163 protein-coding genes, 1 tRNA gene, 1 other RNA gene and 3 pseudogenes (1 of these 168 only partly in view) are annotated in these 230,686 nt (G+C 61.3%); 86 read left to right on the top strand and 82 right to left on the bottom strand.

Annotated features, from left to right (window positions below):
* The first annotated feature begins 229 nt into the window (after positions 1-229).
* The gene (locus tag CRO59_RS12895) at positions 230-1,189 is read left to right on the top strand and encodes a nucleoside-specific channel-forming protein Tsx (protein ID WP_027613853.1); all 960 of its coding nucleotides are present in this window, start codon (positions 230-232) and stop codon (positions 1,187-1,189) included.
* A 15-nt stretch (positions 1,190-1,204) separates the two neighbouring features.
* Positions 1,205-2,227: a purine nucleoside permease gene (locus CRO59_RS12890; protein WP_097087741.1), complete on the top strand. Its 1,023-nt coding sequence runs from the start codon at positions 1,205-1,207 to the stop codon at positions 2,225-2,227.
* A gap of 120 nt (positions 2,228-2,347) precedes the next feature.
* On the opposite strand, the gene CRO59_RS12885 is transcribed toward CRO59_RS12890, so the two are convergent.
* The 3 genes from CRO59_RS12885 to CRO59_RS12875 form a co-directional block, all read right to left on the bottom strand.
* On the bottom strand, positions 2,348-3,304 hold the full coding sequence (locus CRO59_RS12885; protein ID WP_097087739.1) for a zinc-binding alcohol dehydrogenase family protein: 957 nt from the start codon (positions 3,302-3,304) through the stop codon (positions 2,348-2,350).
* A 28-nt stretch (positions 3,305-3,332) separates the two neighbouring features.
* Positions 3,333-3,506: a DUF1427 family protein gene (locus CRO59_RS12880; protein WP_007969534.1), complete on the bottom strand. Its 174-nt coding sequence runs from the start codon at positions 3,504-3,506 to the stop codon at positions 3,333-3,335.
* 211 nt (positions 3,507-3,717) lie between these two features.
* Positions 3,718-4,485 carry a helix-turn-helix domain-containing protein gene (locus CRO59_RS12875; protein ID WP_027613850.1) on the bottom strand — a complete coding sequence of 256 codons (768 nt, stop codon included), beginning with the start codon at positions 4,483-4,485 and terminating at the stop codon, positions 3,718-3,720.
* Positions 4,486-4,630: 145 nt separating this feature from the next.
* On the opposite strand from CRO59_RS12875, the gene CRO59_RS12870 reads away from it, so the two are divergent.
* Positions 4,631-4,858 carry a DUF6555 family protein gene (locus tag CRO59_RS12870; protein WP_027613849.1) on the top strand — a complete coding sequence of 76 codons (228 nt, stop codon included), beginning with the start codon at positions 4,631-4,633 and terminating at the stop codon, positions 4,856-4,858.
* A 40-nt stretch (positions 4,859-4,898) separates the two neighbouring features.
* Complete coding sequence (locus tag CRO59_RS12865; RefSeq protein WP_097087736.1) at positions 4,899-5,171, top strand: hypothetical protein; 273 nt, start codon at positions 4,899-4,901, stop codon at positions 5,169-5,171.
* A 22-nt stretch (positions 5,172-5,193) separates the two neighbouring features.
* Here the strand turns inward: CRO59_RS12865 and CRO59_RS12860 are convergent, their stop codons facing one another.
* The 3 genes from CRO59_RS12860 to CRO59_RS12850 all read right to left on the bottom strand — a co-directional run bounded on the left by CRO59_RS12860 (position 5,194) and on the right by CRO59_RS12850 (position 7,324).
* A complete protein-coding gene (locus CRO59_RS12860) occupies positions 5,194-5,361 on the bottom strand; it encodes a metallothionein (protein WP_081730276.1) in 168 nt (55 codons plus the stop codon).
* Positions 5,362-6,378: 1,017 nt separating this feature from the next.
* Positions 6,379-6,834 (bottom strand): DMT family transporter, encoded by a 456-nt coding sequence (locus tag CRO59_RS12855; protein ID WP_027614318.1) that lies wholly within the window; start codon positions 6,832-6,834, stop codon positions 6,379-6,381.
* 4 nt (positions 6,835-6,838) lie between these two features.
* Positions 6,839-7,324, bottom strand: a complete 486-nt coding sequence (locus CRO59_RS12850; RefSeq protein WP_097087815.1) for a DMT family transporter — start codon at positions 7,322-7,324, stop codon at positions 6,839-6,841.
* A gap of 113 nt (positions 7,325-7,437) precedes the next feature.
* Between CRO59_RS12850 and CRO59_RS12845 the strand changes: the two genes are divergently transcribed.
* Positions 7,438-8,373, top strand: coding sequence for a LysR family transcriptional regulator (locus CRO59_RS12845; protein WP_097087734.1), 936 nt, complete (start codon positions 7,438-7,440; stop codon positions 8,371-8,373).
* Positions 8,374-8,499: 126 nt separating this feature from the next.
* Here CRO59_RS12845 and CRO59_RS29285 read toward each other — a convergent pair whose 3' ends face one another.
* The 3 genes and pseudogenes from CRO59_RS29285 to CRO59_RS12835 form a co-directional block, all read right to left on the bottom strand.
* Complete coding sequence (locus CRO59_RS29285) at positions 8,500-9,255, bottom strand: methyl-accepting chemotaxis protein (protein WP_371917818.1); 756 nt, start codon at positions 9,253-9,255, stop codon at positions 8,500-8,502.
* A gap of 102 nt (positions 9,256-9,357) precedes the next feature.
* Positions 9,358-10,182 (bottom strand): annotated as a pseudogene (locus tag CRO59_RS29280) (cache domain-containing protein); the annotation flags it as partial.
* Positions 10,183-10,379: 197 nt separating this feature from the next.
* Positions 10,380-11,699 carry a Na+/H+ antiporter family protein gene (locus tag CRO59_RS12835; protein WP_097087731.1) on the bottom strand — a complete coding sequence of 440 codons (1,320 nt, stop codon included), beginning with the start codon at positions 11,697-11,699 and terminating at the stop codon, positions 10,380-10,382.
* 355 nt (positions 11,700-12,054) lie between these two features.
* On the opposite strand from CRO59_RS12835, the pseudogene CRO59_RS29275 reads away from it, so the two are divergent.
* Positions 12,055-13,443 (top strand): annotated as a pseudogene (locus CRO59_RS29275) (HAMP domain-containing protein); the annotation flags it as partial.
* Positions 13,444-13,545: 102 nt separating this feature from the next.
* The gene (locus CRO59_RS29270) at positions 13,546-14,301 is read left to right on the top strand and encodes a methyl-accepting chemotaxis protein (RefSeq protein WP_371262551.1); all 756 of its coding nucleotides are present in this window, start codon (positions 13,546-13,548) and stop codon (positions 14,299-14,301) included.
* Positions 14,302-14,433: 132 nt separating this feature from the next.
* Here CRO59_RS29270 and CRO59_RS12825 read toward each other — a convergent pair whose 3' ends face one another.
* Genes CRO59_RS12825 through CRO59_RS12810 form a run of 4 tightly spaced genes read right to left on the bottom strand, consistent with a single transcriptional unit; the run spans position 14,434 to position 17,035 of the window.
* Positions 14,434-15,747, bottom strand: a complete 1,314-nt coding sequence (locus tag CRO59_RS12825) for a sensor histidine kinase (protein ID WP_097087730.1) — start codon at positions 15,745-15,747, stop codon at positions 14,434-14,436.
* Positions 15,744-16,412, bottom strand: a complete 669-nt coding sequence (locus CRO59_RS12820) for a response regulator transcription factor (RefSeq protein ID WP_003223514.1) — start codon at positions 16,410-16,412, stop codon at positions 15,744-15,746. The genes CRO59_RS12825 and CRO59_RS12820 overlap by 4 nt, the downstream gene beginning before the upstream one ends.
* A gap of 3 nt (positions 16,413-16,415) precedes the next feature.
* Positions 16,416-16,727: a PepSY domain-containing protein gene (locus tag CRO59_RS12815; RefSeq protein ID WP_007915591.1), complete on the bottom strand. Its 312-nt coding sequence runs from the start codon at positions 16,725-16,727 to the stop codon at positions 16,416-16,418.
* On the bottom strand, positions 16,727-17,035 hold the full coding sequence (locus CRO59_RS12810; protein WP_097087729.1) for a PepSY domain-containing protein: 309 nt from the start codon (positions 17,033-17,035) through the stop codon (positions 16,727-16,729). Before CRO59_RS12810 ends, CRO59_RS12815 begins: the two co-directional genes overlap by 1 nt.
* Positions 17,036-17,296: 261 nt before the next feature.
* Here CRO59_RS12810 and CRO59_RS12805 point away from each other — a divergent pair, with 261 nt between their 5' ends.
* The 5 genes from CRO59_RS12805 to codA all read left to right on the top strand — a co-directional run bounded on the left by CRO59_RS12805 (position 17,297) and on the right by codA (position 22,620).
* Positions 17,297-18,376, top strand: a complete 1,080-nt coding sequence (locus CRO59_RS12805) for a patatin-like phospholipase family protein (protein ID WP_097087727.1) — start codon at positions 17,297-17,299, stop codon at positions 18,374-18,376.
* A gap of 95 nt (positions 18,377-18,471) precedes the next feature.
* Positions 18,472-18,828, top strand: coding sequence for a 6-carboxytetrahydropterin synthase QueD (gene queD, locus CRO59_RS12800; RefSeq protein WP_003223505.1), 357 nt, complete (start codon positions 18,472-18,474; stop codon positions 18,826-18,828).
* Positions 18,829-19,030: 202 nt separating this feature from the next.
* Complete coding sequence (locus CRO59_RS12795) at positions 19,031-19,843, top strand: alpha/beta fold hydrolase (protein ID WP_097087725.1); 813 nt, start codon at positions 19,031-19,033, stop codon at positions 19,841-19,843.
* A gap of 243 nt (positions 19,844-20,086) precedes the next feature.
* A complete protein-coding gene (gene codB, locus CRO59_RS12790; protein ID WP_097087724.1) occupies positions 20,087-21,358 on the top strand; it encodes a cytosine permease in 1,272 nt (423 codons plus the stop codon).
* Between the two features lie 14 nt (positions 21,359-21,372).
* Complete coding sequence (gene codA / locus CRO59_RS12785) at positions 21,373-22,620, top strand: cytosine deaminase (RefSeq protein WP_097087722.1); 1,248 nt, start codon at positions 21,373-21,375, stop codon at positions 22,618-22,620.
* 128 nt (positions 22,621-22,748) lie between these two features.
* Here codA and CRO59_RS12780 read toward each other — a convergent pair whose 3' ends face one another.
* Entirely contained in the window at positions 22,749-23,729 is a 981-nt protein-coding gene (locus CRO59_RS12780; protein WP_027614005.1) for a DeoR family transcriptional regulator, read from the bottom strand.
* A 371-nt stretch (positions 23,730-24,100) separates the two neighbouring features.
* Here CRO59_RS12780 and CRO59_RS12775 point away from each other — a divergent pair, with 371 nt between their 5' ends.
* Complete coding sequence (locus tag CRO59_RS12775) at positions 24,101-25,252, top strand: MFS transporter (protein WP_097087721.1); 1,152 nt, start codon at positions 24,101-24,103, stop codon at positions 25,250-25,252.
* 93 nt (positions 25,253-25,345) lie between these two features.
* Positions 25,346-26,854: a serine protease gene (locus CRO59_RS12770; RefSeq protein WP_097087719.1), complete on the top strand. Its 1,509-nt coding sequence runs from the start codon at positions 25,346-25,348 to the stop codon at positions 26,852-26,854.
* Between the two features lie 54 nt (positions 26,855-26,908).
* Here CRO59_RS12770 and CRO59_RS12765 read toward each other — a convergent pair whose 3' ends face one another.
* The 3 genes from CRO59_RS12765 to CRO59_RS12755 all read right to left on the bottom strand — a co-directional run bounded on the left by CRO59_RS12765 (position 26,909) and on the right by CRO59_RS12755 (position 30,955).
* Positions 26,909-29,332 (bottom strand): TonB-dependent receptor, encoded by a 2,424-nt coding sequence (locus CRO59_RS12765; protein WP_097087717.1) that lies wholly within the window; start codon positions 29,330-29,332, stop codon positions 26,909-26,911.
* A 98-nt stretch (positions 29,333-29,430) separates the two neighbouring features.
* Entirely contained in the window at positions 29,431-30,414 is a 984-nt protein-coding gene (locus CRO59_RS12760) for a FecR family protein (protein ID WP_097087716.1), read from the bottom strand.
* Between the two features lie 40 nt (positions 30,415-30,454).
* Positions 30,455-30,955, bottom strand: coding sequence for a sigma-70 family RNA polymerase sigma factor (locus CRO59_RS12755; RefSeq protein WP_003223490.1), 501 nt, complete (start codon positions 30,953-30,955; stop codon positions 30,455-30,457).
* A gap of 214 nt (positions 30,956-31,169) precedes the next feature.
* On the opposite strand from CRO59_RS12755, the gene nhaA reads away from it, so the two are divergent.
* The gene (gene nhaA, locus CRO59_RS12750) at positions 31,170-32,378 is read left to right on the top strand and encodes a Na+/H+ antiporter NhaA (protein WP_097087714.1); all 1,209 of its coding nucleotides are present in this window, start codon (positions 31,170-31,172) and stop codon (positions 32,376-32,378) included.
* 174 nt (positions 32,379-32,552) lie between these two features.
* On the opposite strand, the gene CRO59_RS12745 is transcribed toward nhaA, so the two are convergent.
* The 3 genes from CRO59_RS12745 to CRO59_RS12735 form a co-directional block, all read right to left on the bottom strand.
* A complete protein-coding gene (locus tag CRO59_RS12745; protein ID WP_097087713.1) occupies positions 32,553-32,933 on the bottom strand; it encodes a hypothetical protein in 381 nt (126 codons plus the stop codon).
* Positions 32,934-33,270: 337 nt separating this feature from the next.
* Positions 33,271-37,740, bottom strand: a complete 4,470-nt coding sequence (locus CRO59_RS12740) for a hemagglutinin repeat-containing protein (RefSeq protein WP_097087711.1) — start codon at positions 37,738-37,740, stop codon at positions 33,271-33,273.
* 113 nt (positions 37,741-37,853) lie between these two features.
* A complete protein-coding gene (locus CRO59_RS12735; RefSeq protein WP_097087710.1) occupies positions 37,854-39,581 on the bottom strand; it encodes a ShlB/FhaC/HecB family hemolysin secretion/activation protein in 1,728 nt (575 codons plus the stop codon).
* A gap of 343 nt (positions 39,582-39,924) precedes the next feature.
* Between CRO59_RS12735 and CRO59_RS12730 the strand changes: the two genes are divergently transcribed.
* Positions 39,925-41,046 carry an HlyD family secretion protein gene (locus tag CRO59_RS12730; protein WP_097087708.1) on the top strand — a complete coding sequence of 374 codons (1,122 nt, stop codon included), beginning with the start codon at positions 39,925-39,927 and terminating at the stop codon, positions 41,044-41,046.
* Positions 41,043-42,635 (top strand): DHA2 family efflux MFS transporter permease subunit, encoded by a 1,593-nt coding sequence (locus CRO59_RS12725; protein ID WP_097087707.1) that lies wholly within the window; start codon positions 41,043-41,045, stop codon positions 42,633-42,635. The genes CRO59_RS12730 and CRO59_RS12725 overlap by 4 nt, the downstream gene beginning before the upstream one ends.
* Before the next feature lie 151 nt (positions 42,636-42,786).
* Here the strand turns inward: CRO59_RS12725 and CRO59_RS12720 are convergent, their stop codons facing one another.
* From CRO59_RS12720 to CRO59_RS12710, 3 genes are all read right to left on the bottom strand, one after another.
* Positions 42,787-43,227 (bottom strand): carboxymuconolactone decarboxylase family protein, encoded by a 441-nt coding sequence (locus tag CRO59_RS12720; RefSeq protein WP_007968280.1) that lies wholly within the window; start codon positions 43,225-43,227, stop codon positions 42,787-42,789.
* A 97-nt stretch (positions 43,228-43,324) separates the two neighbouring features.
* Positions 43,325-44,767 (bottom strand): mechanosensitive ion channel domain-containing protein, encoded by a 1,443-nt coding sequence (locus CRO59_RS12715; protein WP_097087705.1) that lies wholly within the window; start codon positions 44,765-44,767, stop codon positions 43,325-43,327.
* Between the two features lie 208 nt (positions 44,768-44,975).
* On the bottom strand, positions 44,976-45,842 hold the full coding sequence (locus CRO59_RS12710) for a pirin family protein (RefSeq protein WP_027614019.1): 867 nt from the start codon (positions 45,840-45,842) through the stop codon (positions 44,976-44,978).
* Positions 45,843-46,134: 292 nt separating this feature from the next.
* Here CRO59_RS12710 and dkgB point away from each other — a divergent pair, with 292 nt between their 5' ends.
* A complete protein-coding gene (gene dkgB, locus CRO59_RS12705) occupies positions 46,135-46,938 on the top strand; it encodes a 2,5-didehydrogluconate reductase DkgB (protein WP_097087703.1) in 804 nt (267 codons plus the stop codon).
* Positions 46,939-46,942: 4 nt separating this feature from the next.
* On the opposite strand, the gene CRO59_RS12700 is transcribed toward dkgB, so the two are convergent.
* From CRO59_RS12700 to CRO59_RS12670, 7 genes are all read right to left on the bottom strand, one after another.
* Complete coding sequence (locus tag CRO59_RS12700) at positions 46,943-50,161, bottom strand: transporter substrate-binding domain-containing protein (RefSeq protein ID WP_177408992.1); 3,219 nt, start codon at positions 50,159-50,161, stop codon at positions 46,943-46,945.
* Between the two features lie 8 nt (positions 50,162-50,169).
* Complete coding sequence (locus tag CRO59_RS12695; protein ID WP_097087701.1) at positions 50,170-50,802, bottom strand: response regulator transcription factor; 633 nt, start codon at positions 50,800-50,802, stop codon at positions 50,170-50,172.
* Between the two features lie 143 nt (positions 50,803-50,945).
* On the bottom strand, positions 50,946-51,380 hold the full coding sequence (locus CRO59_RS12690; protein WP_097087700.1) for a chemotaxis protein CheY: 435 nt from the start codon (positions 51,378-51,380) through the stop codon (positions 50,946-50,948).
* A gap of 136 nt (positions 51,381-51,516) precedes the next feature.
* Positions 51,517-52,233: an MgtC/SapB family protein gene (locus tag CRO59_RS12685; protein WP_007968289.1), complete on the bottom strand. Its 717-nt coding sequence runs from the start codon at positions 52,231-52,233 to the stop codon at positions 51,517-51,519.
* Positions 52,234-52,375: 142 nt separating this feature from the next.
* Positions 52,376-55,075, bottom strand: a complete 2,700-nt coding sequence (mgtA, locus tag CRO59_RS12680) for a magnesium-translocating P-type ATPase (RefSeq protein ID WP_097087698.1) — start codon at positions 55,073-55,075, stop codon at positions 52,376-52,378.
* Between the two features lie 581 nt (positions 55,076-55,656).
* Positions 55,657-56,991, bottom strand: a complete 1,335-nt coding sequence (locus CRO59_RS12675; RefSeq protein ID WP_097087697.1) for a lysine N(6)-hydroxylase/L-ornithine N(5)-oxygenase family protein — start codon at positions 56,989-56,991, stop codon at positions 55,657-55,659.
* A 134-nt stretch (positions 56,992-57,125) separates the two neighbouring features.
* Complete coding sequence (locus CRO59_RS12670; protein ID WP_027614027.1) at positions 57,126-57,608, bottom strand: sigma-70 family RNA polymerase sigma factor; 483 nt, start codon at positions 57,606-57,608, stop codon at positions 57,126-57,128.
* Between the two features lie 320 nt (positions 57,609-57,928).
* On the opposite strand from CRO59_RS12670, the gene CRO59_RS12665 reads away from it, so the two are divergent.
* From CRO59_RS12665 to CRO59_RS12655, 3 genes are read left to right on the top strand one after another with little or no spacing between them, the layout of a single operon-like run.
* Positions 57,929-59,101 carry an efflux RND transporter periplasmic adaptor subunit gene (locus CRO59_RS12665; RefSeq protein ID WP_097087695.1) on the top strand — a complete coding sequence of 391 codons (1,173 nt, stop codon included), beginning with the start codon at positions 57,929-57,931 and terminating at the stop codon, positions 59,099-59,101.
* Positions 59,102-61,075 (top strand): MacB family efflux pump subunit, encoded by a 1,974-nt coding sequence (locus CRO59_RS12660; protein ID WP_097087693.1) that lies wholly within the window; start codon positions 59,102-59,104, stop codon positions 61,073-61,075.
* A gap of 7 nt (positions 61,076-61,082) precedes the next feature.
* Positions 61,083-62,474: an efflux transporter outer membrane subunit gene (locus CRO59_RS12655; protein ID WP_097087691.1), complete on the top strand. Its 1,392-nt coding sequence runs from the start codon at positions 61,083-61,085 to the stop codon at positions 62,472-62,474.
* Between the two features lie 164 nt (positions 62,475-62,638).
* On the opposite strand, the gene CRO59_RS12650 is transcribed toward CRO59_RS12655, so the two are convergent.
* The gene (locus CRO59_RS12650; RefSeq protein WP_097087688.1) at positions 62,639-64,258 is read right to left on the bottom strand and encodes a PvdJ/PvdD/PvdP-like protein; all 1,620 of its coding nucleotides are present in this window, start codon (positions 64,256-64,258) and stop codon (positions 62,639-62,641) included.
* Between the two features lie 216 nt (positions 64,259-64,474).
* Between CRO59_RS12650 and pvdM the strand changes: the two genes are divergently transcribed.
* From pvdM to CRO59_RS12625, 5 genes are all read left to right on the top strand, one after another.
* Positions 64,475-65,845: a pyoverdine-tailoring dipeptidase-like protein PvdM gene (gene pvdM, locus CRO59_RS12645; protein ID WP_027614032.1), complete on the top strand. Its 1,371-nt coding sequence runs from the start codon at positions 64,475-64,477 to the stop codon at positions 65,843-65,845.
* Positions 65,842-67,122 (top strand): aminotransferase class V-fold PLP-dependent enzyme, encoded by a 1,281-nt coding sequence (locus CRO59_RS12640; RefSeq protein WP_097087686.1) that lies wholly within the window; start codon positions 65,842-65,844, stop codon positions 67,120-67,122. The genes pvdM and CRO59_RS12640 overlap by 4 nt, the downstream gene beginning before the upstream one ends.
* A 38-nt stretch (positions 67,123-67,160) precedes the next feature.
* On the top strand, positions 67,161-68,069 hold the full coding sequence (locus CRO59_RS12635) for a formylglycine-generating enzyme family protein (RefSeq protein WP_097087684.1): 909 nt from the start codon (positions 67,161-67,163) through the stop codon (positions 68,067-68,069).
* 146 nt (positions 68,070-68,215) lie between these two features.
* On the top strand, positions 68,216-69,865 hold the full coding sequence (locus CRO59_RS12630; RefSeq protein ID WP_007968743.1) for a cyclic peptide export ABC transporter: 1,650 nt from the start codon (positions 68,216-68,218) through the stop codon (positions 69,863-69,865).
* Positions 69,866-69,981: 116 nt separating this feature from the next.
* Complete coding sequence (locus CRO59_RS12625) at positions 69,982-72,444, top strand: TonB-dependent siderophore receptor (protein WP_097087682.1); 2,463 nt, start codon at positions 69,982-69,984, stop codon at positions 72,442-72,444.
* A gap of 941 nt (positions 72,445-73,385) precedes the next feature.
* Here CRO59_RS12625 and CRO59_RS12620 read toward each other — a convergent pair.
* The 4 genes from CRO59_RS12620 to CRO59_RS12605 all read right to left on the bottom strand — a co-directional run bounded on the left by CRO59_RS12620 (position 73,386) and on the right by CRO59_RS12605 (position 102,690).
* On the bottom strand, positions 73,386-74,345 hold the full coding sequence (locus CRO59_RS12620; protein ID WP_097087680.1) for an alpha/beta hydrolase: 960 nt from the start codon (positions 74,343-74,345) through the stop codon (positions 73,386-73,388).
* Between the two features lie 67 nt (positions 74,346-74,412).
* Complete coding sequence (locus CRO59_RS12615) at positions 74,413-89,406, bottom strand: non-ribosomal peptide synthetase (protein ID WP_097087679.1); 14,994 nt, start codon at positions 89,404-89,406, stop codon at positions 74,413-74,415.
* Positions 89,406-101,726 (bottom strand): non-ribosomal peptide synthetase, encoded by a 12,321-nt coding sequence (locus CRO59_RS12610; RefSeq protein WP_097087677.1) that lies wholly within the window; start codon positions 101,724-101,726, stop codon positions 89,406-89,408. The genes CRO59_RS12615 and CRO59_RS12610 overlap by 1 nt, the downstream gene beginning before the upstream one ends.
* Positions 101,727-101,955: 229 nt before the next feature.
* Positions 101,956-102,690 carry a thioesterase II family protein gene (locus tag CRO59_RS12605; protein ID WP_097087675.1) on the bottom strand — a complete coding sequence of 245 codons (735 nt, stop codon included), beginning with the start codon at positions 102,688-102,690 and terminating at the stop codon, positions 101,956-101,958.
* A 132-nt stretch (positions 102,691-102,822) separates the two neighbouring features.
* Here CRO59_RS12605 and CRO59_RS12600 point away from each other — a divergent pair, with 132 nt between their 5' ends.
* A complete protein-coding gene (locus CRO59_RS12600; protein WP_097087673.1) occupies positions 102,823-103,956 on the top strand; it encodes a cupin-like domain-containing protein in 1,134 nt (377 codons plus the stop codon).
* A gap of 179 nt (positions 103,957-104,135) precedes the next feature.
* On the opposite strand, the gene CRO59_RS12595 is transcribed toward CRO59_RS12600, so the two are convergent.
* Positions 104,136-105,308, bottom strand: a complete 1,173-nt coding sequence (locus tag CRO59_RS12595) for an MFS transporter (RefSeq protein WP_097087672.1) — start codon at positions 105,306-105,308, stop codon at positions 104,136-104,138.
* Positions 105,309-105,559: 251 nt separating this feature from the next.
* Here CRO59_RS12595 and CRO59_RS12590 point away from each other — a divergent pair, with 251 nt between their 5' ends.
* The 4 genes from CRO59_RS12590 to CRO59_RS12575 all read left to right on the top strand — a co-directional run bounded on the left by CRO59_RS12590 (position 105,560) and on the right by CRO59_RS12575 (position 109,610).
* Complete coding sequence (locus tag CRO59_RS12590; RefSeq protein WP_097087670.1) at positions 105,560-106,360, top strand: glucose 1-dehydrogenase; 801 nt, start codon at positions 105,560-105,562, stop codon at positions 106,358-106,360.
* Positions 106,353-108,179: a glycoside hydrolase family 15 protein gene (locus CRO59_RS12585; RefSeq protein WP_097087668.1), complete on the top strand. Its 1,827-nt coding sequence runs from the start codon at positions 106,353-106,355 to the stop codon at positions 108,177-108,179. The genes CRO59_RS12590 and CRO59_RS12585 overlap by 8 nt, the downstream gene beginning before the upstream one ends.
* 390 nt (positions 108,180-108,569) lie before the next feature.
* Positions 108,570-108,959 carry a hypothetical protein gene (locus CRO59_RS12580; protein ID WP_097087666.1) on the top strand — a complete coding sequence of 130 codons (390 nt, stop codon included), beginning with the start codon at positions 108,570-108,572 and terminating at the stop codon, positions 108,957-108,959.
* A gap of 12 nt (positions 108,960-108,971) precedes the next feature.
* Positions 108,972-109,610 (top strand): BRCT domain-containing protein, encoded by a 639-nt coding sequence (locus tag CRO59_RS12575; RefSeq protein WP_097087664.1) that lies wholly within the window; start codon positions 108,972-108,974, stop codon positions 109,608-109,610.
* On the opposite strand, the gene CRO59_RS12570 is transcribed toward CRO59_RS12575, so the two are convergent.
* On the bottom strand, positions 109,573-110,604 hold the full coding sequence (locus CRO59_RS12570) for a GlxA family transcriptional regulator (protein ID WP_097087662.1): 1,032 nt from the start codon (positions 110,602-110,604) through the stop codon (positions 109,573-109,575). The genes CRO59_RS12575 and CRO59_RS12570 overlap by 38 nt on opposite strands.
* Positions 110,605-110,693: 89 nt before the next feature.
* On the opposite strand from CRO59_RS12570, the gene inhA reads away from it, so the two are divergent.
* The 4 genes from inhA (at position 110,694) to CRO59_RS12550 (ending at position 114,725) form a co-directional block, all read left to right on the top strand.
* A complete protein-coding gene (gene inhA / locus CRO59_RS12565; RefSeq protein WP_027614210.1) occupies positions 110,694-111,380 on the top strand; it encodes an isonitrile hydratase in 687 nt (228 codons plus the stop codon).
* A gap of 236 nt (positions 111,381-111,616) precedes the next feature.
* The gene (locus CRO59_RS12560; RefSeq protein ID WP_097087660.1) at positions 111,617-112,408 is read left to right on the top strand and encodes a CPBP family intramembrane glutamic endopeptidase; all 792 of its coding nucleotides are present in this window, start codon (positions 111,617-111,619) and stop codon (positions 112,406-112,408) included.
* A gap of 102 nt (positions 112,409-112,510) precedes the next feature.
* Positions 112,511-114,076: a PAS domain-containing methyl-accepting chemotaxis protein gene (locus tag CRO59_RS12555; RefSeq protein WP_097087658.1), complete on the top strand. Its 1,566-nt coding sequence runs from the start codon at positions 112,511-112,513 to the stop codon at positions 114,074-114,076.
* Between the two features lie 181 nt (positions 114,077-114,257).
* Positions 114,258-114,725 carry a hypothetical protein gene (locus tag CRO59_RS12550; RefSeq protein ID WP_097087656.1) on the top strand — a complete coding sequence of 156 codons (468 nt, stop codon included), beginning with the start codon at positions 114,258-114,260 and terminating at the stop codon, positions 114,723-114,725.
* Between the two features lie 647 nt (positions 114,726-115,372).
* Here the strand turns inward: CRO59_RS12550 and CRO59_RS12545 are convergent.
* On the bottom strand, positions 115,373-116,050 hold the full coding sequence (locus tag CRO59_RS12545) for an alpha/beta family hydrolase (RefSeq protein WP_027613247.1): 678 nt from the start codon (positions 116,048-116,050) through the stop codon (positions 115,373-115,375).
* Between the two features lie 95 nt (positions 116,051-116,145).
* Between CRO59_RS12545 and ccoN (CRO59_RS12540) the strand changes: the two genes are divergently transcribed.
* From ccoN (CRO59_RS12540) to ccoP (CRO59_RS12505), 8 genes are all read left to right on the top strand, one after another.
* Complete coding sequence (gene ccoN / locus CRO59_RS12540) at positions 116,146-117,570, top strand: cytochrome-c oxidase, cbb3-type subunit I (RefSeq protein ID WP_047293096.1); 1,425 nt, start codon at positions 116,146-116,148, stop codon at positions 117,568-117,570.
* A 10-nt stretch (positions 117,571-117,580) separates the two neighbouring features.
* A complete protein-coding gene (gene ccoO, locus CRO59_RS12535; RefSeq protein ID WP_003223389.1) occupies positions 117,581-118,189 on the top strand; it encodes a cytochrome-c oxidase, cbb3-type subunit II in 609 nt (202 codons plus the stop codon).
* A gap of 3 nt (positions 118,190-118,192) precedes the next feature.
* Positions 118,193-118,390 carry a cbb3-type cytochrome c oxidase subunit 3 gene (locus tag CRO59_RS12530; protein WP_097087655.1) on the top strand — a complete coding sequence of 66 codons (198 nt, stop codon included), beginning with the start codon at positions 118,193-118,195 and terminating at the stop codon, positions 118,388-118,390.
* Complete coding sequence (gene ccoP / locus CRO59_RS12525; RefSeq protein ID WP_097087653.1) at positions 118,387-119,337, top strand: cytochrome-c oxidase, cbb3-type subunit III; 951 nt, start codon at positions 118,387-118,389, stop codon at positions 119,335-119,337. Before CRO59_RS12530 ends, ccoP (CRO59_RS12525) begins: the two co-directional genes overlap by 4 nt.
* 485 nt (positions 119,338-119,822) lie before the next feature.
* Entirely contained in the window at positions 119,823-121,265 is a 1,443-nt protein-coding gene (gene ccoN, locus CRO59_RS12520) for a cytochrome-c oxidase, cbb3-type subunit I (protein WP_007969186.1), read from the top strand.
* Entirely contained in the window at positions 121,265-121,873 is a 609-nt protein-coding gene (gene ccoO / locus CRO59_RS12515; protein WP_024164411.1) for a cytochrome-c oxidase, cbb3-type subunit II, read from the top strand. Before ccoN (CRO59_RS12520) ends, ccoO (CRO59_RS12515) begins: the two co-directional genes overlap by 1 nt.
* 6 nt (positions 121,874-121,879) lie before the next feature.
* Positions 121,880-122,065, top strand: a complete 186-nt coding sequence (locus tag CRO59_RS12510; protein WP_003175465.1) for a CcoQ/FixQ family Cbb3-type cytochrome c oxidase assembly chaperone — start codon at positions 121,880-121,882, stop codon at positions 122,063-122,065.
* On the top strand, positions 122,062-123,045 hold the full coding sequence (gene ccoP, locus CRO59_RS12505) for a cytochrome-c oxidase, cbb3-type subunit III (protein WP_096797659.1): 984 nt from the start codon (positions 122,062-122,064) through the stop codon (positions 123,043-123,045). Before CRO59_RS12510 ends, ccoP (CRO59_RS12505) begins: the two co-directional genes overlap by 4 nt.
* Positions 123,046-123,101: 56 nt before the next feature.
* Here the strand turns inward: ccoP (CRO59_RS12505) and CRO59_RS12500 are convergent, their stop codons facing one another.
* Positions 123,102-124,106, bottom strand: a complete 1,005-nt coding sequence (locus CRO59_RS12500; RefSeq protein ID WP_097087651.1) for a metallophosphoesterase — start codon at positions 124,104-124,106, stop codon at positions 123,102-123,104.
* A 626-nt stretch (positions 124,107-124,732) separates the two neighbouring features.
* Between CRO59_RS12500 and CRO59_RS12490 the strand changes: the two genes are divergently transcribed.
* The 8 genes from CRO59_RS12490 to hemN all read left to right on the top strand — a co-directional run bounded on the left by CRO59_RS12490 (position 124,733) and on the right by hemN (position 132,738).
* Positions 124,733-124,987, top strand: coding sequence for a type II toxin-antitoxin system Phd/YefM family antitoxin (locus CRO59_RS12490; protein WP_047599120.1), 255 nt, complete (start codon positions 124,733-124,735; stop codon positions 124,985-124,987).
* Positions 124,987-125,397, top strand: a complete 411-nt coding sequence (locus CRO59_RS12485; RefSeq protein ID WP_097087649.1) for a type II toxin-antitoxin system VapC family toxin — start codon at positions 124,987-124,989, stop codon at positions 125,395-125,397. Before CRO59_RS12490 ends, CRO59_RS12485 begins: the two co-directional genes overlap by 1 nt.
* Positions 125,398-125,619: 222 nt before the next feature.
* Positions 125,620-127,035, top strand: a complete 1,416-nt coding sequence (gene ccoG, locus CRO59_RS12480) for a cytochrome c oxidase accessory protein CcoG (RefSeq protein ID WP_027613255.1) — start codon at positions 125,620-125,622, stop codon at positions 127,033-127,035.
* An 11-nt stretch (positions 127,036-127,046) separates the two neighbouring features.
* Positions 127,047-127,586, top strand: a complete 540-nt coding sequence (locus CRO59_RS12475) for a FixH family protein (RefSeq protein WP_097087648.1) — start codon at positions 127,047-127,049, stop codon at positions 127,584-127,586.
* Between the two features lie 212 nt (positions 127,587-127,798).
* Positions 127,799-130,249, top strand: a complete 2,451-nt coding sequence (locus CRO59_RS12470; protein WP_097087646.1) for a heavy metal translocating P-type ATPase — start codon at positions 127,799-127,801, stop codon at positions 130,247-130,249.
* Between the two features lie 22 nt (positions 130,250-130,271).
* Positions 130,272-130,484: a cbb3-type cytochrome oxidase assembly protein CcoS gene (gene ccoS, locus CRO59_RS12465; RefSeq protein ID WP_025110359.1), complete on the top strand. Its 213-nt coding sequence runs from the start codon at positions 130,272-130,274 to the stop codon at positions 130,482-130,484.
* On the top strand, positions 130,477-131,160 hold the full coding sequence (locus CRO59_RS12460; protein WP_097087645.1) for a sulfite exporter TauE/SafE family protein: 684 nt from the start codon (positions 130,477-130,479) through the stop codon (positions 131,158-131,160). The genes ccoS and CRO59_RS12460 overlap by 8 nt, the downstream gene beginning before the upstream one ends.
* A gap of 195 nt (positions 131,161-131,355) precedes the next feature.
* Positions 131,356-132,738: an oxygen-independent coproporphyrinogen III oxidase gene (gene hemN / locus CRO59_RS12455; RefSeq protein ID WP_097087643.1), complete on the top strand. Its 1,383-nt coding sequence runs from the start codon at positions 131,356-131,358 to the stop codon at positions 132,736-132,738.
* On the opposite strand, the gene CRO59_RS12450 is transcribed toward hemN, so the two are convergent.
* On the bottom strand, positions 132,735-133,214 hold the full coding sequence (locus CRO59_RS12450; protein WP_097087641.1) for a hypothetical protein: 480 nt from the start codon (positions 133,212-133,214) through the stop codon (positions 132,735-132,737). The two genes, hemN and CRO59_RS12450, sit on opposite strands and share 4 nt — an antisense overlap.
* A 155-nt stretch (positions 133,215-133,369) precedes the next feature.
* On the opposite strand from CRO59_RS12450, the gene fnr reads away from it, so the two are divergent.
* Entirely contained in the window at positions 133,370-134,104 is a 735-nt protein-coding gene (gene fnr / locus CRO59_RS12445; RefSeq protein WP_003223347.1) for a fumarate/nitrate reduction transcriptional regulator Fnr, read from the top strand.
* A 78-nt stretch (positions 134,105-134,182) separates the two neighbouring features.
* Positions 134,183-134,731, top strand: a complete 549-nt coding sequence (locus CRO59_RS12440) for an adenine phosphoribosyltransferase (RefSeq protein ID WP_003223345.1) — start codon at positions 134,183-134,185, stop codon at positions 134,729-134,731.
* A gap of 135 nt (positions 134,732-134,866) precedes the next feature.
* Here the strand turns inward: CRO59_RS12440 and CRO59_RS12435 are convergent, their stop codons facing one another.
* The 5 genes from CRO59_RS12435 to dnaX all read right to left on the bottom strand — a co-directional run bounded on the left by CRO59_RS12435 (position 134,867) and on the right by dnaX (position 140,663).
* Positions 134,867-136,015 carry an acyl-CoA dehydrogenase family protein gene (locus tag CRO59_RS12435; protein WP_097087640.1) on the bottom strand — a complete coding sequence of 383 codons (1,149 nt, stop codon included), beginning with the start codon at positions 136,013-136,015 and terminating at the stop codon, positions 134,867-134,869.
* A 193-nt stretch (positions 136,016-136,208) separates the two neighbouring features.
* Positions 136,209-136,811 carry a recombination mediator RecR gene (gene recR, locus CRO59_RS12430; RefSeq protein WP_007965550.1) on the bottom strand — a complete coding sequence of 201 codons (603 nt, stop codon included), beginning with the start codon at positions 136,809-136,811 and terminating at the stop codon, positions 136,209-136,211.
* Between the two features lie 66 nt (positions 136,812-136,877).
* Positions 136,878-137,912: an NADP-dependent oxidoreductase gene (locus CRO59_RS12425; RefSeq protein WP_097087638.1), complete on the bottom strand. Its 1,035-nt coding sequence runs from the start codon at positions 137,910-137,912 to the stop codon at positions 136,878-136,880.
* Between the two features lie 263 nt (positions 137,913-138,175).
* The gene (locus CRO59_RS12420) at positions 138,176-138,514 is read right to left on the bottom strand and encodes a YbaB/EbfC family nucleoid-associated protein (RefSeq protein WP_003223337.1); all 339 of its coding nucleotides are present in this window, start codon (positions 138,512-138,514) and stop codon (positions 138,176-138,178) included.
* 67 nt (positions 138,515-138,581) lie between these two features.
* The gene (gene dnaX / locus CRO59_RS12415) at positions 138,582-140,663 is read right to left on the bottom strand and encodes a DNA polymerase III subunit gamma/tau (RefSeq protein WP_097087636.1); all 2,082 of its coding nucleotides are present in this window, start codon (positions 140,661-140,663) and stop codon (positions 138,582-138,584) included.
* 143 nt (positions 140,664-140,806) lie between these two features.
* Here dnaX and CRO59_RS12410 point away from each other — a divergent pair, with 143 nt between their 5' ends.
* Positions 140,807-141,556: an ABC transporter substrate-binding protein gene (locus tag CRO59_RS12410; protein ID WP_097087634.1), complete on the top strand. Its 750-nt coding sequence runs from the start codon at positions 140,807-140,809 to the stop codon at positions 141,554-141,556.
* Between the two features lie 121 nt (positions 141,557-141,677).
* On the opposite strand, the gene CRO59_RS12405 is transcribed toward CRO59_RS12410, so the two are convergent.
* The 7 genes from CRO59_RS12405 to CRO59_RS12375 all read right to left on the bottom strand — a co-directional run bounded on the left by CRO59_RS12405 (position 141,678) and on the right by CRO59_RS12375 (position 153,260).
* Entirely contained in the window at positions 141,678-143,627 is a 1,950-nt protein-coding gene (locus CRO59_RS12405; protein WP_097087632.1) for a hypothetical protein, read from the bottom strand.
* Between the two features lie 227 nt (positions 143,628-143,854).
* Positions 143,855-143,951: signal recognition particle sRNA small type (gene ffs, locus CRO59_RS12400), an RNA gene on the bottom strand.
* Between the two features lie 111 nt (positions 143,952-144,062).
* On the bottom strand, positions 144,063-145,229 hold the full coding sequence (locus CRO59_RS12395) for a putative zinc-binding metallopeptidase (RefSeq protein WP_027613268.1): 1,167 nt from the start codon (positions 145,227-145,229) through the stop codon (positions 144,063-144,065).
* A 252-nt stretch (positions 145,230-145,481) separates the two neighbouring features.
* The gene (ligA, locus tag CRO59_RS12390; RefSeq protein ID WP_097087630.1) at positions 145,482-147,839 is read right to left on the bottom strand and encodes an NAD-dependent DNA ligase LigA; all 2,358 of its coding nucleotides are present in this window, start codon (positions 147,837-147,839) and stop codon (positions 145,482-145,484) included.
* Positions 147,840-147,986: 147 nt separating this feature from the next.
* Positions 147,987-148,850 carry a cell division protein ZipA gene (gene zipA / locus CRO59_RS12385; RefSeq protein ID WP_096797077.1) on the bottom strand — a complete coding sequence of 288 codons (864 nt, stop codon included), beginning with the start codon at positions 148,848-148,850 and terminating at the stop codon, positions 147,987-147,989.
* A 259-nt stretch (positions 148,851-149,109) separates the two neighbouring features.
* Positions 149,110-152,598, bottom strand: a complete 3,489-nt coding sequence (gene smc / locus CRO59_RS12380; RefSeq protein WP_097087629.1) for a chromosome segregation protein SMC — start codon at positions 152,596-152,598, stop codon at positions 149,110-149,112.
* A 2-nt stretch (positions 152,599-152,600) separates the two neighbouring features.
* A complete protein-coding gene (locus CRO59_RS12375; RefSeq protein WP_007961062.1) occupies positions 152,601-153,260 on the bottom strand; it encodes a GntR family transcriptional regulator in 660 nt (219 codons plus the stop codon).
* Positions 153,261-153,527: 267 nt separating this feature from the next.
* Between CRO59_RS12375 and xdhA the strand changes: the two genes are divergently transcribed.
* From xdhA to guaD, 4 genes are all read left to right on the top strand, one after another.
* A complete protein-coding gene (xdhA, locus tag CRO59_RS12370; protein WP_097087627.1) occupies positions 153,528-154,982 on the top strand; it encodes a xanthine dehydrogenase small subunit in 1,455 nt (484 codons plus the stop codon).
* On the top strand, positions 154,975-157,374 hold the full coding sequence (xdhB, locus tag CRO59_RS12365) for a xanthine dehydrogenase molybdopterin binding subunit (RefSeq protein WP_097087625.1): 2,400 nt from the start codon (positions 154,975-154,977) through the stop codon (positions 157,372-157,374). Before xdhA ends, xdhB begins: the two co-directional genes overlap by 8 nt.
* Before the next feature lie 119 nt (positions 157,375-157,493).
* Positions 157,494-158,351, top strand: coding sequence for a xanthine dehydrogenase accessory protein XdhC (xdhC, locus tag CRO59_RS12360; protein WP_097087624.1), 858 nt, complete (start codon positions 157,494-157,496; stop codon positions 158,349-158,351).
* Between the two features lie 13 nt (positions 158,352-158,364).
* Positions 158,365-159,669: a guanine deaminase gene (gene guaD / locus CRO59_RS12355; protein WP_097087622.1), complete on the top strand. Its 1,305-nt coding sequence runs from the start codon at positions 158,365-158,367 to the stop codon at positions 159,667-159,669.
* A 182-nt stretch (positions 159,670-159,851) separates the two neighbouring features.
* On the opposite strand, the gene CRO59_RS12350 is transcribed toward guaD, so the two are convergent.
* Positions 159,852-160,616: a GntR family transcriptional regulator gene (locus CRO59_RS12350; RefSeq protein ID WP_027613276.1), complete on the bottom strand. Its 765-nt coding sequence runs from the start codon at positions 160,614-160,616 to the stop codon at positions 159,852-159,854.
* A gap of 359 nt (positions 160,617-160,975) precedes the next feature.
* On the opposite strand from CRO59_RS12350, the gene CRO59_RS12345 reads away from it, so the two are divergent.
* Positions 160,976-162,172: a benzoate/H(+) symporter BenE family transporter gene (locus CRO59_RS12345; RefSeq protein WP_097087620.1), complete on the top strand. Its 1,197-nt coding sequence runs from the start codon at positions 160,976-160,978 to the stop codon at positions 162,170-162,172.
* A gap of 37 nt (positions 162,173-162,209) precedes the next feature.
* Here CRO59_RS12345 and CRO59_RS12340 read toward each other — a convergent pair whose 3' ends face one another.
* Positions 162,210-162,554 carry a YggL family protein gene (locus CRO59_RS12340; protein ID WP_003223308.1) on the bottom strand — a complete coding sequence of 115 codons (345 nt, stop codon included), beginning with the start codon at positions 162,552-162,554 and terminating at the stop codon, positions 162,210-162,212.
* Positions 162,555-162,789: 235 nt separating this feature from the next.
* Between CRO59_RS12340 and dacB the strand changes: the two genes are divergently transcribed.
* A complete protein-coding gene (gene dacB / locus CRO59_RS12335; RefSeq protein ID WP_097087619.1) occupies positions 162,790-164,250 on the top strand; it encodes a D-alanyl-D-alanine carboxypeptidase/D-alanyl-D-alanine-endopeptidase in 1,461 nt (486 codons plus the stop codon).
* 125 nt (positions 164,251-164,375) lie between these two features.
* Here dacB and CRO59_RS12330 read toward each other — a convergent pair whose 3' ends face one another.
* Positions 164,376-166,763, bottom strand: a complete 2,388-nt coding sequence (locus tag CRO59_RS12330) for a diguanylate cyclase (RefSeq protein WP_097087617.1) — start codon at positions 166,761-166,763, stop codon at positions 164,376-164,378.
* A gap of 148 nt (positions 166,764-166,911) precedes the next feature.
* The gene (gene rlmKL, locus CRO59_RS12325) at positions 166,912-169,182 is read right to left on the bottom strand and encodes a bifunctional 23S rRNA (guanine(2069)-N(7))-methyltransferase RlmK/23S rRNA (guanine(2445)-N(2))-methyltransferase RlmL (RefSeq protein WP_097087615.1); all 2,271 of its coding nucleotides are present in this window, start codon (positions 169,180-169,182) and stop codon (positions 166,912-166,914) included.
* Between the two features lie 532 nt (positions 169,183-169,714).
* Between rlmKL and rmf the strand changes: the two genes are divergently transcribed.
* Complete coding sequence (rmf, locus tag CRO59_RS12320) at positions 169,715-169,930, top strand: ribosome modulation factor (protein ID WP_003223300.1); 216 nt, start codon at positions 169,715-169,717, stop codon at positions 169,928-169,930.
* Positions 169,931-170,170: 240 nt separating this feature from the next.
* Here the strand turns inward: rmf and CRO59_RS12315 are convergent, their stop codons facing one another.
* Positions 170,171-171,190 carry a quinone-dependent dihydroorotate dehydrogenase gene (locus tag CRO59_RS12315; RefSeq protein WP_097087613.1) on the bottom strand — a complete coding sequence of 340 codons (1,020 nt, stop codon included), beginning with the start codon at positions 171,188-171,190 and terminating at the stop codon, positions 170,171-170,173.
* A gap of 223 nt (positions 171,191-171,413) precedes the next feature.
* Here CRO59_RS12315 and CRO59_RS12310 point away from each other — a divergent pair, with 223 nt between their 5' ends.
* The 8 genes from CRO59_RS12310 (at position 171,414) to cobA (ending at position 183,086) form a co-directional block, all read left to right on the top strand.
* Positions 171,414-172,625, top strand: coding sequence for a CmpA/NrtA family ABC transporter substrate-binding protein (locus tag CRO59_RS12310; RefSeq protein WP_097087611.1), 1,212 nt, complete (start codon positions 171,414-171,416; stop codon positions 172,623-172,625).
* A gap of 15 nt (positions 172,626-172,640) precedes the next feature.
* Positions 172,641-173,216, top strand: coding sequence for an ANTAR domain-containing response regulator (locus CRO59_RS12305; protein WP_027613283.1), 576 nt, complete (start codon positions 172,641-172,643; stop codon positions 173,214-173,216).
* A gap of 303 nt (positions 173,217-173,519) precedes the next feature.
* Entirely contained in the window at positions 173,520-174,731 is a 1,212-nt protein-coding gene (locus CRO59_RS12300; RefSeq protein WP_097087609.1) for a NarK/NasA family nitrate transporter, read from the top strand.
* A 7-nt stretch (positions 174,732-174,738) separates the two neighbouring features.
* Positions 174,739-176,409: a bifunctional protein-serine/threonine kinase/phosphatase gene (locus tag CRO59_RS12295; RefSeq protein ID WP_097087608.1), complete on the top strand. Its 1,671-nt coding sequence runs from the start codon at positions 174,739-174,741 to the stop codon at positions 176,407-176,409.
* Positions 176,410-176,829: 420 nt separating this feature from the next.
* A complete protein-coding gene (gene nirB, locus CRO59_RS12290; RefSeq protein ID WP_097087606.1) occupies positions 176,830-179,283 on the top strand; it encodes a nitrite reductase large subunit NirB in 2,454 nt (817 codons plus the stop codon).
* Positions 179,280-179,597: a nitrite reductase small subunit NirD gene (gene nirD, locus CRO59_RS12285; protein ID WP_027613287.1), complete on the top strand. Its 318-nt coding sequence runs from the start codon at positions 179,280-179,282 to the stop codon at positions 179,595-179,597. The genes nirB and nirD overlap by 4 nt, the downstream gene beginning before the upstream one ends.
* On the top strand, positions 179,597-182,308 hold the full coding sequence (locus CRO59_RS12280; RefSeq protein WP_097087605.1) for a nitrate reductase: 2,712 nt from the start codon (positions 179,597-179,599) through the stop codon (positions 182,306-182,308). Before nirD ends, CRO59_RS12280 begins: the two co-directional genes overlap by 1 nt.
* A 13-nt stretch (positions 182,309-182,321) precedes the next feature.
* Positions 182,322-183,086, top strand: a complete 765-nt coding sequence (cobA, locus tag CRO59_RS12275) for a uroporphyrinogen-III C-methyltransferase (protein WP_097087603.1) — start codon at positions 182,322-182,324, stop codon at positions 183,084-183,086.
* A gap of 62 nt (positions 183,087-183,148) precedes the next feature.
* On the opposite strand, the gene CRO59_RS12270 is transcribed toward cobA, so the two are convergent.
* The 8 genes from CRO59_RS12270 to ppsA form a co-directional block, all read right to left on the bottom strand.
* Entirely contained in the window at positions 183,149-184,198 is a 1,050-nt protein-coding gene (locus tag CRO59_RS12270) for an OmpA family protein (protein ID WP_027613290.1), read from the bottom strand.
* A gap of 107 nt (positions 184,199-184,305) precedes the next feature.
* Entirely contained in the window at positions 184,306-184,896 is a 591-nt protein-coding gene (gene sigX / locus CRO59_RS12265; RefSeq protein ID WP_011333251.1) for an RNA polymerase sigma factor SigX, read from the bottom strand.
* An 87-nt stretch (positions 184,897-184,983) separates the two neighbouring features.
* Positions 184,984-185,808, bottom strand: a complete 825-nt coding sequence (locus CRO59_RS12260; protein WP_007916401.1) for a mechanosensitive ion channel domain-containing protein — start codon at positions 185,806-185,808, stop codon at positions 184,984-184,986.
* Between the two features lie 2 nt (positions 185,809-185,810).
* On the bottom strand, positions 185,811-186,059 hold the full coding sequence (locus tag CRO59_RS12255) for a hypothetical protein (RefSeq protein ID WP_003223293.1): 249 nt from the start codon (positions 186,057-186,059) through the stop codon (positions 185,811-185,813).
* 63 nt (positions 186,060-186,122) lie between these two features.
* Complete coding sequence (locus CRO59_RS12250) at positions 186,123-187,118, bottom strand: zinc transporter ZntB (RefSeq protein WP_027613291.1); 996 nt, start codon at positions 187,116-187,118, stop codon at positions 186,123-186,125.
* A gap of 22 nt (positions 187,119-187,140) precedes the next feature.
* On the bottom strand, positions 187,141-187,632 hold the full coding sequence (rraA, locus tag CRO59_RS12245; RefSeq protein ID WP_096797093.1) for a ribonuclease E activity regulator RraA: 492 nt from the start codon (positions 187,630-187,632) through the stop codon (positions 187,141-187,143).
* Positions 187,633-187,858: 226 nt separating this feature from the next.
* Complete coding sequence (locus CRO59_RS12240) at positions 187,859-188,848, bottom strand: alpha/beta fold hydrolase (RefSeq protein ID WP_027613293.1); 990 nt, start codon at positions 188,846-188,848, stop codon at positions 187,859-187,861.
* 187 nt (positions 188,849-189,035) lie between these two features.
* A complete protein-coding gene (gene ppsA, locus CRO59_RS12235) occupies positions 189,036-191,411 on the bottom strand; it encodes a phosphoenolpyruvate synthase (RefSeq protein ID WP_096797095.1) in 2,376 nt (791 codons plus the stop codon).
* A gap of 174 nt (positions 191,412-191,585) precedes the next feature.
* On the opposite strand from ppsA, the gene CRO59_RS12230 reads away from it, so the two are divergent.
* Entirely contained in the window at positions 191,586-192,404 is an 819-nt protein-coding gene (locus tag CRO59_RS12230) for a pyruvate, water dikinase regulatory protein (RefSeq protein WP_007960912.1), read from the top strand.
* A 204-nt stretch (positions 192,405-192,608) separates the two neighbouring features.
* On the opposite strand, the gene prpD is transcribed toward CRO59_RS12230, so the two are convergent.
* The 6 genes from prpD to CRO59_RS12200 all read right to left on the bottom strand — a co-directional run bounded on the left by prpD (position 192,609) and on the right by CRO59_RS12200 (position 201,208).
* A complete protein-coding gene (gene prpD / locus CRO59_RS12225) occupies positions 192,609-194,093 on the bottom strand; it encodes a 2-methylcitrate dehydratase (RefSeq protein ID WP_097087601.1) in 1,485 nt (494 codons plus the stop codon).
* A 185-nt stretch (positions 194,094-194,278) separates the two neighbouring features.
* On the bottom strand, positions 194,279-195,481 hold the full coding sequence (gene prpF / locus CRO59_RS12220) for a 2-methylaconitate cis-trans isomerase PrpF (protein ID WP_097087599.1): 1,203 nt from the start codon (positions 195,479-195,481) through the stop codon (positions 194,279-194,281).
* A 54-nt stretch (positions 195,482-195,535) separates the two neighbouring features.
* Positions 195,536-198,130, bottom strand: coding sequence for a Fe/S-dependent 2-methylisocitrate dehydratase AcnD (gene acnD / locus CRO59_RS12215; RefSeq protein WP_097087598.1), 2,595 nt, complete (start codon positions 198,128-198,130; stop codon positions 195,536-195,538).
* A gap of 201 nt (positions 198,131-198,331) precedes the next feature.
* Positions 198,332-199,459: a 2-methylcitrate synthase gene (gene prpC, locus CRO59_RS12210; RefSeq protein WP_097087596.1), complete on the bottom strand. Its 1,128-nt coding sequence runs from the start codon at positions 199,457-199,459 to the stop codon at positions 198,332-198,334.
* A gap of 136 nt (positions 199,460-199,595) precedes the next feature.
* The gene (prpB, locus tag CRO59_RS12205; protein ID WP_007960897.1) at positions 199,596-200,489 is read right to left on the bottom strand and encodes a methylisocitrate lyase; all 894 of its coding nucleotides are present in this window, start codon (positions 200,487-200,489) and stop codon (positions 199,596-199,598) included.
* Entirely contained in the window at positions 200,486-201,208 is a 723-nt protein-coding gene (locus CRO59_RS12200; RefSeq protein WP_169432611.1) for a GntR family transcriptional regulator, read from the bottom strand. Before CRO59_RS12200 ends, prpB begins: the two co-directional genes overlap by 4 nt.
* Before the next feature lie 301 nt (positions 201,209-201,509).
* On the opposite strand from CRO59_RS12200, the gene CRO59_RS12195 reads away from it, so the two are divergent.
* The 4 genes from CRO59_RS12195 to pabB all read left to right on the top strand — a co-directional run bounded on the left by CRO59_RS12195 (position 201,510) and on the right by pabB (position 206,132).
* Entirely contained in the window at positions 201,510-202,046 is a 537-nt protein-coding gene (locus CRO59_RS12195) for an ATP-dependent zinc protease (protein WP_025110318.1), read from the top strand.
* A gap of 5 nt (positions 202,047-202,051) precedes the next feature.
* Entirely contained in the window at positions 202,052-203,587 is a 1,536-nt protein-coding gene (locus tag CRO59_RS12190) for an inactive transglutaminase family protein (protein WP_007960894.1), read from the top strand.
* Entirely contained in the window at positions 203,587-204,573 is a 987-nt protein-coding gene (locus CRO59_RS12185) for an alpha-L-glutamate ligase-like protein (protein ID WP_097087594.1), read from the top strand. Before CRO59_RS12190 ends, CRO59_RS12185 begins: the two co-directional genes overlap by 1 nt.
* Before the next feature lie 215 nt (positions 204,574-204,788).
* Positions 204,789-206,132 (top strand): aminodeoxychorismate synthase component I, encoded by a 1,344-nt coding sequence (gene pabB, locus CRO59_RS12180; protein WP_097087593.1) that lies wholly within the window; start codon positions 204,789-204,791, stop codon positions 206,130-206,132.
* Positions 206,133-206,226: 94 nt separating this feature from the next.
* Here pabB and thrH read toward each other — a convergent pair whose 3' ends face one another.
* Positions 206,227-206,844: a bifunctional phosphoserine phosphatase/homoserine phosphotransferase ThrH gene (gene thrH / locus CRO59_RS12175; RefSeq protein ID WP_096797103.1), complete on the bottom strand. Its 618-nt coding sequence runs from the start codon at positions 206,842-206,844 to the stop codon at positions 206,227-206,229.
* Positions 206,845-207,007: 163 nt separating this feature from the next.
* On the opposite strand from thrH, the gene CRO59_RS12170 reads away from it, so the two are divergent.
* From CRO59_RS12170 to CRO59_RS12160, 3 genes are all read left to right on the top strand, one after another.
* Positions 207,008-207,742, top strand: coding sequence for a phosphoadenylyl-sulfate reductase (locus tag CRO59_RS12170; protein ID WP_003223260.1), 735 nt, complete (start codon positions 207,008-207,010; stop codon positions 207,740-207,742).
* A gap of 579 nt (positions 207,743-208,321) precedes the next feature.
* A complete protein-coding gene (locus tag CRO59_RS12165) occupies positions 208,322-209,860 on the top strand; it encodes an NCS1 family nucleobase:cation symporter-1 (protein WP_097087591.1) in 1,539 nt (512 codons plus the stop codon).
* Between the two features lie 53 nt (positions 209,861-209,913).
* On the top strand, positions 209,914-210,642 hold the full coding sequence (locus CRO59_RS12160) for an aspartate/glutamate racemase family protein (RefSeq protein WP_027613303.1): 729 nt from the start codon (positions 209,914-209,916) through the stop codon (positions 210,640-210,642).
* Between the two features lie 116 nt (positions 210,643-210,758).
* Here the strand turns inward: CRO59_RS12160 and CRO59_RS12155 are convergent, their stop codons facing one another.
* Positions 210,759-211,685 carry a LysR family transcriptional regulator gene (locus tag CRO59_RS12155; RefSeq protein WP_097087811.1) on the bottom strand — a complete coding sequence of 309 codons (927 nt, stop codon included), beginning with the start codon at positions 211,683-211,685 and terminating at the stop codon, positions 210,759-210,761.
* A 126-nt stretch (positions 211,686-211,811) separates the two neighbouring features.
* Here CRO59_RS12155 and CRO59_RS12150 point away from each other — a divergent pair, with 126 nt between their 5' ends.
* Positions 211,812-212,558 (top strand): 3-oxoacyl-ACP reductase family protein, encoded by a 747-nt coding sequence (locus CRO59_RS12150; RefSeq protein ID WP_096797790.1) that lies wholly within the window; start codon positions 211,812-211,814, stop codon positions 212,556-212,558.
* Positions 212,559-212,636: 78 nt separating this feature from the next.
* Here the strand turns inward: CRO59_RS12150 and CRO59_RS12145 are convergent, their stop codons facing one another.
* Complete coding sequence (locus tag CRO59_RS12145) at positions 212,637-213,332, bottom strand: HAD-IA family hydrolase (RefSeq protein ID WP_027613306.1); 696 nt, start codon at positions 213,330-213,332, stop codon at positions 212,637-212,639.
* A gap of 246 nt (positions 213,333-213,578) precedes the next feature.
* On the opposite strand from CRO59_RS12145, the gene CRO59_RS29265 reads away from it, so the two are divergent.
* Together CRO59_RS29265 and CRO59_RS12135 are read left to right on the top strand one after the other, a co-directional pair.
* Positions 213,579-218,357, top strand: a complete 4,779-nt coding sequence (locus CRO59_RS29265; RefSeq protein WP_097093088.1) for an RHS repeat-associated core domain-containing protein — start codon at positions 213,579-213,581, stop codon at positions 218,355-218,357.
* A complete protein-coding gene (locus CRO59_RS12135) occupies positions 218,354-218,785 on the top strand; it encodes a hypothetical protein (RefSeq protein WP_097087588.1) in 432 nt (143 codons plus the stop codon). The genes CRO59_RS29265 and CRO59_RS12135 overlap by 4 nt, the downstream gene beginning before the upstream one ends.
* Before the next feature lie 150 nt (positions 218,786-218,935).
* Here CRO59_RS12135 and CRO59_RS28760 read toward each other — a convergent pair whose 3' ends face one another.
* From CRO59_RS28760 to CRO59_RS12120, 4 genes are all read right to left on the bottom strand, one after another.
* Entirely contained in the window at positions 218,936-219,106 is a 171-nt protein-coding gene (locus CRO59_RS28760; RefSeq protein WP_177325646.1) for a hypothetical protein, read from the bottom strand.
* 123 nt (positions 219,107-219,229) lie between these two features.
* Positions 219,230-219,655, bottom strand: a complete 426-nt coding sequence (locus tag CRO59_RS12130) for a YMGG-like glycine zipper-containing protein (RefSeq protein ID WP_027613308.1) — start codon at positions 219,653-219,655, stop codon at positions 219,230-219,232.
* 134 nt (positions 219,656-219,789) lie between these two features.
* Positions 219,790-220,158, bottom strand: a complete 369-nt coding sequence (locus CRO59_RS12125; RefSeq protein ID WP_097087586.1) for a glycine zipper domain-containing protein — start codon at positions 220,156-220,158, stop codon at positions 219,790-219,792.
* Positions 220,159-220,483: 325 nt separating this feature from the next.
* Positions 220,484-220,672, bottom strand: coding sequence for a hypothetical protein (locus tag CRO59_RS12120; protein ID WP_007960727.1), 189 nt, complete (start codon positions 220,670-220,672; stop codon positions 220,484-220,486).
* A 239-nt stretch (positions 220,673-220,911) separates the two neighbouring features.
* Between CRO59_RS12120 and CRO59_RS12115 the strand changes: the two genes are divergently transcribed.
* Positions 220,912-221,190, top strand: coding sequence for a hypothetical protein (locus tag CRO59_RS12115; protein ID WP_097087585.1), 279 nt, complete (start codon positions 220,912-220,914; stop codon positions 221,188-221,190).
* A 66-nt stretch (positions 221,191-221,256) separates the two neighbouring features.
* Here the strand turns inward: CRO59_RS12115 and CRO59_RS12110 are convergent, their stop codons facing one another.
* Complete coding sequence (locus CRO59_RS12110; protein ID WP_027613311.1) at positions 221,257-221,577, bottom strand: YbjQ family protein; 321 nt, start codon at positions 221,575-221,577, stop codon at positions 221,257-221,259.
* A 1,126-nt stretch (positions 221,578-222,703) separates the two neighbouring features.
* Here CRO59_RS12110 and CRO59_RS12105 point away from each other — a divergent pair.
* Together CRO59_RS12105 and CRO59_RS12100 are read left to right on the top strand one after the other, a co-directional pair.
* Positions 222,704-223,725, top strand: a pseudogene (locus tag CRO59_RS12105) (tyrosine-type recombinase/integrase); the annotation flags it as partial.
* Between the two features lie 231 nt (positions 223,726-223,956).
* Positions 223,957-224,895, top strand: coding sequence for a hypothetical protein (locus CRO59_RS12100; RefSeq protein ID WP_097087583.1), 939 nt, complete (start codon positions 223,957-223,959; stop codon positions 224,893-224,895).
* A 518-nt stretch (positions 224,896-225,413) separates the two neighbouring features.
* On the opposite strand, the gene CRO59_RS12095 is transcribed toward CRO59_RS12100, so the two are convergent.
* A tRNA-Ser gene (locus CRO59_RS12095) sits at positions 225,414-225,503 on the bottom strand.
* 295 nt (positions 225,504-225,798) lie between these two features.
* Between CRO59_RS12095 and CRO59_RS12090 the strand changes: the two genes are divergently transcribed.
* From CRO59_RS12090 to CRO59_RS12080, 3 genes are all read left to right on the top strand, one after another.
* Positions 225,799-226,488 (top strand): crotonase/enoyl-CoA hydratase family protein, encoded by a 690-nt coding sequence (locus CRO59_RS12090; RefSeq protein WP_064586733.1) that lies wholly within the window; start codon positions 225,799-225,801, stop codon positions 226,486-226,488.
* Positions 226,489-226,705: 217 nt separating this feature from the next.
* Positions 226,706-227,428, top strand: coding sequence for a 1-acylglycerol-3-phosphate O-acyltransferase (locus CRO59_RS12085; protein ID WP_097087581.1), 723 nt, complete (start codon positions 226,706-226,708; stop codon positions 227,426-227,428).
* 131 nt (positions 227,429-227,559) lie between these two features.
* The gene (locus tag CRO59_RS12080) at positions 227,560-228,531 is read left to right on the top strand and encodes a magnesium and cobalt transport protein CorA (RefSeq protein WP_027613314.1); all 972 of its coding nucleotides are present in this window, start codon (positions 227,560-227,562) and stop codon (positions 228,529-228,531) included.
* A 99-nt stretch (positions 228,532-228,630) separates the two neighbouring features.
* On the opposite strand, the gene CRO59_RS12075 is transcribed toward CRO59_RS12080, so the two are convergent.
* The gene (locus CRO59_RS12075; RefSeq protein WP_095139972.1) at positions 228,631-229,353 is read right to left on the bottom strand and encodes an amidotransferase; all 723 of its coding nucleotides are present in this window, start codon (positions 229,351-229,353) and stop codon (positions 228,631-228,633) included.
* A 91-nt stretch (positions 229,354-229,444) separates the two neighbouring features.
* Positions 229,445-230,686, bottom strand: partial view of a 3-hydroxyacyl-CoA dehydrogenase NAD-binding domain-containing protein gene (locus CRO59_RS12070; RefSeq protein WP_097087579.1) — the 3' portion only. Its footprint extends 906 nt past the window's final position; the window shows 1,242 of its 2,148 coding nt (coding positions 907-2,148); its start codon lies off the right edge, out of view; it ends in the stop codon at positions 229,445-229,447.

Below are 230,686 nucleotides of genomic sequence, written 5' to 3'. Positions count from 1 at the left end.
CTAAACCTGTGGGAGTGGGCTTGCTCGCGAAAGTGGTGTATCTGTGAAGGATGTGTCAGCTGACCCGACGCCTTCGCGAGCAAGCCCGCTCCCACAAGGGGAAATGGGTGTATCTGGAAAACTGGTACGCCTTGTGCAAACGTTTGCGACCTGCCTATAACGGCTTTTTCGTAACAAAACCGTACAGACCCGCAGAACCCGGGCCTCGATCCGCAAAAAAGGACTTTGAATGCACGCTGCTTCCCTTCTTCGCGCCCCGTTTGCGCGCACGTTTGCTGTTTCCCTGCTACTGACCGGCGTTACCGGAGTTCTCAGCCACAGCGCGTTGGCGCAACCGGCCCTGCCCGACGAATCCGCTCAGGGCGAAGCCCTCAGCCCGGAAGCTGCCCCGCCGAAAAAAGGCGCGTATCTGTCGGACTGGTATAATCAGGACCTGACGCTGATCGGCAGCAAGGACATCAGCTTCGGGCCGCAACCGGCCGACGATATCTACCTGGAATACGAGTACTTCGGGCGCAAGGGTCCGTTCGAGCTGTACGGCTACGTCGACATTCCGAAGATCTTCAACATCGGCAACAGCCACGACAAAGGCGTGTGGGATCACGGCTCACCGGTGTTCATGGAACACGAGCCGCGCATCTCCATCGACTACCTCGCCGGCCGCAGCCTGGCCATCGGCCCGTTCAAGGAATGGTACGTGGCGTTCGACTGGATCTACGATCACGGCAGCCGTAAAGAGAACCGCGCCAACACCCTGTACAGCGGCTTCGGCACCGACATCGACACCCATTCGCGGGTCAACCTGTCGGCCAACCTGTACGGGCGCTACCAGTGGGAAAACTACGGCGCGAGCAATGAGTATTCATGGGACGGCTACCGCGCGCAGCTCAAGTACATCGTGCCCATCGACAAATTCAGCAACGGCGCGTCGCTGACCTACATCGGTTTCACCAACTTCGACTTCGGCTCGGACATTCACAAGGACAACCCGGCACGCACCGCCAATGCCACGGTGGCGACCAACGTGCTGTTGTACTCGTTCACCCACCTGCGCTTCACCTTGGTCGGCCGTTACTTCCATAACGGCGGCAACTGGGAGGACGGCAGTGAGTTGAACTTCGGCGACGGCAATTTCCGCGCGCGCTCCAACGGTTGGGGTTACTACGCCGGCATCGGCTACCAGTTCTGAAATCAGGAGATTCTCATGCAAGCAATGACGCGTCTGACCCTGGCCGCTGCGGCCCTGCTCTCTTCCACGGCGTGGGCGGCTGAAGCGCCGATCCAGCCGAAAGTGGTGCTGATCACCATGTTCGCCCCCGAGGCGCAGAACTGGATCGAGCGCCTCGATCTCAAGCAGGAAATCCGCGTACCGGGGCTGTCCGCCGAGTACCCGACCATCCGCTGCAACGCGCAACAGGTGTGCCTGCTGACCACCGGCATGGGCCAGACCAATGCCGCCGCCTCGACCCTGGCACTGGCCCTGTCGCCAAAATTCGACCTGCGCAAAAGCTGGTTTCTGATCGCCGGGATCGCCGGCATCAGCCCGAAACACGGGACCATCGGCACCGCCGCTTGGGCGCATTACCTGGTGGAGTTCGGCACGCAATGGGAGCTGGATTCGCGCGATGCGCCGTCGAGCTGGCCGACCGGTTACCTCGGTATCAACACCAAGGGTCCGAACGAAAAGCCGCCTCTGGACTACAAGACCGAAGTCTTCGAACTCAACCCGACACTGCAGGCCAAAGCCTTCGCCCTGAGCCACAAGGTCGAACTGAGCGAGAGCAAGGAATCGGCGGCGTGGCGCCGGAAATACCCGTCGGCCCCGGCCAATCAGCCGCCCGTGGTCACGCGCTGCGACACGCTGGCGGGCAACACCTGGTTCTCCGGTACACGCCTGAGCGAACGCGCCGAGGTCTGGACCAAACTGCTGACCGATAACAAGGGTGAATACTGCACCACACAACAGGAAGACAACTCCACCTATGAAGCGCTGCTGCGTGCCAGTCGCGAAGGTCTGGTGGATGTGCAGCGTCTGGCCGTGGTGCGTGCCGGCTCTGACTTTGATCGGCCGGCACCGGGCGGCAGTGAAGTGGATAATCTGCTGAAATACGCCGATCAGGGCGGGTTCGTGCCGGCGCTGGAGAATCTCTATCGCGCGGGTAATCCGCTGGTGCAGGACATACTGAAAAACTGGTCGGCGTGGGAAAACGGCGTCCCGCAATCCTGAGTACAACACGGTAAAAATGTGGGAGCGGGCTTGCTCGCGAATGCGGTGTATCAGCCAATACTTGCTTCGCTGACACACCGCTTTCGCGAGCAAGCCCGCTCCCACAGTTGTTTTGCGGTGTCAGGGAATAAGGATAATCTTGTCGCCACTGCCCTGATTCACCTGCGCGTAGCTGTCCAACCCCTCCGCCAATGGCACCTGCACCAACCCCTGCGGCAACGGCAACAGATCCTCATCAAAGAACCGCCCAAACTGCTCGAGCATCGCCGCACAGGCTTGCACGCCGTACAGCAGCGAGTTGATCCCGACCACCGAACCGCCCTTGCGGTACAACGCCAGCGCCGGCAACTGTACATGGCCGTCGACCGGTGCGGCGATGATCGCGATCCGCCCGAACGCTGCCAATGCCGCGACCGAGGCCGGCAGCCAGAAGCCGGTGGTGTCGAAGATCACGTCGGCGCCGCCGCTGTACACCGCGTTGACCTGCGCGCCGAGGTCTTCGGGTTTATCCAGCTGAATCGTCTGGAAGCCCTGCGCCTGCAACTCCTTGACCTGCTCCGGCCGCCGCGCCGCTGCCAGTATCTGCGCGCCGCGCACCTTGGCCAGAGCCAACGCCGCCGTGGCCACCGCGCCGCCGCCGATCACCAGCAAACGGGTCTCAGCCGTCACCAAGCTACGCTCCAGCGCATCCCACGCCGTGGTGTACGGCACACCGAGGCTGGCCGCCTGGGCGAAACTCAAGTGCGACGGTTTGTGCGCCACGCCATTGGCTGGCAGTTTGACGAACTGCGCGTGCGAGCCATCGGCGAAAAAGCCCAGCTCACGCCCGGTGCCCCAGACTTCCTGACCGAGCAACGCCTGCGGGCCTTCGACCACGACACCGGCAAAATCACGCCCGGGAATCCGTGGCAACGTGGTGTACGGAAATCGTCCGAGCACGTTCTTCACATCGCTGGGGTTCAGACCGGCCGCCTTGATCTCCACCAGCACTTCATCAGCGCCGGGCAGCGGGGTCGGTACGTCGACGAAATGCAGGGAAGACAGATCGCCGGTTTTATCGAATTGCAGTGCTTTCATGAGGACATCCATCAAAGGGAAAAGGAATTCAGGACAGCCAACCGGCGACCAGTTGCCGGCCCATCGGCCACAGCTGCTCACCCGCGAGCATGCCCAGCAGCCCCACCAGCGCGATGGCCGGAGGTGCCGGGGAACGGAAGTCCAGTGCGCCATAGAGCAGGCCGACACCCAGACCGATGGCCAGCGAAATCAGGTAGTTCATGGAGGAAACTCCGCCGCGTGAAAGGAATGGGCAAAGTCTAGGGAAGGATCGGCAGAGGTGTCGGCCAAGGACTTCTGAATTTCGGCCAATTCCCGCGTTCTCTGCCATCCCCTGTGGAAGCAGGCTTGCTCGCGAAGGCGGCGGGTCAGTCACTTTATGCTTCACAGACAAACCGCTTTCGCGAGCAAGCCCGCTCCCACAGGGATTGCGTTCAGGTGATCGTAAATTGCGAAGGCGCCACGCCCAGTTCGCGCCGGAACATGTCACTGAAACTGCTCGGCGAATACCCCAGCTCGCGAGCGATCGCGCTCACCGGCACGCCCTGAATCAACTCGGCCACCGCCGTCGCCAGTTGCACCTGCCGCCGCCATTCGGCGAAGCCCATGCCGAGGCTGTCCTTGAACAGCCGCGCCAGCGTGCGCACGCTGGCCCCGGCGTTTTCCGCGTGCTGTTCGAACGGAATGTCCAGCGACGGTGACGCCATCACCGCCTGGCACAGATTCATCAGGCGCCGGTCGGAATCGTCCGGCAGCGGGATCTTCAATTGCGAGCGCCGGGCACGCTTGAGCTCCAGCAACGCCAGCCCGACCAACGCGTCGTAATAGGCCGGCTCACCGCTATAGCCCTGCTCCACCAGCCCGACGATCAACTCGCGCAACAGCCCTCCGACTTCAATCACCTGCACTGTCGGATCCAGCGTTGCCGCCAGTACCGGGCGCAGGTAGATATTACGCATCTGCAAGTCCGACACCACGCGAATTCCATGCGGCACCCCGGGTGGCAACCACACCGCGCGCTGCGGCGGCACCACCAGTGCCTCATGCGGGGTCTCGACCCACATCACCCCGCTCATCGCATACAGCAACTGCCCCCAGACATGCTCGTGCGGCTCGATGAACAAACCACGCGGATAGGTACGCGCCAGCGGTTGCACCGGCACATCGGTATCCGTGAGATCGGGGGGTGCGGCGAGGGCCATGGCGAGCATTCATTGGGGTTGGCGGAAGGCGCATGGTAACCAGTCGGTCACAGCGTCGACAACGATAGATACCGTCGGACAATCCGAGTGAATTTTCCCGACGCGCCGCGATCCTTCTAATACCACAGGGAGGATTACGGGCTTTATGAACAACGCAAAACTGTTTGTCATCGATTACACCCTTCACGGCACGCCTAAGTCGTTCATTATCCGCTCGGACAGAATGGACAACGCCGAGGCGTGGCACTGGGCAAGCTGCGATGCCGGTGTGGGTCGCATCCCGCGTTTCGGCCGGGAAAAAGTGCAAAAGACCAGCAAACCGATGGCGGAGAAATTCGGCGTGGAAAATGTCACATGGCGACCGGCGAGCTAGACTCTCGTCAGGCGATGGGGACTCTTTGGGGGCGTAAACAATGACCAGCATCTTCAGCCCGGCGCATCTGGATTACGGACTGGACACCCTGTTCGGACGTATCACCAAAAGCGTGGACTGTCGGGTGGGTCTTGAGGCTGTCGAAGACGACCCGTATAGCTTCGCCCTGCGTGTGCCGGCGCCGTTACCGGAAGACCTCGACCAGGCGAAAACCGTGGTGGTCATGGTTGACGGGCGACGGCTGCAAGGCACGGTGCGCCATACCGAACGGCTGGATGATGAAAGCCTGAAACTGCAAGTGGAGCCTGATTAGGCTCCACTTTTTTTGCGCGCGGTTATTTGGGGTGGGCGCAATGGCAGCCTTTGCTTGAACACTCTTCACCACCCTTGTGGTGGTGAGCGCAGGCTTCACAGCAATAGTGTTTACCGTGCACGGCGTAGGCGTGGTCGCCTTCCTTGATCGTGCATTTGCAGTTGGGGCAGTCGCATTTTCTATCGGGCATGGGGGCAGACTCCTTTTTTTGGTGGTTGTCTGGGGCTTGCGAGGGCAAGCCGTAGAGAACAGTGTAGGAGCTGCCGAAGGCTGCGATCTTTTGATCTGGTTTTTTTCGGGAATTGGGTGAATATCCGTTTCTTCGGGTACTGGCGATATCGGGTGAATATCCGTTTCTTCGGGTGCTGCCGCTGGCGGTTTCGCTCTTACAGCGAGTCACCTTTTCCAAACGCCGAAAAGGTAACCCAAAAGGCTTTGCCCCGGCGTACGGCACTTCGCTTAGGCTCAGTGTTCCCTCGCTACGGTGTCCATCCGGGGGCATCGCCTCCGGTTTGCTTCGCTGCACCTCCTCTCGATGGATGCGGCTTCGCCGCATGGCGCTGCGCGCCTACCCCCCGGATGAACACCTCCGCTCGGCCTGCCGAAGGGGCTGAAGATCAAAAGCCAAATCAAGAGCCAGAGCCAAGACAAAGCCAAAGCCAAAGCCAAAGCAGATCAAAAGATCACAGCCTTCGGCAGTTCCTACAGGGGATTGGGTGTATTCAGTTGGAGATTGGTCGGCTGACAGGCCGCCTTCGCGAGCAAGCCCGCTCCCACAGTTGGGCCGGGTGCATCCGCAAGAGATTGGTCGGCTGGCAGGCCGCCATCGCCAGCAGGCTGGCTCCTACAATTTAGAGAGCGTGCACTCCTTGCGGCGAAGCCGCCCCACTCAACACAATGAGCGTTAGCTCGAGTACCGCTTTTGATCTGAGGGCCCGTCGGCAGGCTGAGTGGAGGGATTTATCCGGGGGTGGGAGCGCAGCGACCGTTTGGCGCAGCCAAACACAGCGAGAGGAGGTGCAGCGAAGCAAACCGTAGGCGCTGCCCCCCGGATGAATCCCGCAGCGAAGGAACCCGAGCCTAGGCGAGGGCCGAACGTCAGGGTAAAGCCTTTTTGGTTACTTTTTCGGCGTCTGGAAAAAGTGACCCGCCGTAAGGGCGGAACCCTAAGCCGCCGTTACCGCAGCAACGGATATACACCCAAAACTCAATCAGAACCGCGAACACTACTCCGATACATAAAGACCAAAGCCAACCCCAGACAAACCATCGCCAACACCCGCGAAGACGAAAGCTCGATCGCCGGATTCCCCAGCCAGCCAAAATTGTCGATCAACATCCCCATCCCAAGTTGGCCAACAATCACCGCAACAGTCGCCACCGCAGTCCCCACAACAGGCACCGCGCCAACCATGACCATCATGTAAACCACGCCAAACAGCGCCCCGCAGACCTGCCACTTCGGCACATCGAGCAAACTCACCGCATGCGCCGGCTCAAAAAACACAATCAACAATCCGGTGACCACAGCCCCGACGAAAAACGTCAGCAAACTGCTGCGCAACACCCCGACGCTTTCACCGAGGCGTCCATTGATCGCCGCCTGCACACTCAACACCGCGCCAGCCAACACCACCACTGCCAACAAAATAACCAGACTCATATTCTCAACCCCGCGCAATCAGAACCAGTGCCACCACTATCAACCCCAACGCCAGCCACCGCTCGGCATTGACCTTCTTGCGCGTCGCGCCGAACCAGCCGAAATGGTCGATCAGCACACTCTTGCCGACCTGCCCGGACAGGATCGCGATCATCGTCATCGCGATCCCGATATGCGGCGTTGCCAGGGTCAGCACCACCACGTACATCGGCCCGAGAAAGCCGCCGATCAATTGCCAGCGCGGCAGATCGGTCAGCGCCGGGCCTTTCTGCGGGCCGGCGAACAACAGCAGCAAAAACAGAATCGCCGAACCCACGCCGAAGATGCTCAAGGTCGCCCACAGATGCCCGACCTGCTCCCCCAGCGGCCCCAGTAACCCGGCCTCCACCGACAGGCCCATGCCGGCCAGAATCACCAGCGGCAGCAACAACAGGCGCAACCACGACCGGGTCGCCGGCGCCGGCACACTCACTTCATCCAATGTCTGCATCATCCAAAACCCACGCAAGTAAACGATGGCGCGGATTATCGGCTGGCGTAGCTGTGCGATAAATGGGAGCATCCGGACAACACTTTTGCGCAACTCGCACAGCAGGAAGATCCATGCACGGGCTGAATGAACTGGGATTCAAGGCACTCAGGCTGTTTGTGGCGGTGCTCGACCACGGCAGTTTTTCCGAAGTCGCCCGGCGCGAGGGCGTGGCGCCCTCTTCGATTTCACGGTACATCCAGTTGATGGAGCAGGCGCTGAACCAGCAATTGCTCTACCGCCACACCCGCGCCGTGATGCCGACCGAGGCCGGGCGCATGCTCGGCCACCATGCGCGGCTGGTGCTGGTGCAACTGGAAGAGGCCGAGCAGGCGTTGCAGGAACAGCAAAGCGAACCCACCGGGCTGGTGCGGATCAACGCGCCGGTGGTGTTCGGCCAACGGCATCTGACGCCGTGGCTCGGTCAGTTGTGCGCGCGCTATCCGAAGCTGCAACTGGACATCCAGCAGACCGACCATTACGTCGACCCGTTGCAGGAAGGCGCCGACCTGCTGTTTCGCATCGGCCCGATGCACGACTCAAGCATGCAGGCGCGGATTCTGGCGCCGCACCGTTTCCAGGTCGCGGCCAGCCCGACTTATCTGAAGCGCCACGGCACGCCGCAGCATCCCGACGAACTCGCGCAACACCAGTGCCTGGCCTACAAAGGTGCGACCGGTCAGCAACGCTGGTTTTTCCGTAAGGATCAGGGCGACTGGACGCCTTACTCGGTCAAAGGCCCGATCACTGGCAACCACGCCGACACCCTCACCCAGGCCGCCGAGCAAGGCCTGGGGCTGGTGATGTTTCCGTCCTGGCTGATTGGTGAGGCGGTGCGCGAAGGCACGCTGGTGCCAGTGCTGGGCGAATATCAGGTGTCGAACAGCCTGGAGCCGCAGCAGATCGCAGTGCTGTGGCCGGGGAGCCGGCGGCTGTCGGTGAAGGTGCGTACGGTGATCGATTTCTTTGTCGAGTGCTTTGGCGAAGTGCCGTACTGGGACAGACCCTAAGTCCTACACAAAACCCAATGTGGGAGCGGGCTTGCTCGCGAAGGCGGTGTGTCAGATACAAGAATACTGACTGACATGACGCCTTCGCGAGCAAGCCCGCTCCCACAATGAGGTTTTACAGACTTTTTAAATGCGGAACTGGCCCACCAGTTTGCCCAATCGCTGGCCAAGTTCCGCCAGACTGCGCGAAGTCTGCGCGCCCAACTGGGTCTCATCCGCCACGCTGTCCACCGCCACCGCGATCTGATGCACGCTGCGGTTGATCTCTTCGGCCACCGCCGTTTGTTCCTCGGCCGCGCTGGCGATCTGCGCGTTCATCGAGTTGATGGTCGCGATCAGGTCAGCCATCGCGTCCAGCGACGCCCCGGCCTGATTGGCCTGCGCCGAAGTGCCATCGCCCGCTTCACTGGAACGGCGCATCGCCTCGACCGCCGACTGGGTACCCGCTTGCAGGCGATCGATCATGCCCTGAATTTCCTGGGTGCTGATCTGCGTGCGGCTGGCCAGTGCCCGCACTTCGTCCGCCACCACCGCAAAACCGCGCCCGGCCTCCCCGGCACGCGCCGCTTCAATCGCCGCGTTGAGCGCCAGCAGGTTGGTCTGCTCGGCAATCGAACGGATCACCCCGAGCACGCCGACAATCGACGACACGTCCTGCTGCAGGCTGTCGAGCGACACGCCGCTGCTGCGAATGTCATCCACCAGCGCATGAATCTGCTTGATGCTGCCGGCCACCACGCGTTTGGCGCTCTGGCCTTCTTCGTCGGTCTGCTGCGCAGCGACCGCGGCGTTCTGCGCGCTCTTGGCGACTTCCTGGGCGGCGGCGGACATCTCGTTGATCGCCGTGGCGACCTGATCGGTCTCGTGGCGCTGACGCTCCATGGCCTGATCGGAACGCTGAGCCTGATCCGAGACCTGATTCACCAGGCCAGTCAGTTGCGTGGTCATCTCGGTGATCTGCCGCACCAGACCGTGGATCTTGTCGACGAAGCGATTGAACGAGCCGGCCAGTTCGCCGAGTTCGTCCTGGCTGGTGATATTCAACCGGCGCGTAAGATCGCCCTCGCCCGCCGCGATGTCGTCGAGGTTGGCTTTCATCAGGTTCAACGGCCGCAGAATGGTGTTGGCCAACAGCATCCCCGCGATGGCAATCACCAACAGCACCAGCACCGCCACGCCGACGATACTGAGGATCACGCCTTGCATGCGCTCCTGCACTTGCGCCTCGACCATTGCCACTTGCGCTTCAATGCCGTCGAGGTTGACCGAGGTACCGACCGCCATGTCCCACTTCGCCAGGTACTCGGTGTAGCCGAGTTTCGGCACCAGCACGTTGGCATTGCCCGGCAGCGGCGAGCTGTATTGCAGATAGTGGGTGCCGTCCTTCGCCACTTTCACCAGGCCGAGGTTGACGTAGACGCCGTTCGGGTCGCGGTTGTCCTTGAAGCTTTTGCCCACGCCTTCGGGGTCGTTGGCCTTGAACAGGCGCACGGTCTCGGAGTCGTAGCCGAAGAAGTAGCCGTCCTTGCCGTAGCGGATGCCCGACAGCAGCTTGATCGCCTGCGCCCGCGCCGCGTTGTCACCGGGGGCGGCAGCGTCGTACAGCGGTTTGATCGTGGTCATGGCCACGGCGACGTAACTTTGCAGCGTGGCCTTGGCGTCGGCGAGCAGGCGCTCGCGGGTCTGCTCGACCTCGGTGTGCGCCTGTTGCTGGAGGATAAACAGCGTGGTCAGGCTGATGACCAGCGCAAAGAGCAGCACCGGCAGGACGGCAAGGGACAGGACTTTGGCCTTGAGACTCAAGCGCATTGGGGGGCTCACTCTTTTGGTTTTATTGGCGTGGTTAAAGGCGTTAACGGCACGCAATAGCAAAAGTTGAGTCTGGAGAAAAACCTGTTATTCCTGTGGGAGCGAGCCTGCTCGCGAAGGCGTCGTGTCAGCCAGCCTGTTTTTAGCTGACACACCGCTTTCGCGAGCAGGCTCGCTCCCACAGGTGATTGGCGGGTTTAGAGGACCATCGCCGCCACCCAACCGAACGCCAGCAGCGGCAGGTTGTAGTGCAGAAAGGTCGGAACCACGGTGTCCCAGATGTGGTGATGCTGGCCATCGACGTTCAGACCCGAGGTCGGGCCCAGCGTCGAGTCCGAGGCTGGCGAGCCGGTGTCGCCCAGCGCCCCGGCGGTGCCGACGATGCACACGATGGCCATCGGGCTGAAGCCCAGCTGCACGCACAGCGGCACGAAAATCGCTGCCAGAATCGGCACCGTGGAGAACGACGAGCCGATACCGATGGTCACCATCAGGCCCACCAGCAGCATCAACAGCGCGCCGATCGCCTGACTGTGATCGATCCACGCCGCCGCGCTTTCGACCAGCGAGCGCACTTCGCCGGTAGCCTTGAGCACTTCGGCGAAACCCGAGGCGGAGATCATGATGAAGCCGATCATCGCCATCATCTTCATGCCTTCGGTGAACAGGTCGTCAGTCTCACGCCATTTGACGATGCCCGACGCCGAGAAGATCAGGAACCCGGCCAGTGCGCCGATAATCATCGAATCCAGCAGCAACTGAATGATGAACGCGGCGGCAATCGCCAGACCGGCAATGGCGATGGTCTTCGGGTTGTACGCCACGCTGACTTGCTCGACCTGTTCGATCTTCTGCAGATCGTAAACGCGCTTCTTGCGATAGCTGAAAAACACCGCCAGCAACAGGCCGAAGACCATGCCCAGCGCCGGAATCGCCATGGCGTGCATGACGTTGATCTGGCTGATATCGACCCCGGCCTTGCTGACGTTGGCCAGCAGGATCTGGTTGAGGAAGATGTTGCCGAAACCCACCGGGAACACCATGTACGGGGTGATCAGGCCGAAGGTCATGACGCAGGCGATCAACCGGCGATCCAACTGCAACTTGGTCAGTACATAGAGCAGCGGCGGCACCAGCAGCGGAATGAACGCAATGTGGATCGGCAGGATGTTCTGCGAGGCAATCGCCACCACCCACAGCAGGCCGATCAGCAGCCACTTGACGCTGCCGCCGCCGGTCGAATGCTGACGATCGACCATCGCCAGGGCCTTGTCGGCCAGCGCATGGGCCAGACCGGACTTGGCAATCGCCACGGCGAAAGCGCCGAGCAATGCGTAGGACAACGCCACCGTCGCCCCGCCACCCAGGCCGCTGTTGAACGCCTTGAGCGTGGCGTCGATGCCCAGACCACCGGTCAGGCCACCGACCAGCGCACCGACGATCAGGGCAATCACCACGTGCACGCGGGACAGGCTGAGGATCAGCATGACGCCGACCGCAGCAATCACTGCATTCATTTCACTACCTCAAAAACACTGCGATGAAATCATCACCGCCAGACAGGATGAGTCCGCCAACGGTTAACCGGCGGATTTGCAAAGAGGGTCTTATTAGAAGGGCGCGCACTGTGCCGCAGAGTGGCGGCGGTGTCAAAGCGAGCGGCTGAACTGAAATGTAACTGGCAATGCAGAACCCTGCGGTAAGGAGATCAATGTAACGGGCAATGGAGAACCGTGTGGCGAGGGGATTTATCCCCGATCGGCTGCGCAGCAGTCGCCAAACCTGACTATGCAATTTCTCTGAACGATTGTGAGGGCGGCTTCGCCCCCCATCGGGGATAAATCCCCTCACCACAGGTATCTGATCGCCAGCATGCGGCAATTGGTCATATTGCGCTTGAATAATAAAGAAAGCCGAAACGCGGCCGTTACAGTGCAAAGTCTCAGATATTTATCGAATAAGGACGTCTCCATGTCGCTCAGACAACTTTCCATTCAATGGAAAATCACCCTGCTCGCCGGCCTGTGCCTGGCGGGCATCGTGACCCTGCTGGTGGGTCTTTCACTGTATCGCATGGAGCACAGCTCCGAGCTGGTGAAGGCTTCGAGCATGGAGATGCTGACCGAGTCGGCCCAGGCGCGCATTGAGTCGCAGGGTGAGGTGCAGGCTGCCGGGATTCGCCAGCAGTTCATGGACGCCTATCAATATGGCCACGGCTTCTCGCGGCAGGTGCTGTTCCTGCGCGAACAGGCCGAGAAGCGCTTCCTCGATGCCTTCGACCTGCGCGAAGACATGACCCGTCAGGTCAAGTCCGCGCTGCAAGCCAACCCGGATCTGCTCGGTCTGTCGCTGGTGTTCGAAGCCAACGCCTTGGATGGCAAGGATGAACTGTTCGCCGGTCAGGCTGAACTCGGCAGCAACGACAAGGGCCGCTTCGCCCTGTACTGGTCGCAGCCGACTCCCGGCAAAGTCACCTCGATGGCCCTGCCGGAAAGCGACATGGCCGACACCAGCACCGGCCCCAGCGGTCAGGCGGCCAACGCCTGGTTCACCTGTCCGCGCACCACGCTCAAGCCGTGCGTAATCGAACCGTACTTCTATGTGATCGACGGCCAGAACGTGCTGATGACCAGCATCGTCTTCCCGCTGATGGTCAACGGTAAAGTCATCGCCTCGCTGTCGGTGGACATCAACCTCAACAGCCTGCAGGCGATCAGCCAGGGCGCGAGCAAAAAACTCTACGACGGCCAGACCGCCGTGAGCATCATCAGCCCCACCGGCCTGCTCGCCGGCTACAGCCCGGACGCCAGCAAACTGAGCAAGCGCCTGGATGCCGTGGACACCGTCAGCGGCGCCGAACTGCTGCGTCAACTCGCCGCCAGCAGCAGCGTCAGCAGCCTGCACAGCAACGGCCAGTTGAAAGTGCTGTCGCCGTTCCAGCCGATCCCCGGCGGCCCGTCGTGGGGCGTGTTGCTCGACGTGCCGGAAAAGGTGCTGGTCAGCCGCGCCGAAGCGCTCAAGCAGCAACTGGATGCGAGCAACAACTCCGGCACCCTGATCGAGCTGAGCCTCGGCGTGCTGGCGGCATTGGTCGGCCTGCTGCTGGTGTGGCTGATGGCGCGCAGCGTGACCAAACCGATCCTCGGCGTGGCGCATATGCTGGAAGACATTGCCAGCGGCGAAGGTGATCTGACCCGGCGTCTGGCGTATGACAAGAAAGATGAACTCGGTCAACTGGCCGGCTGGTTCAACAAGTTCCTCGACAAGTTGCAGCCGATCATCGCCGAGGTGAAACGCTCGGTGCAGGATGCGCGCAACACCGCCGACCAGTCCTCGGCCATCGCCACCCAGACCAGCGCCGGCATGGAGCAGCAATACCGTCAGGTCGATCAGGTCGCCACTGCCTCCCACGAAATGAGCGCCACCGCGCAGGACGTTGCACGCAGCGCCGCGCAAGCCGCCGAAGCGGCCAAGGACGCCGACCGCGCCACCCGTCAGGGCCTGACCGTGATCGACCGCACCACCGCGAGCATCGACACGCTCGCCGCCGACATGAGCGCGGCGATGGTTCAGGTCGAAGGGTTGGCTGCCAACAGCGAGAAGATCGGCACCGTGCTGGAAACCATCCGCGCCATCGCCGAACAGACCAACCTGTTGGCGCTCAACGCGGCGATCGAAGCAGCGCGTGCCGGTGAAGCCGGGCGTGGTTTTGCCGTGGTCGCCGACGAAGTGCGCAACCTTGCCCGCCGCACGCAGGAGTCGGTGGAAGAAACCCGTCAGGTCATCGAGCAACTGCAGACCGGTACCCAGGATGTGGTCGGCTCGATGGGCAACAGTCATCGTCAGGCTCAGGGCAGTGTCGAACAGGTCGGGCAAGCGGTTACCGCATTGCGCCAGATCGGCGATGCGGTGACGGTGATCAGCGACATGAACCTGCAGATCGCCAGCGCGGCGGAAGAACAGAGCGCGGTGGCCGAGGAGATCAACAACAACGTCGCGACCATTCGCGACGTAACCGAATCGCTGTCCGGACAGGCCAATGAGTCGGCGCGGGTGAGCCAGTCGCTGAACAGCCTGGCGAATCAACAGCAGAGTCTGATGGATCAGTTCCGGGTCTGACAGCCCATTGCCAAACCCAATGTGGGAGCGAGCCTGCTCGCGAAAGCGGTATGTCAGTCAGCGATGATGTGTCTGATCCAGCGCATTCGCGAGCAGGCTCGCTCCCACAGGGGATTGGTGGTGTTGGGGAGATCAGCGTTTAGGCAGCTCGATCACCACCTTCAGCCCGCCCCACTCACTCTCGCCCAACACCAGCAACCCGCCCCACGTCTCGACGATATCACGCACAATTCCCAGCCCCAGGCCATGCCCGTCAGTCTGCTCATCGAGCCGCGTGCCACGACTGAACACCTGAGTGCGTTGCTCTTCAGGAATTCCCGGCCCGTCATCTTCAACGCTCAGGGCGTAGCCGTCAGTCCGTTCGATCACGGTCAGACGCACCTCGGCGTCCGCCCATTTGCAGGCGTTGTCCAGCAAGTTGCCGAGCAGCTCCAGCAAGTCCTCGCGATCCCACGGTAATTGCAGCCCCGGCGGCGCGACGTAACTCAACGCCAGATGCTCGCCGTGGATCATGTTCAGCGTTGCCAGCAATCCCGGCAGTTCCGCGTCACAATCAAACAGCGCGCCGGGCAGCGCATCACCTGACAACCGCGCGCGATTAAGCTCGCGATTGAGCCGCTGTTGCACCTGCTCCAGTTGTTCCTTGAGGATTCGGCGCAGCTCCGGGTGGGCATCGAGTTTTTCGCTCGACGCCAGACTCAAAAGCACCGCCAACGGCGTTTTCAGCGCATGTCCCAGGTTGCCCAGCGCATTGCGCGAGCGCTTGAGGCTGTCCTCGGTGTGCGCCAGCAAATGGTTGATCTGCGCCACCAGCGGCTCCAATTCCACCGGCACCTGATCGTCCAGTTGCGAGCGCTGGCCCTGTTGCAACTGGGCGATCTGCTCGCGCGCCCGTTCCAGCGGCTTCAACGCGCGGCGCACCGTCAGCCGTTGCAGCAGCAGAATCAGCAGCAAACCGGCCAGGCCCAGCCCGAGACCGATCTGGCGCATGCGCTGGAAACTCTCGCGCACCGGGGTGTAATCCTGCGCAACGCTGATCGAGATCGACTGCCCCAGCCGGCGATAGTCCGAACGCAAGACCAGCAACTGCTGACCGTCCGGGCCCAGTTGCAGGTTGCTGTGCAAACCGGGATGTTCCAGCAGCGGCAGATCCTGATCCCACAGCGAACGCGAGCGCCAGTGGCTGTCGGCAAAATCGATGCGGAAGTAATGCCCGGAAAACGGTCGCTGATAGGCCGGCGACAGATGCCGCTCATCCAGTTGCAAACCTTGCGGGCCACGCACCAGCGCGACCAGCAGGCTTTCGCTGTCGTTGCGCAGACCGGCCTCGAGATAACGCTGCAACCCGACTTCGAACAACCACAGACTGGTTTGCGCCAGCACCAGACCGACGATCACCATCACACTGATCAAGCCCAGGCTCAAACGGCGCTGGATCGACCTCACGAAGCTTGCCCGCCGAACAGGTAACCCTGGCCGCGACGGGTTTCGATCACCGCTTTACCCAGCTTGCGCCGCAGGTGGTTGACGTGAACTTCGAGGACGTTGGAATCACGCTCGGTCTCGCCGTCATAGAGGTGCTCGGCGAGGTGGGTTTTCGACAGGATCTGTTCCGGGTGCAGCATGAAATAACGCAGCAGACGGAATTCGGCGGCGGTCAGCTGAATCTCGCTGCCGTCGCGAATCACGCACTGGCGACCTTCGTCCAGATGCAGGCCGGCCGCCTTGAGCGTCGGCTGATTGGCCTGGCCCTTGGAGCGACGCAGCAACGACTGCACCCGCAAATGCAGCTCTTCGGGATGAAACGGTTTGGTCAGGTAATCGTCGGCGCCGGCCTTCAGGCCTTCGATGCGCTCGGCCCAGGAATCGCGGGCGGTGAGGATCAGCACCGGGGTCGACAGGCCACCGGCACGCCATTGCGCCAGCACCTCCAGCCCGGGAACGCCGGGCAGACCGAGGTCGAGAATGATCAGGTCATAGGGCTCGCTGCTGCCCTGATAGACCGCATCGCGTCCGTCCGCCAGCCAGTCCACCGCGTAGCCTTGGCGCTGCAGGCCGGCGATCAGTTCGTCGGCCAGCGGCACGTGGTCTTCCACCAGTAGCAAACGCATCGGTCAATCTTCCTTGTCTTTCACGAGTTCGCCGGTATCGGCCTTCAGGTGCAACTCACGCGCAACACCTTCGACGGTCAGCAACTCGACTTCATAAATGTAGACGTCGTGTTTTTCTTCCAGCTCGACTTCCAGCAGTTTTGCGCCGGGGTAACGGTCCATTGCCTGCTGCAGCACTTGCTCAAGCGGCAGAATCACGCCCTGCTTGCGCAGATCCAGCGCTTCATCCGGACCGAGATCGCGGGCCATGGCCGTCGAACAACACATCACCAGCGCCAGCGCCGTGCGGCGGGTGGCGCGAACATTAACCTTCATTACGTATCCTGATGATCCTTGAGAACCTGCCCAGTCACAGCGTCCAATTCCAGGTCCCACTCCAGCCCTTGCGGATCACGCATTTCGATCTGATAGATGTACTTGCCGTACTGCTCTTCCAGCTCGGTATCGGTGATGGTCGACCCCGGATGTTTGGTCAGCGCCGTGGCGTTGAGCTTCTCGAAGGAGACGATAGTACCAGCGTCGCGCAAACGCAGGGCTTCATCGGGGCCAAGATCGCGGGCATGGGCGAGGCTGGCGGTCAGGCCGATGATCGAGGCAATGGACAGGGCAGTCAGGGTTTTCATGGGTGTCTCCGTGTTTTTATGTGCAGCTACGGTCGGCACCATAGCGGTGCGAACTTAACTGAAACTGAATTGCCATCATTGCCCCTGACACCAACCACATTTGCAGATTCATGCAAAACCCTGTGGGAGCGGGCTTGCTCGCGAAGGCGGTGGGTCAGCAATAATGACGGCGACTGACACAACGCCTTCGCGAGCAAGCCCGCTCCCACTGGGTCAAGTAGTGCGCCTATAATCCAAAGCTTGCTAACGATCGAGACCGGTATGACTGCCATCCACATCAAGTTCCCCGCCCTCACCCTCAAGGCCGGCCCACGGGCCATGGCGCGCATTCGTGCCCAGGGCCTGAACGCCGCTGACGTCGGCACCCTGCCCGGTGCGGCCGGTGGGCCGAAGGCATTGGGGATTCAAGGGCTGGACCTGGCGTTGTTCGGTGAGTGGCTGCCGAGCGCGCCGCGTGAGCGCTCGCTTATCGGTGCTTCAGTCGGCTCCTGGCGCTTCGCCAGCGCCTGCCTGCCGGACGCCGCTGAAGGCATCCGCCGCCTCGGTCAGTTGTACGCCGAGCAGAATTTCAACAAAGGCGTGACCATGGCCGAGATCAGCCAGAGCTCGCAGCGCATGCTCAATGACCTGCTCGACGGCCGCGACGCCAGCATCCTCAACAACGCCGACTACCGCCTGAACATCATGGTGGTGAAAAGCCACGGACGCCTGGCCGACGATCATCGTGGCCGCCTCGGTCTGGCGCTGGGTTCGGTGATCGCCGATAACCTGCGCGGTCGCGCGCGGCTGTCGCGGCACTTCGAACGCCTGATCATTCACGACCCGCGCCTCGCCCCGCCGTTGAATGCGCTGAATGACTTTCCGTCGCGCTTCGTCGCCCTCGACGCCGGCAATCTGCGCCAGGCGCTGCTGGCCTCGGGATCGATCCCGATGGTCATGGAAGGCGTGCGCGACCTGCCGGGCGCCGGTGCCGGCACGTTCCGCGACGGCGGCCTGCTCGACTATCACCTCGACCTGCCCTACAGCGGCGACGGCATCGTGCTCTATCCGCACTTCACCGACCGGGTGATTCCGGGCTGGTTCGACAAGACCCTGCCGTGGCGCCGCGCCTCGGTGGAGCGCTTGCAGGACGTGTTGTTGCTGGCACCGTCGAAGGAATATCTGGCGCGCCTGCCCTACGGCAAACTGCCGGACCGTAACGACTTCAAGCGCTTCATGGGCGATGCGCCGAGTCGGCAGAAATACTGGCACGCGGCGATGGACGAAAGCCGCCGTCTCGGTGACGAGTTTCTTGAACTGGCTGCCAATGGTCGCCTCGCCGAGCGCTTGCTGACCCTTTAGTCAGTGTTTTCCCGCATCGCCAAACACAAGCTGGTAAACTCGCCGCCTGCCCGAATCGCTGCGGCGAACGCCACCTGAACAGAGCCGAAAATACTGTGGAAATCTTCAAGGAATTTACTTTCGAATCCGCCCACCGCCTGCCGCACGTACCGGACGGCCACAAGTGCGGACGCCTGCACGGTCACTCGTTCAAGGTGGCGATTCACCTGAGCGGCGACCTCGATCCGCACACCGGCTGGATCCGCGACTTCTCCGAGATCAAGGCTATTTTCAAGCCGCTGTACGAGCGTCTGGATCACAACTACCTGAACGACATTCCCGGCCTGGAAAACCCGACCAGCGAAGTCCTGGCCAAATTCATCTGGAATGAAATGAAGCCGCTGCTGCCGGAACTCAGCGCGATCCGCATTCACGAGACCTGCACCAGCGGTTGCATCTATCGCGGTGAGTGATCCAACACAAATCCCCCTGTAGGAGTGAGCCTGCTCGCGATAGCGGTTTGTCAGACACATTGATTTCGGATGTGCCGACGCTATCGCGAGCAGGCTCACTCCTACAAAGGATCGGTGTTTGTCAGGAAAATAGAGAACAGCCTTCACGGCTGTTTTTTTATGCCTATGCTTTTTGGCTCAACCCCGCCAAGAGGACAGGTCGATGACGGACTGGTTGCTGGATCAGGTCTTCGATTTCAACGGGCATCCGGTGCGCCACGCCGTGCGCGGTGATGGCCCGCCACTGGTGTTCGTGCATGGCACGCCGTTTTCATCGTATGTGTGGCACCGCATCGCGCCGCATTTCTTTGCCAGTCACCGGGTGCATTATTTCGACCTGCTGGGTTACGGGCGCTCCGCACAACCGGATGCCGATGTTTCCCTCGGCGTACAGAATCAACTGCTCGCGCAGTTGCTCGATCACTGGAACATCCAGCGCCCGGACGTGGTCGCCCATGACTTCGGCGGCGCCACCGCGTTGCGCACGCATTTGCTCAATGGCAAGGACTACCGCAGCCTGACGCTGATCGATCCGGTGGCGCTGACGCCATGGGGATCGCCGTTCGTGCAGCATGTGCGCCAGCATGAAACGGCGTTCAGCGGCCTGCCCGATTACATCCAGCGCGCGATCGTCCCGACTTACATTCGCGGGGCGATTCACCGCGACATCCCCGACGCTGAACTGGCGCCCTACGTGCAACCGTGGCTCGGCGATTCGGGGCAAGCGGCGTTCTATCGGCAGATCGCGCAGATGGACGAGCGCTACACCCGCGAGGCCGAACCGCTGTACCCGAGCATCCGCTGCCCGGTACAGATTCTCTGGGGTGAAGCCGATCAGTGGATTCCGATCGAGCGGGGTCGGGCGTTGCACCAGATGATTCCTGGCGCGCTATTTCACCCCATCACCAACGCCGGCCACCTGGTCCAGGAGGACGCCCCGGAAGCGATCGTCGCCGCCCTGCTCAGATTCCTCTGACCCAACACCCATCCCTTGTGGGAGCGAGCCTGCTCGCGAAAGCGGAATATCAGCCATTGCAAATGTCGCCTGACACGCCGCCTTCGCGAGCAGGCTCGCTCCCACATTGGGCTCGGGTGCATTCAGTTGCACCGCTTTCGCGCCAATCCATGCGCCTCGTCTATACATAACCCGCGCCAATCAGCATTTGGCACGACCACTGCAACCCAACCCGCGTCCCCCCTCTTCAGCAAGGAACGCCCCATGACGCAGAACGACCCTGGCAACGACTACCCGCTCAGCGAAGTGCCGATGCATGCCCGCAAAGGTCTGGCCTCAACCGCCATGGTGTTGCTCGGTTTCACGTTTTTCACCGCAACCATGTTCGCCGGCGGCAAGCTCGGCGTGGCGTTCAGTTTTGGCGAGATGCTGGCGGTGATCGTCGTCGGTAACCTGCTGCTCGGTCTGTATGCGGCAGGCCTCGGTTATATCGCCTTCAAGAGCGGACTTAACTCCGTGCTGATGGGGCGTTTCTGTTTTGGTGAAGTCGGCAGCAAGCTCAGTGACCTGATCCTCGGTTTCACCCAGATCGGCTGGTACGCCTGGGGCACTGCGACCGCCGCCGTGGTGCTCGGCAAATACTTCGATCTGGGGCAAGGCACAGTGCTCGGCTTGATGGTGCTGTTCGGCCTGGTGTTCTGCGCCACGGCGTATATCGGTTATCGCGGCCTGGAGATCCTGTCGTACATCGCGGTGCCGGCGATGATGTTGCTGCTGATGCTGTCGATGTGGGTCGCGACGGTAAAAGTCGGTGGCCTCGAAGGTTTGCTCAGCGTGGTGCCGACGGGTTCGCTGGACTGGTCGACCGCGATCACGCTGGTGTTCGGCACCTTCGTCAGCGGCGCGACCCAGGCGACCAACTGGACACGCTTCTCGCGCTCGGCACGGGTTGCCGTGCTGGCGAGCCTGATCGGATTTTTCATCGGCAATGGCTTGATGGTGCTGATCGGTGCCTACGGCGCGATCGTCTATCAGCAGCCCGACGTGGTTGAAGTGTTGCTGCTGCAAGGTTTCGCCATGGCCGCAATGGCCATGCTGCTACTGAATATCTGGAGCACCCAGGACAACACCATCTACAACTTCGCCGTCGCCGGCTGCAACCTGCTGCGCACCGGCCGACGCAAAACCGTGACCCTGTCCGGCGCGGTAATCGGCACCCTGCTCGCCCTGCTGGGCATGTACGACATGCTGGTGCCGTACCTGATTCTGCTGGGCACGGTGATTCCGCCGATTGGCGGAGTGATCATGGCCGACTTTTTCTTCCGCTGGCGCGGGCGCTATCCGCGGCTGGCCGACGCACGGCTGCCGGCGTTCAACTGGCCGGGGCTGGGGGCTTACGCGGTCGGCACGCTCGCCGCGTTCCATTCGCCCTGGGTCGCACCGCTGGTAGGGATTGCCGCCGCCGCGCTAACGTATGTCATCGTCACCGGCCTGCTCGGCGCCCGTCGCGCCAGTGCGCCACTACCAGACCTATAAGAAGGATTCGCCTGATGCACATCATCAACGCCCGACTGCGCAACCAGGACGGTTTGCACGAATTGCACCTGGAAGACGGCCTGATCCGCAGCATCGGCCGCCAGACCGAAGCCCCGACCCTCACCCCCGGCGACCTCGACGCCGGCGGCAATCTGGTGGTGCCGCCCTTCGTCGAGCCGCACATCCACCTCGACGCCACGCTGACTGCTGGCGAGCCGCGCTGGAACATGAGCGGCACGCTGTTCGAGGGCATCGAGTGCTGGGGTGAGCGCAAAGTCACCATCACCGAAGAAGACACCAAGACCCGCGCGAAAAAGACCATCCAGGCCCTGGCCGCACACGGCATCCAGCACGTGCGCACCCACGTCGACGTCACCGATCCGCAGCTCACCGCGCTGAAGGCGATGCTTGAAGTCCGCGAAGAAACCCGGCACCTGATCGACCTGCAAATCGTCGCGTTCCCGCAGGAAGGCATCGAGTCGTTTCGCAACGGTCGCGAGCTGATGGAAGAAGCGATTCGCATGGGCGCCGACGTGGTTGGCGGCATCCCGCATTTCGAGTACACCCGTGATCAGGGTGTCAGTTCGGTGAAGTTTCTGATGGACCTGGCCGAGCGCACCGGGTGCCTGGTCGATGTGCATTGCGACGAGACTGACGACCCGCACTCGCGCTTTCTTGAGGTGCTCGCCGAAGAGGCGCGCAGCCGCGACATGGGCGCGCGGGTCACCGCCAGCCACACCACGGCGATGGGTTCTTACGACAACGCTTACTGCGCCAAACTGTTCCGCCTGCTCGGGCATTCCGGGATCAGTTTCGTCTCGTGCCCGACCGAAAGCATTCACCTGCAGGGGCGCTTCGACAACTTCCCGAAACGCCGTGGCGTGACCCGCGTGAATGAATTGCTTGAAGCCGGGATGAACGTGTGTTTTGGCCAGGATTCGATCGTCGATCCTTGGTATCCGCTAGGCAACGGCAACATCCTGCGGGTGCTGGAAGCCGGGTTGCACATCTGCCACATGCTCGGTTACCGCAACCTGCAGAACGCGCTGGATCTGGTCACCGACAACAGTGCCAAGGCCATGCACCTGGGCGAGCGTTATGGCCTGGTAGAGGGGCGCCCGGCGAATCTGCTGATTCTGTCGGCGGACAGCGACTACGAAGTGATCCGCAGCCAGGGCCTGCCGCTGTATTCGATTCGTGGCGGCAAGGTGCTGATGCAGCGGCAGATGCCGGTGGTGGCGTTCAGCAGCGGACAAATCTGAAACTTTTGTCAGGCTGATGGCCTCATCGCTGGCAAGCCAGCTCCCACAGTATCCAGCAGTGAACGCGTGATTTGTGTTCACCACATAACTCTGTGGGAGCTGGCTTGCCAGCGAAGGCGATTGCCGCTTCAGTCGATCAATCGAGCCGTACCAAACAGCCTGACCCGCACCAATTCGCCCTGCTCTTCTTCGAGCAACACCGGCGCCGTCCCGCCCGGCATGACGACGTGCACTTCGCCGCTCGCCACCCAACCCACCGCCCATGCTGCGCAGGCCACCGCACTGGCACTGGTGCCGGAAGACGCCGTCGGCCCTTCGCCACGCTCGAATACTCGGGCGACGATGCGCTGCGCGGACTCAAGCGCGGCCCATTGCAGATTGATGCCCGCCGGGCATGGCTGGCCGGCGCCGGTCGGCATCGCGTAGGCGATTCGGGTCAGGCCTTCAGCCCAGGGCGATTCGCGCATTTGTGAGTTGCTCGGCAACACGGCAACGTCGGTGAGCAAGGTCACGCAATGCGGATTGCCGATGCGCACGAACTGGCTGTGCTGCCACGCGGGATCGAGCTGCGCCAATGGTTTTACATGGCTCACTTCATGACCATTGAATTCGCGGTTTTCAACATTCCGGGCGGTCACCGCTGAAGGCCCGAAGCCCGGTTGACCGAGATCCAGCCAGAAGCCGTGAACGCCTTCGACTGCAGCTGGTTTCACCGAAGTTTCCACGGCGTCGCCCTTGTCGTGATGCACCTTCAGCAACGCGCCTTCTTCCCGCATCAGCCCCTGCTCAAGCAACGCTTGGGAAAAGATCGTCAGACCGTTGCCACTGCGCTCGGCCAAGGTGCCGTCGGTGTTGACGATCAGCACGTCGAACGGCGCTGCCGACTGAAACGGGCCGATCAGCAGGCCATCGCTGCGATGGGATTTGCTCCCCGCCGGACGCTGCCCCTCAGGCCAGTCGCAGCACAGCGCAATGGCTGCCTGACTCCATGCCTGTCTCGACAAGGCACACTGCGCGGCACCGACAGGCAAATCGATCCCCGCCTCACGAAGTGCCTGAGGCGAAACCACCCCGTAGATATTGCCCCGTGCATCGTAAAACTGCGTCATCACTAGCCTCACTCACCTTGTCGAGCCATCACTGTAAACCGCGATCCCTTGTAGGAGTGAGCCTGCTCGCGATAGCAGTGCATCAGCCGCCATATTGATTAGCTGATACACAGTATTCGCGAGCAGGCTCGCTCCCACATTGGATGACTGGCGCTCACAAATGTCCGTTCTGTGCAAAACCCTGTGGGAGCGAGCCTGCTCGCGAAAGCGGCGTATCAGCCACCAATCTCATCGCCTGAACCACCGCATTCGCGAGCAAGCTCGCTCCCACAGGTTAGGATGTCGGCTGCACCGCCCCCGAGACTTGCGATCGAACCTCGACGCGCTATCACTGTCATTCGGGGACGCGACGTTTTTTGCCAAGGATCGATATGACCAGCCTCAACCCCCAAGACACCTTCGTCCCCGGACGCCTGCAACAGATGTCGACGCGCATCGCTTTTTTCATCGCCGGCCTGGGCATTGCCGCGTGGGCGCCATTGGTGCCGTACGCCAAGGCCCGCGCCGGACTCGATGAGGGTACGTTGGGCCTTCTGCTGCTGTGCCTGGGGGTCGGCTCGATTCTGGCGATGCCCTTGGCGGGGATTCTCGCCACGCGCTTTGGCTGCCGCAAAGTCGCCACCGGCGGCACCCTGCTGATTTGCGCGGCGCTGCCGTTGCTGGCGACGGTGTCGTCGATACCGGCGCTGATCGCCACGCTGTTCATGTTCGGTGCCGGGTTGGGCACAGTGGATTCGACCGTCAACCTGCAAGCGGTGATCGTCGAGCGGGCCAGTGGCAAGAATATGATGTCGGGGTTTCATGGCCTGTTCAGCCTCGGCGGGATTGTCGGCGCGGCCGGTGTCAGCGCCCTCCTCGGCCTCGGCCTGACGCCACTGGCGGCGATGCTGGTGGTGGTGGCGGTGTTGATCGGCGCGCTGTTCAAAGCGGTGCCGCACATGCTGCCGTACGGCAGTGAAAGCTCGGGCCCGGCATTCGCCATTCCCCACGGCATCGTGCTGTTCATCGGCGGGATGTGCTTCATCGTGTTCCTCACCGAAGGCGCAGCGCTGGACTGGAGCGCGGTGTTCCTCGCCCAGGAACGCGGGATCGACACGGCGTATGCGGGCTTGGGTTACGCCGCATTTGCCCTGACCATGACGGTGGGACGCCTGCTGGGTGACCGGATCGTGCGCAGTGTCGGGGCTACGCGGATCATTCTGTTTGGCGGGCTGCTGGCAGCGGCAGGCCTGTTTCTGGCGACCTTCGCCCCGAGCTGGGAAGCCGCGCTGCTGGGGTATGCGCTGGTCGGCGCCGGCTGTTCGAACATCGTGCCGGTGCTGTATACGGCGGTGGGCAAGCAGACGGTGATGCCGGAAAGCATTGCGGTGCCGGCAATCACCACGCTGGGTTACGCAGGGATTCTGGCGGGGCCGGCGGTGATCGGTTTTGTCGCGCATGCCAGCAGTTTGAGTTTTGCGTTTGGCTTGATGGCGGTGTTGTTGGTGGCGGTGGCCATCGGCGGCAAGACCTTGAAAGTCTGAACATTGGCGCGGTACCTGTCAGGTTTGACAGTAGACAAGCCCTGCCCCCAATCATAGGGTTGATTTCCAGCTCAGGAGAAAAGGAAATCCGGCATGAACATTGGAACAGGATCAGTTATTGCGCTAATCACTATTCTCCAGGGATGTGCCTCCGTCAATCGATACGACTGGGGTGAAGGCACTGCCAATTTTGCGCCCGCTGAGCGCCTGGCCAATGCCGGCGGGAACTATGCGCATTGGCAAGCCATTGGCCGTGTTGAAGTTGAAGACGGCATGACCTGCTCCGGCACGCTGATTGACACTCGAGAACCCGGAGCAGTATCGCAACCCGCCTACGTGCTGACCTCCGGACACTGCACACATCCGGAGATAGGCAATAACGAGATCATCGTCAATCAACCTGCAAAGGGTCGGGTGACGTTCAATTATTTTTTCGACACGCAACCGCAAAGCCGTTCCTACACGGTCAGTCGCGTCGGCTGGAGCACGCTACGCGGTCAAGACCTCTCTATCATTGAGCTTGAACAGCCTCTGGAACAGTTGATCAGAGACGGTATCCAGCCGTTGAAACTGGCGCGGGCCCCGTTGGACAGCGAAGACGACATTCTGATCACCGGCGCGCCCATGAACGGTTTCATTCAGCGCATGGCCTGCAAACAAGAACACTCGGCGGCGATTATTGAAGGCCCATGGCGTTGGGTCGGACAACTGAGCAACCGTTGTCTCGATGTTGTCAGCGGGCTGTCAGGCTCGCCACTGCTTGCGCGTTACACCAATGAAATTGTGGGTGTGCTCGGCACCACCACTCGCGGGAGTGACCGCAATCGCTGCGACAAGGGCGCGCCCTGCGAAGTCGTGGCGGGACAGGTCAACAAACGCAGCAATACCAATTACGCCTCCACAACCGATGGGCTGGACGCCTGTTTCGCCAAGGGACATTTCAATCCACGTCTGGACGGTTGTTCGCTGGGCGAGAACTGGTCGTTTCCTGGTTCGTCGCAAAACAGCGATTACACCAAGCTCGAGCGCGACGAACATGGACAAGTCGTGCCTTGGCGATGGCTGCAAACGTTCACCACAACCGCGCCTTACTACCGCTATCGCTTTACGCGCACTCTGGACGAATGTCAGAACCTTGATGGCTATAGCCAAGTGCGAACGGCTGCACCGGACGCCGATAATCAATTGAGTCATGAACTTAAAGACGGCTCAGGCTTGTACTTTCTCTGCCTGATTGGCCAACAGCGGCCTACGGACGTACCCAAGCAATGGGCCGGAAGAACACCCAGCGTCTACTGGCGCTGGATGATGGACGCGCCCGCACCGCTGAAGCCTGCCTATAAGGTCGAAGCGGTAGGTGGCGACGAATACGACATCAGGGTATTTCCGGTTTCACCGGATCTGGATCCCGCCCGATTTCAATACAAGTACGGCCAGCCCGGAAGCATCAATTGCAATGACGGGCAGGGATTTCAACGCGTATCACCCTCCACAGGCGTGTTCCATGTTTCCATTGCCAATGGCCGAAAGAACGTCTGCCTCAAAGGCGCAGACCTGGCCGGGAATCCCGGGCCGACCATCGAGTTTCTGATCCCTCAATAGCTTCAGGCTTTTTGTGGCTGAACCGTGTGAAACCGATTCAGCCACAACAGCGCCTTAGAAACCTACACTGGCCTGCACGAAGAACGTACGCGGCGCACCGACATACATCCCCGAATTGTTGTCGCTGGAGCGGGTGAAGTACTGCTTGTCGAAGACGTTTTTCACCCCGGCACCCAGTTTCAGATTCGACACTTGCGGCCCGAAGTCATACCCGCCGCGCACGTTCCAGGTCACGTAACCCGGGATGTCGCCGTACTGCCCGTCGGCCGTGCCTTCGGTGATGTAGTTGCCGTTGAAGCTGCCATCGGCGTTGACCCCGGTGCCCGGCGAGCGCTGTTTTGATTGGGCGAAACCGTCGATGTTGTAGGTCCAGCGATTGACGTCGTAACGCAAGCCCACGGTCGCCACCTGCCGCGAATAGAACGGCAGATCACGGCCCTTGAAGCCCGGAATCTCACCTTCGTAAGTCGCACGGGTGTAGGTGAAACCGGCGTTGGCGGTCAGACCGTCGAGACGCGGATCGAGCGCTGCCATGTCGTAGTGCACCGACGCTTCGATGCCCTGGTGCTTGGTCGCGCCGAGGTTGGTCCAGCCGACATCGTTGCTGATGTATTGCAGTTCGTCATCGAAGTCGATGTAGAACAGCGTCACTTCCCCGCCCCACACGTCATCGTTGTAGCGCGTACCGATCTCGTAGGTCTTGGCTTTTTCCGGTTCCAGGCCGTTGGCGGTCTGGTCACCCGAACCGCCCTGGCCAAGCTGGAAATACTGCAGGCTGCCGAACGAGGTTTCGTAGTTGGCGAACAGTTTCCACGCGTCCGACAGGTGATACATCACGCTCAGCGCCGGCAGCGGTTCGTTGCTTTCGATGCTGCGGTTTTTCTCCGGCACGCGTTTGCCTGCAGTGTCGAGCACGGCGCGGTCATGCCAGTCGGTGCTGATGTGTTCGAAGCGAATGCCCGGAGTGATTGTCCAGTTGCCGACGTCGATCTTGTTGTCGACGTACACCGAGTTAGCCTCGGTGCCGCCGGTGCGGTCCTGGAACACATGGCCGTCGGACGTCGGCGTGACCACCGGCTGATTATTGACCAGCGCCAGACGGCTCGACTGTTCGTGCATCGCCTCTTTCAGGTAGCGATAACCGACGCTGACTTCCTGCGTGGTCGGGCCGACGTCAAACACCCGCGACACACGCGGTTCGACACCGAGGGTGTAGTAGGAACGCGGGTATGAGCTGAGGGTTTTCTGGTCGCGGGCGGCGATGGTGCTGCCGCGAAAGCTGTCGGTGTAGTAGGTGAGGATTTCTGCCTGGGTGCGCTCGTCGATCTGCCGGATCCACTTGAACGACACGTCTTTGCGCCGACCGCTGAAGTTGTCGTAATCGCGCACCGAATCATACGGTTTGTCGTCGTACTGCTTCTGCGTCAGGCCGCCGGGCATGTCGGCGCTGGCGTCGTAGTAATGAAAGTTGAGGCTGAAATCGTCCTGATCGGTCGGCGCCCAATGGGTCTTGAGCAGCACGTCGTCGATGTCGTTGTCGTTGTTGCGCTCGCGGTAACCGTTGCCGTTGACCCCGGAATACAACAGCGCCACGCCCATGCCGTTGTCGGCAGTGCCGCCGAGGAACGCCGTGTCGATGTGCTTCCAGCCGCCGTAACGGGTGGTCTCCAGGGTGGTGCCGATTTCCCCGGTGGCTTTTTCCGGAATGGCGCGGGTGACGAAGTTGATCACCCCGCCGACGTTTTGCGGGCCGTAACGCACGGAACCGGCACCGCGTACCACGTCGATACTGTCGAGGTTGCCCGAGGAGATCGGCGCCATCGACAGCTGCGGCTGGCCGTACGGCGCGAACGCGGCCGGCACGCCGTCGATCAGCACCGTGGAGCGTGGCGAGAGGCGCGAAGTCAGGCCACGCACGCCGACGTTCAGCGCGATGTCGCTGCCGCCGGTGCCGTTGGAGTCCTGCACCTGCACACCGGGCACGCGCTTGAGCACGTCACTGACGTTCATCGCGCCTTGCTCGACCATGGCTTCGCGGCGGATCACCGTGCGTGCGCCCGGGTGGTTCTGCACCACGGCGGCGTCGGCGTCACCGAGCCAGTCGCCGACCACTTTGATGTCGGTCACGCCCAGTTCCAGCGGGCCGTTGCTGGCGGCGGTCGCGACAGGCGCCAGAGTCACCGAGCCTTCGTTGATCTGGTAGTCGAGGCCGCTGCCCTGAAGCAATTGGCGCAACGCCTGCTCGGGGGAAAGATTGCCGTCAACCGCCGGCGCCTGTTTGCCGGCGACCAGATCCGGGCTGAAAAACACCTGCAACGACGTTTGCTGGCCCAGTTCGCTCAGGGCCTGACCCAGCGGCTGGGCGCGGATGTGAATGGCCTCGGCGGCATACGCCAGTGGCATCGCAGCGTTGACTGCCAGCGCGAGGGCCAGCGGTAACCAGGGGGATTTTTTGTTGTTGGCTGAGGTGTTTTTCACGTCGAACGTAGTCCTGTGGAGCGCAAGAGTGTGCGTCTGTTAATGCAAACCAGTTGCAGTTGAACAGGAAGACGATGAACTCGAAAAAAACCTGAATGTTATTTTGAAATTATTTCCTGACTGCCATCGGCCAGGGTGCGAACGGCCACCGGCAGGATGTTTGGCAGGGCCTTGAGCAAGGCGTCGGTATTGTCGGATTTGAACACGCTGGTCAGGCGCAGACTGGCCACGGAGGGGTTGCTGACCGTCAGTGGCTTGTCGCGATAACGCGAAACTTCCGCCGCCACTTCGCCGAGGCTGGCGTTGTTGAACACCAGTTTGCCGCTGCGCCACGCCGTCAGTTCGGCGGGGTTGACCGCATATGCGGCGGCGACGCGACCCTCAGCATCGACGTGGGTACCGAGACCTGCCGTCAAGTTGATGAACTCGTTGTCCGGCGCATTGCGCCCCTGCACCTTGACCGTGCCCTGCTCCACCGCGACCCGGGTTTGCGTGACATCGCGGCGCACATCGAAACGCGTGCCGGTGACCGTGACCTTGCCGCTGCCGGCCTCGACCACGAACGGCCGCGCCGTGTCGTGCTGAACGCTGAACAGCGCCTCGCCTTCACTCAATTCGATGAGCCGCCGATCCTTCTCAAAACGCACCTGCAGACGGCTGCGGCTGTTCAGGTCGATCACCGATCCGTCCGGCAGCGCCACGTGCTTGCGCTCACCCAGCGCCGTCGCGAACTCGGCGCTGTAGCCGTCGGGGAGATTCAGACCGCTGAACAGACCGAGGCCGAGCGCCACCGCCAGCACACTGGCGGCCACGGCATAGCGCAGCAGCGGGCGACGTTCGCGACGGGCCGGCGGGGTTTCGACGAGGGACTTGAGACGTGGCGCCGGCAGCAGATCGGCCGCCGTCCACAGGCCTTGCAGCAACTGGAATTCGTCACGGTGTTGCGGATGCTGGTTCAGCCAGGCATCGAAGCGCTGCTGTTCGTCGGCGCTGATCAGCGGTTCCTGCAAACGCACAAACCAGCGTGCCGCTTCATCGCGCACCGTTGTTTGCCCGCACGCGCAATCACGGGTATCCATCATGGAATGTCCTGTCGGGCTGGGGATGAAAAGCGGCGGCCGCTCATGACTGCATGCCGTCGAGACGATCGCGCAAGTGGCGCAGGGTGCGGATCATATACTTTTCGACCATGTTCCTCGACAGCCCCAGGCGCTCAGCGATTTCCGCCTGGGTCAGCCCTTCGATCTTCTGCCAGACGAAAATCTTCCGGCAGTTGAGCGGCAGTTCCTGCAGCGCCCGTTCGATGGAGTCGGCCAGCTGGATCGCCTGCATGTAATGCTCCGGGTCGCCGGTGGACGACACACTGTGATCGATCGCCTGCGACTCCATGGCTTCCCGCCGATCCTCACGCCGATAACCGTCGACCGCGATGTTGCGTGCGGTCTGGTGCAAATACGCCCGTGGCTGCTGCACCGCTGCCGAATCGGATTCGAGCACCCGCACAAAGGTGTCGTGCGCCAGATCCTCGGCCTGCGCGCGGTTGCGCAGACGCCGGGTCCAGGTGCCGATCAACTCTTCGTAATGCTCGAAAAAGCCGGGTCTGCGGGGCAGCATGGGGTTCATGACAGCGTGCTGGGGAAAGAGGCGTGAATAGTAATGCTTCCTATTAAGGCCGGCAATTTATTCCTTGGAAACGCTCGATTCAAGGGTAATCGTCAGTAAAACCGCGCCTTCCCCCACCTATTGTGTAAAATGCCGCCCGGGTGCCACCGCAACAACGCGGCAGGGCAGGTTTAATTCAGCGCAGGTCGGGCCGCCGCGCGGAGTTGCTGTGCCTATGAGCCACGATCCGTCACGCCTGCAGACTGCCCCTGCCCGCCAGGAGTCGCCTTCTGCCCTGGCCTTTCTCTCGCGTTTTTTCGCTGCCGAATCCGCCGGTGGCCTGATTCTGATGGCCGCTGCCCTGGCCGCGCTGCTGGTCGCCAACTCGCCTTGGGCGGCCACGTATTTCTCGACCTTGCACATCAAGATCGCCGGTCTGTCGATCGAGCATTGGGTGAATGATGGCCTGATGGCGATCTTCTTCATGCTGGTGGGCCTGGAGATCAAGCGCGAATTGCTCGCCGGTCAGTTGTCGACCTGGGGTCAGCGCGCGCTGCCGGGCTTCGCCGCGCTGGGCGGGATGCTGGTCCCGGCCCTGATCTACGTCGCGATCAACTGGGGCAATCCGCAGACCCTGAGCGGTTGGGCGATCCCCGCCGCCACCGACATTGCTTTCGCCCTGGGCGTGCTGTCGCTGCTGGGCAAACGGGTGCCCGTGTCGCTGAAAATCTTCCTCTCGGCGCTGGCCATCCTCGATGACCTGGGCGCAGTGGTGATCATCGCGATTTTCTACACCAGCGGCCTGTCGGTGAGCATGCTGCTGGCCTCGTTGGCGGTGATCGCATTGCTGGTGATCCTCAACCGCTGCGGCGTCAGAAAGCTTTGGCCGTACCTGATCGCCGGCGCCTTCCTGTGGTTCTTCATGCTGCAATCGGGGATCCACGCGACCCTCGCCGGGGTGATTCTGGCCCTGTGCATTCCGCTGGGAAATCCCGAAGACGAGCACAACTCGCCGCTGCTGTACCTCGAAGAAAAAATGCATCCGTGGGTGGCGTTCGCCGTGGTGCCGATTTTCGGCTTCGCCAACGCGGGTGTGTCGCTGACCGGCATTTCTCCGAGCAACCTGCTTGAGCCGGTACCACTGGGCGTGGCGCTGGGGCTGTTGTTCGGCAAGCAGATCGGTATCCTCGGCCTCGGCGCCCTGGCGATTCGCAGTGGTCTGGCACAACTGCCGCAAGGCGCGAGCTGGCTGCAGCTGTACGGCGTCGCCCTGCTCTGCGGGATCGGCTTCACCATGAGCCTGTTCATCGGCGCGCTGGCGTTCCCGGGCGCGCCGCATCTGGTCGACTCGGTGAAAGTTGGGGTGTTGCTGGGTTCGATCCTGTCCGCGCTGCTGGCGGTGGTCGTGCTGATGAGTGCGGGTAAGGCGAAGGCTTCGAGCTGACCCTCTGCGGCAAGCAGTCCCGGTCAACTCGCGTTGACTGGGACTGAGGCGATTGCAACCGAGCTACGCGATCCGGAACTGTTGCGCCCCGACGGTTCTGGATCCTTCAGTCACCTCAAGACGTTGCGCCCGCAACAGATCCCGCTTCACTGTGCAAATCAGCCTTTTTGCACCTCAAACTTCGTCGCATGACTGCCCTGCAGCATTTAACAATCTTACCTGGACCAGTGCATCCCCCACCTCGCCACCATTGATTGCATAGCTAGCACGGGCCGATCCATCTTTAATAGGCTTGATATGCTTTGACCAATCACCGACTGTTATTACAACACCCTCGGAGATGTCCTCCGAAGTGATAGCGTGCTTGAACGAAGTCTCGGTATCGAAAATGGGTTGCTCGCCCGCCTGATCGGTATATCCCTGCCAGTTCAGTTTCAATACGGCCCCGATCTGCGTGTCTGGCAACAGCCTCACTTTAACCCTTACACCGCCCATTGGATTCGAACGGCAATTGATGACGCCGTCTTTTGCATCCGGAAATGTGATATCGCTCATTTTTGCAGCTCCTTGAAATGACTTGACGAAGGCCGGGATAAAACCAATGTGGTTTGAAGTACCGGAACCTGATCTTCAGTTTTCAAGGAAACTCTCACAACTGTTATAAATGACAGTTTTTTAAAACTCTTCGCTATGCCGAATATTCATTTTTGATATATATATTCGACTTGCGTATTTGCATGCGATGGTTACGCAGCGACTATCTTCGCGGTAATGCGACAGATCAAAACGAGCGAGCTTGCTCGCGAAGGCGCTGGTTCAGTCAACAGCCTCGCTGACTGAACTGACGCCTTCGCGAGCAAGCCCGCTCCCACAGTTTTTACAGCGGTGCTGCTCAGCCTTTTTCGTTGATCCCCGCTTGCAGGGTCTGGCTGTCCAGATTACCGCTCAGGGTCACCGGACCGACTTTCAGATTGCCGTTATCGAACGACACCTTCGGTGCGTTCTCCTCGGTTTTCTGCGGCAGGTCCAGCCCGGCTTTCACCCCGTAGTCACGGTTGACCAGATCGCTGCCAACGACCTTCGAAGCGCCCAGATCGACCTTGCCGTCAGTCGATGAAATCCGCGCGCCGGTCAGCTGCGTACCACCACCAACGTTCAACTTCACACCCTGATTGCCACTGATGGCGGACGCCTGCGCGACGCTGTCCTTCTGCGCGTATTCGCCCTGCGCTTTCAACGTTGGTTTGTAGTCAGTGCCGGCGAGTTTTTCCTTGTCGCTCGGTGGATTCTTCTTCGCGGTCAGGCCCAGATCGACATCGACCTTGGCTTGGGTCGTCGAGTCCTGGCGGCTTTCGACGGTCAGATCACCGGCAACCTTGCCGCCGACAGTGTTCGCGTCGATCCGCGCGCCAGACAGTTGTGCATCGCCTGCGCTATTGAGTACCACGCTGTCAGCCTTGATATGGCTGTACTGCTGGGTGGTGCCTTGCAGGTAATCGACGCCGACCTTGGCCCCGGCGTTGAAGCCGTGGTCACTGCTGGCCTTTTCATCGGCTGCGGTCGGGGTCTTGCTGCTCAGGTTGCCGCCGGCATTCAGCGCAACGTTCCAGTTGTTGCGGCTCTCGGTGGACTGCGCCGACTCTTGAACGTAACCGCCCTTCTGCGCATCGATGCTGACGTTCGGCGCGCTGACTTGCGTGCCTTGCAGGTGCACCGCGTCACCGCTCAAGGCGATTTGGCTCTGGCTGTTGAGCTGGCCACCGGTCAGGGTTTGCGAGTTTTCGTTGATGCGGCCGATGTTGAAATTGCCGCTCAGATTACCGCCCTGATCGCGACTTTTCTCGCTGCTGGATTTGCTGCCGCCGCCCTTCAGACCACCACCGAGATTGCTGCCAGTCGCGGTGTGGGTATCAACGGCCGCTTGCAGATCGAGTTTGCCGTCAGCGTGCAGCTCAATGCCGCCGACGCTGTCGATCTGCGTGCCTTGCTGAACCTGATTGCCACCGCTGCTCAGTTGCACCGGGCCGTTGCCGCTGATGCTCGCCACGTGAGCCTGGGTGTCATTGGTCTGCTTGCCGGTGTGATCAAGCTGGAAGCCAGCGCCGAGGTCGACGTTGGTGCCGTCGGTGCCCGGCAAGGTGCCGACCGTCAGCGAGCCGTTGCCGCGCAGGCTGGAGTCGCTGCTGCTCTGGCGGTCGGTAGCCTGATTCAGCGCCAGATCGCCGCCGGTCTTGATGTTCACACCGCCCTGCCCGCCGTCGAAACGGCTGCCAGCGAACTGCGCATCACCGCCCACCTTGATGTTCACGCCTTGGCTGCCGGCAAAACCGCCGACCACTGCGGTGCTGCTGTCCTTGCTGCTGTAGCTGTTGCCACCCGCGCCGCTGCCGGCGACGTTCACGTCCTCGCCGGTCTTGGTGTAGACGCGCACGTCGACCTTGGCGTCCACCGAGTTATCGGTGCTGCTGTGAGTGTTGCTCGCGGCATCGGTAACCAGTTTGTCAGCGCTGATGTTGACCATGCCGTTGCTCGCACTGTACTGGGTGCCCTGGTCGTGCAGGTTGCCGGCGGTTTTCACGTCGACACTGCCGCCGTCGAAACGGCTGACCACAGCGTTGCTGCTCTGCTCGGTCTTGTCGGCGCTGCCGTGACCGATCGCCACGTCGATACCGACGTTCGGCTGGCCAAGATTGCTCAGGGCTTCCTTGTCCGGCACCTTGCCGTTGAGCACATCCTTGACTGCACCGGCAATCGGGCGGGCGATGTCCTTGTACTCGACGTTGGCGCCGATGTCCGCCGACCAGTTGCTCTGATTATGGCTGCTGCTTTCGGTGTTGCTGGCGGCGCGGTTGTCGATCTGGTTGGCCGCGACGTTCACGCCGTTGCCAGCCTTGATCTGCGCGCCTTCGGTCAGCAGTTTGTCGGCATTGATGTTCAGGCTGCCGCTGCTTTGCACGTGGGTGGTTTGCGCGGTAGTTTTGCTGCTGCTGTCTTGCGTGGTGCTGTGGGCAAAGTCGACGCCACTGCCAGTGCGGTCGAGGCCGCCGGTGTAGTAGAAACCGCCGCCAGTACTGGAGGTGTCGGATGAGGTTTTGTGGCTGTCCTGTTCGGCCAGCAACGACACATTCTTGCCACTCAGCGTGGTATCGCCAGCAGTGGATTTGACTTCACCGCCCTTGATCGTCAGATCGCCGCCGGCCTTCACCTGCACGCTACCGCCGCTGAGGCTCGAACCTTGCTGATTGACGTCGTTACGGGTGACGGTCTGCTGCTTGTCTTCGTAGTGCACCCCGGCGCGGTATTGCTCCGGCGTTTGCTCTTTGGCGTAGGCATCGAAGCCACGGGTCTCGGTGGTCGAGCTGCTGTCGTGGCTGTTCTGTGTGGAATGCACGTTCACATCACCCGCTGCGTCCGCCGTCAGCACGCCACCAGCCTTGACCGTAGAGCCGGCCACTTCGATGTCCTTGGCGCTCTTGAGTTTGAGGTTGCTGTCGGAAACCAGCTCGCTGCGCACCGTGGTGCTGTCCCTGGAATTCTGCCGCGACTCGTCCTTGGTGATGCCGAAGAATTTGCTGTCCTTGTCGTGGTTGTTGCTGTGCGAAGTGTCCTGCACACCGTCGATCACCAGCGAACCCTGATCGCTGATCACGCTGGCCTCGGTGCCGCCACGGACCTGGCTGCCGCTGATGCGCACGTCGTCAGCCTTGACGATCAGTTTGCCGGCCGCATTGATTTTGCTGCCCTGATGCCGGGTCTGGCCCTTGTCGGCATCACCGGTCTTGCCGAAGAATCCGCCGCCAACCAGGTCGCCGGAGTAACTGTTGTTATTGCTGCGACTGGTGCGCGTGGCCGTGGTGACGTCCACTTGCTTGCCCGCCAGTTTCACATCGCCGGCGCTGTTCAGTTCGGCACCTTCGGCGCGCAACAACGCGGCGGTTTGCAGCGCGATATTGCCGCCCTTCAACTGGCTGCCGATGCTGCGCTGCTCTTCGCTGCTGTTGTTCCAGTCGGCCTTCCACAGATGCTTGCGATGGTTGCCCTGATCGGTCTGGGTGTGGCTTTCGGTGGCAGCTGTCAGGCGCAGATCACCGCCACTCTGCACATCGAGGTTTTTTGCCGCTTCAACTTTGGCCGCTTTGAGTTCGGTGTCTTTGCCGGAGGTCAGCCTGGCGTCGCGGCTGGCGACGATCTGGCTGCCGTGCTGGCGAGTTTCACTGTCGGTCTGGGTGCGATCGTAGGTTTCCCAGGTGATGCCGATGGTGCTGTTGCTCCAGTTTTCGCGCTGCTGCTGGAGCTTGCGGCTTTCGACGCTGCTCAGGGTCAGGTTGCGCTTGGCATTGACGCTGACGTCGCGACCACTGACGTCGGTGGCGGCCAGCGTCAGGTCGTTGCCGCTGTGCAGGCCGACATCACCCTGACTGCTGCGAATGCTGGCACGCGTCACTTCGAGGCTGTTGGGGATGGCTTCACCGCTGACGCTGAGATCGCCAGCGGAACGGATCTGCACGCCGTCACGCCCGGCCACTTGCACCGCACCCACACGCACGCCCGCGCCTTCGGCGGTGCTGACGATATTGATGCGCCCGGCCTGCATCGCGCCGAACAGGCTGGCGTCGATGCGTTGATCTTTGGTGTTGCCTGCCGGGTCCACGGCTTTGACCTGACCGCTGGCGTAATCGATCTGATTGCGTCCGACCGTGAGGTTCAGTTGATCGCGGGCATCGATGCGGCCCTGGCTGTCGATACGCGGGGCGATCAGGTTGACCGAACCCTCGGCGTTACGCAGGCCGCCACTCTGAATCTGCAACTGACCGCTGGCGTCGCGGGTGTTCAAGGCTTGCAGTTTGCCGTCGTTCAACTCCGGACGACCGACCAGCAGACTGGCGTTCGGCGTGTTGATGAAGCTGCCGCCGTTCACCGAGATGCCGTTGGGGTTGGCCAGCACATAATCGGCCGCGCGGCCGAAGATTTCCTGGGCGCCGTTGATCGCCGAAGGGTTGCGGCTGATCACCTCGTTGAGGATCACGCTCGCCGCTTGGCCCTGCAGTTGCGGGTTGGCTGCCAGTTGCCCGGCGAGCTGCGATTGCCCGGCCTGCAAGGCGTTGTTCAGCACCAGACCCTGACGGTCGACGTTGTAGTCGAGGAACTGGTTGTGCGACAGGCCCGAGCCGTTGGGCGCGACGATATTGACGATGGGCACGCCGCCCTGCGTCTGCAATTGCGCGGTGCCGCCGGGGCCGGGAGCGACCACCACACCGCCGGCGATGGCGCTGGGCAGGTGCACGGCGAAGAACAGGCTGGCGATCGCCCAGCGCAGTTTGCCCCGAGGAGAAAGATGGAATGCAAAGGTGTGTGCTGGCATAAAAACGTCTCCATGTAAGTACGGCATCACGGCGCGCGATTTAGTCTTGGCCGTGGCTGTCGCGCTCAGATCCGACGGCTGTTTGTTCACTGCTTGATGAGTCTCGCTGGTGCTCATATCTGCAACCCCACGCGCATCAGCCAGGTCTCCGGCTCGTGCTGCAAACCGCTGGGGGTATTGAGGGCCCGTTGGTAATCGACGTCCACTTGCAGATTCTTCCAGCCCAGATTCAGCCCGACGCTGGCGCCGCTCAGGCGTTGGCCCTGAGCACCGTGATCGGCCTTGAGCCAGCCGTTGTCCAGGCCCACGCGCGGGGTGATCTGCACCGGCCAATCGCTACGCAGCGGCAGACGCAGGGTGTTGCGCCAGATCGCGCCGCTGGCACCGGATGCGCTGCTGACCCGATAGCCGCGCACCGCCGAATCATCGGTGCCGAGCAACTGTTCGATGGCCGGCAACGGGTCGGGGCTGTATTGCAGATTGAGCTGGCTCTGCCACTGCCACGCTTGCGCGCCGAACTGGCCATTGCGCCATTGGCTGAGGCCTGCGCGGTACTTGCGAAACTGCGCTTTGGGCAAATTGTTGACCGCATGATTGGCGTCGTCATCGGCGCCCAGCCAGCGCAGGCCTTGCGAATAGGTGAAGTCGAGGTTCCACACCGCACGGTCGAGCCAGAACAGATTGAGTCCGGCTTCGGCCACGGTCAGGGTCGGGCTTTGAATGCCCAGGCGAACGTTCTCCAGATAGCTGTCGACGTCCTTGTGTGCCAGTTGCAGGTTGGCGCTGAGCTGGCGGCTCTGGTCGCGCCACAACACGCGGTCGGCGCGCAGGCTCAGTTGATCGGTGATGCCGGTGCTGTACAAGGTCGCGCTGGGCAGTTTGAACGGCGCGCGATATTCCGCATGGCTGGCGAACGCGCTGTAGGTCCAGTAGCCGTAGGGAATCGCGTAATACAGACTGGCGTTGCGACTGTAGCGGTCGCCCTGATTCAACGTATCGCTGGCACTGAGGCTCAACAGATCGTTGAGTTGCAGCGGGCTGTCGAAGCTCAGGCTGACGGTATTGCGATCCCGCCCGGTGCTGGCGCTGCCGAGGTTGTCCATGCCCAGGCCCAATGCCCAGCGCGACTGTCCGGAGGTACGCGAGCGCAGGATGATGCGCGAGGCACCGGGCTGGCTACCGGGGGCGATGTCAGCGGTCAGGTCGATCGAGCGCAAGCGGTTCAATTGATCCAGGCCCTGCTCCAGATCGCGCAGGTTCAGCGGCTGGCCGAGCATGTGCGGGAACGCGCCGCCCAGCGAAACGGGCAGGCTCTGATCGGCCAGTTCGATGGACTCGATGTAGCCCTCGTCGATCATGATGTCCAGCGACTGCCCCGCCGCCGGCGCGCTCAACAGGTACGGGCGGCTGGCGATGTAACCCTGCTCGACATAGGCGGCGGTAATGGTCGCCAGCAGATGGTTGATCTGGCCGACGCCCATACACGGTGCCAGCAGCGGCTTGATCCGCGCGTTGAGTTTGTCGCTGTCGATCAGCGTAACGCCGCCAATGCGCGTACCGCTCAGCGGCCAGCAGCGTTCATCGGGGGTGACGGTTTGCGGGATGGCCGGCGTGGCCGGTGCCGGACCGAACGCACCGCGCTCCAGTTGGCGCTTGCGTTGTTCCATTTGCAGTTGTTGCAGATCGCGTTGTTGCTGTTGCTGCTGGCGCAGCACTTCCTGGCCCGGCGCAACAGGGTCAGCCGCTTGAATCGAGAGGGCACACACACTCAACACAAAGGCCGACAACAGCGGGCAAAGCGTGGAACGACGACGAAAAACAGCGCGAAGCGAATACGGCACGCAACATCCTTGCAATCATAAAGTAGCGTAATGCCACCTCATCAATGCGAGTGATAGTCAGAGCCTTCCTACACAAATGCAAGACGCTTCCTACAACGCTTACATTTCTTAAACATTTGATTTTGCTGTGTTCAACGCTACGCCATCAGGGGTTCCCCGAGGGCTTTCATTGAGTTCTTGAAGATTTGGCCCGTATTACTGGCGCTGTCATTTAATCGAAACCGCTCCAAACCCCGAGGCCGGGTAAGCAACTGACGATTGGCACAAAAACATAATTGCCACAAAATATTACTTGCGTCATATTACAGCCGTAATAACAGCCCGTTTCCGCAGGTATTACGCCATGACCAGCATGCCCATCCTTGAGCCAGACCTGTCTGCCCCGGTCACCCCCGCCAAACCGCCACTGCGCAAACGCCTGCTGCTGACCGGCGCCGGCCTGATCGCGCTGGTGGTGGTCGGCATGTATGCCGCGCACTGGTGGGGCACCGGGCGATTTCTTGAAGAGACCGACGATGCCTACATCGGTGGCGACGTCACGGTGATCGGGCCGAAGGTCGCCGGTTACATCGAAGAAGTGCTGGTCAGCGACAACCAATCGGTGAAGGCCGGTGACGTGCTGATCCGCCTCGATGCGCGCGACTATCGTGCCAATCTCGCCAAAGCCGAAGGCGCGGTTGCCGCCGAAGAGGCGCTGCTGGCCAACCTCGACGCCACCGAGCAACTGCAGCAAGCGGTGATCGGCCAGGCCCGGGCCGGCATCGATGCTGCCGGTGCTGAAACCGCCCGCTCGCGGGATGACAACACCCGCTACAAACGTCTGGTGAGCACCAATGCTGTCTCGGTGGAAAGCGCCCAACGCGCCGACGCGACGTTCAAGACCGCGCAAGCCCTGAGCGCTCGCGCCCAGGCTGAATTGCTCGCCGCCCAGCGCCAACTGGCGGTGATCGACACCCAGAAACAACAGGCCCGCGCCGCCCTGCAACAAGCCCGCGCCGAGCGTGATCTGGCGCAATTGAATCTCGGCTACACCGAACTGCGCGCGCCGGTCGATGGCGTGATCGGCAACCGTCGCGCACGGGTCGGCGCCTATGCCCAGGCGGGTTCGCAACAGTTGTCGGTGGTGCCGGCCAGCGGTCTGTGGGTCGATGCCAATTTCAAGGAGGATCAACTGGCGCGGATGCAACCCGGGCAACGGGTGAGCATCCGTGCCGACGTGCTCTCCGGCCAGGAATTCCACGGCCGCCTCGACAGCCTCGCCCCGGCCACCGGCTCGCAATTCAGCGTGCTACCGCCGGAGAACGCCACCGGCAACTTCACCAAAATCGTCCAGCGGGTACCGGTGCGAATCCTCCTCGATCCGGCTGATGGCGTGCTCGGCCATCTGCGGCCGGGGCTATCGGTGACCGCTGAAGTCGACACCCGCGCGCAAGCCGAAACCAGCGCCGTGGCCGTCGCGCCATGAGCACCGCCCTCACTGCCCCGGCGCAACCGTTCAACGCCGCCGACATGGCCACCGCGACCAAAGTGTTCGCCTTCGCCACCATGTGCATCGGCATGTTCATCGCGTTGCTGGACATCCAGATTGTCTCGGCCTCGCTGCGCGACATCGGCGGCGGACTCTCGGCCGGCACCGACGAAACCGCCTGGGTGCAGACCAGTTACCTGATCGCCGAAATCATCGTGATCCCGCTGTCGGGCTGGCTGTCGCGGGTGTTCTCCACGCGCTGGCTGTTCTGCGCCTCGGCGGTCGGCTTTACTCTGGCCAGCCTGCTCTGCGGCGTGGCCTGGAACATCCAGAGCATGATCGCCTTTCGCGCGCTGCAAGGCTTTCTTGGCGGCTCGATGATTCCGTTGGTGTTCACCACCGCGTTCTTTTTCTTCAGTGGCAAACAACGGGTGATCGCCGCCGCGACCATCGGTGCGGTGGCGTCGCTGGCGCCGACCCTGGGTCCGGTGATCGGCGGCTGGATCACCGACATTTCATCGTGGCACTGGCTGTTCTACATCAACCTGGTGCCGGGGATTTTCGTCGCGGTGGCCGTGCCGATGCTGGTGAAAATCGACCAGCCGGAGCTGGCGCTGCTCAAGGGCGCGGACTACCTGAGCATGGTGTTTCTCGCGCTGTTTCTCGGCTGCCTGGAATACACCCTCGAAGAAGGCCCGCGCTGGAACTGGTTCAGCGATCAAACGATTCTGACCACGGCATGGATCAGCGGTCTGGCGGGTCTGGCCTTCATCGGACGCACCTTGCACGTGGCCAATCCGATCGTCGATCTGCGCGCGCTCAAGGATCGCAATTTTGCCCTGGGCTGTTTCTTTTCCTTTGTCACCGGGATCGGTCTGTTCGCGACGATTTACCTGACCCCGCTGTTTCTCGGCCGGGTGCGAGGCTACAGCGCACTGGACATTGGTCTGGCGGTTTTTTCCACCGGGGTGTTCCAGATCATGGCGATTCCGCTGTACGCCTTTCTCGCCAATCGCATGGATCTGCGCTGGATCATGATGATCGGCCTGGGCTTGTTTGCCGTGTCGATGTGGGAGTTCAGTCCGATCACCCACGACTGGGGTTCCGCTGAGTTGATGCTGCCGCAAGCGCTACGCGGAATTGCCCAGCAACTGGCAGTGCCGCCGGCGGTGACGCTGACCTTGGGGGGCTTGGCACCGGCGCGCTTGAAGCACGCTTCGGGGCTGTTCAACCTGATGCGCAATCTGGGCGGAGCGATCGGCATTGCTGCGTGCGCGACCATTCTCAATGACCGCACCAACCTGCACTTCACCCGTCTGGCCGAGCATTTGAACAGCAGTAACGAGGCGATGAATCAGTGGCTGGCGCAGGTCGGTGGCAATCTGGCGACACTGGGTCAGAGTGGTGACGTCGGCGTCACCGCCGGTCTGCGTCAACTGTGGCTGCTGACCTACCGCGAGGCGCAGACCCAGACCTACGGCGATACTTTTTTGATGATCATGCTGTGCTTCATCATTGCCACGGCGATGGTGCCCTTGATGCGCAAGGTACAACCACCGGCCGCACCGAGTGCGGATGGGCATTGATCACCCTTCTGAAGTTTTGCACTTTTCACTGTGGGAGCGGGCTTGCTCCGGGCGGCGATCCGACGAAGGCGGTGTGTCAGATAACCACTAAGGTGACTGAGACGACGCCTTCGCGAGCAAGCCCGCTCCCACAGTTTTCGACCGTGAACTGTCAGAGCTGCGGGGTTTTGCGGAAGCCCACGGCCAGACGGTTCCAGCTGTTGATGGTGCTGATCGCCACGCTCAGGTCGACCATTTCCTTGGGCGTGAATTGCGCCGCGACGATGTCGTAGTCTTCGTCCGGGGCGTGGGTCAGGCTCAGCTGGGTCAGCGATTCGGTCCACAGCAGCGCAGCGCGCTCACGCTCGGTGAAGAATGGCGCTTCACGCCACGCGGTGACGGCGAACAGTCGACGCGGGGTTTCGCCGCCCTTGATCGCGTCAGCGGTGTGCATGTCGATGCAGAATGCGCAGCCGTTGATCTGCGAGGCGCGCAGCTTGACCAGTTCGACCAGGGTCTTTTCCAGCGGCAGTTTCGAGACCGCGGTTTCCAGGGCGATCATCGCTTTCAGGGCGTCTGGGGAGGCGGTGTAGAAATCGGTACGAGCTTTCATGATTGAGTTTCCGGGGCCGGTGAATGTGTGACTAAGGTAGTCCCGCACTTGCCCCGGACAAATAGCCAATCTCCCGGAAGACGAGTAGACCACCCTGTCACACGCGATTGCGCAACCAGTGCAGGAACCCGGTTTTTGCCACCACGGTCGGCACGTCCTGAGTCAGGGTCTGGGCCTTGTGCAGGCGATAATCGAGCAAGGCTTTCATCGCCTCGTTGATGTCGTGGCGGGCATCCAGGCACGGCTTCAGATAGGTCTTCTCGATGCGATACAGCGCACAGAAGGTTTTCGCCGCGAAGGTCGCCGGCACCGACGAATCGGAGAGGATGCCGGCCTCGCCGATCACCTCCCCCGGCCCCATGCGCCCGGATTCGAACGGGCTGCCATGGCGAGTCAAGGTCACGCTGACCACGCCCGATTCGATGATGAACAAATGATCGCTGACCTCCCCGGCCTCGAGGATCGTCTCGCCAGCACGGAAGGTTTGCAGGGTCATGTTTTGGCTGAAGGTGTCTTTCTCTTCCTGGCGCAGCGTGGAGAAAATCGGCGAACTGTCGAGCAGCGCCCGCGGCCGCGAGAGGTTGCCGGCGACGATCGGTTCGACACTCGACAACAGATTGATCCCGGACGCCTGCAGATGCCGGTAAGCCAGATCGAACAGCTGATTGCGCACCGAGCGCTTCTGATCCATCGAGGAGACAAAACCGCTGATTTCATATTCCGCACCGGCGCTGCTGGAGCTTTTCAGCGCGACGCTTGGCGAGGGATTGTCCAGCAGCGGACGGCAGCCCTGCATCGCCCGCTCCAGCGCATCGATCACCGTATTGGGCCGGGCATGCGGGCTGACCTGGACACTGACGGCCACCCCGAACATGTTGCTCGGACGGCTGAAGTTGATGATCTTGGCCTTGGCCGCCAGCGAGTTGGGAATCACCGCCATGCTGCCCTGACTGGTCTGCAGACGCGTGGCGCGCCAGTCGATGTCGATGACCCGGCCTTCGGTGCCATCGATCGAGATCCAGTCATCGATCTGATAGGGCTTGGTGGTGTTGAGCACGATCCCGGAAAACACATCGCTGAGGGTGCTCTGCAACGCCAGACCGACGATGATCGCCAAAGCCCCGGACGTCGCCAGCACACCTTTGACCGGCAGATCCAGCACGTAGGCCAGGGCCGCGATAATCGCGATCAGGAAAATCACCGCACCGAGCAGATCCTGCAACAGCCGCCCGGTGTGTCCGACCCGCTGCATCATCACCGCGCCAATCAGCACGGTCAGGGTGCGCGCGCCGAACAGCCACCAGCCGATCTGCAACCCGGTCGCCGCCAGATGCAGCGGCACGTTGTCGGCCCATGGCGCCGGCTCCATCGGATTCAGGCCTTCGTTGAACAACAGCACGCTGAACAGGCTGAAAATCAGCACCCGCACCAGCAGCTTCCACTCGCTGCCACGGGAGCTGATCAGACGCCACAGCCCCAAATCGAGGAGGATCAGGATCAACGCGCAAAACAACGGATGTTCGGTCAAAAAAGACAACATCAAAGCACTCCGACAGGGGCCAATCGCGAGAAGATCGCACAGATTGGGCAAGTGTAGGAGTAATTGATTTCAGAGGCAGAACACCAGCGCAAAAACACCGGAAAACGCCTGTGGGAGCGAGCCAGCTCGCGAAGGCGGTGGATCAGTCAGACATGCATTGACTGGCACTGCGCTTTCGCGAGCAAGCCCGCTCCCACAGGGGTGAAACTTACCCGTGCATTTGGCCAAAACGCCCGGACTGGAAGTCGGCGAATGCCTGATGAATTTCCTGCTCGGTGTTCATCACGAACGGGCCATGTCCGACAATCGGTTCGTCGATCGGCTCGCCGCTGAGCAGCAGCACCACTGCGTCTTCACTGGCCTCAAGGGTCAACTGACGACCGTCGCGCTCGAACAGCACCAACTGCCCGACACCCGCGGTTTCCACGCCGTTGATCTGCACCGAACCTTTCAACAGCACCAGCGCGGTGTTGCGTCCCTCGTGCAGATCGAGCGTCAGCAACTTGCCGGCATTGAGCCGCAGGTCCCAGACGTCGATCGGCGTGAAAGTGTGCGACGGGCCTTTATGCCCATCGAACTCACCAGCGATCAGCCGCAGCCGGCCGGCATCGTCTTTCAGCGCGATATTCGGAATATCGCCGTCGAGAATGGTCTGGTAGCCGGGCGCAGCCATTTTGTCCTTGGCCGGCAGGTTAACCCACAGCTGCACCATTTCCAGCTTGCCGCCGGTTCTGGCGAAATCATCCGAGTGGAACTCCTCGTGGAGGATCCCGGACGCGGCGGTCATCCACTGCACATCGCCGGGGCCGATGGTGCCGCCGCTGCCGGTGGAGTCGCGGTGCTGCACTTCGCCGTCGTAGACGATGGTCACCGTTTCAAAACCACGGTGCGGGTGCTGGCCGACGCCACGGCGCTCGGTGGTCGGGGTGAATTCGGCCGGGCCTGCGTGATCGAGCAGCAGGAACGGGCTGATGTGTTTGCCCAGGTTGTCATAGGAAAACAGGGTGCGCACCGGGAAACCATCGCCGACCCAATGGCCGCGAGGGCTGGTGTAGATACCGATGATGTTTTTCATGGTTGCCTCCAGAAAAGGTGGGTGACGCAATGGATTAAGCTTAAATCCATAGCGTTTTTAGGACTAGACGGCAAAAACCGGCTTTAGTGTTCCATTTATAGAACAGTCCCACCGTTGAATCTCGATCCCTTGTGGGAGTGGGCTTGCTCGCGAAGAGGCCAGTCCAGACAACACCACTATCGGGAAAGATTCATGACTTCTGCTCAACAGTGCTTTGCCCCAGCAGCGGTTTTTCCCAAGCACGCAGACGCGGATACTCCTGCCCATTCCCACTGCAACCCTGGAGTCATCAATGTCTGTTCCCGCTTTTGGTCTGGGTACGTTTCGCCTGCAAGGTCAGGTGGTCATCGATTCGGTGCGCACCGGCCTTGAACTCGGTTACCGCGCCATCGACACCGCGCAGATCTACGAGAACGAAGCCGAGGTCGGCCAGGCCATCGCCGCCAGCGGCATTGCTCGCGAAGAGCTGTTCATCACCAGCAAGATCTGGATCGCCAACTTCGCCAAGGATCGTCTCATCGACAGCCTCAAGGAAAGCCTGCAGAAATTGCAGACCGACTACCTCGACCTGACGCTGATCCACTGGCCGTCGCCGGAAGATCAGGTGCCGGTCGGCGAATTCATGGGCGCGCTGCTCGAAGCCAAGCGTCTGGGCCTGACCCAGCAGATCGGGGTGTCCAACTTCACCATCGACTTGATGCAACAGGCCATCGCAGCGGTCGGCGCGGAAAACATCGCCACCAACCAGATCGAGCTGCACCCGTACCTGCAAAATCGCAAAGTGGTCGAGTTCGCCCGCAGCCAGGGCATCCAGATCACCTCCTACATGACCCTTGCCTATGGCGAAGTGCTGAAGGATCCGGTGATTCAGCAGATCGCTGAACGCCTGCAAGCGACACCGGCGCAAGTCACTCTGGCCTGGGCGATGCAGTCGGGTTACGCGGTGATTCCATCGTCGACCAAACGCGCCAACCTGCAAAGCAACCTCGGCGCCACCACGCTGACCCTGAGCGAATCCGACATGGCGCTGATCGCCGGTCTGGAGCGCGGCCATCGTCTGACCAGCCCGAAAGGCATTGCCCCGCAGTGGGATTGATCGCTCAGTCCTGAAGCCGCTGCGCGAGGCCGAGCATGGCCCTGCGCAGCGCATCCGCCGAGCGGTGGACCGCCAGGGTTTCGGCGTCGCGGCACGCCTCTTCGAGATCGGTGCACGCCGCCGCCACCCGCGCGGCACCGACCATTTGCGCACCGCCCTTGATGTGGTGCGCCAGGGTAGTTAATTCGCTCAGGTCCTGTGGCTGGCGCGCAGCGTCCAGTTTTTGCAGGTCCTCGTGCAGACTGCGCAGCACTTGTTCGCGCAGACGTTGCATCACTGCCGGATTGTCCCCGGCCATTTGCTCAAGCGCGCTCAGGTCGATCTCGGGCAGCGGCGGTGTCGGGTTCGACGGCTGATCACTGTCGCCGCGGCTGGCCGCCTTCAATGCCTGTTGCAGATCGTGCAAGCGAATCGGCTTGAACAGACAATCGTCCATGCCGGCCTCAAGACAACGGACTTTCTCCTCGACCTGCGCGTTGGCGGTAAAGCCGAGGATCACGCAGCGTGCACGACCGTTCGCCGCCTCTTCTTCACGAAGTGTCCGAGCGAGTTCGTAACCGTTGCGCCGGGGCATGTTGCAATCGGTGATCAGCACATCGAAAGCCTGTGTTCGCCAGCGCTGCAAGCCCAGCTCACCATCCTCGACATCGACCGTAGCGTGGCCCAGTTCACTCAGTTGCCGGCACAGGAGCAAGCGGTTGACCGGATGATCGTCCACCACCAGCACGCTCAGCGAACGCGCTGGCGTGTCCGCCACTTGCGGGCCTGCCGTCTCGGGTTCGAGCGCGGTCAACAGCGGCAGCTGCAGGTTTACCTCAACCCGCGTTCCATGCCCCGGCTCGCTGTCCAGGCGCAGTGTGCCGCCCATCATTTCGCAGAGGTTACGGCTGATCACCAGGCCCAGTCCCGAGCCGCTACGCGCTGACTGGCCCTGGTTAGCGGCCTGGACGAACGGACTGAACAGGCGTTTGCGGTCATCGGCACTGATGCCGATTCCGCTGTCTGCAATCACCACCGCGACCGCCAGGATCCCGGACGGCATCGCAGAGCATGACAAACGCAGGCTCACCTGACCCTGCTCGGTGAACTTGATCGCGTTGCTCAACAGGTTTGACAGCACTTGCTTGAAGCGTGTCGGGTCGAGCATGACGTCGACGTCACTGTGCGCATCCAGTTCGACCTGCCACAGCAGGCGTTTCTCCCGCGCCAGCCCTTCGAATACGCGGCACACCGCGATCACTTGTTCGCGCAGATTGGCCCGCTGCGGCGCGAGGGACAAATGCCCGGACTCGATACGTGCGATATCGAGAATGTCGCCGATCAACCCCAGTAATTGCTGGCCGGCAGCGGACGCGAGCTCGATTGCCAGCTTGTCGGTGACGCCCTCCTCGGCACGCTTGAGGGCCATTTCGAGCATGCCAATCAGGGCATTCATGGGGGTGCGGATTTCATGGCTCATGGTCGCCAGAAACGTAGTCTTGGCCCGATTGGCGTCGTCGGCGGCATCCTTGGCCTGCTGCAACTGTTGCAGCCACTGCTGACGCTGACGCAGCTGCGAGCGCTGAAAACCGATCCAGGCCAAGGCCAGCAACAGCAGCCCTGCCGCACCGGCAAACGCCAGCAGGATTTCGCGGCGATGACGCTGCCAGTAGCTCTCTTCCACGACCACGTCATGGCTCCAGCGCTCGACCAGTCCGTCCATCTGCTGCGGCGCGATGCTCAGCAACGCCTTGTTCAGAATCGTGTGCAGCGCCGTATCCTGCGCTGCGGTCGCCAGGGCAATGCGTGCCGGCTGATCGCCGATCGTGTTGGTGATGCGCAGGCGCTCGCGGTAATGGCGGGCGATCAGAAAACGCGCCACCAGCAGTGAGCTGACGGTCACGTCGGCCTGGCCTTTGGCGATCTGCTCCATGCCCTCGGCCGGGCTGCGCACCTCCACCAGGCGAATCCCGGGCACCTGCTGCAGAATAAAGTCGTGCAATGGATGACCGCGATAAATCGCCAGCCGCTTGCCCGGCAGATCGGCGAGGCTGCGCGGGCTGCCGGCCGTCGTCGCGCTGACCAGCACAAACGGATTATTCAGGTAGGCACGGGTGAATTGCAGCTCGGTTTCCCGTTCGCTGCTCGGGGTCACCACCGGCAACACGTCGAGTTCACCGGCCTTGAGCTGCTCAATCTGACGATCCAGCGAACGCCCCCGAACCAACTCGAATTGCAGCCCGGTACGCTGACTGATCAGGTTGAGCAACTGCGCCGACAGCCCGTTGAATCGTCCGTCGGCATCAAAAAACGTCAGCGGTGCGAAGTCTTCGATCACGCCGACCCGCACCCGCGGATGTTGCTCCAGCCACTGCAGCTCGCTGGCACTGAGGCGCACCTGCGACTGCGCGGCCATTTGCGCGCGCCCTGCGCTCCAGCGCTGCTCGATCAGTTGACGACGCTCCATGGGAATCGCCGCCAGCGCCTTGTCGATAATGCGTTTGAGGCGCACCTCACTGCGCAGCAGGGCGAAACCGAAGGGATTGGCATCCAGGCCCGAGGGCCCGGCCAGTTGCAGGTCATTGCGGTAATTGGTGTTGATCAGGTAATTGGCACTGATCAGATCGCCGAGATAGCCGTCATCGACACCAAACGCTACCGCACCCAGCGCATCCATTGCCGAGGAGTAACGCTGCACCTTCGCGTCGGGGTAGAACGCCTGCACGCTGGTCAGCGGCAGATAGTCCTCGACCATGGCGATGCGTTTGCCTGTCAGGTCGGCCGGTAACGTTTCGTCGAGCCGGGTCACCAGCATCGGTTGGTCTTCGGCATAGGGGCGCGACAAGATGAAATCTGGATCGGCCAGCTCGAAATTGTTCGAGGTGCCCAGCAGATCGAGTTCGCCGCGCTTGAGTGCGCTCATCACCGCGTCGCGGTTGGCGTAGCGTTGCACCTCGATCCGCACCCCGAGCAGTTGCGCCAGCAGCTCGGCATAGTCGGCGGTGAGACCTTCCAGCTCCTGCCGATTCCGCGTGATCTCGAACGGTGGATAATCGGGCCCGGAAATCCCCATGTGCAACGTCGAATGGCTGCGTAGCCACTGTTGATCCTGGGGGTCGAGCGGGACTTGAATGTTCTCCAGTGCTGCCTGGCTCAACAACTCCAGAGGCTGCGGCGACTCACTGGCCCAGCAGGTGGCCGTGATGCTCAACAAGAGCACGCACCACCAGCGTCGCAGATTCACTGCGCTACTCAGATCAAATCGTTGCGCTTGGCGAATTCGCGCAAGTACACCGCTGACTTTGAGTGCAGACCCAGCTTTTTTATCAAGCGGGTTTTGTAGGTGCTGACGGTCTTGTGGCTGAGGAACATTTCAGCGGCGATTTTCTTGTTGGGCTTGCCCAGAGCCAACTGCACGAGAATGTTCAGTTCTCGGTTGGAGAGCTCGTCGATCAGCTGTTTTTCGCTGCGGTGCGACGGGGTCGACACAAGGCCGTCACCCGTCAGCGCAGCAAAATAGGAGTAGCCCGACATCAGGGCCTGGACAGCCTTGTGCAATTGCAGCAACTGGTTGGTTTTAGCCACGTAACCCATGGCGCCGCTACGCAGACAGCGATCCTGATAGTGCAACGGATCCTGAGAAGTAAAGATCAGCACCCTGCAGTCAGGGTCGGTGGCCTTGAGCCGCTCCAGCACCTCCAGCCCGCCGACTCCCGGCAACTTGAGATCAAGTACCACCAGTTTCGGCTTGTGCTCACGGCTCAGCGCCATGGCTTCGCTGGCGCTGGATGCTTCGTGAATCACCTTGAACCTTTCGGCTTCGAGTACGAGTTTCACGGCAGCCCTTACCACCGGATGATCGTCGACGATCAGCGCTGACTTCATGACCGCTCCCAGGGCAAAAATAAGACGATGGCGCCACCGGTATCGGCTGTTCCGGCCGGGGTGGCTGCGCAAGAACTGTTACACGGGAAGCCAGTCGTATCTACCTGTCAGATCTGACAGTTGCGCAAAAACGTAATTCGTGCTCAAGCCCGGCGTTGCAAGGCTGGCGCCGGGTTCCAGGCATTAGCTGCACACACCGGGGCAACGTCGACCCGCGCCATCAGGTGCTTGATCGCGGCCGCATTGGGCAAGGCGACGGGGCTGATCTGCAGGTTTTCCTGAGCGAAGCCTGCGGGCGTCAGCGCAGGTGCCGAGGGCTCGTTATAGATCAGGGCGTGGCGCACCTGCGGGTTGTTGAGGAAAAACCCCGGCAGGTCCAGCGATCCGGCCGCCAGCTCGGCGTTGATGACCACGACGTCGAACGGTTCACAGCCGTAGTCCACCAGGGTCAGCAGCTCAAGCAGACTCTGTACCGGAGCAACCCGGAAGTATTCGAGACCATTGAACAGGCGCTCGATTTTCATCCGGTGAAAATGCTGCGAATCGGCAATCAGGATACGCAGGGCTTTATTGATCATGCTCGATCTCGTGGAGGTGGACGGGTGCGCCAAGACTACGCAAGCCTCAGGAGCAGTTCTGTAGGACTTTTCCTAAAAAACCGGTCATTCATCCGCACTCATGAGCCATGCCGAATGGCTGCCCGACGTTGTGGCCTTATTCGGTGGTACTCGGACTCCAGAACGCCTGCACCACCAGCGCTGAAGTCGAGATCCGCGCCACCAGCGCATCGAGTTCATCGCCGTCGACCGAAGTCGTCGCCAGCGTCGCTTCGATCTCGATTTCGTCGGCACCGAAGGCGTGTACATCGACGTCGCTGGCCGGGTAATTGCTGCGCTCCAGCTCGGCTTCGAGCAGGGCGAACACGGCTTTCTGCTGTGAGCGCCGGGCGATGACATAGACAATGTTGGTGACTTCGGCCGAGACCACGTCCAGTGGCTGGCGGTTGATGTTGTTGACGATCGGCCGCAGCAAGGTGTTGGCGGCCAGAATGAACAGCGTGCCGAGCACCGCTTCGGCCAGCAGGTCGGCACCGGCGCAGGCACCGACAGCGGCTGACGTCCACAAGGTCGCGGCGGTGTTGAGGCCGCGCACGTTGCCTTCTTCGCGCATGATCACCCCGGCACCGAGAAAGCCGATGCCGGAGACCACGTAGGCGACCACCCGCACCGCGCCTTCAGCACCGCCGAGACGGTTGGCCATGTCGACGAAAATCGCCGCACCGACCGCCACCAGCACGTTGGTACGCAGGCCGGCGGTGCGTTGCCGGTACTGGCGCTCGAAACCGATCAGGCCACCGAGGATGAACGCTGCGCTGAGGCTGACCAGCGTGTCGAGCAAAGAAGTCAGGTTGAGGTTGTTGATGGCTTGCATAGTCTTGTCCTTGAAAACATCCGAATCCCCTGTAGGAGTGAGCCTGCTCGCGATAGCGGTGTGTCAGTCGTTGAAATTTTGACTGACGGATTGCCATCGCGAGCAGGCTCACTCCTACAGAGGGAACAGCGTTGTCCTGTTGTTATTGCCAGCCGAACCGGCGGATGTAGAAGCCTTTCACCGCCTGGGTCAGCGCCATGTACGCCAGCAGGATCATCGGCAGGAACACGAAGTACATCGACGGCAGCGCCTGCAGTTTGAAGTAGTTGGCCAGCGGCCCCATCGGCAGGAAGATCCCGACCGCCATGATGATCCCGGTCATCACCAGCAACGGCATCGCTGCACGGCTTTGCAGGAACGGAATCTTCGGCGTGCGGATCATGTGCACGATCAGCGTCTGGGTCAGCAGCCCCACCACAAACCAGCCGGACTGGAACAGCGTCTGGTGATCCGGGGTGTTGGCATCGAACACATACCACATCAAGGCGAACGTCAGGATGTCAAAGATCGAACTGATCGGGCCGAAGAACAGCATGAAGCGCCCGACATCCGCCGGCTGCCAGCGCTGCGGCTTCTTCAGCATCTCCTTGTCGACGTTGTCGAACGGAATCGCGATCTGTGAAATGTCGTAGAGCAGGTTCTGTACCAGCAGGTGCATCGGCAGCATCGGCAGGAACGGAATGAACGCACTGGCGACCAGCACCGAGAACACGTTGCCGAAGTTGGAGCTGGCGGTCATCTTGATGTACTTGAGCATGTTGGCGAAGGTGCGGCGCCCTTCGAGCACGCCCTCCTCCAGCACCATCAGGCTCTTCTCCAAAAGGATGATGTCGGCGGCTTCCTTGGCGATATCCACCGCACTGTCTACCGAGATCCCGATGTCGGCGGTGCGCAGCGCCGGGGCGTCGTTGATGCCGTCACCCATGAAGCCGACCACATGCCCGTTGCCCTTGAGGATGCGCACGATGCGCTCCTTGTGCGACGGCGTCAGCTTGGCGAACACGTTGGTTTTCTCCACCGCCACCGCCAGCTCGGCGTCGCTCATGCGCTCGACATCGTTGCCCAGCAGCAAGCCCTGTTGTGCCAGACCGACTTCGCGGCAAATCTTCGCGGTCACCAGTTCGTTGTCACCGGTCAGCACTTTGACCGCGACGCCGTGCTCGGCCAGCGCCTTGAGCGCCGGTGCGGTGCTTTCCTTCGGTGGATCGAGGAAGGCCACATAACCGATCAGCGTCAGTTCCTGCTCATCGGCCAGGCTGTAAGTGTCGCGACCTTCCGGCATCGAGCGGGCAGCCACTGCCACCACGCGCAAGCCTTCAGCGTTGAATGCTGCGGTGACCTGACGAATCCGGGTCAGCAATTCATCGCTCAAGGCTTCCTCGACGTCACCGTGCTGCACACGGGTGCACACCGCCAGCACTTCTTCCACCGCACCTTTGCAGATCAGCAAATGCGGCTCGCCACGCCCCTCGACCACCACCGACATGCGCCGGCGATTGAAGTCGAACGGGATCTCATCGACCTTGCGAAACGCCGTGCCGACCTTCAGTTCACGATGGATTTCCACGTGTTCCAGCACCGCCACATCGAGCAGGTTTTTCAGCCCGGTCTGGTAGTAGCTGTTGAGGTAGGCCTTTTCCAGCACGTCATCGGAGTCTTCACCCCAGACGTCGACATTGCGCGCGAGGAAGATCTTGTCCTGGGTCAGGGTGCCGGTCTTGTCGGTGCACAGCACGTCCATGGCGCCGAAGTTCTGGATCGCGTCCAGACGCTTGACGATGACCTTTTTGCGCGACAGGAACACCGCACCTTTGGCCAGGGTCGAGGTGACGATCATCGGCAGCATTTCCGGGGTCAGGCCCACGGCAATCGACAGCGCGAACAGCAGCGCTTCGGTCCAGTCGCCCTTGGTGAAACCGTTGATGAACAGCACCAGCGGCGCCATGACGAACATGAAGCGGATCAGCAGCCAGCTGACTTTGTTCACGCCCAGCTGGAACGAGGTTACCGCGCGGTCAGTCGCGCCGACCCGCTGCGCCAGCGCGCCGAAATAGGTGCTGTTGCCGGTGGTGAGAATCACCGCCACCGCCGTACCGGACACCACGTTGGTGCCCATGAACAGAATGTTCTCCAGCTCCAGCGGATTGCGCGTGTCGCGGTCGGCCTGACGGGCGAATTTTTCCACCGGCATCGATTCACCGGTCATCGCCGCCTGGCTGACGAACAGGTCCTTGGCGCTGAGCACCCGGCAGTCGGCAGGAATCATGTCGCCGGCGGACAGCACGATCAGGTCGCCCGGCACCAGTTGCTTGATTGGCAGTTCGACGCGCGGCTCGTCGCGGCGCATCACCGTGGCGGTGTTGCTGACCATCGCCTTGAGCGCGTCGGCGGCCTGGTTGGATTTGCTTTCCTGCCAGAAGCGCAGCAGCGTCGACAGCACCACCATGGAGAAAATCACCGTGGCGGCTTTCAGGTCTTCGGTCAGCCACGAAATCACCGCTAACAGGGTCAGCAGCAGGTTGAACGGGTTTTTGTAGCAGTGCCACAGGTGGGTCCACCATGGCAGCGGCTGCTCGTGCTCGACTTCGTTGAGGCCGTACTGCGCACGCAGGGCGTCGACTTCAAAGTCAGTCAAACCGTCGGTGTGAGTACCCAGTGACGACAGCAGTTCACCGCTGTCGCGATGGGCCGCATCGACCAGGGTGTTGGCCAGGGTGGGCGGCACTTCACGGCTGGCCGTGGTGTCGGTGATCGATTCCAGCAGTGCCAGACGGCGGAAGTGCCGGGCGATGTGGCGTGTACGCAGGAAGCCTGCGAAAAATTCCTTGAGCGTAAGTTTCATGGCTGTTGCCCCTATGGTCAGCCGGGAAACCGTCGAGCAGGTACGACCGCGCCTCGTACGCCGGAAAATCCGGCACGGCAAGGCTTGGCGCGCCGATCACAAAGGACAGGCGTGTCGATAGGTTTGCGATCGCGACCACACGGTCGAAACCACACACTTTCAGTGTCGATGAGAAGGACGTCGGGACATGGTCTCAACTGACCATGATCGGGATGCCGCTGCTCGCTTTACGGCGAGACAACGGCAGAGAAAGGCTGCGCGTTATCTTGCCGAGAATCTGCCGGTTACCGAGACCGGCCGACAACTGTCACTCGAACAAGTACCCACTGTGGGTCTCCGCTATTGATGAAAACGCGCGAAGCTTACGCCTCGATGATTCGAGAGTAAACCCGTGAAAGAAGGTGTGTCGGGGATGTTCAGGAAGGGTTCAGGAATGAGTTTTGCGGTATTGCTGAAGGGCCCCTTCGCGAGCAGGCTCGCTCCCACAGGGGGATCTTCATTGAACACAGATTTTGTGGTCAACAGAGAGCCAATGTGGGAGCGAGCCTGCTCGCGAAGGCGGTGTATCAGGCAAAGCAGATTCAGCTGGCGGTCGCCAACAACAGATCCGCCACCGAACGATGCCCACGGTTCTTGCCATGCTCATACAGCGAGCCGGCAATCTCGTCAGCACGCACCGGCAACACCGACAGCAACGTATCACTCAGGCCATGGCTGGCCTGGCAGAAGCCCTGCATGTACAGACCGGCCTTGCAGCGTTCGTCGGTGATCAGTTTGTAGTTGCGATCGACCTCGAAATCACCGAGGTATTCTTCCAGCGGTGCCAACAGTTTGCGGTGCATCTGCCGCTCGTAACCGGTGGCCAGGACCACGGCGTCATAGATACGCACGGTGACTTCGCCGGTGGCGTTGTTGCGCACCGCCAGTTCGATGCCGCGTTCGGTGGCGGTGGCGCTCTCGACGGTGGTCAGGGTACGGAACGCATGACGGGCAATGCCCGAGACTTTCTGCCGATAGAAGATGCCGTAGATGCGCTCGATCAGGTCGATGTCGACCACCGAGTAGTTGGTGTTGTGGTACTCGTTGACCAGCCGCTCACGCTCGGCGCTGTTTTGCTGGAACACCAGATCGGTGAACTCCGGCGAGAACACTTCGTTGACGAACGGGCTGTCGTCCGCAGGCTTGAGCGCCGAGCCGCGCAGGATCATGTCGACCTGCACCGACGGGAACGAATCGTTCAGATCGATGAAGGCTTCCGCCGCGCTCTGCCCGCCGCCGATGATCGCGATGCTCATCGGTTGGTTGTTCACACACGGCTGTTTGGCCATCTGCGACAGATACTGCGAGTGGTGGAACACGCGGCTGTCGCCCTTCAGCGCCTTGAACGCCTCCGGAATACGCGGTGTGCCGCCGGCGCTGACCACCACCGAACGCGCAGTGCGCACCAACTGCTGGCCTTCGCTGTCGCGAGAGATCACGCGCAGCGCCTCAACCTGATGGTTGTGCAGCACCGGTTCGATGGTCAGCACTTCTTCGCCATAGCGGCTCTGCTCGGTGAACTGCCCGGCAACCCAGCGCAGGTAGTCGTTGTACTCCATGCGGCACGGGTAGAAGGTGCCGAGGTTGATGAAGTCGACCAGACGGCCGTGGGCCTTCAGGTAATTGACGAACGAGTACGGGCTGGTCGGGTTGCGCAGGGTCACCAGATCCTTGAGGAAGGAAATCTGCAATTCGCTTTGGGTCGACAGGGTGTTGCCGTGCCAGCTGTAGTTGGCCTGCTTGTCGAGGAACAGCACATCCAGCTCGCCGTGGGTCGGGCCGCGCTCTTGCAGAGCGATGGCCAGCGCCAGGTTCGAAGGGCCGAAACCGACGCCGATCAGGTCGTGAACGATGGGCGATGCAATTGCCTGAGTCATTTCCAGTGTCCTCTGGATGAACCCCTCAACAAGGGGAAAGGAGAGCCTAAGTGACCCGACTGGCCTTGAGCAGGACAGCAGGTCGTCTGTTGAGTAGGAACGAGGACAGTGAAATAAAATTTAGCGATGGCGGCTCAATGGGCATCCCATTGCTTGATGCGCAGACGGCAATGCTTCATCGCATTGACGATGTGTTTTTCCACCAGTGCCTTGGAAATTCCCAGCTGTTCGGCAATCTGCGGGTGCGACAGGCCTTCGATCTTGCGCAGCAGAAAACTGTCGCGGCACAGCGGCGACAATTCCGCCAGTGCGCGCTGGAGCATCTCCAGACGCTGGCCGTGATCGAGAGTGCCATGGGGCGACGGGGTGAAATAGCGCTCTTCGCTGTCGAGCACTTCCAGTGGCTCGACCTGGCGCAAGGCGTTGCGCCGATGATCGTCGATCACCAGATTCAACGCCGTGCGATAAAGAAAGGCCCGGGGCTGCTCGATGGGCGTGTCGCTGGAGCGTTCCAGAACCCGCACATAAGCGTCATGCACCACATCTTCGGCGACCTGACGGTTGCCGAGCTTGGCGTTCAGGAAACACACCAGCTCGCGATAGTAGTTTTCCAACATGACTCCCGGCCGCATCGATGCGGATTCGATCCTTGAGCACACTGATCGACGGCCCGCGAACACGGGTAGCAAGATAGTGGCAACTGAGGTGCGTAATTTATAGTAATTCTCATATAGATTTAAAGTGGCGTTTGTCGTTGCCCGCTAAATAGTGCCGTTCCATACCTGTAACATCCTGTGTCTTCGCTTAAATTCCCCCGCGCATTCATCGTTTACAGGACAGCTCCCCGTGTCTGTCGCGCCCTGCGACAGCGTTCTGCGGCTGCGCGCTGTGGCGTGCAGCCGGACGACGGGCCGAATTCCACTGGCCGGAACCCTGCATGAAACGTCCCCGCCCCGCTCGACGCGCCCTGCTCGCAGTCCTTTGTCTGATTCCTGTTGTTGCCTACGCCGCATGGCAAATCATGCCTCCGGGACGCGAGCGCTTCGCCACCGTGCAAGTCAGCCGCGGCGACATTGAAAGCAGCGTCACTGCGCTGGGCACCCTGCAACCGCGCCGATATGTCGATGTCGGTGCGCAGGCCTCCGGGCAGATCCAGAAAATCCACGTCGAAGTCGGTGACGTGGTCAAGGAAGGTCAACTGCTGGTGGAAATCGATCCGTCCACGCAGAAGGCCAAACTCGACGCCGGACGCTTCTCCATCGAAAACCTCAAGGCGCAATTGCAGGAGCAGCGCGCCCAGCATGAACTGGCGCGGCAGAAGTATCAGCGTCAGCAGAATCTCGCCGCCGGCGGCGCCACCCGTGAAGAAGACGTGCAAACCGCCCGTGCAGAACTGAAAGCCACTCAGGCCCGCGTCGACATGTTCCAGGCACAGATCCGCCAGGCCGAAGCGAGCCTGCGCAGCGATCAGGCCGAACTCGGCTACACGCGGATCTACGCGCCGATGGCCGGCACCGTGGTTGCCCTCGACGCCCGCGAAGGCCAGACCCTCAACGCGCAACAGCAGACGCCGCTGATCCTGCGCATCGCCAAGCTGTCACCGATGACCGTGTGGGCCGAGGTTTCCGAGGCTGACATCGGTCACGTCAAACCGGGCATGACCGCCTACTTCACCACCCTCAGCGGCGGCCAGCGGCGCTGGAGCAGCACCGTGCGGCAGATTCTGCCGGTGCCGCCCAAGCCGCTGGACCAGACCAGCCAGGGCGGCGGCAGCCCAGCCAGCAGCAGTAAAAGCGGCAGCGCCCGCGTTGTGCTGTACACGGTTTTGCTCGACGTCGATAACGCCGACAACGCCTTGATGGCCGAGATGACCACTCAGGTGTTTTTCGTCGCCAATCAGGCCAAAGGCGTGCTCACCGCGCCGGTCGCCGCGTTGCAGGGCAGCACCACGGCCAACCTGCAAACCGCGCAGGTGGTGGCGGCCAACGGCGAGATTCAGCAACGCGAGGTACGCACCGGCATCAGCGACCGGCTCAAGGTGCAGATTGTCGACGGCCTCAACGAAGGCGATCACCTGTTGATCGGCCCGGTCGACGGCAGCGGAGGCTGAATGCAAACGCCTCTGATCGATCTGCAGGACATTCGCAAATCCTACGGCGGCGGTGACGCGCCTGAAGTTCACGTGTTGCGCGGCATCGACCTGTCGATTCACGCTGGTGAATTCGTGGCGATTGTCGGCGCTTCCGGCTCCGGCAAATCGACCCTGATGAACATCCTCGGCTGCCTCGACCGGCCGACCTCCGGCGAGTATCGCTTTGCCGGGGAAAACGTCGCCAGCCTCGACAGCGACGAGCTGGCCTGGCTGCGTCGCGAAGCCTTTGGATTTGTGTTCCAGGGCTATCACCTGATTCCGTCCGGCTCGGCCCAGGAAAACGTCGAGATGCCGGCGATCTATGCCGGCACCCCGGCCGCCGAACGTCACGCCCGCGCCGCTGCCCTGCTCGACCGCCTCGGTCTGGCCTCGCGCACCGGCAACCGCCCGCATCAGTTGTCCGGTGGCCAGCAGCAACGGGTGTCGATTGCCCGGGCGTTGATGAACGGCGGCCACATCATCCTCGCCGACGAACCCACCGGCGCCCTCGACAGCCACAGCGGCAAAGAGGTGATGGCGCTGCTCGACGAACTGGCGAGTCAGGGCCACGTGGTGATCCTCATCACCCACGATCGCGAAGTCGCAGCCCGAGCCAAACGCATCATCGAAATCCGCGACGGCCTGATCATCAGCGACAGCGCCCGCGACAATCCCCACGCCCAGACCAGCGCCAACCCCGGCGCGCTGCAAGCGGTGGATCTGCGCCAGCGTCTGGCCGACGGCGCCGAAGCCACTGGCGCGTGGAAAGGTGAACTGGTCGATGCCCTGCACGCGGCGTGGCGGGTGATGTGGATCAACCGCTTTCGCACAGCGCTGACCCTGCTCGGGATCATCATCGGCGTGGCGTCGGTGGTGGTGATGCTGGCGGTCGGTGAAGGCAGCAAACGCCAAGTGATGGCGCAGATGGGCGCGTTCGGTTCGAACATCATTTATCTGAGCGGCTCGGCGCCCAACCCGCGCACGCCGCCGGGGATCATCACCCTCGACGATGTGCACGCGCTGGCCAGCCTGCCGCAAGTGCAGCGGATCATGCCGGTCAACGGCGCCGAGGCCGGCGTACGTTACGGTAATGCCGACCACCTGAGTTACGTCGGTGGCAACGACACCAACTTCCCGGTGATCTTCAACTGGCCGGTGGTGCAAGGCAGTTACTTCACCGAGGCCGATGAGCAGAATGCTGCAGCCGTCGCGGTGATCGGCCACAAAGTCCGCAGCAAACTGCTCAAGGATGTGCCGAACCCGATCGGCCAATTCATCCTGATCGAGAATGTGCCGTTCCAGGTGGTCGGCGTGCTTGCGGAAAAAGGCGCCAGCTCCGGCGACTCCGACAGTGATAACCGCATCGCCATCCCTTATTCGGCGGCCAGCGTTCGGCTGTTCGGCACGCGCAATCCGGAATACGTGGCCATCGCCGCCGCCGACGCGCGCAAGGTCAAAGACACCGAGCAGGCCATCGAGCAACTGATGCTGCGCCTGCACAACGGCAAGAAGGATTTCGAACTGACCAACAACGCCGCGATGATCCAGGCCGAGGCGCGCACCCAGAACACCCTGTCGCTGATGCTCGGTTCGATTGCGGCGATTTCGCTGCTGGTCGGCGGCATCGGCGTGATGAACATCATGCTCATGACCGTGCGCGAGCGGACTCGCGAGATCGGCATTCGCATGGCCACCGGCGCACGTCAGCGCGACATCCTCCGGCAGTTCCTCACCGAAGCGGTGATGCTCTCGGTGGTCGGCGGCATTGCCGGCATCGCCCTGGCGCTGATCGTAGGCGGCGTGCTGATCCTCAGCGAAGTGGCCGTGGCTTTTTCCTTGATGGCGGTACTCGGCGCGTTCGGCTGCGCCCTGGTCACCGGTGTTGTCTTCGGCTTCATGCCTGCCCGCAAAGCTGCCCGGCTCGACCCGGTCACGGCCCTTACCAGTGAATGATCGATCTATGAAACCGCGCCTCAGCCTGTTGACCGTGTGCCTGATCCTCAGTGCCTGCGGCAGTCCCGTTCAGCGCCCGGACAGTGGCGTGCAAACGCCAACTGCCTGGCAGTCGCCCCATGGCGCCAGCGTTGCCCGCAACAACCCGCAGTGGTGGACGCAATTTGGCAGCCCGGAACTGGATCGTCTGATCGAACAGGCTCGCGTCGGCAGTTTCGACCTCGCGGCCGCCGCTGCTCGAGTGCATCAGGCGCAGGCGGCCACCGTCATCGCTGGCGGCTCACAGTTGCCGGAGGTCAAGGCCGGTCTGAATGCCAATCGGCAGAAACTGCTGCGCGGCAATGGCTACAGCCAACTCGATGCCAACAGCAGCAACAAGGCGGTGGACTATTTCGATACCAACCTGAGCGCCACCTACGAAATCGATTTCTGGGGCGGCAAACGCGCGTCTCGCGACAGTGCGCAGTTCGCTCTGCAGGCCAGCGAATTCGACCGGGCGACGGTAGAACTGACATTGCTCAGCGGCGTTGCCAGCACGTATGCGCAAACCTTGTCGCTACGCGAGCAGAGCCGCATCGCCGAACTCAATCTGGCCAACGCGCAAAGCGTGCTGAAACTGGTGCAGACGCGGTTTGATTCAGGCTCAGCCACCGCGCTGGAACTGGCGCAACAGAAGAGCCTGGTCGCCGCCCAGCAATGGCAATTGCCGCGCTTGCAACAGCAAGCCCAGGACGCGCTGATCAGCCTCGCCGCCCTCCTCGGCCGACCGGTGCAGCAACTGTCGGCGACAGAGTCCTTCGAGCACCTGCAATGGCCAGACATCGCCGCTGGCGTGCCCAGCGAGTTGCTCACGCATCGTCCGGACATCGCACGCGCCGAAGCCCAACTGGCCGCCGCCGAAGCTGACGTCAAAGTCGCTCGCGCGGCCATGTTGCCGGCACTGACCCTGACCGCCCAACTCGGCTCGGGCGCCAATCAGTTCGACGATTTGATCCGCAGCCCTTTCTACAACCTGACCGCCGGACTGGTCGCACCGATTTTCAATAACGGTCGCCTCGGCGCTGAACGCGACAAGGCCTCTGCGCGCCAGCAAGAGCTGCTGGAAACTTACCGTGGGGCGATCATCAACGGTTTCGCCGATGTGGAAAAAGCGCTCAATAGCATTCGCCGCCTGGATGAGCAGCGGTTGTGGCAGAACGAAGAACTGAATCAGGCGCAGACCGCATTCGACATCGCGCAGAGCCGCTACCAGGCCGGCGCTGAAGACTTGCTGACTGTCCTCGAAACCCAGCGCACCTTGTACGCAGCGCAGGACCAGAGCGTGCAACTGCGCCTGGCGCGGATGCAGGCGAGCATTGCGCTGTACAAGGCGCTTGGTGGCGGGTGGCAGACCTTGTAATTGCGGCGACTGACAGATCGCCTTCGCGAGCAGGCTCGCTCCCACATTTGAACGCGTTCCATCAGTAAGAATGCGTTCTCATGTAGAAGTCAGCCCGGACATTGTGGGCTGACACCTGAACCCGTGGGAGCGAGCCTGCTCGCGAATGATCGATGACGCAGCCCTCAAGTCGGGCTGGTTTTAGGCTTCAGATTGCGCGCATACCATGGCCGTTGCGGCACGCGGCGGAACAGGCCGGCGAGTTTTTCCTCGTCGGTGATGAAGGTGATGCGCAGCGCCAGCTTCATGGTTTCCGGATCCATCTCCACCGACTTGCCCATCTGCAAACCCGGCGTGGTGCTGCAGCCATGGGTGATCGGCCCGAGCCATGGGTCGTCGACTTCCACCCAACGCCCCGGGGCAAACCATGGCACGCCATTGACCTGCAGCCGCGTGACTTCGCCCGGATGGAACCGCTCGTGGGCGCGGAACCAGTCCTCGATGCGATCGTCGATCCAGCCATGGAAATGCCAGAACGTCGGGTTGACGTGGGAAGAAAACGGATCGCCGAGGAAATCGTTTTCGGCGTTGTACCAACGCGCCGCGAAGTCCGCCGGATCGCGGGCAAACGGCACCGGCTGACCGTTGGACGGATCGCGCGGCACAGAGGCCCAGCGCATATGCAGCCAGTCATGCAGACCCAACTCGACTTCGGAGCCGAACTGGCCGAGGGTGAGCCGGGCGAGGTACGCCGGATCGCGGTACTGCGATTCCCAGACCTGGAAGTTGCTTTCGTAGGTCTCGGCAGTCTTGATGTCGCTGACCCACTGACTGAATTCGTCATCACCCGCCGCCGTCCAGGTCGGTGGCAAGGCCGTGCCGTCGTGGTTGTCGAAATAGCGGGCGAAGCCAACGCGGTCGCGGATCAGCTCCGGCTGCGGCAGCGGGAAGAACGCCCAGGATGGCAGATCCTGCATCGAACGCGCCGTCCCGAGCATGTGCCGGTGCATGAAGAAAAAGTCCACGCCCGAGCCATTGCGATCCTTGCGCGGGCCACGGGCATCGCGCTCCTTGTCGCGCGGGCCGGGCTGCCAGCCGATGCCGCGCAAGGCCTCGCGTTTGTCCTCGGGCAGTTTGTGCCACTTGTCCCGGGTCGCATGCCACAACTGGTGAAACAGGCGATGCTCGGGAGAGATCAACCACGCCAGCAACGTCGGGTTGAGCGGCGTGCGCTCGCGCGCTTCGGGAAACAGCCGCTTGACGGCGACGAAGCGATTGTCCTGCGCCGGCAAGGCCAGCGACCGATCCAGGCGCAAGGCCTTGCCGCTGAGCGTGCCACTGCCGGCATTGCCGAAGTCGGCCCAGACCTCATCGAGGATCATCTCCAGCTCATAGCTGATCTGACCGTCAGCGCCGATCAGGCGCCAGCTCAGTTTCGCCGCATCGGCTTTCGCGAGGTCGCCCAGAATTCGATAACGCGGTATTTCAGCGGAACGCAGGCGCTCGGGCGTGTCGAGAAAACCGCACACGCCGCGCCCCTTCTGGCCGATGTCGAGAAACACTTGCAGACCCTTGAGCGGCAAGCCTTCGAGGCCGGCATCGGCACCTTCGAAACGGATATCCCACACCCCGCGCAACGCATTCGCCAGGCGCTGCCCGGCCATATCGGCGACGTCGAAAGACGCTTCACCCGGGGTGATCGTCGGGTCCGGCTTCGTCCATTCACGATGCCCGAAATACGCCGCAGGCACGGCAGCGCCGGTCAGCGCCAGGCCCGCCATGAACCATCGTCGAGAAATCTTCATTGCCCTACCTGTGTCAGCCATGAAGCAGGCTTTATCCAAGCTAGAACGTTTGTTGCCGCGGCAAATTTAACGCGCCAGGCGCTGATGACCCGTGGCGAGGGGATAAATCCCCTCGCCACAGCACCAGGCTTAAATTTTGCCGCCAACCACTCGTTCTTCCCAGATAGCGAAGGCCCCCGCGCCTGCACCTCGATGGCGAACCTGACTGAGATGGCAATGACAAAACCACGTTCGAAAAAGGCTCTATTCATCGGCCTGCCGTTGGCCCTGGCGATCAGCGCCGGCGCAGGCTTTGCCGTGTGGCATCACTGGTTCAAGGACGACCTCGGCTACCCGGCCAAAGTCATGAAGCAGGCCGATGAGCTGCACGAACGCATGCTCTCTTTCGACAGCCATGTCAGCCTGACGCAAAATTTCGGCACTGACGGCCACGAAGCCGACAAGGACGGCGACGGCCAGTTCGACCTCGCCAAGGCCAACCGCGGGCGCCTGTCCGGCGCCGCGCTGACCATCTTCGGCTGGCCGGAAATGTGGAACGGCCCGAACGCTCCGCACAAGCCGACACCCGGCTTCGTCGACGAGGCGCGCAATCAGCAGGAAATCCGCTTCAAGATCATCTCCGGGATGGTTCGCGACTACCCCAATCAGGTGGCCATCGCCTACACACCCGATGACTTCCGGCGCTTGCACGGCGAAGGCAAATTCGCGATTTTCATCAGCATGCTCAACGCCTATCCGCTGGGCCACGACCTCAACCTGCTGGACCTGTGGACCGCGCGCGGCATGCGCATGTTCGGTTTCAGCTACATCGGCAACAACGACTGGGCGGATTCGTCGCGGCCGCTGCCATTCCTCAATGATTCGCCGGACGCCCTCGACGGTCTCTCGGATCTGGGCAAGCAGGCGGTCAAGCGCCTCAACGATCTGGGCGTGATCATCGACGTCTCGCAAATGTCGACCAAAGCCCTCGAACAAGTTGCGCAGCTGAGCCGCACGCCGCTGGTGGCCTCGCATTCGGCGCCCCGTGCGATGGTCGACATCCCGCGCAACCTCAGCGACAAGGAAATGCAGCTGATCAAAAACAGCGGCGGCGTGGTGCAGATCGTCGCGTTCTCGCAGTACCTGCGTCCGCTCACCCAGCAAACCCAGGACAAGCTCAACGAGATGCGCAAGGACTTCGACCTGCCGCCGCTGCCGAACCTGGCGATGGCGCTGATGCCGGGCGACCCGATCATTGCGGCGTGGTCCGAGCAGAAGTTTGGTCAGTACGCCAGCCGCCTGTACGGCATCCTTGAAGAAGAGCCGAAAGCCAGCCTCAAGGATCTGGGCGATGCCATCGATTACGCCGTGCGCAAGATCGGCATCGACCATGTCGGCATCAGCTCCGACTTCAACGAAGGTGGCGGCGTCAAAGGTTTCGAGAACGTCGGCGAAATCCGTAACGTCACCGCCGAACTGATCTCACGCGGTTACTCCGAAGCGGACATCGCCAAGCTCTGGGGCGGCAACTTCCTGCGGGTCTGGGATCAGGTCGAGAAAGCCGCGAAACCGGCACTGGCCGCTGCGCCGGGAACTGCCCAGCCATGAGCAATCGTCGTGAGTTCTTGAAGCAGGCGGGGATTCTCGCGGCGGCGCTGCCACTGGGCGCGAGCCTGCCGAATGTCGCCTGTGCCGCGAACGCCGCGCCCGCGACCGGCAACAAGTGGACGCGGTTGCAGCAGCTGTTCGATCAGGATCCAGCGTATCTGCACTTCTCCAACTTTCTGATCACCTCGCACCCGAAACCGGTGCGCGAGGCGATTGAACGACACCGCGCCGCCCTCGACAAAAATCCCGGCCTGGCCATGGATTGGGACCTCGGCGTGATCGAACAGCGCGAGGAGAACGTGCGGGTCTGGGCCGGACGCTACCTGCAAGCCGACGCCAAACAGATCGCCCTGACCGGCAGCACCACCGAAGGTCTGGCGACGATCTACGGCGGCGTGCACGTGCGCCCCGATCAGGAAATCCTCACCACCGAGCACGAGCACTACGCGACCCACACCATCCTCGCCCTGCGTAGCGAACGCGACAGCACCCGGGTGCGCAAAATTCGCCTGTTCAAGGATTCGTACAGCGCCAGCAAGGCAGAAATCCTTGCTGCCATCGACGGCGCCATCCGCCCCGAAACCCGGGTGCTGGGCATGTGCTGGGTGCATTCGGGCAGCGGCATGAAACTGCCCATCGGTGAAATCGGCGCCATCGTCGACCAGCACAACCGCGGTCGCAGCGACGCTGACCGCATCGTTTACGTGGTCGACGGGGTGCATGGCTTCGGCGTGGACAACCTGAACTTCGCGCAGATGAACTGCGACTTCTTCATCGCCGGCACCCACAAGTGGATGTTCGGCCCACGTGGCACCGGCATCGTCTGCAGCCGCTTCGCCGAGGTCAGATACGTCACCCCGATCATTCCGACGTTCTCCGAAGCCACGGCGTTTTCCACCACCATGACGCCCGGCGGCTACCACTCGTTCGAGCACCGCTGGGCGCTGGACGAAGCGTTCAAATTGCATCTTGAGCTGGGCAAGGCCGAGGTCGAGGCGCGCATTCACGCGCTCAACAGCTACCTGAAACAACGCCTGCAGCAGCGTCCGCAGATCGAACTGGTGACGCCACTGAGCCCCGAACTGTCCGCCGGTTTCACCTTCTTCCGGGTCAAGGGCAAGGACAGCGACAAGATTGCCGCGCACCTGATGGCCAACCGCGTGGTGGCCGATGCCGTGCACCGCGACGTCGGCCCGGTGATTCGCACCGCGCCGGGGCTGCTCAACGACGAAGAGCAAATCGACCGCTTGCTGGCCGTGCTCGACCAGGCCCTTTGAATCCGGGCGATCCCCTTTTCCTTTTAGCGAGACTCGCAATGAACAGTGAACTGCGTCGATTTTCCTTGAAGGCGCTGCCGGCGCTGATGCTCACCGCCCTCGCCGCCGGCCTGCTGCCGGGTGCCGCGCAGGCCGCCACCCTGCCTGCGCCGGGCAAGGTGTTCAAGGACTGCAAGGACTGCCCGGAAATGGTCGTGCTGCCCACCGGCACGTTCACCATGGGCACCCCGGAGGATGAGGTCGGCCGCGAGCCGGATGAAGGGCCGCTGCACCCGGTGACGTTTGCCAAACCGCTGGCGATCAGCCGTTTCCAGATTCTGCGCGGCGAGTGGGACGCCTACCTCAAGGACAGCGGCTACAAGATGCCCGACGGCGACACGCGCCCCGGTCGCGCGTGCAAGGCCGGGATCCCGGATTATCAGGGCAGCGACCCGCGCAAGCAGTACACCGACAAGCACCCGGCGGTGTGCATGGATTTCCCGGAAGTCGAGGCTTACGTGGCCTGGCTGTCGAAGAAGACCGGCCAGCCCTATCGACTGGTCAGCGAGTCGCTGCGTGAATACGCCGCCCGCGCCGGCAGCACAGGGCCCTTCCCCTTCCCGTTCGACGAGGGCAAGGAATACAGCATCGCCAAACACGCCAATACTTACGGCGCCGCCGATGGCTACAACTTCACCGCGCCGGCCGGCAGCTTTCCGGCCAACGCCTTCGGCGTCTACGACATGCACGGCAATATTTATGAGTGGACCGCCGATTGCTACAACGAGAACTACGTTGGCGCGCCAAGCGATGGCAGTGCCTGGCTGAGCGGCAAGTGCGAAGTGCGGCGCATCCGTGGCAACGACTGGGGCGAGGCCCCGGTGTTCTCGCGTTCGGGCAACCGCAACGCCACCTACACCGACACCCGTGGCGACTGGATCGGCTTCCGGGTCGCCCGCGATCTGTAACGCCATCGCCCGGCTAAATTAGCCGTCCTGCCAGTCGTTCTACAGGTGGGCGCGATCCTCCATGGCGCGCCCACCGCCCTCTACGTCATCCAGGCGAACCCACGCGCAGTGCCGGTGTTCGCCGCTCCTTCAAGCAGGGAACCTCCATGAGCAAACCAACACGCGGGGTGATCAATGAATTGTTCGCCCTGCTCAAACCCTTTCGACTGATCGTCAGCGTGTCGATCCTGCTCGGCATGGTCGGTGGCCTGAGCGTCACCGCGCTGCTGGCGACCATCAACAACGTGCTGCACGCCGAGGGCGCACTGACCAGCACGATGGTCGCGGTGTTCGCCGGCCTGTGCCTGCTGGCGCTGACCAGCTCGATCTTTTCCGACATCGGCACCAATTTCGTCGGCCAGCACATCATCGCCAAATTGCGCAAAGAGCTGGGCGAGAAAGTCCTTTCGGCGCCGATCGAGCAGATCGAGCGCTATCGCAGCCATCGGCTGATTCCGGTGCTGACCCACGACGTCGACACCATCAGCGACTTCGCTTTCGCCTTTGCGCCGCTGGCGATTTCCCTGACTGTTACCCTCGGTTGCATGGGCTACCTGGCGATGTTGTCGTGGCCGATGTTCCTGATGATGGCGGTGGCGATCCTGATCGGCACGGTCATTCAATACATCGCACGCGGGCGCGGCATGCAGGGTTTCCTCAAGGCCCGTGACTACGAAGACGAGTTGCAAAAGCACTATCACGCAGTCGCCGAGGGCGCCAAGGAGCTGCGCATCCACCGCCCGCGCCGGCATCGCATGTTCGTCTCGGGCATCGAAGGCACGGCCGACAAGATCTGCGACACGCAGGTGCGTTCGGTGAACATTTTTGTGGTCGCCAAGACCTTGGGTTCGATGCTGTTCTTCGTGGTGATCGGCCTGGCGCTGGGCCTGCAATCGCTGTGGCCGAGCGCCGACAAAGCGGTGATGAGCGGCTTCGTGCTGGTGCTGCTGTACATGAAAGGGCCGCTGGAACACATCATCGGCACCCTGCCGATCGTCAGTCGCGCGCAAATCGCGTTCCGCCGGATCGCCGATCTGTCCGAACAGTTTTCCTCCCCAGAGCCGCACCTGCTGCTCAGCGATCAGGGCCACCAAAAGACCCCAGTGCACAGCCTGGAACTGACCGATGTCTCGTACAGCTTCCCGACGGTAGAAGGCGCCAAGCCGTTCCGGCTGGGGCCGGTGAACCTGAAAATCGAACAGGGCGACATCATTTTCATCGTCGGCGAAAATGGCTGCGGCAAGACCACGCTGATCAAGTTGCTGCTGGGCCTGTACGCGCCACAGCAAGGCGAAATCCGCCTCAACCAGCAGCTCGTCGATGCCGCCAACCGCGACGATTACCGTCAGTTGTTCACCACGATCTTCGCCGACTATTACCTGTTCGACGACGTGGTTCAGGGCGATACGCATATCCCGGAAGACGCCAACCAATACCTGGAGCGCCTGGAAATTGCGCACAAGGTCAGTGTGCGTGACGGCTCGTTCACCACCACCGACCTGTCCACCGGCCAGCGCAAGCGTCTGGCCCTGATCAACGCCTGGCTGGAAGAGCGTCCGGTGCTGGTGTTCGACGAGTGGGCCGCCGATCAAGACCCGACCTTCCGGCGGATTTTCTATACCGAGCTGCTGCCGGACCTGAAGCGTCTGGGCAAGACCATCATCGTCATTTCCCACGACGATCGTTACTTCGATGTCGCCGACCAACTGGTGCGCATGAGCGCCGGCAAAGTGGTCACTGAGCTGCAACCCGCCTGACTGTGAAAATTTTGTAAAAAATTTGCGTTGAGCTTTCCGGTTTTCGGAAGGCTCAACGTCTTACTAACAGTTAATAGAAATAGTTCTCAGTCAACACTTTGAAGAGTAGAAGAACAATGCCCGCACCGCACGGACTCCACCCGCTCGCCAAGGCCCTGCTGATCCGCCGCTCCTTCCGTTGCACCTTGCCCGCGTTCTGCGCCATGGCCCTGACTGTGCCGATGATCGGCCAGGCCCAGGCCGCCGCCGTGGCGATCAATATTCCTGCACAGTCGCTGGGGAGCGCGTTGCAGGAATTTGGTCGCCAGACCAACCTCCAAGTGCTTTACAGCCCGGATGAAGTCAGCGGCCTGCGCAGCAGCGCCGTCAGTGGCAACCTGGAACCGACCGCCGCCATCGCGCAACTGCTGCAAGGCACCAACATCGCCTACAGCGTCGAGGGCAACAACGTCGCCTTGCGTTCGCGCAGCAGCGGCGGTGCCAGCCTCGATCTGGCCCCGACCAGCATTTCCGCCACCGCCGAATCGGCCTGGGGCCCGGTCGACGGGATCGTCGCCAAGCGCAGCGCCACCGGTTCGAAGACCGATTCGTCGCTCAAGGAAATCCCGCAGACCATCAACGTCGTCACTCAAGACGAAATCAAGATGCGCGGCTCGAAGACCGTCACCGAGGCCCTGCAATACACGCCGGGCATGACCGGCGGCGGTTTCTCGGACCGGGTGAAGATCTTCGACGAACCGACGTCCCGTGGCTTCTCCCCTACTCCGCTGTACCTCGACGGCCTGCACATGCCTTACGGCGGCGGCAGCACCGGTGGTTCGCTGCAGATCGACCCGTACACCCTGGAGCGCGTTGAAGTGCTCAAGGGTCCGGCCTCGGTGCTGTACGGCCAGAACCAGCCGGGCGGTATCGTCAACATGGTCAGCAAGCGTCCGACCGCGACCCCGCTGCACGAAGTGAAGCTCGGTGGCGGCAGCTATGACCGCAAGTACGGTGCCTTCGACCTCGGCGGTCCGATCGACGATCAAGGCGAATTTCTCTATCGCCTGACCGGTGTGGTCAACGACAGCGGCTCGGCCATCGACTACGCCAGCCAGAACCGCATGCTGCTGGCGCCAAGCCTGACCTGGCTGCCCAACGACCAGACCACCATCACCGTGTTCGGTCAGTACCAGAAAGACCACGATGTACCGGAAGCCCAAGGCCTGCCGGCCAACGGCACCGTGCATCGCAGCCAGGCCGGGCGCATCAGCCGCAGCCTGTTCCTCGGCGAGCCGGACGTGAACAAGTACCACCGCGAGCAGTTCGTCGTCGGTTACGAGATCGCTCACGAACTCAACGATGTCTGGACTCTGAAGCAAAACGCGCGTTACGCCGACATCAACGACCAGTACGTGGCGCCGCTGCACGGTTATGCGTTCCCGACCAACCCGGTTACCGGCCTCAACGACGGCAGCTACCAGAGCCGTTATGCGGTGGACTGGTCGCAGCACAACAAGGTCTACGGCATCGATAACATCGCCCAGGCCAAGTTCCACACCGCCGACGTCGAGCACACTGTGCTGCTGGGTGTGGACTACTACCACTACAATTCGAAATTCCTCGGCCTGTACGACCGCACCGCTCCAGGTCTGGACCTGTACAACCCGGTGTATGGCAGCCAGATCAATTTCCGTCAGCCGTACAAATGGGACAACACCATCACCCAGACCGGCCTGTACGCTCAGGATCAACTGCGCTGGAACCAGTGGTTCCTGACCCTCGGCGGTCGGTATGACTTCGCCGAAACCGACAACAAGCAACCGCTGAGCGGCGGCCACAGCAACCAGAAAGACGAGAAGTTCACCGGGCGTGCCGGCCTGGGCTACGAGTTCGACAACGGCATCACGCCGTACATCAGCTACGCCGAATCGTTCCTGCCGCAAACCGGTACCGACATGAGCGGCGGCGCCTTCGAACCGACCACCGGCAAGCAGTACGAAGTCGGCGTCAAGTACGAGCCGAAGTCGATCGACGGCTTCATCCAGCTGTCGGCGTACCAGATCGACCAAGACAATATGCTGACCACCGACCTCAACAACCCGGGCTTCAGCACCCAGAGCGGCTCCGTGCGTTCGCGCGGTATCGAGCTGGAAGGCAAGGTCAACGTCACCCGCAACCTGCGCGTGCTGGCGGCGGTGTCGCGTAACCAGACCAAGTGGGAGAAAGACAACGACGGTCGCGAAGGTCGCACTCTGGCCATGCGTCCACCGCTGACCGCCTCCGCGTGGGTCAACTACGACTTCGACATCTCCACCGCCCTCGCCGGTTTCGGCATGGGCCTGGGCGCCCGTTACGTGCGCAGCAGCTACGGTTCGGATTACGAGTCGGACTCGTTCCAGATTCCGTCCTACACCGTGTATGACGCCATGGTCTCTTACGACCTGGAGAAATCACCGCTGCATGTCAAAGGCGTGAAACTGCAAGCCAATCTGCAAAACCTCACCGACGAGAAATACGTGGCCGCGTGCAACGGTACCCTCGATTGCTACTACGGCGAAGGTCGGACCATGACTGCTGACGTGACCTATAACTGGTAATACGTTTAGCGCTCACTGAAACGCCGGCATTTTGCTGGCGTTTTTTTTGGGGACTTGGCGGCCTTTGGGCCGACCAGGCTCTTGGGGTTTTGGGTGTATATCCGTTTCTGCGGGTGCTGCCGCTGGCGGTTTCGCTCTTACAGCGAGTCACCTTTTCCAGACGCCGAAAAGGTAACCCAAAAGGCTTTGCCCCGGCGTACGGCACTTCGCTTAGGCTCAGTGTTCCCTCGCTACGGCGTCCATCCGGGGGCATCGCCTCCGGTTTGCTTCGCTGCACCTCCTCTCGATGTATGCGGCTTCGCCGCATGGCGCTGCGCGCCTAACCCCCGGATGAACACCTACGCTCGGCCTGCCGAAGGGGCAAAAGATCAAAAGCTAAAGCCACATCAAAAGCCAGATCAAGAGCCCCTCACCCCAGCCCTCTCCCGGAGGGAGAGGGAACTGATCGCGGTGTTTGGGAGAGGTGCGCCGACGTGAAATACCGAGTCGAACACCAATTTTGAAAAGCCCAAAAATTGGCCCCCTCTCCCTCCGGGAGAGGGCTGGGGTGAGGGGCAAGAGCACCACAAAACCAAAGCCGAATCCCGTGCTCTGCACCACTCAATAGGCCGAGTGTCAGCTCGCCTGCTTTTGATGTTGATCTGTAAGGCGACGTCGGAAGGCTGAGTGGAGGGATTCATCCGGGGTGGGAGCGCAGCGACCGTTTGGCGCAGCCAAACACAGCGAGAGGAGGTGCAGCGAAGCAAACCGGAGGCGCTGCGCCCGGATGGAGCCCGGAGCGAAGGGACCCCGAGCCCCAGCGAGCGGGCCGAACGTAGGAGCAAGCGTTTTTTTGCTTACTTTTTTTAGGCGTTTGTAAAAAAAGTGAGTCGCCGTAAGGGCGGAACCTTAGGCGGCCGTTACCGCAGCAACGGATATTCACCCACTCACCCCCCACCCCGTCAAGCCAAAGCAAACACCTCTACCAAACGCCCAGCAATCAACCCCAGCGCCTCTTCAGCCTCATCAACAATCGCCCCCATCCGCATGAAGTCATGGGTCATGCCAGCGTAAACCTGCAAGTCAACCGCAACCCCCGCCGCCTGCAAATGCCGGGCATAAGCCACCCCCTCATCGTGCAACGGATCACACTCGGCCAACACCATCAACACCGGCGCGACATTGGCCGGGACTTCGCCGAGCAACGGCGAGAAACGCGGATCAAGACGATCGCTGGCATCACGCTGATAGTGCTCGTAAAACCACTGCAGCGAAGCCTTTTCCAGCAGATAACCTTCGGCAAAACGCTCGATCGAAGGCGTAGTGCGACTGGCATCGGTAACCGGATAAATCAGCACCTGCAAACGCGGCTGCACAGCAGCATCCGTCAGTTGCGCAGCCAGCACCGTGGCCAGGCTGCCACCGACGCTGTCGCCGGCAATCGCCAGCCGCGCCGCATCGATGCCCAGATCAGCAGCACTCGCCACCAGCCAGTCCCAGGCATCGCGGACGTCGTCGGCCGCTGTCGGGAAACGATGTTCCGGCGCCAGTCGATACGCCACCGACAGCACCACACAATCGGCTAGCGCGGCCAACGCACGGCACAACGAATCATGCGAGTCGAGGCTGCCGACCACATAGCCGCCGCCATGGAAATACAACAGTGCCGGACGACCGGCACCCGCCTGCAACGGATGATTGCTGTAGATCCGTGCGTTCAACAGTGCACCGTCACGCACCGGCAATTGCAGCTCATCCACCACGGCCAGTTCTTCACCGCCGGCGTCCATCAGCAACGATGACTGATCGAACTGTTCACGGGCCTCGCTCGGGCTCAACTCGTGCATGCCGACGCGTTTGCCACTGGCCCGGCCGTTGCCGACCAATTGCAGAAATGCGGCGATATCAGGATTCAATGACATTCAAATCTCCAAAGCGATCGGGCGCCAGCAGCGCCCGATCGGTTTTGCTTGGGTTTCACAGCAGGTTTCAGGACATGACTACTGATTCAACGATCTGGCCGAGCATTTCTTCAGCCTCGGACAGGAAAGTTTCATCGCGCGGGATCTGGAAGTGCCCGCAATCCAGCCATTCACCGCCCATGCCCGGCTGGTCGAGTTGCGCCGCCAGCTCCAGTGCCTCGGCTTCGCGACCCAAGGTCCACCAGCACGTCGGGTTGACGGTCAGCGGCGCACAGCGCTCAAGCTTGAGCGACAACTGCTTGAGCCGGCGCGCCACGCTGAACACCTGCGCCAGTTCTTCGGCACCCAGCGCCACATAAGTCGACGCCCCGCGCTCGGCGCTCATGGCACGCTGGAACAGCGCACGCAGGTTGTGCGGCGTTTCTTCACCATCGATGGGCAGGCCCGGTGCGGCGTCCGGCAGCGTCACCTGCAGGAAGTCGCGCAGGTCGGCTTGCCAGTCATCGACAGCCCCGGCGTCGACCGCCGCCGACGGCACGAAGCTGTCGACCAGCCCGACAAACTTGACCTGTTGCCCGGCCTGCTCTAGTTGCGCGGCGATCAACATCGCCAGCGTTCCGCCCAGCGACCAGCCCAGCAGGTGATACGGCCCCTGCGGCTGTTTCTGGCGAATCTGCGCCAGGTAATCACTGGCCATTTCCTGCAGCGAGGTGTCGTTGAACGCCGGATCCAGCAGCATCCGCGACTGAATCGCCAACACCTGGCGTTGACCGCTCAGGCGCCGCGCCAGCGGCTCGTAGTCGAACACCGTGCCGAAACCGGCGTGCAGGCAGAACAGCGGCGCCACGCCCTTGACCTCGGCGTTCATCGCCAGCAACCCGGAGGCTTTTTCCGCCGTGCCCTGAACACTGGCTACCAGTTCGCCGATGCTCGGTTTCTGCATCAGATCGCGCAGTTTCAGGCTCAGGCCCTGAGCCTTGAGCACACGGCTGCGGGCAACCACTTGCAGGCTGAGGATCGAGTCGCCACCCAGTTCGAAGAAGTTGTCGGTGAGGCCAACGCGTTCGATTTTCAGCACGTCCTGCCAGATCTTCGCCAGGGCCTTTTCCAGCTCGGTGCGCGGTTCGACGTAGGCCAGGCGCTGTTCAGCGTCCGGATTCGGCAGGGCCTTGCGGTCAAGTTTGCCGTTCGGTGTCAGCGGCATGCGCTCAAGCACCATCAGGTGTGCCGGCACCATGTAATCCGGCAGGCTGGCCTTGAGTTGCTCGCGCAGACGTTCGCCCAAACCGTCGGCCGGCGTCTCGGCAGCGACCAGTACGTAGCCGAGCAGTTGCTTGCCGCTGACACCCTCGCGGGCCACCACGGCGGCGTCACGCACGCCCGGCTGCTGCTTGAGGCGCGCTTCGATTTCACCCAGCTCGATGCGGAAACCACGGATTTTCACCTGATGGTCGATCCGCCCGAGGTAATCGACGGTGCCGTCGGCACGCTGGCGCACCAGGTCGCCAGTGCGGTAGAGGCGACTGCCATCGGCACTGAACGGGTTGGCAACGAAACGTTCGGCGGTGCCACCGGCACGCCCCAGATAACCGCGCGCCAACGCACCACCCAGGTACAACTCACCGGCAATGCCGGCCGGCAGCGGGTTGAGATCGCTGTCGAGCACATAACCGCTGCGCTCGCCGACCACGCTGCCGATCGGCGCATAGGCCGCACCGCATTGATCGTCGACCGCGGCCTTCCAGATCAGCGGCGTGACCACCGTTTCGGTCGGGCCATAGCCGTTGATGATGTACTGCGGTTGCAGTGCGCGTTTGGCCAGTTCGAAACTCGCCACCGGCACCGCGTCCCCGCCGAAGCAGTAGATCCGTACCGGCGGCGGATTGCCGTGCTGCTCAGCGTGTTCGGCCAGTTGCTGCAGGTACACCGGCGGGAACGCGGCCACGGTCACGCCGTGCTGATGCAGGGCGTCGTAGGTCTGTTCCGCAGTCCACAGGCTGTCGTCACGAATCAGCAAACGCGCGCCGTGCGTCAGGGTGGTCAGCCAGCGTTCATGCGCGCCGTCGAAGGCGAATGACATGAAGTGCAACTCGCAATCGGCCGCGCTCATTTCGTAACGCTGACCGATCGCCTGGCAGTGCATCGCCAGCGGCCCGTGCGCCACGCCGACACCTTTCGGCTGACCGGTGGAGCCGGAGGTGTAGATCACGTAGGCCAGGTTGCCCGGCTGCACCGCGACCTGCGGCGCCGAATCCGGCTGAGTGCGCAGGTCCAGTTGATCGAGTTCCAGCACATGCAGGTTGGCCTGGGTCGGCAGCACCTGACGCAGACTCGAATCGCTGAGCAGCAAGGCGATGCCCGAATCGTGCATCAGATAACTCAAGCGCTCGCGCGGATAAGTCGCGTCCAGCGGCACGTAGGCCCCCCCGGCCTTGAGCACCGCCAACAGCGCGACGATCATGTTTTCGCTGCGTGGCAGGGCCACACCGACCCGCACTTCCGGACCGACACCTTCGGCGATCAGCGCATGCGCCAGACGATTGGCCCGCGCTTCGATCTGGCCATAACTGAAGGCCTGCTCATTGAAGATCACTGCGGTTTGTTCGGCACGCTGCGCGGCCCACCCGGCAATGCGCTGGTGTACCAGCGTGGTCTGCGCTTGCGCGACAACGTCCGGCGCGGGCGAGACTTGACCGGTCGGCAGACCGATGCGTCCCAGCGCCTGCCCGGCGTCCTGAACCAGGGCCGTGAGCAGGCCTTCCATGTTGCTGCGGATGCCTTCCACAGTCGCCAGATCAAAATGTTCGCGCAGGAACATGTACTCGATCACCAGCCCGTCTTCGAGGGTGACCATCAGGTCCATCGGGAAGTTGGTCAGGCCCGAGTTATTGATTTCGCCAAACTTCAGCGAATCATCGCGCCACTCGCGCAGCGCCTGATCGATCGGGTGGTTTTCGAACACGATGATGCTGTCGAACAGCGACTGCCCGGCACGCCCGCCCCAACGCTGGACGTCGGTCAGCGGGGTGTATTCGCGCTCGCGCATCTCCAGGTTGAAATCCTGCAACTCGCGCAACCAGGCGCCCACGGCTTGCTCGGCCGGCACGTCCTTGATCACCGGCAAGGTGTTGATGAACAGGCCGAGGATCGATTCCGACGCCGGCAGACTCGCCGGACGCCCCGCCACCGTGGCGCCGAACGCCACGCAACGCTGCCCACTGTACCGGCTCAGCAGCACCAGCCACGCGCCCTGCACCAAGGTGTTGAGGGTGACCTGCTGCGACTGGGCAAAGGCTTTCAACTGCTCGGTGCGGGTTGCGCCCAAACGGCTGTACAGCGCCTGGTGACCGCGACCACTGCCGGTGCGCGTCACCGCGTCCGCCAGATAGGTCGGCTCGTCGAGCAGGCTCAGGTGCTGACGCCAGAAACCTTCGCTGGCATTCGCGTCCTGCTGCTGCAGCCAGTTGATGTAACCGCGGTACGGCACCGCGTCGGCCAGTGGTCGTCCGGAATACTGGCTCAGCACTTCACCGATCAACTGCGAACTGCTCCAGCCGTCGATCAGGATGTGATGGTAAGTCCAGATCAGCTGATAGCTGTGCTCGCCGACTTGCACCAGCGTCAGCCGTTGCAGCGGTGGCTGGTCAAGATCGAAGCCCTTGGCCCGCTCGGCATCCGCCAGGCCTTGCAAGGCTTCGGCCGAATGATCCTGCTCACGCCAGTCGAGCAGACTGAACGGCAACTGCGGATCGGCGAGCACGAATTGCAGCGGCTCGGCCATGTCCTGCCAGAGGAAACCGGTGCGCAGAATGTCGTGGCGACGGCTGACGGTTTCCCACGCGGCTTGCAGACGCAGCGGCTCAAGACCCTGCACCGGAACGCTCAACTGATTGACGTACAGGTCCGATTCCGGCGAATTCAGGCCGAGGAACAGCATGCCCTGCTGCATCGGCGACAAGCGATAGAGCCCGTCCAGTTGCCCGGCCGGCAGTGGCAGTTGCGCCAATTGCGCCTCGCTCAAGCCGTGCAGCGGCAGGTCGATCAGCGCCGGGGCCGGCGCCACACGCCCTTCAGCCTGCACGCACAGGGCCAGTTGCTGAATGGTCGGTTGCTGGAACAGGTCTTTCGGGCTCAGCTCCAGCCCTTGCTGACGGGCGCGACTGACCACCTGAATCGAGATGATCGAATCGCCGCCCAAGGCAAAGAAACTGTCGTGGGTGCTGACCTGTTCAAGGCCGAGCACTTCTTTCCAGATCTCCACCAGCACCTGCTCGGTAGCATTCGCCGGTTCGACATGCAGCTGCGCGGCGCTGAGCTCCAGTGCTGGCAGGCGCTTGCGGTCGATCTTGCCGTTGGGGGTCAGCGGCAGTTGCGCCAGCCACAGGCGGTGGCTCGGCACCATGTAGTCCGGCAGGGTTGCGCTCAGCCAGTTGCCGAGGGCTTGCTGGAGTTCGGCCTGTTGCTCGGCGTTGGCGTCGATGATCGCCGGATCGCTCGGCACCAGATAGGCAATCAGTTGCTGACTGCCCGACACTTCGCTGGCCACGACCACCGCTTCACGCACGGCGGCATGCGCCAGCAGACGCGCTTCGATTTCGCCCAGCTCGATACGCAAACCGCGAATCTTCACCTGATGGTCGATCCGGCCCATGTACTCCAGCTCGCCCTCTTCGCGCTCTCGAATCAGGTCGCCGGTGCGGTACATGCGCTGGCCGCTGCCGACGAAAGGATTCGGCACGAAGCGCTCGGCGGTCATCGCCGCACGCCCCAGATAACCGCGCGTGATGCCGGCGCCGGACAGGTACAGCTCGGCCGAAACACCCTGCGGAACCGCGTGCAAATCGGCATCCAACAGATGGCTGGCGCTGTGCTCGAGCGCGCGCCCGATCCGTGCCTGACCACCGGCACTGCGGCGGGTCCAGGTCGAGTAAGTGGTGTCTTCCGACGGGCCGTACAGGTCGTAGACGTGCTCGACCGTCGACTGCTGATACAGCGCCTCCACCAGCGCTTGTTTCAGCGGCTCACCCGCCAGGTTGATGATGCGCACGCTCGGCGGAATCTGCCCGGCACGCTGCAGCGCGGCAATTGCCGACGGCACGGTGTTGATCAGGCGCACCTGATCGCGGGCCGACAGTTGCGGCAGCTCCAAGGCATTACGGGCGATGATCAGCGAGCCGCCGTTGGCCAACGTGACGAACAGCTCCCACACCGACAGGTCGAAGCACACCGAAGTCGAGGCCAGCACGCCTTGAATGTCCTCGCGGCTGTAGACCTTGGCCGACCAGTCGATCAGCGCCATGACGTTGCGATGGGCAATCGCCACGCCTTTCGGTTTGCCGGTGGAGCCGGAGGTGTAGATCACGTAGGCGAGGTTGTCCGGTTGCACCGCAGTCTGTGGCCCAACAGTCGAATAACCGCTCAACGAAACCTGATCCATCAGCAGCACTTGCGTATCGCCCGGCACGCTCAGGGTCGCGGCAACGGCCTGTTCGGTCAGCAACACCCGCGCGCGGCTGTCTTCGAGCATGTAGGCAACGCGATCCGCCGGGTAATCCGGGTCCAGCGGCACGTACGCACCGCCAGCCTTGAGCACCGCAAGCAAGGCAATCAGCAATTGCTCGGAACGCGGCATCGCCACGCCCACCCGCACTTCCGGACCAACACCCAACTCAAGCAGTTTGTGCGCCAGACGATTGGCCTGCGCGTCCAGCTCGGCGTAGGTCAGTTGCGTATGGGCGAAGGTCACCGCCAAGGCATCCGGGGTCGCCGCCACTTGACGGGCGATGGCTTGATGGATGCACAGATCGGTGGAGAAGTCGGTACTCACCTGCGGGCTGTGCTCGATCAGGTTCAGCTCACTGAGCGAACGCTCCCCCGACTCGCTCATTTGCCCGAGCAAGCGCTGCAGATACCCGGCCAGTTGCACCACGCTGTGCGCGGCAAAGCTTTCGCACTGGTAGCTGAAGTGCATCGACAATTCGTCGCTCAAGTGCACCAGCAGCGTCAGCGGGTAGTTGGTCTGCTCATGATTGTGGATTTCACCGAAGCGCAGTTCTTGCGGTGCGCCCTGCGCCAGGGCCTCGGACACCGGGTAGTTCTCGAACACCAGAATGTTGTCGAACAGCGCCTCACCGTTGCGCTCGGCCCAACGCTGAATGTCGAACAGCGGCGTGTGCTCATGCTCACGCAAGGCCAGGTTCTGCGCCTGCACGCTCTGCAACCATTCGCCAACGCTCGATGGCGACTGCGGGCTGGCGATGACCGGCAAGGTGTTGATGAACAGGCCGATCTGCTGCTCGACCCCTTTGAGCTCGGCCGGGCGCCCCGCCACCGTCGCGCCGAACGCCACACACGGCTGGCCGGTCAGGCGCTGCAACAGCAGCAGCCATGCCGCCTGAATCAGCGTGTTGAGGGTGACTTTCTGCTGGCGCGCAAACTCGCCCAGACGCCGCGTCTGCTCAGCATCGAGTACGCAGAAATGTTCACCGTGGCCGTCGCGCGGTGCATCGCCGCGCTGCGCCTGCAACGCTTGCGCGAGCAAGGTCGGCGCTTGCAGGTCAGCCAGTTGCCCGGTCCAGAAACGCTCGCTGGCCTGCGCGTCCTGGCGCTGCAGCCATTCGATGTAATCGCGATAACGCCCGGCCAGTGGCGGCTGGGCAACCCCGCTGTAGCGCTGCAGGACTTCGCCGAGCAACTGCGAGTTGCTCCAGCCGTCCATCAGGATGTGGTGGTTGGTGTAGACCAAGTGGCAACGCTGCTCGTCCAGACGCACCACGACCATGCGCAACAGCGGCCCCTGGCTCAGGTCGAAACCCTGCGCCTGTTCGGCTGTGGCCAGCGCATGCAGATCGCTCTGACAATCGTCACGATCACGCCAGTCGAGCACGCGGAACGGCATGTCCAGTTGCTTGTGCACCACTTGCACTGGACGCGCCAGTTCACCCTGCCAGACAAAGCTGCTGCGCAGGATGTCGTGGTTGTCCACCGCCGCTTGCCAGGCCTGCTGAAAGCGTTGCGGATCGAGGCCTTCGACATCGAGCCGAACCTGGTTGATGTAATCGCCGGTGGCCTGCTCGTAAAGGCTGTGAAACAACATGCCCTGCTGCATCGCCGACAGCGGATACACATCGGCGACCTGGCGTGGCGCCAGCGGGAACTGATCGAGCTGCGCCTGCGTCAGGCCAGCCAACGGGAAGTCCGACGGGGTCAGACCTTCGACGCCCGGGGTCAGGCAATGGCCGATCAACGCTGCGAGTTCTGCGGCGTAATCTTCCGCCAGGGCTTCGATCACCGCGCCGTCGAAACGCTCGCTGCTGAACGTCCAGCCCACCCGCAGCTCGCCGCCATACACTTGACCGTTGAGGGTCAACCAGTTGCCCAGCGGCGCCTCCGGGCTCTGATCGAGGCCGGCGTTGTCCGGCGACGGCACGAACAGCGCAGCGTCATCGCCGGCGAAACTGCCGTCGAACTGCCCGAGGTAGTTGAAGGTGATGCGCGGGCTCGGCAAGGCCTGCAGGCTCTGTTGCGCGCGGGCATCACCGAGGTAACGCAAGGCGCCGAAACCGATGCCCTTGTTGGGGATCGAGCGCAGTTGTTCCTTGATCTGCTTGATCGACTCGCCAAGCGTCTCTGCCGGCGTCAGGCGCACCGGGAACAGGCTGGTGAACCAGCCCACCGTGCGGGTCAGATCGACACCGTCGAACAGTTCTTCGCGGCCATGGCCTTCGAGCTGGATCAGCGTCGACGCCTGCCCGCTCCAACGGCCGATGACCCGCGCCAGCGCAGTCAGCAACAGATCGTTGACCTGAGTACGGTACGCCGCCGGGGCCTCTTGCAGCAGTTGGCGGGTCAGCTCGGCGCCGAGCCGGGTTTGTACGGTCTGGGCCAGACGATTGTCCTGACTGGCGTCAACGCGTTTGCACGGCAGATCGGTACTTACATCGCTCAGGCAGGCCTGCCAATAATCCAGTTCGGCCTGCAACGCCGGGCTGTTGGCGTAACGCTGCAAATGCTCGCCCCAGTCCTTGAAGGCGCTGGTCCGGGACGGCAGGCTCAACGGCTGATCATTCAGCAATTGCTGATAAGCGTTTTGCAGGTCTTCCAGCAGAATCCGCCACGACACGCCGTCCACCGCCAGGTGATGAATCACCAACTGCAAACGCTGCGTGCCATCGGCCAGATTCGCCAGTACCGCACGCAGCAACGGCCCTTGTTGCAGATCGAGACTGCGCTGGGCGCGGTTACCCAAGGCTTCAAGGGCGGCGGCATCGGCCACGTCCTCCTGCCAGAGCAGGTTCTGCGGCAGCGCTTCGACCGCGCGGTGCTCGGCCTGCCACACGCCATCGTGCTGAGTGAAGCTCAGGCGCAAGGCATCGTGATGAGCGACCAGTGCGCGCAACACTTGCTCGAGTTTTTCAGCGTCCAGCGCCTGCCGCGGTTGCAGCAGCACCGACTGGTTCCAGTGGTGACGCTGCGGAATTTGGTCGGCGAAGAACTGCTGCTGGATCGGCAGCAGCAACGCCGCACCACTCGCGGCTTGCTGATCAATCGTCGATTCGTCGCCGCCCCACTGCGCGACCAGCGCCAGACGCTGCACGGTCTGGTGCTGGAACAAGTCTTTGGGATTGAGGCGAATGCCGGCCTGACGGGCACGGCTGACCACCTGAATCGAGATGATCGAGTCACCGCCCAATTCGAAGAAGTTGTCGTGGATGCCGACTTGCGGCAGCTTCAGTACGTCTTGCCAGATCGCGGCCAGCCCCTGCTCCATCGCGCTTTGCGGCGCCTGATAGGTCTGCTGCGCCTGGCTGGCGTCCGGTGACGGCAAGGCATTGCGGTTGAGTTTGCCGTTGGCGGTCAACGGCAATTGCGCCAGCAGCAACAGGTGCGCCGGGACCATGTGATCCGGCAGATTGGCCTTGAGTTCGGCGCGCACGCTGTCGCGCCACAGCGCCTGTTCGGCCGGGCTTGCGTCGAGCAGCGCGGCATCGCCTGGCACCAGATACGCGACCAGTTGCTGACCGCTAAGGCCCGGCTGCGCCAGCACCACGGCCTGGCGCACCGCAGCCTGTTCCAGCAGCTGCGCTTCGATCTCGCCGAGTTCGATACGGAACCCGCGAATCTTCACCTGATGGTCGATCCGCCCGATGTATTCGATCACGCCGTCGGCGCGGTAGCGCGCCAGGTCACCGGTACGGTACAGACGCCCGCCATCGGCGGCGAACGGGTCGGGAATAAAGCGCAGGCTGGTCAGATCCGCACGGTTCAGGTAACCGCGAGCCAGGCCGGCACGACCGACGTACAGCTCACCGATGCAACCTTTGGCGACCGGATTCAGATCTCCGTCGAGCAAGTACCAGGACAGGTCGGGAATCGGTTCGCCGATCGGGCTGCTGGCATCACGCTGCAAGTCGGCCAGCGAAATCGGCCGGTAGGTCACGTGCACGGTGGTTTCGGTGATGCCGTACATGTTGATCAGTTGCGGTGCCTGATCGCCGAAGCGCTCGAACCACGGACGCAGGCTCTTGACCTCCAGCGCCTCGCCGCCGAACACCACGTAACGCAGCGCCAGTGCTTGCGTCGCGTGTTCGGGGGCACAGGCCACTTGCATCAATTGCTTGAACGCCGACGGCGTCTGGTTCAGAACGGTGACGCCTTCGCGGCAAAGCAAGGCGAAGAAATCTTCCGGCGAGCGGCTGACCTCGTAAGGCACCACCAGCAGTTTGCCGCCGTACAGCAGCGCCCCGAAAATCTCCCACACCGAGAAATCGAACGCGTAGGAATGGAACAGGCTCCAGACATCCGCGGCGCCGAAATCGAACCACGCATCGGTGGCCTCAAACAGGCGCAGCACGTTGCGATGGGCCAGCAACGTGCCCTTCGGCTGCCCGGTAGAACCGGAGGTGTAGATCACGTAAGCCAGGTTGTCCGGGCTCATGCGCACCTGCGGATTACTGTCGCTGTAGCCTTCCAGACCGTCACGTTCCTGATCAAGCATCAGGCTGCGCAACGAATCCGGCACCGGCAAACGCCCAATCAGATGACTCTGGGTCAGCAGCAAGGCGATGCCGCTGTCGCCGATCATGTAGCTCAGGCGTTCTTCCGGGTACGTCGGGTCCAGCGGCACATAGGCGCCGCCGGCCTTGAGAATCGCCAGTAGGCCGACCAGCATGTCGAGGCTGCGCTCCACCGCCAGACCGACGCGCACGTCCGGGCCGACACCGCTGGCAATCAGCTTGTGGGCCAACTGGTTGGCGCGGCTGTTGAGTTCGCCGTAGCTCAGGGACTGCCCGGCACAGCTCACGGCAATCGCTTGCGGGGCGCGGGCGGCTTGTTGTTCGATCAATTGATGCAAGCACTGCTTGCTCGGGAAATCGCGGATGGCCGGGTTCCACTGCTGCAAGGTCGCCGCGCGTTCGGCGGCGTCATGCAGCGGCAGTTCGGCGATGCGTTGAGCGCTGTCGGCAACGATGCCTTGCAGCAGATGGGTCCAGTGTTGCGCCAGGCGTTCGATGGTCTCGAGGTCGAACAGGTCGGTGGCATAGGTCAGCTCGGCCCAGACGTTGTCGCTCGATTCAAAGGTGTTCAGGGTCAGGTCGAACTGCGCGGTACTGGACGCCCAAGGCAAGCCTTCAATCGCCAGTTTTGGCAGACGCGTGGCACCCTGCGCCTGACGCACCTGGCTCTGGTGGTTGTGCATCACTTGGAACAATGGGCTGTGGCTGAGGCTGCGCTCCGGTTGCAGCGCGTCGACCAGTTGCTCGAACGGCAGATCCTGATGCGCCTGCGCACCCAGCACCGTATTTTTCACTTGCTGCAGCAGGCTGCGGAACGTCTGCTGACTGTCGAACTCGGCCTTGAGTACCTGGGTGTTAACGAAGAAACCGATCAGGCCTTCGGTCTCGACCCGGTTGCGGTTGGCCACCGGCACCCCGACGCGGATATCGGCCTGACCGCTGTAGCGATGCAGCAGGGTCTGGAACGACGCCAGCAACAGCGCAAACAGCGTGACGTTTTCGCGTTGCGCCAGGTGCTTGAGCGCGGTGGCCAGTTCGAGGCTCAGCGGGATATCACGACGGGCGCCACGATAGCTCTGCTCGGCTGGACGCGGCCGGTCGGTCGGCAACTCCAGCAGCGGTTGATCACCATCGCCGAGTTGTGCGGTCCAATAGCTCAATTGCCGCTCGCGTTCACCGGCGTCCATCCACTGTTTCTGCCACACGGCGTAGTCGGCGTATTGCACCGGCAGCGCCGGCAATTGCACGCTCTGGCCCTGGCTGTAGGCGGCATACAACGCCACCAGCTCATCGACCATGACATTCATCGACCAGCCATCGGAGACGATGTGATGCAAGGTGATGACCAGCGCGTGGTCATCGGCGGCCAGACGCAGCAGTTTGACCCGCAGCAACGGGCCTTGCTGCAGATTGAACAGGTGCAGGGTTTCGGCGGCGACCAGCGCTTGCAGCGCCGCCTCGTCGAGATCCGCTGCCACGTCCTGCACCTGCAGATCAAGCGTGCCATGAGCCTGGATCACTTGCAGGGTCTGCCCCTGTTGTTCGACGAAGCAGGTGCGCAGCGATTCGTGGCGTTCGATCAGCGCGTCGAAGCTGCGCTGCAACGCTGGCAAATCCAGCTCACCGCTCAGACGCAATGCCGCCGGCACGTGATAAGCGGTGCTGGTCGGTTCCAGTTGCCAGAGGAACCACTGACGCTCCTGGGCATAGGACAGCGCCAGCGGTTGCTGGCGTGGCAAGGCAACAATCGGCGGCTCCCGATGCGCCTGATCGACACCCAGCGCGGCGACGAAGTCTTCCAGCGTGCTGTGTTCGAACAACGTGCGCAGCGGCACTTGAACGTTCAGCGCCTGACGTACGCGCGAGACCACTTGCGTGACCAGCAACGAGTGGCCGCCCAGTTCAAAGAAATTGTCACTCAGGCCTACGCGATCGAGCTTGAGCACCGCCTGCCAGATCTCGGCGACGCTGTGCTGAGTGGCGGTCTGCGGGGCGATGTAAGTCGATTGCAGCTGGCTGGCGTCAGGTGCCGGCAAGGCTTTGCGGTCGACTTTGCCGTTCGGCGTCAGCGGCAGCTGCGCGAGGAACAACAGGTGCGCCGGCACCATGTATTCCGGCAGCTCGGCCTTGAGGCTGGCTTTCAATGCGGCGCGCAGTTCGCCTTCATCAAAAGCGTCAGCGGTCGGCACCACATAGCCGACCAGTTGCGGGCCGGTCGGACCGTCCTGCGCAACCACCACTGTTTCGCGCACGCTGTCGAGGGCGAGCAAACGCGCTTCGATCTCGCCGAGTTCAATCCGGAAACCACGGATTTTCACCTGATGGTCGATCCGCCCGATGTACTCGATCACGCCTTCGGCGCGGTAACGGGTCAGGTCGCCGGTGCGGTACAGACGCGCGCCGGTTTTCGAAAAGGGATCAGGGACAAAGCGTTCGGCAGTCAGGCTCGGGCGCTGGAAGTAACCACGAGCGAGGCCGTCGCCGCCGATCAGCAGTTCCCCCGGGGCGCCGAGCGGATTGAGCTCCAGGTCGCTGCCGAGGATATACAACGCGGTGTTGTCGATCGGCGTGCCGAGGAATGGACGGCTGCTATCCGCACTCAAGGCGTGCTGCGCCGACCAGATAGTGGTTTCGGTCGGGCCGTAGAGGTTCCACACGCTCGGCGTCAGTGCGAGCATGCGTTGCGCCAGTTCCTGCGACAGCGCTTCACCACCACAGAGGAACGTGCGGCCCGCCAGGATTGGCGCCTGTTCATTGTCCAGCAGCAGGCGCCAGGTCGAGGGCGTGGCTTGCAGCGCCGTCACGGCGTGACGCGCGATCAGTTCGAGCACCGCTTGCGGGTCTTGATGCACGTCCTTGCCAGTCAGCACCACACAGGCACCGGCCAGCAATGGGCCGTAGATTTCCAGGCCGAAAATATCGAACGAAAAGGTGGTCAGCGACAGCATGCGATCGGCGGCACAAATGCCCGGCTGTTCGATCATGCTCGCGACAAAATTACTCAGCGCCGCGTGGCGCACCATCACGCCTTTCGGTTTGCCGGTGGAACCGGAGGTGTAGATCGTGTAGGCCAGATGCTCGCCATTGACTGCCACGTCCGGCGCGGTCTGTGGATAAGCCGCCAGCCACTCGTGTGGTTGATCCAGCAACAGCGTTTGCACGCCCTGCGGGATCGGCAGCTGCGCCTGCAAATGGCTTTGGGTCAGCAGCAATGGCAGGCCGCTGTCCTCGATCATGTAGGCCAGGCGATCCTGTGGATACGCCGGGTCCAGCGGCACATAAGCACCGCCGGCCTTGAGGATCGCCAGCAGGCCGACGATCATTTCCACACTGCGTTCGACGGCGATGCCGACCAATTGATCCGGGCCGACACCGGCCTCGATCAGCTTGTGCGCCAGTTGACTGGAGCGGGCATCCAGCTCGCCGTAGCTCAGCACGTCTTCGCCGATGATCAGTGCAGTGGCCTGCGGCGTTTGCTGCGCACGCCGGGAGAAATCCTGCTGCACACATTCGGCTTGCGCAGTGCGGTCGGCGCTGCGCAACCAGTCCTGCAACAGCACGCCGTGTTCGGCGCTTTCCAGCAACGGCAATTCGCCGACGCGCTGGCTCGGTGCGGCGACGATACCGCGCAGCAGGTTCTGCCAGTGACGTGCCAGACGCTCGACGGTTTCAGCTTTGAACAGATCGGTGGCGTAGGTCAGCTCGGCGGCAAAGCCGTCGCTGGACTCGTAAGTATTCAGCGTCAGGTCGAACTGCGCGGTGCGCCCTTCCCACTGCACATCCTCGACACTCAACTGCGGCAACTGCGCCGCGTTGCGGCCCTGGTCACGGCTGGTCTGGTGGTTGAACATCACCTGGAACACCGGACTGTGGCTCAGGCTGCGCTCCGGTTGCAAAGCTTCGATCAGTTGCTCGAACGGCAGATCCTGATGCGCCTGCGCGTCCATCGCCGCCTGCTTGACCTGAGCCAGCAACTGGTTGAACGGCAGTTGCCCGCTGACCTCGGCACTCAGCACCTGCGTGTTGACGAAGAAGCCGATCAGGCCTTCGGTCTCGACCCGGTTACGGTTGGCGGTCGGCACCCCGACGCGAATCTGCGCCTGTCCGCTATAGCGATGCAGCAACGCCTGGAACGACGCCAGCAGCAGCATGAACAGGCTCGCACCTTCGCGCTGCGCCAGCTGTTTGAGGGCGTCACCGAGGTCAGCCGGCAGGTTCAGTTCCAGCCGCGCACCGCGCAGGCTTTGCACGGCCGGACGCGGGAAATCGATCGGCAGCTCCAGCACCGGCTGCTCGCCGCCCAGGGTCTTGACCCAGTAGGCCAACTGGCGCTCACGCTCGCCCGCTTCCAGCCAGTGCCGCTGCCAGATCGCGTAGTCGGCGTACTGTATTTCCAGTTCCGGCAGGCTCAGCGGCTGCCCGGCGGTGTCGGCGCCGTAATGCTGAATCAGCTCGTTGACCAGGACTTTGATCGACCAGCCATCGGAGATGATGTGGTGCTGGATCAGCACCAGTACATGATCGTCCGGTGCCACTTCGAGCAGCGCCACCCGCAGCAGCGGGCCCTGCTGCAAATTGAACGGGCGTGCGGTTTCGCTCTCGACAAAGGCCTTGATCGCGGCGTCTTCCCCGGCGGCATCGAGGCCCTCCGGCAATGGCGTCAGGCTGATGCTCAGCGGCAGCTGCGGGTGAATTACCTGGCAAAAGCTTTCGCCTTGCTCGGCGAAGGTGGTGCGCAAACTTTCGTGACGCGCCGCCACGGCGTTGAAGCTGCGCTCCAGCGCCGCCACATCCAGCCGCCCCTTGAGGCGCAGGGCACTGGGGATGTGATACGCGGTGCTGTGCGGGTCCATTTGCCAGAGGAACAGTTGACGTTCCTGAGCGTACGACAGAGGAATCGCCGCAAACCCGGAACGTGTTTCCGGGATCGGCAGGTTGGCCGGAGAGACGCCCTCTTCGAGCATCTTTTCCAGGTACAGCTTACGTTTGTCCAGCGGCAGAGTGATAAAGCGCTTGGCTACCCTCAAAGCAACACTCTTGTCCATCAGACTTCCTCCATATCGTCAAGCAGGGCTTCCAGCTTGCTCAGTTTCTGTTCGTTGATTGCCCCGCCTCCTGTATCGAGTCGAGCGACAAAATCGCTCAGGACGGGGTGCTGGAATAACAGTTGCGGGGTCAGCGTCAGGCCCAGTTCAAGGGCCATGCGCGACACCACGTTGACCGCCAGCAGCGAGTGCCCGCCGAGTTCGAAGAAGTGATCGTTCAGACCGATGCGTTGCACTTCGAGCACTTGCTGCCAGATCGCCGCGACCTGCTGCTCAAGCTCACTGTGCGGCGCGACATACGCGGCCTGCATCTGGCTGGCATCGACCGCCGGCAGGGCCTTGCGGTCGAGTTTGCCGTTGGGGGTCAGTGGCAACTGCTCAAGGAACAGCAGGTGCGCGGGAATCATGTAGTCAGGTAACGAAGACTTGAGGCCAGTCTTTAGTCCCTCGCGCAGTTGGCGCTGCGCGTCCCCGTCGTGCATCTCCAGTTGCGGGGCGACCACATACGCCACCAGTTGCGCGCCGGTATCGCTCTCGACGGCCAGCACCGCCGCCTCGGTGACTGCCGGTTGCGCGAGCAATCGCGCCTCGATCTCCCCCAGTTCGATGCGGAATCCACGAATTTTCACCTGATGGTCAATCCGGCCCATGTACTCCAGCTCGCCCTCCTCGCGCTCTCGAATCAGGTCGCCGGTGCGGTACATGCGCTCGCCGCTGCCGACGAAAGGATTCGGTACGAAGCGCTCGGCGGTCATCGCCGCACGCCCCAGATAACCGCGCGTGATACCGGCGCCGGACAGGTACAGCTCGGCCGAAACGCCTTGCGGCACCGCGTGCAGATCGGCATCCAGCAGATGACTGGCGCTGTAATCGAGCGCACGACCAATCCGCGCCTGGCCACCAGCACTGCGGCGGGTCCAGGTCGAGTAAGTGGTGTCTTCCGACGGGCCGTACAGGTCGTAAACGTGCTCGACCGTCGACTGCTGATACAGCGCCTCCACCAGCGCTTGTTTCAGCGGTTCACCCGCCAGATTGATGATGCGCACGCTCGGTGAAATCTGCCCGGCACGCTGTAGCGCAGCAATCGCCGACGGCACAGTGTTGATCAGGCGCACCTGATCGCGGGCCGGCAGTTGCGCCAGCTCCAGCGCATTTCGCGCAATGATCAGCGAGCCGCCGTTGGCGAGAGTGACAAACAGCTCCCAGACCGACAGGTCGAAGCACACCGACGTCGAGGCCAGCACGCCTTGTATGTCATCACGGCTGTAGACCTTGGCCGACCAGTCGATCAGCGCCATGACGTTGCGATGGGCAATGGCTACGCCTTTCGGTTTGCCGGTGGAGCCGGAGGTGTAGATCACGTAGGCGAGGTTGCCCGGTTGCACTTTGGTGTGTGGTGCAACAGCCGAATAGCCGCTTAGCGAAACCTGATCCATCAGCAGCACTTGCGTATCGCCCGGCACGCTCAGGGTCGCTGCAACCGCCTGCTCGGTGAGCAACACCCGCGCCCGGCTGTCTTCAAGCATGTAAGCCACGCGATCCGCCGGGTAGTCCGGGTCGAGCGGCACGTAAGCGCCACCAGCCTTGAGCACCGCAAGCAAGGCAATCAGCAACTGCTCGGAACGCGGCATCGCCACGCCCACGCGCACTTCCGGGCCGACGCCCAACTCAAGCAGTTTGTGCGCCAGACGGTTGGCCTGCGCGTCCAATTCTCCGTAGCTCAGTTGCATATGGGCGAAGGTCACCGCCAGGGCATCCGGGGTCACCGCCACTTGATGGGCGATGGCTTGATGGATGCACTGCTCGGTAACGAAATCGCTGTTCACTTGCGGGCCGTGTTCAATCAGGTTCAGTTCACTGAGCGAACGTTCCCCGCCATCCGCCATCTGGCTGAGCAGACGCTGCAGATGCGCGCCCAACTGCGCCACGCTGGCCGCAGCGAAGCTGTCGCGCTGATAACTGAAATGCACCGACAGTTGCGCGCCCATGTTCACCAGCAGGGTCAGCGGATAGTTGGTCTGCTCCTGATTGGCCACCGCGCCGAAGCGCAGACCTTGCGGCGCACCGCGTTCCAGTGCTTCGCCGATCGGGTAGTTCTCGAACACCATCAGGCTGTCGAACAGCGCGTCACCGCCCTGCCCGGCCCAGCGCTGAATATCCGCCAGCGGCGTGTGTTCGAACTCGCGCGAGGCGAGGTTCTGCGCCTGCACCGCTTGCAGCCAGGCGATCACGCTCTGCTGCGCGGGCGGCGCGGCGATCACCGGCAGCGTGTTGATGAAAAGACCGATCTGCGCTTCGGCGCCCGGCAGATCCGCCGGGCGCCCGGCGACGGTGGCACCAAACGCCACGCAATCCTTGCCGGTGTAGCGCTGCAACAGCAGCAGCCACGCCGCTTGCACCACGGTGTTGACGGTGACTTTCGCGGCCCGGGCAAACTCGCCCAGGCGCTGGCTCAGCTCAGCGTCCAGCACCTGGTAATGATCGCCATAACCCACGCTCGGCAAACCGGCGTGCGGCCGCGCGATGGCATTGGCCAGGCGCGTCGGTTCCTGCAGATTGCCCAGCGTCGCCAGCCAGTAGGCTTGCGCCGCCGCGCCATCCTGACGTTGCAGCCAGGCGATGTAATCACGGTAGCGACCCGCGCCACGGGCGACCGCTTCGCCGCTGTAATGCTGCAACACTTCACCGAGCAACTGCGCGCTGCTCCAGCCGTCCATCAGGATGTGATGGTTGGTGTAGATCAGGTGATAACGCTCGGCTGCAGTGCGCACCAGCACCAGGCGCATCAGCGGCGCACAACTCAGGTCCAGACCCAGTGCGCGCTCCTCATCGGCGAGGGTTTGCAGCGCTGCCTCCAGATCAGTCCTGCCGTGCCAGTCGAGCACGCTGAACGGCACCTCGACCTGACGTTGCACCACTTGCACCGGTTGCGGCAGATCGCCTTGCCAGAAGAAGCCGCTGCGCAGGATGTCGTGGGCATCTACCGCCGCCTGCCACGCCGCGCGGAAGCGTTGCGGATCGACGCCGTCGACGTCCAGGCGCATCTGGTTGATGTAGTCGCCATTGCCGTGTTCGAGCAAGGTGTGGAACAGCATGCCCTGCTGCATCGGCGACAGCGGATAAATGTCGTCGATGCCTTGCGGCTCCAGCACCAGCGCATCCAGTTGCGCTTGCGACAGTTGCGCCAGCGGGAAGTCCGACGGCGTCACGCCACGGTTGGCACTGTCGCAGCAGTGGCCGATCAGCGTGGTCAGTTCCTGCACATAGTCGTCGGCCAGACGCTGGATGGTGGCGGTGTCGAACATCGCGCCGCTGTAGGTCCAGCTCAGGTCCAGCTCACCGCCGAATACCTTGCTGTTGAGCGCCAGCGGATTGCCCAGCGGCCCTTGCAGATTGACCTCTGCGCCGCCGGACTCGCTGGTCGGCACGAACAGGGCATCGCTGGCAGCGTCGAAGCTGCCATCGAACTGGCCGAGGTAGTTGAAGGTCAGGCGCGGCGCCGGCAAGGCTTGCAGGGTGGCACGCGCCGATTCATCACCGAGGTACGCGAGTGCGCCGAAGCCGATGCCCTTGTGGGGAATCGCCCGCAGCTGTTCCTTGATCTGCTTGAGCGACGCGCCGAGTTCGGCGGCCGGTGCCAGGCGTGCCGGGAATACGCTGGTGAACCAGCCCACGGTGCGGGTCAGATCGATGTGTTCGAACAGGTCTTCGCGACCATGGCCCTCAAGCAATACCAGCGCATTGTCGTCACCGGTCCAGCGCACCAGCACCCGCGCCAGCGCGGTCAGCAACAGATCGTTGACCTGGGTGCGATAGGCCTGTGGCGCATCCTGCAGGAGTTGACGGGTCAGGGCCTTGTCCAGTTTGCTACGGATCGTCAGCGCCTGATCGTGTTGCTGCCCACCGTTCGGATGATCGTAAGGCAAAGCCGCCGAAGCGCCCTGCAACTGCTGCTGCCAGAAGCCCAGCTCGGCCTGCAACGCAGGCGTTGTGGCGTAGTCCTGCAACGCTGCCGCCCAGGCTTTGACCGCACTGGTCTTGGCCGGCAACTGCACGGCGTTACCGGCGAGAATCTGCCGGTAAGCACGTTGCAAATCTTCAAACAGAATCCGCCACGACACGCCATCGACCACCAGGTGATGGACGATCAGCAGCAGGCGCTGACTGCCATCAGCCAGGTTCGCCAGCACCGCGCGGATCAGCGAACCGCCGCTCAGTTGCAGGCTGCGCTGGGCCTTGTTGCCCAGTGCCTCAAGGGCGGCGAGATCAGCGACCTCGACTTGCCAGAGAATGGTTTCCCCCGCTTGCGTGGCGACGTCGCGGTAGTGCGCCGACCAACCCGTGGCCTGCTCGACAAAGTCCAGACGCAAGCTGTCGTGCTGAACCACCAACGCATCCAGCGCTTGCTCCAGTACCTGAGCGTCCAGTGCCTGAGTCGGCTTGAGCATCACCGACTGGTTCCAGTGGTGACGGTCGGGAATCGCCTCGGCAAAAAATGCCTGATGAATCGGCAGCAGCGCGGTTTTGCCGGTTTGCGCATGCTGATCGATGGGCTGCACGGCTTCGCCGGTCTGCGCCACCGTGGCCAGGGCCTGAATGGTCTGGTGCTGGAACAGGTCTTTGGGGCTGAAGCGAATCCCGGCCTGCCGCGCCCGGCTGACCACTTGAATCGAGATGATCGAGTCGCCACCCAGTTCGAAGAAGTTGTCGCTGACGCCGACCTGCTCAAGCTTGAGCACGTCTTGCCAGATCGCCGCCAGTTGCTGCTCCAGCGCCGTCTGTGGCGCGAGGTAGGTCTGTTGCAGTTGGCTGACGTCCGGTTTTGGCAGGTTCTTGCGATCGAGCTTGCCGTTCGGCGTCAGCGGCATGCGCTCAAGACGCAGGACATACGCCGGCACCATGTGCGCCGGCAGGCTGGCCTTGAGCTGCGCGCGCAGGTCTTCGGTGAAGCCGTCACGGGCCGAATCGCCGACCACGTAGGCCACCAGACGCTTGCCACTGCCGGCACTGCCTTCCTGCGCCACGACCACCGCTTCACGCACGCCGTCGAGGGCTTGCAGCGCCGCTTCGACTTCGCCCAGTTCGATACGGAACCCACGAATCTTCACCTGATTGTCGATGCGATCCAGATAGTCGAACGTGCCGTCGACGCGCTGGCGCACCAGGTCACCGGTGCGATAAAGCAAGCCGCCATTTGCGCTGAACGGGTCGGCGACAAAACGCTCAGCAGTCAGCCCCGGACGGTTCAGATAACCCCGCGCCAACCCGGTACCACCGAGGTACAGCTCACCGGCCATGCCTTGTGGCAGCAGGTTCAGATCGGCGTCGAGCACGTAGGCGCTGCGGTCGCCGATCCGGCTGCCGATCGGCGCGTAAGCGGCACCGCATGGCTCTTCACGGCCAGCCTTCCAGATCAATGGCGTGACCACGGTTTCCGTCGGGCCGTAGCCGTTGATGATGTAGTCCGGATCGAGCGCGCGTTTGACCCGTTCGAAACTGGCGCTCGGCACCGCATCGCCGCCGAAGCAATAGATCCGCACCTTCGGCGGGCTGCCGACACGCTCGGCGTGTTCGGCCAGTTGTTGCAGGTACACCGGCGGGAACGCAACCACGCTCACGCGGTGTTCGATCATCGCGTTATAGGTCTGCTCCGGCGTCCACAGCGTGTCGTCGCGAATCAGCAGCGAAGCCCCGTGGGTCAGGCTGGTCAGCCAGCGTTCGTGGGCGCCGTCGAAGGCGAACGACATGAAGTGGAATTCGCAGTCGCTGTCGCGCATTTCGTAGCGCTGACCGATGGCTTGGCAATGCATCGCCAGTGGGCCGTGGGCAACGCTGACGCCTTTCGGATTGCCGGTAGAACCGGAGGTGTAGATCACGTACGCGAGGTTATGCGGATCGACTGGCACCTGTGGCGCCGTGATCGGCAATTCGCGCAGGTCGAGACGATCCAGCTCCAGCAACGGCACCGATTCGGCCACCGGCAATTGCGCCGATACCGACGAATCGCTGATCAGCAGCGCCAGCCCTGAATCCTCGATCAGATAGGCCAGGCGTTCACGCGGGTAACTGGTGTCCAGCGGCACATACGCACCGCCGGCCTTGAGCACCGCCAGCAGCGCGACGATCACCGCCTCGCTGCGCGGCAGGGCCACGCCGACCCGAGTCTCGGCGCCGACACCACGGGCGATCAGCGCGTGAGCCAGTTGATTGGCACGCTGCTCGATCTCGCCATAGCTGAAGTGCTGACCGTTGAAGATCACCGCGGTGCGCTGCGGACGCTCGGCCGCCAGCGCAGCAATGCGCTGATGCACAGCGATGTCCACCGGGTATGGCTGCGGCTGGTTTTCGGCTTGCTGGCGGGCATGCTCTTGCGCGCTGGCCAGAGCGATCTCACCGAGGTTGCGTTCGGCCGACAGCGCAAACTGCTCAAGCAATTGCAGCAGATGGGCACTGATGCCTTCGATCACCTCACCGGCAAACTGGCTGCGGTCAAAGCTGTAGTGCAACGCCAGTTGCTGACCGAGGGTGACCGCCACGCTCAGGGCGTAGTGGGTCTGCTCCAGGTTGCCGACATCACCGAATGTCAGGCCTTGCCCGGCCTGGCTCAGCGCCTGGGCGACCGGGTAGTTTTCGAACACCAGAATGTTGTCGAACAGCGCTTCCCCGCCCTGCCCGGCCCAGCGCTGGATATCCGCCAGCGGCGTGTGTTCGAAGTCGCGCAGGCTGAGGTTTTGTGCCTGCACCGCTTGCAGCCATTGGCCAACGCTTTGATCCGGACGCGGCGCGCCAATCACCGGCAAGGTGTTGATGAACAGGCCGACCTGTTGCTCGATGCCCGGCAAATCCGCCGGACGCCCGGCAACGGTCGCACCGAACGCCACCGCTTCGTGACCGGTGTAGCGTTGCAGCAACAGCAGCCACGCAGCTTGCACCAGGGTGTTGACGGTGACTTTCTGCTGGCGGGCAAACGCTTCCAGCGCCTGGGTGCGCGGCACGTCCAGGGTCAGGTAATGGTCGCCGTGACCACTGTCGCGCTCGCCGCCGGTAGCGGCGCGGGCCAGTCGGGTCGGCTCTTGCAGCGCGGCCAACTGAGCGTTCCAGAAGTCCTGACTGAGTTGCGCGTCCTGACGCTGCAGCCAGGCGATGTAGTCGCGATAACGTCCGCCACCATGGGCCGGGGTGCGACCGCTGTAGCGCTGCAAGACTTCGCCGAGCAACTGCGAGTTGCTCCAGCCGTCCATCAGGATGTGGTGATGGGTGTAGATCAGGTGCCATTGCTCGGCAGCGGTCTGCACCAGCACCAGACGCAGCAACGGTGCATGGCTCAGATCGAACCCTTGCTGACGCTCGGCATCGGCCAGCGCTGCGAGGGCTGCCGGCTGATCGTCGCGCTGACGCCAGTCGAGAACGCTGAACGGTAACTGCACCTGTTTGTGGACGATCTGCAGCGGTTGCGCCAGTTCGCCCTGCCAGACGAAACCGCTGCGCAGAATGTCCTGCGCAGCGACGGTGGCCTGCCACGCGGCGCGGAAACGCTCAGGGTCAAGACCTTGCACATCCACGCGCAACTGGTTGATGTATTCCCCCGCCGCTTGCTCGTAGAGGGTGTGGAACAGCAAACCCTGCTGCATCGGCGACAGTGGGTAGACATCATCGAGCTGACCGGCCGGCACCGGCAGCGCATCCAGTTGCGCCTGAGTCACCCGAGCCAGCGGGAAGTCCGAAGGCGTCGCTTGCGCAATGGGTAGCGTGCAGCAGTGTTCGATCAGCGCCTGCAATTCAATGGCGTATTGATCGACCAGGTGCTGCACCGTGGCGCTGTCGAACATCTCGCGGCTGAAGCCCCAGCTCATCGACAGTTCGCCGCCATACACCTGACCTTCCACGGTCAGCCAGTTGCCCAGAGGCGCCGACGGATCCTGCGCCACGCCGCTGGTTTCAACGGCCGGCACGAACAACGCCGCCTCGTCGAACTGGCGGTCGAACTGGCCGAGGTAGTTGAAGGTGATGCGCGGTTGCGGCAGCGCGGCCAGTTCGGCGCGCACCGACGGTGCGGCCAGATGCCGTAGAACGCCGTAACCCAGACCTTTGTCCGGCACCGCGCGCAGTTGCTCCTTGATCGCCTTGATCGAACCGTCGAGATCAGCGCTGGCGGTCAGGTTGACCGCGAACAGACTGGTGAACCAGCCCACGGTGCGGGTCAGGTCAATGTCATCGAACAGATCTTCGCGGCCATGCCCTTCCAGTTCGATCAACGTGCCCGGCTGCTGGCTCCAGCGGCTGATGGTGCGCGCCAGTGCGGTGAGCAACAGATCGTTGACCTGGGTGCGATAGGCGGCGGGCGCCTGTTGCAGCAACTGGCGGGTGCGCTCGGCGTCGAGGCGCCATTCGATTTTCTCGCCATGCAGGTTGTGCAGGCTGCCATCCGGGCGGTCGCACGGCAGATCCTTGGCACCCTGATGCTGGGCTTTCCAATAACCCAATTGCTCATCGAAACGCGACGCATCCTGCGCCAGACGCGCCGTCCAGCTCTGGAACGCGCTGGTCTTCGCCGGCAACTGAATGCCGCCACCCGCCGCCAGTTGCTCGTAAGCCTGCTGCAAATCTTCCAGCAGCACCCGCCAGGAAACGCCATCGACTGCGAGGTGATGAATGATCAGTGCCAGTCGTTGCGAGCCGTCGGCCACCGTCACCAGCAACGCGCGCAGCAGCGGGCCGTTTTGCAGGTCGAGGCTGCGCTGCGCTTCGTTGCATAGCGCCTGCAACTGTTCGGCAGATTCGGCATCGCGTTGCCACAGTTCAGCGCCTGTCAACAGCGGGCCGTGGCTTTGCTGCCAGCCTTCGCTGCCTTCCACAAAACGCAGGCGCAAGGCGTCGTGGTGATTGATCAGGTACGTCAGCGCCGCATCAAGCCATTGTGCGTTCAATGCCTCACGCGGGGTCAGCAGCAACGACTGGTTCCAGTGCTCGCGCACCGGCATCGCGCGGCTGAAGAAATCCTGCTGGATCGGCCCGAGCACGGCGTCGTCGGTCACCGGGCCCTGATCCACAGTGGACAGATGATCGTGGCTCGCGACCAGCGCCAGACTGCGCACCGTCTGGTACTGGAACAGGTCACGCGGGCTGATACGGATCCCGGCCTGTCGCGCACGGCTGACCACTTGAATCGAGATGATCGAATCGCCGCCCAGTTCGAAGAAGTTGTCTTCGAGGCCGACGCGTTCGAGGCCGAGCACAGCTTCCCAGATCGCCGCGAGGGCTTTTTGCATGGCGTCCTGTGGCGCCACGAATGCCTGTTGCGGCGCGGCATCCGGTTGTGGCAAGGCCTTGCGGTCGAGCTTGCCGTTGGCGGTGACCGGCAATTTGTCGAGGGTGATCAGGTAGGTCGGCACCATGAACTCCGGCAAACTGCCGAGCAGCCACGCCTTGACCTCTTGCTGCCACTGCTCGTCTGCCTGCGGGTTTTCCAGCACCAGATAAGCCACCAGATGCTTGCCGCCCTGCACCAGCACCACCGCCTCACGCACCAGCGAGTGCTGCATCAGGCGGGTCTCGATTTCGCCCAACTCAATGCGCAAACCGCGCAACTTAACCTGATGGTCGAGACGCCCGAGGTATTCGATCACGCCGTCGGCACGCTGCCGCACACGGTCGCCGGTGCGGTACAGGCGCGCGCCGTCATGGAACAGGCACGGCACAAAACGTTCGGCCGTCAGCGCCGGGCGCTGGTGATAACTGCGCGCCAGCCCGGCGCCGCCCAGATACAGCTCACCGGCGACACCGCTCGGCACCGGCAACAATTCGGCATCGAGGACATGGGTGCGCAGGTTGGCGATCGGCCGGCCGATCGGCACGCTGTCCGCGCCTTCATCGACACAGGTCCAGTGAGTGACGTCGATGGCCGCTTCGGTCGGGCCATACAAGTTGTAGAGGCTCGCGTTCGGCAGTTTGGCGAAGACTTGCAGCTGCGCATCCAGCGGCAACGCTTCACCGCTGCAGACAATCCGCTTGAGTCCGCTGCAGCTTTCCACGCCCGGTTCGTGGATGAACGCCTGCAACATCGACGGCACAAAGTGCAGCGTGCTGATGCTGTGACGGTTGATGCTATCGATCAGTTGCAGCGGATCACGGTGCGCACCCGGCGCGGCCACCACCAGCCGCGCGCCGGTCAGCAGCGGCCAGAAGAACTCCCACACCGACACGTCGAAACTGAACGGGGTTTTCTGCAGCACCGAATCACTGGCGTCCAGCGCATAGGCTTCCTGCATCCAGCACAAACGGTTGACCAGCGCCGCGTGGCTGTTGCCAGCGCCCTTCGGTTTGCCGGTGGAACCCGAGGTGTAAATCACGTAAGCCAGGTTCAGCGGATCAACGCTGACCTCCGGACGGCTATCGCTGTAACGGTCGAGCAGCCCCGGCTGATCCAGGGTGATGAGTTTCACGCCGTCAGTCGGCAGCGCTGCCAGCAGCGCCTGTTGCGTCAGCAGCAAGGTGATGCCGCTGTCCTCGATCATGTAGGCCAGACGCTCCTGCGGGTACTCCGGATCCAGCGGCACGTAGGCGCCGCCGGCCTTGAGAATCGCCAGCAGCGCGACGACCATTTCCACCGAACGCAGAGCGCAAACGCCGACCAGACTGTCCGCCTGCACACCTTGTTCGCGCAGCAGATGCGCCAGGCGATTGGCCCGGGCATCCAGTTCGGCGTAACTCAGGGTCTGCTCGCCGAACACCAGTGCCGATGCCTGCGGCGTACGCGCGACCTGCGCTTCGATCAGATGATGAATCGGCGTGTCGCTCGGGTACTGCGCATGGACGTTGTTCCAGTCGTGCACCAGCATGCGCTGCTCGTCTGCCTCCAGCAGCGGCAACTCACCAATGCGCTGCGACGGATCAGCGACCATCGCCGTCAGCAAGCGCAGCCAGTGCCGCGCCATGCGTTCGATGGTCGGTGCATCGAACAGGTCGCTGGCGTAGGTCAGGGCGGCGTGCAGCTTGCCGCCCTTCTCCCAGGTGTCCAGCGTCAGGTCGAACTGGGTGGTGCGGCTCTGCCAGTCGAGGCTGTCGAGTTGCAGGCCGGATGCGGTGCTGATGGTGGCGATATCGGCGACGTGCGGCTGATGGTTGTACATCACCTGGAACAGCGGTGTGTGGCTGAGGCTGCGTTCCAGCTTCAGCGCTTCGACCAGTTGCTCGAACGGCAGATCCTGATGCGCCTGGGCACCGAGCGCGGTTTCCTTGACCGCCCGCAGCAGTTCATCGACCCGGGTCTGGCCGTGCAGCTGCGTGCGCAGCACTTGGGTGTTGACGAAGAAGCCGATCAGGCCCTCAATCTCGCCGCGATTGCGGTTGGCGATCGGCACGCCGACACGCAGATCGGTCTGCCCGGTGTAACGGTGCAGCAGCGCATTGAAAGCGCCGAGCAGGAACATGAACACGGTGACCTGATGTTGTTGCGCGGTGCTACGCAGTTGCTCGGCGAGTTGCCCGTCGACCGCAAACTCGTAACGAGTGCCGCGATAGCTCGGCATCGCCGGGCGCGAATGATCCAGTGGCAGCTCCAGCACCGGGTGTTCGTCGCCCAGTTGCGCTTGCCAATAGTCGAGCTGGCGCGCCTGCTCACCGGCCTCCAGCCAGCGGCGTTGCCACAGCGCATAGTCGCTGTACTGGATCGGCAGTGGCGGCAATTGCGGCGCCTGCCCGGCGTCGAACGCGTCGTAGCAACGGATGAATTCGTCGATCAACACGTTCATCGACCAGCCATCGGAGACGATGTGGTGCAGGGTCAGCAGCAGCACGTGTTCCTGCTCGGCGAGCTTGAGCAAGGTCACTCGCAGCAACGGGCCGACCGCCAGATCAAATGGCAGCACCGACTGCTGTTCGGCGGCGCGGATCACCGCCTGCTCGCGCTCGCTGGCCGGCAATGCGCTGAAGTCTTCCCGGTTAATCAGCAGCGGCGCGGTGGCTGGCACTTGCAGCAGGCTGTCATCGGCCTGGCGCTGGAACACCGTACGCAGGGTTTCGTGACGCTCCACGAGGCTGGTGAAGGCTTGCTCCAGCGCCGCCAGGTTCAGCCGCCCGTTGAGCCGCACCGCACCGGGCAGGTTGTAGGCGCCGCTCTGCGGGTCGAGTTGCCACAGGAACCACATGCGGCGCTGCGCGTAAGACAGCGCCTGACGATCCTCGGCTGCGATGCCGGCCGGTATCGGGAACCGCGCGAAATCCACGCCCTCCTTGTGCAGGGCCGCGAGGAACATCTGGCGCTTTTCCAGGGGCAACCCGATAAACCGGCGAGCAAGTTTCAAGGAGTCTTCAGCATTCATTTCTCAGCATCCGGATCAGTAGGCAGGAAGCACAAAGGCACGTCGTCCCTATAAAACGAATGCAGACCGGAAAAATTAGCGAATGAGAACAACTGTCAGACAGACAAAACCCTGTGGGAGCGAGCCTGCTCGCGATAGCGACCTGTCAGTCAATGTTGCAGTGACTGATCTATCGCTATCGCGAGCAGGCTCGCTCCCACAGGGTCTCGGATGAATCCGCAGAATCGGTTTACACGACGGCCATCAGGCTGTGCCGGCGATGATGCCCTTCCAACTGATCCTTGATCACCTTGAGCACTTTGGCTTCATGCTCATGAATGAAAAAGTGCCCGCCGGCGAGCATGTCCACTGAAAAGCTGCCACGGGTTTCCTTGCTCCAGCCGATCAGTTGTTCGGTGGTCGCGCGATCCGCCTTGCCGCCCAGCACGTGCACCGGGCAGTTGAGCAACGGCCGCGACAACGGCTCGAATTTGCCGCAGAGCAGAAAGTCGGCGCGCAGGATCGGCAGGGTCAGGCTCATCAGCTCGGCATTGGCCAGCACTTCTTCGCTGGTGCCGTTGAGCGTGCGCAATTGATCGATCAGCTCGGCGTCGGTTTTCGGCTCGGCAAAACCGCGATCGTAATCGGCGCGCATCGTCGGCGCCGCCGTGCCCGAGGCAAACAGCGCCACCGGTTCCGGACAGCCCAATGCGCGCAGCGCGTGAGCGATTTCGCAGGCCAGCAGCGCGCCCAGGCTATGGCCGAACAACGCATACGGCGCTTTGAGATTCGGCCGCAATTCCTTGGCCAGTTGCATCGCCAGCGCCCGCATGTCCGTGTGCAGCGGCTCGTCGAAACGTGCACCGCGCCCCGGCAGTTCCACCGGTTGCAGTTGCAGCCATTGCGGCAGTTTTGGCCGCCAGCGGCTATAGACCATGGCGCTGGCGCCAGAGTACGGCAGGCACAGCAGGGTCAGTTTGTTCACCCGGCTTTCCTCGAAAAATTTGTCTGTAGAGATAAACGGATTACGCCCCCGGCAAATTAGTCGCGCGACGGTAAATTGCGCCAACAGGCGCTCGTTAACTGTTCAGGCCAAAACCAATAACGAGGATTCACCGTGGACCTGCAGAGCATCCTGGGCAAGTTGTTCGCCAACGCCGGTGCCGTCGGCATCGAAGGCGTTTTCCAATTCGTGTTTGGCCCGCAGCAGGCCTACTGGTCCGAGGTCAAGGCCAGCAGTCGCACCGCGCCCGGACGCCATCCCAGCCCCGACGTGACCATTGAAGTCGCCGAGAGCGATTTTCTCGGGATCATGGGCGGCCGAGTCAATGTCGAAGAACTGTTCGCCAGCGGACGCCTGAAAATCGGCGGCAACATGGGCCTGGCGACGCTGCTGCCGCAGATTATCGAGCATGCGATGCACGGTGGCGCAGTGGCGCAAAAGGTCGACATGAACAAGCGCTACCCGACCCCGCCACGCTTCAGCGAACAACTCACCGCCGGGCTGCCGGTGCAGACCCGCATCGAGCGCCATGCGCGCGATGATTTGTCGGTCAGCGAATTCAAAAGCAAGTATTTGCCCAACGGCATCCCGGTGGTGATCAGCAATGCACTGCAGGACTGGCCGCTGTTCAAGCTCAGTCGCGAAGAATCGCTGGTGCATTTCGCCGAACTGCAGGGCATCACCCGCCACGGCGATTACGTGAAGAAGACCTTTTCCACCGAACGTGATTTCCGCTCGACGTCGATGGCCGAGTTCATTGCCTCGCTGGATGAACCGGCAGTCAAACGGGCTGACGGCGAACCACCGGCCTACATGGGCAACAACATCCTGCCGGCGCAATTGCTGCAGCAGATCAAGTACCCGCCCTACTTCGATGCTTCGCTGTTCATCCCGCCACGCATCTGGATCGGACCCAAAGGCACACTGACGCCGCTGCACCGCGACGACACCGACAACCTCTTCGCGCAGGTCTGGGGCCAGAAGCAGTTCACCCTCGCCGCCCCGCATCACCGCGAAGCGCTGGGCACCTGGTCGACAGCGCCAAAGGGTGGCCTGGATGGCTGCGACTTCAACCCCGACGCACCGGACTATGAGCGCTTTCCTGCAGCACGCGATGTGACATTCCTGCGCGTGACGCTGGAGGCCGGGGATCTGCTGTTTCTGCCGGAGGGCTGGTTCCATCAGGTGGAATCGGTGTCGACGTCACTGTCGGTGAATTTCTGGGTGAATTCGGGACGGGGTTGGTAACCCATCCGCTGTCTGTGTGGATAACTCTGTGGCGAGGGGATTTATCCCCGATCGACTGCGCAGCAGTCGCAAACTCACCCGGCACGCTTCTTCTGAAGGAAAGAGCTGGCTGGATTTGGGGCTGCTTCGCGGCCCATCGGGGATAAATCCCCTCACCACAACAGCTCATCAATGCCGGGTTATTTCAGGTGCCGATAACTCTGAAACGCCGACGCCAACACCACCGCCCCCGCCATAATCGCCAGCCAGAATCCGCTGCGTGCACCGAAAGCATCCACCAGAGCGCCCGAGCCGGCGGCGCCAATCGCCACGCCGATGCTCAAGCCCGTCACCAGCCAGGTCAGGCCTTCAGTCAGTTTGGCCGGCGGCACGATGCGCTCGATCAGCGCCATCGCCACGATCAGTGTCGGCGAGAAGAACAATCCCGCGACAAACACCGCCAGCGACAAACCGAAAATATTGCTCGCCAGCAACAGCGGCAGCGTGGTCACCGCCGTCGCCACCCCACCGTAGAGAAACAGCCGCGGCAACGGAAGTTTCGAGCGCATCGCGCCAAACGCGATACCGGCCAGACACGAACCGATGGCGTACACCGACAACACGATGCTCGCCGCCGCCGGTTGACCCTGCTGCTGGGCGAAGGCGACGCTGACCACATCGACCACACCGACGATGACGCCCATGGCAAGCATCAATGCCAGCAGCCATTGCACGTCGGTCGAGCGAATGATCGAACCCTGATGCTGTGATTCCTGCGGGTGTACCGCCGGCTCGGTGCTGCGCTGGGCGACAAACGCCGTCACCCCGATCGCCAACGCCAACAGCGCGGCCAACGGCCCGGCCTCGGGAAACGCCACTACGCACAAACCCACCGACAGCGGCGGGCCGACGATGAAACAGACTTCATCGAGCACCGATTCCAGCGCATAGGCAGTCTGCAATTGCGGCTGGCCGCGATAGATCTCGGTCCAGCGTGCGCGCACCATCGCCGACATGCTCGGCATGCAACCGGCCAGCGCGGCGAAGATGAACAGCGTCCAGGTCGGCGCCTGCAGACGCGTGCACAGCAGCAACATCAACAGCGCCCCGCCACCGATCAATGCCGACAGCGGCAGCACTTTGCCCTGGCCGAAACGATCCACCAGCCGCGAGACCTGCGGCGCACAAAACGCCGTGGCCAGGGCAAACGTCGCCGCCACCGCACCGGCCAGCGCGTAACCGCCCTTGAGTTGCGAGAGCATGGTGATCACGCCAATGCCGGTCATGGAAATCGGCATGCGCGCGATCATCCCGGCCAGAACAAAAGCACGGGCGCCGGGGGCGGTGAATAATTCGCGGTAGGGGTTTGCCATGGGTACAGCCTCATCAGGGGCCGCCAAGTTGCCATAAAGGTTGATAAGCGTGGAAGCGCACAATTGTTGGTGGAATGTGAAGGCCCCTTCGCGAGCAAGCCCACTCCCACGGGGCCAGCGCATTCTAACCGTGGGAGCGAGCCTGCTCGCGAAGAGGCCGGCATATTCACCACAACACCGCACCGTCGAATGAACTCTCATGGCTTGCGACCAGTCAGCTAAATAGGCCCTCACTCAAGGCGCGACCCTGCATGCAAATATCCCTCGCCCGCCAAGTAGCGCTGGTCACCGGCGCCAGCTCCGGCATCGGCCACGCTGCCGCCAAAGCGCTGGCTGCTGCCGGCGCAGCCGTCGTGATCAATTACAACCGTCAGGCCGAACCCGCCGAAGCGCTGGCCCGGCAGATCATCGCCGATGGCGGTCAGGCACTGGCCATCGGCGCCGATGTGTCGAAGGAAGACGAGGTTGAACGGCTGTTCGCCGAGACCCTCGAGGCCTTTGGTGCGCTGGACATTCTGGTGGCCAATTCCGGCCTGCAAAAGGATGCCGCTGCGGTCGACATGACCCTCGAAGACTGGAACACGGTGATCGGCGTCAACCTCACCGGCCAGTTCCTCTGCGCCCGCGCCGCGCTACGGATTTTCAATCGCCAGGGTGTGCGTGAAGGCGTGTCCCGCGCCGCCGGCAAGATCATTCACATGAGCTCCGTACACCAGCGCATTCCGTGGGCCGGGCATGTCAACTATGCGGCGTCCAAGGGCGGCGTCGATCAGTTGATGCAGACCCTCGCCCAGGAAGTCAGCCAGCAGCGCATCCGTATCAACGGCATCGCGCCGGGGGCGATTCGCACGGCGATCAATCAGGACGCCACCGAAGGCGCCACCGGCGAAAAGCTGCTGGAGCTGATCCCTTACGGTCGCATCGGCGATGTCGAGGACATCGCCAACGCGGTGGTGTTTCTCGCTTCCGACGCCGCCGACTACATCGTCGGCACCACCCTGTTCATCGACGGCGGCATGAGTCTTTATCCGGAGTTTCGTGGCAATGGCTGAGCATCATCCTGAACGACAAAGCCCGATCGACGCCCACGGCATCATCGGCGACCTGCGCAGTGCCGCACTGGTCAACGACAAGGGCAGCGTGGATTTTTTCTGCTGGCCGGAATTCGACAGCCCGTCGATCTTCTGTTCGCTGCTCGACACGCCCGAGGCAGGGATTTTCCAGCTCGCCCCGGACTTGCCCGATGCGCGACGCGAACAGATCTACCTGCCCGACACCAACGTTTTGCAGACGCGCTGGCTCAGCGAACAGGCCGTAGTGGAAATCACCGATCTGCTGCCGATCGGCGACAGTGTCGATGACCTGCCGCTGCTGATGCGCCGGGTGCGGGTGGTCAGCGGGGAAGCGACGTTTCACATGCGTTGCGCGGTGCGCCATGACTACGCGCGTGCCGACACCCGGGCGCAGATGGATCAACAATCGGTGATTTTCAGCGTCGAGGGTCAGCCCTCATTGCGGCTGGTGGCGGATCAGGCGTTGCACATCGATGGCGAAGCGGCCGTTGCTTCCTTCAGCTTGAAACAGGATCAGCACGCCGAATTCGTCCTCGGTGGCGCCGACGATCCGCGCTTCAAGGATGACGGCGCAAAAATGTGCCTGGAGCGCACGCTGAAGTTCTGGCGCGACTGGATCGGCCAGTCCAACTACCGCGGGCGCTGGCGGGAGATGGTCAATCGTTCGGCCCTCACGTTGAAGCTGCTGACCTCGCGCAAGCACGGCGCGATCCTCGCCGCCGCCACCTTCGGCCTGCCGGAAACCCCCGGCGGCGAGCGCAACTGGGACTATCGCTACACCTGGATCCGCGACGCTTCGTTCACGGTCTACGCGTTCATGCGCCTGGGTTTTGTCGACGAGGCCAACGCCTATATGGGCTGGCTGCGCGGGCGGGTCAGCGATTGCTGCGGCCAGCCAACGAAACTGAACATTCTGTATGCCATCGACGGTCGTCAGGAACTGCCGGAAACCGAACTCTCTCACCTCTGCGGTCATGGCGGCGCGCAACCAGTGCGCATCGGCAATGGCGCGTACGACCAGATTCAGCTCGACATCTTTGGCGAACTGATGGACGCGGTGTATCTGGTCAACAAGTACGGCGACGCGATTTCCCACCAGGGCTGGAAACACGTGCGCGAAGTGGTCGATCAGGTGTGTGAGACCTGGCAGACAACCGACGTGGGCATTTGGGAAATGCGCGGTGAGCAGCATCACTTCCTGCACTCGCGACTGATGTGTTGGGTGGCGCTTGACCGGGCCATCCGCCTGGCCTCGAAACGCTCGCTGCCGGCGCCGTTCGTCCAGTGGGATCAGACCCGGCAGGCGATCTACGCCGACATCTGGGACAACTTCTGGGATGAGGAGCGCGGGCATTTCGTCCAGTACAAGGGCGGCACCGCGCTCGACGGTTCGATGCTGTTGATGCCGCTGGTGCGCTTCGTCAGTGCCAAGGATCCGCGCTGGCTGTCGACCCTTGAAGCGATCGAAAAACACTTGGTACGCGACGGCATGGTCTACCGCTACCGCAACAATGACGCCAACATCGACGGTTTGGCCGGCACCGAAGGCGCCTTCGCCGCCTGCTCGTTCTGGTACGTCGAATGCCTGGCCCGGGCCGGTCAGGTGGAAAAGGCCCATCTGGAGTTCGAGCAATTGCTGCGTTATGCGAACCCGCTGGGCCTGTACGCCGAAGAGTTCGACAGCAAAGGCCGCCATCTGGGCAACACCCCGCAAGCGCTGACGCATCTGGCGCTGATCAGTGCGGCGAGTTTTCTGGATCGGCGTTTGAGTGGGGAGAAGAGTGTTTGGCAGCCGTAATTTCGTCAGTGTCTGTAGGAAATATGCCGCATCAGCGCGCTTCGCCGGGCTAACCCCTACACAGAAATAAACAGAATCAGATCTCCTGTGGTGAGGGGATTTATCCCCGACGGGCTGCGCAGCAGTCCTGATTTTTCCGGTGCATTTCGTCAACAGCACCGCGTTGCTTGGCTTTGCGCCTGCTGCGCAGCCGATCGGGGATGAGTCCCCTCGCCACAGTTTGTGCGGTTTGTTCCTACTTCTTCTAAACAACTCCCAGGCAAATCCCTCCCCCGCAACCTGCACTTACACCCTGAAATACCCTGTTGCCAGCTGTTACATCCCCCCCTACCATCCACCGCAACGGGCACAGCGGAGCTGTCCAATAAAACCCGAATTCAAGGAACCAGAATGACCCAGCACGTCCACCGCCCCATCGCCACGCCCCTGCGCAGCGGCCTGACCCGCACCCAACTCTGGGAAGCCGCCGACAAAGGCCTGATCAAGTGCTGGGAAATCGGCCGCCAGCGCGCCACCCGCTTCCCCGACCTTGCGCAACAATGCCTCGCCGGCGAACTGCCGGTGCTCGGCTGGAAAGGTGGCGTGAGCCGCAGCCTGAAGAAAAACGAGAAATACGGCTCGCTGAAATACCTCGCCCAATGGCAGGGCTTGCGGGGCGAGGATCTGGATATTGATCTGGCTGAAGAGCGTTCGCTGACCTGCTCGCGGACGAAGATGCGGGTGACGTTTACGCCGGATCGGACGAAGTATTTCAATCAGGTGGCGGAAGCCGAGGCTTAAGGAGAAGCACCGATGGTCGATTTGCATCAGGAATTTCAGAGCAGCACTTTCTTTCATCAGGCAAGAATCGAGCGGCGCTCGGTCGATGCTCTCATCGGCATCGCAGCCGGGCTTGCCGCAGACGGCACGATCAACCAGCAAGAAGCCGAGTTTCTCAGAAACTGGATTGAAACCCATTTGGTGCACCTGGATGATCCGGTTGTGAACATCCTTTACAGGCGTCTTGCCGACATGCTCAGCGACGGAGTTCTGGACGCCGACGAGTCTGCGGAGCTGCTGGAAATGCTGCATCAGTTCACCGGCCTGCCAACCGCACCAACACAAACACCAACGTTTGCCGCGCCGGCCAGTCTTCCTCTCGACCACCCTGCCCCACAGTTATGCCTGGTTGATCGGGTCTTCCTGTTTACAGGCGTCATGGCCTATGGGCCACGTAAAGAATGTGAGTCACAGATCCTCGAACGCGGCGGCCTTATTGGTGGTTCCGTCAGCAAAAAGATTCACTATTTGGTAGTGGGCAGCATTGGCAATGATCAGTGGCTTCACAGCTCTTACGGCACCAAGATCAAGAAAGCCGTTGAGCTGAGAGACAGCGGCGTGCCGATTGCGATCATCAGCGAAGATCATTGGCAGAAGGTTCTGTTCGGGTAATAGCCCCTAAGGGCATCGCTGAATCTGCTTCGCCAGCACTGACCGAAAACCGCTCCCGATACGCCTGCGGCGTCACGCCAATCGCGCGCAGAAAACTGCGGCGCAAGGTTTCTTCACTGCCAAACCCGCAATTGGCGGCGATGCGTTTCACCGGCTGCCCGGTGTCACTCAGCAAGCGGCGGGCGGTTTCGACGCGGATCAGTTCGATGGCGCGGGCCGGGGTCTGGCCGGTGTCGGCGCGGTAATGGCGGACGAAGCTGCGTTCGCTCATGCCGGCCTGTTCGGCCAGGGTCGGGACGCCGAGGTCGCAGGTGAGGTTTTCGGCGATCCAGGCGTGCAGTTCATCAAAGCGATTTCCCTGATTCTGCAGGGCCAGGGTCACGCTGAATTGCGATTGCCCGCCGGGCCGTTTGAGGAACACCACCAGATGCCGGGCGACGTCGAGGGCGATGTCGCGGCCCAGATCTTCCTCGACCATCGCCAACGCCAGATCGATGCCGGCGGTAACGCCGGCCGAGGTCCAGACCGGGCCGTCGTTGATGAAGATCGGATTGGCTTCGACCTGCAGCTTCGGATGCTGCTGCGCCAGTTGTTCGCAGCGGGTCCAGTGGGTGACCACGCGACGTCCGTCGAGCCAGCCGCTCGCCGCCAACAGGAAAGCGCCGGTGCAGACCGAGGCCACCCGTCGACATTTCGCCGCATGTTCGCGCACCCAGTCCACCAGTGCCAAATCCTCCGCCGCCGGGTAAATGCCCCAGCCACCGGCGATAATCAAGGTATCGCTGGCCTGCTGCGGCAACGGTTCGGCCAGCACCGCCAGCCCTGCCGACGACATCACCGCCCCGCCCTCACTGGCGATCACCGACGGCGCATACGGCACCGGCAAGCCGCGCTGGCGGGCGATGTCGTTGGCCGAGGCGAACACTTGCAGCGGGCCGGTGACGTCGAGGATCTGCATGTTGGCGAACGCGAGTACGTGAATGGCTTTGGGCATTTGGCGTAATTCGTGGGGTTAATGGCGTATACGCCAGAACCTACGCGCCTACAGTGAAGCCGTCCACCCCTCAACTGGAGAAAAACCCCATGACGTTGCAGATCGGTTTTCTGTTGTTTCCGCAGGTGCAGCAACTCGACCTGACCGGGCCCTATGACGTGCTGGCCTCGCTGCCGGACGTGCAGGTGCATCTGATCTGGAAGGATCTGGTGCCGGTCACCGCCAGCACCGGCCTGCTGTTGAAACCGACCACCACCTTCGAGGATTGCCCGAATCTGGATGTGATCTGCGTTCCCGGCGGCGCCGGGGTCGGGCCGCTGATGGAAGATGAGCAGACGCTGGGGTTCATCAAACGCCAGGCGGCGCAGGCCAAATATGTGACATCGGTGTGCACCGGTTCGCTGGTGCTGGGCGCGGCAGGTCTGCTTAAAGGCAAACGCGCGACCACCCACTGGGCCTATCACGAACTGCTGCCGAAACTCGGCGCGATTGCGGTGCAGGACCGAGTGGTGCGCGACGGCAATCTGTTTACCGGTGGCGGGATTACCGCAGGCATCGACTTTGCCCTGGTGCTGGCCGCCGAACTGGTGGGAGCCGAGGCGGCGCAGTTGATTCAGTTGCAACTGGAATATGCGCCGGCGCCGCCGTTCAATTCGGGCAGCCCTGATACGGCACCGAGCGCGATCGTCGATGAGGCTCGCCTGCGTGCAGCACCGTCGCTGAAACTGCGCAAGGAAATCACCGAGCGCGCGGCGGCGAAGCTCGATCTGCGCTGATTCCTCAGCCACACACAGATCTACTGTGGGAGCGGGCTTGCTCGCGAATGCGGTGTATCCGTCGAGATTTTTATCGCCTGACACACCGCATTCGCGAGCAAGCCCGCTCCCACAATGGGTTTTGTGGATAGCCTCAGGTTGGGAGCCTGTCCCCGCATCCCGCCACAGCTTTACTTGTCCCGACGCCCTCACCCGTGTAGAAAGCCCTTCCACAAAATTCTGCACAAGGACTTTCGATGAAGGCGTTGCCATGGCTCTATCTGGCACTTCTCAGCCTCGGTTATGGATTGGCGTTAAGCTTTGGCCAACTCGGCTGGCTCGCGCTGATCTCCGTGGGACTATTGCTGTTGACCTGTTTCGCCGTGCGCCAACAGCAGGTGCCGGTGGCGCGCCTGTTGGGGCATGCCGTGTTCATCTTCCTCGCCCTGTCGCTGGCGCTGCACTGGTTGCCGGGATTCGCCAACGGCCGGGCCATTGCCCCACTGCGTTTCACCGACGACGCCGTGCCGTTTGCGATGTACCTGAATCTGGACAAACCCTTGATCGGCTTCTGGCTGTTGCTCGCCTGCCCGTGGATTGTCGCGGCACGCTCGCTGCGTCCGACGGTGTACGCCAGCGTCCTCGCCCTGACCTTGAGCGCCGTCCTGGCGCTGGGCGGCGCACTGTTGTTCGGCATGATTGCCTGGGCGCCGAAGTGGCCCGATCAGGCGTGGCTGTGGCTGCTGAACAATCTGCTGTTGGTGACGCTGGTCGAGGAAGCGCTGTTCCGCGGCTATATACAGGGCGGCTTGAGTCGCCTGTTCAAGCACCTGCCCCACGGCGACAACCTCGCTCTGCTGCTGGCATCGCTGATCTTTGCCCTGGCGCATCTGGGCGCGGGATGGCACTGGGTGTTGCTGGCGGGTCTGGCAGGTGTCGGCTATGGTCTGGCCTACCGTTTTGGTGGCCTTGCTGCGGCGATCGCCACACATTTCGGGCTGAACCTGCTGCATTTTGCGCTGTTCACCTATCCGATGCTGGCCGGTTGAAGCAAGAGCGGTTTTGCGACGCCGTACTTATATCTGAAAAAAAACTTCAATAATTTCCTGACAGCGCCGACAACCTTTCAAAGCCTTGCGGATTGAAAAACCATGCGTAATAACCAGCCCATTACACAACGCGAACGGACTTTCCCGGCTCAGCAGCGGTTGATTTCCACAACCGACGCTAAAGGCGTGATCACTTACTGCAACGACGCTTTCGTCGAAATCAGCGGGTTTTCGCGTGAAGAGCTGATCCGTGCGCCGCACAACCTGGTTCGTCACCCTGACGTGCCGGCGGCGGTGTTTTCGCACATGTGGGGCACACTGAAACAAGGCTTGCCATGGATGGGCATTGTCAAGAACCGCTGCAAATCCGGTGACCACTACTGGGTGAACGCCTACGTGACACCGGTGTTCGACGGCAATCAGGTGGTCGGTTACGAGTCGGTGCGGATCAAACCCACCGCCGAACAGATCCGCCGTGCCGAAGCGCTCTACCAACGCATCAACCAAGGCAAGTCGGCGATCCCTTCCAGCGACAAATGGCTGCCGGTGCTGCAGGACTGGCTGCCATTCATTCTGGTCAGCCAGTTGAGCTTCGTGATCGGCGCGACCCTGAACTCGCAATGGGGCTTCGCCCTCGCTGCCGGTCTGTCGGTACCGTTGGGCCTGATGGGCCTGCAATGGCAGCAACGCGGGCTCAAACGCCTGCTGCGCCTGGCCGAGCAGACCACCTCCGACCCGCTGATTGCGCAGATGTACACCGACAGCCGTGGCGCGCAGGCGCGTCTGGAAATGTCGATCCTCAGCCAGGAAGCGCGCCTGAAAACCTGCCTGACCCGTCTGCAGGACACTGCCGAGCACCTGACCGATCAGGCCAAACAGTCCGACGCCCTGGCGCACAACAGCTCCAGCGGTCTGGAGCGCCAGCGCGTGGAAACCGAACAGGTCGCCACCGCCGTCAACCAGATGGCCGCCACCACGCAGGAAGTGGCGAGCCACGTACAGCGCACAGCCGACGCCACCCAGGAAGCCAATCGCCTGACCGGTCGCGGCCGCGACATCGCCGGGGAAACCCGCGAAGCCATCCAGCGCCTGTCGGTGGTGGTCGGCGAAACCGGCCTGACCGTCACCCAACTGGCCAAGGACAGCGACGAAATCGGCGGCGTGGTCGACGTGATCAAAGGCATCGCCGACCAGACCAACCTGCTCGCGCTCAACGCCGCCATCGAAGCAGCACGTGCCGGCGAGATGGGCCGTGGCTTCGCCGTGGTAGCTGACGAAGTGCGCCAACTGGCGCAACGTACCAGCGAATCCACCGGCCAGATCCACGCCCTGATCGCCAAGCTGCAACAGACCGCGTCCAGCGCCGTGCAAACCATGGAAGCCGGCCATCGCCAGGCGGAAGAAGGTGTGGCGCGGGTACTGGAAGCGGATCAGGCACTGGTCGGCATCAGCGAAGCAGTGGCCAACATCACCGACATGACCACCCAGATCGCCGCGGCGACCGAAGAGCAAAGTGCGGTGGCTGAAGAGATCAGCCGCAACATCAGCAACATTTCGGAACTGGCGGATCAGACCTCGGAACAGGCGCATAACTCGGCGTTGCTGAGTGAAGAGCTGACCAAGACGGCGAATACTCAGTATTCGTTGGTGGAGCGGTTTAACCGCTAAAAGCAAAACTCTTGCTGGTCTCCCCGCAAAAAACCCGGACAGCGAAAGCTTCCGGGTTTTTTTTGCTTGTGCACCTGTCAGATCTGACAGTAGACGCACCGTTATCCGAGCGGGTATCAAGAGAAACCGTAATTGCAGTCGGTTGTAACACCTCCTCTTACTCGAAAAGGCAGGTTTAACAATGACCACTCACGTTATGTTTCTCCCGAAAAAACCACTCGTCAGTGATGACAGGTTTCAATGGAGATTGGGCGGTAAACGGAACACAGCGAAATTCAGATCTTTCTATCAGGACGAGTTCTTGGGTCAGCGGTATTGGTCCATCAGTGGTGGAACAGGAAATTTCGACGATGAAAGCTATTTTTCGTTCTCCATGACGCTGCCCTACCAATCCGATGAGGCACTCACGGGCGTCTATAACCTCGACGACGGGCTGACATTTGTCCACAGCCATTGGATCCCTGCGCCGCCGGGATTTATCGGAATGGCTTCGGTGGACGCCGACTCGGCGATCCTCAGCGTTAAATATGATGCTGAAACGGATATCGCTACGGGATCATTCGAGGCCGTGTTCAAAAGTCATCGCTATCGCCTGAATCCCAAGGGGACTTTCACCATGACGAGACTGAGACCGTCGGATGCTGGCTAGATCTGGCAGGGGTGCTCGCAGCAACTCCAGAAGAGTACCCCTTCAATGTAATTTGCAAGAATGACTCCTTGAAGCTGCCGCAGGCTGCGATCTTTTGATCGTGAAAAACCGGTTAGCGAAAGCCTCCGGGGTTTATTGCTTGTTTGAAATGGATGGCGCTTGGAAGACAGCTTTCGCGAGCAGGCTCGCTCCCACAGTAGGGCCGGGTACTTCAGTAAGGAATTGGTCGGCTGTCAGGCCGCCATCGCCAGCAGGCGGGTTCCCACACAAAAGCAAGAGCAGAACGCGCACCGCTCTTGCTCCTCACCACTCAACACGATGAGCGTTAGCTCGAGTACCGCTTTTGATCTTGATCCACAGGCGACATCGGAAGGCTGAGCGGAGGGATTCATCCGGGGGTGGGAGCGCAGCGACCGTTTGGCGAAGCCAAACACAGCGAGAGGAGGTGCAGCGAAGCAAACCGTAGGCGCTGCGCCCGGATGGATCCCGGAGCGAAGGAACCCCGAGCCCCAGCGAGCGGGCCGAACGTAGGAGCAAGCGTTTTTTTGCTTACTTTTTTTAGGCGCTTGTAAAAAAAGTGAGTCGCCGTAAGGGCGAAACCCTAAGTCGCCGTTACCGCAGCAACGGATATACCCCCCAACCAAACCTCAACGAAGAAACCCGGCAACCTTCTCCACCGCCGAAGCCAAATGGTCCGAATGCGTAAACCCGGAAACCTTGAGCGGCTTCAAATCATGATCCCCAGAGGCTAACCAAAACACCTCAATACTCGGCGATAGATCGTAAGCCTCGACAGCGTCCCGATTTCCGAGAGCATCCCGCTCGCCCTGAACAATCAACGTCCGAGTCCGCAAAGAAGCCAAATGCTCAACCCGCGGTTTCTCAGGTTTCCCAACCGCATAAAACGGATATCCAAGACAGACAAGCGCATCGGCGCCCAACTCGTCAGCTAAAAGACTGGCCATCCGCCCGCCCATGGACTTACCACCGATGGCCAAAGTCCCAGCGACATGACGTCGCACTTCAGCGAACACTTCGCGCCAGCACTCAAGCAGTTTCGGCGCCGGATTAGGCGGCCGTTTACTGCCATCCACCCGCCGCTGCGCCATATACGGAAACTCAAACCGCAACACATTCACCCCAAGTGCAGCAAGGCGCCCAGCCATATCCGTCATCCACTCACTGTCCATCGGCGCCCCTGCCCCATGCGCCAGGATCAAAGTCGCCGAAGCCTCGCCCGACGCGGCATCCCACAACCACCCATGATCCCGCACGCACTGCGCCCATTGATCCCCGTCAATACTGGCCTTGTGCTGTTTGTCCATGCTTGCCTCGCTTTTAGTCTGCCTATAACTCCAGGCGAAGGATTCGCGGCGTTTTCTGCGCGCGCTCACTTCGGCTGAACCGTGGATGGGGAACCATGAACACTTCTATCAGTACCGCCTACAACTACAAGGTGGTCCGCCAATTCGCCATTATGACGGTGGTGTGGGGCATCGTCGGCATGGGGCTCGGGGTTTTTCTCGCGGCCCAATTGGTCTGGCCTGAACTCAACTTCAATTTGCCCTGGACCAGTTTCGGCCGTCTGCGCCCGCTGCACACCAACGCGGTGATCTTCGCCTTCGGTGGCTGCGCGCTGTTCGCCAGTTCGTTCTACTCGGTGCAGCGCACCTGCCAGACGCAATTGTTCGCGCCGAAAATCGCCGCGTTCTGCTTCTGGGGCTGGCAGCTTGTGATTCTATTGGCGGCGATCAGCCTGCCGCTGGGTTACACCAGTTCCAAGGAATACGCCGAGCTGGAATGGCCGATCGACATCCTGATCACCATCGTCTGGGTCGCCTACGCCATCGTGTTCTTCGGCACGATCATGCAGCGCAAGACCAAGCACATCTACGTCGGCAACTGGTTCTTCGGCGCGTTCATCATCACCGTGGCGATCCTGCACATCGTCAACAACCTTGAGTTGCCGGTGAGCCTGACCAAGTCCTACTCGGTGTACGCCGGTGCGACCGACGCAATGGTGCAATGGTGGTACGGCCACAACGCCGTGGGCTTTTTCCTCACCGCCGGGTTCCTCGGGATGATGTACTACTTCGTGCCGAAACAGGCGGAACGTCCGGTGTATTCGTATCGTCTGTCGATCGTGCACTTCTGGGCGCTGATCACCCTGTACATCTGGGCCGGCCCCCACCACCTGCACTACACCGCGCTGCCGGACTGGGCACAGTCGCTGGGCATGGTGATGTCGCTGATTCTGCTGGCACCGAGCTGGGGCGGCATGATCAACGGCATGATGACCCTCTCGGGCGCCTGGCATAAGTTGCGCAGCGACCCGATCCTGCGCTTCCTCGTGGTGTCGCTGGCGTTCTACGGCATGTCGACCTTCGAAGGTCCGATGATGGCGATCAAGACTGTAAACGCCCTCTCCCACTACACCGACTGGACCATCGGCCACGTTCACGCCGGCGCACTCGGCTGGGTGGCGATGATCTCGATCGGCGCGCTTTACCACATGATCCCGAAAGTCTTCGGCAAAGAGCAGATGCACAGCATCGGCCTGATCAACGCGCACTTCTGGCTCGCGACCATCGGCACCGTGCTCTACATCGCCTCGATGTGGGTCAACGGCATCGCCCAGGGCCTGATGTGGCGCGCAGTCAACGAGGACGGCACGCTGACTTACTCCTTCGTCGAAACCCTGGTGGCCAGCCACCCTGGCTTCATCGTGCGTCTGGTGGGTGGGGCGATCTTCCTCAGCGGCATGTTCCTGATGGCTTACAACACCTGGCGCACCGTGCGGGCCTCGCAGCCTGCTGACGTCGTTGCTGCCGCGCAGATGGCCTGAGGAGTCCGCCATGAAACACGAAACGATTGAAAAGAACGTCGGCCTGCTGATGCTGCTGATGGTGTTCGCCGTGAGCATCGGCGGCCTGACCCAGATCGTCCCGCTGTTCTTCCAGGACGTCACCAACAAACCGGTGGAAGGCATGAAGCCCTACACCGCGCTGCAACTGGAAGGCCGCGATATCTACATCCGCGAAGGCTGCGTCGGCTGCCACTCGCAGATGATCCGCCCGTTCCGCGCCGAAACCGAACGCTACGGGCACTACTCGGTGGCCGGTGAGAGCGTATGGGATCACCCATTCCTCTGGGGTTCCAAGCGTACCGGGCCAGACCTGGCCCGGGTCGGCGCGCGTTACTCGGACGACTGGCACCGCGCGCACCTGTACAACCCGCGCAACGTGGTACCGGAGTCGAAAATGCCGGCCTACCCGTGGCTGGTGACGCAAGCGGTCGACAGCAGCCACACCGAAACCAAGCTCAAGACCATGCGCACCCTCGGCGTGCCGTACACCGACGACGACATCAGCGGCGCGGTCGCCAGCCTCAAGGGCAAGACCGAAATGGACGCCCTCGTCTCCTACCTGCAAGTGCTCGGCACTGCGATCAAGAGCAAGAGGTGAGCCATGGTCATTGAAATGAGCACAGGCCTCATACGTGGCCTCGGCACGGTCGTGGTGTTCGTCGCCTTCGTCGGTCTGACCTTGTGGGTGTTCAACCGCAAGCGCACCCCGGAATTCGCCGAAGCGCGCCTGCTGCCGTTCGCCGACGAGCCGCAACCCGACATTACCCAAGCACCTGAAACAAGGAGTACCCGGCCATGACCACCTTCTGGAGTACGTGGATCTGCGTACTGACCATCGGCAGCCTGATCGGCCTGACCTGGCTGCTGATCGGCACCCGCCGGGGCGAGACCAAGGGCAGCGTCGACCAGACCATGGGCCACAGCTTCGACGGCATCGAGGAGTACGACAACCCGCTGCCGCAGTGGTGGTTCATGCTGTTCGCCGGCACGCTGGTGTTTTCCGTGGGCTATCTGATCCTGTATCCGGGCCTCGGCAACTGGAAAGGTATTCTGCCCGGCTACGAGGACGGCTGGACCGGCGTGCACGAGTGGGAAAAGGAAATGAACAAGGCCGACGCCAAATTCGGGCCGATCTTCGCCAAATTCGCCGCCATGCCGGTGGAGGAAGTAGCGAAGGATCCGCAGGCGCTGAAAATGGGTGGCCGGTTGTTCGCCTCCAACTGCTCGGTGTGCCACGGCTCCGACGCCAAAGGCGCTTTCGGCTTCCCTAACCTAGCCGACAAGGACTGGCGCTGGGGCGGTGACGCCGAGACCATCAAGACCACCATCATGGGTGGGCGGATGGCGGCGATGCCGGCCTGGGGCGAAGTGCTCGGCGAAGCCGGGGTGAAGAACGTCGCGGCGTATGTGCGTCACGAACTCGCGGGCCTGCCGCTGCCTGCCGACAGCAAGGCTGACCTGCAAGCCGGACAGCAAGCGTTCAGCACCACCTGCGTAGCCTGTCATGGGGCAACCGGCCACGGCACTGAAGCCATGGGTGCGCCGAATCTGACGCACCCGGCCGGATTTATCTACGGCACCAGCCTGACACAGCTTGAGCAGACCATACGCCACGGTCGCCAGGGCCACATGCCAGCGCAGAACGAACTGCTGGGCAACGATAAAGTGCAATTGCTAGCTGCCTATGTGTACAGCCTGAGCCATGGATTGAATACAGATAAGCTGATTACTGAAGACAACAAATAGTAATCATTGCACACACCTCTGCCGCACCATTCTCGGTGCGGCAGCATCCCGCCCCTTTGCGACGCATTGTCGCACCCCGTCACACCCTCTCCTTTCGGTTCCCCGGATTCGGGTCTACGCTTGCTCGATGCGGACTGGCTTGTGCTGGTTCCAGGTCAACGCTGACTGCTGTGTTCTGCGAACCGGCTGACTGATGTGGCCGCAAACGCCGGTAGATACCGGCTGTCGTGCCATTTACCGTCCGTCACCCGAACTGAGCGTTTGAACACACCCCGTTACAAGCGACCTGATCCCCTCGCTTTTTTCGTCCGCTGCGACATTTTGTCCGAGGCCAATTTTGACCTTACGCGGCGTATGGAAAGGCCGCAGAATCAGCGTTGGAAAGCATTGACCCAGGTCATGGCGCGTTGCAATGACCCCCTGCTCTCTGCATACTTGCGGCCGATTTTAATCCTAATAAAACACCCAAACCGTGGAACCTTAGAATGAGCACAGCAATCAGTCCGACTGCTTATAACTATAAGGTAGTCCGCCAGTTCGCCATCATGACGGTGGTCTGGGGGATCCTTGGCATGGGGCTCGGTGTCTTCATCGCCTCGCAACTGGTCTGGCCGGAGTTGAACTTCGGTCTGCCGTGGACGAGCTTTGGACGCCTGCGCCCGTTGCACACAAACCTGGTGATTTTCGCCTTCGGTGGTTGTGCACTGTTTGCCACTTCCTACTATGTCGTGCAGCGAACCTGCCAGACGCGACTGATCTCCGACAGCCTTGCCGCCTTCACCTTCTGGGGCTGGCAGGCGGTCATCGTCGGCGCCATCATTACCTTGCCGCTGGGTTACACCACCACCAAGGAATACGCCGAACTGGAATGGCCGCTCGCCATTCTGCTGGCCATTGTCTGGGTCTCCTACGGGCTGGTGTTCTTCGGCACCATCACCAAGCGCAAGACCAAACACATCTATGTCGGTAACTGGTTCTACGGCGCGTTCATCGTCGTGACCGCAATGCTGCACATCGTCAACCACGCCTCCCTGCCGGTGAGTTTCTTCAAGTCCTACTCCGCCTATTCGGGCGCGACCGACGCGATGATCCAGTGGTGGTACGGCCACAACGCCGTGGGCTTCTTCCTGACCACCGGCTTCCTCGGGATGATGTACTACTTCGTGCCGAAGCAGGCCGAGCGTCCGATCTACTCGTATCGCCTGTCGATCGTGCACTTCTGGGCGCTGATCACCCTGTACATCTGGGCCGGTCCGCACCACCTGCACTACACCGCACTGCCGGACTGGGCACAGTCGCTGGGCATGGCGATGTCGATCATCCTGCTGGCGCCAAGCTGGGGCGGCATGATCAACGGCATGATGACCCTCTCGGGCGCCTGGCATAAGCTGCGCACCGACCCGATCCTGCGCTTCCTCGTGGTGTCGCTGGCGTTCTACGGCATGTCGACCTTCGAAGGTCCGATGATGGCGATCAAGACCGTCAACTCGCTCTCGCACTACACCGACTGGACCATCGGCCACGTCCACGCCGGCGCTTTGGGTTGGGTGGCAATGATTTCGATCGGCGCGATCTACCACATGATCCCGAAACTGTTCGGTCGTGCGCAGATGCACAGCGTCGGCCTGATCAACGCGCACTTCTGGCTCGCAACCATCGGTACCGTGCTGTACATCGCCTCGATGTGGGTCAACGGCATCACTCAGGGTCTGATGTGGCGTGCAATCAACGATGACGGCACCCTCACCTACTCGTTCGTCGAAGCGCTGCAGGCCAGCCACCCGGGCTACATCGTCCGTGCCCTGGGCGGTGCTTTCTTCGCCAGCGGCATGTTCCTGATGGCTTACAACGTCTGGCGCACCGTGCGCGCCTCGAACGCGGCTGAAGCCGAAGCCGCCGCCCAGATCGCTGTTGTTGGAGCTCACTGATGAAGCATGAAGCTGTCGAGAAGAACATTGGCCTGCTGGCCTTCTTCATGGTCATCGCCGTCAGCATTGGCGGCCTGACCCAGATCGTTCCGCTGTTCTTCCAGGACGTCACCAACAAGCCGGTCGAAGGCATGAAGCCGCGTTCGGCACTGGAACTGGAAGGCCGCGACGTCTATATCGCCAACGGTTGTGTCGGCTGCCACTCGCAGATGATCCGTCCGTTCCGCGCTGAAACCGAACGCTACGGCCACTACTCGGTCGCCGGTGAAAGCGTCTGGGACCACCCGTTCCTGTGGGGTTCCAAACGGACCGGCCCGGATCTGGCTCGCGTGGGCGGTCGTTACTCCGATGACTGGCAGCGTGCGCACCTGTACAACCCGCGCAACGTGGTACCTGAGTCGAAAATGCCGGCTTACCCGTTCCTCGTGGAAAACAAGCTCGACGGCAAAGACACGGCCAAGAAAATGGAAGTGTTGCGCACGCTCGGCGTCCCTTACACCGACGAAGACATCGCCGGTGCAAAAGATGCCGTGAAGGGCAAAACCGAAATGGACGCGCTGGTGGCCTACCTTCAGGGCCTGGGCACCATCATCAAAAGCAAACGGTGATTCTTCATGGATATCGGGATGATTCGCGGCCTGGGCACCGTCGTCGTGATGGTGGCCTTCATCGGTTTGGCGTTGTGGGTATTCAGCCCCAAGCGCAAGTCGGAGTTTGAAGACGCAACCTTGCTGCCTTTTGCGGATGATCCCGAAGCCATCAAGCACGTCGAGCAAGCTTCTAGGAGTAACAAAGAATGACTACATTCTGGAGTCTGTACGTCACAGTCCTCAGTCTCGGTACGATCTTCGCCCTGACCTGGCTGCTGCTGTCGACCCGCAAGGGCCAGCGCAGCGAACAGACGGACGAAACGGTCGGCCACTCCTTCGACGGGATCGAGGAGTACGACAACCCACTGCCGAAATGGTGGTTCATGCTGTTCGTGGGCACCATCGTGTTCGCCCTGGGTTATCTGGTGCTGTACCCGGGCCTGGGCAACTGGAAAGGCCTGCTGCCGGGCTACAACTACCTCGATAACGACAAGCAGACCGCGTTCGCCAACGGCCAGACCGGCTGGACCGGCGTGCATGAGTGGGAAAAGGAAATGGCCCGCTCGGACGCCAAGTTCGGTCCGATCTTCGCCAAGTTCGCGGCGATGCCGATCGAGGAAGTGGCCAAGGATCCGCAAGCACTGAAGATGGGCGGCCGTCTGTTCGCCTCCAACTGTTCGGTATGCCACGGTTCCGACGCCAAGGGCGCCTATGGCTTCCCGAACCTGACCGACGCCGACTGGCGCTGGGGCGGCGAGCCGGAAACCATCAAGACCACCATCATGGGCGGTCGACACGCGGTGATGCCGGCCTGGGCCGAAGTCATTGGCGAACAAGGCGTAGCCGATGTCGCAGCCTTCGTGGTGACCCAGCTCGATGGCCGCAAACTGCCGGAAGGCACCAAGGCTGACCCGGCCAACGGCCAGAAACTGTTCGCCGCCAACTGCGTGGCCTGCCACGGTCCAGCAGGCAAAGGCACCCCGGCCATGGGCGCGCCTGACCTGACCCACCCGGCCGCGTTCATCTACGGTTCGAGCTTCGCCCAACTGCAGCAGACCATCCGTTACGGCCGTCAGGGCCAGATGCCGGCGCAGGAACAACTGCAAGGCAATGACAAGGTGCACCTGCTGGCAGCGTACGTGTACAGCCTGTCCCACGGTGAAAAAGCGCCGGAGGCCGAGGCGCAATAAGGCCAGGGCTTGATGTAATGAAGAATCCCCCGCCAGTGCTCTGGCGGGGGATTTTTTTATGGGTTACTGGCCCAGATCGACTTCACCGGCACGGTGGCCACCGGCGTACGTTTGCGCCACTGATTGTCCTCGACCAGACTCACCTCCAATTGCTTGCGATCCTTGGAAAAAGTGGCGGTCAGGTACGTCTGCTGAGAAGCTGAACCGCTGAGAAACATCGGCACGCTCCCCATATAGGTTTGGCTACCACCCTCGTCGTGGAAGTGGCCGGCGAACATCGCCGTCACCTGATACTTTTCAATCATTTCGCGAAAGCGCTTCTCTTGATCCCAACTGCCTTTCCACTCATAGGGCTTGTGCATGTTGATAATGATCGCGTAGCCCTGCGCTCGCGCTATTCGCAAATCATTTTCCAGCCAGTCCAGCGACGCCGTGATATCGAATGTGGTCGGATTCAACGCGTGAGAAATCTTCACCGCATAAGTGGGTTCATTGTTCAACTGCACCAGATGCACTTCACCCACATTCTTTGAATAAGCCAGACTACCCAGATAGTGTTTATTCACAAAGCTGCCGGTGACTTCCAGATCAAATTCATCGACTTTACCGACATGATGATCACGGTAATCAACAATACTGCCCGCTGCGCAACTTTCACTGAAACAGTCATTCACGTTGTTCTGGTAGTCGTGATTGCCCAATCCGTAGAGCACGTGATCGCCAAAGTGTTTCTTCAGCATCGAACCGATGAAAGAGCGCTGCCAGCCGTGGCCAAACGCGGTCATGTCACCGTTGATCATCAATGGCACCGCAGCCTGCCCGCCCATCTCGGTGCGGAACTGGGCAATGCTCGCGAACTGGGTTTCCACCAGCCATTTCGCGCGTTTTTCGAAATCCGCGCTCGATTCATCCTCGCCACTGTCCGACTTTTCTGTCCACGGGTATTGCGGGTCTGATGCAAATACCATGTGCTGCGGCATACCTTCATTGGCACTGGTGAGAGAAGTCAGGGACACCAGACACAGACAAGCGAAAAGCTTTTTAACTTCCTTGGTTTTCATAACACTCCATTATTTCGTTAAATTTCAAAACATAAACATGCAACTAGCACGCTGCAGAACAGCCACTAAGCTATTCGAAAAAAACAAGAAAGCAAAACCCATCAATTAACTAATTATATTTCTGGAATATTGAAATCGCCTTCGAAATTAATACTTTGAGACACATGCCTGATGGACTCGATTCGCTATGCTCTGTAGGGTCGTCCACAGCCCGTTGACCCTCATCGGAGCCACTTCAAGGATGAAGCCGCTATGTTGAATGACAGCAAAAACCCTCTCCCGGTTGATCAGAAACTCACAGACAACGATCAGACAATCGATCCATCGAACCACCCCGTGGAATCGATTGCCGTGACACTGGGTAATCCGTTGCAACCCGACTCCAGAAGCACCACAAAGCCCCACAGAAATACCGGCAGTCTCGAGAGCCTGGGCGGCGGCAGACTTCCCTGAGTATTGAAGCCACGTCTGAATCAATCCGAGCCGGCCTGCGCCTTTTGCGAGGCTGGCTCGACTATGCCAGCCACGGACCGACCCACGGACGGCTGAGTTCTGTCTTCCTTGATTGCCGCCCCCAAGGCGAAGTAGTAACGTTGCTACATCTGTATTGCGAGAGGTCAACCATGATGGCAATCACCACCATCTCCAGCCGTGAATTCAATCAGGACACCAGCAGCGCCAAAAAGGCTGCGCGTCTGGGTCCAGTGATCATCACCGACCGTGGCAAGGCCTCTCATGTCCTGTTGAGCATTGAGGAATATCAGAAACTGAGCGGCGCAAACACGAGCATTGTCGATTTGTTGGTCATGCCGGAGGCTGCCGACATCGATTTCGAAACCGAGCGCGCAGTCATCATTCATCGTCCCGTGGATCTGTCCTGATGTATTTACTCGACACCAATGTGATTTCCGAACTTCGCAAGCCGCAGGCCGATGCCAATGTGGTCAGTTGGGCCAAAGGCGTCATCGCCCCGCGCCTGTACATTTCCGCCATTACTTTGAAAGAACTGGAAACCGGAGTACTGCGAATGGAACGGCGTGATCCTGCTCAAGGAAAGCTGTTGCGCAGTTGGCTGACGCGTCACGTCATTCCGGCATTCGAAGCCCGAATCCTGCCGGTTGATGCCGCGGTGGCACTGCGTTGTGCCAGCCTGCATGTACCCGACCAGGCCAATGAAAGCGATGCATTGATCGCTGCCACGGCCCTGGTGCATGGACTCACGGTGGTCACGCGCAATGTCGGTGATTTCCGCTTGAGCGGCGTCGCCCTGATCAACCCATGGGAACATTGAATTAGCCGCCACCCCAAAACCGTCCATACTCAACAAGTCAATTGATCTGCATCAGGCTTTGCTGCATTCGCTACACCAATAATGCTTTTTCCCCAACGCGACCAAAGGTCGCACCCTTGAGTTAGAGCGACAGGCGTATCATTGCGCCACTGCGACACCCCTTTCTGACCGCGGTCGGCACGTATCGACCGAGGCATTTGTCCACTGCCGTGGGATGCAATGATGAGCAACCAGATTCCGGTACACGACGTCACACCACCGAGCAAAAACGCGAACAACAGCGTCGATCTTTACGCCTCTCGAGAAAAAATCTACACCCGTGCTTTCACCGGCCTGTTCCGCAATCTGCGGATGATCGGCGGCGCTGCGCTGTTCCTGTTGTATTTCGGTACGGTGTGGCTGAACTGGGGCGGGCATCAGGCGGTGTGGTGGAACCTGCCGGAACGCAAGTTCTTCATCTTTGGTGCGACCTTCTGGCCGCAGGACTTCATCCTGCTGTCGGGGCTGCTGATCATCGCGGCGTTCGGCCTGTTCTTCATCACCGTTTACGCTGGCCGCGTCTGGTGCGGCTATACCTGTCCGCAAAGCGTATGGACGTGGATTTTCATGTGGTGCGAGAAAGTCACCGAAGGCGACCGCAACCAGCGGATCAAGCTCGATAAAGCGCCGATGAGCGGCAACAAGTTCCTGCGCAAGCTCGCCAAGCATTCATTGTGGCTGCTGATCGGCTTCGTCACCGGCATGACCTTCGTCGGCTACTTCTCGCCAATCCGCGAACTGGTGTTCGAATTCTTCACCGGTCAGGCCGATGGCTGGTCGTATTTCTGGGTCGGTTTCTTCACCCTCGCCACCTACGGCAACGCCGGCTGGCTGCGCGAGCAGGTGTGCATCTACATGTGCCCCTACGCACGTTTCCAGAGCGTGATGTTCGACAAGGACACCCTGATTGTTTCCTACGACCCGCGTCGCGGCGAAAGCCGTGGCCCGCGCAAGAAAGGTGTCGACTACAAGGCCATGGGTCTGGGCGACTGCATCGATTGCACCATGTGTGTTCAGGTATGCCCGACGGGTATCGACATCCGTGACGGCCTGCAGATCGAGTGCATCGGTTGCGCCGCGTGTATCGACGCCTGCGACGCGATCATGGACAAGATGGACTACCCGCGCGGCCTCATCAGCTACACCACCGAACACAACCTGTCCGGCCAGAAAACCCATAAACTGCGGCCACGCCTGATTGGCTATGCGGTGGTGCTGCTGGCGATGATCAGCCTGCTGGTGACCGCGTTCTTCATGCGCTCGCTGGTCGGTTTCGACGTCAGCAAGGACCGCGTGCTGTACCGCGAGAACGCCGAGGGCCGGATCGAAAACGTCTACAGCCTGAAGATCATGAACAAGGATCAGCGCGACCACACCTACGTGCTGGAAGCCGCCGGCCTGCCGGATCTGCGCCTGCAAGGCAAACGCGAGATCAAGGTGCCGGCCGGCGAAATCTTCAGCATGCCGGTGGAGTTGTCGAGCGCACCGGAACAATTGCCGTCGAGCACCAACGAGGTGAAATTCATCCTCAAAGATGCCGACGATGATAGCGTCCACGTTGAAGCCAAGAGCCGATTCATCGGCCCACAAACCCGTTGAGAGAACTGAACATGCCCGCAGCAAACGCCGCCAGTCCTTGGTACAAGCACCTTTGGCCATGGATCATCATCGGGATTCTGGCCTGTTCGGTGACCTTGACCCTGTCGATGGTGACCATTGCGGTGAACAACCCGGACAACCTGGTCAACGACAACTACTACGAGGCCGGCAAAGGCATCAACCGCTCACTGGATCGCGAGCTGCTGGCGCAGGAGCTGAAGATGCGCGCCAGCGTGCATCTGGATGAGCTCACCGGCGAAGTCGACCTGCGCCTGAGCGGTGACAGCCAGCCGAAAACTCTGGAACTGAACCTGATCTCGCCGACCCAGCCGGAGAAGGATCGCAAGATCGTCCTGACCCGCAGCGAAACCGAAACCGGCCGTTACATCGGTCAGTTGGGCGACAAGGTCGAAGGCCGACGTTTTGTCGAATTGCTGGGCACGCAGGACGACCACGTGTGGCGCATGTTCGAAGAGGAACAGGTCAGCCACGACAAGGATCTGCTGCTCGGTGACGAACCGCTGCAGGGCGCCGAAGACCTGGATAAATAAATAAACTGCAGAAGCCCCTCACCCTAACCCTCTCCCGGAGGGAGAGGGGACTGATTTCGGCCGCTCGCATGCCTTGTGTATGGCAGTGACGATATCCGTGGATGCACCTCTTTTCCGGCCTCCATCAATCGGCTCCCTCTCCCTCCGGGAGAGGGCTGGGGTGAGGGCAAGCGGACAACCCCAATGCAAGGGCTTACCCCCTCAACGATGCCATGACCACCCCACTCCCATGCTACCACTGCGCCCTGCCCGTCCCGTCATGCAGTCGCTTCACCGCCGTCGTGCTCGGGGAGTCCCGCGAGTTCTGCTGCCCCGGCTGTCAGGCCGTGGCTGAAGCCATCGTCGCCGGTGGTCTGGAAAGCTATTACCAGCATCGCAGCGAAGCCTCGGCCAACCCTGAAGCCTTGCCAGTGCAATTGACCGATGAACTGGCGCTGTACGACCGCGCCGACGTGCAAAAGCCCTTCGTCCGTCACGCGGGCGAGCTCGCCGAAACCACGCTGTTGATGGAAGGCATCAGTTGCGCCGCCTGCGGCTGGCTGATCGAGAAACACCTGCGCAGCCTGCCGGCGGTGGCCGAGGCGCGGCTGAACCTGTCCAACCATCGCCTGCACGTGCAATGGGCTGACGCACAATTGCCGCTGAGCCAGATCCTCGCCGAGCTGCGCCACATCGGTTACGCCGCCCACCCGTATCAGGCCGACCGCGCCAGCGAGCAACTGGCCAGCGAGAATCGACTCGCGTTGCGCCAGCTCGGTGTCGCCGGGCTGCTATGGTTTCAGGCGATGATGGCGACCATGGCGACCTGGCCGGAATTCAACATCGACCTCAGCCCCGAACTGCACACGATCCTGCGTTGGGTCGCGCTGTTCCTGACCACACCGATCGTGTTCTACAGCTGCGCGCCCTTTTTCAAAGGCGCGATGCGCGATCTACGCACCCGCCACCTGACCATGGACGTCTCGGTGTCGCTGGCGATCGGCAGCGCCTACATTGCCGGGATCTGGACCTCGATCACCGGCGTCGGTGAGCTGTATTTCGACGCGGTCGGGATGTTCGCGCTGTTCCTGCTCGCCGGGCGCTATCTGGAACGCCGCGCCCGCGAGCGCACCGCCGCGGCCACCGCGCAGCTTGTGAACCTGTTGCCGGCCTCGTGCCTGCGCCTCGACGCCGACGGCCAGAGCGAACGCATCCTGCTCAGCGAATTGCGCCTGGGTGACCGGGTGCTGGTGCAACCGGGTTCGATCCTGCCGGCGGACGGCAAGATCCTCGATGGCCAGTCGAGCATCGACGAATCGCTGCTGACCGGTGAATACCTGCCGCAACCGCGCACGCTGGGCGATGCGGTCACCGCTGGCACGCTGAATGTCGAAGGCGCACTCACCGTCGAGGTACTGGCACTGGGTCAGGACACGCGCCTGTCGGCCATTGTCCGCCTGCTCGATCGCGCCCAGGCCGAGAAGCCGCGACTGGCAGAAATCGCCGACCGCGCCGCGCAATGGTTCCTGCTGTTGTCGCTGATTGCGGCCGCAGCGATCGGCCTGTTGTGGTGGCAGCTGGACTCGTCGCGGGCGTTCTGGATCGTGCTGGCGATGCTGGTGGCGACCTGCCCTTGCGCGCTGTCGCTGGCAACCCCGACGGCGTTGACCGCCGCCACCGGCACCCTGCACAAACTCGGCCTGTTGCTGACGCGCGGCCATGTGCTGGAAGGCCTGAACCAGATCGACACGGTGATTTTCGACAAGACCGGCACCCTCACTGAGGGGCGGCTGGTTTTGCGTTCGATCCGTCCACTGGGCACGTTGAACAGCGACCAGTGCCTGAGCCTTGCCGCCGCCCTCGAAAACCGTTCGGAACACCCGATTGCCCGCGCCTTCGGTCGTGCACCACTGGCGGCTGAAGAAGTGCACAGCACACCGGGACTCGGCCTCGAAGGGCTGGTTGGCACACAGCGTTTGCGCATCGGTCAGGCAGAATTTGTCTGCGCCCTCAGCGGTTCGCCGCTGCCGGCGATGCCGGATGAACCGGGTCAGTGGCTGCTGCTCGGCGATGACTCGGCAGCGCTGGCGTGGTTCGTTCTCGACGACCGCCTGCGCGACGATGCGCCCGCCCTGCTCGCCGCGTGCAAGGCGCGTGGCTGGCGCACGCTGCTGCTGTCTGGCGACAGCTCGCCGATGGTCGCCAGTGTCGCCGCCGAGCTGGGTATCGACGAGGCCCGTGGTGGTCTGCGCCCGGATGACAAACTGCAGGTGCTGCAGCAGCTGCATCAAGAAGGACGCAAGGTGTTGATGCTCGGCGATGGGGTGAACGACGTGCCGGTGCTGGCCGCTGCCGATATCAGCGTGGCCATGGGTTCGGCCACCGATCTGGCGAAAACCAGTGCCGACGCGGTGCTGCTGTCCAACCGCCTTGACGCACTGGTGCAAGCCTTCACGTTAGCGCGCAGAACCCGTCGGGTAATCATCGAGAACCTGCTGTGGGCAGCGCTGTACAATGGCCTCATGTTGCCGTTCGCCGCCCTCGGCTGGATCACTCCGGTGTGGGCGGCGGTCGGCATGTCGATCAGTTCGTTGACCGTGGTGCTCAACGCCCTGCGCCTGACTCGCCTGCCGAGCGCGCCGGTCGCTGGCACCCGTTCAGAAACCCGTCCGTTGCCGGCCTGAGCCGCGCGGGCCTGGAGTACCGATGCCAGCTCTTTACGTGATGATCCCGGCCGCCCTGCTGATCGTGGCCATCGCCGTGTACATCTTCTTCTGGGCGGTGGACAGCGGGCAGTACGACGACCTCGATGGTCCGGCCCACAGCATCCTGTTCGATGATCAGGACCCGAACCACACCGCCGCCGTCGACGAAGCCAAATCCGACAAACCGCAGGACAAGGCACCACCCCATGCTTGAGCTGGCGCCGCTGCTGGTCTCGGCACTGATCCTCGGCCTGCTCGGTGGCGGGCATTGCCTGGGCATGTGCGGCGGCCTGATGGGCGCGCTGACCCTGGCGATCCCCAAGGAGCAGCGCAGCCGACGCTTTCGTCTGCTGCTGGCGTACAACCTCGGACGGATCCTCAGTTACGCGACCGCCGGTTTGCTGATCGGCCTCGCCGGTTGGGCGGTGGCGAACAGCCCGGCGGCGATGGTCATGCGCATCCTCGCTGGACTGCTGCTGATCGCCATGGGCCTGTATCTGGCCGGTTGGTGGAGCGGCCTGACCCGCATCGAAAGCCTGGGTCGTGGTTTGTGGCGTTACATTCAGCCAGTGGCCAATCGGCTGCTGCCGGTGTCGACACTGCCCCGTGCGTTATTGCTCGGCGCGCTGTGGGGCTGGCTGCCGTGTGGACTGGTTTACAGCACGCTGCTGTGGTCGGCGAGCCAGGGCAATGCGCTGGACAGTGCGCTGTTGATGCTGGCGTTCGGGCTGGGCACATGGCCGGTGCTGCTGGCGACTGGGCTGGCGGCCGAGCGGGTCACGGCGTTGCTGCGTAAACGCAGCGTGCGCATGGCTGGGGGGTTGTTGGTGATTGTGTTCGGGATCTGGACGCTTCCTGGCCCTCACCAACATTGGTTGATGGGCCACTGACCGGCGGCGCGGCCTTCGCGAGCAGGCTCGCTCCCACAGGTTTTGTGTACGCCACAAATCTCCTGTGGGAGCGAGCCTGCTCGCGATGGGGCCGCGTGACTTATACGAATCCTCCCCGTTGATACAAATCAAGATGCCCCGCCGCGCCCTCCCCTAGACTCGCCACACTGCCAGCCTATCCGGGGGAATGCCCGCATGCTCGACGCCATTCGTTGGGACACTGATCTGATCCGCCGCTACGACCTGGCGGGGCCGCGCTACACCTCGTATCCGACCGCCGTGCAATTCAACAGTCAGGTCGGCACCTTCGACCTGTTCCATGCCCTGCGCGACAGCCGCAAGGCGTTGCGCCCCTTGTCGCTGTACGTGCACGTGCCGTTCTGCGCGAACATTTGCTACTACTGCGCCTGCAACAAGGTCATCACCAAGGATCGCGGGCGAGCGCAGCCGTATCTGCAACGGCTGGAGCAGGAAATCCAGTTGATCGCCTGCCACCTGGAACCGGCGCAGAAAGTCGAGCAACTGCACTTCGGCGGCGGCACCCCGACTTTTCTCAGCCATGACGAACTGCGGCAGTTGATGGCGCACCTGCGCAAACACTTCAATCTGCTGGATGACGATTCCGGCGACTACGGCATCGAGATCGACCCACGCGAGGCCGACTGGTCGACCATGGGTCTGTTGCGCGAACTCGGCTTCAACCGGGTCAGCATCGGCCTGCAAGACCTCGATCCGGCGGTGCAACGGGCGGTCAATCGCCTGCAAAGCCTGGAAGAAACCCGCGCGGTGATCGACGCCGCGCGCACCCTGCAATTTCGCTCGATCAACATCGACCTGATCTACGGCCTGCCGAAGCAGACCCCGGAGAACTTTGCGCGCACCGTCGAGGAAGTCATCAGCCTGCAACCGGACCGGCTCTCGGTGTTCAATTATGCGCACTTGCCGGAGCGCTTCATGCCGCAGCGGCGGATCAACAGCCACGAACTGCCAAGCCCTGCGCAAAAACTGGAAATGCTCCAGCGCACCATCGAACAACTGACTGCCGCCGGCTACCGTTACATCGGCATGGATCACTTCGCCCTGCCCGACGATGAGCTGGCGATTGCCCAGGAAGAACAGACCCTGCAGCGCAACTTTCAGGGCTACACCACTCACGGCCATTGCGACCTGATTGGTCTTGGGGTGTCGGCGATCAGCCAGATCGGCGACCTCTACTGCCAGAACAACAGCGATCTGAACCAGTACCAGAACACCCTCGCCGCCGCGCAACTGGCAACCAGCCGTGGCCTGGTGTGCAATGCCGACGATCGCCTGCGCCGCGCGGTGATCCAGCAACTGATCTGCAATTTCAGCCTGGAATTCGCCGAAATCGAGCAGGCGTTCAACATCGATTTTCAGGGTTACTTCGGCGCGCTGTGGCCGCAACTGCAAGGCATGGCCAACGATGGGCTGATCAATCTGGAACGCGAGCGCATCGAAGTGTTGCCGGCCGGGCGCCTGCTGGTGCGTTCGGTGTGCATGGTGTTCGACGCGTATCTGGAACAGCAGAACCACCAGCGCTTCTCGCGGGTGATCTAGTTTTTCGTCAGCAGTGAGCCGAGTTTGAGGTTCTGCTCGGAGGTGAGGCCGGACTGATCCATGACTTTGGACAGGGCCAGATTGGCGCTGATCAGCCCGGTATTCAGGGCGGCGATGGCACCGCGCAGCGCGGCGAGCATATTGACCTTGGCTTCGTTGGTCAGTGTTCTGTCGGACATGACCGCCGCCATCCGGGCTTTCTTCTCGGCGATCTCTTTTTGCAGTTTGCGGATCATCTTCAGCAACTGCTGGACGTTCTCGGGCAAGCCGCTGTCTTCGATGTCGCGGTTCTCACCACCGATGAACGATTTTTCGATGGAGGCGCCGGACAGCGACACTTTGACGCCCTCGACCAAGGTCGGGGTTGCCAACGGCGCAGAGGCGGCATTCTGCTCGCTGTCGGTGCCTGTCCTGGCGGTGCTCGGCACAGACGCAACACCGCTGCTACCGGGGTTCAGCGTGTCAATGGCGGCCATCGAAGCGATTCCTTGCATGCGTGGTGATACCCCTTTATCGGCCACTTGCCCTGCGGCTTTACGCCCGCGGGACAAACTCGCCGCAGACTGGCCTGAATGTCCTCCCGTGGGTTACCCTTACGTCTTATGTGTGTTTTCCCACAAGGATTTAAGAAATGTCCGAGCCAGTCAAACTGCGCGCTCACAACCAGGCCCATTGCAAGGATTGCAGCCTGGCCCCTCTCTGCCTGCCACTTTCTCTGAATCTGGAAGACATGGATGCGCTGGACGAAATCGTTAAACGTGGCCGCCCGCTGAAAAAGGGTGAGTTCCTGTTCCGTCAGGGCGACACCTTCGATTCCGTTTATGCAGTACGCTCCGGCGCCCTGAAGACCTTCAGCCTGAGCGACAGCGGCGAAGAACAACTGACCGGTTTCCACCTGCCGAGCGAGCTGGTCGGCCTGTCCGGCATGGACACCGAGAAACACCCGGTATCGGCCCAGGCTCTGGAGACCACCTCGGTCTGCGAAATTCCTTTCGAACGCCTTGATGAACTGGCCCTGCAACTGCCGCAGCTGCGCCGTCAGTTGATGCGGGTGATGAGCCGCGAGATCCGTGACGACCAGCAAATGATGCTGTTGCTGTCGAAAAAAACCGCCGATGAGCGCATCGCCACGTTCCTGGTCAACCTGTCGGCCCGCTTCCGCGCTCGCGGGTTCTCGGCCAACCAGTTCCGCCTGAGCATGTCGCGCAATGAAATCGGCAATTATCTGGGCCTGGCGGTGGAAACCGTGTCGCGGGTGTTCACCCGCTTCCAGCAGAACGAACTGATCGCCGCCGAGGGCAAAGAGATCCACATCCTCGACCCGATCCAGCTGTGCGCCCTGGCCGGCGGCTCGCTCGAAGGCTGATCTCGATCCGCGGTTGAGCGAAGCGTTTCAGCCGCGGGTATACTGCGCCGTTTGCAGCCCTGCCAGGACACCTCGACGATGGTCTTCGACTCCTTCGACATCAAATCCCTGATCCGCCCCGTGATCGACTTCCCGAAACCGGGCGTGATCTTTCGCGACATCACCCCGCTGTTCCAGTCGCCCAAGGCCCTGCGCCTGGTGATGGACAGCTTCGCCCACCGTTATGTGGAAGCCGATTTCACCCACATCGGCGCGATGGATGCGCGCGGTTTCCTGATCGGTTCGGTGCTGGCCTACCAGCTGAACAAGCCGCTGGTGCTGTTCCGCAAGCAAGGCAAACTGCCGGCGGACGTGCTGGCCGAGGGTTACGCGACCGAGTACGGCGAAGCGTTCCTCGAAGTCCACGCCGACAGCCTGTGCGAAGGCGATTCGGTGGTGATGTTCGATGACCTGATTGCCACCGGTGGCACGCTGATCGCAGCCGCCAACCTGATCCGCCGCATGGGCGCGCGGGTGCATGAGGCGGCGGCGATTATCGATCTGCCGGAGCTGGGGGGTTCGCAGCGTCTGGAAGATATGGGCATCCCTACCTTCTGCCTGACGCAGTTTGCTTTGACCGATAAGTAAGCGTCGCATTCACTGGCGCCATCGCTGGCAAGCCAGCTCCCACAGTGATTTCGGTCGTTCACAAATATTGTGTCCCCCCAAAAAACCTGTGGGAGCTGGCTTGCCAGCGATGACGTCAGTCGCATCACCAATGAATCAAAGCCCCATCTGCTTGCTGATGATCTCGTTCATCACCTCCCGCGTCCCGCCGCCAATCGACAGAATGCGGTTATCCCGATACAGCCGCTCCACCAGACTTTCGCGCATGTAACCCAGACCACCAAGAATCTGCACCGCTTCGCTGGTGATCCGGTCGGAGGTGTCCGTGGCAACGTTCTTGGCCATGGAAATCTCCTTGATCACGCTCTGCCCCGCCGCCATCTTCGCCGCCTGGCGGTAGGTGAACTCGCGCGATACTTCCAGCGCCGTGGCCATCTCGGCCAGCCGATGCTTGATCACCTGAAATTTGCCGATCGGTTTGCCGAAGGCCTCACGCTCGCGCGCCCATTTCAGCGCTTCTTCGAGCGCGAGCTGCGAGGTCATGTTGGCCATCAGCGCCAGTGCCAATCGTTCGCTCTGAAAATTGCCCATGATGCAGGCGAAGCCCATGTTCTCGGCGCCGATCAGATTGCCCACAGGCACCCTGCAATCGTCGAAGAACAGCTCAGCGGTGTCCGAGGCCCACCAGCCCATTTTCTTTAGCTGGCGGCCTACCGTGAAGCCTGGGGCGCCCTTCTCGATCAGCAACAGACTGATGCCGCCGAAACCCGGCGCTCCGGTGCGCACTGCGACGGTATAGAAGTCGGCGCGTACGCCGCTGGTAATGAAGGTCTTGCTGCCGCTGACCCGGTAGACGTCGCCGTCACGCACGGCGCGGGTTTGCAGGTTGGCGACGTCGGAACCGCCGCCGGGCTCGGTGACCGCCAGCGCGCTGATTTTCTCGCCACTGAGCACTGCCGGCACCACGCGCTCGCGCACCTCGGGCCGGGCCCATTTGACGATCGGTGGCAGGCCGATATCCAGCGATCCAAGGCCGGCGACCAGACCACCGGAACCGCAGCGCATCAGTTCTTCGCTGGCGGCGATCTTGGCGAACACATCACTTTCGTGGCTACCACCCAGCGCTTCGGGATAACCGATACCGAGAATCCCCGCTGCCCCGGCCTTCAGGTACAGCTCACGGGGAAAGCTTTCGGCTTCTTCCCACGCATCGATGTCCGGCAGGATCTCGCGCTCGACGAAACGTCTGACGCTGTCGCGGACCATTTGGTGGCTGGGGTCGAAGTAATCCTGGAAAGCAGGCATCGGCGAACTCCACTGAAGGGTTTACCGAACTTAACCGAGCGCTTGCTTGGTTTTCAATAAGTTTGTGTGAATCAGTCACACCGAGGTGCGCCATTCGCGAGCAGGCTCGCTCCCACAGGGGATTTGTGAATGGCACAAAGCCAATGTGGGAGCGAGCATGCTCGCGAAGGCGTCAAATCAGACACTGCATCACTTAAAGAGAGATGGGTTTACGCCCGGCAAACGAATGCGCCAGTGTCCCGCCATCCACCAACTCCAGCTCCCCACCCAGTGGCACACCGTGGGCAATCCGCGAGGCAATCAGGCCTTTGTTGGCCAGAAGTTGAGCGATGTAATGCGCAGTAGCTTCACCTTCCACCGTCGGGTTGGTGGCGAGGATGACTTCGGTAAACGTGCCCGCCTCTTCAATGCGCGCCATCAACTGCGGAATACCGATAGCTTCCGGCCCGAGACCGTCGAGCGGCGACAGGTGGCCCTTGAGCACGAAGTAGCGCCCACGGAAACCGGTCTGCTCCACCGCGTACACGTCCATCGGCCCTTCCACCACGCACAGCAGCGTGTCGTCGCGGCGCGTGTCGGCGCATTGCGGGCACAGATCGTCTTCGGTCAGCGTGCGGCACTGACGGCAGTGACCCACCCCTTCCATGGCCTGGCTCAGGGCCTGAGCCAGTCGCGTGCCACCGCTGCGGTCACGTTCGAGCAACTGCAACGCCATGCGCTGGGCGGTTTTCTGACCCACGCCCGGCAAAGTGCGCAGGGCGTCGATCAGTTGGCGAATCAAAGGGCTGAAGCTCATGGGTAAAAAGTCCGACAAAACAACGAGACGCGGTTTATACCCGCGCCTCTGGCCAGCGTCAAATGCTCAGTCCTGGGCAACCTTCACCACCAGTTTGCCGAAGTTGCGTCCCTCCAGCAGACCGATGAACGCCTCGGGTGCCTGCTCCAGACCTTCCACCACGTCTTCGCGGAATTTGACCTTGCCGTCGCGCACCCACGGCACCATGTGGCTGATGAATTCCGGCTGGCGGTCACCGTAGTCGTCAAACACGATGAAGCCTTGAATCCGCACGCGCTTGGTCAGCAACGTACGCTGCAATATCGGCAGACGATCCGGGCCTTGCGGCACCTCAGTGGCGTTGTAACCGGCAATCAGCCCGCACAGCGGGATTCGCGCCTTGGGATTGAGCAACGGCACCACGGCATCGAACACATGCCCGCCAACGTTTTCGTAATAGATGTCGATGCCGTTCGGGCAGGCCTTGGCCAATTGTTCGGCAAAGTCCGGCGCCTTGTGATCGATGCAGGCATCAAACCCCAGTTCTTCGACCACGTATTTGCATTTGTCGGCTCCACCGGCCACACCCACGGCGCGCAGGCCCTTGATCTTCGCCACCTGACCGACCACTGAACCGACCGCACCGGACGCTGCAGCCACCACCAGGGTCTCGCCTTCTTTCGGCTGACCGATGTCGATCAGCCCCATGTACGCGGTCATCCCCGGCATGCCCAACACGCCGAGCGCCATCGACGGGCTCGGCAGACCGGACGGAATCGGCATGATGTTACGACCGTCGCTGATGCTGTGGCTCTGCCAGCCGGTGAGGCCGACCACCAGATCGCCCTGATGGAATTTCGGATGACGGGAATCCTCGACACGGCTGACAGCGCCACCGGTCATCACTTCGCCGATTTGTACCGGCGCGGCGTAGGACGGCGCGTCACTCATGCGTCCGCGCATGTACGGGTCCAGCGACAGGTACAGGGTTTTCAGCAGCACCTGGCCGTCTTCGAGATCCGGCAACGCTTCGCGCTCCAGACGGAAGTTTTCCGGGGTTGGCGCACCGACCGGACGTGAAGCGAGGACGAAGCGTTGGTTGAGGGTCAGAGGGTCGGACATGTCAGCGTCTCCTGTGAATGGGGAATTCGGGGGTATAGGGAGCAGACCTTTGTGGCATTGGGGCGTTCGATGTTTATTCAGTTGTACCGAGGTGAGTTCATTCGCGAGCAGGCTCGCTCCCACAGGGAAATGCATTCCAAATGTGGGAGCGAGCCTGCTCGCGAAGGCGGCATCAAAGACACCGCACCTCCAGGAGCCAGAAACAAAAATGCCAGGCGCGATGCCTGGCATTTTGTGTAGCTCATCCAACCCGCATTGGCGAATCAGAATGGCAGTTTCATACCTGCTGGCAGGTTCATGCCGGCGGTCATGCTGCCCATTTTTTCCTGGCTGTTGGCTTCGATCTTGCGCACGGCGTCGTTGACGGCGGCGGCGACCACAGCTTCGAGCATTTCCTTGTCGTCTTCGCTCAGGCCTTCAACCAGGCTTGGATCGATGCTGACGCTTTTCACGTCGTGACGACCGGTCATTACCACGGTGACCATATCGCCACCAGCCTTGCCGGTGACTTCGGCGTTGGCCAGTTCTTCCTGCATCTTGGCCATTTTTTCCTGCATCTGCTGTGCCTGCTTCATCAGGCCGGCCATGCCACCTTTCATCATGGGAATCACCTCAAAAGTACTTGGATCAAAACAGCGCCCGGCACTTAACGCCGAACGCCCTCAGTTATTAGCCTTGGGCGACCAAGGCGTCGACAGGTTCAATAGTATCGTGTCGCACCACTGCACCGAACTGCTGGACCATCTGCTGGATGAACGGATCACCGTGGATCGATTCTTCCGCCTCGCGCTGACGGTTGGCCCGGCGACGGGACGCGGCCTGCGCCGGGGTTTCCTGCTCGGGCTTGATCAACTCGATGGTCAGGGTCAGCGTGCGACCGTGGAACTGGTTCAACGCATCGTTCAGGCGCCGCTGTTGCGTGGCGTTGAACAGCGCGCTGTGCGCCGGGTCCAGGTGCATCAGCCAGTGGTCGCCATCGACCGCGATCAGCGTGCAGTTGGCGGCGATGCTGCCGGTCATGCCCGAGATCGGCAATTGCGGGAACAGCTCCAGCCATTGCAACGCGAGACCGGTGGCCGGCGCGGCGGCAGGCTCCGGCTCGGGTTCCGGGGCCGGCTCGGCGGTGTGTTCGCTGGCCAGATCGTCGAGGTAGCTGTAGGCCGAATCCATGTCCGGCTCGATGTAGTCTTCGTCCAACGGCGGCTCGTCGTCGAGGTCCATGCCTGGAGTGGCGGCATCGACGTCGGCGACCGACGGCTCGGGAATCGGCGCAGCGGCCCACTCCGGTGCATCCGGCACCACGCCGTCCGGGGTCGGCAGCGGCATCGGCGGCAACTCGGGCTGCTCGCTGGCGGTTTCCAGTACCGGCTCGACGGCTGGTTGCTGCACCGGCTCAGGTTCTGGCTCGGGTTCGACCGGGTCGTTCCACGGCAGGTCGACCAGCGCTTCGGCGACGACCGGTACAGGTTCTGCTTCTGGCGCGGGTGCCGGCGCAGCCACCACCACAGGCGCTGGAGCTGGCGCTGGCGCAACAACCGGTGCAGGCGTAACAGCCGCAGCGACTACCGGCGCAGGCTTGGGCGCGGCAGCCACTGAATTTGCGGAATCAACTGTGGCCTGGCTGATCCCCACTGGCTTTAGCGGTTGCCTCGGGGCGTCCGCCGTGTCCGCTGGCCGGAAGGCCAACATCCGCAGCAGGACCATTTCGAAACCACCACGGGGATCTGGCGCCAGCGGCAAATCGCGGCGACCGATCAGGCCCATCTGGTAATAGAACTGCACGTCTTCGGCCGGCAGCGCCTGAGCCAATGCCAATACGCGGTCACGGTCGCCATGACCGTTGTCGACACCTTCAGGCAAGGCCTGGGCGATGGCGACGCGGTGCAGCACGTTGAGAATTTCCGAGAGCACGCCGCTCCAGTCCGGGCCTTGCTCGGCCAGGTGGCGCACGGCTTCGAGCAACGCCTTGGCGTCACCTTCGATCAGCGCGTGCAGCACGTCGAAGACCTGGCCGTGATCCAGCGTGCCGAGCATCGCTCGCACATCGGCGGCCAATACCTTGCCTTCACCGAAGGCGATGGCCTGGTCGGTCAGGCTCATGGCGTCACGCATCGAGCCGTCAGCGGCGCGGCCCAGCAACCACAGCGCGTCGTCTTCAAACGGCACGTTTTCGGCGCCGAGCACGTGGGTCAGATGCTCGACCACGCGCTCGGGCGTCATGTTCTTCAGCGAGAACTGCAGGCAACGCGACAAAATCGTTGCCGGAAGTTTCTGCGGATCCGTCGTCGCCAGGATGAACTTGACGTACGGCGGCGGCTCTTCGAGGGTTTTCAGCAGCGCATTGAAGGAATGGCTGGAGAGCATGTGCACTTCGTCGATCAGGTAGACCTTGAAGCGCCCACGGCTCGGCGCGTACTGCACGTTGTCGAGCAGCTCGCGGGTGTCTTCGACCTTGGTCCGGCTCGCGGCGTCGATCTCGATCAGGTCGACGAAGCGGCCTTCGTCGATCTCGCGGCACACCGAACACTCGCCGCAAGGGCTGGAAGTGATACCTGTCTCACAGTTCAGGCATTTGGCAATGATCCGCGCAATGGTGGTCTTACCGACCCCGCGGGTACCGGTGAACAGGTACGCGTGGTGCAGCCGCTGGCTGTCCAAGGCATTGATCAGAGCCTTGAGCACATGGGTCTGGCCGACCATTTCGCGGAACGAGCGCGGACGCCATTTACGTGCAAGAACCTGATAACTCATCGAAAACCGTCGCAACGAAGGAAGCTGAAGCGGCTAATGCTAGCGGAGCAAGGGCAAAATTGCATCCGGTGTGCTCGTCTAATCTGGCTAAGCTGCTGTTGGCGGGGAAATTTCGCTCGTGATCGGGACTCATCGGAGCATGTATGCGTTGGGCCTTGGGAGCTTTGTTGGGGATCAGTCTGAGCGTGAGCGCGGCCGAACCGCCGCTGCGCTTCGTCGTGGCCGACAGCTGGGCGATGCCGATGGTGCAGATCGACCATGGCCGCCCGACCCAGGGCATCCTCCACGACATCATGCTCAGCCTTGCGACGCAGGTCGGCGTGCCGGCCGAATTCCACGTCCTGCCGCGCGCCCGGGTGCAGAACGCCATGGAGCACGGCGAAGTCGACGTGCGCTGCTATGCCGCACAATCGTGGCTGCCGAATCAGTCCGGGGACTATATCTGGAGCCTTCCGCTGCTGTTCCAGCGCGATTTGCTGATCAGCCGCGACGCTCAGCCGCCCCGCGTCGACCCTGCCGACCTGCCCCGCCAATCGATCGGCACCGTGCTCGGCTATACCTATCCGACCCTGCAACCGCTGTTCGACGCCGATCGCCTGCAACGCGAGGACGCGCGTAATCAGGAACAAGTGCTGGAAAAACTCCTGGCCGGCCGCTACCGCTATGCGGTGAGCAATCAATGGACACTGGACTGGTTCAATCAGCGCCTGCTGCCCGGGCAGCAACTGCACGGCGTCGCGGTGCTGCAGGAGCAGCATGTGGGCTGCTACGTGAGGAATGACCCTCAGGTGCCGGTGCAGCGGATCTTGCGCACGTTGTTGCGGATGAAAATGTCGGGGGAGATTGATGACATCATCCGGTTGTATACCGGGTCCACTGAAGCCACCCCATAACCCATTGTGGGAGCGGGCTTGCTCGCGAAGGCGGTGTGTCAGTCATCTGATTCGTTAACTGGCACACCGCCTTCGCGAGCAAGCCCGCTCCCACAGGGGGATATTTCCGACAGAGAGTTATTCAGTAGCCGTGCGACTCACGGAATTTCTGGTAGTCGTGAAATTCGATCCACTCGACCACGTCGTACGGCAGGTAAAGCTGCTGCCGGGCGCGGGAGATGGCGATGTACACGGCGCAGATCCGCTGATCGAACGCGTAGGCGTCCTTGAACTGCACGTTGGTCAGCAGCTCGGGCGTCAGCAGAACGCGGTCGAACTCCATGCCGCCCGCCTCGTGCGCCTGCATCAGCAGGCAGCTTTTGCCGGGGCCGCCGATCATTCGGTTGAGCCGGGTCAGGTCAGCGACCTTGAAGCCCTTCTCCAGCTCGGCCTCGACCCACAGAAACGCCTCGTCGAACTGGTTGGCATCGCGCACCTGCTGCCACTTGGGCAAGTCGCTGAAATAGCGATGCGGCCCCTTCTCACTGTGCGCGGAGCTGTAGTAATCGACCTTGAACAACTCGATGGCGCTGGTCATGAAGTGCTCGAGGTCGCGCTGGGCTTTCATGTCGGCAAAGCTGAACAGGCAATTGGCATCGTGCAGTTGCATGGCCCACTTCATCGTGTCCCAGGGGGACGCGGTCAGCACCACGCAACCTTCGGGCGGGACAAAGCCCTGCGGATAAAACTCGATGCCGACGTCAGCTTCACGCGCGCCTTCGAAGGGCACCTTGCTCTTTTCCGAGTGCCGGGAAATCAGCGGATTGACCAGACGCTCGACGTTACGACCCGAGCGTACCGAGTAGGTGATATCGCTCTGGCGCACCTCACGCTTTCTCTTCACCAGATCGCGCTCGGCGTGCTGGTACTCATCGCCCAGCGTGATCAGCACCTGTCGGCCACGCTCGATAATCTGCAGCAGCGAAGCGGGAATGTCCTGGCTCTCGTCGATCAGCACGTGGGTATAACGCGGCGGCACCACGCAGCCCGCAAGGCTTGCCCGCTTGATCAGCAACAAGGCTTCGAAGCCGCTCTGCCGGCCCCACGCCGGATTGGCCTCAAGGTAAGTCCAGACGCGGCTCGAATACTCCAGCAGCACTTTGGACTCAAGACCGGACAAGGACAGTTTGAAATACGGCAGATGATGCGCCGACAGGCTGTAGTCCCGGGAGTGGCAATAGCGCTCGAGGGTTTCCAGGCAGACGTTCAGGGTGCGTTGCGCGTCATGCTCGCGAAAGCCGAGGATGTTCAGCTCCTGCGCCAGACTCTGTTTGCTCGCGACTCGGCCAGCGGCGCTTGCCGGCTGCGGCTTGCGCCCATAAATCAGCCCGCGTGCGAACGCCTCAAAGGTGATGCCGGGCTTGCGCTCACTGGCAACGCCCATGCGCTGGCACAGGGTCGCAAGTTTTTCCGGGGTACGTGCCAGCAACAGGGTTTTCCCGGGGTCCAGGCACTCGGTCAAGGCACCGACCAGGTGGCTCTTGCCGATCCCGGCATAGCCTTGCACGTGCAGGTCTTCATCGAGGTTGGCGCGGAAGGTTCTGACCAGTTTGTCCTGCGCGGCGCTGAGCCAGCGCTCGCGGTGCGCGGGGCTGATCATCTGCTGGCTGAACGGATTGTTGATCGCGTGGTGGCGCGTCTTGAACTCGTCATCCCACTTGCCATCGGGCAGCAGGTAATCCTGCGCCGACACCTCTTCGGCCAACAGCAATCGCAGGTTCAATCCCCTGATGGCGTTCAGGCCGAAGTACAACTGGCGCGGGTCGAACAGCCGTTGCGCCTCGGACAGCAGCCCTGCCCCGCCATCGACCGCCCAGGCGATCAGGCGCGCAAGCACCTTCTCCGCCGCTGCGGCGGTGAGATCCTTTTCGGTGGCCTGAGCCAGATTCTGGATGACCAGCACGGCGGCCAGCTGCGCATCCGTCAACTCGCCGAGGGTTTTTGCGCCATCGGGCTGCAACAGGCTGGCGCAGGTCTCATCCGTCACGGGCAAGTACACGGCGGTGGATAAATCGTGATGTTCCGGGTGCATACAACCTCGTAGCCAGGGCGCGAACTTGTCAACGACGCGCGCAGCAAGACGGTGGAGTATGCCACTGTTCAACCTTGGTGACTGAACAGGCATCGGGGGCAGCCTTCGCGAGCAGGCTCGCTCCCACAGGGGCTGGCGTGAAAGCCCAAATCGCGGGCATAAAAAAACCGCAGTGGGCGAAACCCATGCAGTTCTGTTGAAGCGTTCTTCGTTCGTTAAGGTGGTAACCCCACCAGCCACACCCCGGCACACAATGTTCCCGCTGTGGCTGCTGCCTTCCGGCTCTGACCAGGTTCACGGGTAATCGTTGCGGGGGGACCGATGGGGTCACCATAACGACACTCACCTGTCGGCGAGCCGCGCCATTGTACCTATCTGAAGCGAAGTTACAACCGTTGGTTTCAGATTAAAAATATGAAGGGCTTCAAGCACTTGCTATTGCGCCTGCAACACCTCGTCCGCCTTGCCGCCCGCCTGCTGGATCACCAGATGGATGAAGTGCAACTTGGCAATCGCCGCCGCCGGCAGCACGAACGGGTAGAAATCCGGCTGCCCCATGCTGCGTGACAGCTCGTTGAGCATGCCCGCCAGTTCGATCCACGCATTGACGAACGACAGGAACGCCGCGCCGCCGGGGTGCTCCGGGTCGTACAGCGTGCTGGACGGGAACGGCTGGTAGTCGAAGTCCATTTCCCGCGCGCTCATGCCGAAACCCAGCGCGGTATCCACCGCATCCATCATGTGCAGGTAATGCGCCCAGGTTTCGGCCCAATCTTCCCATGGGTGCATGGTCGCGTAGGCGCTGACGTAGTGTTGCGGCCAGTCCAGCGGTGCGCCTTGCTGGTAGTGACGGTCGAGCGCTTCGGCGTAACTGGCGCGCTCGTCGCCGAACAGGTTGCGGAAAGGTTCAAGCCACGGCCCATTGGCGATCAGACGATCCCAATAATAATGCCCGACCTCATGCCGGAAATGCCCGAGCAGCGTGCGATAGGGTTCATGCATTGCCGCCCGCACCTGCTCGCGATGGGCGTCGTCGGCTTCTTTGATATCGAGGGTGATCAGACCGTTGGCGTGGCCGGTCATTGGCGCGTTGCCTTCGAGATCGACGCCGATGAAGTCGAAGGCCAGACCGGTGGCCTCATCCACGGTTTTCGGGATGACCGGCAGGCCGAGGGTGATCAGTTGCGCCACCAGCCGACGCTTGGCGATTTCGACTTTGCGCCAGCGTTCGGGGTTTTCCGGCACTGAGAGGTCGGGGATGGTGCGGTTGAGGCTGCAGGCGATGCACAGGCTGTCGTGGCCGTTATCCGGCAGCAGCCAGTTGCACGCGGCGGGCGTGTCGAGGTTGGCGCAGCGACGAAACAGCCCGGCGTCGGGATCGGCATCGAGTGTCCAACTGCCGTCCTGTGGCCCGGGTTGCAACGAGGTCAGGCGACTTTCTTCAGGCTGATAGCCCAACATGGCGCTGCAAGCCAGACACTGACTGTTGCGAAAGAACAGCGACTGGCCGCAGCGGCACGGCCAGATTTTGCTGTTGCGTGAAGATTCGCCCATGAACGGCGCGACGATGCGAGAACTGAGCTGCTCGAAAAAGCGGTACATGGCGATCTCTCCCTGGGGCTTGCCAAGACTAGATCATCCTGAAGTCAACAATGTTCCCGAATACAACGCAGCTACTGAGTGACACTGCCGATGTGGCGAGGGAGCTTGCTCCCGCTGGGTTGCGAAGCAGCCCCCAAAACCATGCGACCTCATTTACCCTGAAATACCGAGGATGGTGGTTTTGCGACGACTTCGTCGCCGAGCGGGAGCAAGCTCCCTCGCCACAAAAGCAGACTGCCGAACAAAACTGTATCAGGCAGAAATGCCATGGGTTTTGAGGAACGCGATAAACGCCTCTTCATCCATCACCTTCACCCCCAGCTCATTGGCCTTGGTCAGCTTCGAGCCAGCACCCGGCCCTGCGACCACACAATGAGTTTTCGCCGATACCGAGCCGGCGACCTTGGCGCCGAGGCTCTCCAGGTGCTCTTTAGCGACATCACGACTCATCAACTCGACCTTGCCGGTCAGCACCCAGGTTTCGCCGGACAGCGGCAGGCCCTCAACGACTTTCTTCTCGCTCAGCCAGTGCATGCCGAAATCCCGCAGCTGTTTCTCGGCGGCCTCGGCGATCTGCCGATGCTCGGGCACAGCAAAAAACTCGCGCACCGAATTGGCCTGCTTCTCCGGCAGCGCCTGACGCATGTCCAGCCAGTCGGCATTCATCACCGCCTCCAGCGAACCGAACCTGTCCGCCAGTTTCTGCGCGCCGCCCGGGCCGACAAAGGGAATGTGCAGCTTGTCGAGCAGACCACCGAGGGTGGTGCTGGCGGCAAATTCGGCGCCGAGTTCACCCTGATCCTGAATCTGCAGGCCATGCCCCAACAACTCGGTGATCACCTGCTGGTTGTGTGCATCTTCAAAGAAGCTGTGAATCTCGTGCGCCACTTCCAGGCCGATGTCCGGCAGGTAGGTCAGCACTTGCGGCAGCGCCTGCTGCACGCGCTCCAGCGAACCCAGCGAGCGCGCCAACACCTTGGCCGTTTCCTCACCGACATCGGGAATGCCCAGCGCATAAATGAACCGCGCCAGTCCCGGTTGCTTGCTGTTCTCGATGGCCGTCAGCAGCTTGTTGCTGGAGACCTCGGCAAAGCCTTCCAGATCGACAATGTCGTCGAACTTCAACGCGTACAGATCGGCCGGCGAGCTGACCAGACCTTCATCGACCAGTTGCTCGACGCTCTTGTCGCCAAGGCCCTCGATGTCCATCGCCCGGCGCGAGACGAAATGAATGATCGCCTGCTTCAGTTGCGCACCGCAGGCCAGACGGCCGACGCAGCGGTACACCGCGCCTTCGCTGATGGTCTCCTTGCCCTTGCTGCGTTTGACCAGTTGCGTGCGCTCGACATGGGACCCGCAGACCGGGCAATTCTCTGGAATCGCTACAGGACGGGCATTCTCCGGGCGACGTTCGGTGACCACTTGCACCACCTGCGGGATCACGTCACCGGCGCGACGGATGATCACCGTGTCACCAATCATCAGGCCCAGGCGCGCCACTTCATCCATGTTGTGCAGGGTCGCGTTGGCGACGGTGACGCCTGCGACCTTGACCGGTTTCAGCCGCGCCACCGGAGTGACCGCGCCGGTACGGCCGACCTGGAATTCCACGTCGAGCAGTTCGGTGAGTTCTTCCATGGCCGGGAATTTGTGCGCAATCGCCCAGCGCGGTTCGCGGGCCCGGAAGCCCAACTCGCGCTGATCGGCGATGCTGTTGACCTTGAACACCACGCCGTCGATTTCGTAGGCCAGCGCGTTACGCCGCTCACCGATGTCGCGGTAGTAATCCAGGCACTCGCCGATGCCTTTGGCCAGCTTCAGCTCGTGGCTGATCGGCATGCCCCACTTCTGCAATTGCTTGAGGTTGCCGATGTGAGTATCGGAGATATCGTGGGAGACCTGACCGATGCCGTAGCAGCAGAATTCCAGCGGGCGATTGGCGGTGATCTTCGAATCCAGCTGACGCAGGCTGCCGGCAGCGGCGTTGCGCGGGTTGGCGAAGGTCTTGCCGCCGACTTCCAGTTGCGAGGCGTTGAGGCGCTCGAAACCGGCCTTGGACATGAACACTTCCCCACGCACTTCCAGAGTCGCCGGCCAGCCTGTGCCATGCAGCTTCAACGGAATGTTGCGCACGGTGCGCACGTTGACGCTGATGTCCTCACCGGTGGTGCCATCGCCACGGGTGGCGCCGCGCACCAGCACGCCGTCCTGATACAGCAGGCTGACCGCCAGGCCATCGAGTTTCGGCTCGCAGCTGTATTCCACCGCCGCACCGCCACCGAACAGATCGCCGGCCGGCAGATCCAGACCCTCGGTCACCCGACGGTCGAACTCGCGCATGTCGTTTTCTTCGAAGGCGTTGCCGAGGCTGAGCATCGGTACTTCGTGACGCACCTGGGTGAACGCGGTCAGCGCCACACTGCCGACACGCTGGGTAGGCGAGTCACTGGTGATCAATTCCGGATTGGCCGCTTCCAGCGCCTTGAGCTCGTGGAACAACCGGTCGTACTCGGCGTCCGGAATGCTCGGCTCGTCGAGAACGTGATAACGGTAGTTGTGCTGATCGAGTTCAGCGCGCAGCTCTAGAATGCGGTTTTTGGCGGCGGTCATGGGTGTTCTCTCATAAAGCAAAAGAGCAGCCGAGGCTGCTCCAGTTTCATCATTCAAAGATCGCAGCCTCGTTGCACTCGACAGCTCCTACAGGGATCGCGTTCCTCTGTAGGAGCTGCCGAAGGCTGCGATCTTTTGATCTTGGCCTTAGCGCTTCTGGGTCAGGGCGCGGCGTTCGAATTCGACGATGCGCTGACGGTAGTGCTCGATGGTTTGCGCGGTCAGCACGCTGCGCTGGTCGTCTTTCAGCTCGCCGTTCAGTTCCTGCGACAGCTTGCGTGCTGCCGCCACCATCACGTCAAAGGCCTGCTTCGGATGACGCGGGCCTGGCAGGCCGAGGAAGAAACTCACCGCCGGGGTGCTGAAATGGTCGATGTCGTCCAGATCGAAGATGCCCGGCTTGACCGCATTGGCCATGGAGAACAGCACTTCACCGTTGCCGGCCATGCTTTCGTGACGGTGGAAAATATCCATCTCGCCAAAACGCAGACCGCTTTCCAGAATGTTCTGCAACAGCGCCGGGCCTTTGAAGCCGGCGGCGTCGCGGCAGATCACGCTGATCACCAAGACTTCTTCGGCTTGCGGCTGATCCTTGTCGGCCACCGCTGGCGCAGGCTTGCTGTCGTCGACGAAGTCATCATCACGGCTGCTGAAGCTCGGGCCGCCGTCCAGATCCAGATCGAGGTTCAGGTCGCCCTGGGCCGGACCATTGCTGCCGCGCTTGCCACGTTTCGAAGCGGATTCGCGAGGCTCGCGTGCTTCGCGGGCCGGCATGCTCACCGACGGCAGATCGTGTTCGTCCAGTTGCGGCTCTTTGTGCGTATCCAGCACGCGGGCCGGGCCCAACAGCTCGGCGCTGGTGTCCTCGTCCGGCAGGTTGGACAGACTTCGGTCAAGACGGAATTTCAGTTTTCCCTTGCCGCCGCGCATACGGCGCCAGCCATCGAAAAGAATACCGGCTATCACAATGATGCCGATGACGATCAGCCACTCGCGCAGACCGATTTCCATGTAATCCCGTGCCTCTATAAAAAATGCTGAAAAATAAGGGGTTTACATTGTGCAAACCGCTTTAAAACGTGGCGCCAACTCTATGTTCTGACAGGCGTTTTGCCCACGTATACGAAAAATTGACATTAAACTAGCACGACCAAAGACAACTTTACACCGTCTGTCACATTGGCTTGCGCGAATATGTCGATTGGCCAGCAAGTCGAAGTCGGTAAAAAAGTCCTACAGACTACTCATACCCTTCCGACACCACGCTGACTCAGGCGTCCACCATCGCCATCGCCTCCTCGACATCCACTGCAACCAGTCGCGAACAACCCGGCTCGTGCATCGTCACGCCCATCAGTTGATCGGCCATTTCCATGGCGATCTTGTTGTGGGTGATATAGATGAACTGCACGGTCTGCGACATCTCTTTAACCAATCGTGCGTAGCGTCCAACGTTAGCGTCATCCAGTGGCGCGTCAACTTCATCGAGCATGCAGAACGGCGCCGGATTCAATTTGAAGATCGCAAAAACCAGTGCCAGTGCGGTCAGGGCTTTTTCCCCGCCAGAGAGCAAATGGATGGTGCTGTTCTTCTTTCCTGGCGGCCGCGCCATGATCGTCACCCCTGTATCGAGTAGATCTTCGCCCGTCAGTTCCAAATACGCGCTGCCACCACCGAAAACTTTCGGGAAAAGCGCCTGTAATCCGCCATTGATCTGATCAAAGGTATCTTTGAAGCGGTTACGGGTTTCCTTGTCGATCTTGCGAATGACGTTTTCCAGGGTCTCCAGTGCTTCGACCAGATCGGCGTCCTGCGCATCCAGATAACGTTTACGCTCGGATTGTTGCGTGTATTCGTCGATGGCCGCGAGGTTGATCGCACCCAGGCGCTGAATCCGCGCATTGATCCGTTCGAGCTCTTCTTCGGCGGCGCGTTCACTGGCCTCAGGCGTCAAGGTCGCGAGCACGCCATTGAGATCGTAGCCGTCTTCGAGCAATTGATCCTGCAACGCCTTGCGCCGCACGGTCAGCGCTTGCCATTCCATGCGCTGCTGTTCGAGCTGGCCACGGATCAGTTGCGATTGCTGCTCGGCCTGGGTCCGGCGCTTTTCCGCCTCGCGCAGTTCGCGGTCGGCGTCTTCCAGCGCAATCTGCGCAGTCTTCAGTTCTTCGTCGACGGTCATGCGTTTGTCGAGCAGCTCTTCGAGTTTCAGGCGCAGCTCTTCCAGCGGTGCCTCGCCCTCCTCCAGATTCAGACTCAACTGCTCACGCTTTTCGGTCAGGCGCTCGGCCTGCATCTCCAGACGTTCCAACGCCTGCCGCGTGGAATCGTGCTGCGCGCGCAACGAGCCGAGACGCACCGCCAGTTGATGGGCATGATCCTTGTGCTGGCGGGCTTCCTGGCGCACGCGATCAAGGCGTTCGCGCAGGCTGTCACGCTGGGCCAGCAGCAACTCGCGCTGCTCGGTGTCCAGCGCCATGGCGTCGAGCGCTTCCTGCAATTGCATGCGCGCTTCGCCGATCTGCTCGTGTTCCAGTTCGCGTTGCTCGCCGAGTTCGATCAACTCTTCATCAAGGCGGGTGCGGCGCAGCGTCAGCTGTTCAGCCTTGGCTTTACCGGCGGACAACTGGGCTTTCAATTCACCTTGGGAGCGGGCTTCGTCCTGCAGCAAACGGCGCAAATGCTCACGGCCGTTTTCCTGCTGACGCTGTTGCGCACGCAGGGTTTGCAGACGGGTTTCCATGGCTTCGACCGTGGCTTCACGCTCTTCGCGTTCGGCCAGCAGCGTCTCGATTTCCTGGCCACGGGCAAGCATGCCGCTCTCAGCTTCACTGGCGCGACGCACCCGCAGGAAGTGTCGGCCAACCCAGTAACCGTCGCGACTGATCAGGCTCTGCCCGGCACTCAACTGGCCGCGCAGGGCCAACGCCTGTTCAAGGCTGTCGACCGGTTTGACCTGGCCGAGCCACGGCGACAGATCGATCTGCGCCTCGACTTTATCCAGCAGGCTGCCCGCTACCCGCACACCATCGCTGGCAGGGCTGAGCAGGCGCAGATCGCCTTGGGTGAAACCGGACAGATCGAAACCGTTGAAGTCGTCCACCAGCACCGCTTGCAGATCGGCGCCGAGCACGGTTTCCACCGCCAGCTCCCAACCAGCCTCGACCTTCAAGCCTTCGGCGAGACGCGGCCGTTCGGCGAGGTGGTGTTCCTTCAGCCATTCGGCGGTGCCGGTGCCGGGGTCGAGCGCGGCTTGTTGCAAGGCTTCCAGCGACGCCAGTCGTCCGTTCAGGCGCTGCAAATCGCCCTGCGCCTGCTGCTGCGCGGTCAGTGCCTGCTGCAATTCCTGACGCAGTTGTTCAAGTTTTTCGACCTGCGCTTCTTCGCTGGTCTGCAAATCTTCGAGGGTCGCCTCGGATTCGGCGAGCTGCTCGTTGAGCGCCATGATCGCCGCGTCTTCCGGGTCGGCGGAAAGCAGATCGCGCTCTTCGGCGAGACGCTTTTGCCGATCGGCCAGACGCTCCATGCTGGTTTCCAGCTGCTGGATCCGCGACTGCTGCACTTCGGCCTGGCGCCGTGGTTCGGCAGCGGTCAGGTTGAAAGTGTCCCACTGCTCCTGCCAGCCGTGCATGACGCTTTCGGAATCTTCCAGCGCAGCGGCGGCTTCTTCGGCAGCGGCGCTGGTGACTTCCTGCTCGGGGGTGAGCATGTCCAGCTCTTCGCCGAGGGTCAGCAGCAGCGTGCGGTCGTGGCCCAGGTGCGATTCGGTTTCCAGACGCGCGCGCTCGGCTTCTTTCAGATCGTCCTGCAACTGGCGCAAGCGCTGCTGGCCGTGCTGGATGCTCTGCTCGACCCGGGCGATGTCGCCGCCGACCGAATAGAAGCGGCCCTGCACCAGATTGAAGCGCTCGGACAGTTCATGGTGCCCGTCGCGCAGCCGCTCGATAGCCGCATCGGCATTGCGCTGCTCGGCGACCAGCGCTTCGAAACTGACTTCCTGGTTGCCGATGATCGATTCGCGTTGGCCGACTTGATCGTTCAGATCCTGCCAGCGCAGGGCCGACAGTTGCGCCTTGAGCTGACGCTCTTCGGATTTGTATTCCTGATACTTCTTCGCGGACTCGGCCTGACGGTGCAAACGTTCGAGCTGACGCTCAAGCTCTTCGCGCAGGTCGGTCAGACGCGCCAGGTTTTCGTGGGTGCGGCGGATGCGGTTTTCGGTCTCGCGCCGACGCTCCTTGTACTTGGAGATCCCCGCCGCCTCTTCGATGAAGTTGCGCAGGTCTTCCGGTTTGGCTTCGATCAGCTTGGAGATCATCCCCTGCTCGATGATCGAGTAGCTGCGCGGGCCGAGGCCGGTGCCGAGGAAGATGTCGGTAATGTCGCGACGACGGCACTTGGCGCCGTTGAGGAAATAGCTGTTCTGGCTGTCGCGGGTGACTTTGCGGCGAATGGAGATCTCGGCGTAAGCCGCGTACTCGCCGACCAGGGTGCCGTCGGAGTTGTCGAACACCAGTTCGATGCTCGCCTGGCTCACCGGTTTGCGGCTGGTCGAGCCGTTGAAGATGACGTCGGTCATCGACTCGCCGCGCAGGTTCTTCGCCGAACTTTCGCCCATCACCCAGCGTACGGCGTCGATGATGTTCGACTTGCCGCAACCGTTCGGCCCGACGACCGCCGCCATGTTACTGGGGAAGTTCACCGTGGTCGGGTCGACGAAGGACTTGAACCCCGCCAGTTTGATGCACTTCAGCCGCACGCTCAGGCAACCGTCAGGGCGGAGACCACCAGATCGCAGCTGCGCTGGGCGTAAGCCGTCAGCACGATGCGGATCTGCGGCAAATCACGGGCGAGCACAGCGGCCAGCAGGCGTTCGAACAGTTCGAGGAACTCGCTCATTTCGGCCTTGCGCTGTTCGAGGGCGAGGAAATACGCACGGCTCATGGCCGGCTGCAGGTTCTCGACGGTCTCTTGCAGGTACGGGTTGTTGGCAAACGGGTACGCAGCGCGCATCACGGCGAAGCTGTCGTCGACGAAGGTGCGGATGTCCTGACGCTCGTAGCTGGCGGTCAGGCGCTGCTGGATCTGCACGAACGGCGCCATGTCGGCCTGGGTCTGCCAGCCATTGGCGACCGCATTGCCGAGCAGGATGTACAGCTCGCTCATCAGCGTGCACAGGCTCTGCACCTTGTGTGCGGTGAGTTCGGTGACATGGGCGCCACGTCGCGGCAGGATCGCGATCAGGTGACGGCGTTCGAGGATCAGCAGGGCTTCGCGGACCGATCCGCGGCTGACATTGAGGGCCAGCGTGACCTTCTGTTCCTGAATGCGCTCTCCCGGCTTCATTTCGCCGCGAATGATGCGTTCGGCGAGGTGGTGAGCTATTTGCTCGGCGAGGCTGTCCGGCGCCTTGAACGTCATGGTTGTCCTTCAAACTCTTCGATCTGCACAAGCGGCGCAGTGTAGCGCAAATGCAGGTGCATGGCGGAGTGCCCGCACGGCGCTTTTTGGCACGATTCAAGCAAAAAGGCAGTGAATCCGCTCAGGGTCAATACTCAATAGAGCACGCGTTAATCGACAAAACCGCTTTTCCTGACCTTTAAGTCAGAAAACCATTGACCGAAAAGTCAGACCTGCTAAATTCGGCTCAAGTCGGTTAACAACAATAATGAGTCTGCGAGGCCTTCCGTGATCCAGTTTTTACTTAACCAGGAACTCCGTAGCGAGCACGCCCTGGACCCGAATCTGACCGTGCTCAATTACCTGCGCGAACACGTGGGCAAATCCGGCACCAAAGAAGGCTGCGCCAGCGGCGACTGTGGCGCCTGCACCGTGGTGGTCGGCGAGTTGCAAACGGATGACGCCGGCCGCGAACACATTCGCTATCGCAGCCTCAACTCGTGCCTGACCTTTGTGTCGTCGCTGCATGGCAAACAACTGATCAGCGTCGAAGACCTCAAGCACCAGGGCGAACTGCACAGCGTGCAGCAAGCCATGGTCGAGTGCCACGGCTCGCAGTGCGGCTTCTGCACCCCCGGCTTCGTCATGTCACTGTTCGCCCTGCAAAAGAACAGCGATGCACCGGATCCGGCCAAGGCGCACGAAGCGCTGGCCGGCAACCTCTGCCGCTGCACCGGCTACCGGCCGATCCTCGCCGCCGCCGAGCAATCCTGCTGTGGCAAGCAACCGGATCAGTTTGATGCCCGCGAAGCCGAGACCATCGCCCGCCTCAAAGCCATCGCCCCGACCGATATCGGTGAACTCAACAGTGGCGACAAGCGCTGCCTGGTGCCGCTGACCGTCGCCGATCTGGCCGATCTGTATGACGCTTACCCACAAGCGCGGCTGCTGGCCGGCGGCACTGATCTGGCGCTGGAAATCACCCAGTTCCACCGCACCCTGCCGGTGATGATTTACGTCGGCAACGTAGCCGAAATGAAGCGCATCGAAAGCTTCGACGACCGCATCGAAATCGGCGCCGCCACCGCCCTCTCCGACTGCTACGAAGCGCTCACTGCCGAGTACCCGGACTTCGGCGAACTGCTGCACCGCTTCGCCTCGCTGCAGATCCGCAACCAGGGCACCCTCGGCGGCAACATCGGCAACGCCTCGCCGATCGGTGACTCGCCACCGTTGCTGATCGCCCTCGGCGCGCAAGTGGTGCTGTGCAAAGGCGAAACCCGGCGCACGCTGAACCTGGAAGATTACTTCATCGACTACAAGGTCACCGCCCGTCAGGAAAGCGAATTCATCGAAAAAATCGTCGTCCCGCGCGCCACCGCCGAACAGCGTTTCCGCGCCTACAAGGTTTCCAAGCGTCTGGACGATGACATCTCCGCCGTCTGCGCCGCATTCAATCTGCGCGTGGAAAACGGCGTGATCAGCGATGCGCGCATGGCGTTCGGCGGCATGGCCGCGATTCCGAAACGCGCCGCCCATTGCGAAGCCGTGCTGCTCGGCCAGCCGTTCAACAACGCTGTGATCGAACGCGCCTGCGCTGCGCTGGCCGAAGACTTCACGCCGCTCTCGGACTTCCGCGCCAGCAAGGAATATCGCCTGCTCAGCGCGCAGAACCTGCTGCGCAAATACTTCATCGAACTGCAAACACCGCACATCGAGACTCGGGTGACCGCTTATGTCTAACCATCACGCCGTAGAGAAGACTCAAGCCGAACTGGCGGAACTGTTCGCCAGGGACCTGACCACCGGTGTCGGCCGCAGCGTCAAGCACGACAGCGCCGCCAAGCATGTGTCCGGTGAAGCGCAGTACATCGATGATCGTCTGGAATTTCCCAATCAACTGCACGTTTACGCACGGCTGTCGGACCGCGCCCACGCGAAAATCATCAGCATCGACACCAAGCCCTGCTACGCCTTCGAAGGCGTGCGCATTGCGATCACCCACGAAGACGTGCCGGGCCTCAAAGACATCGGCCCGTTGCTGCCGGGCGATCCGCTGCTGGCCATCGATGACGTGCAGTTCGTCGGGCAACCGGTGCTGGCCGTGGCCGCGAAAGACCTGGAAACCGCACGCAAAGCGGCGATGGCGGCGATCATCGAATACGAAGATCTCGAGCCGGTGCTGGACGTGGTCGAAGCCTTGCGCAAACGCCACTTCGTGCTCGACAGCCATACCCATCAGCGTGGCGATTCGGCCTCGGCATTGGCCACCGCCGAACACCGCATTCAGGGCACGCTGCACATCGGCGGCCAGGAACACTTTTATCTGGAAACCCAGATCTCCTCGGTCATGCCCACCGAAGACGGCGGCATGATCGTCTACTGCTCGACGCAGAACCCCACCGAAGTGCAGAAGCTGGTGGCAGAAGTGCTCGACGTGTCGATGAACAAGATCGTCGTCGACATGCGCCGCATGGGCGGTGGTTTCGGCGGCAAGGAAACCCAGGCCGCCAGCCCGGCGTGCCTGTGCGCGGTGATCGCGCACCTCACCGGTCAGCCGACCAAGATGCGCCTGCCACGGGTCGAAGACATGCTGATGACCGGCAAGCGCCACCCGTTCTATGTCGAGTACGACGTCGGCTTCGACAGCACCGGGCGCCTGCACGGGATCAATATGGACCTGGCTGGCAACTGCGGCTGCTCGCCGGACCTGTCGGCGTCGATCGTGGACAGGGCGATGTTCCACTCGGACAACTCGTACTACCTCGGTGACGCGACCATCAACGGTCACCGCTGCAAGACCAACACCGCGTCGAACACCGCTTACCGGGGTTTCGGCGGCCCGCAAGGGATGGTCGCCATCGAAGAAGTGATGGACGCGATTGCCCGTCACCTCAACCTCGATCCGCTGGCGGTGCGCAAGGCCAACTACTACGGCAAGACCGAGCGCAACGTCACCCACTACTACCAGACCGTCGAGCACAACATGCTCGAAGAGATGACTGCCGAACTGGAAGAAAGCAGCCAGTACGCCGAGCGCCGCGAAGCGATCCGTCGCTACAACGCCAACAGCCCGATCCTGAAAAAAGGCCTGGCGCTGACCCCGGTGAAGTTCGGCATTTCCTTCACCGCCAGTTTCCTCAATCAGGCCGGCGCGCTGATCCACGTCTACACCGACGGCAGCATCCACCTGAACCACGGCGGCACGGAAATGGGCCAGGGTCTCAACACCAAAGTCGCGCAGGTGGTGGCCGAAGTGTTCCAGGTGGAAATGGATCGGGTGCAGATCACCGCGACCAACACCGACAAAGTGCCGAACACCTCGCCGACTGCGGCCTCCAGCGGCGCTGACCTCAACGGCAAGGCCGCGCAGAACGCCGCCGAGATCATCAAGCAGCGTCTGGTGGAATTCGCCGCGCGGCACTACAAGGTCAGCGAAGAAGACGTGGAATTCCACAACGGCCATGTGCGCGTGCGTGACCACATCATGACCTTCGAGGCGCTGATTCAACTGGCGTATTTCAATCAGGTCTCGCTGTCGAGCACCGGCTTTTACAAGACCCCAAAAATCTACTACGACCGCAGCCAGGCCCGTGGTCGGCCGTTCTACTACTTCGCCTTCGGCGCGGCGTGCTGCGAAGTGATCGTCGACACTCTGACCGGCGAGTACAAGATGCTGCGTACCGACATCCTCCACGACGTCGGCGCCTCGTTGAACCCGGCGATCGACATCGGTCAGGTCGAGGGCGGTTTCGTCCAGGGCATGGGCTGGCTGACCATGGAGGAGCTGGTCTGGAACAACAAGGGCAAGCTGATGACCAACGGCCCGGCCAGCTACAAGATCCCGGCCGTGGCGGACATGCCGCTGGACCTGCGGGTGAAGCTGGTGGAAAACCGCAAGAACCCGGAAGACACGGTGTTCCATTCCAAGGCTGTGGGTGAGCCGCCGTTCATGCTCGGAATTGCCGCGTGGTGCGCGATCAAGGACGCGGTGGCGAGCCTCGGTGACTATAAGCATCAGCCGCAGATCGATGCGCCGGCGACCCCGGAGCGGGTGTTGTGGGGGTGTGAGCAGATGCGTCAGCTCAAGACGGTGAAAGCGGTCGAAGCTGAAACCGAGTTGGCTCCGCTCTAGGACCGAGGCGCGGCCATTCGCGAGCAGGCTCGCTCCCACAGGGAGAATGCATTCCAAATGTGGGAGCGAGCCTGCTCGCGAAGAGGCCCGAACAGACAACGAAAGATGTCGAGGTGAACATGTACAACTGGATCGACGCCCTCGCCGACCTGCAGAACCAGGGCGAACCCTGTGTTCTGGTGACGATCATCGAAGAACTCGGCTCGACCCCGCGCAACGCCGGTTCGAAAATGGTCGTCAGCGCCAGGCAGACCTTCGACACCATCGGTGGCGGGCATCTGGAATACAAAGCCATGCAGATCGCCCGCGAGATGCTCGCCAGCGGCAAGCAGGACACCCATCTGGAGCGCTTCAGCCTCGGCGCCAGCCTCGGCCAGTGCTGCGGTGGCGCCACCGTGTTGCTGTTCGAACCGATGGGCCAGGTGCAGGCGCAGATCGCGGTGTTCGGCGCCGGGCATGTCGGCCGCGCGTTGGTGCCGTTGCTCGCCAGCCTGCCGTGCCGGGTGCGCTGGATCGATTCGCGGGAAGAGGAATTCCCCGAACAGATCCCCCATGGCGTGCGTAAAATCGTCGCCGAAGAGCCTGTGGATGAAATTGACGACCTGCCCGCCGGCAGCTACTGCATCGTCATGACCCACAACCATCAACTCGACCTGGAACTCACTGCCGCGATCCTCAAGCGCAACGACTTTGCCTACTTCGGCCTGATCGGCTCCAAGACCAAACGGGCCAAGTTCGAACATCGCCTGCGTGATCGCGGCTTCGACAGCGGCGTCGTGCAACGCATGCGCTGCCCGATGGGCATTGGCGACGTCAAAGGCAAACTGCCTGTGGAAATCGCCATCTCCATCGCCGGCGAAATCATCGCCACCTATAACGCCAATTTCGGCCAGCACAGCGCCAGCGCCGAACCGATTGCCAGACTGCTGCCGGTTTCGCGGCGCAGTCAGGCCGCCAAACTCAAAGCCTCAAACTGATTAGAGAACCCTCATGCCTCTGACTCGCAAAGCCTACCGCGCCGCCATCCTGCACAGCATCGCCGACCCCGCCGAAGTCGGGATCGAAGCCTCCTACGAATATTTCGAGGACGGCCTGCTGGTGGTCGATGGCGGCAAGATCAGCGCCCTCGGCCACGCCAGCGAACTGCTGCCGACCCTGCCGGCGGACATCGAGATCACCCACTATCAGGACGCGCTGATCACCCCGGGCTTCATCGACACCCACATCCACCTGCCGCAAACCGGCATGGTCGGGGCCTACGGCGAGCAACTGCTGGACTGGCTCAACACCTACACCTTCCCGTGCGAAAGCCAGTTCGGCGACAAGGCCCACGCCGATGAAGTGGCAGACATTTTCATCAAGGAGCTGCTGCGCAACGGCACCACCACCGCGCTGTTATTCGGCAGCGTGCACCCGCAGTCGGTGAACTCTTTCTTCGAAGCCGCCGAGAAGCTCGACCTGCGGATGATCGCCGGCAAGGTGATGATGGACCGCAACGCGCCGGACTATCTGACCGACACCGCCGAATCGAGCTACGTCGAGAGCAAGGCGCTGATCGAACGCTGGCACGGCAAGGGCCGCCTGCACTACGCGGTCACCCCGCGATTTGCGCCGACCAGCACCCCGGAGCAACTGACCCTCGCCGGCCAACTGCTGACCGAATACCCGGATCTGTACATGCAGACCCACATCAGCGAGAACCTCAAGGAAATCGAGTGGGTCAAGGAACTGTTCCCGGAGCGCAAGGGCTATCTGGACGTCTACGATCACTACCAACTGCTCGGCGAGCGCTCGGTGTTCGCCCACGGCGTGCACCTGTGCGACGACGAATGTGCACGTCTGGCGGAAACCGGCTCGGCGATCTCGTTCTGCCCGACCTCGAACTTCTTCCTCGGCAGCGGTCTGTTCAACTTGCCGATGGCCGAGAAGCACAAACTGAACGTCGGCCTCGGTACTGACGTCGGCGGTGGCACCAGTTTCTCGCTGCTGCAAACCCTGAACGAAGCCTACAAAGTCATGCAGTTGCAAGGCGCGCGGCTGAGTCCGTTCAAGTCGCTGTACCTGGCGACCCTCGGCGGTGCGCGGGCGCTGCGTCTGGAAGACAAGATCGGCAACCTGCAACCGGGTTCAGACGCCGACTTCCTGGTGCTGGACTACAACGCCACGCCACTGCTCAGCTATCGCCTGAAACAGGCCAACAACATTGCCGAAACGTTGTTTGTGCTGATGACACTGGGCGATGACCGCACGGTGCAGCAGACGTATGCGGCGGGGGCTTTGGTGCATCAGCGCTGAGTTTTTTCAAGGCATAAAAAATCCCCCGGCGGTGTTAGCCCCGGGGGATTTTTGTTGCCTATCAGATTGCCATCGCTGGCAAGCCAGCTCCCACAGGTTTCTCGGTGTATCGCAGATTCGGTGAACCCCACAAATCCCTGTGGGAGCTGGCTTGCCAGCGATTGGAGCGACTCGGTGTCAGCTCAAAGCTTGGCCGCCGGGCGCCCAGTTTTTTTGGTCTGCAACAAATGCGAGAACACCGCATGCAGATCATCCGACGCACTTTCTTCGTCGAGGTTGAGCTTGCTGTCGATGTGATCCATGTGATGCATCATCAGGTCCACCGCCAGCTCACCGTTGCGCGCTTCGATGGCGTCGATCAACTGGGTGTGCTCGTCGTAGGAGCAATGCGAGCGGTTGCCGCTTTCGTACTGGGCGATGATCAGCGAGGTCTGCGAGACCAGACTGCGCTGGAAGCTGATCAGTGGTGCGTTCTTCGCCGCTTCGGCTAGTTTCAGATGGAATTCGCCCGACAGACGGATACCGGCACCACGATCGCCGCGGGAGAAGCTGTCGCGCTCGTCGTTGACCATCTGTCGCAGTTCGGCGATCTGCTCGGCGGTGGCGTGCTGCACGGCCAGCTCGGTGATCGCGCGCTCCACCAGACGGCGGGCCATGAACACTTGACGCGCTTCTTCAACGCTCGGGCTGGCGACAACGGCGCCACGATTCGGCCGCAACAGGACCACGCCTTCATGGGCCAGACGCGACAGCGCGCGGCGAATGATGGTGCGGCTGACCCCGAAGATTTCCCCCAGCGCTTCTTCGCTCAATTTTGTACCGGGCGCCAGACGCTGTTCGAGGATGGCCTCGAAGATATGTGCGTAGACAATATCGTCCTGGGTTCCGCTGCGGCCGGCTTTGCCTGCTCGCGGTTGTTTCTTGAGGGGTTGCAACTGTTCGTTCATGGGCACTCGAGTCGGGAGAACTGCGGCGAATAGACCGTGACTGTAATACGGCACAGTAGGTCGCTGGCAAGTATCGCGTAAAAAACAGCGCGATTGTACACAATGAATGGTGGCAACACGACTGTACGGCTGTTTGTGACCACGGCTGTATTGCAACGATCCGTCAGGTTTGAGTTTAGGCTTGATCGCAGAATCCGCAGCCAGAACACAAATCCCCCTGTGGGAGCGGGCTTGCTCGCGAAAGCGGTGTGTCAGGCGACATCTGCCTTGAATGACCCACGGCTTTCGCGAGCAAGCCCGCTCCCACAGGGTTCAGCGTTGCTACGGACATCTCCATCTGTATAAGGAACACCGCCGTCATGAACGACGCCACCTACACCCGCCTGCGCCCCCTCGCCGACACTTCGCCTTCGGCGATCGTTGCCGGTTTCATCGCGATGATGACCGGCTACACCAGTTCGCTGGTGCTGATGTTCCAGGCCGGGCAAGCGGCGGGTTTGAGCAGCGGGCAGATTTCCTCGTGGATCTGGGCGATCTCGATCGGTATGGCGGTGTGCTCGATCGGCCTGTCGCTGCGCTATCGCACGCCAATCACCATCGCCTGGTCGACACCGGGTGCAGCCCTGCTGATCACCAGCCTCGGTGGCGTCAGCTACGGCGAGGCCATTGGCGCCTACATCACCTGCGCGGTGCTGGTGACGATTTGCGGCCTGACCGGCAGCTTCGAACGCTTGGTGAAGAAGATCCCGGCGTCGCTGGCGGCAGCGTTGCTGGCGGGGATTCTGTTCAAGATCGGCAGCGAAATCTTCGTCGCCGCGCAACACCGCACCGGGCTGGTGCTGGGGATGTTCTTCACTTATCTGCTGGTCAAACGCCTGTCGCCGCGTTACGCCGTGCTCGCCGCGTTGCTGATCGGCACCGCGCTGTCGGGCTTCATGGGTCTGCTGGATTTCAGCGGTTTCCACCTGGAACTGGCGACGCCAGTCTGGACCACCCCGCACTTCTCGCTGGCCGCGACCATCAGCATCGGCATTCCGCTGTTCGTGGTGGCGATGACCTCGCAGAACATGCCCGGCATCGCCGTGCTGCGCGCCGACGGCTACAACGTACCGGCCTCGCCGCTGATCACCAGCACCGGCATCGCCTCGCTGCTGCTGGCACCATTTGGCTCCCACGGCATCAACCTCGCGGCCATCAGCGCTGCGATCTGCACCGGGCCGCACGCCCATGAGGATCGCAACAAACGCTACACCGCCGCCGTCTGGTGCGGGATTTTTTACGGGATTGCCGGCGTATTCGGCGCTACGTTGGCGGCGCTGTTTGCCGCGTTGCCAAAAGAACTGGTGCTGTCGATTGCCGCGCTGGCGCTGTTCGGTTCGATCATCAACGGTCTGAGCATTGCCATGACCGAAGTCAAGGAACGCGAGGCAGCGCTGATTACCTTTATGGTCACGGCGTCGGGGTTGACGCTGTTTTCCATTGGTTCGGCGTTCTGGGGGATTGTCGCGGGGGTTTTGACATTACTGATTTTGAATTGGCGTAAAGCCCAGGCATAAAAAAACGGCGACCCTAAGGTCGCCGTTTTTTTCAGTATCACTTGGCCGCGTTGATCGGCTTTTCCGGATACCAGACGTCCAGCAGCGGGCTGACGGTCATGCCGGTCAGTTCGCTACGGTTTTTCAGCCAGGCTTCAACGGCAGCGCGCTGCTCTTCGTTGACCGAGCCACGCTTCTGCAGGCAAACCAGACCGAAGTCATCGCCGCCAACATAACCCAGACCGTTGGCTTCCATGGCTTCTTTGATGAATGCTTCGAGGAAAGCGTCAATGGCTTCTTCGGACAAGTCTTCTTTGAAGTCCAGGTTCAGTTCGAAACCCAGCTCTTGGAATTCATCAACGCACAGTTTTTTGCGCAGACGCTGGGAACGGTTAGTCGCCATTGGAACAATCCTCTTAAGTAATAACGGCCGGCACTTTACCAGTTTAAGCGGTCAATTGCCCGACTCTCTGGGTACGGTGGCCGACCGCCTGTAAAAAAAATAACGAAATGGCCGCCTCGGGCAAGGCACAAGCTGTTACACCTTGGGGCATAATGCCGACACTTTCATGACCACTGAGGGCTTTTTCATCCATGCCCTCGTTATTTTTCCCCTCTTCTGCAGGGTTTTAATTCATATGATCAAATCGTTGCGTCCTCTCTTTCTTGCCGGCCTTCTTCTGCCCCTGGCCCTGCCGGTTGCCGCTGCCACTATCAATACCGCCCTCACCCCTAACGTCGAAAAAGCCCTCAAGGCCAGCAAGCTGCAGCCGACTGCGCTGTCGCTGGTGATGATTCCGCTCGACGGCCCGGGCAATCCGACGATGTACAACGCCGACGTTTCGGTCAACCCGGCCTCGACCATGAAACTGGTCACCACCTACGCCGCGCTGGAAATGCTCGGCCCTAACCATCAGTGGAAAACCGAGTTCTACACCGACGGCGATCTGAGCGGCGGCATTCTCAATGGCAACCTGTACCTCAAGGGTGGCGGCGATCCGAAGCTGAACATGGAAAAACTCTGGCTGCTGATGCGCGATCTGCGCGCCAACGGCGTGACCCAGGTCACCGGCGACCTGATCCTCGACCGCGGCTTCTTCATCCAGCCGCAACTGCCCGAGTTCAACGACGACGGCAACGACGAGAACAAGCCGTTCCTGGTCAAACCCGACTCGCTGCTGGTCAACCTCAAGGCCCTGCGCTTCGTCGCGCGCAATGACGGTGGCCGGGTGCTGATCTCGGTGGAGCCGCCGATTGCCAGCGTGCGCATCGAAAACACGGTCAAGGCGCTCAACTCCAAGCAGTGCACCGGTGGCGTGCGCTACAACCCGGTGACCCAGCCTGATGGCAGCGTGACCGTGACCGTCGCCGGTCAATTGGGCGAAGGCTGCAGCTCGCAGACTTATCTGTCGCTGCTCGACCACGCGACCTACACCGCCGGTGCCGTGCGCGCGATCTGGAAAGAACTGGGCGGCAGCATTCAGGGCAAGGATCGCCTCGCCGCGACCCCGAGTGGCGCCAAGCTGCTGGCCCGCGCCTACTCGCCGGATCTGGCGGAAATCATCCGCGACATCAACAAATACAGTAACAACACCATGGCTCAGCAGCTGTTCCTGAGCCTCGGTCAGAAGTACCGCAACGAAGCCGACGGTGACGACGCCAAGGCCGCACAACGCGTAGTCCGCCAGTGGCTGGCGAAGAAAGGCATCACCGCGCCGCACCTGGTGATGGAGAACGGCTCCGGGCTGTCGCGCGCCGAACGCGTCAGCGCCCGCGAGATGGCCAACATGCTGCAAGCCGCCTGGCACAGCCCGTACGCCGCCGAGTACATCAGCTCGCTGCCGATTGCCGGCACCGACGGCACCATGCGCAAACGCCTGAAGACCACCGCGATGCGCGGCGAGGCCCACGTCAAGACCGGCACCCTGAACACCGTGCGCGCCATCGCCGGCTTCAGCCGCGACGTCAACGGCAATACCTGGGCGGTGGTGGCGATCCTCAACGACAAGGCGCCGTTCGGCGCGTCGTCGGTGCTGGATCAGGTGCTGCTGGATCTGTACAAGCAGCCGCGCCTGCCGCAGACCGCTTCGGCCCTGTAAAAACACAGCCGCTCTAATGTGGGAGTGGGCTTGCTCGCGAAGGCGTCAGATCAGTCAGTATTTTTGCTGGCTGACACACCGCTTTCGCGAGCAAGCCCGCTCCCACAGGTAGATCGTGCCAAGGCTCAGCTCATCTGCTCGACCCGATCGCGCCCGCCCTGCTTCGCCGCATACACCCCCGAATCCGCGCGCAGCAGCAGCGCATCCGCGCCCTCCCCCGGGCGCCAGCTGGCGATGCCGAAACTGGCCGTCACCACCCCGACCACATCCACCGGCGCGCTGCGCAGGCCTTGCCACAATTCCACCGCCAGCATGTACGCATGCTCGCCGTCGATGTCCGGGCACAGCACCATGAACTCTTCACCACCGAGACGACAGAACACATCAGTCCGCCGTAAACGATGGCCGATGCGCTCGCACACCGCCTGCAGCACCCGATCGCCCACGGCATGGCCGTACTGGTCGTTGATGCGTTTGAAGTGGTCGATGTCGAGCATGATCACCGACAGCTCACCGCCGCCGCGCTCGACCCGGGCCATTTCGGTGGTCAGGCGCTCCTGGAAGTAGCGGCGGTTGTGGATGCCGGTCAGCGAGTCGGTGACCGACAGCGCCCGCAATTCCTCTTCCACCCGTTTCAAGTCGGAAATGTCCGAGATGTAGCCGTGCCACAGCACGCCGCCGCCCGGCAGCTCTTCCGGCGTCGCCTCGCCGCGCACCCAGCGCAGGCCGCGCTCGGGCAACTGCACACGGTATTCCTCGCGCCATGGGCTGAGGCTGTCTGCCGAAGCACGGATCGAGCTGCGCACTCGCGAGACGTCTTGTGGATGGATGCGGGTGAAAATCGCCTCGGCATTGAGCAGCAGCACGTCCGGCTCCAGCTCGTAGATCTCGCGGATGCCATCGCTGGCGTAGATCACGCTGAAGCGCCCGTCGAATTCCATCTTGAATTGATAGATGCCGCCGGGCACGTGGGCGCTGAGTTTTTTCAGCAATACATCCCGCGCCGCCAGCGCTTCGTGCACGCGCTTGCGCTCGGTGATGTCGATGCAGATCGCCAGATGCCCGACCCACAAACCCTGCTCATCGAGCACCGGGGTGGCGAGCATGTTCACCGGCAGATGACTGCCGTCGCTGCGCACCAGCGTCCACTCGCGCGCCTCATGACCGCCGACCTCGCCGCCCTCGACCAACATCGCGTGGCAGGTCGGAATGCTCTTGCCGTAACGCGCACTCAACTCTGCCGAACGCGCCGCCAGCTCTCGCGGCAGATGCAGGTTTTCCAGGGTCATGTGCCCGACCACATCGGCGCTGCTGTAGCCGAGCATCTGTTCGGCGCCGGGGTTGAAGGTGTTGATCACCCCGCGCAGGTCGGTGGCGATGATTGCCACCTGGGTCGCGGCATTCAGTACCCCGCGCAACTGACCGTGGGTGCCGCGCAATTCCTGCTCGCGGGCGTGCAGTTCCTGGGTGCGCAGTTCGACCATGCGCAAGGCGCGCTGGCGTTGACTGACCAGCACGTAAAGCAGTGCGCTGAGCAACAAACTCAGCAGCGCCCCCAGCACCACCAGGCTGCTGATTGACGAATGGTTGGCCTGCAGAAACGCTTCGCTGGGCTGCATGTCCACTTGATAGTCATGGTCGGCCATGCGCAACAGACGTGTGGCGGACAGATCACTGGCCCCGGCCTGGTTGGCGGACTCGTAGAGCACTTCATGCTGTTCATCGGTGGACAGGTCGAGAATGCGTACATTGAGGAAATCCTGATGCTCCTCCGGCAGTCCGTCGGCCAGCAACTGCTGCATGCTGATCACCGCCATCACATAGCCTTGCGGCGGCCCTTTCGGCGCCCCTTCACGAGTGACCGGCGCCAGCAGCAAGACGCCCCGGGCATACGCCGGATCAATCCCCACCAGATGCAATGGCTGCGACACCACCATGTGCCCGGTGCGGTCGGCGCGTTCCAGCGTCGCCCGGCGCAACGGTTGCGCCAGCAAGTCGTAACCCAGCGGCGTGGGCAAGCGACTGAGGCTCTGGGTGTAGATCACCGGTACGTATTCGGGGCGATCAGCGGCGGTCTGCAACTGATCGTCAGCGTTCAGTTCACGAAAGGTGAAGGTACTGAAGCCTTCGTTACGCACGGCCTGTTCGACCGCCGGGCGTTCGGCACGGCGGACCCGCGGCGCATAGGAATAGGCCTGGGTGCGTAATAGAAGCGGTTTGGCATAGCCGTCGAATTCGTTGCGTGAGACCGAATCAGAGTTGGCGAAGAAACGGCGCAGGCCGTCGAGACGCTGTTCCTGATCCTGGAAACGTTCTTCGATGCGGCTGTAACGCTCATTGGCCAGCAGTTGGAAGCGTTGGCGCAGTTGATGGTGAAACTGATTGAGGGTGGCCCAGGCGAGCAGCCCCGTGAGAATCCCGCCGGCGAGCAATACCAGCAGCGCGACCAGCCAGGCCGAGACGTCTTCGCTGATAAAACCCAGAATCTTTGGGCGCACGGGGTGCAACGACATAGGGGCAACTCACGACGCCATTGTTTCGGGGGGAAAACCCCATTGGCCATGAGTTGAGTTATAGCTATTAGCCATTAATTTGGCTAGCGCTGATCGGATCCAAGAGCCTTTAAAAATCAAGGCTCTGTGGATCCAACCCGCCCAAGCGTCAACGAGCCGTGATTTTCCAGGCGCGGTGGATCTTGGTGTTACGCGCAAAATCCGGATCGATGGTCTGCGCGCTGATTTCCTCGACCGCGTAACGTTCGGCCAGGTTCTCCTCCAGCTGGAACTTGCGGAAGTTGTTGGAGAAATACAGCACGCCACCCGGCGCCAGACGTGCCATGGCCAAGTCGATCAACTGCACCTGATCACGCTGCACGTCGAAGATGCCTTCCATGCGCTTGGAGTTGGAGAAGGTCGGCGGGTCGATGAAGATCAGGTCGTACTCGTCGCGGCTGCTTTCCAGCCACGCCATCACGTCGCCCTGCTCCAGACGGTTCTTGTCGGAGAAGCCGTTCAGCGACAGGTTGCGCCGCGCCCAGTCGAGGTAAGTCTTCGACAGGTCGACGCTGGTGGTGCTGCGCGCACCGCCCTTGGCCGCATGCACACTGGCGGTCGCGGTGTAGCAGAACAGATTGAGGAAGCGCTTGCCGGCGGCCTCTTTCTGAATGCGCATGCGCATTGGCCGGTGATCGAGGAACAGCCCGGTGTCGAGGTAGTCGGTAAGATTCACCAGCAGCTTGACGCCGCCTTCGCTGACCTCATTGAACTTGCCCTGCGCCGCCTGACGCTCGTATTGCTTGGTGCCGCTCTGACGCTCGCGGCGTTTGACCACCACGCGGCTCTTGTCGACGTTCAGCGCCTGCGGGATTGCCGCCAGAGCATCGAACATGCGCGCCGAGGCCTTTTCCGGATCGATCGACTTCGGCGCGGCGTATTCCTGCACGTGCACCCAGTCGTGGTACAGGTCGATGGCCATGGCGTATTCCGGCATGTCGGCATCGTAGACGCGGTAGCAGTCGATGCCTTCGCGCTTGACCCACTTGCTCATCGCCTTGAGGTTTTTCTGCAGGCGGTTGGCAAACATCTGCCCGCCTTCGCTCAGGCGCGGCTGCTCGACCACTGGCGCCGGGGCTGGCGTCGGTTTGATCGGGTTGCCGTTCTTATTGAACTTGCGCTCTTGCGGCTCGTTCGGGGTCTGATCGTAGGCTGCTTGCTCACGCTCGGCCTGACGCTGTTCCGGAGTACGCCGCTCGCCGGTGACGAACTGGTCCGGCAGCACCTTGATCAGCAACAGTTTGCACGGCAGCGCGCCGTTCCAGAACGAATACTGTTTGTGGCTGCGAATGCCCATGCGCTTGCCCAGATCCGGGGCGCCGGTGAATACCGCCGCTTCCCAGTTCAGGCAGGCCTGACGCAAACGCTCGCCAAGGTTCTGATAGAGGTAAAGCAGACTGGCTTCGTCGCCCAGACGCTCGCCGTACGGCGGGTTGCAGATCACCAGACCTTTCTGGTTCTGATCCGGACGCGGCTCGAAGGTCGCGACTTCGCCCTGATAGATCTTGATCCACTCGCTCAGACCGGCGCGCTCGACGTTATTGCGGCCCGGCTGAATCAGCCGCGGGTCGGCTTCGTAACCGCGAATCCACAGCGGCGGCTTGGCCAGACCGGCAGCGGCGCGTTCGACCGCCTCTTCATGGAGTTTTTTCCACAGCGCCGGTACGTGGCCGAGCCATGCGGTAAAGCCCCACTGCTCGCGGCGCAGGTTCGGCGCCATGTCGGCGGCGATCATCCCGGCTTCGACGAGGAACGTACCGACACCGCACATCGGGTCAGCCAGCGCGCCGCCTTCGGCCGCAATGCGCGGCCAGCCGGAACGGATCAGGATCGCTGCCGCGAGGTTTTCCTTCAGCGGCGCCGCGCCCTGCTGCAGGCGGTAACCGCGCTGATGCAGGCTGTGGCCGGAAAGGTCGAGGGACAGGATCGCTTCGCCGCGATCCAGGCGCAGGTGAATACGCAGATCCGGGTTGAGCTTGTCGATCGACGGACGGTCGCCTTGCGGGGTACGCAGTTTGTCGACGATGGCGTCTTTGACTTTCAGCGCACCGAAGTGGGTGTTGTCGATGCCCGAGCCGTGGCCACTGAATTCGACGGCCAGGGTGCCGTCGGCGAGCATGTGATCCTGCCACTCGACGTCAAGCACGCCGTGGTACAGGTCTTCAGCGTCTTTCATCGGGAAGCGCTTGAGCACCAGCAACACCCGGTTGGCCAGACGCGACCACAGGCACAGGCGATAAGCGGTTTCCATGGTCGCCATGCCACGCACGGCGGAGGTGTGCTCGCGGGCGTCTTCAAGGCCAAGCCCGACGGCTTCCTCGATGAGCAGGCCTTCAAGGCCTTTGGGGCAAGTGAGGAAGAGTTCGAAACGGTCGGACATGGTATTTCCAGAGCCTTTGGCTAGTGAACCGGCAACGCATTGCCGATCCGGTTTTCAATCAGGCGCTTTTCTAAAAGAGCGCCCGCGTGGCACGAAGGTGTGCCGTTCCATCCCCGCTGCTCGGGTTAAAAGAGCTTAGATGCAAGGACAGGTATTAAAGTTGATGAAACAAAATGACTCAAAGCAACCCTTCGTCGAATATTACCCCAGCGTAAACGTGGGTCATTCTCACTAAAGGATTAACCCCATCATCCAGTGCGGGGCCGATCATACCGGGGTTTGCTGAAAAAACGTTCATGAAACCCGTCGTTACTTATGGCTGTAGCACTATTTTCGTTACGTCCTTATGACAAAACGATCATTCCCTCGGTGTGACTCATTGGTTAGAACTGACCACAGGTTGACGTCGCAACGGCGTCAACACCTTGGCTCGCCACGCCGGCAGCGAGCCGCCCAACGGCAGAGTTTTTTCTGCCAGACCTCGGTTGAGGTCAACGCGACGAAAACAGTCAACAAGTGAGGGAAACACCCTATGAGAAGACTTAAGCGTGATCCGTTGGAAAGAGCATTTTTGCGCGGATATCAATATGGCGTTGGTGGCAAATCCCGCGAGCTTTGCCCATTTACTCTACCGTCGGTACGCCAAGCCTGGATCAACGGCTGGCGAGAAGGACGCGGCGACAACTGGGACGGTATGACCGGCACTGCGGGAATCCACAGACTCAACGAACTTCACGCCGTCGGCTGACACAGGGCACTTATTGCAACACGACAATCTGAATTTTTAGCGACTTACCATGCACGTCCTTCCCGGACGGCGGGCTGCGGCCCAGGGGCTCCTTCGAGGAGCCCTTTTTTATGCCCGCAAATCATTTGAACTGCACACATAACCTGTGGGAGCGGGCTTGCTCGCGAAAGCGTCGTGTCAGCCACAACAAATGTTGACTGAAACAGCGCTTTCGCAAGCAAGCCCGCTCCCACAATCGGATCAGCGCAAGGCGGCGATCGCGTCCACCGATTCACGAATCAGCGCCGGGCCCTTATAGATGAAGCCCGAGTAAATCTGCACCAGGCTCGCACCCGCCACGATCTTCTCCGCCGCATGCTTGCCTTCAGTGATGCCACCGGCCGCAATGATCGGCAACCGACCACCCAGCTCCGCCGCCAACACCTTCACGGTATGCGTGCTCTTGTCACGCACCGGGGCGCCGGACAGACCACCCGCCTCGTCACCATGCTCCATGCCTTCGACGCCAACGCGACTCAGGGTGGTGTTGGTGGCGATCACTGCGTCCATCCCGGTTTCGATCAGTGCCTGAGCCACCTGCGCCGTTTCTTCGTCGGTCATGTCCGGAGCGATCTTGATCGCCAGCGGTACGTGCTTGCCGTGGCGCAGGGCCAGTTCGGCGCGGCGCGTGGCCAGATCCGCCAGCAACTGCTTGAGCGAATCACCGAACTGCAGACTGCGCAGGCCCGGGGTGTTCGGCGAGCTGACGTTGACCGTGACATAGCTGGCGTGGGCATACACCTTGTCCAGGCAAATCAGGTAGTCATCCACCGCGCGCTCGACCGGGGTGTCGAAGTTCTTGCCGATGTTGATCCCCAGCACGCCCTTGTATTTGGCCGCCGCGACCCGCGCCAGCAGGTTATCCACGCCGAGGTTGTTGAAACCCATGCGGTTGATGATCGCCTCGGCTTCCGGCAGGCGGAAGATCCGTGGTTTCGGGTTACCCGGCTGCGGACGCGGGGTCACGGTGCCGATTTCGACGAAACCGAAACCCAGTTGCGAGAAACCGTCGATGGCCGCGCCGTTCTTGTCCAGACCGGCCGCCAGACCCACCGGGTTCGGAAAGTCCAGGCCCATGACCGTCACCGGCACGTTCGCCGGCTTCTTGCACAACATGCCGTTGAGGCCCAAACGCCCACCCGCGCCGATCAGATCCAGCGACAGGTCGTGGGAGGTTTCCGGGGAAAGTTTGAACAACAGCTGACGGGCCAGGGTGTACATGGGCGGCGATGACTCGGGCGGCGAAAAGAGGCGGCGATTATAGCCGGGCATCGCCCCCCGGCGCGAGGCGCACAGGCAAATCCGCCTGACTGGCATATGCCTTGCACTTTCAGGGCTATCAGCCCCCAGGCCAATGACGGCGTGCGGGCGCGGACAATGGCGTCGTTCGCAGGTTTTGCCTGAGCAAAGCCTGGGACGGCGTTTTTTTTGAGGGTGGCTTTATATGAGTGATTCGTCCGTCGGGCCGCTGGCCTGGGTCAACGGCAGTGATGCTCCGGAAAAAAGCGTGATCAACCTCGGCTTCATGGCCCTGAGCGATTGCGCTTCGGTAGTCGTGGCCGCGACACAGGGCTTCGCCCAGCCCTACGGCCTGACGATCAACCTCAAGCGCCAGGCGTCCTGGGCGACCTTGCGCGACAAACTGGTCAGCGGTGAGCTGGATGTGGCCCACAGCCTGTACGGGCTGATTTACGCGGTGCACCTGGGCATCGGCGGCGTAGCGCCGAGCGACATGGCGGTGCTGATGGGCCTGAACCAGAACGGCCAGAGCCTCAACCTCTCCCACGGTTTGCAGCAACTGAGCGTGACCAGTCCTGAAGCGCTGGATCGGCACGCGCACCAAACCCGCGCAAAACTGACCTTCGCCCAGACCTTCCCCACCGGCACCCATGCGATGTGGCTGTATTACTGGCTGGCGAGTCAGGGCATTCATCCGTTGCAGGACGTCGACAGCGTGGTGGTACCGCCGCCGCAAATGGTTGCGCATCTGCAAGCCGGGCGAATCGATGGCTTCTGCGTCGGTGAGCCGTGGGCGGCCAGCGCCGTGCAACAGGATCTGGGATTCACCCTCGCCACCAGCCAGAGCATCTGGCCCGACCACCCGGAAAAGGTCCTCGGCTGCACCCGCGCGTTCGTCGAGCAATACCCCAACACCGCACGGGCGCTGGTGATGGCGATCCTCGAGGCCAGCCGCTTCATCGAGCAAAACCCGGAAAACCGCCGCAGCACCGCGCAGCTGCTGAGCGCCCCGGAATACCTCGACGCCCCGCTGTCCTGCATCGAACCGCGTTTTCTCGGTGATTACGCCGATGGCCTCGGCAATCGCTGGCAGGACCCGCACGCCTTGCGCTTTCACGGCAACGGCGAGGTGAATCTGCCGTACCTGTCCGACGGCATGTGGTTCATGACCCAATTCCGCCGTTGGGGCCTGCTACGCGAGGATCCCGACTACCTCGCGGTGGCCCGCCAGGTTCAGCAACTGGACATTTACCGCGAAGCAGCCACCGCCGTCGGTGTCGCCGCGTGGGGCAAGGAGATGCGCAGCAGCCAGTTGCTCGATGGCAAAGTCTGGGACGGCAGCGATCCGGCTGGTTACGCCCGCAGTTTCAAGCTGCACGCCCTGAGCGACAGCACTGCCCTTCTCGCCCGCCGCTGACAGGAGACCGCCAACATGCTGCGCATTCTGCTGATCAACGACACCGCGAAAAAAGTCGGGCGCCTGAAGGCCGCGCTGACCGAGGCCGGTTTCGAGGTCATCGATGAGTCAGGCCTGACCATCGACCTGCCGGCGCGCGTCGAAACGGTGCGCCCGGACGTGATCCTGATCGATACCGAGTCACCGAGCCGCGATGTCATGGAGCAAGTAGTGCTGGTCAGCCGCGACCAGCCCCGGCCGATCGTGATGTTCACCGACGAACACGACCCGGGGGTGATGCGCCAGGCGATCAAGTCCGGGGTCAGTGCCTACATCGTCGAGGGCATTCATGCCCAGCGCCTGCAGCCGATTCTCGATGTGGCGATGGCGCGCTTCGAAAGCGATCAGGCGCTGCGCGCGCAACTGCTGGCCCGCGACCAGCAACTGGCGGAGCGCAAACGCATCGAACTGGCCAAAGGGCTGCTGATGAAAATGAAGGACTGCAACGAGGAAGAGGCCTACACCCTGATGCGCCGCCAGGCCATGAGCCGCCAGCAGAAACTGATTCAGGTGGCGGAGCAGATCATTGCCATGAGTGAGCTTCTTGGCTGATTGAAGAGCAAAAGATCGCAGCCTTCGGCAGCTCCTACAGAGGCACTCAATTTCCTGTAGGAGCTGCCGAAGGCTGCGATCTTTTGATCCTTGGCACAAATTTGGCTAAGCATTCAGCACAGGTAACCAACGGCGGTTGCCCCACCCACGACAAAGACGTCGCTCACCCCGCTCGCCCACATCGGCGAACCAGGTAGCGGCGTTTTTGCGTTTTGGCCCCACAGCCCGGGGCCGGTGGTGCGGCCGTGGCGGCGCGCCACCTGCTGTGACTCCTTTCGAGACTCTTTTCAGCTGAGGTGCGCGATGAATTCAAGCTTCTGGAAATCCGGCCACACCCCGACCCTGTTCGCAGCCTTTCTGTATTTCGACCTGAGCTTCATGGTCTGGTACCTGCTCGGCCCGTTGGCGGTGCAGATCGCCGCCGACCTGCACTTGACCACACAACAACGTGGTCTGGTGGTGGCGACACCGATTCTCGCCGGCGCGGTGCTGCGCTTTGTGATGGGCATGCTGGCCGATCGTCTGTCGCCGAAAACCGCTGGCCTGATCGGTCAGGTGATCGTGATCTGCGCGTTGTTCGGCGCGTGGAAACTCGGCATCCACAGTTATGAACAGGCGCTGATTCTGGGACTGTTCCTCGGCATGGCCGGTGCTTCGTTTGCCGTGGCCCTGCCGCTGGCTTCGCAGTGGTATCCGCCGCAGCATCAGGGCAAGGCCATGGGTATCGCCGGCGCCGGTAACTCCGGCACCGTGTTTGCCGCACTGATTGCCCCGGTACTGGCTGCGGCGTTCGGCTGGAGCAACGTGTTCGGTTTCGCCCTGATTCCGTTGATCCTGACGCTGGTGCTGTTCGCCTGGCTGGCAAAAAACGCCCCGCAGCGGCCCAAGGCCAAAGCCATGGCCGACTACTTCAAAGCCCTCGGCGACCGCGACAGTTGGTGGTTCATGTTTTTCTACAGCGTGACCTTCGGCGGCTTCATCGGCCTGGCCAGCGCCCTGCCCGGCTACTTCAACGACCAATACGGCCTGAGTCCTGTCACGGCGGGTTACTACACCGCTGCCTGCGTGTTCGGTGGCAGCCTGATGCGTCCGCTCGGCGGTGCGTTGGCGGATCGCTTCGGTGGCATCCGCACCTTGTTGGCGATGTACACCCTGGCGGCAATCTGCATCGCCGCTGTCGGTTTCAACCTGCCCAGCTCCTACGCCGCACTGGCGCTGTTCGTCTGCACCATGCTCGGTCTCGGTGCCGGCAACGGCGCGGTGTTCCAGTTGGTGCCGCAACGTTTTCGCCTGGAGATCGGGGTGATGACCGGGCTGATCGGCATGGCCGGCGGCATCGGAGGTTTTGCCCTGGCGGCCGGCATGGGCGCGATCAAGCAAAGCACCGGCAGCTATCAACTGGCGCTGTGGTTGTTCGCCAGCCTCGGCGTGCTGGCGTGGTTCGGCCTGCACGGGGTCAAACGTCGCTGGAGAACCACCTGGGGTTCGGCGGCGGTCACCGCTGCGCGAGTCTGAGGCGTCGATGCCCCTGCAACTGAGCTTTGCCCAGGCCAGCGCCACCGGCCCGCGCGCGGAAAACCAGGACGCCCTGCGCCTGGTGACGCCCGCCCCGGCGCTGGCCGCCAGCAAAGGCTATCTGGTCGCCATCGCCGACGGTGTCAGCCAGTGCGCCGACGGCGGCTTGGCTGCACGCTCGACCCTACAAGCACTGGCGCTGGACTACTACGCCACGCCACAGACCTGGAGCGTGGCGCAGGCGCTGGATCGCCTGCTGCTCGCACAAAATCGCTGGTTACAGGCCAATGGCGGCGGGCAACCGCTGCTGACCACGGTCAGCGCGCTGGTCCTGCGCGGTCGGCGTTTCACCCTGGCCCACGTCGGCGATTGCCGGGTCTATCGCTGGCAGGCCGACGCTTTGCAGCGGATTTCGCAGGATCATGTCTGGGAGCAGCCGGGCATGCAGCACGTGCTCAAACGCGCGCTGGGGCTGGATCAGCATCTGGTGCTGGATTTTCTCGACGGTGAATTACGCGAGGGCGAATGTTTCGTGCTGCTCAGCGATGGCGTGTGGTCGACTCTGGGCGATACCGCGATTGCCGCGATTCTGCGCGATCAACCGGATCTCGACAGCGCCGCACACACGCTGGTCAATGCCGCGCATCTGGCCGGCAGTCAGGATAATGCCAGTGCGCTGCTGGTGCGGGTCGATGCGCTCGGCGAAGCGAACATCGGCGATGCGCTGATTCACTTACAGCAATGGCCGCTGCCGCCAGCGCTGAAAACCGGGCAGATGTTCGAAGGCTGGCAGGTGCAGGGCGTTGTCGCTCAGAGCCAGCAATCGCTACTGTATCGAGTGCTGGATGGCCAAGGTCGGGGCTGGTTGTTGAAAACATTGCCGGCGCGGCTGGCCGATGATCCCCAGGCCGGGCAAGCCTTGCTGTCGGAAGAATGGTTCCTCAAGCGTGTCGCCGGGCGGCATTTTCCTGAAGTCCACAGCGGCACTCAGCGTCAGCATTTGTACTACGTGATGCGCGAATATTCCGGGATGACGTTGGCGCAGCTGTTTCAACACCACCCTGCATTGCCGCTGGCGCAGTGGCAGGACATTGCCGAGCGCTTGCTGCGGGCGGTAGGCCTGCTGCATCGGCGGCAGATTCTGCACCGCGACATCAAGCCGGAAAACCTGCATCTGGGTGACGATGGCGAGTTGCGCCTGCTGGATTTTGGTCTGGTGTACTGCCCCGGTCTGTCCGCAGACGCACCGTCAACATTGCCGGGCACGCCCAGCTTCATCGCCCCGGAAGCCTTTCGCGGCGAGCCACCGAGTGCGCAACAGGATCTGTACGCGGTGGGCGTGACCCTGTTTTTCCTGCTGACCGGGCATTTTCCCTATGGCGAGGTCGAAGCGTTCCAGCGGCCGCGATTCGGCCTGCCGGTGAGTGCTGGTCGCTACCGCCCGGACGTGCCGGAATGGATTGCGCAGAGTCTGGAGCGTGGCGTGGCGGCGGATCCGCAACAGCGCTTTGAAACGGCTGAGGAATGGTTGCTGGTGCTGGAACAAGGCGAGCGGCGCAGTTTGAGTGTGCGACCCAGGCCTTTGCTGGAGCGTGAGCCGTTGAAGGTCTGGCGGACGGTGGCGTTGTTGGCCTTGCTGGGGAATCTGGTGCTGCTGGTGGTGTTGTTTCACCGCTGATACCGCGTCGCGCCCTTCGCGAGCAAGCCCGCTCCCACAGGGGATTTGTGAACGACTCGGTTCCAATGTGGGAGCGAGCCTGCTCGCGAAGAGGCCAGCCCAATCACAACAATTCTGTCTGCCTGAATGCCCCGCGAACGAGCAACCCGCGTCGATTCGGTGCAAAAAATCCCCGTCTATAACCGCTTCCGCCTAATAAACACGCCATTCTCCCACTTGGCACAACCACTGCATTACCCGTTTCACCATACATAAAGCCCAACCTTCAACGACGAAGGCTGCGCTTCCCGAGAGAACGGGACCAGGACAAAGGCGTCCTCGCTAGGCAACTAGCGGGACGCCTTTTTTTGTTTGCGCAACATTTGTCGAGCACGGCCTGACTGCCCACAAGAGGCCAGCCACCGCTCCCCGGAGAACCTGATGAAAAAACTCAAACTGGTGATGATCGGCAATGGCATGGCCGGGGTTCGCACCCTGGAAGAACTGCTCAAGTTGAGCAACGAGCTGTACGACATCACGGTCTTCGGTGCCGAACCGCACACCAACTACAACCGCATCCTGCTGTCGCCGGTGCTGGCCGGTGAACAGACCTTCGAAGAGATCGTGCTCAACGACCTCGACTGGTACCTGGAAAACCACATCAAGTTGCTGCTCAACCGCAAGGTGGTGCAGATCGACCGAGTCAAACGCCGGGTGATCGCCGAGGACGGCACCGAGGCTGAATATGATCGCCTGCTGATCGCCACCGGCTCGACGCCGTTCATCCTGCCGATTCCGGGCAATGACTTGCAGGGTGTGATCGGCTACCGCGACATCGCCGACACCCAAACGATGATCGACACCGCCAAAACCCACAAGCACGCGGTGGTCATCGGCGGCGGCCTGCTCGGCCTCGAAGCCGCCAACGGCCTGATGCTGCGCGGCATGCACGTCACCGTGGTGCACATCGGCGAATGGCTGCTGGAGCGACAACTGGACAAGACCAGCGGCCAACTGCTGCAAACGGCGCTCGAAGCCCGTGGCCTGCATTTTCGCCTGTGCGAACAGACGCAGGCCCTGCACGACGCAGGCAACGGCCGGGTCGGCTCGGTGCAATTCAAGAACGGCGAGATCATCCCCGCCGATCTGGTGGTGATGGCCGCCGGCATCCGCCCCAATACCGAACTGGCGGAACGCGCCGGCATCCCCTGCAATCGCGGGATTCTGGTCAACGACACCCTGCAAACCTACGATCCGCGCATCTATGCCATCGGCGAGTGCGCCAGCCATCGCGGCATCGCCTATGGCCTGGTGGCGCCGCTGTTCGAACAGGCCAAGGTCTGCGCCAATCACCTCGCACAACTGGGTTTCGCCCGCTATCAGGGCTCGGTGACCTCGACCAAATTGAAAGTCACCGGCATCGACCTGTTTTCCGCCGGTGATTTCATGGGCGGCGAAGGCACCGAAACCATCACCCTCTCCGACCCGATCGGCGGCGTGTACAAAAAACTGGTGATCAAGGATGACGTGCTGGTCGGCGCCTGTCTGTACGGCGATACGGCAGATGGCGGTTGGTATTTCCGACAGATTCGTGAGAATCACGCCATCGGCGAGATCCGCGATCACCTCATGTTCGGAGAAAACGCACTTGGCGACGTAGGACATCAGGGCCAGGACAAAGCCATGAGCATGGCTGACACTGCCGAAGTCTGCGGCTGCAACGGCGTGTGCAAAGGCACCATCGTCAAGGCGATTCAGGAACACGGCCTGTTCAGCGTCGATGACGTGAAGAAGCACACCAAGGCTGCCAGTTCCTGCGGCTCCTGCGCCGGGCTGGTCGAGCAGATCCTGATCAACACCGTCGGCGGCGCGGCGGACGTCAAACCGAAAAGCGAAAAAGCCATCTGCGGTTGCAGCGACCTCAACCACGGGCAGATCCGCCAGGCGATCCGCGAACAGCATCTGCTGACCATCGCCGACACCATGAGCTACCTCAACTGGCGCACCCCGAACGGCTGTGCCACCTGCCGGCCGGCGCTGAACTACTACCTGATTTCCACCTGGCCCGGCGAAGCCAGGGACGATCCGCAATCGCGCCTGATCAACGAACGCGCCCACGCCAACATTCAGAAGGACGGCACCTATTCGGTGGTGCCACGGATGTGGGGCGGCGTGACCAACCCTTCGGAACTGCGCCGCATCGCCGACGTGGCCGACAAATACAACGTACCGATGGTCAAGGTCACCGGCGGTCAGCGCATCGACCTGCTGGGGATCAAGAAGCAGGACTTGCCGGGCGTCTGGAAAGACCTCGACATGCCGTCCGGCCACGCCTACGGCAAATCCATTCGCACCGTGAAAACCTGCGTCGGCAGCGAGTTCTGCCGCTTCGGCACGCAGAACTCGACGCAGTTGGGCATTGAGCTTGAGCACGACCTGTTCAACATGTGGTCGCCGCACAAAGTGAAACTCGCTGTCTCCGGATGCCCACGCAACTGCTCGGAAGCGGGGATCAAGGACGTAGGAATCATCGGTGTCGACTCCGGCTGGGAGATGTACATCGGCGGCAACGGCGGGATCAAGACCGAAGTCGCCGAGTTCTTCGTCAAGCTGAAAACCGCCGAGGAAGTTCGTGAATACAACGGCGCGTTCCTGCAGCTGTATCGCGAAGAAGCCTTTTACCTCGAACGCACCGTGCACTACCTGCAACGGGTCGGCATGGAGCACATCAAGCAGGCCGTGCTTGAAGATCCGGAGCGGCGCAAGGCCCTGAACGAGCGTCTGCAGTTCTCCCTGTCGTTCGAACAGGACCCGTGGAAAGAGCGTCTGGCGCAGCCGCAACTCAAGAAAGAATTCGAGGTGATCCCCGTGAAGAACCTGGAGGTGCCGGCATGAATTGGCTCGATATCTGTGCCCTGGAAGAGATCAATGCCCTCGGTTCGCGGATCATTGCCGGGCCGAAAGGCGACATCGCGATTTTTCGTACAAGCGACGACGAAGTTTTCGCCCTCGACGACCGCTGCCCGCACAAGGGCGGGCCGTTGTCACAGGGTTTGATCTACGGCAAACGTGTGGCCTGCCCGCTGCACAACTGGCAGATCGACCTGCAAACCGGCGAGGCTCAGGCCCCGGACATCGGCTGCGCGCACCATCATCCGGCCCGGGTCGAAAACGGCCGCGTGCAGCTGGCACTGCGGGATGCGGTCTGATGAACCGCCAGACGACCGCCTCGACCTGCTGTTATTGCGGCGTCGGCTGCGGCGTGCTGATCGAGCATGACGGCGAGCGCATTCTCGGCGTCAGCGGCGATCCGGCGCACCCGGCCAACTTCGGCAAATTGTGCAGCAAAGGCTCGACCCTGCACCTGACCGGCGACCTGGCCGCCCGGGCGCTGTACCCGGAACTGCGTCTGGGCAAAGGCCTGGCACGCAGCCGTTGCGACTGGGATACGGCGCTGGATCACGCGACCCAAGTCTTTGCCGAGACCATCGCCGAACACGGCCCGGACAGCGTGGCGTTTTACATCTCCGGGCAGTTGCTGACCGAGGACTACTACGCCTTCAACAAATTGGCGCGAGCGCTGGTCGGGACCAACAACATCGACAGCAATTCCCGACTGTGCATGTCGTCAGCGGTGGTCGGTTACAAGCGCAGCCTCGGCGCCGATGCGCCGCCGTGCAGCTATGAAGATCTGGAGCTCAGCGATTGCGTGATGATCGCCGGCAGTAACATGGCCTACGCCCACCCGGTTCTTTTCCGACGCCTTGAACAGGCAAAATCGCGCCGACCGCAGATGAAGGTCATCGTCATCGATCCCCGACGCACCGACACCTGTGAGCTGGCGGACCTGCATCTGGCGATTTTGCCCGGCACCGATGTCGCTCTGTTCCATGGGATTTTGCATCTGCTGCTTTGGGAAGACTGGATCGACCGCGACTTCATCAAGGCGCACACCGACGGTTTGCCTGAACTGAAAAATCGGGTGCGCGATTACACCCCGCAAATGGTCGCGCAACTGTGCGGGATCAGTGTCGAGCAATTGCAGCAGTGCGCGGAATGGGTGGGCACGGCGCCAAGTTTCCTGTCGCTTTGGTGCATGGGCCTGAATCAGTCCACCGCTGGCAGCGCGAAAAACAGCGCGCTGATCAATCTGCACCTGGCCACCGGGCAGATCGGCCGGCCAGGCGCAGGACCTTTCTCGCTGACCGGTCAGCCAAATGCCATGGGCGGGCGGGAAACCGGCAGCCTGTCCAATTTGCTGCCCGGTCACCGGGAGGCAGCCAACCCCGAACACCGCGCCGAAGTAGCAGCGTATTGGGGCGTCGATCAACTGCCTGAAAACATTGGACTTAGCGCCATCGAGCTGTTCGAGCGGATGCGCAGCGGCCAGATCAAGGCGCTGTGGATTGCCTGCACCAACCCCGCGCAGTCGATGCCAGATCAACACGCGATTCGCGAGGCGCTGCAGACCTGCCCGTTCGTGGTGTTGCAGGAAGCCTTCCGCACCACCGAAACCGCCGCCTTCGCCGACCTGTTGTTACCCGCTGCCAGTTGGGGCGAAAAGGAAGGCTCGGTGACCAACTCCGAACGGCGCATTTCCCACGTGCGCCAGGCCATTCTCCCACCCGGTGAAGCGCGGCCCGACTGGGCGATTACCATAGATTTCGCACGAAGGCTGGAGCAACGTCTGCGTCCGCAACAACCAAGCCTGTTTGCTTTCGAGCATCCGGCGCAGTTGTTCGACGAATACAAGCAACTGACCCGTGGACGCGATCTGGACCTGTCGGGCATCAGCCATCAATTGATCGATGAACTGGGACCGCAGCAGTGGCCCTTCCCCACCGGCGCCCGACAAGGCACCGCGCGTTTGTATGGCGACGGGATTTTTCCCACGGCCAACGGTCGTGCGCAATTCGTTGCCGATCCTTATCGTGCGGCCAAAGAACAACGCGATGCACGGTTTCCGCTGACCCTGATCACCGGCCGTCTGCGCGATCAATGGCACGGCATGAGCCGCACCGGCACCGCTGCGCAATTGTTCGGGCATGTCAGCGAAGCGCTGTTGAGCCTGCATCCGGACGAAATGCGCCGTCATCGTTTGCAGCCGGGGGATCTGGTCAACCTGAAGAGTCGGCGCGGTGCGGTGATTGTGGCCGTCGGCAGCGACGACGGCGTACGTCCGGGCCAGGCCTTTTTGCCGATGCACTGGGGCGAGCGTTTTCTCAAGGGCGGAGTAAACAGCCTGACCCTGGCGGCCTTCGACCCACTGTCAAAGCAGCCCGAACTCAAGCACAGCGGCGTGCGTCTGGAACCGGTGAATCTGCCATGGCAGCTCTTCGCACTCATCGAGGGCGATGTTCAGCGGCATTTCGAGACGCTACGACCTCTGTGTGAGACGTTTTCCTACGTCAGCCTCAGCCTTGCCGGACGTGAGCGGCCCGCACTGCTGATACGCGCTGCCAACGCCACGGCGCCGGAGCCGCAACTGCTGCGCGATATCGATCAGTGTCTGGCGCTGCTCGACGGGCCGGTGCTGGCCTACGACGACCCGCGTCGCGCCATCGGCAAACGGGTACGCATCGAAAACGGCCGCATCACCGCGATCCGCCTGGCCGGCGAAACCCTGGCCCAGCATTGGCTGCAGGGGCTATGGCTGGAGGGCCGCGCCGATGAACAACTGCGACGCTGGCTGCTGGCGCCGATGAGTGCGCCGCCGGGCAGTGCCAGTTTGCAGGCCAATCCGGGAAAAACCCTATGCAACTGCCAAAACGTCAGCCACAGCGCGGTGTGTGCCGGGATTCGCCAGGGTCTCGATCTGCAAGGCCTCAAACAACAACTGGGATGCGGCACGCAATGCGGTTCGTGCGTCCCGGAAATCAAACGATTGCTGGCGGCCGATCTGCAGCCGGTATCCAGCTGATAAGGAAAACACCATGAATGCAAAAGTCTGGCTGGTGGGTGCAGGTCCCGGTGATCCCGAACTGCTGACGCTCAAAGCGGTGCGCGCATTGCGTGAAGCGCAGGTGGTGTTGATTGACGATCTGGTCAATGCCGCGGTGCTGGAGCATTGCCCCACCGCGCGAATCATTGCCGTGGGCAAACGCGGCGGCTGTCGCTCGACACCGCAGGCGTTCATCCATCGGCTGATGTTGCGTTATGCGCGCCAAGGCAACTGCGTGGTGCGGCTCAAGGGCGGTGACCCGTGCATTTTCGGTCGTGGCGGCGAAGAGGCGCAGTGGTTACGCGAACGTGGGATTGAGGTCGAGTTGGTCAACGGTATTACCGCCGGACTCGCCGGCGCGACGCAATGCGATATTCCGCTGACGTTGCGCGGTGTGGCGCGCGGGGTGACGCTGGTGACCGCGCACACCCAGGACGACAGTCAATTGAACTGGCAGGCGTTGGCGCGAGGTGGGACGACACTGGTGATTTACATGGGGGTGGCCAAGCTTGGCGAGATTCGCGATCAGCTATTGGCCGGCGGGATGGCGGCAGATACGCCGGTGGCGATGATCGAGAATGCCTCTCTGCCAGAACAGCGTGAGTGCCGTAGTGATCTGATGAGCATGAGTGACGACGCCTGCCGGTTTGAGCTCAAGAGCCCGGCCATACTCGTCATCGGCGCAGTGGCTGCCATTGCAGAGCAAAGGATCGCAGTCTCCGGCAGCTCCCCCATGGGAACTGTGTACGCCCTGTAAAGCCAAATCGCAGGCAAAGAAAAGCCCGGCCTGAGCCGGGCTTTTCTCGTAGCGGCAGCTAATTACTTAGCTTGAGCTTCAACCTGCGCTTCTACGCGACGGTTAACAGCACGGCCAGCTTCAGTTTTGTTGTCAGCAACTGGGCGGGATTCGCCGTAGCCGATCGACTGAACGCGGGACGACTCAACACCGTACTGCTGGGTCAGAACCTGCTTAACGGCGTTTGCACGACGCTCGGACAGTTTCTGGTTGTAAGCGTCAGGACCGACGGAGTCAGTGTGACCTTCAACAGTGGTGTGAGTGGCTGGGTACTGCTTCATGAAGTCAGCCAGGTTCTTGATGTCAGCGTAGCTGTTTGGCTTGACGACCGACTTGTCGAAGTCGAACTTCACGTCCAGCTCTACACGAACAACTTCAGCAACTGCTGGGCAGCCATCAGCGTCAACAGTTACGTTGGCTGGGGTGTCCGGGCACTTGTCAACGTTGTCGCAAACGCCATCGTTGTCGCTGTCGGAGCAGACTTCAGCCGGAGCTGGAACTGGAGCAGCAGCTGGCTTGCCGCCGCCACCGAAGTTCACACCCAGACCAACCGATGGAGCGTAGTCCCAACGGCCATTGTCCAGTTTGTAGTCAGCTTCTACGCCAGCACGGGCGAAGAAGTTTTCAGCGAAGTAGTACTTAACGCCAGCGCCAGCAGTCAGGAAAGTCGACTGGTCGCGACCGGTGTGGCCGTCAGCAGCTACGTTGGTCAGGTTGCCGTGCTTGACACCACCTTCAACGTAAGGACGCAGAGCGTCGCCAGCGTTGTTGAAGTGGTACTGAGCGGTCAGACCGAAGTTGTCACCGCGCAGTTTCTGGCTACCGGTACCGTCGTTCGAACGGGTGTGGTTGTTACGATCCCAGCCGAAGTTGATCGAGACGTCGTCGGTCAGGAAGTAACCGATTTTGGCGCCTGGGTTGAAGCCGTCTTCGACATGATCAATGCTGTCGTTGTACTGCTTCTTGTAGTTGATCTCGCCTTCAACTGCGCCTTGGCCTTGTGCCAGTGCGCCGAACGAAGTAGCGGCAATAAGAGAACCAATGGCCAAGCCCAAGGTGTTTTTCAGTTTCATCCGTTAAATCCCCATCTGGTGATTGTGAAGCAGTCCCGCAAACCGGGGGACAACTCGGCGGCAAGTCTATCAGAACTTGCCTACACGTAAGAGATATTTGCGCTGAACTAAGTTTCAGCAATGCCTGCAAATTTCTCACGCAATTTGTCTAGAGCACGTTTGTACCGCATTTTTGTCGCACTCAAACCCATGTGCATGATGTCTGCGATCTCCTGAAACTCCAGCTCTGCGACAAATCGTAGCACCAGAATTTCACGGTCAATCGGGTTCACATACACCAGCCAGCGATCGAGTCCGCCCTTCTCCTCGGGTTTCGGCGCCTTTTCTTCCGACGCTTCTTCCAGCGGGTCCAGACTCAAGGCGTCCATCAAGCGACGCTTTCGCCGTTCCTTCCGATACTGCGTGATGCATTCGTTATACGTGATGCTGTAGAGCCAGGTTTTGAACTTCGATTTCCCCTCGAAGTTCTTCAGGCCGTACAACACCTTAAGCATCACTTCCTGACAGACATCGTCTGCGTCGCGATCGTTCCCAAGATATCTCGCACAAACGTTAAATAATGTTCGCTGGTAACGCCGCATCAGCTCTTCATAGGCGCGCGTCACGTGAAACAGCTCGGTATGCGAGCGCGCGACCAACTCCTCATCAGAGAGCTCACGGGGGTCATAGCGCGTGGATAGCGTTTGGGCTTTATTCAAAACAAGTCGTGCCGACAGTCAGGTCAATGTCCGCCGCACCCCTCTCAGGGCATTTTGCGGCGGCATACATTAGCAGGGTTTGCCGGGTTAGCGGCTACTCACATGCTGTTCCAGCAGGATCCGATTGGAGAGTGAGACTAGCTCACCCTCATCGGTCAGCAATGTGGTTTTAACCGTGCCGATCTCTTCGATCTGGCCTTCGACCTCGCCAACACGCACTTGTTGCCCAACCTGATACAACTCACGCACATAGATTCCCGCAAGAATCTGACCGGCAATTTCCCGGCTTCCCAAACCCATGGCCAGCGCAACGGCCAGACCAACGGTAATCAATACGATGACAATCACATGGTTCAGCAGGTCAGTCTTGACCTCGAGCTGGCTGATCGCGACCGAGATACTGATGATGATCACCAGCCCCTGGGCGATTCGGCCCAAACCCGAAGCGTAGTCCAGCCCTACGCCTTCTGCCGCTCCGCGCACCAGGCCGTTGGCCAATTGCGCGAGCAAAACACCCACCAGCAACACCAGCGCGGCGCCGAAAACTTTCGGCAAATACAACGCCAGCATGTCCAGCGTAGCTGAAACTCGCTCAAGTCCAAGGGACTCTGCTGCGGAAACCAGAAAAATCAGCAGAACGAACCAGTAAACAATCTTCCCGATCAAGGTTGAGATCGGCACTTGCAGGCCGGCCCGCGACATCAACTTGGTCAGACCGGTGCCGCCCATCAGGCGATCAAGGCCCAGTTTGGCGAGCAATTTGGACAGCAAGGTATCGAGCAGCTTGGCCACCACGAAACCCAACAGCAGCACCACCAGTGCGCCGAACAGGTTCGGGATGAAGTTGGCGACTTTGGTCCACAACGCAGTCATTGCAGTGACGAGGCTCTGAGTCCAGAGATCAAGTTCCATATTCAATCAGCCTTATCAGCAGTGCGTGCAGTAGTTTTACGAAGACGGGAAACCGGCGAGACGTGGGCCGATCCGTTATTCAGGGCGATCATCAGCGCGGGCAGCCAGCGGCCCAGCAGGCTGAACAGATCACCGGCGCCCACCTGGCGGTTGGCGGTTTTGAGTACGCGACCCAGGCATGCGTCGTCGTCACGGCTGGACGGCGAGGCGTTGAGCATGTCGCGCAAAGACTGTTCAAACGGATCGTGCATACGCACCTCTCGTGATGTCTGTGAAAGACGCGGGCAAATTTGGTCGGGTCACATGTTGCATCTTCACACCCAGCGCAAACGGCGGAATAACCACCATTGACCGAAGGCCATCGCCAGCACCGTCAGACAGGCAATCAGGAAACCATAAGGGCTGCTCGAGAACGGAATGCCGCCCACATTGATGCCCAGCAGGCCGGTGAGAAAACTCATCGGCAAAAAGATGCAGGTGATGATGCCGAAGCGGTACATCGTGCGATTCATGCGCACGTTCAAACGCCGGTCTTCAGCCTCCAGCACAAGCCCCATGCGCTCTCGGGTCAATTCCAGCTCTTCGAGATAGCGCGTCAGGCTGTTGTTCAATTCGTTCCAGTAGTCAGCGTCATCGTCGACAAACCACGGCAGTTTTATCCGGGTCAGTTGTCCGAAAATATCCCGCTGCGGTGCCAGAAAACGCTTCAGTCCGGCCGCCCGGCGGCGGATGTGCAAAATCGAGCCATGCTCGGGGGTATACCGTTCGTCGGCATCCAGTTTTTCTTCCTCTTCATCGACCAGTTCCGACAGGCAGGTGACCAGATCCTGCACCTTGTTGGTGAGGAATTGCGCCAGATACAGGATCAGTTCAGATGAGGTTTTCGGGCCTTTGCCTTCGCTCAGCAGCGCCAGCAGCTCATCGGTGGCACGCAGCGGACGCAAACGCAGCGAGATGACCCGTTGCGCCGACGCGAAAATCCGCACCGAGACCATGTCTTCCGGCTCGGCGCCGGGGTTGAGGTTGACCCCGCGCAGAAACAGCAGAAGTTCAGCATCCGGCAACGGCAACAGGCGTGGCCGGGTGTTCTCTTCCAGCAGCAGGTCGCAGGCAAATTCATTCAGGCCGCTGGATTTGCGCAGCCAGGTCTGGGTTTGCGGATGGCTGCGATCCCAATGCAGCCACAGGCTCTCATGGGCCTGCAGTTGCAGATCGTCGAGCTCAGTCCGGGCAATCGAACGCGCACCGCCTTTACCGTCCAGCACCAGGGCATGCACCAGCCCCCACTGCGCGTTTTCTTCCTCGAACATCCGCATCCCTTTGTCGAAAAACTTATTCAGGCATCTGCAGCGGACTCGGCGAAACGATCACGCCGTTGTTGTCCGCATAGATGTATTGGCCCGGATGGAACGTCACGCCGGCGAAAGTCACCGGTACGTTGAGATCGCCGATACCGCGCTTTTCGGTTTTCATCGGATGGCTGGCCAACGCCTGAACACCGAGATCGGTCTGGGCAATAACGTCGACATCACGGATGCAACCATAGATGACCATCCCTTCCCAACCGTTTTTCGCGGCCTTCTCGGCGATCATGTCGCCCAGCAGCGCGCGCCGCAGCGAACCGCCGCCATCGACCACCAGCACCTTGCCGTTACCCTTGAGTTCGGCTTGCTCTTTGACCAGCGAGTTATCTTCGAAACATTTGATGGTCACGATTTCGCCGCCGAAGGAATCACGGCCGCCGAAATTGCTGAACATCGGTTCCAGCACCTGCACCAGCTCCGGATAGGCGTCGCACAGGTCAGGCGTGAGGTAATGGTTCATCGAAAAACTCCTGTAAAAAGGAAGACGATCAAGGATGTCGCACTCTTTTGAAACGAGTCCCGGCGGTCGCTGTTTACCTTAGTTCATGCAATGGTCGCTGAACGAACCTGAACAAACGCTGAAACGTAATAGCTAAACACCCACCAAATATGACCAGAACCGCACAATGCGTCATATCTTAGCCGCAAGCCGACCTGAACGAAATGCCCTTTTCAGAGCCTCGGACTCAGACCGCAGCGGCAAGATCCGGCTTGTCGCCGAGCAACGGCGTCTGCTGATCATTCAGCCAGCGCGCCACTAGCGGCCAGACCTCGGCCTGCGCCGCCTTGCTCACCAACATCTCGACATGCCCGAAGTTGTCGCTGAAGCCCTGCTCGCGCCCCAGATTGACGAACTGTTTGTGCTCGGAGCCGATCTGCTCGAACAGTTTGCGACAGGCCCATGCCGGATCCTGATGATCGCCCGCCGCGGTCACTGCCAGCACCGGCACCTGAACCTCGGCCAGGCCGGCCCACCAGTCCTTGTCCTTGTCGCCAAAACGCCCGAACAAGCCGTACCAGCGCATGCTTTCCAGCGCCAGCCCGATCGGCTCGTCTTCCGGGCCGCGCTTGAGGCGTGAGCCGGACAACTGCGCGAAACGCTTGAGAATGAAGCGCCCGCTCCACTCCACCGGTGGAATCTTCAGCGGCCAGTACGTGCGACTGACCTGCGTGCCGAAAAACGCCGCCGAGGCCACGGCCGGCTCGCCGAGGTATTCGCCACCCAGCGCCGCCGCCAGCGTGATGCCGCCCAGCGAATGGCCGATCCAGTGCGGCACCTGCCCGCTCTGCTCGCGGACGAACGCGGCAATCGCCGGCAGATCGTAACGGGCGTAGTCAGCCACGCGGTTGCGCCGGTAGTCCTCGTTGCGCTGCGACAGGCCGTGACCGCGCATCTCCGGGATCCACACGTCGAAACCCAAGCGCGTCAGGTACGCACCCAACCCGAGGCCCTTGGGGGAAAACCAGAAGCGCCGATTGGAAAAACTGCCGTGCAACAAAATCACCGGCACGCCGCGCGGTGTCGTATCGTCGGCCATGCCCAAACGGGTAACGGCGATTTCCACGGACCAGTCGGGACTGTTGCCGGGTTTGAGTCGATACACGTCTTCGCTCAGATCACCGCGTCGTTCGGCGCTGATCAGGGCGACAGGAAACAGGTTGCTGCTGCTTTGCATAATGCTCTTGCACAAAAAAGGGCGGCATCTACAGGAGCCCGCCCTACTTCAATCTCAAAGCCCCCAACCTTTGTGGGAGCGGGCTTGCTCGCGAAAGCGGTGTATCAGCCAAAATTTTAGGCGGATCTTATTCCGTCTTCGCGAGCAAGCCCGCTCCCACAGGGGAGGATGGCCGTTCACATATGGATCAAGCCTGGGCCTGGCCTTCGGCGAGGAAGAACCAGGTTTCCAGCACGGAGTCCGGGTTCAGCGACACGCTTTCGATGCCCTGCTCCATCAGCCATTTGGCCAGATCCGGGTGGTCCGAAGGGCCCTGACCGCAGATGCCGATGTATTTCCCGGCCTTGTTGCACGCGGCAATCGCGTTGGCCAACAGCTTCTTCACCGCCGGATTACGCTCGTCGAACAGGTGCGCGATGATCCCGGAGTCACGGTCCAGGCCCAGGGTCAGCTGAGTCAGGTCGTTGGAACCGATCGAGAAACCGTCGAAGAATTCGAGGAATTCTTCAGCCAGGATCGCGTTGGACGGCAGTTCGCACATCATGATCACGCGCAGGCCGTTGTCGCCACGGGCCAGGCCGTTTTCGGCGAGCAGATCGACCACCTGACTGGCTTCGCCCAGGGTACGGACGAACGGCACCATGATTTCGACGTTGGTCAGGCCCATCTCGTTGCGCACGCGTTTCAGCGCGCGGCATTCGAGTTCGAAGCAGTCACGGAACGATTCGCTGATGTAACGCGAAGCACCACGGAAGCCGAGCATCGGGTTTTCTTCTTCCGGCTCGTACAGCTTCCCGCCGATCAGGTTGGCGTATTCGTTGGACTTGAAGTCCGACAGACGCACGATGACCTTCTTCGGCCAGAACGCAGCAGCGAGGGTGCTGATGCCCTCCACCAGTTTTTCGACGTAGAAGCCGACCGGATCGTTGTAACCGGCGATGCGCTTGTCGACGCTGTCCTTGATTTCCTGCGGCAGGCCGTCGTAGTTCAACAGCGCTTTCGGGTGTACGCCGATCATGCGGTTGATGATGAATTCCAGACGGGCCAGGCCGACACCGGCGTTCGGCAGCTGCGCGAAGTCGAAGGCGCGGTCCGGGTTGCCGACGTTCATCATGATCTTGAACGGCAGCTCCGGCATGGCGTCGACGGAGTTCTTCTTGACGTCGAAGCCCAGCTCGCCTTCGAAGATGTAACCGGTGTCGCCTTCGGCGCAGGACACGGTCACACCCTGACCATCTTTCAACAGTTGGGTGGCGTTGCCGCAGCCCACGACCGCTGGAATCCCCAGTTCACGGGCGATGATCGCCGCGTGGCAGGTACGGCCGCCACGGTTGGTGACGATGGCGCTGGCGCGTTTCATCACCGGTTCCCAGTCCGGGTCGGTCATGTCGGAGACCAGCACGTCGCCGGCCTGGACTTTGTCCATTTCCGAGACGTCCTTGATGATCCGCACTTTGCCGGCGCCGATGCGCTGGCCAATGGCACGACCTTCCACCAGCACGGTGCCGGTTTCTTTCAACAGGTAACGTTCCATGACGTTGGCCTGGGTGCGGCTTTTCACGGTTTCCGGACGGGCCTGCACGATGTACAGCTTGCCGTCGTCACCGTCTTTGGCCCACTCGATGTCCATCGGGCAGCCGTAGTGCTTCTCGATGATCATCGCCTGCTTGGCCAGCTCGCTGACTTCGGCGTCGGTCAGGCAGAAACGCGCGCGTTCGGCCTTGTCGACATCGACGGTCTTCACCGAACGACCGGCCTTGGCCTCGTCGCCGTAGATCATCTTGATGGCTTTGCTGCCGAGGTTGCGGCGCAGGATCGCCGGGCGACCGGCTTCCAGGGTGCCTTTGTGCACATAGAACTCATCCGGGTTCACCGCGCCTTGAACAACGGTTTCGCCCAGACCGTAGGCGCCGGTGATGAACACCACGTCACGGAAACCGGATTCGGTATCGAGGGTGAACATCACGCCGGCGGTACCGGTTTCCGAACGCACCATGCGCTGCACGCCAGCCGACAGGGCGACCAGTTTGTGGTCGAAGCCCTGGTGCACGCGGTAGGAAATCGCCCGGTCGTTGAACAGCGAAGCGAACACCTCTTTGGCGGCGCGGATAACGTTTTCCACGCCACGGATGTTCAGGAAGGTTTCCTGCTGACCGGCGAACGAGGCGTCCGGCAAGTCTTCGGCGGTGGCGGAAGAACGCACGGCCACGGCCACGTCAGGGTTACCGGCCGACAGCGCGGCGAACGCGGTGCGGATCTCGGTATTGAGTTTTTCAGGGAATTCGGCGTCCATGATCCATTGACGGATCTGCGCACCGGTCTTGGCCAGTGCATTGACGTCATCGACGTCCAGGGCGTCGAGAGCCTTGTGGATCTGGTCGTTGAGGCCGCTCAGTTCGAGAAAGTCGCGATAGGCCTGCGCGGTGGTGGCAAAGCCGCCGGGGACCGACACACCGGCACCCGCCAGGTTGCTGATCATCTCGCCCAGGGATGCGTTCTTGCCCCCCACATGCTCAACATCGTGTTTGCCGAGCTTATCGAGGGAAACTACGTACTCTACCAAGGTGATCTCTCCACTAACTGTGTTGGAAAAGCTCAGAAACCGGCGGCTCGGGGGAGCGTGGGCCGGCTGTATGGCCTGGACCTGGAAAATAAGTGAGAATGCGGGCCAATGGCGGCCGGCAAATCGCGCCTATCATATCCAGAAATACTCTTTAGCTTAAGGCCCAAGGTGCAAATGAAACGATCTGCTTTCTTTATCTCCGATGGCACCGGCATTACCGCCGAAACCCTGGGTCAAAGCCTTCTGGCGCAGTTCGAAAACATTACCTTCACCAAGCTCACGCGGCCGTATATCGACAACGCGGACAAAGCGCGGGCCATGGTACAACAAATCAACAAAGCCGCTGAAACCGACGGCTTCCGTCCGATCATCTTCGACACCATCGTCAATCAGGACATCCGTGAGATTCTCGCAACGTCCAATGGTTTCATGATCGACATTTTCTCGACCTTCCTCGCCCCGCTCGAACAGGAACTGACCGAGCATTCTTCCTACACCGTCGGCAAGTCCCACTCGATCGGGCACAACTCCAATTACATGGAGCGCATCGAGGCGGTGAACTTCGCCCTCGACAACGACGACGGCGCGCGCACCCACTATTACGACAAGGCCGACCTGATACTAGTGGGCGTGTCGCGTTGTGGTAAGACGCCGACGTGTCTGTACATGGCGATGCAGTTCGGTATCCGCGCGGCCAACTACCCGCTGACCGAAGACGACATGGAGCGTCTGACCCTGCCGACCGCCCTGCGCGCCCATCAGCACAAGTTGTTCGGCCTGACCATCGACCCGGACCGCCTCACCGCGATCCGCAACGAGCGCAAGCCCAACAGCCGCTATTCGAGCTACGCCCAGTGCGAATTCGAAGTGCGCGAAGTGGAAAACCTGTTCCGCCGCGAGAACATCCCGCACATCAACTCCACACATTTTTCGGTGGAAGAGATTTCGGCGAAGATTCTGGTGGAGAAAGGTGTGGAGCGGCGTTTCAAATAGATTGGCGGCGTCTGCTTTGGCGCCTTCGCGGGCAAGCCCGCTCCCACAGGGTTTCAGAGTGTTCATGCATGTTGTGCCAGGCACAAAACCTTGTGGGAGCGGGCTTGCTCGCGAAGGCGGCGGCACATTCAGCATTGATGTTGCCTGACGCACCGCTAGCGTGAGCAGGCTCACGCCCGCAATGGGTCTTCAATGCTCGCGTTGTCAAATCGCAAACAGGTCGATGAAACGATTCACGGGGGTCGCTTCAAGCTTCGCCTGATCCTTGCACAACGCGAAGATCTCGTTGCTGCGCTGCCCGGTGAATCGTGTCAGCAGATTCGCCCTGAACTTGTCCTCCAGCAACGGGATGCCATCGGCGCGGCGGCGACGGTGGCCGATCGGGTATTCCACCACCACGTTCTCGGTGCTCGAGCCATCCTTGAAAAACACCTGCACCGCGTTGGCAATCGAGCGCTTGTCGGCCTCCAGATACTCGCGGGTGAAACGCGGGTCTTCGACGATGACCATCTTCTCGCGCAGCACATCGATGATCGGGTGCGCAGCGTGGAAGTCGTCCTCGTACTGTTCGGCCAGCAGATTGCCGAATGCCAGCGGCACGGCGGTCATGTACTGGAGGCAGTGGTCGCGGTCGGCGGCGTTGGCCAGCGGCCCGACCTTGGAAATGATGCGAATCGCCGACTCATGGGTGGTGATGACGATGCGGTCGATTTCATGCAAGCGGTTGCGCACCAACGGATGCAAGGTCACCGCTGCTTCGCAGGCCGTTTGCGCATGGAACTCGGCGGGGAAGCTGATCTTGAACAGCACGTTTTCCATCACGTAACTGCCGTAGGGCCGCGAGAAGCTGAAGATGCGCTTGCCCTCCGGCTTGAGCGCCAGATCGTTGTTGGTGTGGCTGAACGATACGTCGTAGAAGCCCCACTGTTTGGCCGTCAACACCCCGGGAATGCCCATCTCGCCACGCAGGGCGATGTCGGCCAGACGCACACCGCGGCTGGTCGCATCCCCCGCCGCCCAGGACTTGCGCGACCCGGCGTTCGGCGCATGACGATAAGTGCGTAGCGCCTGACCATCGGCGAAGGCATGGGACAACGCCGACAGCAGTTGCTCGCGATTGGCCCCCATCAGTTTGGCGGTGACGGCGGTCGAAGCGACTTTCACCAGCAGCACGTGGTCTAGGCCGACGCGGTTGAACGAGTTTTCCAGAGCGATCACGCCTTGGATCTCGTGGGCCATGATCATCGCTTCAAGTACATCGCGAATCGTCAGCGGCTTCTCACCATTGGCAACGCGTTTTTGCGACAGGTGATCGGCCACCGCGAGAATTCCGCCGAGGTTGTCCGACGGATGCCCCCATTCGGCCGCGAGCCAGGTGTCGTTGTAATCGAGCCAGCGCACGATGCAGCCGATGTCCCACGCGGCTTTCACCGGGTCGAGGCGATAGGAAGTGCCCGGCACCCGCGCCCCGAACGGCACCACGGTGCCTTCGACAAGTGGGCCAAGGTGTTTGGTGCACTCGGGGAAGCGCAGCGCCAGCAGGCCACAGCCGAGGGTATCCATCAGGCAGTTGCGGGCGGTGTCGAGGGCTTCGGCAGATTCGACGTTGAAGGTGAGGACGTAATCGGCGATGTCCTGCAGGACACGGTCGTAGTCGGGGCGATTGTTCTGGTCGACGTTGGCGCTCATGTTCGATTCACTCTGGCAGTGGTTCGTTGATGGGACCTCGGTTCAGGCTGATTTCTTATATTTGAAATGCAATTCCCTGTGGGAGCGGGCTTGCTCGCGAAGGCGTGGTGTCAGTCGACATCATTTTTGCCTGGTGCGCCGCCTTCGCGAGCAAGCCCGCTCCCACAGTTTTGTTCGGTGTAGTGTCAGAAGGAGTCGCCTGGGATGCGTACGTAGCCTTCCATGAGGACGCGGGCACTGCGGCTCATGATGGCTTTTTTCACCACCCACTCACCGTTTTCCAGACTGGCCTCGGCTCCGACACGCAAGGTCCCGGACGGATGGCCGAAGCGCACTGCCGTGCGTTCAACGCCACCGGCGGCGAGGTTCACCAGGGTGCCGGTGATCGCTGCAGCGGTGCCGATGGCCACGGCGGCAGTACCCATCATCGCGTGGTGCAACTTGCCCATCGACAACGCACGCACCAGCAGATCCACATCAGCGGCAGCAATTGCCTTGCCGCTGGACGCTATGTAATCCGCAGGCTTGGCGACAAACGCGACTTTCGGCGTGTGCTGTCGCTTGGCCGCTTCGTCCAGATTCGAAATCAGGCCCATGCGCAACGCACCGTAGGCGCGGATGGTTTCGAACATCTGCAAGGCTTTCGGGTCGCTGTTGATCGCGCTTTGCAGCTCGGTGCCGGTGTAGCCGATGTCTGCGGCGTTGACGAAAATCGTCGGGATCCCGGCGTTGATCATGGTCGCCTGGAACGTGCCGACACCCGGCACCTCAAGCTGATCGATCAGGTTGCCGGTGGGGAACATCGAACCGCCGCCGCCCTCTTCTTCCGCCGCCGGGTCCATGAACTCGACCTGCACTTCGGCGGCCGGAAAGGTCACGCCGTCGAGTTCGAAATCACCGGTTTCCTGCACCTCGCCGTTGGTGATCGGCACGTGGGCGATGATGGTCTTGCCGATGTTGGCCTGCCACACGCGCACCACCGCCACGCCGTTGTGCGGAATGCGGCTGGCCTCCACCAGACCGTTGCTGATGGCGAACGAACCGACCGCAGCCGAGAGGTTGCCGCAATTGCCGCTCCAGTCCACGAACGGCTTGTCGATGGAGACCTGACCGAACAGGTAATCGACGTCGTGATCGGCCTTGCTGCTTTTCGACAGGATCACGGTTTTGCTGGTACTTGAGGTGGCACCGCCCATGCCGTCGATCTGTTTGTCGTACGGGTCGGGGCTGCCGATCACCCGCAGCAGCAAGGCATCGCGGGCCGGGCCGGGGATCTGCGCGGCTTCGGGCAGATCCTTGAGGCTGAAGAACACGCCTTTGCTGGTACCGCCGCGCATGTAGGTGGCGGGGATTTTGATCTGCGGTGCGAACTTAGCTGCGTGAGCCATGGTGCTCCTTATCCGCAAACGCGGGTCAACCGACCCGCGCTCGCACTACGTGATTTAAACGGCAACCGCCGACTCTTCGAGGAAGTCCTGGGCGAAGCGCTGCAACACGCCGCCGGCCTCGTAGATCGACACTTCTTCAGCGGTATCCAGACGGCAGGTCACCGGCACTTCAACGCGCTCGCCGGACTTGCGATGGATCACCAGCGTCAGGTCCGCGCGCGGGGTGCGGGCGCCGATCACGTCGTAGGTTTCGCTGCCGTCGATGGCCAGCGTGTGACGGTCGGTGCCCGGTTTGAACTCCAGCGGCAACACGCCCATGCCCACCAGGTTGGTGCGGTGGATGCGCTCGAAACCTTCGGCGACGATCGCTTCGACACCCGCCAGACGCACGCCCTTCGCCGCCCAGTCGCGGGACGAACCCTGACCGTAGTCGGCGCCGGCAATGATGATCAGTGGCTGCTTGCGCTCCATATAGGTTTCGATGGCTTCCCACATGCGCATCACTTTACCTTCCGGCTCGACCCGCGCCAGCGAACCCTGTTTGACCTTGCCGTTTTCCTGAACCATTTCGTTGAACAGTTTCGGGTTGGCGAAGGTCGCGCGCTGCGCGGTCAAGTGGTCGCCACGGTGCGTGGCGTACGAGTTGAAGTCCTCTTCCGGCAGGCCCATTTTCGCCAGGTATTCGCCGGCGGCGCTGTCGAGCATGATCGCGTTGGAGGGCGACAGGTGATCGGTGGTGATGTTGTCCGGCAGCACCGCCAGCGGACGCATGCCCTTCAGCGGCCGCGCACCGGCCAGCGCACCTTCCCAGTACGGTGGACGGCGGATGTAGGTGCTCATCTCGCGCCAGTCGTACAGCGGCGTGACTTTCGGGCCGGTGTCTTCGTGGACGGCGAACATCGGAATGTAGACCTGACGGAACTGCTCCGGCTTGACCGACGACTTCACCACCGCGTCGATTTCTTCGTCGCTAGGCCAGATGTCTTTCAGGCGGATTTCCTTGCCGTCGACCATGCCCAGCACATCCTTTTCGATGTCGAAACGAATGGTCCCGGCAATGGCGTAAGCGACCACCAGCGGCGGCGACGCGAGGAACGCCTGTTTGGCGTACGGGTGAATTCGGCCGTCGAAGTTACGGTTGCCGGAGAGCACGGCCGTCGCATACAGATCGCGGTCGATGATCTCTTGCTGGATCACCGGATCGAGGGCGCCGGACATGCCGTTGCAAGTGGTGCAGGCAAACGCGACGACGCCGAAACCGAGTTGCTCCAGCTCGGTGGTCAGCCCTGCCTCGTCGAGGTACAGCGCCACGGTTTTCGACCCCGGTGCCAGCGAGGATTTGACCCACGGCTTGCGGGTCAGGCCTAGCTTGTTGGCGTTGCGCGCCAGCAGACCGGCGGCGATCACGTTGCGCGGGTTGCTGGTGTTGGTGCAACTGGTGATGGCGGCGATGATCACCGCGCCATCAGGCATCTGCCCCGGCACGTCATCCCACTGCCCGGAGATGCCTTTGGCCGCCAGATCCGCTACCGCCACACGGGCGTGCGGATTGCTCGGGCCGGCCATGTTGCGCACCACCGACGACAGATCGAAGGTCAGGCCACGCTCGTATTGCGCGCCTTTCAGGCTGTCGGCCCACAGGCCGTTGAGTTTGGCGTACTGCTCGACCAGTTGCACTTGCTGGTCTTCGCGACCGGTGAGTTTCAGGTAGTCGATGGTCTGCTGGTCGATGTAGAACATCGCTGCGGTGGCACCGTATTCCGGGGCCATGTTGGAGATGGTCGCGCGGTCGCCGAGGGTCAGCGCCGAGGCACCTTCGCCGAAGAACTCCAGCCACGCGCCGACGACTTTCTGTTTGCGCAGGTATTCGGTCAGCGCCAGCACCATGTCGGTGGCGGTGATGCCGGGTTGCAGCTTGCCGGTCAGTTCGACGCCGACGCTCTCCGGCAGGCGCATCCACGAGGCGCGGCCGAGCATCACGCTCTCGGCTTCGAGGCCACCGACGCCGATGGCGATCACGCCCAGCGCATCGACGTGCGGGGTGTGGCTGTCGGTGCCGACGCAGGTGTCGGGGAACGCCACGCCATCGCGCACCTGAATCACCGGGGACATTTTCTCCAGGTTGATCTGGTGCATGATGCCGTTGCCCGGCGGGATCACGTCGACGTTCTTGAAGGCCTTTTTGGTCCAGTTGATGAAGTGGAAACGGTCTTCGTTGCGCCGGTCTTCGATGGCGCGGTTCTTCTCGAACGCCTGCTTGTCGAAACCGCCCGCTTCTACCGCCAGCGAGTGGTCAACGATCAGTTGCGTCGGCACCACCGGGTTGACCTGCGCCGGGTCACCACCCTGCAGGGCGATCGCGTCACGCAGGCCGGCGAGGTCGACCAGTGCGGTCTGGCCGAGAATATCGTGGCACACCACACGCGCCGGGAACCACGGGAAGTCGAGGTCGCGTTTGCGTTCGATCAGTTGTTTCAGGGAATCGGTGAGCGTGGCCGGGTCGCAGCGACGCACGAGGTTTTCCGCCAGCACGCGGGAGGTGTACGGCAGGGTGTCGTAGCTGCCGGGCTGAATCGCCTCGACCGCCGCACGGACGTCGAAATAATCCAGGGAACTGCCGGGCAGGTTTTTGCGGAATTCTGTGTTCATCGGGTCAGGACTCGGGTCACGGTAGTTTCAAAGGGTGGGCAGACGCCCGACTCAAGATTCACACCGTCCCTTGTAGGAGTGAGCCTGCTCGCGATAGCGGTAGATCAGTCGACATCAATGGTGAATGTCAGTCCGTCATCGCGAGCAGGCTCACTCCTACAGGGATTTGTGGTGGCTTCAAGGATCGGGTCAGCCCACCATTCAGCGACGTTCGATTGGCACGAACTTGCGCTGTTCGACGCCGACGTACTCGGCGCTTGGACGGATGATGCGGTTGTTGGCGCGCTGTTCGAACACGTGCGCGGCCCAGCCGGTCAGGCGCGAGCAGACGAAGATCGGGGTGAACAGCTTGGTCGGGATGCCCATGAAGTGGTACGCCGAGGCATGGTAGAAGTCGGCGTTGGGGAACAGTTTTTTTTGCTCCCACATGGTCTTGTCGATGGCTTCGGAGACCGGGAACAACACCTTGTCACCGACTTCGTCGGCGAGTTTTTTCGACCAGCCCTTGATCACCTCGTTGCGCGGATCGCTGTCCTTATAGATCGCGTGGCCGAAGCCCATGATCTTGTCCTTGCGCTCGAGCATGCCGAGGGTGCCTTTGATCGCCTCTTCCGGCGACGAGAAGCGCTCGATCATTTCCATTGCCGCCTCGTTGGCGCCGCCATGCAGCGGGCCACGCAGCGAACCGATAGCCGCAGTGACGCAGGAATACAGGTCGGACAGGGTCGATGCGCAAACGCGAGCGGTAAACGTCGAGGCGTTGAATTCGTGTTCGGCGTAAAGAATCAGCGACACATTCATCACTTTGACGTGCAGTTCGCTCGGCTTCTTGTCGTGCAGCAGGTGCAGGAAGTGGCCGCCGATAGTCGGCTCGTCGCTAACGCAGTTGATGCGTTTGCCGTCGTGACTGAAGCGATACCAGTAGCACATGATCGCCGGGAATGCGGCGAGCAGACGGTCGGTCTTGTCGCGCTGTTCGGAGAAGTCTTTCTCCGGCTCGAGGTTGCCGAGGAACGAGCAACCGGTGCGCATCACGTCCATCGGGTGGGCGTCGGCGGGGATGCGTTCGAGCACTTCTTTCAGTGCCTGCGGCAGGTCGCGCAGCTTGCTCAGCTTTTGCTGGTAGGCATCGAGTTGTGCACGGATCGGCAGTTCGCCGTACAGCAGCAGGTAAGCCACTTCTTCGAACTGCGCGTCTGCTGCCAGTTCACGCACGTCGTAGCCGCGATAGGTCAGCCCGGCACCGGCCTGGCCCACGGTGGACAGTGCGGTTTGCCCGGCAACCTGGCCCCGGAGCCCGGCGCCACTGAGTACTTTTGCTTCGGCCATTGCTGTCTCCAGTTTTCTTGAATTTGTAGGGGAAACGTGTGGGAGCGGGCTTGCTCGCGAAAGCGCTGGATCAGTCGACATCAATGTTGGATATCAGTCAGTCTTCGCGAGCAAGCCCGCTCCCACAGGGTTTAATTCAGCCTTTCTTTTGTGCAAACAACGCATCAAGCTTCTGCTCGAACGTGTGGTAATCGATGCGATCGTAAAGCTCCATGCGCGTCTGCATGGTGTCGATGACATTCTGCTGGGTGCCGTCGCGGCGGATCGCGGTGTAGACGTTTTCCGCTGCCTTGTTCATCGCGCGGAACGCCGACAGCGGGTACAGCACCAGCGACACGTCGGCGCCGGCCAGTTGCTCGGTGGTGTACAGCGGAGTGGAGCCGAACTCGGTGATGTTGGCGAGAATCGGCGCTTTCACCCGGTTGGCGAACAGCTTGTACATCTCCAGCTCGGTGATGGCTTCCGGGAAGATCATGTCGGCGCCGGCCTCGATGCACGCCGCGGCGCGATCAAGCGCCGACTCCAGACCTTCCACCGCCAGCGCATCGGTGCGCGCCATGATCACGAAGCTGTCGTCGGTACGGGCATCGACGGCGGCTTTGATGCGGTCGACCATTTCCTGCTGGCTGACGATTTCCTTGTTCGGCCGGTGGCCGCAGCGCTTGGCGCCGACCTGGTCTTCGATGTGAATCGCCGCCGCGCCGAACTTGATCATCGACTTCACGGTGCGCGCCACGTTGAACGCCGACGAGCCGAAACCGGTGTCGACGTCCACCAGCAGCGGCAGGTCGCAGACGTCAGTGATGCGCCGCACATCGGTCAGCACGTCATCCAGGCCGGTGATGCCCAGGTCCGGCACGCCGAGCGAGCCTGCGGCCACCCCGCCACCGGACAGGTAGATCGCCTTGAAACCGGCGCGCTTGGCCAGCAGCGCGTGGTTGGCGTTGATCGCGCCGACCACCTGCAATGGGTGCTCGCTGGCGACCGCATCGCGGAAACGCTGGCCTGGAGTGTTCTGCTTGGAACTCATGACTCACCTCGTTCAGTGGCTGTCTTATTGTCGGCGCCGTCCTGGTAATGACGGGCGATGTTGCGTTTCGAGGCGCCGATGTGGCGGCGCATCAACAATTCCGCGAGTTCGCCGTCACGGTCGGCGATGGCATCGAGAATCCGGTGGTGTTCGGCGAAGGCCTGACGCGGGCGGTTGGGCGTGGTGGAAAACTGGATGCGGTACATGCGCACCAGTTGGTACAGCTCGCCGCAGAGCATCTGGGTCAAGGTGCGGTTGCCGCTGCCCTGGATAATCCGGTAGTGAAAGTCGAAATCGCCTTCCTGCTGGTAATAGCCGACCCCGGCCTGGAACGCCGCGTCGCGCTCGTGGGTTTCCAGCACCCGGCGCAGTTCGTCGATTTCTTCGACGCTCATGCGTTCGGCCGCCAGCCGACAGGCCATGCCTTCAAGGGATTCGCGGATTTCGTAGAGTTCGAGCAATTCGGCGTGGCTGAGCGACACCACCCGCGCGCCGACATGCGGTACGCGCACCAGCAGTCGCTGACCTTCAAGCCGATGAATGGCCTCGCGCAGCGGCCCGCGACTGATGCCATAAGTGCGCGCCAGCTCGGGTTCGGAGATCTTGCTGCCTGGGGCGATCTCGCCTTTGACGATGGCCGCCTGGATGCGCCGGAAGACGTTTTCCGAGAGCGTCTCGGAATCGTCGCCGCTGATGACCGGGGGATCGAGTTGATCCAGCATGATTGTCGACACCTTTAAATCCAATGCGGCAAAAACTAGCCAATTAGCCGGCATCAGTCAAAGGATAAATGGATATTGTCGACAATCGTCTAATAGCCCTAGGCAATCTCCCACAGGATTACCCAAGGGGTATAGACCGGCGGGAGCGCTGGCGCCATAAAACCACCGTGCTAGAATGCCGCCCGCATTTGCTGGCCATTTGTACGGCTTGTCATAAAAAGCTGATAGGCACACGAAGGAGCTTGCGCAGTATTGCCAGGAACCTGAACCGAAAACGGAACGCTGCGCACCAGGATTTATGAGACTCAAGCCCTTCCCCACATTTTTTGCGCTGTTTTGCCTGCCCGGCCTCGCCGCGGCGGGGGAAAAAACCGTGTACGGCCTCAACGAATACGCATCGCTTGACGGCATCAATCTGCAAGTCGCGGCCAAACTCGACACCGGCGCCAAAACCGCCTCGCTGAGTGCCCGCGACATCAAACGCTTCAAACGCAACGGCGAGTCCTGGGTGCGTTTCTACCTGGCGATCGACGCGGCGCATTCGCACCCGATCGAGCGGCCGCTGGCCCGGGTCAGCAAGATCAAACGCCGCGCCGGCGACTACGACCCGGAAGAAGGTAAAAAGTACACCGCGCGCCCGGTGATCGAGCTGGATATCTGCATGGGCACGGCGTTGCGCAGCATCGAAGTGAACCTGACCGACCGAAGTGCGTTCCAATACCCGCTTTTGATCGGCTCCGAAGCCTTGAAACGCTTCGACGCGCTGGTCGACCCCAGTCTTAAATACGCTGCCGGCAAACCCGCCTGCACCATCGCCGCTCATACCGCCGAGTAATTTCCATGCGTTCTCTAACCTTCCACCTGAAAATCCTGATCACCATTCTGGTGCTCTTGGGCGTTTCGGTTACGGCCTATCAGATTTTCGTGCTCGGCATCCCGGTGACCGAAGACGCCACCGACGACTTGTGGAACATCGACGCCAAAGTCGAGTTCGTCGCCAGCACCAAGGACCCGGTGAAGGTCCAGATGTTCGTGCCACCGCTGAGCCGCGATTACGTCAGCCTCAACGAAAGCTTTATCTCCAATAATTACGGCGTGGCGGTCAACCGTGTCGACGGCAACCGCAAGGTCACCTGGTCGGCGCGCCGGGCCAAGGGCAACCAGACCCTTTATTACCGTCTGGTGCTGACCAAGCGCTACACCGCGGAAAAATCCAAGATCAAAGGCCCGACCTTCCGCGACAGCATCGCCATCGAAGGCCCGGAAAAAATCGCCGCCGAAGCCCTGCTCGCGCCGATCCGCCAGCACTCGGCCGACGTCGAAACCTTCATCGGCGAAGCGATCAAACGCGTCAACAACGCCAACGATGACAACGTCAAACTGCTGCTGGCCGGCGACCCGTCGACGCCGCACAAGGCGAAGATCGTCGAACTGCTGCTGTCCATCGCTCACGTGCCGGTAGAAAAAGTCCACACCATCCGCCTCGTCGCCGATCAACCGCAAACCCCGGAACTGTGGCTGCGCAGTTTCAACGGCAACGACTGGCTGTACTTCAACCCGGAAACCGGCGAGCAAGGCCTGCCGACTGACCGTTTGCTTTGGTGGACCGGTGATGAAAACCTGATCACCATCGAGGGCGCGAAGAAAGCCAACGTGACCTTCAGCCTGAACAACAGCGAGATGAACGCGATTCGTCTGGCCAAGCTGACCGACGAAAACACCGACGCCAACTTCCTCGAATACTCGCTCTACGGCCTGCCGCTGCAGACCCAGCAGACGTTCATGATCATGGTGATGATCCCGATCGGCGTGCTGGTGATCCTGATCCTGCGCAACCTGATCGGCCTGCAGACCCTCGGCACCTTTACCCCGGTGCTGATCGCCCTGGCCTTCCGCGAAACGCAACTGGGCTTCGGCATCCTGCTGTTTACCGTGATCACCGCGCTGGGCCTGTCCTTACGCTCGTACCTGGAACACCTGAAGCTGCAGATGCTGCCGCGCCTGTCGGTGGTGTTGACCTTCGTGGTGGTGCTGATTGCCGCCATCAGTCTGTTCAGCCATAAACTCGGCCTGGAGCGCGGTTTGTCGGTGGCGCTGTTCCCGATGGTGATTCTGACCATGACCATCGAACGCCTGTCGATCACCTGGGAAGAACGCGGCGCCAGCCATGCCATGAAAGTGGCGATCGGCACCCTGTTCGCCGCCTCGCTGGCACACCTGATCATGACCGTGCCCGAGCTGGTGTACTTCGTGTTCACCTTCCCGGCGATCCTGCTGATTCTGGTCGGCTTCATGCTGGCGATGGGTCGCTATCGCGGCTACCGCCTGACCGAACTGGTGCGTTTCAAGGCTTTCCTGAAGAAGGCTGACGCCTGATGTTCGGTTTCTGGAAGACCTGGAAGGCCCTGGAGGCACGGGGCATCATGGGCATCAATCGGCGTAACGCCGACTACGTGCTCAAGTACAACAAGCGCAGTCTGTACCCGATCGTCGATGACAAGATCATCACTAAGGAGCGCGCGATCGAGGCCGGCATTCATGTGCCGGAACTGTACGGCGTGATCTCCACGGAGAAGGAAATCGACAAGCTCGACGAGATCATCGGCGGGCGCAACGACTTTGTGATCAAGCCGGCCCAGGGTGCTGGCGGTGACGGCATCATTGTCATCGCTGACCGCTTCGAGGGCCGCTATCGCACGGTCTCGGGCAAGATCCTTGCCCATGAAGAACTCGAACACCACATCTCGAGCATCCTCACCGGCCTGTATTCGCTGGGCGGCCACCGCGACCGCGCACTGATCGAATACCGGGTAACTCCGGACCAGATCTTCAAGAGCATCAGCTACGAAGGCGTGCCGGACATCCGCATCATCGTGCTGATGGGCTATCCGGTGATGGCCATGCTGCGCCTGCCGACCCGTCAGTCCGGCGGCAAGGCCAACCTGCACCAGGGCGCCATCGGTGTCGGTGTCGATCTGGCCACCGGCCTGACCCTGCGCGGCACCTGGCTGAACAACATCATCAACAAACACCCCGACACCACCAACGCGGTGGACGGCGTGCAACTGCCCTACTGGGACGGTTTCATGAAACTCGCCGCCGGCTGTTATGAGCTGTGCGGCCTGGGCTACATCGGTGTGGACATGGTGCTGGATCAGGAGAAAGGCCCGCTGATTCTCGAGCTGAACGCGCGGCCGGGGCTGAATATCCAGATTGCCAACGATTGCGGGCTGACCCTGCGTACGCATGCGGTCGAGGCGCATCTGGAAGAGCTGAAGGCACGCGGGGTGACGGAGTCGGTCGAGGAACGGGTGGCGTTTACTCAGGAGATGTTTGGGCATATTCCGGCGGTCGAGGGCTGATCCAGCACTGAGGCGCGGCTATCGCGAGCAGGCTCACTCCTACAGGGGAACGCATTCCAAATTGTAGGAGTGAGCCTGCTCGCGATAGCGGACTTACCGCCACTACAAGACTCAACCCTGCCCCCAATCTGCTCATCCCCGACATCCCCTCTAGGAGCAATTCCCGCAGAGGACTACAATCCCCACCCCGCCTCGATGGCCGATCTGCCCCGCCCATGTTGACCTGTTCCGTACACCCGCTACCCTACCGCGCCAACCCCGCCGACTACTTCGCGGCCATCCGCCATGCGCCCGGCGCCGTGCTGCTCGACAGCGGTCGGCCGAGTGCTGACCGTGGCCGTTATGACCTGCTCAGCGCCTGGCCGCTGGAACAACTGGCGGTGTTACCCGACGAAAGCGGCAGCATTTTCCTGCAACGCCTGCGCGATAATCTGAGCCGTCTGGGCGAAGCGCAGCTGCCTGGCGAATATGACCTGCCCTTCGCTGGCGGCCTGATCGGCTATCTGAGTTATGACTTTGGCCGACATCTGGAACATCTGCCGAGCCAGGCCCTGGACGATCTGCAACTGCCCGACGCGCGGTTCGGCCTGTACGACTGGGCGCTGATCAGCGACCACCAGACCGCCACCAGCCAACTGATATTTCACCCGTCACTGGCCGACAGCGAGCGGCAACGACTGATCGCGCTGTTCAGCCAACCGACTTCAGCGCCGCTGACGCCGTTCAAGCTGGACACCCCGATGACCGCCGATCTGTCGGCCGATGACTATCGCCAGGCGCTGGAACGCATTCATCAATACATCCAGGCCGGCGACTGCTATCAGGTCAACTTCGCCCAGCGTTTCCGCGCACCGTGTCAGGGCGATCCGTGGCTGGCCTATTGCGCGTTGCGCGAGGCCTGCCCGACGCCGTTTTCCGGTTTCCAGAGCCTGCCCGACGGCGACGCGGTGCTGAGCCTGTCGCCGGAGCGCTTCGTAAAAGTCAGCCAGCGTCAGGTGGAAACCCGCCCGATCAAAGGCACCCGCCCGCGCGGCCTGACGCCTGCCGAAGACGCCGCCAACGCCGCCGAACTGCTGGCCAGCCCCAAGGATCGCGCAGAAAACCTGATGATCGTCGACCTGCTGCGCAACGACCTCGGCCGCACCTGCCGGATTGGTTCGGTGCGGGTGCCGGAGCTGTTCAGCCTGGAAAGCTATCCCAACGTGCATCACCTGGTCAGCAGCGTGACCGGCGAACTGGCCGAGGATCGCGATGCGCTGGATCTGATTGCCGGCAGTTTCCCCGGCGGCTCGATCACCGGCGCACCGAAGATCCGTGCGATGCAGATCATCGATGAACTGGAACCGACCCGGCGCGGTTTGTATTGCGGTTCGTTACTGTACCTGGACGTACGCGGCGAGATGGACAGCTCCATCGCGATTCGCAGTCTGTTGGTCAAGGATGGGCAAGTGTGTTGCTGGGGTGGCGGCGGGATCGTGGCCGATTCGGACTGGCAGGCGGAGTATCAGGAGTCGATTACCAAGGTCAGAATCCTCCTCGAAACCCTGCAAAACCTTTAAAAGCTTGAAAGCTTCGCGAGCAGGCTCGCTCCCACATTAGGAATGCATTTCCCTGTGGGAGCGAGCCTGCTCGCGAAAGCGTCCTTCCAGACGACTACAAACTCAACGCTCTGTTAGAAGCTTTGAGGAATTCCTGCTTCAACTCGACAAACGTATGCACCGCCGGAAACTGCGGGAACTCGCGAATCACGTTGTCCGGCGCATGGAACAGAATCCCCGCGTCCGCCTCGCCGAGCATGCTCGTGTCGTTATACGAATCCCCCGCCGCAATCACCCGGTAGTACAGGCTCTTGAACGCCAGCACCGACTGACGCTTGGGATCTTTCTGACGCAATTGATAGCCGGTCACCCGCCCGCTGTCGTCCGTGATCAGGCGATGGCAGAGCAAGGTCGGGAAGCCCAGTTGCCGCATCAGCGGCTGGGAGAATTCGTAGAAAGTGTCCGAGAGAATCACCACCTGAAAGCGCTCGCGCAGCCAGTCGACGAACTCCACCGCGCCGTCCAGCGGCTTGAGGGTGGCGATCACTTCCTGGATGTCCGAGAGCTTCAGGCCGTGCTCGTCGAGGATGCGCAGGCGCTGCTGCATCAGCACGTCGTAATCGGGAATGTCCCGGGTGGTGGCCTTGAGGGATTCGATTCCGGTTTTTTCGGCGAAGGCGATCCAGATTTCCGGCACCAGTACCCCTTCAAGATCCAGGCAAGCAATTTCCACAAGACACTCCCGTTTGTAGTGATTATTGAGTCGAGCGAGCCCGAACTCTAGCGACTCCCTCGCCACCGCGCAACGCAGCGGGCGCCCCCTATCCCGCCGCTTTTTGTTAACATCGCCGCCATATAGAGCGCCCAGCGCCACCGACCTGTAGGAAGCCGCCCTGATGAGCCCAACGTTCGATGTCGTGGAACTCGCCACGACCTATGCCAACAAATCCGCCCAGGACATCCTGAAACTCGCGTTCGCCGAGTTCGGTGACGAGCTGTGGATATCTTTCAGTGGTGCCGAGGATGTGGTGCTGGTGGACATGGCCTGGAAGCTGAACAAGAACGTCAAGGTGTTCAGCCTCGACACCGGCCGCCTGCACCCGGAAACCTATCGCTTCATCGATCAGGTGCGCGAGCACTACAAGATCGATATCGAACTGGTGTCGCCGGACTACACGAAGCTGGAACCGTTCGTGAAGGAAAAAGGCCTGTTCAGTTTCTACAAGGACGGCCATGGCGAATGCTGCGGCATCCGCAAGATCGAACCGCTGCGCCGCAAACTGTCTGGCGTCAAAGCCTGGGCCACCGGCCAGCGCCGCGACCAGAGCCCGGGCACCCGCAGCGCCGTGGCGGTGCTGGAGATCGACACCGCGTTCTCCACGCCCGAGCGCACCCTGTACAAGTTCAACCCGCTGGCACAGATGACCAGCGAAGAGATCTGGGGTTACATCCGCATGCTCGAACTGCCGTACAACAGCCTGCATGAACGCGGCTTCATCAGCATCGGCTGCGAACCGTGCACCCGCCCGGTGCTGCCGAACCAGCACGAGCGCGAAGGCCGCTGGTGGTGGGAAGAAGCGACGCAGAAAGAGTGCGGGCTGCATGCGGGGAATATCATCAGCAAGGCCTGATTTCCAATTCCAGTGACATCCTCTGTGGGAGCGAGCCTGCTCGCGAATGCGTAGTCTCAGTCGACATCTTCGTTGACTGATCCAACGCATTCGCGAGCAGGCTCGCTCCCACATTTTTCAATTGCGCCACCTTAAAAATGTGTACACACGAATGTCACCATCGGTGCCATTTATGTGTGCACTTTTTGCTTTCACGCCCTGAAAAGTTACATCCCTGCTGAATTCCCCTGCGCTCCGCCACCTCCGCAAAATCCCTCGCAAAAAATAAATACCTGTTCAATCGGTCAATTTATAACCACTGATTTTCAGTCACTTAGCGCTCATCGATAACTTTTCGAAATGAGCACAGCGCTGCATAGATCGCTGACTGGCACAGATCTGGCTTTGGTGCATACATGTTTTGTATACAAAACTGCAAAACATCAATCCACACTTTCGATCCGCAAGCCTGAAGCGCCCTATCCCGTACAGGCTGCAGATGCCCCGTAACCAGTGATGTCTGCTGGCCGCGACGAAGATTTGTCGAGCCCTGAGCTCATGCACAGTCATCGCGGCCCCGCCCATCAGGAGCCTGCCGGAATGCGTACAAGTCTCTCCAACAACATCGCGCTGAATCTGCCCGCCTCTGCCCTCGACCAGCCATTGCCCGACGCGGGTCTGGCTCAACCGTTACAACTCAGCCCGCGCCTGCACAACAGCGACCTGGCACCGACCCGCGCCGAAGGTCGGCGCTGGGGCAAATACAGCATCTTCGCCCTGTGGACCAACGATGTGCACAACATCGCCAACTACTCGTTCGCCATCGGGCTGTACGCCCTGGGCCTGGGCGGCTGGCAGATTCTGCTGTCGCTGGGGATCGGCGCGGCGCTGGTGTACTTTTTCATGAACCTGTCCGGCTACATGGGGCAGAAAACCGGGGTGCCGTTTCCGGTGATCAGCCGGATCAGTTTCGGCATCCATGGCGCGCAGATTCCGGCGTTGATTCGCGCGGTGATCGCCATCGCCTGGTTCGGCATTCAGACGTATCTGGCGTCGGTGGTATTTCGTGTGCTGCTGACGGCGATTCACCCCGGGTTCGCCGATTACGACCACAACTCGATTCTCGGTCTGTCGACCCTGGGCTGGGTGTGTTTCGTGGCGATCTGGTTCGTGCAACTGGCGATCCTCGCTTACGGCATGGAAATGGTCCGTCGCTACGAAGCGTTTGCCGGCCCGGTGATTCTGCTGACCGTCGCCGCCCTCGCCGCGTGGATGTACACCCAGGCCAACGCGACCATTGCCTGGTCGATCCGCGAACCGCTGAGCGGTGGCGAAATGTGGCGCAACATCTTTGCCGGCGGCGCCTTGTGGCTGGCGATCTACGGCACGCTGATCCTCAATTTCTGCGACTTTGCGCGTTCTTCGCCGTGCCGCAAGACCATCAAGGTCGGCAATTTCTGGGGCCTGCCGGTGAACATTCTGGTGTTCGCCGCTATCACTGTCCTGCTCTGCGGTGCGCAATTTCAGATCAACGGACGGATCATCGAAAGCCCGACCGAAATCATCGCCTCGATCCCCAACACGTTCTTTCTGGTGCTCGGTTGCCTGGCGTTCCTGATCGTCACCGTGGCGGTGAACATCATGGCCAACTTCGTCGCCCCGGCCTTCGTCCTCAGCAACCTGGCGCCGAAGTACCTGACCTTCCGCCGCGCCGGGCTGATCAGCGCGACCATCGCCGTGCTGATCCTGCCGTGGAACCTCTACAACAGCCCGCTGGTGATCGTGTACTTCCTCTCCGGCCTCGGCGCCCTGCTCGGCCCGCTGTACGGGGTGATCATGGTCGACTACTGGTTGATCCGCAGAGGCCGGATCAACGTCCCGCAGTTGTACAGCGAAGACCCCGACGGCGCTTATTACTACAGCCACGGAGTGAATTTCCGCGCGGTGGCGGCGTTCATTCCGGCAGCGTTGATCGCCATCGTCCTGGCGCTGGTGCCGGGCTTCCACAGCATCTCGCCGTTCTCCTGGCTGGTGGGCGCCGGCATTGCCGCGATGCTCTACCTGATCATCGCCAAACGTCAGCCGCACTACGCCGACATCAGCGGCGAATCGATCGCCGTCGACAACGTCAGCCATTAACTTCCTCGCGGCCCGGATTTGGGCCGCTGAACTGCCCGCAATAAGGACTTCCCATGCGTATTCTTGTGGTCAACGTCAACACCACCGAATCCATCACCCAGGCCATCGCCCGCTCGGCGCAGGCCGTCGCGTCTCCCGGTACGGAGATCGTCGGCCTGACACCGTTCTTCGGCGCCGACTCGGTGGAAGGCAATTTCGAAAGTTACCTGGCGGCCATCGCCGTGATGGACCGGGTGATGTCTTACGATCAACCGTTCGACGCGGTGATTCAGGCCGGCTACGGCGAACACGGCCGCGAAGGATTGCAGGAACTGCTCAACGTGCCGGTGGTGGACATCACCGACGCCGCCGCCAGTACCGCGATGTTTCTCGGTCACGCCTATTCGGTGGTGACCACGCTGGATCGCACCGTGCCGCTGATCGAGGACCGGCTGAAACTCTCGGGCCTGTGGGATCGCTGTGCCTCGGTGCGGGCCAGTGGTCTTGCGGTGCTGGAGCTGGAGCACGAACCACAGCGCGCACTGGAAGCCATCGTGCAGCAGGCGGAGCTGGCGGTGACCCAGGACAAGGCCGAAGTGATCTGTCTGGGCTGCGGCGGCATGGCCGGGCTGGATGAACAGATTCGTCGCCGCACCGGGGTGCCGGTGGTGGACGGCGTGACGGCGGCGGTGACCATTGCTGAATCGCTGGTGCGGCTGGGGTTGTCGACGTCCAAAGTGCGGACTTACGCGACGCCACGGCCAAAGCAGATCATTGGCTGGGCGGAGCGGTTTGCCCGGTAGACCGGGTTATCGCTCTTCGCGAGCAGGCTCGCTCCCACATTGGATCTGTGGCGATCAAAAATCCCCTGTGGGAGCGAGCCTGCTCGCGAAAAGGTCAACTCGGTCCCAACGCGTCCTCAGACAGCACTGAACCGCCGAGCCAACCCCTGCTGCGCAAACTGCTCAATCACAAAATCGACAAACGCCCGAGTCTTGCCCGGCAACAATTTATGCTCGGCGTAGTAGATCGAAATGTTGCCGTCATCGATGTACCAGTCCGGCAGCACCCGCTGCAACGTGCCCGCGTCGAGGTAACCCACGGCAAACGGCATGCTGACCAGTGCGATCCCCAGACCTTGCGCTGCCGTGGCGCAGGCGGCTTCGGAGTCGCTCATGGTCATTCGCGTCTTGAGGCTCAAGGGCTGACAGAGCTGACTGCGGCCACTGATCAACTGCCAGGAGCGCACTCGACCGGTCTGCGGCGAACGAATCAGGATGCCATCGTGACGTTGCAGGTCATCAGGTTCGGCGATCGCTTCGTGCTTTTGCAGATAGTCAGCAGACGCCACCAACACGCGATGTGCGGGTGTCAACTTGCGTGCGACCACGCCTTGGGGCAATTCAAAGCCGCCGCCAATCGCCGCATCGAAACCCTGCCCTATCAAATCGACCTGACGGTTATCAAAATGCCAGTCAGGGTTGATCGCCGGAAACCGACGTAAAAACTCTTGCAGCAGCGGTACGACATACAGCCGCCCGAATACCGTGCCCATGCTGACTTTCAACGTCCCCGCCGGCAGCCCTTCCACACTCGACAGATTGGCCACCGCATTCTGAATCGTCGTCAGACTGCCACTGACCTGACTCAAAAACAGCTGACCGGCCTCGGTCAGGGTCAGGCTGCGTGTACTACGCTGGAACAGCCGTACACCGAGCCGCACCTCGAGCTTCGCCACACTCTTGCCGACAGCGGCCGGGGTCAGGCTCAAGCGCCGGGCGGCCTCGGCAAAGCTGCCGACTTCGGCGCTGCGCACGAAGCATTCGATACTGCTGAAAGTTTCCATGATCGCCACTATAAACTTCTGGTTTACACAGACTATAGCAATCATGGTCTACACGGTTGTCGATGCGAGGCCGATACTCGGCTCCAACTACAAGGCACCCCGCCTTGAATTCTCTGGAGATCGAACATGACCACTCAACACCTCAGCGGCAAAGTCGCTCTGATTCAAGGCGGTTCTCGTGGTATCGGCGCCGCCATCGTCAAACGTCTGGCCGCCGAAGGCGCCGCTGTCGCATTCACCTACGTCAGCTCTACCGCCAAGGCCGAAGAGTTGCAGAACAGCATCACCGCCAACGGTGGAAAAGCCCTGGCGATCAAGGCCGACAGCGCCGATGAAAAAGCCATCCGCAATGCCGTCAGCGCCACGGTCGAGGCCTTTGGCCGCCTGGATATTCTGGTGAACAACGCCGGCGTCCTGGCCATCGCGCCGCTGGAAGACTTCAAACTGGAAGACTTCGACCAGACCCTGGCGATCAACGTACGCAGCGTGTTCATCGCGTCTCAGGAAGCCGCTAAACACATGGGCGAAGGCTCGCGCATCGTCAACATCGGCAGCACCAACGCCGACCGCATGCCCTTTGGCGGTGGCGGGGTGTACGCGATGAGCAAATCGGCGCTGGTCGGCCTGACCAAAGGCCTGGCCCGTGATCTCGGCCCGCGCGGCATCACCATCAACAACGTGCAACCCGGCCCGGTCGACACTGACATGAACCCGGCCCATGGCGATTTCGCCGAGAGCCTGATCCCGCTGATGGCGGTGGGCCGTTACGGCACTGCTGATGAAATCGCCGGTTTCGTCGCTTATCTGGTCGGCCCGGAAGCCGGTTACATCACCGGTGCCAGCCTGACCATCGACGGTGGTTTTGGCGCCTGATTGCGCTGAATCCCGGATACAAAAAACGCCGCACCTCTTTGCAGAGGGCGGCGTTTTTTATCGGCGCTTATTGGCTGATCAAGCCCACTCCAGCGCCGGCAAACCGCAGGCACTCGGGGTGAACGCCTTGAGCGTGCGCAGAATCCCGTCGGCATGCGCGTATTTTTCATCGGCCATGGCCGCGTCGGGAATCGCAATGGCAGTCATTCCCGCCGCTTTCGCGGCGGTGACGCCAAACGGCGAATCCTCGAACACCAGACAGTCTTCAGGCGCTACACCCAGACGCCGGGCGGCGGTGAGAAAGATGTCCGGCGCCGGTTTTGCTGCGCCAACTTCGGGGTCGTCGGCGGTGACGATGAAATCGAACAGGGCAAACCAGTCGCGGTGCAAGGTGGTTTTCTGGCCGAACGACTGCCGCGACGAACTGGTGCCCACGGCGATCGGAATGTTGTGCGCCTTGAGGTGGCGAATCAGCTCCTCCGCGCCGGGCATCGCCTGGGCCTTGGGAAAGCGTTCACGCATCAGCGGCTCGCGGATCAGCAGAAACTCTTCGGCGCTGATCGGCAGATCCAGCGCCTGCACCACGTAGTTCGCCAGGTCATTGGCGCCACGACCGATGATGTTCTGTTTAACACTCCAGTCGAAGGTCCGCCCGTAACGCTCGGCAATGAGCGAGGTGACCTCGGTGTAGATACCTTCGGTGTCCAGCAGCAAACCGTCCATGTCGAAAATCACGGCCTTGATCGGGCCAAACGTCTTCATCGGTGCATTCATCATCGGATCCGTTATCAAAAACATCCCGGGCGGCCCAGCCGGCGCCGCTACGCGGATCTGATTAATGGGTTCAGCAGCATAGCGAGGCCAGCGGACATTGAGCAACGGGCAATGTTTACGGGCGGTGGAAAGACTCGCTGATATTTAGCGAAATGCCCTACAGATAACGCCTACTTTCCCGACTTCTTTCCATGTTGATCCCCCGCAAAGTCCGCGCACCTCTTTCATGTGCGCGAGTGCTTGCGAATGTTCCAAACCGATCGGCTCCTGGCCCTGAACAACAGCATCGGCCTGCTGGTGGTTGCCGCCCTGAACCCGCAACACCCGGACTTCGAAACGCTGATCCGCGAGTTCCGCCTGTGCCTGAACGACTACGAGGCCTGGGCCGAGCAGTTCTGGACGGGAACCGCGCTGGATATCGAGCAGGTGTTCAAGGTCGGCGACGACGTGCACCTCAGCGCTCCGGTCAAATCCCGCCAGCCGATCCAGACCTCGGTGGTCATGTGCCCCGCCAGCGGCCCGTTGACTCTGGTGCACCTGTTCGAGGCAGTGCGCTTCGTACCGATCGGCAATACCCCGGTGATGCTGGAACCGGTGATCGGCGAAGTCGACGGGGTATTGAGTTTCGGTGAACCGCTGCGCCATACCATCGGCCCGAGCGGCATTCTGGAAGTCAGCGACTGCGACCGGGGCCAGCGTTATCGCATCACCTTCTTTCCTGATGTTTCCACCGACCATATCCAAGCGCTGTACGCCTCCTATGAAGAGATTCTGGACGGGCTGGAGGTCTGGCTTCGCCAGGAGTGGGACGGGTTTCAGCCGCTGTGGGCGGAGTTTTCCGGCGCCGGTTTGGCTGATCGTTACCAGCAGTTGCAACAGGCCGACTGGCGCGGTTTCGAGAAAGCCCTGCACGACATCTGGGATGACGTTAAACAGCTGTTTGCCCTGCTCGCCGACCTGCAGGCCAACAGTGAAAAACTCCTGCAGTACTTGAGCGATGTCGAGTTGCAAGCGCTGCTCGACGCCTCCGGCGAGGCCATCGCCAATGGCTTGCTGATCCTCAGTGACGAGCCGTTGCTGTTTATCCATCTGGCAGCCTTCACCAGTTGGTTGAAGATGCTGCCGCCGCAGTACCTGGCGGAAGTGGTGGCAGAAGTCCGGGTCGAGTTGTTGATCAGCTTTTTGCTGATGCGCGTTTGCGGCGGCGTTGGCGTGCCCGTGCGACTGAGCAGCAAGGTGCTGAGCAAGATCAAGTCGCCCCGGGCGCGGCAATGGCTGGCCGCATCGGCCTTGCGCCTGAGCGAACTGACCTCCACTGCGGATCTGAGCAAGCACGCGGGCGCGCTGAAGCCGTTGATGGTGCATGCGCGCGACATCCCGTTGAAGCCGACGCCGGCGATCCCGCTGAACATTCGACAAGCGGACGCCGTGGTTTTAAGCGTGCCAAATCCGGCACCGATGGCCCGGGACAAGTCCCGTGGCACGACGCGGATGGAGCGACACGAACCCCACGACGACAATCCCGATCAAGCGAAAAACCCCAACGGCGACAGCGCCGACTGCGCCCCGTTGACCTGCACCAACGGCTGTCCGGTGTCGATGGTTACCGGCGAAGAACTGCTGACCCTGACCGACGGCACGCTCGATGGGGTGTTGCCGTTCGAGTTCACCCGGTTGTACCGCACCAGCGCGGTGGAGGTTGATGTCGGGCTGGGGTTTGGCTGGAGCCATTCGCTGGCGCATCGGCTGGAGTTCGATGGCGAGGCGGTGATCTGGGTCGATCACGAGAATCGCCGTACGCGGTTTCCGTTGCCCAGTGTGGAGCGGCCGCAGATTCACAACAGCCTGTCGCGGGCGGCGATTTTTCTCGGGGATGAACCGGAGGAACTGATCCTCGCGCTGGCCGGGGATACAGCGCGGTTTTATCACTTTCGTGCCGGGCGGCTGGTGGCGTTCAGTGATGCGTATGGCAATCGTCTGACGGTGCATCGCGATTTTTCCGAGCGTGTGCAGCGCCTGGATAACGGGGCCGGGCGGTCGTTGTTGTTGCGCTACGACCGGGCGCATCTGGTGGCGGTTGATTACCAGGTGCTTGGGGCTGATGGCTGGCGCACCGAGCAAACGCTGGTCAGTTATTGCTACGACGCCCGTCAGCGTTTGTTGGCTGCGACCAACGCGGTCGGTGACAGCGAGCGTTACGACTACGACGATCAGCACGTCATCCTGCAGCGGCAACTGACCGGCGGCGCGAGCTTTTTCTGGGAGTGGGAACGCTCGGGCAAGGCGGCGCGCTGCGTGCGGCACTGGGCGTCGTTCGCGCAGATGGACACCCGTTACGTCTGGGCCGATGACGGCAGCGTCGCGGTGCACTACGTCGATGGCAGCGAAGAAACCTACGTCCACGACGACAGCGCACGGCTGGTGCGCAAGGTCGAGGCCGATGGCGGTGAGCACCTCAAGGCTTATGACGACGCGGGCCGGCTGATCGCCGAGCAGGATCCGCTGGGCGCGGTCACCGAATACCGCTACGACGACGTCGGACGGCTGATCGCGCTGCTTCCGCCGGACGATGAGCCAACGTCCTACGAGTACCGCAACGGTTTCCTGCACAGCCGTTCTCGCGGCGAGGCGGTGTGGACGTTTCGGCGCAACGCCGAGGGCGATGTCACCGAGACGGTCGATCCCGACGGACAGGTCACCCATTACTACTACGACACGCGCGGGCAGTTGCTGTCGATCCGCTATCCGGACAGCAGCCGGCACAAGTTGTCGTGGAACGACCTCGGGCAACTGATCGAGGAAACCCTGCCCGACGGTGGTGTGCGGCGCTTTTCCTACGACGAGCGGGGGCGACGGACGACCACTTGCGACGAATACGGCGCGATCACCCGTCAGCAGTGGGATTCGGTTGGCCGACTGGTTCAAACGACATTTCCTACAGGCGCCACTCGCGCCTACAGCTATGGCGCTTACGGCCAAGTCACTGCCGAACGCGACGAACTCGGGCGCATCACCCGCTACGAGTATGACGACGACCTGCATCTGGTCTCGCGCAAGATCAACCCCGACGGCACGCGGGTGCAGTACCGCTACGACCATGCGCAGTTGTTGCTCACGGAAATCGAGAACGAATCCGGGGAAAAGTACCGGCTGGACTACACGCCAACCGGATTGATCCGACAGGAAACCGGCGTCGATGGTCGGCGCACCGCTTACGCCTACGACCGCAACGGGCACCTGCTGGAAAAAACCGAGTTCGGCGATGACGGCTCGACGCTGGTCACCGCCTACGCGCGTGATGCGGCCGGGCGCTTGCTGCTGAAAACCCTGCCCGACGGGGTTGAGGTGGCTTACACCTACGACCGCCTGGGTCGTTTGACCGGGGTTGATGACGGCCAGCAACATCCACTGGCCTTCGAATACGACCTGCAGGATCGGCTGATCACCGAGCATCAGGGCTGGGGCACCCTGCGTTACACCTACGACGCCTGCGGCCAGCTCAAGCGCCAGCGTCTGCCGGACAACAGCAAGCTCGACTATCACTACGCCAAGGGCGGCGCGCTGACCGCCATCGACCTCAATGGCACGCGGCTGACCAGCCATCAGTTTGAATGCGGTCGTGAGCAACAACGCCAGCAAGGCCTGCTGCTCAGCGATTATGCCTACGACGATCAGGGCCGTTTACTCGCCCACGCTGTAGGCCATCAGCACGACTCGCTGTATCGCCGGGATTATGCCTACAGCGCCAACGGCAACCTCGAGCACATCGCCGACAGCCGCCATGGCCAGCGCACCTACGGCTACGACGCCCTCGACCGCTTGATCCGCGTGCGCCACTCGCGCGACGAACTACCCGAATCCTTCGCCCACGATCCCGCCGGCAACCTGCTGATGCAAGATCGCCCCGGCCCGACCCGGATCAAGGGCAATCGCCTGCTGATGCAGGGCGACCGGCATTACGACTACGACGCCTTCGGCAACCTGATTCGCGAACGCCGTGGCCGTGACCAGCAACTCGTCACCGAATACCGCTACGACTGCCAGCACCGCCTGATCGGCCTGACCCGCGCCGATGGCCAAACCGCGTCCTACCAGTACGACGCCTTCGGCCGACGCATCCGCAAAACCGTCGACGGCCAGACCACCGAATTCTTCTGGCAAGGCGACCACCTCGTCGCCGAAAGCAGCAAAACCCACCACCGCAGCTACGTCTACGAACCCGGCACCTTCCGCCCCCTGGCGCTGCTCGACGGCAAAGGCCCGAAACGCGCTTGCCCGTTCTACTACCAACTCGACCACCTCGGCACGCCGCAGGAACTCACCGACTACAGCGGCGAAATCGTCTGGTCGGCGCAATACGACGCCTACGGCAAGGTGTCGGCGATCACCCTCGCGGGCGAGGACTACCTGGACCAGCCGCTGCGCTTTCAGGGGCAGTATTTCGATGCGGAGAGTGGGCTGCATTACAACCGGCATCGGTATTACGACCCGAGGTTGGGACGGTATTTGACGCCGGATCCCATCAAGTTGGCGGGTGGGTTGAATCAGTATCGGTATGTGCCGAATCCGACGGGGTGGGTGGATCCGTTGGGGTTGACGTCGAACTGTCCGCCGCCGAACAGGCCAGGCTGTGAGGTGCCGGGTGGGATTGGTGGCGCTAAGGTAGATGTGGGTGAACCACAATTACCGGACTTGATTCATGGCGTTGACCCACATTCAGTGAAGCGAACGCATGCGATCATGGGAAAAAAATCAACTAAACACGTCGAAAAAATAAGGGATCAAATGCGAGCAGGTGGATACGATGTCAGCTATCCCATAGACGTAGCAGAACATCAGGGCAACTTCTATATTCTAGATGGACATCACCGTGCAGCAGCTGCAAAACAAACAGCAACACCTATAACTATAAAACTGATCACGAACATCAGAGAGCACAAAGGAGAGCTCAATACTATCGAAGAAGTCATTGAATCGGCTAACAATGTCGGACACGACCGATTGGAGCATCACAGAAGAAGATGAAAAAAAACGATAAAAATCTTGAGGACCTAATAACTGACTTCCTTTCAAAAGTTGAAAGTGGAACAGAATTACTACAAAAAAAATTTGGCACTCGGAATATTTTAAGACTTTGGCGAAGCAAGCAAATCGAACGCTGCGGTGAAATAACTGATGAAATTCAATATGAACTGCACGGCGTAGGGTGCGCCATTCACTTCCCATTAGAATCAGTGGACTTTGATTATGGTTCGGATAACAGAATCGACGGTTTTGATGTATGGCGTCTTTACATTTACGCTAGCGATAGGCCATCTAAATATAAAAAATACTGCGACAAAAAAACAATTGAAAAGGAGTTTCAAGAATACATCGCATCAGGTCGAATAAAAAAAATGTCGACATCAGATAACCTTTACGTACTAGTCAGACCTGAATTAACAGGCAAATAACAAAATATTTTGTCGGTTTGCTTTCGTCCGGCTTGACGACTGTTTAACAAGCTTGACCTCGAGAACAAACCGATCCGAATCAAAGGGCCTGAAGTACAGGCCCCGGATATTTAAATTCAGTGCGCCGCCACGCTCGACTTTCAAGACAACTTATTGCTCATCCTCATTCTCTTCATACTCCTCATCCAAAGCCTCATCCGCATCATTCAACGGCACCGTCGCATCATCCATCAGCGACCCCGGATCCTCGTTCCCCGGATCATTGATAAACGGCAGACCACTCGGGCCTTTTTCTTCCTTGCCTTCGGTTTCGGGCGTCATGGCAAACCTCTACGTCTGGTGGGTTGTATAACGTTCGAAAAGCCTTACAGCCAATCGTTCCAGTATCCGACCGCCAGAAACGAAAAACCCGGCGCCAGGCCGGGTTTGTTTTCGAATATTCAATCAGTGATGGCGGTTTTTGTGTTTGTACTTGTTGTGCTTGTGACCACCACCGGAATGAGCTCTGCCACCGTCGTCACCCAGGTTGTTGCCCACCGCACCACCCGCTGCGCCGCCCAAACCGGCACCAATGGCCGAACCAGTGGAGCCGCCCAGGCTGTTGCCGACCACTGAGCCGCCGGCAGCGCCGAGACCACCGCCAATGGCGGCTTCGGTGCGATTGTGTTTATTCGCCCCGACCGCGCTGCCCGCCGCGCCACCGACACCTGCGCCAACCGCGGCACCGGTGCTGCCACCTAGCTGGCCACCGACCACGTTACCGAGGACACCGCCCAAACCGCCACCTACGGCGGCGCTGCCATCTCCGGCGGCCATCGCACCTTGAGCGATGAATAATCCGAAAAACAGTGCAGACAATGACAAGCGCATTTGAACCTCACAGTTCCCGAATCGGGAGGGTATGCCCATAGGGCCTATGTCAGATTGGAGACATTTTTCGAGAAAACGTTCAGCCATGAAAAAACCCGACATCGAGCCGGGCTTTTTCTGACAAACGTTCGCTATCAGTGACGCTTGTGACCTTTGGACAGGTTAGCGCCGACGGCACCACCCGCAGCGCCACCAAGACCGGCGCCAATGGTTGCACCATTCCGGCCGCCCAGGCTGTTGCCGATCACCGAACCACCGGCCGCGCCAACACCACCACCAATAGCCGCTTTGGTGCGGCTGCCCTTGCCGGCAGCCATCGCACTGCCCGCCGCGCCTGCAACACCGGCACCAATCGCTGCGCCCGTGCTGCCGCCCATCTTCTGGCCAACCACGTTACCCAGCGCGCCACCCAGACCGCCGCCGAGTGCTGCAGTACCCTCACCGGCGACCGCACCTTGAGCAGCCAGAAGCCCCAGAACCAGAGCAGGCAATGTTAGACGCATGACGAAAACCTCAAAAATAGGGAGATCAAAAGGGGCCGAGATTGAAAGCTGCCGACGCGCTGAAGTCCAGACAAATCAGCTGCCGCCGCGCACTTGGCGCCGATTGGACAGCGATTTCGCCAAAGGTTTTATCGCAGGCAAAAAAAAGCCCGCTGGGGAGACGGGCTGGAGACTTGCTTTCTAACGGATGGCTTCACCCTACGACCGTGGACGTGAAAAGTTTGTGAAAAACACCAAACCGGGCCAAGAGTTTGTAGGAGATTTCCTTTTCATAAACAGCAGGCATAAAAAACCCCGTTCATAGACGGGGTCGTTCGGTCTCACTTTATTTTCTTGAGCGGGCCGAGACCTTTGGAAGGAATTTGGCTTTCGGCCCCTTGGGTGCCGTGGACTTGATCTTGCCGGTCTGCACCGGATCCTCGCCAAAGCCCGATTGGTACTCCGTCTGGCCGCAACGGACACAGTTGTTGAATGAAAATTCGGCTCCATCGTCTTCGATATACGGATCAGTCATAGCCTCTCCCCTTTGCGATAGATCGACACCGGCAAAGCCCTTTTGCCTGAAAAAATATCGACCTCCAAGGCTTTTGAGACTAGCCGGTCATTACCGGACTTGTGGTTCAGTTCGACCGATGCCCGACGAATGGCCTACACCTGCTCAACATCCGAACCAACCGTTGATCTCACAACGCTAAAGATTCCCGCCCACAGGCCGTTGCCCTTTTTCATACAAATGAATCTCAAGGAGAGAACATGAAAATCAACGGATTCCCGGAAATGCCGGTCGTAAAACTCACGGACGAACAAATCGCTGCCGGCAAAGCCGCCGGTGAAAAATTCAAGGAAAAGCTCGCATCAGGCGACATCACCATCACGTACCCGGACAAACCGGTTCTGACTCCCGGCGTTATCTACCACCCGAGTCAGCCGGCCGATCCGACGCCCTCCACCGGCACCCCGCCGATGGTCGCAGTCGATACGCCCCTGACCTATGACGCCCACGGGCTTGTCATCCTCAAGCCACAGGGCTGATCGAAAGCAGAAAAGCAAAAAGCCCATTCATCATCTGAATGGGCTCGCTTGAACACCGCGACTGCATCAACGCAACTTGACCGCCGTACCCGTCGCGAACACCACAACCATGCCACCCTTGCCCGCCGGCATGCTGATCTCGAAATCCAGCCCGACCACCGCATCCGCCTGCAACGCCCGCGCCCGTTCCTTGATCTCGTCCGTCGCCTGAACCCGCGCCTCTTTCAACGCACGCTCCAGCGTCTGCGAGCGCCCACCGAAAAAATCGCGCATGCCGGCAAACATGTCACGGATCACGTTGACGCCCTGCACCGACTCCGCGCTGACAATGTCCAGGTACGCGGTGATCTGTCGGCCTTCGATGGCGTGGGTGGTGGAGATGATCATGGGAACAGTCCTTTTTTCTACTGATAAAACGGCGATTGTAATGCGCTATGGGAAATCAGACCGAACCCTTCCTGTGTAACCTGTACGTCGAATTACTCTAAAGGCAGGACGAAGGCGGAGCGTGCAAGTGCAAAAGCCCGACTCGCCCCTTTGTAGCACGCCAGTCCCCAACTCGTTCTATCGCCCTCCGCGTCCCTCAGTCAGCTCGGTCACACCAATCCTGGTGTCAGCACAAGTCCTACAATGTGCAACTCATAGGGCGAGATGTCACTTTTCTAAGTAGGAATTTTAAAATATTACACATTAAAATTTAGCTAGTAAAAAGCCGCCTCATAGGCGGCTCAGCACTTGGGCAATACTTGAGATTAGAGGTAGCGAACACTCAACTCATTCATCGTACAGTTCGTTTATTTGCAACCTCACGCAGTCAGTTTTTATAGCAATCGTGAACTCAACTGCACAGATTATATTTTCTTTAGCATCCCTGTAAGCTCTCTTCCCGATGGACCATCCATTACGAGATAACGAACTTTGTCTCCAACGGAAAGGTATTGCTTTCCGGTATTCCTATCAAAATTTTCTCCTATAGCGATGGCAACATCCTTACTCCCATCATCCGGACTGATAATGGCAAATTTTGCGCTGGACTTCCCCAAACGATGCCAATCTCCGAAAATGATTTAACAACCCCCTTGACATTTCTCTCTGACATATCGATCTCCTTACAAGTGATATAAAAGCTTAATTACGCCGTCCCCGCAGATAAGGCGCTGCACGGAGAAATTTGTATACTGTAAAACTTGACAGGTATTACGATTCAGCTCCGTAGAAAACAAACCGTTCGTCGCCTCATTCATGCTCTAGAAATTCATAACTCAAACAACATATTTAGTGTGTTCAAACGAGCTGGTGCTCTCCTGCGAATCATGGTCCTCTCTGGTGCCAGATCTACCTTACGTAAATGAAAAAGACTGGCTGGCTAAAAATCCTCTTCATCCTTTCGCGAACTTGGTTGCATGGTCAGTGCCCGCATACCTATACCAGCCAATTGCATACCCAAGTGCGGTGCTTCGATTGACTTGATTGCTAAGCAGGTTGGGAATAACAACTGGAACTCGTCCGGCAGCACCGCCGGCATTTTCCCGAGTCGACCAAGCTCGCTGTGAACAGTTTCGGGGCACTAACTAGGAGTTGGGCTGACCATCTAAAACAACAGCGTGGCCGCGACTTCTTTCGGGTACAAAAACAAGGCAAAGGTCCACGGGCGGCCGCGTTGGGATAACATTCAAATCGATCAGATTTACCACCTGGACCTGCAAGACTGCATTCAGGGGCCGCTGTCGAAGCGCCCGAAGAAAAGACCATCCGCGACATCATCAGCAATGTGCGCCAGGTGTTCAGACTCTACCGCACACGGCAGAAGGTCGCGCACGATCCGACTGAGGGTTATTCGTGCGTCTGCCCGATCCAGAAGCACCGGATCCATTCACCAGTGCGGAGATAGAGCAGATTCTCGAAACACGCACCAACCGCACCCAGGAACTGCTGATGGTTCAGTTCATGATTTGGGCAGGCCCACGGGTGTCGGAGACCATCGCGCTGGCGTGGGAGGACGTCGATCTGAAACAAGGAACGGTGACTTTCCGCAGATCAAAGGTGCGGGGGGCCTATCGCGTGACGAAGACTCGGCGCTCTACGCGCAAGGTGCGTCTGCTGGAACCCGCGTGGGATGCCCTTCGCAAGTTGAACGCGATCAACCAGCTCAAGACCGTGGATACGGTCGAAGTCGTCGAGCGGGACAACAAGACAGTCCGCAAGCATAAGCTGCACTTTGTATTCCTCAATACCAAGAGCGGCCTGCCGCACATCAGCGACTTCGTCGTGAGGGACAGATTCTTCAAAGCGCACTTGAAAGCGGCCGGCGTTCGCTATCGCGGTCCTGGCCAGTGCCGCCACACCTACGCCAGCCAGTTGCTGACCACCGGGGTTGCCTCGGTCGACTGGATCGCGGAGCAGATGGGGCACACCAGCGCGAACATGATCCGACAGCACTACGGCAAGTGGATCAACGAGGACGGCCCGGATGTCATCGGTATGCTGCAACATGCCATGGGCATACAGCCACCAAATGGTGAAGAATCCCTGTAAACCGAGGTTAAAGCACAGGTCATTCAGCCGCCGGTGTTCCAAAGGATGTCCGCATATAACCGAATGGTGCCCCCACGAAAACTTTAACGTATCCAGGGGGCTAGTAATTTAATTTGACGTTGAAGATCAGATCTGAAATCACAAAGTTAGTTTTGTACTTGTGAGAAGGAGTGAAGAAATCTATGATGGCCGCAAGCCACTATTTTCTACAGCCAAAAAGAACCAATACATATGCTAGACGATATAACAACCACTATAAAAGCCCAACTATATGAGCGTGTAACCAGCCCACTCTTAGGATCATTTCTTATCTCATGGTGCTTGATAAACTACAAACTAATATTAATACTATTCTCATCTCTTTCAGCACCAGAAAAGATAACTTATATAGAGTTCAATCTTTTCCCCTCAGTTCAGGACTACATGCTGAAAGGGGTATTTTTCCCTCTTATAGCGACCCTTGCGATAATTTTAGTTTACCCCTATCCAGCAGCTAAAATTTACGAAATATCCCGAAACAATAGAAAAAAACTAAAAGAAATCCAACAAAAGATTGACGATGAAACACCAATCACCCGAGATGAAGCAAGAAAGATCAGAAAAGCCGCTGTCCAAATACAAATCGACTTTGAAGAGCAAACAAAAAGAAAAGATAGCGAAATAGAATTTTTGAAATCATCCGTCCTTCAGCTGACAGAAGAATCGAAAACAGTTATACCCCGCGAAAAAGACTTAACAGCAAGAATACTTGAGCTCGAGACCATGAGTGCGCTTCAGCGCAGTGATATCACACAGCTAACTAGCGCAAACGAAAAATATAAGGAGTACATCGACACAACACTCCGCTTTACCCCCCAAAATAACTACGGCTCACCCGACAAAAAAACACATGCTAGTTCAGAAAGCACGAACACCAAAAACAATAAAACCAACAGCGCCCCACATGAAACATTAATTCTAAAAATAAAAGAATACCTAAAAGATACAAACATATTCCAAAACCAAGATACCAAAATTAAAGCGATTAATAATCAGATAATTCTAGAGTATCCGCACCAAGGAATGATTGAATCTTATAAACTCGGAGAAATGGACCCCGCAAACTTCGCAAAGTCCTTGATGGAGATGATGGATAATGCGAAGTCAGTTTGGAACAATCGGGTTCGATAAACGCCTTGCAGCCATAACTTACACCTACAGTACCTAATACACATGCGAGATGCCTGCGGAAGTTTGACGAATTGAGCAGGCGTAAGCTCGTGGAAACAATAGATATAGTCGACCTAAACAGAGAGACAGTCTGCAAGCACAAGCTGCACTCCGTATTTCTGAACACCAAGAGCGGCCAGCCATACGTCAGCAAATTTGTCGTGGGAGATAGGCTTTTCAAAGCACACTTGAAAGCTAATGGCGTTCGGGAGTAGATGGGCCACACCAGCGCGAACATGATCCGACAGCACTACGGCATGTGGATCAACGAGGACGGCCCGGACGTCATCGGTATGCTGCAGCACGCCTTGGGCATTCAGCCTCCAGGTGGAGACGACGCTCCGTAAACAGGGCTTCGGAAGCGGGCAACCCAGCAGCCCATATTCCCATGGATGTTCCCATGTGGGCCTTTTTTGCCCCCTAAAAACACAAAACCCCTGAAAACTTTAACGTTTTCAGGGGTTTAGTCGTTTCAAATTTGGCGGTGAAGGAGAGATTCGAACTCTCGATACAGTTTCCTGTATACACACTTTCCAGGCGTGCTCCTTAAGCCACTCGGACACTTCACCGTATCTCTTCAAACATGTTCTGTCTGTCGAGGCGCGCTAATGTAGTCGAAAGCTTTTCTGATGGCAAACTTTTTTTCAGAATTTTCATGCGGTTAAGACAAAAAGGCGTTTCGCCCCACCTTGGGCGATGGCAAACCGGCCAATCTCTGGTGACGGCCACCCTTCTATATAGAAGCAGAATGGCGTGCTACGCCGGGCGCGGCCGGAAACGGTGACCGGCGAGTCAGTCACAGCGCTTTACCTGGCCTACGGTGGTGGGTAACGTCTGCCCATCTTTCTTACAAGGAATAGCGTCATGAGTGAGTTGATTGCCTACCACCTCGAAGACGGTATCGCGACCCTGACCTTGAACAACGGCAAGGTCAATGCCATTTCCCCGGACGTGATTGCGGCGTTCAACGCGGCGCTGGATCAGGCGAAGACTGATCGTGCCATCGTGATCATTACCGGTCAGCCGGGGATTCTGTCTGGCGGCTATGACTTGAAGGTGATGACCGCCGGGCCTAAAGAAGCCGTGGCGCTGGTGACTGCGGGTTCGACACTCGCCCGTCGCCTGCTGTCCCACCCGTTTCCGGTGATCGTTGCCTGCCCAGGCCACGCCGTGGCCAAAGGTGCATTCCTGCTGCTGTCCGCCGACTACCGCATCGGTGTCGACGGCCCGTTCAGCATCGGTCTGAACGAAGTGCAAATCGGCATGACCATGCACCACGCCGGCATCGAGCTGGCGCGTGATCGTCTGCGTCGTTCGGCGTTCCACCGTTCGGTGATCAACGGCGAAATGTTTGATCCGAAAAGCGCGGTGGATGCCGGCTTCCTCGACAAGGTGGTGGCTGCCGAAGAGCTGCAAGGCGCAGCCCTGGCCGCGGCGCGTCAGTTGAAGAAGATCAACATGAACGCGCACAAGAACACCAAGCTCAAAGTGCGCAAGGCGCTGCTCGAAGCCCTCGACAACGCGATCATCCAGGATCAGGAACATCTGGGCTAAGCCCGCGCTTCCCAAGCCAAAGAAAAGCCCGACCGTCGTGTCGGGCTTTTTCTTACGCGTTCGATTGATCGAGCGTCGACTGCTCTAGCTCGGGTCTGACAATCAACTCGGAAACATGCGCTTAAACATCGCCTATCTCCGGACTCTATAGCAGCAATTGCCGAAAACAGTGCACATCCGTACACTGCGCCACCTTTTGTCCCGGTGGGGCCTGAAAATGCTGTTTGTGTTTCGTATGTTATTGATGGGCCTGCACTTTATTCTGGCCGGCGTGTTGGGGGTGATCCTCGGGATGTGCCGGCCGTTCAATCCGGACAACAGCCGACTGTGCGCCCGCCTCTACGCGCTTCCGGCCATGTGCATTCTGCGCTTGCGGGTAAAAGCCGACGTCGGCCCGTTGATGAACAAGCCAGACAGTTGCGTGATTGTCGCCAACCATCAGTCCAACTACGACCTGTTCGTGTTCGGCAACGTGGTGCCCCGGCGGACCGTTTGCATCGGCAAGAAAAGCCTGAAATGGGTGCCGCTGTTCGGGCAACTGTTCTGGCTCGCGGGCAACGTGTTGATTGATCGTGGCAACGCGCACAAGGCGCGCAAGTCGATGCTCACCACCACCCACACCTTGCAGCACGAAGACACGTCGATCTGGGTATTCCCGGAAGGCACGCGCAACCTCGGTGAAGAACTGCTGCCGTTCAAGAAAGGCGCGTTCCAGATGGCGATCGCCGCCGGTGTGCCGATCGTGCCGGTGTGCGTCAGCAGCTACATCAAGCACATGCGCCTGAACCGCTGGCGCAGCGGGAAAATTCTCATACGCTCGCTGCCGGCGATTCCTACAGCCGGGCTGACCATGGATGACATGCCCATGCTCATGTCCCAATGCCGCGAGCAGATGCGCGAATGCATCGCCGCGATGGATCAGCAGCTGCAGGCTGCGTAAAAAAACCCGCCTTGTGCGGGTTTTCTTTTGCCGGGTGAACTGTACAGATTTCACTGACTCTCAAGCAGCGACACAGCTAAGCTGAAGCCTTGTATTCCCTGCCATCTGCCAAGAAGAAGTGAACCACTACCATGGGTCGAGTTGTTGCTGCTGCGGTTTACAGCGCCGGTAAGAAAGTCACCAATATCACGCTTGACGAAGGTGCCGCCTGGGCCGCAAAAACCGGACATTTTGTCTGGATCGGCCTGGAAGAGCCGGACGCTCAGGAGCTGGCCAATCTGCAGCGCCAGTTCAACCTGCACGAACTGGCCATTGAAGACGCCCTGGAAAAACACAGCCGGCCGAAGCTGGAAACCTTTGGTGACGCCTTGTTTATCGTCACCTACTCGCCGATCCGCGAACATGGGATCTTGCAGTTCATCGAAACACACATCTTCGCCGGCAAGGGCTACATCATCACCGCCCGCAACGGCCACTCGGCGTCCTACGCGCATGTCCGCCAACGTTGTGAGGCGCGGCCGCTGTTGCTGGAGCACGGCGAAGATTTCGTCCTGTATGCGCTGCTGGATTTCGTCATCGAAAACTACCAGCCGGTGGGCGAAGCGATTCATGCCGAGATCGATGAACTGGAGCGCAACGTGCTGTGCAGTGCGTTGAACGAGCATGACATTCAGAAACTTCACGGTCTGCGCCGCGACGTGTTGCGCCTGCGCCGCTATGCAGCGCCGATGGTGGAGATTGGCGAGGAGCTGCAGAAGCTGAGCTTCCCGTTCATCGACAAGAACATGCGCCCGTACTTCCGCGATGTGCAGATCCATGTCACGCGGCAGATGGAAGACCTGACCACCCTGGCCGACATCGCCAGCCAGACCATCGAAATCGGTGTGCTGCTCGAGGCGTCACGGCAGAGCGTGGTGCAACGCAAGTTTGCCGCGTGGGCGGCGATTCTGGCGTTCCCGACCGCGGTCGCGGGGATTTACGGGATGAACTTCCAGAACATGCCGGAGCTGAGCTGGCACTACGGCTATTTCGCCGTGTTGGGGTTTATTACGGTGGGGTGTGTGAGTTTGTGGGCGAGTTTCAAGAGGTCGGGGTGGTTATAGGGAAGCAAAAGCAAAAGATCGCAGCCTGCGGCAGCTCCTACAGGGTGTACACCACCCCGATGCAGGAGCTGCCGCAGGCTGCGATCTTTTGATCTGCTATCAAGCAGCCTCAGGCTTGTGCGCCACAAACCGCATCATCCATTCCGCCACCGTGGTGCCATGGTGCTCCTGCTCGAGGCTGGCCACGCCTTTCGAGTAGATCTGCGAACCCAGCGCTTCCTGGCGCAGATCCAGCAGCGCCCGCGAATAGTCGTGAATGAATTCCGGGTGCCCCTGGAAGCACAGCACCTGATCGTTGATGTGGTACGCGGCAAACGGGCAGAAATCGCTGGAAGCGATGACCGTGGCGTTTTCCGGCAGCGCAGTGACCTGATCCTGGTGGCTGATCAGCAGCGTCAGCTCTTCTCGCACCGGGCTCATCCACGGCGCCTTGGCCGCCAGTTTGTAGTTGTGGGTGCCGACGCCCCAGCCTTGGCTGGCGCGCTCGCTCTTGCCACCTAGCAGCAGCGCCAGCAATTGATGGCCGAAGCACACGCCGAGCAGCTTGTCGCCACGCTCGTAGCGGGTCAGCAGGTATTGCTTGAGGGTCTGGATCCACGGGTCGGTGCCGAACGAATCGGCCTTGCTGCCGGTGATCAGGTACGCATCGAAGGTCAGGTCGTCGCTTGGGTATTCGCCCTGCATCACGTTGTACACGGTGAACTCGGCGGCAATCGGTTGCTGCGAGAACAGGCGCTGAAACATCTGCCCGTAACCCTGATATTGATCGACCAGTTCCGGACGCAGGATGTCGGTTTCCAGAATGCAGATGCGTAGCGACATAAAAAATACCTGACACGTGATGGGAATAATGAACACCCCAGAGCCTGCCTTGAAACACCCCGGCAAGGCAAGCCCCGCAGCGTTCAGCCGATCACTTAAACAGCTCGCCTTTCGCGGCTTTTTCCAGCAACAGCGCCGGTGGCGCAAAGCGCTCGCCGTACTGCTCGGCCAGATACTGCGCGCGTGCGACGAAGTCCTGCACCCCGTACTGATTAATGAACTGCAAGGCGCCGCCGGTCCAAGGCGCAAATCCGATGCCGAAGATCGAGCCGACGTTGGCATCCGCCGTCGAGGTGAGCACGCCCTCCTCCACGCAGCGCACGGTTTCCAGGGCCTGCACGAACAGCAGACGATCACGCACATCCTTCGGCGAAATCTGCCCGTCGGCCTGCTCGAAGCGCGTCTTCAACTCCGGCCACAGATGTTTCTGACCACCCGCCGGGTAATCGTAGAAACCACCGCCAGCGGCTTTGCCCGGGCGCTTGTATTCGTTGAGCAGCAAGTCAATCACAGCGAACGCCGGATGATCTGTCAGCGGTTTCCCTTCCGCTTGCAGGTCTTTGGCCGTTTGCTGACGGATATGGCTCATCAGGCTGAGGGAAACTTCGTCGGAGATCGCCAGCGGTCCCACCGGCATCCCGGCCTTGCGCGCTTCGGTCTCGATCATCGGCGCGCTCACGCCTTCGCCGAGCATGGCGATGCCTTCATTGGTGAAGGTGCCAAACACCCGTGAGGTAAAGAAGCCGCGACTGTCGTTGACCACGATCGGGGTTTTCTTGATCTGCAGAACAAAGTCGAAACCCCGGGCCAGGGTTTCAGCACTGGTTTGCGCACCTTTTATGATCTCCACCAGCGGCATTTTGTCCACCGGGCTGAAGAAATGCAGGCCGATGAACTTGCTTTGATCCGGCACCGCCGTTGCCAGACCGGTGATCGGCAGGGTCGACGTGTTGGAGGCGATTACCGCATCAAGGCCGACAATTTTTTGCGCTGCCGACGAGACCTTGGCCTTGAGTTCGCGATCCTCGAACACCGCCTCGATGATCAGATCACAACCCGCCAGATCCGCATCATTTTCAGTGATGTGAATTCGCGCCAGCACCGCTTCGCGCTTTTCGACCGTCATCTGGCCACGGGAGACTTTCTTGTCCAGCAGCGCCGCCGAATGGGCCTTGCCCTTCTCGGCCGCCGCCAGGTTGATGTCCTTGAGCACCACATCGATGCCAGCCGAGGCACTGACGAAGGCGATCCCGGCGCCCATCATGCCCGCACCGAGCACACCGACCTTGCGCGTGACATATGGCGCAAAACCCTGCGGCCGCGAACTGCCGGC

The organism is Pseudomonas sp. LAMO17WK12:I5, from assembly GCF_900215165.1.
Lineage (GTDB): Bacteria > Pseudomonadota > Gammaproteobacteria > Pseudomonadales > Pseudomonadaceae > Aquipseudomonas > Aquipseudomonas putida_A.
Note: the sequence above shows the minus strand (reverse complement) of the source record. Positions and strands in the feature narration are given on the sequence as shown.

What these genes read in the sequence shown, in the direction of transcription:
- CRO59_RS12895 (WP_027613853.1), top strand. Translation starts at nt 230, where the DNA reads ATGCACGCTGCTTCCCTTCTTCGCGCCCCGTTTGCGCGCACGTTTGCT.
- CRO59_RS12890 (WP_097087741.1), top strand. Translation starts at nt 1,205, where the DNA reads ATGCAAGCAATGACGCGTCTGACCCTGGCCGCTGCGGCCCTGCTCTCT.
- CRO59_RS12885 (WP_097087739.1), bottom strand. Translation starts at nt 3,304, where the DNA reads ATGAAAGCACTGCAATTCGATAAAACCGGCGATCTGTCTTCCCTGCAT.
- CRO59_RS12880 (WP_007969534.1), bottom strand. Translation starts at nt 3,506, where the DNA reads ATGAACTACCTGATTTCGCTGGCCATCGGTCTGGGTGTCGGCCTGCTC.
- CRO59_RS12875 (WP_027613850.1), bottom strand. Translation starts at nt 4,485, where the DNA reads ATGGCCCTCGCCGCACCCCCCGATCTCACGGATACCGATGTGCCGGTG.
- CRO59_RS12870 (WP_027613849.1), top strand. Translation starts at nt 4,631, where the DNA reads ATGAACAACGCAAAACTGTTTGTCATCGATTACACCCTTCACGGCACG.
- CRO59_RS12865 (WP_097087736.1), top strand. Translation starts at nt 4,899, where the DNA reads ATGACCAGCATCTTCAGCCCGGCGCATCTGGATTACGGACTGGACACC.
- CRO59_RS12860 (WP_081730276.1), bottom strand. Translation starts at nt 5,361, where the DNA reads ATGCCCGATAGAAAATGCGACTGCCCCAACTGCAAATGCACGATCAAG.
- CRO59_RS12855 (WP_027614318.1), bottom strand. Translation starts at nt 6,834, where the DNA reads ATGAGTCTGGTTATTTTGTTGGCAGTGGTGGTGTTGGCTGGCGCGGTG.
- CRO59_RS12850 (WP_097087815.1), bottom strand. Translation starts at nt 7,324, where the DNA reads ATGCAGACATTGGATGAAGTGAGTGTGCCGGCGCCGGCGACCCGGTCG.
- CRO59_RS12845 (WP_097087734.1), top strand. Translation starts at nt 7,438, where the DNA reads ATGCACGGGCTGAATGAACTGGGATTCAAGGCACTCAGGCTGTTTGTG.
- CRO59_RS29285 (WP_371917818.1), bottom strand. Translation starts at nt 9,255, where the DNA reads ATGGAGCGTCAGCGCCACGAGACCGATCAGGTCGCCACGGCGATCAAC.
- CRO59_RS12835 (WP_097087731.1), bottom strand. Translation starts at nt 11,699, where the DNA reads ATGAATGCAGTGATTGCTGCGGTCGGCGTCATGCTGATCCTCAGCCTG.
- CRO59_RS29270 (WP_371262551.1), top strand. Translation starts at nt 13,546, where the DNA reads ATGGAGCAGCAATACCGTCAGGTCGATCAGGTCGCCACTGCCTCCCAC.
- CRO59_RS12820 (WP_003223514.1), bottom strand. Translation starts at nt 16,412, where the DNA reads ATGCGTTTGCTACTGGTGGAAGACCACGTGCCGCTGGCCGACGAACTG.
- CRO59_RS12815 (WP_007915591.1), bottom strand. Translation starts at nt 16,727, where the DNA reads ATGAAGGTTAATGTTCGCGCCACCCGCCGCACGGCGCTGGCGCTGGTG.
- CRO59_RS12810 (WP_097087729.1), bottom strand. Translation starts at nt 17,035, where the DNA reads ATGAAAACCCTGACTGCCCTGTCCATTGCCTCGATCATCGGCCTGACC.
- CRO59_RS12805 (WP_097087727.1), top strand. Translation starts at nt 17,297, where the DNA reads ATGACTGCCATCCACATCAAGTTCCCCGCCCTCACCCTCAAGGCCGGC.
- CRO59_RS12795 (WP_097087725.1), top strand. Translation starts at nt 19,031, where the DNA reads ATGACGGACTGGTTGCTGGATCAGGTCTTCGATTTCAACGGGCATCCG.
- codB (WP_097087724.1), top strand. Translation starts at nt 20,087, where the DNA reads ATGACGCAGAACGACCCTGGCAACGACTACCCGCTCAGCGAAGTGCCG.
- codA (WP_097087722.1), top strand. Translation starts at nt 21,373, where the DNA reads ATGCACATCATCAACGCCCGACTGCGCAACCAGGACGGTTTGCACGAA.
- CRO59_RS12780 (WP_027614005.1), bottom strand. Translation starts at nt 23,729, where the DNA reads ATGACGCAGTTTTACGATGCACGGGGCAATATCTACGGGGTGGTTTCG.
- CRO59_RS12775 (WP_097087721.1), top strand. Translation starts at nt 24,101, where the DNA reads ATGACCAGCCTCAACCCCCAAGACACCTTCGTCCCCGGACGCCTGCAA.
- CRO59_RS12770 (WP_097087719.1), top strand. Translation starts at nt 25,346, where the DNA reads ATGAACATTGGAACAGGATCAGTTATTGCGCTAATCACTATTCTCCAG.
- CRO59_RS12760 (WP_097087716.1), bottom strand. Translation starts at nt 30,414, where the DNA reads ATGATGGATACCCGTGATTGCGCGTGCGGGCAAACAACGGTGCGCGAT.
- CRO59_RS12755 (WP_003223490.1), bottom strand. Translation starts at nt 30,955, where the DNA reads ATGAACCCCATGCTGCCCCGCAGACCCGGCTTTTTCGAGCATTACGAA.
- nhaA (WP_097087714.1), top strand. Translation starts at nt 31,170, where the DNA reads ATGAGCCACGATCCGTCACGCCTGCAGACTGCCCCTGCCCGCCAGGAG.
- CRO59_RS12745 (WP_097087713.1), bottom strand. Translation starts at nt 32,933, where the DNA reads ATGAGCGATATCACATTTCCGGATGCAAAAGACGGCGTCATCAATTGC.
- CRO59_RS12740 (WP_097087711.1), bottom strand. Translation starts at nt 37,740, where the DNA reads ATGCCAGCACACACCTTTGCATTCCATCTTTCTCCTCGGGGCAAACTG.
- CRO59_RS12730 (WP_097087708.1), top strand. Translation starts at nt 39,925, where the DNA reads ATGACCAGCATGCCCATCCTTGAGCCAGACCTGTCTGCCCCGGTCACC.
- CRO59_RS12725 (WP_097087707.1), top strand. Translation starts at nt 41,043, where the DNA reads ATGAGCACCGCCCTCACTGCCCCGGCGCAACCGTTCAACGCCGCCGAC.
- CRO59_RS12720 (WP_007968280.1), bottom strand. Translation starts at nt 43,227, where the DNA reads ATGAAAGCTCGTACCGATTTCTACACCGCCTCCCCAGACGCCCTGAAA.
- CRO59_RS12715 (WP_097087705.1), bottom strand. Translation starts at nt 44,767, where the DNA reads ATGTTGTCTTTTTTGACCGAACATCCGTTGTTTTGCGCGTTGATCCTG.
- CRO59_RS12710 (WP_027614019.1), bottom strand. Translation starts at nt 45,842, where the DNA reads ATGAAAAACATCATCGGTATCTACACCAGCCCTCGCGGCCATTGGGTC.
- dkgB (WP_097087703.1), top strand. Translation starts at nt 46,135, where the DNA reads ATGTCTGTTCCCGCTTTTGGTCTGGGTACGTTTCGCCTGCAAGGTCAG.
- CRO59_RS12695 (WP_097087701.1), bottom strand. Translation starts at nt 50,802, where the DNA reads ATGAAGTCAGCGCTGATCGTCGACGATCATCCGGTGGTAAGGGCTGCC.
- CRO59_RS12690 (WP_097087700.1), bottom strand. Translation starts at nt 51,380, where the DNA reads ATGATCAATAAAGCCCTGCGTATCCTGATTGCCGATTCGCAGCATTTT.
- CRO59_RS12685 (WP_007968289.1), bottom strand. Translation starts at nt 52,233, where the DNA reads ATGCAAGCCATCAACAACCTCAACCTGACTTCTTTGCTCGACACGCTG.
- mgtA (WP_097087698.1), bottom strand. Translation starts at nt 55,075, where the DNA reads ATGAAACTTACGCTCAAGGAATTTTTCGCAGGCTTCCTGCGTACACGC.
- CRO59_RS12675 (WP_097087697.1), bottom strand. Translation starts at nt 56,991, where the DNA reads ATGACTCAGGCAATTGCATCGCCCATCGTTCACGACCTGATCGGCGTC.
- CRO59_RS12670 (WP_027614027.1), bottom strand. Translation starts at nt 57,608, where the DNA reads ATGTTGGAAAACTACTATCGCGAGCTGGTGTGTTTCCTGAACGCCAAG.
- CRO59_RS12665 (WP_097087695.1), top strand. Translation starts at nt 57,929, where the DNA reads ATGAAACGTCCCCGCCCCGCTCGACGCGCCCTGCTCGCAGTCCTTTGT.
- CRO59_RS12660 (WP_097087693.1), top strand. Translation starts at nt 59,102, where the DNA reads ATGCAAACGCCTCTGATCGATCTGCAGGACATTCGCAAATCCTACGGC.
- CRO59_RS12655 (WP_097087691.1), top strand. Translation starts at nt 61,083, where the DNA reads ATGAAACCGCGCCTCAGCCTGTTGACCGTGTGCCTGATCCTCAGTGCC.
- CRO59_RS12650 (WP_097087688.1), bottom strand. Translation starts at nt 64,258, where the DNA reads ATGAAGATTTCTCGACGATGGTTCATGGCGGGCCTGGCGCTGACCGGC.
- pvdM (WP_027614032.1), top strand. Translation starts at nt 64,475, where the DNA reads ATGACAAAACCACGTTCGAAAAAGGCTCTATTCATCGGCCTGCCGTTG.
- CRO59_RS12640 (WP_097087686.1), top strand. Translation starts at nt 65,842, where the DNA reads ATGAGCAATCGTCGTGAGTTCTTGAAGCAGGCGGGGATTCTCGCGGCG.
- CRO59_RS12635 (WP_097087684.1), top strand. Translation starts at nt 67,161, where the DNA reads ATGAACAGTGAACTGCGTCGATTTTCCTTGAAGGCGCTGCCGGCGCTG.
- CRO59_RS12630 (WP_007968743.1), top strand. Translation starts at nt 68,216, where the DNA reads ATGAGCAAACCAACACGCGGGGTGATCAATGAATTGTTCGCCCTGCTC.
- CRO59_RS12625 (WP_097087682.1), top strand. Translation starts at nt 69,982, where the DNA reads ATGCCCGCACCGCACGGACTCCACCCGCTCGCCAAGGCCCTGCTGATC.
- CRO59_RS12620 (WP_097087680.1), bottom strand. Translation starts at nt 74,345, where the DNA reads ATGTCATTGAATCCTGATATCGCCGCATTTCTGCAATTGGTCGGCAAC.
- CRO59_RS12615 (WP_097087679.1), bottom strand. Translation starts at nt 89,406, where the DNA reads ATGGACAAGAGTGTTGCTTTGAGGGTAGCCAAGCGCTTTATCACTCTG.
- CRO59_RS12610 (WP_097087677.1), bottom strand. Translation starts at nt 101,726, where the DNA reads ATGAATGCTGAAGACTCCTTGAAACTTGCTCGCCGGTTTATCGGGTTG.
- CRO59_RS12595 (WP_097087672.1), bottom strand. Translation starts at nt 105,308, where the DNA reads ATGGCAAACCCCTACCGCGAATTATTCACCGCCCCCGGCGCCCGTGCT.
- CRO59_RS12590 (WP_097087670.1), top strand. Translation starts at nt 105,560, where the DNA reads ATGCAAATATCCCTCGCCCGCCAAGTAGCGCTGGTCACCGGCGCCAGC.
- CRO59_RS12585 (WP_097087668.1), top strand. Translation starts at nt 106,353, where the DNA reads ATGGCTGAGCATCATCCTGAACGACAAAGCCCGATCGACGCCCACGGC.
- CRO59_RS12580 (WP_097087666.1), top strand. Translation starts at nt 108,570, where the DNA reads ATGACCCAGCACGTCCACCGCCCCATCGCCACGCCCCTGCGCAGCGGC.
- CRO59_RS12575 (WP_097087664.1), top strand. Translation starts at nt 108,972, where the DNA reads ATGGTCGATTTGCATCAGGAATTTCAGAGCAGCACTTTCTTTCATCAG.
- CRO59_RS12570 (WP_097087662.1), bottom strand. Translation starts at nt 110,604, where the DNA reads ATGCCCAAAGCCATTCACGTACTCGCGTTCGCCAACATGCAGATCCTC.
- inhA (WP_027614210.1), top strand. Translation starts at nt 110,694, where the DNA reads ATGACGTTGCAGATCGGTTTTCTGTTGTTTCCGCAGGTGCAGCAACTC.
- CRO59_RS12560 (WP_097087660.1), top strand. Translation starts at nt 111,617, where the DNA reads ATGAAGGCGTTGCCATGGCTCTATCTGGCACTTCTCAGCCTCGGTTAT.
- CRO59_RS12555 (WP_097087658.1), top strand. Translation starts at nt 112,511, where the DNA reads ATGCGTAATAACCAGCCCATTACACAACGCGAACGGACTTTCCCGGCT.
- CRO59_RS12550 (WP_097087656.1), top strand. Translation starts at nt 114,258, where the DNA reads ATGACCACTCACGTTATGTTTCTCCCGAAAAAACCACTCGTCAGTGAT.
- CRO59_RS12545 (WP_027613247.1), bottom strand. Translation starts at nt 116,050, where the DNA reads ATGGACAAACAGCACAAGGCCAGTATTGACGGGGATCAATGGGCGCAG.
- ccoN (WP_047293096.1), top strand. Translation starts at nt 116,146, where the DNA reads ATGAACACTTCTATCAGTACCGCCTACAACTACAAGGTGGTCCGCCAA.
- ccoO (WP_003223389.1), top strand. Translation starts at nt 117,581, where the DNA reads ATGAAACACGAAACGATTGAAAAGAACGTCGGCCTGCTGATGCTGCTG.
- CRO59_RS12530 (WP_097087655.1), top strand. Translation starts at nt 118,193, where the DNA reads ATGGTCATTGAAATGAGCACAGGCCTCATACGTGGCCTCGGCACGGTC.
- ccoP (WP_097087653.1), top strand. Translation starts at nt 118,387, where the DNA reads ATGACCACCTTCTGGAGTACGTGGATCTGCGTACTGACCATCGGCAGC.
- ccoN (WP_007969186.1), top strand. Translation starts at nt 119,823, where the DNA reads ATGAGCACAGCAATCAGTCCGACTGCTTATAACTATAAGGTAGTCCGC.
- ccoO (WP_024164411.1), top strand. Translation starts at nt 121,265, where the DNA reads ATGAAGCATGAAGCTGTCGAGAAGAACATTGGCCTGCTGGCCTTCTTC.
- CRO59_RS12510 (WP_003175465.1), top strand. Translation starts at nt 121,880, where the DNA reads ATGGATATCGGGATGATTCGCGGCCTGGGCACCGTCGTCGTGATGGTG.
- ccoP (WP_096797659.1), top strand. Translation starts at nt 122,062, where the DNA reads ATGACTACATTCTGGAGTCTGTACGTCACAGTCCTCAGTCTCGGTACG.
- CRO59_RS12500 (WP_097087651.1), bottom strand. Translation starts at nt 124,106, where the DNA reads ATGAAAACCAAGGAAGTTAAAAAGCTTTTCGCTTGTCTGTGTCTGGTG.
- CRO59_RS12490 (WP_047599120.1), top strand. Translation starts at nt 124,733, where the DNA reads ATGGCAATCACCACCATCTCCAGCCGTGAATTCAATCAGGACACCAGC.
- CRO59_RS12485 (WP_097087649.1), top strand. Translation starts at nt 124,987, where the DNA reads ATGTATTTACTCGACACCAATGTGATTTCCGAACTTCGCAAGCCGCAG.
- ccoG (WP_027613255.1), top strand. Translation starts at nt 125,620, where the DNA reads ATGAGCAACCAGATTCCGGTACACGACGTCACACCACCGAGCAAAAAC.
- CRO59_RS12475 (WP_097087648.1), top strand. Translation starts at nt 127,047, where the DNA reads ATGCCCGCAGCAAACGCCGCCAGTCCTTGGTACAAGCACCTTTGGCCA.
- CRO59_RS12470 (WP_097087646.1), top strand. Translation starts at nt 127,799, where the DNA reads ATGACCACCCCACTCCCATGCTACCACTGCGCCCTGCCCGTCCCGTCA.
- ccoS (WP_025110359.1), top strand. Translation starts at nt 130,272, where the DNA reads ATGCCAGCTCTTTACGTGATGATCCCGGCCGCCCTGCTGATCGTGGCC.
- CRO59_RS12460 (WP_097087645.1), top strand. Translation starts at nt 130,477, where the DNA reads ATGCTTGAGCTGGCGCCGCTGCTGGTCTCGGCACTGATCCTCGGCCTG.
- hemN (WP_097087643.1), top strand. Translation starts at nt 131,356, where the DNA reads ATGCTCGACGCCATTCGTTGGGACACTGATCTGATCCGCCGCTACGAC.
- CRO59_RS12450 (WP_097087641.1), bottom strand. Translation starts at nt 133,214, where the DNA reads ATGGCCGCCATTGACACGCTGAACCCCGGTAGCAGCGGTGTTGCGTCT.
- fnr (WP_003223347.1), top strand. Translation starts at nt 133,370, where the DNA reads ATGTCCGAGCCAGTCAAACTGCGCGCTCACAACCAGGCCCATTGCAAG.
- CRO59_RS12440 (WP_003223345.1), top strand. Translation starts at nt 134,183, where the DNA reads ATGGTCTTCGACTCCTTCGACATCAAATCCCTGATCCGCCCCGTGATC.
- CRO59_RS12435 (WP_097087640.1), bottom strand. Translation starts at nt 136,015, where the DNA reads ATGCCTGCTTTCCAGGATTACTTCGACCCCAGCCACCAAATGGTCCGC.
- recR (WP_007965550.1), bottom strand. Translation starts at nt 136,811, where the DNA reads ATGAGCTTCAGCCCTTTGATTCGCCAACTGATCGACGCCCTGCGCACT.
- CRO59_RS12425 (WP_097087638.1), bottom strand. Translation starts at nt 137,912, where the DNA reads ATGTCCGACCCTCTGACCCTCAACCAACGCTTCGTCCTCGCTTCACGT.
- CRO59_RS12420 (WP_003223337.1), bottom strand. Translation starts at nt 138,514, where the DNA reads ATGATGAAAGGTGGCATGGCCGGCCTGATGAAGCAGGCACAGCAGATG.
- dnaX (WP_097087636.1), bottom strand. Translation starts at nt 140,663, where the DNA reads ATGAGTTATCAGGTTCTTGCACGTAAATGGCGTCCGCGCTCGTTCCGC.
- CRO59_RS12410 (WP_097087634.1), top strand. Translation starts at nt 140,807, where the DNA reads ATGCGTTGGGCCTTGGGAGCTTTGTTGGGGATCAGTCTGAGCGTGAGC.
- CRO59_RS12405 (WP_097087632.1), bottom strand. Translation starts at nt 143,627, where the DNA reads ATGCACCCGGAACATCACGATTTATCCACCGCCGTGTACTTGCCCGTG.
- CRO59_RS12395 (WP_027613268.1), bottom strand. Translation starts at nt 145,229, where the DNA reads ATGTACCGCTTTTTCGAGCAGCTCAGTTCTCGCATCGTCGCGCCGTTC.
- ligA (WP_097087630.1), bottom strand. Translation starts at nt 147,839, where the DNA reads ATGACCGCCGCCAAAAACCGCATTCTAGAGCTGCGCGCTGAACTCGAT.
- zipA (WP_096797077.1), bottom strand. Translation starts at nt 148,850, where the DNA reads ATGGAAATCGGTCTGCGCGAGTGGCTGATCGTCATCGGCATCATTGTG.
- CRO59_RS12375 (WP_007961062.1), bottom strand. Translation starts at nt 153,260, where the DNA reads ATGACGTTCAAGGCGCCGGACAGCCTCGCCGAGCAAATAGCTCACCAC.
- xdhB (WP_097087625.1), top strand. Translation starts at nt 154,975, where the DNA reads ATGTCTAACCATCACGCCGTAGAGAAGACTCAAGCCGAACTGGCGGAA.
- xdhC (WP_097087624.1), top strand. Translation starts at nt 157,494, where the DNA reads ATGTACAACTGGATCGACGCCCTCGCCGACCTGCAGAACCAGGGCGAA.
- guaD (WP_097087622.1), top strand. Translation starts at nt 158,365, where the DNA reads ATGCCTCTGACTCGCAAAGCCTACCGCGCCGCCATCCTGCACAGCATC.
- CRO59_RS12350 (WP_027613276.1), bottom strand. Translation starts at nt 160,616, where the DNA reads ATGAACGAACAGTTGCAACCCCTCAAGAAACAACCGCGAGCAGGCAAA.
- CRO59_RS12345 (WP_097087620.1), top strand. Translation starts at nt 160,976, where the DNA reads ATGAACGACGCCACCTACACCCGCCTGCGCCCCCTCGCCGACACTTCG.
- CRO59_RS12340 (WP_003223308.1), bottom strand. Translation starts at nt 162,554, where the DNA reads ATGGCGACTAACCGTTCCCAGCGTCTGCGCAAAAAACTGTGCGTTGAT.
- dacB (WP_097087619.1), top strand. Translation starts at nt 162,790, where the DNA reads ATGATCAAATCGTTGCGTCCTCTCTTTCTTGCCGGCCTTCTTCTGCCC.
- CRO59_RS12330 (WP_097087617.1), bottom strand. Translation starts at nt 166,763, where the DNA reads ATGTCGTTGCACCCCGTGCGCCCAAAGATTCTGGGTTTTATCAGCGAA.
- rlmKL (WP_097087615.1), bottom strand. Translation starts at nt 169,182, where the DNA reads ATGTCCGACCGTTTCGAACTCTTCCTCACTTGCCCCAAAGGCCTTGAA.
- rmf (WP_003223300.1), top strand. Translation starts at nt 169,715, where the DNA reads ATGAGAAGACTTAAGCGTGATCCGTTGGAAAGAGCATTTTTGCGCGGA.
- CRO59_RS12315 (WP_097087613.1), bottom strand. Translation starts at nt 171,190, where the DNA reads ATGTACACCCTGGCCCGTCAGCTGTTGTTCAAACTTTCCCCGGAAACC.
- CRO59_RS12310 (WP_097087611.1), top strand. Translation starts at nt 171,414, where the DNA reads ATGAGTGATTCGTCCGTCGGGCCGCTGGCCTGGGTCAACGGCAGTGAT.
- CRO59_RS12305 (WP_027613283.1), top strand. Translation starts at nt 172,641, where the DNA reads ATGCTGCGCATTCTGCTGATCAACGACACCGCGAAAAAAGTCGGGCGC.
- CRO59_RS12300 (WP_097087609.1), top strand. Translation starts at nt 173,520, where the DNA reads ATGAATTCAAGCTTCTGGAAATCCGGCCACACCCCGACCCTGTTCGCA.
- CRO59_RS12295 (WP_097087608.1), top strand. Translation starts at nt 174,739, where the DNA reads ATGCCCCTGCAACTGAGCTTTGCCCAGGCCAGCGCCACCGGCCCGCGC.
- nirB (WP_097087606.1), top strand. Translation starts at nt 176,830, where the DNA reads ATGAAAAAACTCAAACTGGTGATGATCGGCAATGGCATGGCCGGGGTT.
- nirD (WP_027613287.1), top strand. Translation starts at nt 179,280, where the DNA reads ATGAATTGGCTCGATATCTGTGCCCTGGAAGAGATCAATGCCCTCGGT.
- CRO59_RS12280 (WP_097087605.1), top strand. Translation starts at nt 179,597, where the DNA reads ATGAACCGCCAGACGACCGCCTCGACCTGCTGTTATTGCGGCGTCGGC.
- cobA (WP_097087603.1), top strand. Translation starts at nt 182,322, where the DNA reads ATGAATGCAAAAGTCTGGCTGGTGGGTGCAGGTCCCGGTGATCCCGAA.
- CRO59_RS12270 (WP_027613290.1), bottom strand. Translation starts at nt 184,198, where the DNA reads ATGAAACTGAAAAACACCTTGGGCTTGGCCATTGGTTCTCTTATTGCC.
- CRO59_RS12260 (WP_007916401.1), bottom strand. Translation starts at nt 185,808, where the DNA reads ATGGAACTTGATCTCTGGACTCAGAGCCTCGTCACTGCAATGACTGCG.
- CRO59_RS12255 (WP_003223293.1), bottom strand. Translation starts at nt 186,059, where the DNA reads ATGCACGATCCGTTTGAACAGTCTTTGCGCGACATGCTCAACGCCTCG.
- CRO59_RS12250 (WP_027613291.1), bottom strand. Translation starts at nt 187,118, where the DNA reads ATGTTCGAGGAAGAAAACGCGCAGTGGGGGCTGGTGCATGCCCTGGTG.
- rraA (WP_096797093.1), bottom strand. Translation starts at nt 187,632, where the DNA reads ATGAACCATTACCTCACGCCTGACCTGTGCGACGCCTATCCGGAGCTG.
- CRO59_RS12240 (WP_027613293.1), bottom strand. Translation starts at nt 188,848, where the DNA reads ATGCAAAGCAGCAGCAACCTGTTTCCTGTCGCCCTGATCAGCGCCGAA.
- CRO59_RS12230 (WP_007960912.1), top strand. Translation starts at nt 191,586, where the DNA reads ATGAAACGATCTGCTTTCTTTATCTCCGATGGCACCGGCATTACCGCC.
- prpD (WP_097087601.1), bottom strand. Translation starts at nt 194,093, where the DNA reads ATGAGCGCCAACGTCGACCAGAACAATCGCCCCGACTACGACCGTGTC.
- prpF (WP_097087599.1), bottom strand. Translation starts at nt 195,481, where the DNA reads ATGGCTCACGCAGCTAAGTTCGCACCGCAGATCAAAATCCCCGCCACC.
- acnD (WP_097087598.1), bottom strand. Translation starts at nt 198,130, where the DNA reads ATGAACACAGAATTCCGCAAAAACCTGCCCGGCAGTTCCCTGGATTAT.
- prpC (WP_097087596.1), bottom strand. Translation starts at nt 199,459, where the DNA reads ATGGCCGAAGCAAAAGTACTCAGTGGCGCCGGGCTCCGGGGCCAGGTT.
- prpB (WP_007960897.1), bottom strand. Translation starts at nt 200,489, where the DNA reads ATGAGTTCCAAGCAGAACACTCCAGGCCAGCGTTTCCGCGATGCGGTC.
- CRO59_RS12195 (WP_025110318.1), top strand. Translation starts at nt 201,510, where the DNA reads ATGAGACTCAAGCCCTTCCCCACATTTTTTGCGCTGTTTTGCCTGCCC.
- CRO59_RS12190 (WP_007960894.1), top strand. Translation starts at nt 202,052, where the DNA reads ATGCGTTCTCTAACCTTCCACCTGAAAATCCTGATCACCATTCTGGTG.
- CRO59_RS12185 (WP_097087594.1), top strand. Translation starts at nt 203,587, where the DNA reads ATGTTCGGTTTCTGGAAGACCTGGAAGGCCCTGGAGGCACGGGGCATC.
- pabB (WP_097087593.1), top strand. Translation starts at nt 204,789, where the DNA reads ATGTTGACCTGTTCCGTACACCCGCTACCCTACCGCGCCAACCCCGCC.
- CRO59_RS12170 (WP_003223260.1), top strand. Translation starts at nt 207,008, where the DNA reads ATGAGCCCAACGTTCGATGTCGTGGAACTCGCCACGACCTATGCCAAC.
- CRO59_RS12165 (WP_097087591.1), top strand. Translation starts at nt 208,322, where the DNA reads ATGCGTACAAGTCTCTCCAACAACATCGCGCTGAATCTGCCCGCCTCT.
- CRO59_RS12160 (WP_027613303.1), top strand. Translation starts at nt 209,914, where the DNA reads ATGCGTATTCTTGTGGTCAACGTCAACACCACCGAATCCATCACCCAG.
- CRO59_RS12155 (WP_097087811.1), bottom strand. Translation starts at nt 211,685, where the DNA reads ATGGAAACTTTCAGCAGTATCGAATGCTTCGTGCGCAGCGCCGAAGTC.
- CRO59_RS12150 (WP_096797790.1), top strand. Translation starts at nt 211,812, where the DNA reads ATGACCACTCAACACCTCAGCGGCAAAGTCGCTCTGATTCAAGGCGGT.
- CRO59_RS12145 (WP_027613306.1), bottom strand. Translation starts at nt 213,332, where the DNA reads ATGAATGCACCGATGAAGACGTTTGGCCCGATCAAGGCCGTGATTTTC.
- CRO59_RS29265 (WP_097093088.1), top strand. Translation starts at nt 213,579, where the DNA reads ATGTTCCAAACCGATCGGCTCCTGGCCCTGAACAACAGCATCGGCCTG.
- CRO59_RS12135 (WP_097087588.1), top strand. Translation starts at nt 218,354, where the DNA reads ATGAAAAAAAACGATAAAAATCTTGAGGACCTAATAACTGACTTCCTT.
- CRO59_RS28760 (WP_177325646.1), bottom strand. Translation starts at nt 219,106, where the DNA reads ATGACGCCCGAAACCGAAGGCAAGGAAGAAAAAGGCCCGAGTGGTCTG.
- CRO59_RS12130 (WP_027613308.1), bottom strand. Translation starts at nt 219,655, where the DNA reads ATGCGCTTGTCATTGTCTGCACTGTTTTTCGGATTATTCATCGCTCAA.
- CRO59_RS12125 (WP_097087586.1), bottom strand. Translation starts at nt 220,158, where the DNA reads ATGCGTCTAACATTGCCTGCTCTGGTTCTGGGGCTTCTGGCTGCTCAA.
- CRO59_RS12120 (WP_007960727.1), bottom strand. Translation starts at nt 220,672, where the DNA reads ATGACTGATCCGTATATCGAAGACGATGGAGCCGAATTTTCATTCAAC.
- CRO59_RS12115 (WP_097087585.1), top strand. Translation starts at nt 220,912, where the DNA reads ATGAAAATCAACGGATTCCCGGAAATGCCGGTCGTAAAACTCACGGAC.
- CRO59_RS12110 (WP_027613311.1), bottom strand. Translation starts at nt 221,577, where the DNA reads ATGATCATCTCCACCACCCACGCCATCGAAGGCCGACAGATCACCGCG.
- CRO59_RS12100 (WP_097087583.1), top strand. Translation starts at nt 223,957, where the DNA reads ATGCTAGACGATATAACAACCACTATAAAAGCCCAACTATATGAGCGT.
- CRO59_RS12090 (WP_064586733.1), top strand. Translation starts at nt 225,799, where the DNA reads ATGAGTGAGTTGATTGCCTACCACCTCGAAGACGGTATCGCGACCCTG.
- CRO59_RS12085 (WP_097087581.1), top strand. Translation starts at nt 226,706, where the DNA reads ATGCTGTTTGTGTTTCGTATGTTATTGATGGGCCTGCACTTTATTCTG.
- CRO59_RS12080 (WP_027613314.1), top strand. Translation starts at nt 227,560, where the DNA reads ATGGGTCGAGTTGTTGCTGCTGCGGTTTACAGCGCCGGTAAGAAAGTC.
- CRO59_RS12075 (WP_095139972.1), bottom strand. Translation starts at nt 229,353, where the DNA reads ATGTCGCTACGCATCTGCATTCTGGAAACCGACATCCTGCGTCCGGAA.